This is a genomic window from Blautia hansenii DSM 20583, assembly GCF_002222595.2.
Taxonomy (GTDB): domain Bacteria; phylum Bacillota; class Clostridia; order Lachnospirales; family Lachnospiraceae; genus Blautia; species Blautia hansenii.
Genome location: NZ_CP022413.2, coordinates 2,317,501 through 2,548,186 on the forward strand (window position 1 = coordinate 2,317,501; position 230,686 = coordinate 2,548,186).

238 protein-coding genes, 7 tRNA genes, 5 pseudogenes, 2 riboswitches and 2 other annotated features (1 of these 254 cut by a window edge) are annotated in these 230,686 nt (G+C 38.7%); of the genes and pseudogenes, 25 read left to right on the top strand and 225 right to left on the bottom strand.

Going from position 1 to position 230,686, the window contains the following annotated elements:
* From guaB to CGC63_RS11750, 8 genes are all read right to left on the bottom strand, one after another.
* Positions 1 to 254, bottom strand: partial view of an IMP dehydrogenase gene (gene guaB, locus CGC63_RS11715; protein ID WP_003022375.1) — the beginning only. The gene continues 1,201 nt to the left of window position 1, outside the view; only the first 254 of its 1,455 coding nucleotides appear in the window; its start codon is at positions 252 to 254; its stop codon lies beyond the left edge, outside the window.
* A gap of 59 nt (positions 255 to 313) precedes the next feature.
* Positions 314 to 814, bottom strand: coding sequence for a DUF6106 family protein (locus CGC63_RS11720; protein ID WP_003022377.1), 501 nt, complete (start codon positions 812 to 814; stop codon positions 314 to 316).
* A gap of 118 nt (positions 815 to 932) precedes the next feature.
* Complete coding sequence (groL, locus tag CGC63_RS11725; protein ID WP_003022378.1) at positions 933 to 2,555, bottom strand: chaperonin GroEL; 1,623 nt, start codon at positions 2,553 to 2,555, stop codon at positions 933 to 935.
* 39 nt (positions 2,556 to 2,594) lie between these two features.
* Positions 2,595 to 2,879, bottom strand: coding sequence for a co-chaperone GroES (gene groES, locus CGC63_RS11730; protein ID WP_009246425.1), 285 nt, complete (start codon positions 2,877 to 2,879; stop codon positions 2,595 to 2,597).
* 253 nt (positions 2,880 to 3,132) lie between these two features.
* Positions 3,133 to 3,921, bottom strand: coding sequence for a GTP-sensing pleiotropic transcriptional regulator CodY (gene codY, locus CGC63_RS11735; RefSeq protein ID WP_009246426.1), 789 nt, complete (start codon positions 3,919 to 3,921; stop codon positions 3,133 to 3,135).
* A 194-nt stretch (positions 3,922 to 4,115) separates the two neighbouring features.
* Positions 4,116 to 6,203: a type I DNA topoisomerase gene (gene topA / locus CGC63_RS11740; RefSeq protein WP_003022384.1), complete on the bottom strand. Its 2,088-nt coding sequence runs from the start codon at positions 6,201 to 6,203 to the stop codon at positions 4,116 to 4,118.
* 1 nt (position 6,204) lies between these two features.
* Positions 6,205 to 7,080: a DNA-processing protein DprA gene (dprA, locus tag CGC63_RS11745; RefSeq protein ID WP_003022386.1), complete on the bottom strand. Its 876-nt coding sequence runs from the start codon at positions 7,078 to 7,080 to the stop codon at positions 6,205 to 6,207.
* Between the two features lie 12 nt (positions 7,081 to 7,092).
* Positions 7,093 to 8,616, bottom strand: coding sequence for a YifB family Mg chelatase-like AAA ATPase (locus tag CGC63_RS11750; RefSeq protein WP_003022389.1), 1,524 nt, complete (start codon positions 8,614 to 8,616; stop codon positions 7,093 to 7,095).
* A 172-nt stretch (positions 8,617 to 8,788) separates the two neighbouring features.
* Between CGC63_RS11750 and sigK the strand changes: the two genes are divergently transcribed.
* Positions 8,789 to 9,415 (top strand): RNA polymerase sporulation sigma factor SigK, encoded by a 627-nt coding sequence (sigK, locus tag CGC63_RS11755; RefSeq protein WP_003022392.1) that lies wholly within the window; start codon positions 8,789 to 8,791, stop codon positions 9,413 to 9,415.
* Here the strand turns inward: sigK and CGC63_RS11760 are convergent.
* From CGC63_RS11760 to mtaB, 9 genes are all read right to left on the bottom strand, one after another.
* Positions 9,389 to 10,624: a peptidase U32 family protein gene (locus tag CGC63_RS11760; RefSeq protein WP_009246429.1), complete on the bottom strand. Its 1,236-nt coding sequence runs from the start codon at positions 10,622 to 10,624 to the stop codon at positions 9,389 to 9,391. The genes sigK and CGC63_RS11760 overlap by 27 nt on opposite strands.
* A gap of 13 nt (positions 10,625 to 10,637) precedes the next feature.
* Entirely contained in the window at positions 10,638 to 11,279 is a 642-nt protein-coding gene (locus tag CGC63_RS11765; RefSeq protein WP_003022396.1) for an O-methyltransferase, read from the bottom strand.
* Complete coding sequence (locus CGC63_RS11770; protein ID WP_003022398.1) at positions 11,276 to 11,788, bottom strand: endolytic transglycosylase MltG; 513 nt, start codon at positions 11,786 to 11,788, stop codon at positions 11,276 to 11,278. Before CGC63_RS11770 ends, CGC63_RS11765 begins: the two co-directional genes overlap by 4 nt.
* A 15-nt stretch (positions 11,789 to 11,803) precedes the next feature.
* Positions 11,804 to 12,145, bottom strand: coding sequence for a YlbF/YmcA family competence regulator (locus tag CGC63_RS11775; protein ID WP_003022400.1), 342 nt, complete (start codon positions 12,143 to 12,145; stop codon positions 11,804 to 11,806).
* A gap of 1 nt (position 12,146) precedes the next feature.
* Positions 12,147 to 13,814 carry a ribonuclease J gene (locus CGC63_RS11780; protein ID WP_003022402.1) on the bottom strand — a complete coding sequence of 556 codons (1,668 nt, stop codon included), beginning with the start codon at positions 13,812 to 13,814 and terminating at the stop codon, positions 12,147 to 12,149.
* A gap of 26 nt (positions 13,815 to 13,840) precedes the next feature.
* Positions 13,841 to 14,107, bottom strand: a complete 267-nt coding sequence (locus CGC63_RS11785) for a DUF1292 domain-containing protein (RefSeq protein WP_003022404.1) — start codon at positions 14,105 to 14,107, stop codon at positions 13,841 to 13,843.
* 94 nt (positions 14,108 to 14,201) lie between these two features.
* On the bottom strand, positions 14,202 to 14,636 hold the full coding sequence (ruvX, locus tag CGC63_RS11790) for a Holliday junction resolvase RuvX (protein WP_003022406.1): 435 nt from the start codon (positions 14,634 to 14,636) through the stop codon (positions 14,202 to 14,204).
* A gap of 3 nt (positions 14,637 to 14,639) precedes the next feature.
* Positions 14,640 to 14,909: an IreB family regulatory phosphoprotein gene (locus CGC63_RS11795; protein WP_003022407.1), complete on the bottom strand. Its 270-nt coding sequence runs from the start codon at positions 14,907 to 14,909 to the stop codon at positions 14,640 to 14,642.
* A 78-nt stretch (positions 14,910 to 14,987) separates the two neighbouring features.
* Entirely contained in the window at positions 14,988 to 16,292 is a 1,305-nt protein-coding gene (gene mtaB, locus CGC63_RS11800; protein ID WP_003022409.1) for a tRNA (N(6)-L-threonylcarbamoyladenosine(37)-C(2))-methylthiotransferase MtaB, read from the bottom strand.
* 166 nt (positions 16,293 to 16,458) lie between these two features.
* On the opposite strand from mtaB, the gene CGC63_RS11805 reads away from it, so the two are divergent.
* A complete protein-coding gene (locus CGC63_RS11805) occupies positions 16,459 to 16,692 on the top strand; it encodes an HPr family phosphocarrier protein (RefSeq protein ID WP_003022411.1) in 234 nt (77 codons plus the stop codon).
* 63 nt (positions 16,693 to 16,755) lie between these two features.
* On the opposite strand, the gene thiI is transcribed toward CGC63_RS11805, so the two are convergent.
* The 10 genes from thiI to CGC63_RS11860 all read right to left on the bottom strand — a co-directional run bounded on the left by thiI (position 16,756) and on the right by CGC63_RS11860 (position 28,618).
* Positions 16,756 to 17,934, bottom strand: a complete 1,179-nt coding sequence (thiI, locus tag CGC63_RS11810) for a tRNA uracil 4-sulfurtransferase ThiI (RefSeq protein WP_003022413.1) — start codon at positions 17,932 to 17,934, stop codon at positions 16,756 to 16,758.
* 15 nt (positions 17,935 to 17,949) lie between these two features.
* Positions 17,950 to 19,104: a cysteine desulfurase family protein gene (locus tag CGC63_RS11815; RefSeq protein WP_003022416.1), complete on the bottom strand. Its 1,155-nt coding sequence runs from the start codon at positions 19,102 to 19,104 to the stop codon at positions 17,950 to 17,952.
* 2 nt (positions 19,105 to 19,106) lie between these two features.
* Positions 19,107 to 19,847, bottom strand: a complete 741-nt coding sequence (locus CGC63_RS11820) for a 16S rRNA (uracil(1498)-N(3))-methyltransferase (protein WP_003022417.1) — start codon at positions 19,845 to 19,847, stop codon at positions 19,107 to 19,109.
* Positions 19,848 to 19,856: 9 nt separating this feature from the next.
* Positions 19,857 to 20,843 (bottom strand): 50S ribosomal protein L11 methyltransferase, encoded by a 987-nt coding sequence (gene prmA, locus CGC63_RS11825; protein ID WP_003022420.1) that lies wholly within the window; start codon positions 20,841 to 20,843, stop codon positions 19,857 to 19,859.
* Between the two features lie 142 nt (positions 20,844 to 20,985).
* A complete protein-coding gene (dnaJ, locus tag CGC63_RS11830; protein WP_003022422.1) occupies positions 20,986 to 22,146 on the bottom strand; it encodes a molecular chaperone DnaJ in 1,161 nt (386 codons plus the stop codon).
* Positions 22,147 to 22,254: 108 nt separating this feature from the next.
* The gene (gene dnaK, locus CGC63_RS11835; protein WP_003022424.1) at positions 22,255 to 24,129 is read right to left on the bottom strand and encodes a molecular chaperone DnaK; all 1,875 of its coding nucleotides are present in this window, start codon (positions 24,127 to 24,129) and stop codon (positions 22,255 to 22,257) included.
* 100 nt (positions 24,130 to 24,229) lie between these two features.
* The gene (grpE, locus tag CGC63_RS11840) at positions 24,230 to 24,856 is read right to left on the bottom strand and encodes a nucleotide exchange factor GrpE (RefSeq protein WP_003022426.1); all 627 of its coding nucleotides are present in this window, start codon (positions 24,854 to 24,856) and stop codon (positions 24,230 to 24,232) included.
* Positions 24,857 to 24,874: 18 nt separating this feature from the next.
* Positions 24,875 to 25,927 (bottom strand): heat-inducible transcriptional repressor HrcA, encoded by a 1,053-nt coding sequence (hrcA, locus tag CGC63_RS11845; protein ID WP_003022428.1) that lies wholly within the window; start codon positions 25,925 to 25,927, stop codon positions 24,875 to 24,877.
* A gap of 188 nt (positions 25,928 to 26,115) precedes the next feature.
* Positions 26,116 to 28,104 carry an excinuclease ABC subunit UvrB gene (gene uvrB / locus CGC63_RS11850; protein WP_040351192.1) on the bottom strand — a complete coding sequence of 663 codons (1,989 nt, stop codon included), beginning with the start codon at positions 28,102 to 28,104 and terminating at the stop codon, positions 26,116 to 26,118.
* A gap of 334 nt (positions 28,105 to 28,438) precedes the next feature.
* Positions 28,439 to 28,618, bottom strand: coding sequence for a hypothetical protein (locus CGC63_RS11860; RefSeq protein ID WP_003022433.1), 180 nt, complete (start codon positions 28,616 to 28,618; stop codon positions 28,439 to 28,441).
* Between CGC63_RS11860 and CGC63_RS11865 the strand changes: the two are divergent.
* A pseudogene (locus CGC63_RS11865) lies at positions 28,589 to 28,945 on the top strand (integrase core domain-containing protein); the annotation flags it as partial. The gene CGC63_RS11860 and the pseudogene CGC63_RS11865 overlap by 30 nt on opposite strands.
* A 205-nt stretch (positions 28,946 to 29,150) precedes the next feature.
* Here the strand turns inward: CGC63_RS11865 and CGC63_RS11870 are convergent.
* The 4 genes from CGC63_RS11870 to CGC63_RS11885 form a co-directional block, all read right to left on the bottom strand.
* Positions 29,151 to 29,972: an HAD-IIA family hydrolase gene (locus tag CGC63_RS11870; RefSeq protein ID WP_009246439.1), complete on the bottom strand. Its 822-nt coding sequence runs from the start codon at positions 29,970 to 29,972 to the stop codon at positions 29,151 to 29,153.
* Positions 29,973 to 30,133: 161 nt separating this feature from the next.
* The gene (locus CGC63_RS11875) at positions 30,134 to 30,934 is read right to left on the bottom strand and encodes a helix-turn-helix transcriptional regulator (protein ID WP_015527044.1); all 801 of its coding nucleotides are present in this window, start codon (positions 30,932 to 30,934) and stop codon (positions 30,134 to 30,136) included.
* 351 nt (positions 30,935 to 31,285) lie between these two features.
* Complete coding sequence (locus tag CGC63_RS11880) at positions 31,286 to 32,683, bottom strand: MFS transporter (protein ID WP_003022441.1); 1,398 nt, start codon at positions 32,681 to 32,683, stop codon at positions 31,286 to 31,288.
* Positions 32,684 to 32,799: 116 nt separating this feature from the next.
* Positions 32,800 to 35,838, bottom strand: a complete 3,039-nt coding sequence (locus tag CGC63_RS11885; RefSeq protein WP_040351193.1) for a glycoside hydrolase family 2 TIM barrel-domain containing protein — start codon at positions 35,836 to 35,838, stop codon at positions 32,800 to 32,802.
* Between the two features lie 200 nt (positions 35,839 to 36,038).
* Between CGC63_RS11885 and CGC63_RS11890 the strand changes: the two genes are divergently transcribed.
* A complete protein-coding gene (locus CGC63_RS11890; RefSeq protein WP_040351194.1) occupies positions 36,039 to 36,902 on the top strand; it encodes an AraC family transcriptional regulator in 864 nt (287 codons plus the stop codon).
* Between the two features lie 128 nt (positions 36,903 to 37,030).
* Here the strand turns inward: CGC63_RS11890 and CGC63_RS15385 are convergent.
* The 18 genes and pseudogenes from CGC63_RS15385 to CGC63_RS11980 all read right to left on the bottom strand — a co-directional run.
* Positions 37,031 to 37,213: pseudogene (locus tag CGC63_RS15385) on the bottom strand (transposase domain-containing protein); the annotation flags it as partial.
* Between the two features lie 425 nt (positions 37,214 to 37,638).
* The gene (locus tag CGC63_RS11900) at positions 37,639 to 39,384 is read right to left on the bottom strand and encodes a hypothetical protein (RefSeq protein ID WP_003022447.1); all 1,746 of its coding nucleotides are present in this window, start codon (positions 39,382 to 39,384) and stop codon (positions 37,639 to 37,641) included.
* Between the two features lie 75 nt (positions 39,385 to 39,459).
* Positions 39,460 to 40,827, bottom strand: coding sequence for an SPFH domain-containing protein (locus CGC63_RS11905; protein WP_003022449.1), 1,368 nt, complete (start codon positions 40,825 to 40,827; stop codon positions 39,460 to 39,462).
* A gap of 31 nt (positions 40,828 to 40,858) precedes the next feature.
* Positions 40,859 to 41,551, bottom strand: a complete 693-nt coding sequence (locus tag CGC63_RS11910) for a zinc ribbon domain-containing protein (protein WP_154965469.1) — start codon at positions 41,549 to 41,551, stop codon at positions 40,859 to 40,861.
* 12 nt (positions 41,552 to 41,563) lie between these two features.
* On the bottom strand, positions 41,564 to 41,929 hold the full coding sequence (locus tag CGC63_RS11915) for a hypothetical protein (RefSeq protein ID WP_040351196.1): 366 nt from the start codon (positions 41,927 to 41,929) through the stop codon (positions 41,564 to 41,566).
* Between the two features lie 27 nt (positions 41,930 to 41,956).
* Positions 41,957 to 42,169: a helix-turn-helix domain-containing protein gene (locus CGC63_RS11920; RefSeq protein WP_003022455.1), complete on the bottom strand. Its 213-nt coding sequence runs from the start codon at positions 42,167 to 42,169 to the stop codon at positions 41,957 to 41,959.
* A 312-nt stretch (positions 42,170 to 42,481) separates the two neighbouring features.
* Entirely contained in the window at positions 42,482 to 42,808 is a 327-nt protein-coding gene (locus CGC63_RS11925; protein ID WP_003022459.1) for a DUF6809 family protein, read from the bottom strand.
* Positions 42,805 to 43,167, bottom strand: coding sequence for a TnpV protein (locus CGC63_RS11930; protein WP_003022462.1), 363 nt, complete (start codon positions 43,165 to 43,167; stop codon positions 42,805 to 42,807). The genes CGC63_RS11925 and CGC63_RS11930 overlap by 4 nt, the downstream gene beginning before the upstream one ends.
* An 84-nt stretch (positions 43,168 to 43,251) precedes the next feature.
* Positions 43,252 to 43,377: pseudogene (locus CGC63_RS11935) on the bottom strand (helix-turn-helix domain-containing protein); the annotation flags it as partial.
* Positions 43,378 to 43,527: 150 nt separating this feature from the next.
* Positions 43,528 to 44,061: a DUF1284 domain-containing protein gene (locus CGC63_RS11940; protein ID WP_003022466.1), complete on the bottom strand. Its 534-nt coding sequence runs from the start codon at positions 44,059 to 44,061 to the stop codon at positions 43,528 to 43,530.
* 1 nt (position 44,062) lies between these two features.
* Positions 44,063 to 44,296: a hypothetical protein gene (locus tag CGC63_RS15545; RefSeq protein WP_052530459.1), complete on the bottom strand. Its 234-nt coding sequence runs from the start codon at positions 44,294 to 44,296 to the stop codon at positions 44,063 to 44,065.
* Positions 44,297 to 44,319: 23 nt separating this feature from the next.
* Entirely contained in the window at positions 44,320 to 44,727 is a 408-nt protein-coding gene (rhuM, locus tag CGC63_RS16080) for a RhuM family protein (protein ID WP_412693782.1), read from the bottom strand.
* Between the two features lie 442 nt (positions 44,728 to 45,169).
* Positions 45,170 to 46,084 (bottom strand): aldo/keto reductase, encoded by a 915-nt coding sequence (locus tag CGC63_RS11955; RefSeq protein WP_003022471.1) that lies wholly within the window; start codon positions 46,082 to 46,084, stop codon positions 45,170 to 45,172.
* 106 nt (positions 46,085 to 46,190) lie between these two features.
* The gene (ppk1, locus tag CGC63_RS11960; RefSeq protein WP_009246446.1) at positions 46,191 to 48,248 is read right to left on the bottom strand and encodes a polyphosphate kinase 1; all 2,058 of its coding nucleotides are present in this window, start codon (positions 48,246 to 48,248) and stop codon (positions 46,191 to 46,193) included.
* Positions 48,249 to 48,331: 83 nt separating this feature from the next.
* Complete coding sequence (locus CGC63_RS11965) at positions 48,332 to 49,405, bottom strand: 6-phosphofructokinase (RefSeq protein WP_003022474.1); 1,074 nt, start codon at positions 49,403 to 49,405, stop codon at positions 48,332 to 48,334.
* Positions 49,402 to 50,079 carry a GTP pyrophosphokinase gene (locus CGC63_RS11970; protein ID WP_242648463.1) on the bottom strand — a complete coding sequence of 226 codons (678 nt, stop codon included), beginning with the start codon at positions 50,077 to 50,079 and terminating at the stop codon, positions 49,402 to 49,404. The genes CGC63_RS11965 and CGC63_RS11970 overlap by 4 nt, the downstream gene beginning before the upstream one ends.
* Positions 50,080 to 50,270: 191 nt before the next feature.
* Positions 50,271 to 51,461, bottom strand: coding sequence for a MalY/PatB family protein (locus CGC63_RS11975; protein WP_040351197.1), 1,191 nt, complete (start codon positions 51,459 to 51,461; stop codon positions 50,271 to 50,273).
* Between the two features lie 24 nt (positions 51,462 to 51,485).
* Positions 51,486 to 51,860, bottom strand: a complete 375-nt coding sequence (locus tag CGC63_RS11980; protein WP_003022479.1) for a RidA family protein — start codon at positions 51,858 to 51,860, stop codon at positions 51,486 to 51,488.
* Between the two features lie 156 nt (positions 51,861 to 52,016).
* Here CGC63_RS11980 and CGC63_RS11985 point away from each other — a divergent pair, with 156 nt between their 5' ends.
* Both CGC63_RS11985 and CGC63_RS11990 read left to right on the top strand, forming a co-directional pair.
* A complete protein-coding gene (locus CGC63_RS11985) occupies positions 52,017 to 52,703 on the top strand; it encodes a helix-turn-helix transcriptional regulator (protein WP_040351198.1) in 687 nt (228 codons plus the stop codon).
* Between the two features lie 138 nt (positions 52,704 to 52,841).
* Complete coding sequence (locus CGC63_RS11990; RefSeq protein WP_089438715.1) at positions 52,842 to 54,041, top strand: coenzyme F420-0:L-glutamate ligase; 1,200 nt, start codon at positions 52,842 to 52,844, stop codon at positions 54,039 to 54,041.
* Positions 54,042 to 54,099: 58 nt separating this feature from the next.
* Here CGC63_RS11990 and CGC63_RS11995 read toward each other — a convergent pair whose 3' ends face one another.
* From CGC63_RS11995 to CGC63_RS12120, 27 genes and pseudogenes are all read right to left on the bottom strand, one after another.
* On the bottom strand, positions 54,100 to 55,377 hold the full coding sequence (locus CGC63_RS11995; protein WP_003022485.1) for an adenylosuccinate synthase: 1,278 nt from the start codon (positions 55,375 to 55,377) through the stop codon (positions 54,100 to 54,102).
* Positions 55,378 to 55,500: 123 nt separating this feature from the next.
* Positions 55,501 to 56,871 (bottom strand): DNA repair protein RadA, encoded by a 1,371-nt coding sequence (radA, locus tag CGC63_RS12000; RefSeq protein WP_003022486.1) that lies wholly within the window; start codon positions 56,869 to 56,871, stop codon positions 55,501 to 55,503.
* A gap of 88 nt (positions 56,872 to 56,959) precedes the next feature.
* Positions 56,960 to 57,374: pseudogene (locus tag CGC63_RS12005) on the bottom strand (endosialidase).
* 100 nt (positions 57,375 to 57,474) lie between these two features.
* Positions 57,475 to 59,904 carry an ATP-dependent Clp protease ATP-binding subunit gene (locus CGC63_RS12010; protein WP_003022489.1) on the bottom strand — a complete coding sequence of 810 codons (2,430 nt, stop codon included), beginning with the start codon at positions 59,902 to 59,904 and terminating at the stop codon, positions 57,475 to 57,477.
* Between the two features lie 14 nt (positions 59,905 to 59,918).
* Complete coding sequence (locus CGC63_RS12015; RefSeq protein WP_003022491.1) at positions 59,919 to 60,287, bottom strand: GntR family transcriptional regulator; 369 nt, start codon at positions 60,285 to 60,287, stop codon at positions 59,919 to 59,921.
* A 97-nt stretch (positions 60,288 to 60,384) separates the two neighbouring features.
* Positions 60,385 to 61,659: a phosphoribosylamine--glycine ligase gene (gene purD / locus CGC63_RS12020; RefSeq protein ID WP_003022492.1), complete on the bottom strand. Its 1,275-nt coding sequence runs from the start codon at positions 61,657 to 61,659 to the stop codon at positions 60,385 to 60,387.
* 17 nt (positions 61,660 to 61,676) lie between these two features.
* Entirely contained in the window at positions 61,677 to 62,303 is a 627-nt protein-coding gene (gene purN, locus CGC63_RS12025; RefSeq protein WP_040351237.1) for a phosphoribosylglycinamide formyltransferase, read from the bottom strand.
* Positions 62,304 to 62,411: 108 nt separating this feature from the next.
* Positions 62,412 to 63,437: a phosphoribosylformylglycinamidine cyclo-ligase gene (gene purM, locus CGC63_RS12030; protein WP_003022497.1), complete on the bottom strand. Its 1,026-nt coding sequence runs from the start codon at positions 63,435 to 63,437 to the stop codon at positions 62,412 to 62,414.
* Positions 63,438 to 63,469: 32 nt separating this feature from the next.
* Positions 63,470 to 63,973 (bottom strand): 5-(carboxyamino)imidazole ribonucleotide mutase, encoded by a 504-nt coding sequence (purE, locus tag CGC63_RS12035; protein ID WP_003022499.1) that lies wholly within the window; start codon positions 63,971 to 63,973, stop codon positions 63,470 to 63,472.
* 109 nt (positions 63,974 to 64,082) lie between these two features.
* Positions 64,083 to 66,131 (bottom strand): aminopeptidase, encoded by a 2,049-nt coding sequence (locus CGC63_RS12040; protein ID WP_003022502.1) that lies wholly within the window; start codon positions 66,129 to 66,131, stop codon positions 64,083 to 64,085.
* The gene (locus CGC63_RS12045; protein ID WP_003022504.1) at positions 66,124 to 66,714 is read right to left on the bottom strand and encodes an HD domain-containing protein; all 591 of its coding nucleotides are present in this window, start codon (positions 66,712 to 66,714) and stop codon (positions 66,124 to 66,126) included. Before CGC63_RS12045 ends, CGC63_RS12040 begins: the two co-directional genes overlap by 8 nt.
* Positions 66,715 to 66,737: 23 nt before the next feature.
* The gene (locus CGC63_RS12050; RefSeq protein ID WP_003022506.1) at positions 66,738 to 67,058 is read right to left on the bottom strand and encodes a DUF6142 family protein; all 321 of its coding nucleotides are present in this window, start codon (positions 67,056 to 67,058) and stop codon (positions 66,738 to 66,740) included.
* Positions 67,058 to 67,519, bottom strand: coding sequence for a VanZ family protein (locus CGC63_RS12055; protein ID WP_003022508.1), 462 nt, complete (start codon positions 67,517 to 67,519; stop codon positions 67,058 to 67,060). The genes CGC63_RS12050 and CGC63_RS12055 overlap by 1 nt, the downstream gene beginning before the upstream one ends.
* Before the next feature lie 86 nt (positions 67,520 to 67,605).
* Positions 67,606 to 67,758: a hypothetical protein gene (locus tag CGC63_RS15465; RefSeq protein ID WP_003022510.1), complete on the bottom strand. Its 153-nt coding sequence runs from the start codon at positions 67,756 to 67,758 to the stop codon at positions 67,606 to 67,608.
* Between the two features lie 22 nt (positions 67,759 to 67,780).
* Positions 67,781 to 68,458 carry an orotate phosphoribosyltransferase gene (gene pyrE / locus CGC63_RS12060; protein ID WP_003022512.1) on the bottom strand — a complete coding sequence of 226 codons (678 nt, stop codon included), beginning with the start codon at positions 68,456 to 68,458 and terminating at the stop codon, positions 67,781 to 67,783.
* A 200-nt stretch (positions 68,459 to 68,658) separates the two neighbouring features.
* Positions 68,659 to 69,048 (bottom strand): mannose-1-phosphate guanylyltransferase, encoded by a 390-nt coding sequence (locus CGC63_RS12065; protein ID WP_009246459.1) that lies wholly within the window; start codon positions 69,046 to 69,048, stop codon positions 68,659 to 68,661.
* A gap of 69 nt (positions 69,049 to 69,117) precedes the next feature.
* Entirely contained in the window at positions 69,118 to 69,537 is a 420-nt protein-coding gene (locus CGC63_RS12070) for a DUF2178 domain-containing protein (RefSeq protein WP_003022516.1), read from the bottom strand.
* Positions 69,524 to 69,754 (bottom strand): helix-turn-helix transcriptional regulator, encoded by a 231-nt coding sequence (locus CGC63_RS12075; protein WP_003022518.1) that lies wholly within the window; start codon positions 69,752 to 69,754, stop codon positions 69,524 to 69,526. Before CGC63_RS12075 ends, CGC63_RS12070 begins: the two co-directional genes overlap by 14 nt.
* Positions 69,755 to 69,783: 29 nt before the next feature.
* On the bottom strand, positions 69,784 to 70,278 hold the full coding sequence (locus CGC63_RS12080; protein ID WP_040351199.1) for a hypothetical protein: 495 nt from the start codon (positions 70,276 to 70,278) through the stop codon (positions 69,784 to 69,786).
* A gap of 124 nt (positions 70,279 to 70,402) precedes the next feature.
* Positions 70,403 to 70,705 (bottom strand): annotated as a pseudogene (locus CGC63_RS12085) (AAA family ATPase); the annotation flags it as partial.
* 1 nt (position 70,706) lies between these two features.
* Positions 70,707 to 70,994, bottom strand: coding sequence for a hypothetical protein (locus CGC63_RS12090; protein ID WP_003022523.1), 288 nt, complete (start codon positions 70,992 to 70,994; stop codon positions 70,707 to 70,709).
* Complete coding sequence (locus tag CGC63_RS12095) at positions 70,991 to 71,272, bottom strand: hypothetical protein (protein WP_040351200.1); 282 nt, start codon at positions 71,270 to 71,272, stop codon at positions 70,991 to 70,993. Before CGC63_RS12095 ends, CGC63_RS12090 begins: the two co-directional genes overlap by 4 nt.
* Positions 71,273 to 71,285: 13 nt before the next feature.
* Complete coding sequence (locus CGC63_RS12100; protein ID WP_003022527.1) at positions 71,286 to 71,885, bottom strand: HD domain-containing protein; 600 nt, start codon at positions 71,883 to 71,885, stop codon at positions 71,286 to 71,288.
* A 67-nt stretch (positions 71,886 to 71,952) separates the two neighbouring features.
* Positions 71,953 to 72,855, bottom strand: coding sequence for a dihydroorotate dehydrogenase (locus tag CGC63_RS12105; RefSeq protein ID WP_003022529.1), 903 nt, complete (start codon positions 72,853 to 72,855; stop codon positions 71,953 to 71,955).
* Positions 72,855 to 73,631 carry a dihydroorotate dehydrogenase electron transfer subunit gene (locus CGC63_RS12110; RefSeq protein ID WP_003022531.1) on the bottom strand — a complete coding sequence of 259 codons (777 nt, stop codon included), beginning with the start codon at positions 73,629 to 73,631 and terminating at the stop codon, positions 72,855 to 72,857. Before CGC63_RS12110 ends, CGC63_RS12105 begins: the two co-directional genes overlap by 1 nt.
* Before the next feature lie 11 nt (positions 73,632 to 73,642).
* Positions 73,643 to 74,572: an orotidine-5'-phosphate decarboxylase gene (gene pyrF, locus CGC63_RS12115; protein ID WP_003022533.1), complete on the bottom strand. Its 930-nt coding sequence runs from the start codon at positions 74,570 to 74,572 to the stop codon at positions 73,643 to 73,645.
* Positions 74,573 to 74,612: 40 nt separating this feature from the next.
* Positions 74,613 to 75,896, bottom strand: a complete 1,284-nt coding sequence (locus CGC63_RS12120) for a dihydroorotase (RefSeq protein WP_003022535.1) — start codon at positions 75,894 to 75,896, stop codon at positions 74,613 to 74,615.
* 239 nt (positions 75,897 to 76,135) lie between these two features.
* Here CGC63_RS12120 and CGC63_RS12125 point away from each other — a divergent pair, with 239 nt between their 5' ends.
* Complete coding sequence (locus CGC63_RS12125) at positions 76,136 to 76,336, top strand: cold-shock protein (RefSeq protein WP_003022537.1); 201 nt, start codon at positions 76,136 to 76,138, stop codon at positions 76,334 to 76,336.
* Positions 76,337 to 76,403: 67 nt separating this feature from the next.
* Here CGC63_RS12125 and CGC63_RS12130 read toward each other — a convergent pair whose 3' ends face one another.
* The 3 genes from CGC63_RS12130 to CGC63_RS12140 all read right to left on the bottom strand — a co-directional run bounded on the left by CGC63_RS12130 (position 76,404) and on the right by CGC63_RS12140 (position 78,901).
* Positions 76,404 to 77,141 carry a nitroreductase family protein gene (locus CGC63_RS12130; RefSeq protein ID WP_003022539.1) on the bottom strand — a complete coding sequence of 246 codons (738 nt, stop codon included), beginning with the start codon at positions 77,139 to 77,141 and terminating at the stop codon, positions 76,404 to 76,406.
* A gap of 16 nt (positions 77,142 to 77,157) precedes the next feature.
* Positions 77,158 to 77,421 (bottom strand): hypothetical protein, encoded by a 264-nt coding sequence (locus CGC63_RS12135; RefSeq protein ID WP_003022541.1) that lies wholly within the window; start codon positions 77,419 to 77,421, stop codon positions 77,158 to 77,160.
* A gap of 598 nt (positions 77,422 to 78,019) precedes the next feature.
* Positions 78,020 to 78,901, bottom strand: a complete 882-nt coding sequence (locus CGC63_RS12140) for an Rpn family recombination-promoting nuclease/putative transposase (protein ID WP_003022543.1) — start codon at positions 78,899 to 78,901, stop codon at positions 78,020 to 78,022.
* Between the two features lie 216 nt (positions 78,902 to 79,117).
* Between CGC63_RS12140 and CGC63_RS12145 the strand changes: the two genes are divergently transcribed.
* A complete protein-coding gene (locus CGC63_RS12145; RefSeq protein WP_003022545.1) occupies positions 79,118 to 79,990 on the top strand; it encodes a YitT family protein in 873 nt (290 codons plus the stop codon).
* Between the two features lie 78 nt (positions 79,991 to 80,068).
* Here the strand turns inward: CGC63_RS12145 and truA are convergent, their stop codons facing one another.
* The 12 genes from truA to CGC63_RS12205 all read right to left on the bottom strand — a co-directional run bounded on the left by truA (position 80,069) and on the right by CGC63_RS12205 (position 92,189).
* Complete coding sequence (gene truA, locus CGC63_RS12150; protein WP_003022548.1) at positions 80,069 to 80,806, bottom strand: tRNA pseudouridine(38-40) synthase TruA; 738 nt, start codon at positions 80,804 to 80,806, stop codon at positions 80,069 to 80,071.
* Positions 80,807 to 80,821: 15 nt separating this feature from the next.
* A complete protein-coding gene (locus CGC63_RS12155) occupies positions 80,822 to 81,622 on the bottom strand; it encodes an energy-coupling factor transporter transmembrane component T family protein (protein ID WP_003022550.1) in 801 nt (266 codons plus the stop codon).
* Entirely contained in the window at positions 81,615 to 82,475 is an 861-nt protein-coding gene (locus CGC63_RS12160; protein ID WP_003022552.1) for an energy-coupling factor transporter ATPase, read from the bottom strand. The genes CGC63_RS12155 and CGC63_RS12160 overlap by 8 nt, the downstream gene beginning before the upstream one ends.
* Positions 82,466 to 83,311: an energy-coupling factor transporter ATPase gene (locus CGC63_RS12165; protein ID WP_003022554.1), complete on the bottom strand. Its 846-nt coding sequence runs from the start codon at positions 83,309 to 83,311 to the stop codon at positions 82,466 to 82,468. The genes CGC63_RS12160 and CGC63_RS12165 overlap by 10 nt, the downstream gene beginning before the upstream one ends.
* Positions 83,312 to 83,356: 45 nt before the next feature.
* The gene (locus tag CGC63_RS12170; protein ID WP_003022556.1) at positions 83,357 to 84,565 is read right to left on the bottom strand and encodes a GNAT family N-acetyltransferase; all 1,209 of its coding nucleotides are present in this window, start codon (positions 84,563 to 84,565) and stop codon (positions 83,357 to 83,359) included.
* A 21-nt stretch (positions 84,566 to 84,586) separates the two neighbouring features.
* On the bottom strand, positions 84,587 to 85,192 hold the full coding sequence (gene yihA / locus CGC63_RS12175; RefSeq protein ID WP_003022559.1) for a ribosome biogenesis GTP-binding protein YihA/YsxC: 606 nt from the start codon (positions 85,190 to 85,192) through the stop codon (positions 84,587 to 84,589).
* Between the two features lie 15 nt (positions 85,193 to 85,207).
* Positions 85,208 to 87,529, bottom strand: coding sequence for an endopeptidase La (gene lon, locus CGC63_RS12180; RefSeq protein WP_003022561.1), 2,322 nt, complete (start codon positions 87,527 to 87,529; stop codon positions 85,208 to 85,210).
* 32 nt (positions 87,530 to 87,561) lie between these two features.
* Entirely contained in the window at positions 87,562 to 88,872 is a 1,311-nt protein-coding gene (gene clpX, locus CGC63_RS12185; RefSeq protein WP_040351239.1) for an ATP-dependent Clp protease ATP-binding subunit ClpX, read from the bottom strand.
* 88 nt (positions 88,873 to 88,960) lie between these two features.
* The gene (gene clpP, locus CGC63_RS12190; RefSeq protein WP_003022564.1) at positions 88,961 to 89,542 is read right to left on the bottom strand and encodes an ATP-dependent Clp endopeptidase proteolytic subunit ClpP; all 582 of its coding nucleotides are present in this window, start codon (positions 89,540 to 89,542) and stop codon (positions 88,961 to 88,963) included.
* A 41-nt stretch (positions 89,543 to 89,583) separates the two neighbouring features.
* A complete protein-coding gene (gene tig / locus CGC63_RS12195) occupies positions 89,584 to 90,894 on the bottom strand; it encodes a trigger factor (RefSeq protein WP_040351201.1) in 1,311 nt (436 codons plus the stop codon).
* Positions 90,895 to 91,025: 131 nt separating this feature from the next.
* Positions 91,026 to 91,577 carry a DJ-1 family glyoxalase III gene (locus tag CGC63_RS12200; protein WP_003022569.1) on the bottom strand — a complete coding sequence of 184 codons (552 nt, stop codon included), beginning with the start codon at positions 91,575 to 91,577 and terminating at the stop codon, positions 91,026 to 91,028.
* Positions 91,578 to 91,652: 75 nt separating this feature from the next.
* Positions 91,653 to 92,189 carry a hypothetical protein gene (locus CGC63_RS12205; RefSeq protein WP_003022571.1) on the bottom strand — a complete coding sequence of 179 codons (537 nt, stop codon included), beginning with the start codon at positions 92,187 to 92,189 and terminating at the stop codon, positions 91,653 to 91,655.
* Between the two features lie 90 nt (positions 92,190 to 92,279).
* Between CGC63_RS12205 and CGC63_RS12210 the strand changes: the two genes are divergently transcribed.
* Positions 92,280 to 92,726 carry a CYTH domain-containing protein gene (locus tag CGC63_RS12210; protein ID WP_003022573.1) on the top strand — a complete coding sequence of 149 codons (447 nt, stop codon included), beginning with the start codon at positions 92,280 to 92,282 and terminating at the stop codon, positions 92,724 to 92,726.
* An 18-nt stretch (positions 92,727 to 92,744) separates the two neighbouring features.
* Here CGC63_RS12210 and CGC63_RS12215 read toward each other — a convergent pair whose 3' ends face one another.
* Both CGC63_RS12215 and CGC63_RS12220 read right to left on the bottom strand, forming a co-directional pair.
* Entirely contained in the window at positions 92,745 to 93,752 is a 1,008-nt protein-coding gene (locus CGC63_RS12215; RefSeq protein ID WP_003022575.1) for an ABC transporter substrate-binding protein, read from the bottom strand.
* 87 nt (positions 93,753 to 93,839) lie between these two features.
* Entirely contained in the window at positions 93,840 to 94,088 is a 249-nt protein-coding gene (locus tag CGC63_RS12220; protein ID WP_009246470.1) for a hypothetical protein, read from the bottom strand.
* A gap of 115 nt (positions 94,089 to 94,203) precedes the next feature.
* Between CGC63_RS12220 and proC the strand changes: the two genes are divergently transcribed.
* On the top strand, positions 94,204 to 94,998 hold the full coding sequence (proC, locus tag CGC63_RS12225; protein ID WP_003022578.1) for a pyrroline-5-carboxylate reductase: 795 nt from the start codon (positions 94,204 to 94,206) through the stop codon (positions 94,996 to 94,998).
* A gap of 63 nt (positions 94,999 to 95,061) precedes the next feature.
* On the opposite strand, the gene CGC63_RS15710 is transcribed toward proC, so the two are convergent.
* The 10 genes from CGC63_RS15710 to CGC63_RS12265 all read right to left on the bottom strand — a co-directional run bounded on the left by CGC63_RS15710 (position 95,062) and on the right by CGC63_RS12265 (position 97,396).
* Complete coding sequence (locus tag CGC63_RS15710; protein ID WP_242648465.1) at positions 95,062 to 95,223, bottom strand: hypothetical protein; 162 nt, start codon at positions 95,221 to 95,223, stop codon at positions 95,062 to 95,064.
* The gene (locus CGC63_RS12230; RefSeq protein ID WP_003022580.1) at positions 95,165 to 95,770 is read right to left on the bottom strand and encodes a hypothetical protein; all 606 of its coding nucleotides are present in this window, start codon (positions 95,768 to 95,770) and stop codon (positions 95,165 to 95,167) included. Before CGC63_RS12230 ends, CGC63_RS15710 begins: the two co-directional genes overlap by 59 nt.
* Entirely contained in the window at positions 95,709 to 95,897 is a 189-nt protein-coding gene (locus tag CGC63_RS15715; protein WP_009246473.1) for a hypothetical protein, read from the bottom strand. Before CGC63_RS15715 ends, CGC63_RS12230 begins: the two co-directional genes overlap by 62 nt.
* A 252-nt stretch (positions 95,898 to 96,149) precedes the next feature.
* Positions 96,150 to 96,223 (bottom strand) — tRNA-Met (locus CGC63_RS12235).
* Between the two features lie 30 nt (positions 96,224 to 96,253).
* Positions 96,254 to 96,326: transfer RNA gene (locus tag CGC63_RS12240), tRNA-Val, on the bottom strand.
* Between the two features lie 25 nt (positions 96,327 to 96,351).
* Positions 96,352 to 96,425 (bottom strand) — tRNA-Met (locus CGC63_RS12245).
* A 30-nt stretch (positions 96,426 to 96,455) separates the two neighbouring features.
* Positions 96,456 to 96,528: transfer RNA gene (locus CGC63_RS12250), tRNA-Val, on the bottom strand.
* 24 nt (positions 96,529 to 96,552) lie between these two features.
* A tRNA-Met gene (locus CGC63_RS12255) sits at positions 96,553 to 96,626 on the bottom strand.
* 32 nt (positions 96,627 to 96,658) lie between these two features.
* A tRNA-Val gene (locus CGC63_RS12260) sits at positions 96,659 to 96,731 on the bottom strand.
* 185 nt (positions 96,732 to 96,916) lie between these two features.
* Complete coding sequence (locus tag CGC63_RS12265; RefSeq protein WP_003022584.1) at positions 96,917 to 97,396, bottom strand: hypothetical protein; 480 nt, start codon at positions 97,394 to 97,396, stop codon at positions 96,917 to 96,919.
* A 225-nt stretch (positions 97,397 to 97,621) separates the two neighbouring features.
* On the opposite strand from CGC63_RS12265, the gene sigG reads away from it, so the two are divergent.
* The 3 genes from sigG to CGC63_RS12280 all read left to right on the top strand — a co-directional run bounded on the left by sigG (position 97,622) and on the right by CGC63_RS12280 (position 100,673).
* Positions 97,622 to 98,401: an RNA polymerase sporulation sigma factor SigG gene (gene sigG / locus CGC63_RS12270; protein ID WP_022239593.1), complete on the top strand. Its 780-nt coding sequence runs from the start codon at positions 97,622 to 97,624 to the stop codon at positions 98,399 to 98,401.
* Positions 98,402 to 98,476: 75 nt separating this feature from the next.
* Positions 98,477 to 99,847, top strand: a complete 1,371-nt coding sequence (locus CGC63_RS12275; RefSeq protein ID WP_003022586.1) for an MATE family efflux transporter — start codon at positions 98,477 to 98,479, stop codon at positions 99,845 to 99,847.
* Positions 99,840 to 100,673 (top strand): AraC family transcriptional regulator, encoded by an 834-nt coding sequence (locus tag CGC63_RS12280; protein ID WP_003022587.1) that lies wholly within the window; start codon positions 99,840 to 99,842, stop codon positions 100,671 to 100,673. The genes CGC63_RS12275 and CGC63_RS12280 overlap by 8 nt, the downstream gene beginning before the upstream one ends.
* Before the next feature lie 24 nt (positions 100,674 to 100,697).
* Here the strand turns inward: CGC63_RS12280 and gnpA are convergent, their stop codons facing one another.
* From gnpA to CGC63_RS12300, 3 genes are all read right to left on the bottom strand, one after another.
* On the bottom strand, positions 100,698 to 102,863 hold the full coding sequence (gene gnpA / locus CGC63_RS12285; protein WP_003022589.1) for a 1,3-beta-galactosyl-N-acetylhexosamine phosphorylase: 2,166 nt from the start codon (positions 102,861 to 102,863) through the stop codon (positions 100,698 to 100,700).
* Between the two features lie 127 nt (positions 102,864 to 102,990).
* Positions 102,991 to 104,565, bottom strand: coding sequence for a Na+/H+ antiporter NhaC family protein (locus CGC63_RS12290; protein ID WP_411329650.1), 1,575 nt, complete (start codon positions 104,563 to 104,565; stop codon positions 102,991 to 102,993).
* Positions 104,566 to 104,709: 144 nt separating this feature from the next.
* Positions 104,710 to 104,877: riboswitch (Lysine riboswitch) on the bottom strand.
* Positions 104,878 to 104,910: 33 nt separating this feature from the next.
* Entirely contained in the window at positions 104,911 to 106,467 is a 1,557-nt protein-coding gene (locus CGC63_RS12300; RefSeq protein ID WP_003022595.1) for an LCP family protein, read from the bottom strand.
* 237 nt (positions 106,468 to 106,704) lie between these two features.
* On the opposite strand from CGC63_RS12300, the gene CGC63_RS12305 reads away from it, so the two are divergent.
* The gene (locus tag CGC63_RS12305; protein WP_009246478.1) at positions 106,705 to 107,301 is read left to right on the top strand and encodes a cytidylate kinase-like family protein; all 597 of its coding nucleotides are present in this window, start codon (positions 106,705 to 106,707) and stop codon (positions 107,299 to 107,301) included.
* Positions 107,302 to 107,455: 154 nt separating this feature from the next.
* On the opposite strand, the gene CGC63_RS12310 is transcribed toward CGC63_RS12305, so the two are convergent.
* The 8 genes from CGC63_RS12310 to CGC63_RS12345 all read right to left on the bottom strand — a co-directional run bounded on the left by CGC63_RS12310 (position 107,456) and on the right by CGC63_RS12345 (position 117,671).
* Positions 107,456 to 109,105, bottom strand: coding sequence for an amino acid ABC transporter ATP-binding/permease protein (locus CGC63_RS12310; RefSeq protein ID WP_003022597.1), 1,650 nt, complete (start codon positions 109,103 to 109,105; stop codon positions 107,456 to 107,458).
* Entirely contained in the window at positions 109,102 to 110,844 is a 1,743-nt protein-coding gene (locus CGC63_RS12315) for an ABC transporter ATP-binding protein/permease (protein ID WP_003022599.1), read from the bottom strand. The genes CGC63_RS12310 and CGC63_RS12315 overlap by 4 nt, the downstream gene beginning before the upstream one ends.
* Positions 110,845 to 110,861: 17 nt before the next feature.
* A complete protein-coding gene (locus tag CGC63_RS12320; RefSeq protein WP_003022601.1) occupies positions 110,862 to 111,266 on the bottom strand; it encodes a YbaN family protein in 405 nt (134 codons plus the stop codon).
* A 166-nt stretch (positions 111,267 to 111,432) separates the two neighbouring features.
* Positions 111,433 to 113,349 (bottom strand): FtsX-like permease family protein, encoded by a 1,917-nt coding sequence (locus CGC63_RS12325; RefSeq protein ID WP_003022603.1) that lies wholly within the window; start codon positions 113,347 to 113,349, stop codon positions 111,433 to 111,435.
* Positions 113,346 to 114,101 (bottom strand): ABC transporter ATP-binding protein, encoded by a 756-nt coding sequence (locus CGC63_RS12330; protein ID WP_003022612.1) that lies wholly within the window; start codon positions 114,099 to 114,101, stop codon positions 113,346 to 113,348. The genes CGC63_RS12325 and CGC63_RS12330 overlap by 4 nt, the downstream gene beginning before the upstream one ends.
* A 107-nt stretch (positions 114,102 to 114,208) precedes the next feature.
* Entirely contained in the window at positions 114,209 to 115,144 is a 936-nt protein-coding gene (locus CGC63_RS12335; protein ID WP_003022613.1) for a sensor histidine kinase, read from the bottom strand.
* Entirely contained in the window at positions 115,141 to 115,812 is a 672-nt protein-coding gene (locus CGC63_RS12340; protein WP_040351240.1) for a response regulator transcription factor, read from the bottom strand. The genes CGC63_RS12335 and CGC63_RS12340 overlap by 4 nt, the downstream gene beginning before the upstream one ends.
* A 194-nt stretch (positions 115,813 to 116,006) precedes the next feature.
* Positions 116,007 to 117,671, bottom strand: a complete 1,665-nt coding sequence (locus CGC63_RS12345) for a glycoside hydrolase family 13 protein (RefSeq protein ID WP_003022617.1) — start codon at positions 117,669 to 117,671, stop codon at positions 116,007 to 116,009.
* A gap of 134 nt (positions 117,672 to 117,805) precedes the next feature.
* Here CGC63_RS12345 and CGC63_RS12350 point away from each other — a divergent pair, with 134 nt between their 5' ends.
* Positions 117,806 to 118,720, top strand: a complete 915-nt coding sequence (locus CGC63_RS12350) for an AraC family transcriptional regulator (RefSeq protein WP_040351202.1) — start codon at positions 117,806 to 117,808, stop codon at positions 118,718 to 118,720.
* Here CGC63_RS12350 and CGC63_RS12355 read toward each other — a convergent pair.
* The 16 genes from CGC63_RS12355 to CGC63_RS12425 form a co-directional block, all read right to left on the bottom strand.
* Positions 118,694 to 121,114 carry an ABC transporter permease gene (locus tag CGC63_RS12355; RefSeq protein WP_003022622.1) on the bottom strand — a complete coding sequence of 807 codons (2,421 nt, stop codon included), beginning with the start codon at positions 121,112 to 121,114 and terminating at the stop codon, positions 118,694 to 118,696. The genes CGC63_RS12350 and CGC63_RS12355 overlap by 27 nt on opposite strands.
* Positions 121,111 to 121,785 (bottom strand): ABC transporter ATP-binding protein, encoded by a 675-nt coding sequence (locus CGC63_RS12360; protein WP_003022625.1) that lies wholly within the window; start codon positions 121,783 to 121,785, stop codon positions 121,111 to 121,113. The genes CGC63_RS12355 and CGC63_RS12360 overlap by 4 nt, the downstream gene beginning before the upstream one ends.
* Positions 121,786 to 121,868: 83 nt before the next feature.
* Positions 121,869 to 123,122, bottom strand: coding sequence for a sensor histidine kinase (locus CGC63_RS12365; protein ID WP_003022627.1), 1,254 nt, complete (start codon positions 123,120 to 123,122; stop codon positions 121,869 to 121,871).
* Positions 123,095 to 123,790: a response regulator transcription factor gene (locus CGC63_RS12370; protein ID WP_003022629.1), complete on the bottom strand. Its 696-nt coding sequence runs from the start codon at positions 123,788 to 123,790 to the stop codon at positions 123,095 to 123,097. Before CGC63_RS12370 ends, CGC63_RS12365 begins: the two co-directional genes overlap by 28 nt.
* A gap of 224 nt (positions 123,791 to 124,014) precedes the next feature.
* Positions 124,015 to 124,173 carry a hypothetical protein gene (locus CGC63_RS15470; RefSeq protein ID WP_009246487.1) on the bottom strand — a complete coding sequence of 53 codons (159 nt, stop codon included), beginning with the start codon at positions 124,171 to 124,173 and terminating at the stop codon, positions 124,015 to 124,017.
* 292 nt (positions 124,174 to 124,465) lie between these two features.
* Positions 124,466 to 125,542: a peptide chain release factor 1 gene (gene prfA / locus CGC63_RS12375; protein WP_003022631.1), complete on the bottom strand. Its 1,077-nt coding sequence runs from the start codon at positions 125,540 to 125,542 to the stop codon at positions 124,466 to 124,468.
* Positions 125,535 to 126,392: a peptide chain release factor N(5)-glutamine methyltransferase gene (gene prmC, locus CGC63_RS12380; protein WP_003022632.1), complete on the bottom strand. Its 858-nt coding sequence runs from the start codon at positions 126,390 to 126,392 to the stop codon at positions 125,535 to 125,537. The genes prfA and prmC overlap by 8 nt, the downstream gene beginning before the upstream one ends.
* Positions 126,392 to 127,369, bottom strand: coding sequence for a DUF1385 domain-containing protein (locus CGC63_RS12385; protein WP_003022633.1), 978 nt, complete (start codon positions 127,367 to 127,369; stop codon positions 126,392 to 126,394). The genes prmC and CGC63_RS12385 overlap by 1 nt, the downstream gene beginning before the upstream one ends.
* A gap of 58 nt (positions 127,370 to 127,427) precedes the next feature.
* Positions 127,428 to 127,631: a 50S ribosomal protein L31 gene (rpmE, locus tag CGC63_RS12390; RefSeq protein WP_003022634.1), complete on the bottom strand. Its 204-nt coding sequence runs from the start codon at positions 127,629 to 127,631 to the stop codon at positions 127,428 to 127,430.
* Positions 127,632 to 127,757: 126 nt separating this feature from the next.
* The gene (gene rho / locus CGC63_RS12395) at positions 127,758 to 129,113 is read right to left on the bottom strand and encodes a transcription termination factor Rho (protein WP_003022635.1); all 1,356 of its coding nucleotides are present in this window, start codon (positions 129,111 to 129,113) and stop codon (positions 127,758 to 127,760) included.
* Positions 129,114 to 129,334: 221 nt separating this feature from the next.
* Positions 129,335 to 129,652 carry a DUF1540 domain-containing protein gene (locus CGC63_RS12400; RefSeq protein WP_003022636.1) on the bottom strand — a complete coding sequence of 106 codons (318 nt, stop codon included), beginning with the start codon at positions 129,650 to 129,652 and terminating at the stop codon, positions 129,335 to 129,337.
* 63 nt (positions 129,653 to 129,715) lie between these two features.
* Positions 129,716 to 131,692 carry a threonine--tRNA ligase gene (gene thrS / locus CGC63_RS12405; protein ID WP_003022637.1) on the bottom strand — a complete coding sequence of 659 codons (1,977 nt, stop codon included), beginning with the start codon at positions 131,690 to 131,692 and terminating at the stop codon, positions 129,716 to 129,718.
* A gap of 103 nt (positions 131,693 to 131,795) precedes the next feature.
* Positions 131,796 to 132,011 (bottom strand) — a binding site (T-box leader).
* Positions 132,012 to 132,061: 50 nt separating this feature from the next.
* Complete coding sequence (locus CGC63_RS12410; RefSeq protein ID WP_003022639.1) at positions 132,062 to 132,814, bottom strand: YdcF family protein; 753 nt, start codon at positions 132,812 to 132,814, stop codon at positions 132,062 to 132,064.
* 183 nt (positions 132,815 to 132,997) lie between these two features.
* The gene (locus tag CGC63_RS12415; RefSeq protein ID WP_009246493.1) at positions 132,998 to 133,501 is read right to left on the bottom strand and encodes an SEC-C metal-binding domain-containing protein; all 504 of its coding nucleotides are present in this window, start codon (positions 133,499 to 133,501) and stop codon (positions 132,998 to 133,000) included.
* 90 nt (positions 133,502 to 133,591) lie between these two features.
* A complete protein-coding gene (locus CGC63_RS12420; protein ID WP_022239572.1) occupies positions 133,592 to 134,923 on the bottom strand; it encodes a hemolysin family protein in 1,332 nt (443 codons plus the stop codon).
* 382 nt (positions 134,924 to 135,305) lie between these two features.
* A complete protein-coding gene (locus CGC63_RS12425; RefSeq protein ID WP_242970493.1) occupies positions 135,306 to 136,154 on the bottom strand; it encodes a M14 family zinc carboxypeptidase in 849 nt (282 codons plus the stop codon).
* A 103-nt stretch (positions 136,155 to 136,257) separates the two neighbouring features.
* On the opposite strand from CGC63_RS12425, the gene CGC63_RS12430 reads away from it, so the two are divergent.
* A complete protein-coding gene (locus CGC63_RS12430) occupies positions 136,258 to 137,091 on the top strand; it encodes an HAD family hydrolase (protein WP_003022649.1) in 834 nt (277 codons plus the stop codon).
* A gap of 37 nt (positions 137,092 to 137,128) precedes the next feature.
* On the opposite strand, the gene CGC63_RS12435 is transcribed toward CGC63_RS12430, so the two are convergent.
* The 5 genes from CGC63_RS12435 to CGC63_RS12455 all read right to left on the bottom strand — a co-directional run bounded on the left by CGC63_RS12435 (position 137,129) and on the right by CGC63_RS12455 (position 145,573).
* On the bottom strand, positions 137,129 to 138,415 hold the full coding sequence (locus tag CGC63_RS12435) for a Na+/H+ antiporter NhaC family protein (RefSeq protein ID WP_009246495.1): 1,287 nt from the start codon (positions 138,413 to 138,415) through the stop codon (positions 137,129 to 137,131).
* A 27-nt stretch (positions 138,416 to 138,442) separates the two neighbouring features.
* Positions 138,443 to 139,876 carry an adenylosuccinate lyase gene (gene purB, locus CGC63_RS12440; RefSeq protein ID WP_040351203.1) on the bottom strand — a complete coding sequence of 478 codons (1,434 nt, stop codon included), beginning with the start codon at positions 139,874 to 139,876 and terminating at the stop codon, positions 138,443 to 138,445.
* Positions 139,877 to 139,984: 108 nt separating this feature from the next.
* On the bottom strand, positions 139,985 to 140,761 hold the full coding sequence (locus CGC63_RS12445; RefSeq protein WP_003022655.1) for a hypothetical protein: 777 nt from the start codon (positions 140,759 to 140,761) through the stop codon (positions 139,985 to 139,987).
* Positions 140,762 to 140,773: 12 nt separating this feature from the next.
* The gene (locus CGC63_RS12450) at positions 140,774 to 142,021 is read right to left on the bottom strand and encodes a DUF5716 family protein (protein WP_003022657.1); all 1,248 of its coding nucleotides are present in this window, start codon (positions 142,019 to 142,021) and stop codon (positions 140,774 to 140,776) included.
* A 12-nt stretch (positions 142,022 to 142,033) separates the two neighbouring features.
* On the bottom strand, positions 142,034 to 145,573 hold the full coding sequence (locus CGC63_RS12455) for a DUF5717 family protein (protein WP_242648466.1): 3,540 nt from the start codon (positions 145,571 to 145,573) through the stop codon (positions 142,034 to 142,036).
* Positions 145,574 to 145,689: 116 nt separating this feature from the next.
* On the opposite strand from CGC63_RS12455, the gene CGC63_RS12460 reads away from it, so the two are divergent.
* From CGC63_RS12460 to CGC63_RS12470, 3 genes are all read left to right on the top strand, one after another.
* On the top strand, positions 145,690 to 146,793 hold the full coding sequence (locus CGC63_RS12460; protein WP_003022661.1) for a pyridoxal phosphate-dependent aminotransferase: 1,104 nt from the start codon (positions 145,690 to 145,692) through the stop codon (positions 146,791 to 146,793).
* A gap of 103 nt (positions 146,794 to 146,896) precedes the next feature.
* The gene (locus CGC63_RS12465) at positions 146,897 to 147,766 is read left to right on the top strand and encodes a phosphoribosylaminoimidazolesuccinocarboxamide synthase (protein ID WP_003022664.1); all 870 of its coding nucleotides are present in this window, start codon (positions 146,897 to 146,899) and stop codon (positions 147,764 to 147,766) included.
* Positions 147,767 to 147,935: 169 nt separating this feature from the next.
* A complete protein-coding gene (locus CGC63_RS12470) occupies positions 147,936 to 149,183 on the top strand; it encodes an MFS transporter (RefSeq protein ID WP_022239856.1) in 1,248 nt (415 codons plus the stop codon).
* Between the two features lie 124 nt (positions 149,184 to 149,307).
* On the opposite strand, the gene CGC63_RS12475 is transcribed toward CGC63_RS12470, so the two are convergent.
* The 8 genes from CGC63_RS12475 to CGC63_RS12510 all read right to left on the bottom strand — a co-directional run bounded on the left by CGC63_RS12475 (position 149,308) and on the right by CGC63_RS12510 (position 160,835).
* Entirely contained in the window at positions 149,308 to 150,201 is an 894-nt protein-coding gene (locus tag CGC63_RS12475) for a sensor histidine kinase (RefSeq protein ID WP_003022667.1), read from the bottom strand.
* 11 nt (positions 150,202 to 150,212) lie between these two features.
* Positions 150,213 to 151,004 carry an ABC transporter permease subunit gene (locus CGC63_RS12480; protein ID WP_003022668.1) on the bottom strand — a complete coding sequence of 264 codons (792 nt, stop codon included), beginning with the start codon at positions 151,002 to 151,004 and terminating at the stop codon, positions 150,213 to 150,215.
* Positions 150,997 to 151,914, bottom strand: coding sequence for an ABC transporter ATP-binding protein (locus tag CGC63_RS12485; protein ID WP_022239858.1), 918 nt, complete (start codon positions 151,912 to 151,914; stop codon positions 150,997 to 150,999). The genes CGC63_RS12480 and CGC63_RS12485 overlap by 8 nt, the downstream gene beginning before the upstream one ends.
* Before the next feature lie 93 nt (positions 151,915 to 152,007).
* Complete coding sequence (locus CGC63_RS12490) at positions 152,008 to 152,670, bottom strand: response regulator transcription factor (protein WP_003022670.1); 663 nt, start codon at positions 152,668 to 152,670, stop codon at positions 152,008 to 152,010.
* A 276-nt stretch (positions 152,671 to 152,946) separates the two neighbouring features.
* Positions 152,947 to 157,410 (bottom strand): PolC-type DNA polymerase III, encoded by a 4,464-nt coding sequence (locus CGC63_RS12495; RefSeq protein ID WP_003022672.1) that lies wholly within the window; start codon positions 157,408 to 157,410, stop codon positions 152,947 to 152,949.
* Between the two features lie 18 nt (positions 157,411 to 157,428).
* Positions 157,429 to 158,481, bottom strand: a complete 1,053-nt coding sequence (gene ispG / locus CGC63_RS12500) for a flavodoxin-dependent (E)-4-hydroxy-3-methylbut-2-enyl-diphosphate synthase (protein ID WP_003022673.1) — start codon at positions 158,479 to 158,481, stop codon at positions 157,429 to 157,431.
* 14 nt (positions 158,482 to 158,495) lie between these two features.
* Positions 158,496 to 159,638, bottom strand: a complete 1,143-nt coding sequence (locus CGC63_RS12505) for a toxic anion resistance protein (protein ID WP_003022674.1) — start codon at positions 159,636 to 159,638, stop codon at positions 158,496 to 158,498.
* A 3-nt stretch (positions 159,639 to 159,641) separates the two neighbouring features.
* A complete protein-coding gene (locus tag CGC63_RS12510; RefSeq protein WP_003022675.1) occupies positions 159,642 to 160,835 on the bottom strand; it encodes a 5-bromo-4-chloroindolyl phosphate hydrolysis family protein in 1,194 nt (397 codons plus the stop codon).
* A gap of 187 nt (positions 160,836 to 161,022) precedes the next feature.
* Between CGC63_RS12510 and CGC63_RS12515 the strand changes: the two genes are divergently transcribed.
* Entirely contained in the window at positions 161,023 to 162,048 is a 1,026-nt protein-coding gene (locus tag CGC63_RS12515) for a branched-chain amino acid aminotransferase (RefSeq protein ID WP_040351204.1), read from the top strand.
* Between the two features lie 73 nt (positions 162,049 to 162,121).
* On the opposite strand, the gene yaaA is transcribed toward CGC63_RS12515, so the two are convergent.
* The 4 genes from yaaA to CGC63_RS12535 form a co-directional block, all read right to left on the bottom strand.
* Positions 162,122 to 162,862, bottom strand: a complete 741-nt coding sequence (gene yaaA / locus CGC63_RS12520; protein ID WP_003022677.1) for a peroxide stress protein YaaA — start codon at positions 162,860 to 162,862, stop codon at positions 162,122 to 162,124.
* A gap of 8 nt (positions 162,863 to 162,870) precedes the next feature.
* A complete protein-coding gene (bcp, locus tag CGC63_RS12525) occupies positions 162,871 to 163,323 on the bottom strand; it encodes a thioredoxin-dependent thiol peroxidase (protein ID WP_003022678.1) in 453 nt (150 codons plus the stop codon).
* Between the two features lie 32 nt (positions 163,324 to 163,355).
* Positions 163,356 to 163,694, bottom strand: a complete 339-nt coding sequence (locus tag CGC63_RS12530; RefSeq protein ID WP_003022679.1) for a cyclic-di-AMP receptor — start codon at positions 163,692 to 163,694, stop codon at positions 163,356 to 163,358.
* A 73-nt stretch (positions 163,695 to 163,767) separates the two neighbouring features.
* Positions 163,768 to 164,151 carry a PPC domain-containing DNA-binding protein gene (locus CGC63_RS12535; RefSeq protein WP_003022680.1) on the bottom strand — a complete coding sequence of 128 codons (384 nt, stop codon included), beginning with the start codon at positions 164,149 to 164,151 and terminating at the stop codon, positions 163,768 to 163,770.
* A 97-nt stretch (positions 164,152 to 164,248) separates the two neighbouring features.
* Here CGC63_RS12535 and CGC63_RS12540 point away from each other — a divergent pair, with 97 nt between their 5' ends.
* Positions 164,249 to 164,626, top strand: a complete 378-nt coding sequence (locus CGC63_RS12540; RefSeq protein ID WP_003022681.1) for a hypothetical protein — start codon at positions 164,249 to 164,251, stop codon at positions 164,624 to 164,626.
* 62 nt (positions 164,627 to 164,688) lie between these two features.
* Here CGC63_RS12540 and CGC63_RS12545 read toward each other — a convergent pair.
* Positions 164,689 to 164,761: transfer RNA gene (locus CGC63_RS12545), tRNA-Gly, on the bottom strand.
* Between the two features lie 93 nt (positions 164,762 to 164,854).
* Positions 164,855 to 165,619 carry a nitroreductase family protein gene (locus CGC63_RS12550; protein ID WP_009246508.1) on the bottom strand — a complete coding sequence of 255 codons (765 nt, stop codon included), beginning with the start codon at positions 165,617 to 165,619 and terminating at the stop codon, positions 164,855 to 164,857.
* Positions 165,620 to 165,784: 165 nt separating this feature from the next.
* Here CGC63_RS12550 and CGC63_RS12555 point away from each other — a divergent pair, with 165 nt between their 5' ends.
* The 3 genes from CGC63_RS12555 to CGC63_RS12565 are packed head-to-tail and all read left to right on the top strand — an operon-like array spanning position 165,785 to position 167,678.
* Complete coding sequence (locus CGC63_RS12555) at positions 165,785 to 166,138, top strand: GntR family transcriptional regulator (protein ID WP_003022683.1); 354 nt, start codon at positions 165,785 to 165,787, stop codon at positions 166,136 to 166,138.
* 17 nt (positions 166,139 to 166,155) lie between these two features.
* Complete coding sequence (locus tag CGC63_RS12560) at positions 166,156 to 166,854, top strand: ABC transporter ATP-binding protein (protein ID WP_003022684.1); 699 nt, start codon at positions 166,156 to 166,158, stop codon at positions 166,852 to 166,854.
* On the top strand, positions 166,848 to 167,678 hold the full coding sequence (locus tag CGC63_RS12565; protein WP_003022685.1) for a hypothetical protein: 831 nt from the start codon (positions 166,848 to 166,850) through the stop codon (positions 167,676 to 167,678). Before CGC63_RS12560 ends, CGC63_RS12565 begins: the two co-directional genes overlap by 7 nt.
* A gap of 75 nt (positions 167,679 to 167,753) precedes the next feature.
* Here CGC63_RS12565 and CGC63_RS12570 read toward each other — a convergent pair whose 3' ends face one another.
* The 68 genes from CGC63_RS12570 to CGC63_RS12900 all read right to left on the bottom strand — a co-directional run bounded on the left by CGC63_RS12570 (position 167,754) and on the right by CGC63_RS12900 (position 222,707).
* A complete protein-coding gene (locus CGC63_RS12570) occupies positions 167,754 to 168,491 on the bottom strand; it encodes a peptidoglycan recognition protein family protein (protein WP_003022686.1) in 738 nt (245 codons plus the stop codon).
* Positions 168,492 to 168,593: 102 nt separating this feature from the next.
* A complete protein-coding gene (locus CGC63_RS12575) occupies positions 168,594 to 170,813 on the bottom strand; it encodes a glycoside hydrolase family 2 protein (RefSeq protein WP_003022687.1) in 2,220 nt (739 codons plus the stop codon).
* On the bottom strand, positions 170,810 to 172,213 hold the full coding sequence (locus CGC63_RS12580) for an MFS transporter (RefSeq protein WP_009246513.1): 1,404 nt from the start codon (positions 172,211 to 172,213) through the stop codon (positions 170,810 to 170,812). Before CGC63_RS12580 ends, CGC63_RS12575 begins: the two co-directional genes overlap by 4 nt.
* Before the next feature lie 100 nt (positions 172,214 to 172,313).
* A complete protein-coding gene (locus CGC63_RS12585; protein WP_003022691.1) occupies positions 172,314 to 172,901 on the bottom strand; it encodes a sugar O-acetyltransferase in 588 nt (195 codons plus the stop codon).
* 33 nt (positions 172,902 to 172,934) lie between these two features.
* Positions 172,935 to 174,134 (bottom strand): S41 family peptidase, encoded by a 1,200-nt coding sequence (locus tag CGC63_RS12590; protein WP_003022694.1) that lies wholly within the window; start codon positions 174,132 to 174,134, stop codon positions 172,935 to 172,937.
* A 101-nt stretch (positions 174,135 to 174,235) separates the two neighbouring features.
* Entirely contained in the window at positions 174,236 to 175,531 is a 1,296-nt protein-coding gene (locus CGC63_RS12595) for a M23 family metallopeptidase (RefSeq protein WP_003022698.1), read from the bottom strand.
* Between the two features lie 15 nt (positions 175,532 to 175,546).
* Positions 175,547 to 176,458 (bottom strand): permease-like cell division protein FtsX, encoded by a 912-nt coding sequence (ftsX, locus tag CGC63_RS12600; RefSeq protein WP_003022700.1) that lies wholly within the window; start codon positions 176,456 to 176,458, stop codon positions 175,547 to 175,549.
* Positions 176,448 to 177,134 carry a cell division ATP-binding protein FtsE gene (gene ftsE / locus CGC63_RS12605; RefSeq protein WP_003022704.1) on the bottom strand — a complete coding sequence of 229 codons (687 nt, stop codon included), beginning with the start codon at positions 177,132 to 177,134 and terminating at the stop codon, positions 176,448 to 176,450. The genes ftsX and ftsE overlap by 11 nt, the downstream gene beginning before the upstream one ends.
* A 24-nt stretch (positions 177,135 to 177,158) precedes the next feature.
* Entirely contained in the window at positions 177,159 to 178,247 is a 1,089-nt protein-coding gene (locus CGC63_RS12610) for a PucR family transcriptional regulator (RefSeq protein WP_009246516.1), read from the bottom strand.
* Between the two features lie 143 nt (positions 178,248 to 178,390).
* The gene (locus CGC63_RS12615; RefSeq protein ID WP_003022709.1) at positions 178,391 to 179,077 is read right to left on the bottom strand and encodes a WecB/TagA/CpsF family glycosyltransferase; all 687 of its coding nucleotides are present in this window, start codon (positions 179,075 to 179,077) and stop codon (positions 178,391 to 178,393) included.
* Positions 179,078 to 179,156: 79 nt separating this feature from the next.
* Positions 179,157 to 180,920 carry a cobaltochelatase CobT-related protein gene (locus CGC63_RS12620; protein ID WP_003022712.1) on the bottom strand — a complete coding sequence of 588 codons (1,764 nt, stop codon included), beginning with the start codon at positions 180,918 to 180,920 and terminating at the stop codon, positions 179,157 to 179,159.
* Between the two features lie 8 nt (positions 180,921 to 180,928).
* Entirely contained in the window at positions 180,929 to 181,849 is a 921-nt protein-coding gene (locus CGC63_RS12625) for an AAA family ATPase (RefSeq protein WP_003022714.1), read from the bottom strand.
* Positions 181,850 to 182,027: 178 nt separating this feature from the next.
* A complete protein-coding gene (locus tag CGC63_RS12630; RefSeq protein WP_040351205.1) occupies positions 182,028 to 184,142 on the bottom strand; it encodes a glutamine synthetase III family protein in 2,115 nt (704 codons plus the stop codon).
* Between the two features lie 104 nt (positions 184,143 to 184,246).
* Positions 184,247 to 184,795: a manganese efflux pump MntP gene (locus CGC63_RS12635; RefSeq protein WP_003022720.1), complete on the bottom strand. Its 549-nt coding sequence runs from the start codon at positions 184,793 to 184,795 to the stop codon at positions 184,247 to 184,249.
* A 64-nt stretch (positions 184,796 to 184,859) separates the two neighbouring features.
* Positions 184,860 to 185,780: a diacylglycerol/lipid kinase family protein gene (locus tag CGC63_RS12640; protein ID WP_003022723.1), complete on the bottom strand. Its 921-nt coding sequence runs from the start codon at positions 185,778 to 185,780 to the stop codon at positions 184,860 to 184,862.
* 71 nt (positions 185,781 to 185,851) lie between these two features.
* Positions 185,852 to 186,388 (bottom strand): bL17 family ribosomal protein, encoded by a 537-nt coding sequence (locus tag CGC63_RS12645; RefSeq protein ID WP_003022726.1) that lies wholly within the window; start codon positions 186,386 to 186,388, stop codon positions 185,852 to 185,854.
* Positions 186,389 to 186,479: 91 nt separating this feature from the next.
* On the bottom strand, positions 186,480 to 187,439 hold the full coding sequence (locus CGC63_RS12650; RefSeq protein WP_003022730.1) for a DNA-directed RNA polymerase subunit alpha: 960 nt from the start codon (positions 187,437 to 187,439) through the stop codon (positions 186,480 to 186,482).
* Positions 187,440 to 187,479: 40 nt separating this feature from the next.
* Complete coding sequence (gene rpsD / locus CGC63_RS12655; RefSeq protein ID WP_003022732.1) at positions 187,480 to 188,073, bottom strand: 30S ribosomal protein S4; 594 nt, start codon at positions 188,071 to 188,073, stop codon at positions 187,480 to 187,482.
* Positions 188,074 to 188,091: 18 nt separating this feature from the next.
* On the bottom strand, positions 188,092 to 188,484 hold the full coding sequence (gene rpsK, locus CGC63_RS12660; RefSeq protein ID WP_003022734.1) for a 30S ribosomal protein S11: 393 nt from the start codon (positions 188,482 to 188,484) through the stop codon (positions 188,092 to 188,094).
* A 69-nt stretch (positions 188,485 to 188,553) separates the two neighbouring features.
* Positions 188,554 to 188,925, bottom strand: coding sequence for a 30S ribosomal protein S13 (gene rpsM / locus CGC63_RS12665; protein ID WP_003022736.1), 372 nt, complete (start codon positions 188,923 to 188,925; stop codon positions 188,554 to 188,556).
* Between the two features lie 285 nt (positions 188,926 to 189,210).
* On the bottom strand, positions 189,211 to 189,324 hold the full coding sequence (rpmJ, locus tag CGC63_RS12670) for a 50S ribosomal protein L36 (protein WP_003022746.1): 114 nt from the start codon (positions 189,322 to 189,324) through the stop codon (positions 189,211 to 189,213).
* A gap of 168 nt (positions 189,325 to 189,492) precedes the next feature.
* Positions 189,493 to 189,711 (bottom strand): translation initiation factor IF-1, encoded by a 219-nt coding sequence (gene infA / locus CGC63_RS12675; protein ID WP_003022750.1) that lies wholly within the window; start codon positions 189,709 to 189,711, stop codon positions 189,493 to 189,495.
* Positions 189,712 to 189,714: 3 nt separating this feature from the next.
* Positions 189,715 to 189,993: a KOW domain-containing RNA-binding protein gene (locus CGC63_RS12680; protein WP_003022753.1), complete on the bottom strand. Its 279-nt coding sequence runs from the start codon at positions 189,991 to 189,993 to the stop codon at positions 189,715 to 189,717.
* Between the two features lie 11 nt (positions 189,994 to 190,004).
* The gene (gene map / locus CGC63_RS12685) at positions 190,005 to 190,760 is read right to left on the bottom strand and encodes a type I methionyl aminopeptidase (protein ID WP_003022756.1); all 756 of its coding nucleotides are present in this window, start codon (positions 190,758 to 190,760) and stop codon (positions 190,005 to 190,007) included.
* 2 nt (positions 190,761 to 190,762) lie between these two features.
* Positions 190,763 to 191,407, bottom strand: a complete 645-nt coding sequence (locus CGC63_RS12690; RefSeq protein WP_040351241.1) for an adenylate kinase — start codon at positions 191,405 to 191,407, stop codon at positions 190,763 to 190,765.
* A gap of 171 nt (positions 191,408 to 191,578) precedes the next feature.
* Positions 191,579 to 192,895, bottom strand: a complete 1,317-nt coding sequence (secY, locus tag CGC63_RS12695) for a preprotein translocase subunit SecY (protein ID WP_003022764.1) — start codon at positions 192,893 to 192,895, stop codon at positions 191,579 to 191,581.
* The gene (gene rplO, locus CGC63_RS12700) at positions 192,895 to 193,335 is read right to left on the bottom strand and encodes a 50S ribosomal protein L15 (protein WP_003022767.1); all 441 of its coding nucleotides are present in this window, start codon (positions 193,333 to 193,335) and stop codon (positions 192,895 to 192,897) included. Before rplO ends, secY begins: the two co-directional genes overlap by 1 nt.
* A gap of 23 nt (positions 193,336 to 193,358) precedes the next feature.
* Positions 193,359 to 193,541, bottom strand: coding sequence for a 50S ribosomal protein L30 (gene rpmD, locus CGC63_RS12705; protein WP_003022769.1), 183 nt, complete (start codon positions 193,539 to 193,541; stop codon positions 193,359 to 193,361).
* 13 nt (positions 193,542 to 193,554) lie between these two features.
* On the bottom strand, positions 193,555 to 194,064 hold the full coding sequence (gene rpsE / locus CGC63_RS12710) for a 30S ribosomal protein S5 (protein ID WP_003022771.1): 510 nt from the start codon (positions 194,062 to 194,064) through the stop codon (positions 193,555 to 193,557).
* Between the two features lie 19 nt (positions 194,065 to 194,083).
* Complete coding sequence (gene rplR / locus CGC63_RS12715) at positions 194,084 to 194,452, bottom strand: 50S ribosomal protein L18 (protein ID WP_003022774.1); 369 nt, start codon at positions 194,450 to 194,452, stop codon at positions 194,084 to 194,086.
* Positions 194,453 to 194,469: 17 nt separating this feature from the next.
* A complete protein-coding gene (gene rplF / locus CGC63_RS12720) occupies positions 194,470 to 195,009 on the bottom strand; it encodes a 50S ribosomal protein L6 (RefSeq protein ID WP_003022777.1) in 540 nt (179 codons plus the stop codon).
* Positions 195,010 to 195,309: 300 nt separating this feature from the next.
* Entirely contained in the window at positions 195,310 to 195,711 is a 402-nt protein-coding gene (gene rpsH, locus CGC63_RS12725) for a 30S ribosomal protein S8 (protein ID WP_003022783.1), read from the bottom strand.
* 228 nt (positions 195,712 to 195,939) lie between these two features.
* Positions 195,940 to 196,125: a type Z 30S ribosomal protein S14 gene (locus CGC63_RS12730; protein WP_003022786.1), complete on the bottom strand. Its 186-nt coding sequence runs from the start codon at positions 196,123 to 196,125 to the stop codon at positions 195,940 to 195,942.
* Between the two features lie 22 nt (positions 196,126 to 196,147).
* Positions 196,148 to 196,687: a 50S ribosomal protein L5 gene (gene rplE / locus CGC63_RS12735; protein WP_009246522.1), complete on the bottom strand. Its 540-nt coding sequence runs from the start codon at positions 196,685 to 196,687 to the stop codon at positions 196,148 to 196,150.
* A gap of 21 nt (positions 196,688 to 196,708) precedes the next feature.
* On the bottom strand, positions 196,709 to 197,014 hold the full coding sequence (gene rplX / locus CGC63_RS12740; protein WP_003022789.1) for a 50S ribosomal protein L24: 306 nt from the start codon (positions 197,012 to 197,014) through the stop codon (positions 196,709 to 196,711).
* A 12-nt stretch (positions 197,015 to 197,026) separates the two neighbouring features.
* On the bottom strand, positions 197,027 to 197,395 hold the full coding sequence (gene rplN, locus CGC63_RS12745; protein WP_003022791.1) for a 50S ribosomal protein L14: 369 nt from the start codon (positions 197,393 to 197,395) through the stop codon (positions 197,027 to 197,029).
* A gap of 21 nt (positions 197,396 to 197,416) precedes the next feature.
* Entirely contained in the window at positions 197,417 to 197,671 is a 255-nt protein-coding gene (gene rpsQ, locus CGC63_RS12750; protein WP_003022794.1) for a 30S ribosomal protein S17, read from the bottom strand.
* A gap of 39 nt (positions 197,672 to 197,710) precedes the next feature.
* Positions 197,711 to 197,914 (bottom strand): 50S ribosomal protein L29, encoded by a 204-nt coding sequence (gene rpmC / locus CGC63_RS12755; protein WP_003022797.1) that lies wholly within the window; start codon positions 197,912 to 197,914, stop codon positions 197,711 to 197,713.
* Entirely contained in the window at positions 197,904 to 198,341 is a 438-nt protein-coding gene (gene rplP / locus CGC63_RS12760) for a 50S ribosomal protein L16 (protein WP_003022799.1), read from the bottom strand. The genes rpmC and rplP overlap by 11 nt, the downstream gene beginning before the upstream one ends.
* Before the next feature lie 2 nt (positions 198,342 to 198,343).
* Positions 198,344 to 199,000, bottom strand: coding sequence for a 30S ribosomal protein S3 (gene rpsC, locus CGC63_RS12765; RefSeq protein WP_003022802.1), 657 nt, complete (start codon positions 198,998 to 199,000; stop codon positions 198,344 to 198,346).
* Between the two features lie 11 nt (positions 199,001 to 199,011).
* Complete coding sequence (gene rplV / locus CGC63_RS12770; RefSeq protein WP_003022804.1) at positions 199,012 to 199,398, bottom strand: 50S ribosomal protein L22; 387 nt, start codon at positions 199,396 to 199,398, stop codon at positions 199,012 to 199,014.
* 22 nt (positions 199,399 to 199,420) lie between these two features.
* Entirely contained in the window at positions 199,421 to 199,702 is a 282-nt protein-coding gene (gene rpsS, locus CGC63_RS12775; protein WP_003022807.1) for a 30S ribosomal protein S19, read from the bottom strand.
* A gap of 14 nt (positions 199,703 to 199,716) precedes the next feature.
* A complete protein-coding gene (gene rplB, locus CGC63_RS12780) occupies positions 199,717 to 200,562 on the bottom strand; it encodes a 50S ribosomal protein L2 (protein WP_009246523.1) in 846 nt (281 codons plus the stop codon).
* 221 nt (positions 200,563 to 200,783) lie between these two features.
* A complete protein-coding gene (rplW, locus tag CGC63_RS12785; protein WP_003022812.1) occupies positions 200,784 to 201,083 on the bottom strand; it encodes a 50S ribosomal protein L23 in 300 nt (99 codons plus the stop codon).
* On the bottom strand, positions 201,083 to 201,703 hold the full coding sequence (gene rplD / locus CGC63_RS12790; protein WP_003022816.1) for a 50S ribosomal protein L4: 621 nt from the start codon (positions 201,701 to 201,703) through the stop codon (positions 201,083 to 201,085). The genes rplW and rplD overlap by 1 nt, the downstream gene beginning before the upstream one ends.
* A gap of 29 nt (positions 201,704 to 201,732) precedes the next feature.
* Positions 201,733 to 202,362, bottom strand: coding sequence for a 50S ribosomal protein L3 (rplC, locus tag CGC63_RS12795; protein WP_003022818.1), 630 nt, complete (start codon positions 202,360 to 202,362; stop codon positions 201,733 to 201,735).
* A 147-nt stretch (positions 202,363 to 202,509) separates the two neighbouring features.
* The gene (gene rpsJ, locus CGC63_RS12800) at positions 202,510 to 202,827 is read right to left on the bottom strand and encodes a 30S ribosomal protein S10 (RefSeq protein WP_003022820.1); all 318 of its coding nucleotides are present in this window, start codon (positions 202,825 to 202,827) and stop codon (positions 202,510 to 202,512) included.
* Between the two features lie 380 nt (positions 202,828 to 203,207).
* Positions 203,208 to 204,404: a hypothetical protein gene (locus tag CGC63_RS12805; RefSeq protein WP_003022822.1), complete on the bottom strand. Its 1,197-nt coding sequence runs from the start codon at positions 204,402 to 204,404 to the stop codon at positions 203,208 to 203,210.
* A 94-nt stretch (positions 204,405 to 204,498) separates the two neighbouring features.
* A complete protein-coding gene (locus CGC63_RS12810) occupies positions 204,499 to 205,872 on the bottom strand; it encodes an aminopeptidase (protein ID WP_003022825.1) in 1,374 nt (457 codons plus the stop codon).
* 152 nt (positions 205,873 to 206,024) lie between these two features.
* Positions 206,025 to 206,288 (bottom strand): HPr family phosphocarrier protein, encoded by a 264-nt coding sequence (locus CGC63_RS12815; protein ID WP_003022827.1) that lies wholly within the window; start codon positions 206,286 to 206,288, stop codon positions 206,025 to 206,027.
* On the bottom strand, positions 206,285 to 207,244 hold the full coding sequence (gene whiA / locus CGC63_RS12820; protein ID WP_003022830.1) for a DNA-binding protein WhiA: 960 nt from the start codon (positions 207,242 to 207,244) through the stop codon (positions 206,285 to 206,287). The genes CGC63_RS12815 and whiA overlap by 4 nt, the downstream gene beginning before the upstream one ends.
* Positions 207,223 to 208,113: an RNase adapter RapZ gene (gene rapZ, locus CGC63_RS12825; protein WP_003022831.1), complete on the bottom strand. Its 891-nt coding sequence runs from the start codon at positions 208,111 to 208,113 to the stop codon at positions 207,223 to 207,225. Before rapZ ends, whiA begins: the two co-directional genes overlap by 22 nt.
* An 8-nt stretch (positions 208,114 to 208,121) precedes the next feature.
* Positions 208,122 to 209,036: a UDP-N-acetylmuramate dehydrogenase gene (gene murB, locus CGC63_RS12830; protein ID WP_003022833.1), complete on the bottom strand. Its 915-nt coding sequence runs from the start codon at positions 209,034 to 209,036 to the stop codon at positions 208,122 to 208,124.
* 11 nt (positions 209,037 to 209,047) lie between these two features.
* Positions 209,048 to 209,782 (bottom strand): tRNA threonylcarbamoyladenosine dehydratase, encoded by a 735-nt coding sequence (locus tag CGC63_RS12835; RefSeq protein ID WP_003022835.1) that lies wholly within the window; start codon positions 209,780 to 209,782, stop codon positions 209,048 to 209,050.
* A 128-nt stretch (positions 209,783 to 209,910) separates the two neighbouring features.
* Entirely contained in the window at positions 209,911 to 210,267 is a 357-nt protein-coding gene (gene spoVAE / locus CGC63_RS12840; RefSeq protein ID WP_009246528.1) for a stage V sporulation protein AE, read from the bottom strand.
* A gap of 11 nt (positions 210,268 to 210,278) precedes the next feature.
* The gene (locus tag CGC63_RS12845; RefSeq protein WP_003022840.1) at positions 210,279 to 211,292 is read right to left on the bottom strand and encodes a stage V sporulation protein AD; all 1,014 of its coding nucleotides are present in this window, start codon (positions 211,290 to 211,292) and stop codon (positions 210,279 to 210,281) included.
* Complete coding sequence (locus tag CGC63_RS12850; RefSeq protein WP_009246529.1) at positions 211,292 to 211,738, bottom strand: SpoVA/SpoVAEb family sporulation membrane protein; 447 nt, start codon at positions 211,736 to 211,738, stop codon at positions 211,292 to 211,294. The genes CGC63_RS12845 and CGC63_RS12850 overlap by 1 nt, the downstream gene beginning before the upstream one ends.
* Before the next feature lie 46 nt (positions 211,739 to 211,784).
* Entirely contained in the window at positions 211,785 to 212,198 is a 414-nt protein-coding gene (locus CGC63_RS12855; protein WP_003022847.1) for a stage V sporulation protein AB, read from the bottom strand.
* The gene (locus tag CGC63_RS12860) at positions 212,198 to 212,830 is read right to left on the bottom strand and encodes a stage V sporulation protein AA (RefSeq protein ID WP_003022850.1); all 633 of its coding nucleotides are present in this window, start codon (positions 212,828 to 212,830) and stop codon (positions 212,198 to 212,200) included. Before CGC63_RS12860 ends, CGC63_RS12855 begins: the two co-directional genes overlap by 1 nt.
* A 49-nt stretch (positions 212,831 to 212,879) precedes the next feature.
* Positions 212,880 to 213,593, bottom strand: coding sequence for a SigF/SigG family RNA polymerase sporulation sigma factor (locus CGC63_RS12865; RefSeq protein WP_003022851.1), 714 nt, complete (start codon positions 213,591 to 213,593; stop codon positions 212,880 to 212,882).
* Positions 213,594 to 213,602: 9 nt separating this feature from the next.
* Positions 213,603 to 214,046: an anti-sigma F factor gene (gene spoIIAB, locus CGC63_RS12870; RefSeq protein WP_003022852.1), complete on the bottom strand. Its 444-nt coding sequence runs from the start codon at positions 214,044 to 214,046 to the stop codon at positions 213,603 to 213,605.
* A 10-nt stretch (positions 214,047 to 214,056) separates the two neighbouring features.
* Positions 214,057 to 214,449, bottom strand: a complete 393-nt coding sequence (locus tag CGC63_RS12875) for an STAS domain-containing protein (RefSeq protein ID WP_003022855.1) — start codon at positions 214,447 to 214,449, stop codon at positions 214,057 to 214,059.
* A 14-nt stretch (positions 214,450 to 214,463) separates the two neighbouring features.
* Positions 214,464 to 214,769: a hypothetical protein gene (locus CGC63_RS12880; protein ID WP_003022857.1), complete on the bottom strand. Its 306-nt coding sequence runs from the start codon at positions 214,767 to 214,769 to the stop codon at positions 214,464 to 214,466.
* Between the two features lie 42 nt (positions 214,770 to 214,811).
* Positions 214,812 to 216,305: a tetratricopeptide repeat protein gene (locus CGC63_RS12885; RefSeq protein WP_003022860.1), complete on the bottom strand. Its 1,494-nt coding sequence runs from the start codon at positions 216,303 to 216,305 to the stop codon at positions 214,812 to 214,814.
* 9 nt (positions 216,306 to 216,314) lie between these two features.
* A complete protein-coding gene (locus tag CGC63_RS15475) occupies positions 216,315 to 216,464 on the bottom strand; it encodes a hypothetical protein (protein ID WP_003022863.1) in 150 nt (49 codons plus the stop codon).
* Positions 216,457 to 217,758 carry a bifunctional folylpolyglutamate synthase/dihydrofolate synthase gene (locus CGC63_RS12890; protein WP_003022866.1) on the bottom strand — a complete coding sequence of 434 codons (1,302 nt, stop codon included), beginning with the start codon at positions 217,756 to 217,758 and terminating at the stop codon, positions 216,457 to 216,459. The genes CGC63_RS15475 and CGC63_RS12890 overlap by 8 nt, the downstream gene beginning before the upstream one ends.
* A gap of 134 nt (positions 217,759 to 217,892) precedes the next feature.
* The gene (locus tag CGC63_RS12895; protein ID WP_003022869.1) at positions 217,893 to 219,974 is read right to left on the bottom strand and encodes a sulfatase-like hydrolase/transferase; all 2,082 of its coding nucleotides are present in this window, start codon (positions 219,972 to 219,974) and stop codon (positions 217,893 to 217,895) included.
* Positions 219,975 to 220,061: 87 nt separating this feature from the next.
* Positions 220,062 to 222,707, bottom strand: a complete 2,646-nt coding sequence (locus tag CGC63_RS12900) for a valine--tRNA ligase (RefSeq protein ID WP_003022872.1) — start codon at positions 222,705 to 222,707, stop codon at positions 220,062 to 220,064.
* A 69-nt stretch (positions 222,708 to 222,776) separates the two neighbouring features.
* Positions 222,777 to 222,988: a binding site (T-box leader), on the bottom strand.
* Between the two features lie 413 nt (positions 222,989 to 223,401).
* Between CGC63_RS12900 and CGC63_RS12905 the strand changes: the two genes are divergently transcribed.
* The gene (locus tag CGC63_RS12905; protein WP_003022875.1) at positions 223,402 to 224,466 is read left to right on the top strand and encodes an endonuclease/exonuclease/phosphatase family protein; all 1,065 of its coding nucleotides are present in this window, start codon (positions 223,402 to 223,404) and stop codon (positions 224,464 to 224,466) included.
* A gap of 58 nt (positions 224,467 to 224,524) precedes the next feature.
* Here the strand turns inward: CGC63_RS12905 and CGC63_RS12910 are convergent, their stop codons facing one another.
* The 8 genes from CGC63_RS12910 to CGC63_RS12945 all read right to left on the bottom strand — a co-directional run bounded on the left by CGC63_RS12910 (position 224,525) and on the right by CGC63_RS12945 (position 230,432).
* The gene (locus CGC63_RS12910; protein ID WP_003022877.1) at positions 224,525 to 225,322 is read right to left on the bottom strand and encodes a DUF2705 family protein; all 798 of its coding nucleotides are present in this window, start codon (positions 225,320 to 225,322) and stop codon (positions 224,525 to 224,527) included.
* Positions 225,322 to 226,203: an ABC transporter ATP-binding protein gene (locus CGC63_RS12915; RefSeq protein ID WP_003022881.1), complete on the bottom strand. Its 882-nt coding sequence runs from the start codon at positions 226,201 to 226,203 to the stop codon at positions 225,322 to 225,324. The genes CGC63_RS12910 and CGC63_RS12915 overlap by 1 nt, the downstream gene beginning before the upstream one ends.
* Before the next feature lie 427 nt (positions 226,204 to 226,630).
* Positions 226,631 to 226,826: riboswitch (cobalamin riboswitch) on the bottom strand.
* A gap of 35 nt (positions 226,827 to 226,861) precedes the next feature.
* Positions 226,862 to 227,065: an alpha/beta-type small acid-soluble spore protein gene (locus CGC63_RS12920; protein ID WP_003022884.1), complete on the bottom strand. Its 204-nt coding sequence runs from the start codon at positions 227,063 to 227,065 to the stop codon at positions 226,862 to 226,864.
* 70 nt (positions 227,066 to 227,135) lie between these two features.
* Positions 227,136 to 227,321 (bottom strand): PspC domain-containing protein, encoded by a 186-nt coding sequence (locus tag CGC63_RS12925; protein WP_009246533.1) that lies wholly within the window; start codon positions 227,319 to 227,321, stop codon positions 227,136 to 227,138.
* A 14-nt stretch (positions 227,322 to 227,335) separates the two neighbouring features.
* The gene (locus CGC63_RS12930; RefSeq protein WP_003022890.1) at positions 227,336 to 228,163 is read right to left on the bottom strand and encodes a DUF4097 family beta strand repeat-containing protein; all 828 of its coding nucleotides are present in this window, start codon (positions 228,161 to 228,163) and stop codon (positions 227,336 to 227,338) included.
* Positions 228,160 to 228,846 (bottom strand): DUF1700 domain-containing protein, encoded by a 687-nt coding sequence (locus tag CGC63_RS12935; protein WP_003022893.1) that lies wholly within the window; start codon positions 228,844 to 228,846, stop codon positions 228,160 to 228,162. Before CGC63_RS12935 ends, CGC63_RS12930 begins: the two co-directional genes overlap by 4 nt.
* Positions 228,843 to 229,166 (bottom strand): PadR family transcriptional regulator, encoded by a 324-nt coding sequence (locus tag CGC63_RS12940; RefSeq protein WP_003022896.1) that lies wholly within the window; start codon positions 229,164 to 229,166, stop codon positions 228,843 to 228,845. The genes CGC63_RS12935 and CGC63_RS12940 overlap by 4 nt, the downstream gene beginning before the upstream one ends.
* Positions 229,167 to 229,358: 192 nt before the next feature.
* Complete coding sequence (locus tag CGC63_RS12945) at positions 229,359 to 230,432, bottom strand: hypothetical protein (RefSeq protein ID WP_003022899.1); 1,074 nt, start codon at positions 230,430 to 230,432, stop codon at positions 229,359 to 229,361.
* Between the last annotated feature and the right edge of the window lie 254 nt (positions 230,433 to 230,686).

Below are 230,686 nucleotides of genomic sequence, written 5' to 3' on the forward strand. Positions count from 1 at the left end.
TTATCTACTTCCTCTGCCTGTTCTTCGATTGTCATGTTTTTGTGAATGATACCAATACCACCCTGTCTCGCCATGGCAATCGCCATACGATGTTCAGTAACTGTATCCATACCTGCACTCATCATCGGAATATTTAATTTCACCTTTTTTGTCAGATATGTTGATAGTTCAACCTGATTTGGGATTACTTCTGAATATGCAGGAACTAAAAGCACGTCATCAAAAGTAATTCCTTCGCCAATAATCTTACCCATCTTGGTTCTCCCTTCAATTTATTTATAGTATAGTAATATAGCAAATTACGACAAAACTGTCAATCCATAAAGACCTTTCTCGGACATGATTTTTGAATATTTTCAAGTAATGTCTGATCAGGCTCCAGCAATACTTTGCAGATTTCCTTCTCATCGGGAATAATCATGGCATATACCTTGTGTTCTTTATTTCCTGATGAAAAATCTAAAACTTTTAATTTTGTGTTATGATTTTGATAATCCATTCTATGTGAATTGACAGGTGCCATAATCTCCATCTTTGCCAAATCAAAGGACTGTACACGTTTTCTCTTTGATTTTGCCATAATTTTATCAATATCTAATTCACCGTTTACATAGACATACTCATATTCCAAATCCAGATTTGGTAAAATAAAATATGCCGCAATACCAAGACCAAGTGTTAAAACCCATACCAACGGAATGATTATACCCACTACTGCCGTTGCTGCAATTACTCCTATCAGCAGGAATTTAATTACTTTGTCTTTTCCAGTCTGCTCCTTTTTAACCAGCAGCTCTGAATACGAGTCATTCATTCTTTCTTCCTCCTATGTCTTCTGTTTTCTAACAAACAGTGTATCACAAATGCCCCTTTGTTGCAAGAAAGGAAAAGCCGGTGTTCCTGCTTTGAACACCGGCTAAAAACCTATTTTCTTACATCATTCCCATTCCTGGAGCGCCTGCTGGCATTGCTGGAGTTTCTTCTTTAATTGTAGAAACAACTGCTTCTGTTGTAAGTAATGTACCTGCTACACTTGTTGCATTCTGTAATGCGCTTCTTGTAACTTTTGCTGGGTCCAGAATACCTTTTTTAACCATATCTACATATTCTTCATGTAATGCGTCAAATCCTGTACCAACTTCAGACTCTCTTACTTTATTAATAATAACAGAACCTTCCAGTCCGGCATTTGCTGCAATATGGAATAATGGCGCTTCTAAAGCTTTTAATACTACTTTTGCACCTGTCTTTTCGTCACCCTCTAAAGTATCTACTACTTTTGCTACTTCTTTTGATGCGTGGATGTATGCAGAACCGCCACCTGCAATAACGCCTTCTTCTACTGCTGCTCTTGTAGCGTTTAAAGCATCTTCCATACGAAGTTTTGCTTCTTTCATTTCTGTTTCTGTGGCAGCACCTACACGGATAACAGCAACACCGCCTGCTAATTTTGCAAGTCTTTCCTGTAATTTTTCTTTATCAAATTCAGATGTAGTTTCTGCAATCTGATGTTTAATCTGAGCAACTCTTGCATCAATTTCTTCTTTTTCGCCCATACCGTCTACAATAACAGTTGTTTCTTTCTGAACTTTAACAGATTTTGCACGTCCTAGCTGTTCCAGAGTTGTATCTTTTAACTCTAATCCGATTTCATCAGAAATCACAGTACCATTTGTTAATACAGCAATATCTTTCAGCATTTCTTTTCTTCTGTCGCCATATCCAGGAGCTTTTACAGCGCATACAGAGAATGTACCTCTTAATTTGTTTACGATTAAAGTTGTAAGAGCTTCTCCTTCGATATCTTCTGCGATAATCAATAATTTAGCGCCTGTTTTTACAATCTGCTCTAAAACAGGAAGAATGTCCTGAATATTGGAGATTTTTTTATCTGTGATTAAGATATATGGATCGTCTAAAACAGTTTCCATTTTATCCATGTCTGTTGCCATATATGCAGAAATATAACCGCGGTCAAACTGCATACCTTCTACTAAATCCAATTCTGTTTTCATGGTTTTGGATTCTTCGATTGTAATAACACCGTCTTTGCTTACTTTTTCCATTGCTTCTGCAACCATTTCGCCAACTTCATCATCACCTGCTGAAATTGCTGCTACTCTTGCAATCTGGTCTCTTCCTTCGATGTTGGAGCTCATGTTCTGAATTGCATTTACTGCTGCTTCTGTTGCTTTTTTCATACCTTTTCTCAGGATGATTGGATTTGCACCTGCTGCCAGGTTTTTCATACCTTCGTGTACCATAGCCTGAGCTAAAACAGTTGCTGTTGTTGTACCGTCTCCGGCTACATCATTTGTTTTTGCAGCAACTTCTTTAATGAGCTGTGCGCCCATGTTTTCAAAGCCGTCTTCTAATTCAATTTCTTTTGCAATTGTAACACCGTCGTTTGTAATAAGCGGTGCGCCGAAGGATTTATCTAAAACAACGTTTCTTCCTTTTGGGCCTAATGTAACTCTTACTGTATCTGCTAATTTATTAACACCAGCTTCTAATGCAACTCTTGCTTCTCCGCCATATTTAATTTCTTTTGCCATGATGACATTCCTCCTAAAATTTAAGCTTTCAATTTTAAATTATTTTACAACAGCTAAAATATCATTCTGTTTTACAATGATATATTCTTCTCCGTCAAGTTTTACTTCTGTTCCTGCGTATTTAGAATAAATAACCTGATCTCCTGCTGCTACTTCCATTTTTACTTCTTTGCCATCAACAATTCCGCCTGGTCCGACAGCAACAACTTCTGCCTGCTGTGGTTTTTCCTGAGCCTGACCCGGTAAAACAATTCCTGATTTTGTTGTTTCTTCTGCAACTAACTGTTTTAATACAACTCTGTCACCTAATGGTACTAACTTCATATCTATTTCCTCCTTTATCATTGCCATCCTTTGTTTATTAGCACTCATTGCAATTGAGTGCTAACCGATAGTCATATATTAGTTAATTTCATCCAATTTCGCAACTGTATATAGCAACTCTTTTCCCGTATTTATCTTCTATTTTCTCTCATTTTCTAATTTTTTCTCTTGTTTTTTCAGCTTTTTGTTTTTGTGCGGATTTTATAGATATTTTAGAAAAGGGGCTGTCGCATCAAGCAAACAGCCTCTTTCATTATTTCTTCACTAATTTTCTTTTCTTAATTTCTTCCAGTTCATCAAAAATAACTTCATTTAATACCTTAATGTAGGTTCCTTTCATTCCTGAGGAACGGGACTCTATTACGCCTGCACTCTCGAATTTTCTAAGGGCATTGACTATCACGGATCTTGTAATACCTACTCGGTCAGCAATTTTACTTGCTACCAGAATTCCCTCTTCACCGTTAAGTTCATCAAAAATATGAATAATTGCCTCTAATTCAGAAAAAGATAATGTACTGAATGCAGATTTAACTACTTGAATTTTTCTGTTTTCTTCTGCATTTTCCTCATGTACGGACCGCATCATTTCCAATCCGACTACGGTTGTACCATATTCACTGACAATAATATCCTCAATGTCATAAGGCTTCGCACTGCGATACATGAATAAAGTGCCCAGTCTTTCTCCTGCAATATCAATGGGACTTATAATTGCCATATATCGGCTAATCTGCTCATCCTCAAATCCAAGAGTCTGTAAATTTACATTTTCTTTTGTAGACAGCACACCCAGCAGTCTTTCATTTAAAAGATTGTCTATATAGCCGCCCACTTCACTGTCAATCAATTCAGTAATTCTATCTACCCCGGGACAATTTCCTACACCTAATACTTTTCCTTTTTTACTCATTACTAAAATGTTTGAATCCAGTGTTTCTACCATGACTTCACATATATCATTGAATAGAACTTTTGAAGCATGATTATTGTGAAGAAGCTTATTTATCTTTCTGGTCTTATCTAATAATTGTACGCTCATGGCGACCTCCTTTCTCCTCTTTCCCTGTTTTCGCTTAAATTCTTCATTTCTTACGGAAATCAGCAAAACAAGATTACTTCTTCTGTCTTTTTTATTCTATCACACAATATTTCTGAAATCAATGTGTAGTTTTACTATTTTCAGTCTTTTTAGTAGTTTTCTAATAATTTATACAATCTAAACATCCAAATTATTTACTGATTATCGTCATTTTCCTTTGGCTTTGCCATAACATATCCACAGTGTTCATCTGCACATACCAATTTATTGCCTTTTTCTAACATATAGCCGCCACAGGAAGGACATTTTTCCTTTGAAGGACGCTGCCATGACATAAATTCACATTCCGGATTATTTTCGCACCCATAGTACAAACGTCCCTTTTTGCTTCTTTTTACTACAATGTCTTTTCCGCACACAGGGCAAGGCACTCCGATTTTTTCCAGATATGGTTTTGTATTTTTACATTCCGGAAAACCGGGACAGGCAAGAAATTTCCCATGAGGTCCATACTTAATTACCATATTTCTTCCGCACTGCTCGCAGATTACATCGGTTACCTCATCTTCGATTTTAACCTGTTCCAATTCTTTTTCCGCTGTCTTTACCGCTTCATCTAAATCAGGATAAAAGTTTCGAATGACCGTTTTCCACTGCACCTTTCCTTCACCCACATAATCCAAAAGCTCTTCCATCGTTGCCGTAAAGTTCACGTCTACAATACTTGGAAATGCTTCCTTCATAATATTATTTACCACTTCGCCAAGCTCTGTCATATACAAATTTTTGTTTTCCTTTGCCACATATCTTCTGGCAATAATCGTAGTAATAGTAGGCGCATAGGTACTTGGTCTTCCAATTCCTTTTTCTTCCAATGCTTTTACAAGAGCCGCCTCTGTATAATGTGTCGGAGGCTGTGTAAAGTGCTGCTGCTCCTGAAAGCTGTTAAACGCAAGCTTAGTATTTTCATCCAGACTTTTCATTAAAAACTGATTTTCTGATTTTGCATCATCTTCCTGTGTATACACAGCCATGAAACCGTCAAATTTCAGTTTAGACGCTGACACAGTAAAATAATATTCTCCGCCCTGAATTTTTACAGAAATTGTTTCATATTTTGCCTGCTGCATTCTGCTTGCTGCAAAACGTTTCCATATCAGCTGATATAAACGATACTGGTCTCGGGAAAGAGACTCCTTTAAGGATAAGGGTGTACGGCTGATATCTGTGGGACGGATTGCCTCGTGAGCATCCTGAATTTTCTTTTTGCTGTCATCCTTTTTCTCTGCTGTTGCCAGATATTCCTCTCCGAATTCTGATGCAATGTAGGTTCTTGCTGCATAATCCGCTTCTTCTGAAATACGTGTGGAATCTGTACGCAGGTAAGTGATAATACCAATCGTTCCGCTTCCTTTTACATCTACGCCTTCATATAACTGCTGCGCCAGACGCATTGTTTTTTGTGTGGAAAAATTGAGTACCTTAGATGCTTCCTGTTGAAGGGTACTGGTTGTAAAGGGTAGAGGAGCTTTTTTGCTGCGCTCTCCTTTTTTTACTTCTGCAATACGATATTCTGCATCTTTTAATTCGCTTAAAATCTTATCCATTTCTTCTTTGGAATGAATATTGATTTTTTTATTTTTATTTCCGTAAAATTTAGCTATTATAGGTTTCTTTTCTCCCTCTACGGAAAACTCAGCATCTAAGGTCCAGTATTCTTCCGGTATGAAATTATTGATTTCGTCTTCTCTGTCCCCAATAATTCTAAGTGCCACAGACTGTACACGCCCTGCACTTAAACCTCTTTTTACTTTTGCCCACAGCACCGGACTGATTTTATAGCCTACCATACGGTCTAAAATACGCCGTGTCTGCTGTGCATCTACTAAATCCATGTTAATATCTCTTGCCTCTTTAATAGAAGCTTTTACTGCTGTTTTTGTAATTTCGTTAAAGGTAATACGGCGCATCTTCTTTTCATCAAGCTTTAATGAATTTGAAAGATGCCATGAAATTGCCTCTCCTTCACGGTCGGGGTCAGTTGCCAGATACACTTTATCTGCTTTTTTCGCAGCTTTTCGAAGAGCTGCCAGTATATCCCCCTTTCCTCGAATAGTTATATATTTAGGTTCGAAGTCATTGTCTACATCAATTCCAAGCTGACTTTTTGGCAAATCTCTCACATGTCCATTGGATGCCATTACTTCATAATTTGAGCCGAGAAATTTTTTAATTGTTTTCACTTTTGCCGGTGACTCCACAATCACTAGATATTTCGCCATGTCAACCTCCTGTTCTGGTATAATAATTTTTTACAGGCTCTATAATAAGACCTTCCAGCTCCAGCTTCAATAAAATCTCCATAATTTCTCCTGATTTTAAAGGAACTTCCTGAAAGATTTCTTCTATATTTTTAGGCTGTAAATCCAGACAACTATACACCATTTCTTCATGGCTTGCAAGCCATATCTTTGATTTATGGAGGAAATCCCCCTTCTTTTCCGGTAAAATCTGAAGTTCAGACAAAATACTTTCTACCGAATTCGCAATTCCCGCTCCGTCGGCAATCAGCAGATTACACCCTTCACTTAAAGCATCATCTACTCTACCCGGAACGGCAAAAACTGTCTTTCCCTGCTCCAAAGCATAGTTTGCCGTAATTAAAGAACCGCTTTTTTTCTTAGCTTCCACTACAAGAACTAAATCAGCCAATCCGCTGATAATCCTGTTTCGTCTTGGAAAGTTGCCGGCAAAAGGCAGCGTCTGATTTTCAAACTCTGACAACACTCCTCCTTTTTTTATAATTTCCTCGTAAAGTCTCTGATTTTGCTTTGGATAACAAATATCCACACCGCATCCCAACACTGCATAAGTATTTCCACCTACATCCAAAGCCCCTTTGTGCGCATTTGCATCAATCCCCTTTGCCAGTCCGCTGATAATCTGCACGCCCTGCTGTGCCAGCTCTTTTGCAAAGCGATATGCCTGATAAGCCCCGTAATGACTACACACACGTGCACCTACAATAGCAACCGTTTTTCCGGTTTCCAGCGGAAGTTTGCCTTTTACATAGATTGTTTGGGGCATATTTTCATAGACTAACAGCCGTTTGGGATATTTCTCCTCAAATCTGCTGCATTGCCAAATTTTTTCTGTCATTTCTCTCCTCCATCACCAGTCCTTCTTCTCTAACGCCCGATACGATACTGCTTTACTGATATGCGATACCTCAATCTTTTCCGATTTTTCCAAATCCGCAATAGTTCTTGCTGTCTTTAAAATTTTATGATAGACTCGAACACTTAAATTCATTTTTTCATAAGCTCTTTTTAAAAGTTTTTTTCCTTCAAGACTGGTTTCACAGTATTTCTCAATTTCCTGCCCTTTCAGACGTCCATTAAAAGAATTTTCTTTTCCTTGATAACGTTCCTTCTGAATGTCATAGACTTCTTTTATAATTTCCCTCAGCTCCCTGCTTGTTTTTCCTTTTTTCTTCTTCCAGAGCTGTTCTTTTGGAACTTGCTTCATCTCTGTGCACAAATCAAAGCGGTCAAAAATCGGTCCGCTGATTTTCCCCATATATTTTGCCACTTCGGTATCAGAGCAGGAGCATTTATTTCTATCCGGATAATAGCCGCAGGGACAGGCATTCATTGCCCCAACAAAAAGAAAATCTGCGGGGAATTGAAAGTTTCCGCTAACTCTGGAAATACAGATTTTATGTTCTTCCAAAGGCTGTCTTAAAATTTCTAACGTACTTCTGGAAAACTCCGGAAGCTCATCTAAAAATAAAATCCCTTTATGAGCAAGAGTAATTTCTCCCGGTCTTGGTATCTGTCCGCCTCCTGCCAATGCTTTTGGTGATGCAGTATGATGAGGCGTACGAAAAGGACGTGTTTTCATAATGGGGTTTTCCTGTGACAAAAGCCCTGCCGCACTGTAAATCCCTGAAATTTCCATTGCCTCCTCTTTTGATAAAGCCGGAAAAATGCTCGGAATACTTTTTGCTATCATGGTCTTCCCTGAACCTTTTGTACCTATCATCAAAAGATTGTGAAAACCTGCCACCGCAATTACCGCCGCTTCTTTTGCTGCTTCCTGACCTGCAATTTCACTAAAATCCCATTCCCCTTCATAAACGGCATCCTCCCACTTCTTTGTGGAATTTCTCACTGCTCCCCAATTTTTAAGAGCAGCACAGTCCGCAAGCTCTCTCATATTTTCCACAGCCAAAATCGGTATCTCATCTATCATCTCAACCTCCTTTGCATTTTCTTTTGGAATAATACACAAACGGCACTTTTCTTTTACAGCTCTGTCTACAATAGGTAAAATTCCCTTTATTCCTTTGATTTCTCCACTGAGGCTTAATTCTCCTGCCATACATACGTTTTCTAAGCAGGCAAAATCCAGATACCCAAACGCAGATAAAAGCGCCGCTGCAATAGGTAAATCAAACCCTGTTCCGTCTTTTTTTACATCTGCCGGCGACAGATTAACGGTGATGTGTTTTGCAGGAAAAGAAAAACCTGAATTTCTGAGAGCTGTACAGACTCTGTCCTGTGCTTCCCGCACTCTGGAGGATAAATAACCCACCATAGAAAATCCGGGAAGCCCATTCCTCACATCTGCTTCTACTTGTATGGGAATACAATTCACCCCTATAATAGTTGCTGACATTACTTTTCGAAACATAATACCTCCTATGTTATTTTTTGTTTTATTTGGAATTTGTTGGCGGAAACGCCAGAATTTTAGAATTTTGATGTATTTACTTTACCATATTTTCCGGTATTTTACAATGGAAAAGCACTAAATCTCTTTCTTTCACATAAACTATAATTAAATTACTATGAGGTAAGCTTGTGTGAAAACATTTCTTAAGCCCCTGACTTCGGAAGAAGAAAGCTATTATCTTCAGGAATACAAGCAAGGCAATCTGGAAGCCAAAAATATTTTAATCGAACGAAATCTACGTCTGGTTGCACATATTGTAAAAAAATATCAGGGTGCTCCGGAGGAAATGGACGACTTAATATCCATTGGCACCATTGGGCTTATCAAAGCCATCCATACCTTTGATGCCCAAAAAGCAAGCAGGCTTTCCACCTATGCTGCTCGCTGTATTGACAATGAGCTTCTCATGCTTCTTCGCTCCAAAAAAAAGAGCAATAGGGAGGTATCTCTCTATGACCCTATTGGCACAGATAAAGAAGGAAATGAAATCAGCCTCCTTGACATTATAGAAACAGAGCCTGTGGATGTGGTAAAAAATTATTCTCTAAAGCAGGATATTGCCCGCCTATACCAGCTGCTCCCAAAAGTTCTTACTACACGGGAACGTGAAATTATTAAGCTGCGCTATGGCCTTTACGGCGAACAGGAGCTGACACAGAGAGAAATAGCAAAGCGGCTGAATATCAGCCGCTCTTATGTATCCCGTATTGAAAAAAATGCTATTTTAAAATTAAGAAGCTTCTTCCCTTCTTCTTAAAATATCATATACCTCTACTTCTGTTCCCAAATCCACATATAAGGTCTGTTGTGGGTGTGGAGCGCTTTCCATAGCCTGTCCTTCTTCATCAAAAATACCCTTTACCGAAACCTTCAGGTTTCTTCCGTCCGGTTTCATAACCTCAATCGTTTCACCCAGCAAGAACTTATTCCTCTGGGTGATGCGATAGAGCCCGCCTTCTCTCTTTTCTTCTGCATATCCCAGATAAGTATAGCCCTTTTCGTAGGTATTGTTATCGTAAATCTGTGTTGTCTCATCCGGCTTTCCATAGAAAAATCCGGTGGTAAACTGTCTGTAAGTGCAGCTCTTAATCTGCTCCTGATACCATGCCATGTTTTCCTTATATATTTCAGGGTCTTTCAGGTAATCATCAATGGCTTTTCGATAAGTTCTTGCAACGGTTGCCACATACAGAGCTGTTTTCATTCTTCCTTCGATTTTCAGACTGTCAATTCCCGCATCAATAATATCATCGATGTGCTCTATCATACACAAATCTTTAGAATTAAAAATATAAGTGCCTCTTTCATTTTCATAAACCGGCATAACCTCTCCCGGTCTGGTTTCTTCTACAATAGAATATTTCCAACGGCAAGGATGCGTGCAGGCTCCTCTGTTTGCGTCTCTGCCTGTAAAATAATTCGATAGCAGACAGCGGCCTGAATAAGAAATGCACATAGCTCCGTGGATAAAGCTTTCAATTTCCATTTCCTGTGGGATTCTCTGTCTGATTTCTTTAATTTCCTCCAAAGACAGTTCTCTGGCGCTTACCACCCTTTTTGCCCCCAGCTTCCACCAGAAATCATAAGTTCCGTAATTTGTATTATTTGCCTGTGTACTGATATGTCTTTCTATCTCCGGACATATTTCCTTGGCAATCATAAAGACACCGGGATCAGAAATAATCAGTGCATCCGGTTTGATTTCCTTTAATTCTTTAAAATATTCTCTGACACCTTCCAAATCCTCATTATGTGCCAGAATATTGGCTGTTACATACACCTTTACCCCATGCTCATGTGCAAAGGCAATTCCTGCTTTCATATCTTCCATGGAAAAGTTTTTTGCCTTAGCTCTCAAGCCAAAGGCTTCTCCTCCAATATAAACAGCATCTGCTCCAAACATAACAGCAATCTTTAATACCTCCAGACTGCTTGCCGGAATTAATAATTCTGGTTTCCGAAGCATTTTCATCCTCCTATTACTTCTTAATACTAAGTGTCACTCCATCTCCCAACGGAAGAATGGATGTTTCTAATAACTCGTGGTTTTTCAGCACATATAAATATTGACGCATTCTTTTATAAATAGTACGATTTCGTCTTTCCACAGCAAAATGGGACTCTATAATATCTCCATCCTGCAAAACATTATCCGACAGAAGAATGCCTCCTGTTTTCAAAAGCCGCAGAACATCCGGTAAAAAATTAATATACTGTCCTTTTGCAGCATCCATAAAAATAAAATCAAAGGGCTCTGAAAGTGTCTTTAAAACCTCTTTTGCATCTCCTTCTAAAATCTGAATTTGTTCTTCCTTCCCTGCTTTTTTAAAGTTCTCTTTCGCAATGGGAATTCGTTTTTCATAATTTTCGATTGTTACGATTTTACATTCTTTTGGTGCGTATGTGCTCATTAAAATAGTAGAAAAACCAACTGCAGTTCCTACCTCTAAAATCCTTAAAGGTGCTTTTATTTGTAAAAGCACCTTTAAAAAACTTTGCATTTCTCTTCGGATAATCGGAACATAATTCGCCAACGCCTCTTTTTCCAACTCATTTAAAAAAGGCGTATTCCCTTTATCCAAAGAATTTATATATGTGACCATTCTCTCATCTACAATCACGATTGTTCTCCTCCTTCATCCTGAGAAGACTCATCCGTTTCTTTTGGTGATGAACTGGAACCGTCCTGTATTTCAGAACTTCCTTCTTTTGCTTTTCCTCCGGTATTGGTCTGGTCCGGCTGTCCTTCTGTGTTTTCTCTTGCCAAAATCTCCATCATTTCATCAGGCGTCATGCTTGTGCTTAAAATATAAGTGCCCGGCTGCTGCTTTCCTTTATAGCTGGAAAGCATCTCCTGTGCCACAAATATTTTTGCATCGTCAATTAATCCCTTTTTCTTTAAGGTTTTTCCAATCTGATATACAGAGTCCCCTTCTTTTATAACAACCGTAACATCTCTTCCGTTTTCCTCGTTATCCATCGCTTCCTGATTAAAAATTTCATAACCAAAATCGTAAGCTGATTTTCCTATATAAATAACGCCCACAATTACACAAAGATAAAGAGCAAACCGGAAAAAACCTCCTGCTATAATCGATGATTTCTTCTGTTTTCTGATTTGTTTTCCCATATTGTTCTCCTTGACTTATGACAAATCCGGTATATCCAGATAAATTCCCTGATGAACTGCCGCTGAAATTTCCTGAAGCTGTCTGCACAGAGCCATTTCCGCATCCAAAAATTGATTGACCTCTACAATCCTACATAATTTTTCCATCTTTTCGTCTAAGTTTTCCAAAGCAGTATCTAAGTTTATGTCAGTACTTTGATTTTGAATTTGATAATTCAAACGTCGAAGTTCATCTACCTGTTCTTTTAATCCCGGAGTTTTTTTAATTTCTTCTAACGCTGCACAATACTGCCTATACGAATTGCCGTTTTTAATAGCCGAAATCAACATTTCTGTGCAGGTATCAATAAAACTCATATTATGCCTCCATAATAATCGGCAAAATCATTGGATTTCTCTTAGTACGCTTCCACAGGAAATCTCCCAGAGAGTCCTTAATAATATTCTTAATTTTGCCCCAATCGGTAATATGCTTATCCAAGCATACATCAATCGCATCTTCTACTACAATTCTGGCTTCGTCCATTAAATCCTCGGACTCTCTTACATAGACAAAACCTCTGGATACAATATCCGGTCCTGCCAAAAGTCTGCTGCTGTGCTTTTCTAAGGTAAGCACTACAATCATAATACCGTCTTCTGCCAGATGCTGTCTGTCTCTTAAAACAATATTGCCTACATCGCCGACACCAAGTCCGTCTACCAGAATTGCTCCTGTGCGAACTTTTTCTTTTACTTTTGCAGGCTCTTCCTCATTGAGCTCCAGCACATCTCCGGAAGAAAGAATAAAAATATTTTCCTTTGGAATTCCCAAGTCGCTGGCAATCTGTGCCTGTGCTTTTAAATGGCGGTATTCACCATGCACCGGAATTGAATATTTCGGTTTTACCAAAGAGTAAATCAACTTGATTTCTTCCTGACAGGCGTGTCCCGATACATGAGCATCCTGAAAAATAACATCTGCACCTTTTCGGCTCAATTCATTAATAACTCTGGAAACGGCTTTTTCATTTCCCGGAATTGGATTAGAGCTGAAAATAATGGTGTCATTAGGCTTAATGGTAACTTTTTTATGAATATTGGCAGCCATTCTGGATAATGCCGCCATAGACTCTCCCTGACTTCCTGTGGTGATTAAAACCACTTTGTCATCGGGATAATTTTTAATCTGGTCAATATCAATCAGCGTCTTATCCGGTATCTGCAAGTATCCTAATTCTGCCGCAGTACCGATAACATTGACCATACTTCTTCCCTCTACCGCTACTTTTCTTCCGTATTTGTATGCAGAGTTAATAATCTGCTGTACACGGTCTACATTGGAAGCAAAGGTAGCAATGATAATTCTGGTATTTTTATGCTCTGCAAAAATATTGTCAAAGGTTTTTCCCACAGTTCTCTCTGACATGGTAAAGCCTTTTCTTTCCGCATTTGTACTGTCACACATCAGCGCAAGAACGCCCTTTTTACCGATTTCTGCAAATCTCTGTAAATCAATGGCATCTCCGAATACCGGTGTATAATCCACTTTGAAGTCACCTGTATGGATAACAATTCCTGCCGGTGAATAAATAGCAAGAGCAGATGCGTCCTGAATACTGTGGTTTGTTTTTATAAATTCAATACGGAAGCAGCCCAGATTGATAGACTGTCCGTGTTTAATCACTTTTCTTTTTGTTGTTCTTAAAAGATTATGCTCTTTTAATTTATTATCAATAAGACCTACTGTAAGCTTTGTAGCATAAATAGGTACGTTGATTTCTCTTAAAACATAAGGCAACGCTCCGATATGGTCCTCATGTCCGTGGGTAATTACAAAACCCTTCACCTTATCAATGTTTTCTTTCAAATATGTGACATCCGGAATTACCAAGTCAATTCCCAGCATATCGTCCTCCGGAAATGAAAGTCCGCAGTCCACTACGATAATACTGTCCTCATATTCGAAAGCAGTAATGTTCATTCCAATCTGTTCCAGTCCGCCCAATGGAATGATACGTAATTTTCCATTATTATTTTTTTTCAATTTTCTTCCTCCAATTATTTCCGCTCCTATTCAAAATCAATGTCATCTAACATAGCTGCAAAGACTTTATAAACCGCATCGTATTCTGTATCGTCTTCTACAAATACGTAGCAGCCTTCTTCGTCGCCATCTTCTGAGATATCTTTTAAAATGTACGCCGCACTTCCGTTCTCTTCATCGTTTTCTTCCGGATCAATTACTAAAAGGTAGTTAATTCCGCCTACTCTGGTCTGTTCTAAAATCCCAAATTCTAATTCTGTTCCGTCTTCTCCATCAAAAATTACTGTTTCCATGTTTTTCGTCCTTTCTTTTCTCACTTTTCAGGCATACACATAACCCGGACACACGCTCGCTTTTGCCAAAACCTTATGTGTGGCTTTGGCTTGCTCAAACTGTCCCCGGGTTTGCTTTTGCATCTAAATAGCCTTGTAAGATAAATACAGCAGCTATCATATCTACATATTTACCTCTGTTCTCTCTACGTACTCCTGTTTCCATTAAAGTACGATTGGCTTCTACTGTGGTAAGTCTTTCATCCCACATTACAACGGGCAAGCCCAGTCTTCTTTCCAGTGCTTCTTTTAGCTGCAGCGATTTTTCCGCCCGTTCTCCGATTGTATTATTCATGTTTTTCGGAAATCCTAAAACAATTTCCGAAACCTCATATTCCTTTGCCAGTTCTTCTACTCTGCGCAGGGACTTTCTCAGTTTATTCTCCTCTTCTCTACGAATAATCTCTATTCCCTGTGCGGTAATCCCAAGAGGGTCGCTGATTGCTACCCCTATGGTTTTTGAACCGTAATCCAATCCCATAATTCTCATAAGCTAATCACGCTTCCATGATTTATTCTTAATATATTCCTTCAGCAATTCTTCTACCAGCTCATCTCGCTCAACCTTCATAATTGTGCTTCTGGCACCTTTATAGCTGGTAATATATGTGGGGTCGCCTGACATAATATATCCCACAATCTGATTTACCGGATTATAACCTTTTTCAGCCATAGCATTATATACCAAATCTAACACTTCTTTTACACGAACTGCCGGGTCTGTTTTCACATTAAAATATTGTGTATTCTCTAAATTTGCCATAAATTCACGCCCTTACCTATCATTCTAGTACTGCAACTATACTCCTATTTTAATATATCTTGTTTAGAAATTCAACTATTATATTGAGCAAATAAAAATACCTTCTTCAATAAATCTTTCCACTTTTCCCAAAACAATACGATTTTCCAGATTTTCTTTGCTTTTTGCAGCTACCTTTAAATATTCCTTTGTATAACCGATCCAGTATTCTTCTCCTTGTATTTTCGCTGTTTCTTCAAAGAGAATTTCAACCTGCTGCCCTAAAAAGCTTTCCATGTATTTTTGTTTTTTCTCTTTTCCCAACTGAATAAGCTTATGGCTTCTTTCTGTCTTTACTGCCTCATCAACCTGTCCTTCCATCTCCGCAGCTCTTGTCCCCTGTCTTCTGGAATATTTGAAAATATGTGTCTCATAAAATTCCACACTTTCTATCATCTTATAGGATTGTTCAAATTCTTCTTCTGACTCCTGTGGAAATCCTACGATTACATCTGTTGTCAGCGCAGGATTTTTAAAATATTTTCTTAAAAGCCTGCACCCTTCTAAATATTCCTCGGCACTGTATTTTCTGTTCATTCTCATTAAAGTGGCATCACAGCCGCTTTGCAGGGAAAGATGAAAATGCGGGCATATCTTCGGCATATTTCCTAATGCCTGTGCAAATTCCTCTGTAATAATACGAGGCTCTAAAGAACCCAAACGAATTCTTTTGACTCCTTCAATTTCATGAACTGCTTTAATCAGCTCCAAAAGATTATCCTCACAGTCAACCCCATAAGAGCTTAAATGAATTCCTGTAAGTACAAATTCCTGATATCCGTTTTTTGTCAAACGAAGAACTTCTTCCAAAACTTCCTCTTTTCTTCTGCTTCTTACCCGTCCTCTTACGTAGGGAATAATGCAGTAGCTGCAAAACTGATTGCATCCGTCCTGCACCTTCAGATACGCTCTTGTATGCTCTCCTGTACTGGAAAGCTGAAGCTCTTCATATTCTACCGGCTTGTCCAGACTTATCAAATCCTTTTCCTGTCCGCTTCCCTTTTTATAATTTTCCAGCACAAACAACAAATCCTGCTTTCTGTTATTTCCCAGTACAATATCAATGGCATCATCAATATTTTCCATATTCTTTTGTGCCTGCACGTAACAGCCTGCTGCAATAACAATTGCCTCTGGATTCATCTTTCTTGCTTTATGGAGCATTTGTCTGGATTTTCTGTCTGCAATGTTGGTTACTGTACAAGTATTGATAATATAAACATCAGCACCCGGTGCAAAAGGAACAATCTCATATCCTGCTTTTTCCAGCATTTCCTGCATGGCTTCTAACTCATAAGCGTTTACTTTGCACCCTAAATTATGCAATGCTACTTTTTTTTTCATTATTTTATCCTCATTCCTTCTGAAAGTTAAGCGTTTTGACGAATTGTTTTCAAATAATTTGTATTTTATTTCCCCTTTTTTATATTGACTTTTTTTACCATAAAAGGTAACATTATGCTTGTAATAAGCAAATAATAAATCTGATGTAAGGGAGGATTTTTATCCAATGAAAACAGTTAAAATTTCACTTAATTCTATCGACAAAGTTAAATCTTTTGTAAATGAAATCACAAAATTTGATTACGATTTTGATTTAGTATCCGGAAGATACGTAATCGATGCAAAATCCATTATGGGTATCTTTTCTTTAGATTTATCCAAAGCTATCGACTTAAACATTCATGCAGCAGATGCAGCTTTAGATGAAATCTTAGAAGTATTAAAACCATACTTAGTTTAATCAAAACAAGCTTTAAATTTTTTACAGGCTATATAGTTATATAGCCTGTATTTTTTTCAATCCTTATTCACAAATAATGGTTTCTGCTGTTTCTACTGCTTCTTTCATCATCTCGTCAATTTTTTCCTGAAGCTTTTCTTCTGAACGTTTGATAATCTGAAGATTTGGTTTTGTAACAGGATGTTTTGCCACAAAAATTGTACAACAATCTTCGTATGGCAAAATAGATGTTTCATAAGTATTGATTTTTAATGCCACGTCTACGATTTCCTGCTTATCAAAGCCGATTACCGGACGGAATACCGGCATGGTGCACACATCATTTGTGGCAGCAAGACTGTGAATAGTCTGGCTTGCTACCTGTCCGATGCTTTCTCCTGTAATCAGTCCCAGACAGCCGTCTTTCTTTGCAAATTCTTCTGCAATTTTCATCATGTAGCGACGCATAATAATCGTGAGTTCCTCATGCGGGCACTTATCATAGATATATAACTGGATATCTGTAAAGTTTACGACATGAAGACGGATTGGTCCACTGTATTTTGCTACCAGCTTCGCCAAATCTACAACCTTTTGTTTTGCTCTCTCACTTGTATACGGCGGAGCATGGAAATACACCGCATCCAGCGTAACACCTCGTTTTGCAATCATATATCCAGCAACAGGGCTGTCAATACCACCGGACAGAAGAAGCATAGCGCTTCCGTTTGTCCCAAGAGGCATACCGCCCGGTCCCGGAATATTTTCGGAATATAAATAAATTTTATTTCGGATTTCAACATTTACAAATACGTCAGGATTGTGTACATCTACCTTCATATTCGGGCAGGCATCTAAAATTGCACCGCCCAAAGCGCTGCTGATTTCCATGGACTGCATCGGATAGGTTTTCTTATTTCTTCTTGTGTTTACTTTAAAGGTTAATGCTTTCTCTCCGTACAGCTTCTTGACGTACTCTGTCACTTCCTGAGATAATTTCTCAAAACCTTCATCTTCTAATACAACAGCAGGGCAAATACTGAAGATACCAAAAACTCTCTTTAAAGCTTCGATGGTTTCATCATAGTCAAATTCTCCTTCTGTATAGATGAAAATACGTCCCATTTCTTTTACAATTCTAAATTTACCTTCTACATTTTTTAACTGGTACTTTATCTGTGCTACCAGTGCATCTTCAAAAATGTAGCGATTTTTTCCTTTAATTGCGATTTCCGCATATTTAATCAAAAACGCTTTATACATTCTGTAATTTCCTTTCTATTTTCTCGCATATCTGCGAAGCATTGGGAGTACCTTTTTCAATGCCTCCAGTGTATAATCAATTTCCTCTTTTGTAGTAAATTCACAAAAGCTAAAACGAATTGCAGATTCTTTTCGCTCCGGTGTCAGACGCAAAGCAGTCAAGCTGGCGCTTCCCGCTCTTTTGTGGCTGGAGCATGCGCTGCCTGCCGAAACATAAATATTCATATCCTCCAAAGTATGAAGCAGAACTTCACTTCTTACTCCCAGAAAGCTCACATTTAAAATATGAGGAGCTCCCTTTTCCACCTCAGGACCATTGATTTCCACATTTTCTAATTTTAAAAGCTCCTGTGCAAAATATTTTTTTAATTCCATCATAGAGGAAACATTTTCATCTATATGGCTGTATATTTTCTTTGCGGCAACACCAAGTCCTGCAATTCCCGGTACATTATCTGTGCCGGAACGCATTCCTTTTTGCTGTCCCCCTCCTAAAATCAAAGGCTGAATTTTTGTTTTTTCATTTACATATAAAAAGCCCACGCCTTTTGGACCATGAATTTTATGGCTGCTGACAGACAATAAATCAATGTTCCATTTTTTCGGATAAATCCGGTATTTTCCGTAAGCCTGAATGGCATCTACATGAAACGTTGTCTGAGGATTTTTTTCATGAACCAGTCTGCCCATTTCTTCAACAGAAAGGACTGCACCCATTTCGTTATTTACCATCATTGTAGAAACTAAAATAGTGTCCTCTCTGATTGTCCCAGAAAGCTTTTCTAAAAAAATATTTCCCTTTTCGTCCACAGGAATTTCTGTTATCTCATAGCCCTGTTTTTGCAGCCACTCCATTGGTGCTGATACAGCGGCATGTTCAAAAGGCGTTGTAATAATATGTTTTCCCTGTCTATTCTTTGCCAGCGCTGTTCCAATGACTGCCCAGTTATCAGACTCTGTGCCCCCTGAGGTAAAGAAAATTTCTTTTTCCTGCACCTTCAGTGTTTTGGCAATTTCTTTTGTCGCTTCTTTTATATAATTTTCCGCATCTACACCTTTCAAGTGCATAGCAGAAGGATTACCGAAATCTTCCGTCATGGTTTTTACCACAATATCTTTTACTTCCTCATAGCATCTGGTAGTTGCCGAATTATCCAGATATGCTTCCATTTCTATTCCTCCAGTGTATACATTAAAATAGCTAAAACTGTCAGTCCCGCTGTTTCTGTTCGTAAAATTCTTTTTCCCAAGGTAATGACCTGCGCATCTGCTTTTTCTTTTGCAAGGGCTACTTCACTTTCTTCAAATCCGCCCTCCGGTCCAATGAAAATCCCCACAGATTGTCCCGGTTTTATTTTTCCGATAATCTCTTTTGTTTTTTTCATTCCATCTGCCAGCTCATAGGGAAAAAGCACTATATCCAGCTTTCCTGCATAATCCACAGCTTGTTGAAAGCTCATAACATTGGTGATTTCCGGTACGTACATACGCTTTGACTGTTTTGCTGCACTTTCCGAAATTGCCTGCCATCTTGTAATTTTTTTTTCTTCTTTCTTTTTATCCAGCTTAACTACTGCTCTTTTCGATGCCACAGGTATCACCTGATGCACGCCAAGCTCTACTGCTTTTTGGATAATCAGCTCCATTTTATCACTTTTGGGGAGCCCCTGAAACAAATAAATTTTGGAAGAAAGCTCATATCCGGCTTCCTGCACATACATAATATGCGCCAGTATTTCTTCCTCCCCGATTTCCTCTATATAACAGGTATATTCCTTATCTTCTCCGCTGCTGATTAAAATTTCCTCCTTCAGCTTCATACGCAGAACATTTTTTATATGATTTACATCGCTTCCGCTAATACAAATCTGATTATCTTTTATCTGAGACGGCTCTACAAAAAAACGATACATAGCTTTCTCCTAATTTTTTCTGGCTGTAACAGAAACCCATTCGCCCTGATATGTCACTTCCAGCACTTCAAGACCGGCTGCTTTCACTGCTTCCACCACAGTTTCTTCTTTATTGTCAATGATACCTGATGTAATATAAATACCGCCCTTTTTCATCTGATTTACAATAACCGGTGTCAGAGGCACTAAAACATCTGCCAGAATATTTGCAACAACGATATCGTATTTCTCATATCCCACTTTATCCTGTACTTCTTTGTCGTCAATAATATTTCCAATCATCATGTCAAAATCCTGCGTTGGGATTTCATTTACTTCTTTATTTTCCTCCACAGCCGGCACTGCACATGGGTCCAAATCTGTTCCTACTGCATGTTTTGCGCCTAATTTTAATGCTACAATAGACAAAATACCACTGCCTGTCCCAACGTCCAAAAGCTCTGTATCTTCTTTTACAAATTTCTTTAACTGACGAATACAAAGCTGTGTAGTCTCGTGCATTCCTGTTCCAAAAGCAGTTCCCGGATCAATATGGATAATCATCCTGTCTTTATCTTCTTCTTTTACCTCTTCCCATGAAGGAATAATTAAAATATCATCCACATAAAACTGCTTAAAATACTGTTTCCAATTATTAATCCAATCAATATCCTCTGTCTCATCTATGGCAATGCTGCCTTCGCCAATGTCCATAAAATCACGCAGCCCGTCAAGCTCTGTTTTTACTGCGTTTAAAATTTCTTCTTCTTTGGTTATTTCACCATTCATAAGCAGTTCGCCGTCTTCTGTTTCTTCTACAAAGAAGCTTAAATAGGCAATTCCGTCATCCTCCTGCATCTGTGGCAAAATATCCACAAACATCTGCTCTTTTTCCAACGGTGTAAGAGGTACATTGTCTTCAATCTGTGCACCTTCTAACCCAATATCATAGAGAGTGCTGATAATAATATCCTCAGCTTCTGTTTTTGTTTTTATTCTGAATTTTTTCCACTTCATTGATTTAATCTCCTTATTTCATACGTACAGACATAATAAGCGTATTTTATTATTATAGAGGATAGAAAAAAGAAATGCAACTATGAAAGAAAAAGAGAGCTGCATTCCCATTCTCATCATGAAATACAACTCCCTTGTTTCCTTAATTTTCAAACATATCTTTTAATTTTTCGCCAAATTTTTTCTTCTTTTCTCCACTTGATGGGCGATTTCCACAAGCCTCATCAAATTTACGAAGAGCTTCTTTTGCTTCTTCGTTAAGCTTTGTAGGAACTTCCACTACTAAAGTTACATAGTGGTCACCTCTGAGATTTTTGTTTCGAAGAGATGGAACACCTTTACCTTTTAAGCGAACCTTTGTATCTGTCTGTGTACCTGGTTTTACATCATAAAGAACATCTCCATCCACAGTGCTGATACGTACTTCACCACCGAGTGCAGCCTGTGCGAAAGTAATCGGTGCTGTTGAGAATATATTCATATCTTGTCTCTGGAAAATCGGATGGCGTGCTACAACAACTTCCACCATCAAGTCACCTCTTGGTCCGCCATTTACACCTGGTTCGCCCTTTTCTCTGATACGAATACTCTGTCCATTATCAATACCGGCAGGTATGGTAACTTTAATTTTCTTCCTACTGGAAGTAAATCCTGTACCATGGCACTGTGTACATTTCTCTTTAATTATTTTTCCGCTTCCCTGACAGTCCGGACAAGTCTGTACATTCTGAATCGTACCGAACATAGACTGCTGAGTATAAACCACCTGACCAGAGCCATGACATTTCGGACATGTTTCCGGTGATGTTCCCGGCTTTGCACCTGTTCCGTTACAAGTTGTACAAGTATCCTTTAAATTCAGTTCAAGCTCTTTCTCACATCCGAAAACAGCCTCTTCAAAAGTAATTCTAACAGACGCTCTAAGATTGGCACCTTTCATTGGACCATTATTCGGTCTTCTGCGTCCACCGCCGCCGAATAAATCTCCAAAAATATCTCCAAAAATATCTCCCATATCCGCGCCGCCAAATCCACCGAAGCCACCAAATCCGCCTCCGGCTCCACCGCCGCCCTGTTCAAAGGCAGCATGACCAAACTGATCATATTGTTTTCTCTTTTGAGGGTCACTTAAAATGCCATAAGCCTCTGTTGCCTCTTTGAATTTTTTCTCGGCTTCTTTATCTCCAGGATTTACATCAGGGTGATATTTTTTGGCAAGCTTACGATATGCACTTTTAATTGCAGAATCATCTGCGCCCCTGTCTACTCCAAGGACCTCGTAGTAATCTCTTTTATCTGCCATTTGTCTTATCCCTTTCTCTCATCAGCGTATCACAGATATGGAAACACATAAGACATGAGGTGCCACAAAACACCCCATGCCCATGTTTTACTGCTTTACGCCTACTGATTAAACTTCTCTGTAATCTCCATCTACAACATCATCACCGTATGCTTCGTTGGAACCACCCTGTGCTCCTGCACCCATATCAGGACCTGCCTGTGCACCGCCCTGTGCCTGAGCCTGTTCATACATTTTAGCAAAGAGTTTCTGTGCGCTCTGCATTAATTTTTCTTTACCAGCTTTAATTTCTTCTACCTGAGCATCTGTGATTTCATCTACATTTGCACATTTAGCAAGAATATCTTTTAATGCATTTAAGTCTGCTTCTACTGCTGTCTTATCATTTGCATCAATTTTATCTCCGGCTTCTTCCAGAGCTTTTTCTGTCTGGAATACCATAGCATCTGCATCATTCTTTGTATCTACTGCTTCTTTACGTTTTTTATCCTGTGCTTCGTATTCTGCAGCTTCTTTTACAGCTTTATCGATTTCATCATCAGACATATTAGAACCTGCTGTAATTGTGATGTGCTGTTCTTTACCTGTTCCTAAGTCTTTTGCAGATACATTTACAATACCGTTTGCATCAATATCAAAAGTTACTTCAATCTGAGGAACACCACGTCTTGCTGGTGGAATACCATCTAAACGGAACTGTCCGAGAGATTTATTATCTCTTGCAAACTGTCTTTCACCCTGTACAACATTAATATCTACTGCTGTCTGATTATCTGCTGCTGTAGAGAAAATCTGACTTTTCTTTGTAGGAATTGTTGTATTTCTTTCAATCAATCTTGTAGCAATACCACCCATTGTTTCGATAGACAGTGACAGTGGAGTTACATCAAGAAGAAGGATATCACCTGCACCTGAATCACCTGCAAGTTTACCACCCTGAACAGATGCTCCTAAAGCAACACACTCATCAGGATTTAATGTCTTACTTGGTTCTTTTCCTGTCAGCTGTTTTACTTTATCCTGTACAGATGGAATACGTGTAGAACCACCAACTAACAATACCTGACCTAATTCAGAAGGTGAAAGTCCTGCATCAGATAATGCACGTTTTACAGGTTCTGCTGTTCTTTCTACTAAATCATGTGTCAATTCATCAAATTTTGCTCTTGTAAGGTTCATATCAAAGTGCAGAGGTCCATTTGCATTCATGCTGATAAATGGAAGGTTGATGTTTGTTGTTGTTGCAGAGGAAAGCTCTTTCTTTGCTTTTTCAGCTGCTTCTTTAATACGCTGCATAGCCATTTTATCTGCGGATAAATCAACACCTTCTGCTTTCTTAAATTCAGCAATCATATAATCTGCAACTTTCTGGTCAAAGTCATCACCACCAAGGCGGTTATCACCTGCTGTAGATAATACTTCGATAACACCGTCACCGATTTCAATAATAGAAACATCGAAAGTACCGCCACCTAAGTCGTATACCATGATTTTCTGTTCTTTTTCATTATCAAGACCATAAGCAAGAGCTGCTGCTGTAGGCTCGTTGATAATACGTTTTACTTCCAAACCTGCAATTTTACCTGCATCTTTTGTTGCCTGACGCTGTGCATCATTGAAATAAGCAGGTACTGTAATAACAGCTTCTGTTACTTTTTCACCAAGATAGTTTTCAGCATCTGTTTTCAGTTTCTGTAAAATCATTGCTGAAATTTCCTGTGGAGAATATTTTTTATCATCAATGGTAACTCTGTAATCAGTTCCCATGTGTCTTTTAATAGATGAAATTGTTTTATCTGCATTTGTAACAGCCTGACGTTTTGCAGGTTCTCCTACTAATCTTTCTCCTGATTTTGTAAAAGCAACTACAGATGGTGTTGTTCTTGCGCCTTCTGCATTTGCTACAACTACCGGCTGTCCACCTTCCATTACACCTACACAGCTATTTGTAGTACCTAAGTCAATACCAATAATTTTTCCCATGATAAATTCCTCCTGAATTTTTCTTCTATTATTTATTTACTGGTTATCTTTCATTTATAAGATAAAATCTCACAGAATTTCTTCTGCTTGATGAATATCGCTAGTTTGCAACCTTCACCATACTGTGTCTTACCACATAATCTTTATACATATATCCCTTCTGGAATTCTTCAACAATTATATTTTCTTCCACTTCCTCATCTTCCACATGCATCACTGCATTATGAAAATCAGGATTAAATTCCTGCCCTACAGCTTCAATTGCTTTTACTCCTATTTCATCAAAAGCTGTCATCAACTGTTTATAAATCTGAGCCATACCTGTAGCCACAGGATTTTCTTTTTCATCTTCCGGTATCATTGCCAGACCTCTTTCAAAGTTATCAACCACCGGAAGAATTTTCTCTACAATCTCTCTTGCTCCGATTTGATACATAGAAGCTTTTTCCTTTTCTGTGCGTTTTCGGAAGTTATCAAATTCTGCCATCTGGCGTTTTACCATGTCTGTCAATTCTTCTATTTTTTCATCTTTTTTATCTTTTTTCTTTTTTCCAAACAGTCCCTTTTTTTCTGCTGTTTTTTCTTCTACAGTTTCTTCTGTTTCCTCTGTTTCAGAAACTGTTTCCTCTGCCAATTTTACATCATCTTCTTCTAAAATTTCTTCTGTTTCATTTTGAGTCATATCATCTTCTTCTATTGTGTTATACTCTTTTTTTTCTTCTGACACGAATTTCTTACCACCTTTCTATGACTTCTTAAATATATGGTCTAACTGATTTTTTAAAGTTTTCAGATTATCTACTACATTTTCGTAATCCATTCGCTTAGGTCCTATAATTCCGATAGTTCCCTGCATACCACCACCTAAATCATAAGTAGCTGTTACAACACTGCAGTCTTTCATAGTTTGAACAGGAGTTTCATCTCCGATGTAGATTTGAATTCCTGTATTCTCTTTACCATTATCCGCTTCCATAGTTTCCTTAGCAAACTCTGCTAAAGCCTGCTTTTCTTCAAAAGTGGAAATCAATTCACTGGCTTTTGCCCTATCTGCTAACTCTGGATATTTGAAAATATTTGTAGCACCGCTGGTATAAATCTCCATTTCTTCTTCGTCCGGTGCAATAGCCTTAGCAACTGCATCAATAACACTTCCGACTACAGCACTGTGTATGCCGGCCTGTTCTTTTAAGCGGGAAATTATTGCCAGATTTATTTCTTCAATAGATAAACCATTTAGCTGTGTATTCAGCAACAGATTTAATTTTAAAATAGTTTCTTCATCCATTGCTTCCTGAAGGTTAATAATATGATTTTTCACAATATTTCCTTCTACTACCACAACTGCCAACAGTTGTTTCTCACTGACTTTTGAAAGCTGGATAAATTTTACTTTATTTCTGTGATAGGCAGGTCCTGTAATCATAGTAGCATAGTTTGTATTCGAAGCGAGAACTCTTGCTACTTGTTTTAAAACCTTTTCCATCTTATCCGTCTTTTCAATCATCAGTTCCTTAATTTCTGCCACTTCCTGTTCTTTTTCTTTCATCAGTTCATCTACATAAAGACGATAACCTAAATCAGAAGGAATACGACCGGCAGAAGTATACGGCTGGACTATATATCCTAATTCCTCTAAGTCTGACATCTCATTTCGGATTGTTGCGGAGCTAAGATTTAAATCTGTGTATTTAGAAATAGTCCTTGATCCAACCGGCTCACCAGTCTCCAAATATGTCTGAATAATGGCTTTTAGAATTTTTCGTTTTCTTTCATCCAACTCAGTCACCAATTCCATATCCTGCTCCTTTCTTTTTTATTGTTAGCACTCGTTGTGGTGGAGTGCTAACATCTATGTTCTTAAGATAGCACCAGTCGTTTTATTTGTCAAGAGCTTTATAATTATTTTAGAATTTTATATAACACCAAGATTAAAAAATCTTTCTCTCCAAAATATCATTGAAAAGAAAGATTTTTCTTATTATTTTACTCATCTAGTTCTTCCAGACTCTTTTTTAATTCTAACATCTTATCACGCAAGGAAGCTGCCATTTCAAAATTCAAATCTGCGGCTGCCGCCTGCATTTGCTTTTGAACTTTTTTAATCAGATTTTCAAGTTCTTTTCTGCTCATGCTTTCCGGATCTTTTTCCAGTTTTTCTTCTGTTTCTGCCACTGCTTTGGAAATACTGATTAAATCTCTAACAGCTTTTTTAATTGTCTTTGGAGTAATTCCATGCTCTTCATTATATTTCTGCTGCAGTGCTCTCCTCCTCATAGTTTCATCTATGGCAATTCTCATAGAATCTGTTATGACATCAGCATACATAATAACTCTACCATCCGCATTTCGGGCAGCACGCCCTATGGTCTGAATAAGAGATACTTCTGAGCGCAAAAAGCCTTCTTTATCCGCATCTAAAATGGCAACTAAGGTAATTTCCGGAATATCAAGTCCTTCTCTTAATAGGTTAATTCCTACCAACACATCAAAAACATCTAAACGCATATCCCTGATAATCTGTGTTCGTTCCAAGGTATCAATATCTGAATGAAGATACCTAACACGTATACCCAGTTCTTTCATATATTCTGTCAAATCCTCTGCCATACGTTTCGTAAGTGTCGTAATAAGAATTTTATTTTTCTTCTTAATTTCTTTATTAACTTCTGAAATTAAATCATCAATCTGACCTTCCACAGGACGCACTTCTACTTCTGGATCTAAGAGTCCTGTAGGACGAATAATCTGTTCTGCCCGCAAAAGTTCATGATTTTCTTCATATTCTCCAGGTGTAGCAGACACAAATAAAATCTGGTCAATTTTATCTTCAAATTCTTCAAAATTTAAAGGGCGGTTATCCTTTGCGGAAGGAAGTCGAAATCCATAATCAACTAAAGTTTGTTTTCTGGACTGATCTCCCGCATACATCCCTCTTATTTGTGGAATGGTTTTATGAGATTCATCTATAATAATAAGGAAATCATCTCCGAAATAATCAATTAGCGTATATGGAGGCTGTCCTGGCTTTAATCCAGATAAATGTCTGGAATAATTTTCTACTCCCGAACAAAAACCTGTTTCCTTGAGCATTTCGATATCAAAGTTTGTTCTCTCTGAAATTCGCTGTGCCTCCAAAAGCTTATCTTCACCCTTAAAATAATCCACACGCTCTTTTAATTCTTCTTCTATTGCAACGGCAGCTTTCCGTATTTTTTCAATCGGCACTACATAATGAGATGCAGGAAAAATAGCAATATGATTTAATGCACTTTTAATTTCTCCTGTCAAAATATCAACTTCTGTAATACGATCAATTTCATCTCCAAAAAACTCCACTCGTACTGCTGTTTCTGAATAATCTGCCGGAAAGATTTCTAAAACATCTCCTCTAACCCGGAAAGTTCCTCGATGAAAATCCATTTCATTGCGATCGTATTGAATATCTATCAACTCTCGAATAACTTCATCCCTATCCTTTTCCATTCCGGGACGTAGGGAAATAATCATGTTTTGATAATCGTCAGGACTCCCAATTCCATATATGCAGGACACACTGGAAACAATAATTACGTCTTTTCGTTCACTAAGAGAAGATGTAGCTGAAAGACGAAGCTTGTCTATCTCATCGTTGACAGATGAATCCTTTGCAATATAGGTGTCAGAGGACGGAACATAGGCTTCCGGTTGGTAATAGTCGTAGTAGGAGACAAAATATTCTACTGCGTTATCGGGAAACATCTCCTTGAACTCTCCATATAACTGAGCCGCTAACGTCTTATTATGAGCGATGACAAGTGTCGGCTTCTGTAATTGCTGAATCACATTTGCCATCGTAAAAGTTTTTCCAGAACCCGTAACCCCTAGTAAAGTCTGGCATTGATTACCTTCCTTGAACCCTTTCACAAGCTCTGCAATTGCCTGTGGCTGGTCTCCGGTCGGCTTATATGGGGCTTTTAATTTGAACTCATTCATGGTAAATCCCTCCATTTGTGACTTTTACTATGATCATTATCAGCCAAAAATTCGTATCCAGATTCATAACGAAAAGCTTATTTTATGATGAATAGATGTGTTTCTCACCTCGTTACGAATAAAAGTCACAAAACTGATTTTTGCGGATAAAACAGCACTCGGAAATACCTGATGATACCAGGCTCCGATTCTGTCATATTTTTACTGTTTGTTCTTGTAACAGTCCCTATTATATCAGACATTTTTTTGAAAGTATATAGATGAAGGCAAGAAAAAAGTACAAATGTTCGATTCTTATTTGTACTTTTCTCTCTTACTACTATTCTATTTTTTATCATGCTGCGTTGAAATATTCCTCCAGGATTAAGTCTATTTCAATCACTTCTGAATAATCATAATACTGATCTTTCCGCTCTTTTGGAATAACTTCTTCAATAAATGGTTCCAATACATCCAGACAGCACAACAGTTCCTGCGTGAATACGGCAATGATTTTAAATTTAACATTACCCAAGTAATTGGACTTACCAACGAAGATGAAGTATCAAAAGAATTCAGACCTTACAAGCAGATGATTGAAAGATTAAATCGTACTTACAAGACTTCTTATAGACCAACAAATGGTTTTGATAACATTGACGGTGCCAACTATGAACTTGCGCTCTGGGTCACTTATTATAACTTTTTGAGACCACATAAACACAATAACTATAAAGTCCTTAATGATATTGAAATGCTTCATGGTGCAAACAATATACCCGGTAAATGGCAGCTTCTCATCTTCCTTAGGCAACAAACCATCTTGAACTTACAGAACGGCGAAGCCGCTAATTGTTCTTAGATTCTGAACCTGAAGGAGCGTTACCAGCCACCGCAAAGCGGTATACCCTTGACAGATAATCAAAAAGAACTGCTACACTGTTGTCAGCGACGGAGAAAATCTAACTGTTTTTGAGTTCTTCGCCGTTGGTAATTGCCTGACAGCAGTTCTTTTTGTGCTGTCAAGGGTGGCGGACGATTTCCACAGCCTTAAATATTTGCAGTTTTCAAGGTTCTTTTGAGCCTTTTGCTTTTGCCATACTGGCGATATCTCCCACTCCATTCAATACCATTGTCGGAAGATAAGCATAAGTTTTGAGTGTATCCTTTGTTGAACATCCAGAGAGAACCAATACAGTAGACATACCACTTTCCATTCCTGAAATCACATCTGTATCCATACGATCCCCAACCATTACAACTTCTGCTGAATGACATCCAAGCATATTCAATCCTGTTCTCATCATCAGTGGATTCGGTTTCCCACAGAAATATGCCTGTGTACCTGTTGCCATTTCAATTGGGGCAATCAATGCACGACAGGCAGGAGCGATTCCGTTCTCGATTGGTCCGGAAACATCCGAGTTTGCTCCAATCAACTTAGCTCCCTTCAGAACTAAATTCGTTGCTTTCGTTAAGGTATCCAATGAATAGGATCGTCCCTCTCCCACAACAACATAATCCGGATTTACATCATTCATTGTAATGCCAACATCATAAAGTGCATTTAAGAGACCTGCTTCTCCTATCACAAATGCTGAACAGCCTGCCGCCTGTTCCTTTAAAAAAGCGGCTGTTGCCAATGCGCTGGTGTAAAAATGTTCTTCTGGCACATCAAGTCCCATCCTTGCCAGTTTCTGATTTAATTCCCGTGGTGTATATCCACTATTATTTGTCAAAAATAAATATTCTTTCTTTTCATCATGCAACCACTGGATGAATTCTGGAACACCTGGCAATATCTGATTGCCATGATAAATCACACCATCCATATCACAGATGAATCCTTTTTTTTCATTAAAATCGATTATGGATTTTCTCATGTTCATATGCGCCCTGCCTTTCTTGTTTCTTTAGAATACACCTTACTCTTTTCATAATAGAATAAAACTCTTTTTTCTACAAATATTTTTATATTATATCATCCACACATGAAATCAAATACATAGCACTGTAAAATCAAAGTAAATATTTCGATCAACAGAACCTTTTATGACAACATCTCTTTCACACAAGTACTTCGATAATCACTTGGTGATATTTTATATCTTTCTTTAAATACTCGGTTAAACGTTCTCTGACTTTCAAATCCACTATCCAGACAAATATTTGTAATAGAATCACTCGTATTTTCCAAACGATGGCATGCATAGTTCAGCCTTGCATCGTTAAGATATTGATTAAAGTTTCTATGGAATGTCTTGGAAAAGAGTCTGGATAAAACATATTTGCTCACGCCCAGATCTTTTGCCATCTCTTCCAACGAAAATTTCTTCTTGAAATTTGCTGATATATAGGAAACTGTCTGGTAAATAAGATCGTTGCTCCCCACACTGCTCTTTTCTACCAAATTTAATTTTCCTATGCAGCGTGCCAACACAATTTGAAGATATGCCTGTGCAACAGTAATATCCGACTGTTCTGTCTCTAAAATTGCATTTATAACCCTATATACCTCCGGTTCAACCTTTTCCGCTTTGATGATTGGGTATTCAGGAGCCATGGATTGCATGATATCTGCAAATTTGGCTATCGTAAATGGCGATGCAATCAGATAAGTCGCTTTATTTACACCGGGTGTCAGTACCTGGTAGTGATGAATAACATCTGGAAATACAAAGCCTATATCTCCTTTTTCCATATGGTATAGTTCCTGTCCGACACCAAGTTCTAATGATCCACTTGTTACACAAACGATCTCCAGTGCATTATGAAGATGTGGTTCAATATGTTTTGACTTCCTATTTATTGCTATAATCTCCTCTTTTGTGTCAACATATTTTAACTGCATGAAATACTCCCCTTTGCAACATTTGTCTATATCTTCTTTCGATTTGGCAAGCAATCCTTTTACACCTATCTTATAATCAACTTGTAAATAAGGAAAGGAGGAATTGCAAATGAGCAACCTAAAAAAATATCTGAATGACCTTTTAGTATTCTACACTGAATATTTTGAGCATCCTTACCATGTATAAATACTAAAAGGACTATTTTGTGAAAACTGAATATTTTCTTAAGGCCATTTCACAAAAATGAAGTGGTCCTTTTTTATTTTCAAAATACAGTTCAATCACTTTATATATAGAAAAAAGCACTGTCTCATCGAGCAATGACCAGACAACGCTTTCTCCTGTCAATTCTAATTTATGTCTGATGCATCTGTTACTTCATCTGCAGCAATTCCTTTTTCTGCTTTCAGTTTTTTATTTGCATCTTCTACATTCATTCTTGAAAGTACAAACATAATCAATACATCAAAGATTAACGGAAGCCAAAGATACATAAACTGCATCATATCAAGTGCAGACTGCGGCTGAGTTGCATTTGTTCCGATATATCCACTGAACTCAAGCAGCCATCCAACAACAGCGGTTCCAATACCTCCACCGATTTTTACGCCAAGAGAAGTACAAGAGTACATCGTTCCGTCAATTCTCTTTCCCTGTGTAAGATAAGTATATTCAGAGCAGGATGCGATAACTGCATTCATATCTCCCTGCCATGGTCCCTGACCTAAGGCTGCAAGAGCTGTAAATGCCATCATCAGCGGAACACTGCCCATATATCCTGCAACAACAACAAGTGCTCTACCGATGACTGCTAAGACATAACCTCTTAAGTTCAGTTTATACATACCTTTCCACTTACCAACTAATGTCGGTGTGAAAATCAGGGCAATGATCAGTGGAATATTTACTGCCCATGCAAATTGTCCAAACAAATTCTTATTTTTCAGTACCCATGTCATGTAATAAATGCCAGCTCCAATCATGGCACCATATAACTGCTGTAAAATATATGTTCCACAAATCATCATGTAATATTTGTTTTTAACAAGAAGCTTGAATGCATGTACCATTCCGTACTTTTCATTATCATCCTTTACTTCTCCTTCGTTAAGTTCTTCCTCAGGAAGTTCCTTAACAGAAAGTGCTGAAATCGTATTTACGACAAGACCAATGATTGCATAGATAATAGCAACCGTTCTCCATGCTGCAGCATCTCCACCACATTTATCTACAAATCCAACTGTAATTGCCTGAATCAGAAGACTTGTTGAAAACGCAAAAATAAAACGGTAAGATCCCATCTGCACACGCTCTTTACTGTTCTTTGTAATCAATGACGTAAGTGCTGAATAAGCAATATTGTTTGCTGTATAAAACACACCATTTAACAGTGTATAAGAAATAAAGAACCATGCATATTTAGCCGTTGTTCCCAAACTCACCGGTACTGCAAAGCAGCCGACCAGCGTAATGGCACAACCAATATATCCGTATAGCATCCAGGGTTTCGCTTTTCCCATTTTACTGTGTGTTTTGTCAATCATTGATCCAAAAAATATATCCGTAAAACCATCAAATAGTTTTGATACGGCAATCAGGGTACCTACGACACCTGCAGCAAGTCCTACTGAGTCCGTCAAATAGACCATCATAAAAGATGTCAGGAACGCATAGACTACATTACCTGCAATATCGCCTGATCCATATCCAATTTTGTTATACCATTTCAAATACTTTTTTTCTTCCATCGAATTTCTTTGCTCCTCATCTTCATCGCACTTATTTTGTCTGATTGCTCTGTATATCCGGACTTTACATAACAATCAGACTCTCTTTCCTTGTTTACGGGTTACATGAAACTTTATTACCCCTTTACATACGGTATCAGTGTAAACTGAAACCGGAATAATACATCATCAAATCGGTACTGCTCCAATACAACTGGACCACAACTATTAGAACCAATGCCATTTAGTGCATAGTCAACACAAAATACTACACTATCTGATTCTGTCAGTTCATAATTATGCGTTTTCTCCTCAAGTTCTTCCTGCGTATAATAAGAAGCATTGAATGAGAAGGCATTTTCCGCAGAGACCACAATTCCATATCGGCTGTTGTTAAGCTCTACATATTCACAATCATAATGGCTTCCATTTTCCTGTGGGCGAATATAATCCTCATGCAAATCATCTACATTTGCCTGATACAAACCGTGGCTCGCAGCCTGATGTTTGTCACAATAGCTTTCCTGTGGTCCCATTCCAAAGTATCTTACAGCTGAAAGTTTTTTATCCAGGAACATCCTCACACCAAATCTTGGCAGGTCCGGAAATTCATCATCTTTTGTTACTGCAATATCTGCATCAATCTTTCCAGCAGCTTCTATTTTCCATGTGATCGTCACATCAAGAATCTTCTGTACTGTCTCTGCCACAACGGATGCATGGCTTGTAATTTTCACACCATGCTTTCCCTGCACGACCTCTGTCGTGTAAGCTCTTGTATAAACTTTATCATAATGGGCTTTCTTCCATTCAGACTTGATGTACATATCATTATCTGTTGGTGCCCTCCAGATATTTAATTCCATCGGGTGGTTCAGATATTCCCGACCTGCAAATTTCATCTCTGTAAAAAGTGCAGTCCGTCGGTCGATTGTATATGCGAATTCACGGCCTTTGATATGAATCTGGGTATCATCTTCACTCACCTGTAATTCAGAATCCACTGCTGTTTTTTGTAGCCATTTCTCAGCAAGTTTACATTTTGCACCGTCTTTGCTTACCTCAATTTCATCAAATCCAAGAATATGGTCTTCATCCAACAGTGGCAATTCCTTTTTCAGATGGTAAATAAATTTTAAATAACATTTTCCACTCTCTGGCACATTGATTTTAAGGTTTATTTTTCCTTCACTGTGTGGTGCTGCTGAAACTTCTGGAAGTTTACCTTTGCTGATTACAAGCCCGTCCTGCGTCAGTTCATAACTGATCTTCACATAATCTTTCAAGTCATCAAAATCCATGTAGTTATGAAGCACCAGTTCTCCGCTTTCTTTGTCATAGGAAATAACCCTTGCCGGGCGATAAACATTCTTGTATTCCAAAAGTCCTGTATGTACCGTTCTGTCCGGATATACTAATCCATCCATACAGAAGTTGCCATCATGAATTTCTTCGCCGTGGTCGCCCCCATAAGCATATATAGTCTTTCCATTCTCAGCAGTTCCATGAGCAATCGCATGGTCACACCATTCCCAGACAAAGCCGCCGCACATTTTATCATTATCCTGAATCATCTGGAAGTAATCTTCAAAATCTCCAGGTCCGTTTCCCATGCTGTGACAGTACTCTACCAAAAGGAAGGGTTTGCTTCCATCTTTATCCAGATATTCCTGAATTTCGGAAAGCGCTGGGTACATCCGACTGTACACATCCAGATTGCTGTAATCATATGTTTCATCATAATTACGATATCTTGCACTCTCATATTGTGTGATACGGTCTGGATCAAAATTCTTTGTCCATTCCAGTGCTTTTTCAAAGTTGCAGCCATAAGCACTCTCATTTCCCATTGACCACATAACAATACAGAAACGGTTTTTGTCACGTTCCACCATGAGTTTTACTCGATCAACGATTGCCTCTTCCCATACCGGATCATCCGCAATCTTCTCATTCCATCGTTTGAACCGATTGTAATCGGTGTCTTCTTTTCTGTAGATCATAAATGGACCATGAGCTTCAATATCTGCTTCATCTATTACCATGAATCCATACTTGTCACACATTTCATAGAAAAATGGTGCGTTCGGATAGTGGCTGGAACGGATCGCATTAAAATTATGCTGCTTCATTAACGTAAGATCGGTTGTAATCTGTTCCGGATTGATTGTAAATCCAGTAACCGGATCAGAATCATGTCGATTGACACCACGGAATTTAATCTTCTGTTCATTTAAATAAATAACCTGGTCTTTAATCTCTATCTTTCTTAATGCAATGTGATCTACAATTACTTCATTCTCTGTTTCAAGAATCAGTTTATATAGATATGGATTTTCTGTATTCCAAAGTTCCGGACTTGCGATTTCTAATACAGCTGTTCCTTCTTCAGCAATACTTCCTAGTGCTACAACTGCTCCGTTTCTATCTTCAATCGAAATTTTTACATTTAACGGAGAGTAGAATTTCATTTCAATTTCTACTTTCGCAAGCATATCCTCAATTCTTGTTTTAATATGATAATCACTGATTGCCTGTTTTGGGCGTTTCAAAATGTACACATCCCGGAAAATACCACTCATACGGAATTTGTCCTGATCTTCCAAATAGGAACCATCACACCACTTCATGACCAGAACCGCTATGCTGTTCTCTCCGTCCCGAAGGAGGTCGGTGATATCAAACTCACTGGTCATATGAGAAACCTGGCTATACCCTACATAAGAGCCATTGATCCATACATAAAAGCAACTGTCTACTCCTTCAAAATTCAAGAAAGCTTTTGGTGCATTTTCATCTTTGTGATAAACAAAGGTATGTGCATATGTTCCACATGGAATATCCTGTGGTACATACGGTGGATCAAATGGGAACGGATACCTGATGTTTGTATACTGATGTGTGTCATATCCTGCCATCTGCCATACACTCGGAACCTGAATCTCATCAAAATTTTCTGTATCATAATCTTTCTCAAAGAAGGGTTCCTGAACATCATAGATACTGTTAAAATACTGGAACTTCCAAGTTCCGTTCAATAACTGCATTCGGTCTGACTCTTCCCTGTGCTCCACCAGGTTATCCATTCTTTTGGATGCCGGAATAAAATAGGCTCTGGCTGGCATTGTATTTTCATGCAGTACGCTTAAATCCTCATAATAACGTGGTACAATCATAAATAACTCTCCTTTAATACATATACATTTTTTTTCACTTTGTTTTTCCACAGCAAACCTTGTCTTTTACTTTTATGTTTACGCTTCTCTGTTTTGCTATATATATCTTATCCTAATCTGCAAAACATGTCTATGAATTGGATTAGACAAAATATGCACTAAATGATACAATAACAAAAAAGGAAAAGAGGTGCTACCATATGTATATGAATACCGGTTATTTAAACCACTCCCATATGGATTTCAAAGACAAAAGTCGCCCGCTGGTTGTAGGAAGTTGCGGTACTTACCGCCTTTCCAGCCATCCAAAGTTACCAACCTACCGTCCAAGGGGACGCCTGGATTATCAGATTATCTATATCACTGCTGGTTGTGGGCATTTTCATTTTGACAATGTGGATAACGAAACGATTGTCCCCGCCGGTAATATTGTACTGTACAGACCGAAGGAACTTCAGAAATATGAATATCATGGAAAAGATAAGACAGAAGTATACTGGATTCATTTTACAGGCAACAATGTAAAAAATATCCTACGGCAATATGGATTCCCGGATAAAGAGCGTGTATTTCAGGTCGGAACCTCTATGGAATACGAACAGATTTTCAAGCGTATTATCATCGAGCTTCAGCGTTGCCAAGATAATTATGAGGAAATGCTTGTCCTTCTGCTCCGTCATCTTCTTATCATCTTTCATCGGGAACTGACCAGGGAACATATCTCGAAAAATGAATACCTGGATCACGAGATGGATAACGCAGTTACCTTTTTCAGTGAAAATTATAACCAGAATATTAGCATAGATGATTATGCTGCCTCACGTGGAATGAGTGTCAGCTGGTTTATCCGAAACTTCAAAAAATACACAGGTTCTACACCAATGCAGTTTATTGTGGGAATCCGAATTAACAATGCCCAGATGTTACTTGAAACAACAACCTATTCCATCAATGAAATTTCTAAAATCGTCGGGTATGATAATCAGCTTTATTTCAGCCGGCTTTTCCACAAGCTGAAAGGATATTCGCCAAGAGAATACCGAAAAATAAGAAATAGGTTATGAAATCTATAATGTCATAAAAACTAAATGTCAAAAAAGGATGCCAACGAATCGTAAGCGCAAAATATTGCTACGCTACCCATGAATCACGCTTGCACCAAAATGATAGATGCAAGCGTTTTGCTCTATGTTTAGTTTTGACAGTTCGCTTTCGCAGTCTCGCTCCATGGAGCAAGCTGTTCCAACTGTTCATCTGACATTTTAGCGTCTGGCCGCTGTGATAAGAGATATGTCAGATATTTGTAGGTATTCAGGTCATTCGCTTTTGCCATCTCAACCATTGTATACACAATAGCGCTAGAGGCCGCTCCCTTCAGATGATGCTGAAGTCCTCCGCCAAAGTCCGGCGTATTTCCGTCACTTGGAATTGGGAACATCTTTTCCAAATGTTTTACAGACGCACCAAGATCATCACTTTCGCATCCAGTAAGTTTAGCTGCTTTCTTTACAAAGGCTTCGACTTTATCACTTCCAATTTCTCTGCCATACTCAAGGCTAAATTCGCCAACCCAGAGAATATCAAGCATTCCACAAAGAATACCACTTGCAACAGCAATCAAATAGTCGAGATTATCAGCTTGACTGGATAACAAATCTATCTGCGCATCCAAATCATAAATAATTCTGTCAAGATCCCAGTCTGGATCCGACATATTACTTTCATATGGAACAAGACTAATATTTATATCATTTTTCAAGATTTCACCTCCCAACCAGAAGTTTTTGAAAGAACACTCTATCAGATTTCATCAGTGTTAATACGATCTCTCCATGTTCCATTTTCTTTACTGCCTGGTAAGAACACTAACTTAATAGTGTCTCCCACATCTAATATTTCTGCCTTTTTCTTAAGTCGCTCAATATCTTGATATACGACAGAGTCAAATGTTCTAATAACAGACAATTCATAAGATTTTCCATAGAAAGAAACGTTAATGCTTCCTACATATGAGAGTGCAAATTTGGTATCATCACTTTCCGAGATGCGTTGCTTTAACTCTTCAGTAAGTGCCATTGAAAAATCTAATTTACTCCACGAACCCGTACATTCTTCTCCGTTAATTAAAGAATACAAATAAGATATTGCTTGGAAATCATCCAACATAATTTCTTCTGGGATAGAAATTGTGTCATTGTAATAATGCTCAATTGCTACAATTTTCTCAAGAAAATCCATTTCAGTTTCAATTTTATCAAAACCACTCCTGTACTTTACATTTCCCAACTTACCAGTTGCCAATTCTTCTCCAAGCAAAAGAACTTTAATCGAAATTGTTTCACCCCGATCTGCTCTGGTTAAGAATCTAAGATATTGTAGTAGTTCTTCATTTGTCGGTTCAACGGTATCAACAGAGTATGTTGTTTTTCCTAATTTCATATTTACTGACATACCTATTCTAAACGGACAGTTTTCTTGTTCCCGATTAGAAATGATAATAGTTCCGTCGTCTAATATTTCTTCTGTTCTGAATAGTATGTAATCAAACATTACGTTACCATCAAGCGATATACTACATGGAAAAGCAGGTGGAAACGGTTTCGGTTGGATAATAAAACTTTCTCCAATAAGCTTTTCCGCTTCATGCTGTATAGGATCATCAATATTGCCCAGCAGCTTTTTGGCGGTAATCACATTTAGTGTTATTGGAAGTTGATGCCTATTTGCATAATCGATTGTGTTGACATCAAATTTTTGAAGATATTTTCCATTCATTTGTATGGTACCAGTGCAAGAAATTCGAGGTGGATATTTTTCCAATGCTTCTTTTGTTAGTGGTTTGCTGTACAACTGACCTTTTTCACCTTTATATTCATAGCGATAATTTGGGAATAAGATATGTGTGCTTCCTATAGCAGCAAAAAAGTTTGATACTGTATCTTCAACCTGTCCGATGTCGCCTTGTCGCATAAGTTGCATATTTTTTTCGATAGACATATTTCCGATATTTTTTGCAGCATTTTTTAATTCCTTGATAACACGTTCTTCACTTGCTTGCACGGTCTGCACTATTTCCTTAGTTTGCTCCGTTGCAATCTCACCAACAGCATCTTCGATTTGAGCAGCAATAAATTTAAGTTCTCTATTTATTCTGCTCTTGTAAAACTCATGCAGAATATCTATAGCAGTTTCTGTCATCCAAATTGCTCGTTGACGTGATAATGAGGTATGTGCCTGGGCATAACAAGTTGCCTTACTTATGATTGACGTTCTTGCCATACCACGTTCTTCTCGATTTCCAAACAATCTTTCTTGAACGTCATCCAGAAGATCGGTTTGAATATAGTGGGTAAGTCCACCAAAATCAATTTCTTCTTCTCTTGTACAACTCCAATTTATCTTTTGTTGTCTGCTGATATAATTTTTTAATCTATCTCGAACTTGTTTCGCCTCCCATTCCGTTTTAACTTTATCTTTAACAGCTTCCAATCCAAGACTAACCACATAATCTATGGTTTTAGATTCTTTCATAAAATTTGCATTCATTGTGTCACCACCTAATTATAAAAGCCACGTTATGCCACTCTCAAAAAGGCAACCAACGTGGCTTTTATGTACTTATTATTTTTCTGGAATTGGAGGTATAGTGATAAAAATACCCTGTAATTCATCTACAGTTCCAGCTTTTACCCATTGTGCCATTCCATTTTTCCAAACCAAGCTATCAGCAGTAAGCTGTCCTGAGGTTGCCATCTGTGCCAACACAGAAATATTAAAAGGTCCGGCAGCTTGTCCATTGATCGCCACATGATATGCTACAGTAGGAATAGGCGGAGGTACAGCACCGGGTACTGTCTGCTGATTGATGCCACCCATCATGTTATTCATGGCACCAGCGATATTCTGACCAACCGCTCCTCCAACAGCCATACTTGCCATCATAGCAGCCATATTGAATCCTGTTCCATCACCACCGCCAAAATTAACATTACCGGCTCCGTTTGCTCCCATCTGACCAAGGGCATTCGCACCAGCAACACCGACTTCTGCCTGTTTCTCAACTTGGAACGCACCAAGGTTTGCTGTTTGAGTTTGCTTGTGTTGTGCGTACTGACCTTCCTCACGCTGAATACGGAGAGTTCCTTCATAGTGCTCGGCCTCAATTCGCTGTTTAGCGTGAATATCTCTGATTCTTGCTTCGGCTTCAGCTTTTGCAGTAGCTCCGGCAAGATCTTTTGTTACGCTCATAAGCTGACGGTATCCATCACTGGACTTATCAATTTCAATCGCACCAATATCAATGCCCGACACAACAACACCGAAAGTTTCTTTCAATCTTTCGCTGAGATCATATTCTACAACATCGTTAATCAGTGCTGTTTTGTTTTCAATCTGAACAACTGGAATGTCATGGGCAGCAGGAGCATTAGCGACAACATCTTTCACATAGCGATTGACAGCATCACGAATCTGCTTCTGGAAATCATCCAGGTTGAATGTACTCAGTCTATGTAATTTGATGAACTCACGATAATCGGCAATACCGAAGCTGATAGTACCTCTGACAGCAACGGGAACACCGAAATCTGCAAATCTTGGATCATACACATCAAAGTATGGAACACCGAATTTTACTTGAATGATGCGAGCAAGATTTATGAAATAAACTTCCGCCTGGAACGCAGTACCACCCTCGTATGCCAGTCCTACAATGCTTGCAAGAACAGGAAAGTTTGCAGTCTTGATTGTCTGGTCGAAAGGACCGACAATAAAATCTTGCATAGTTCCGTCTTTTTGCTTATATACAAAAACAGCAACTTCGCCATCCTTTACTCGCAGAGAAGATCCCCAACGAATAGCGTTTTCTCTATTATTAGCACCTACCTGGGAACCAGACGGATGCCATTTCCAAATAAGATACGAAGGCTCGTCACAACGTATCTCGTCCATAAAACCGCCTTTGCGGTTGCTTCTATTAAATAAAGCCATATCTTTATGCTCCTTTCAAACACACAGATCATCATAGAATTAACACAAACAACCAAGGTAAAAAAGCAAGCGCAAGAATTCCAAATATCAACAGGGGGATTTCTAACTTCTTTCTTTTTAGTTGTTTGATTTTTTTGTCGTGAATATCTTTTATTCCTAAAAAGTCATGAGAAGTTACAAACGCAAAACTGGCTTTCTCATATGCCTGCTCAAACTTTGCCAACCACGCATCAGATACAGCTCTCTGTGAGGCTGTGATAACGCCCTTATCGCCAAGTCCATATAATTTCAAATCAATGTTTGATGCCGCTAAAATCATAAATTCAAAAATATCCTCTTTGGTGTTGGGGATTGAAAAACTCCTTATCAAACTAATCTTTTGTTCATCTGTTTTATTCAACTGCCCATCACTACCATACAGCTTACCAATAAATGAATGGGATTTTTGAGCCTCTCTCGTTCTCTCAATTTGTTCTAATTTATCAGCAAATTCTTTCACGATGGAAGATGCCTTTGCACCTCGAATCTCATAATTGCAGGCAGGGCAAATGGTAACAAATGCATTAATTATCTCACCACAATTCGGGCATTTATGTAATTCTCCATCATATACAGTTTTTCGCTGTGATGACTCTCCTTTAACCTCTCCCGTCGCAGTTCCACAATTTGAGCAGAACTTTGCACCTTCTGGTAGGTGCTGACCACAATTCATGCAAAACGCCACTTTATCCTCCCCCTAACTCTCGTAATCTGATATTGATTTCAAAAACGATATTGAAACGAAATACGGATTATTTTCATCATTGATTTTCTCTATCAACGCACCCTCATCTGCAATTTCGAGAATACGGAATTTATCCCTAACTTCAAAGCGAATCCCATCGTTGGTTATTCCATCACTATGAATAGTGAAAATATCTGTGGAATTCTTTACAGAAGAGTCCATATGTTTTTTTACAGTTTTAACAATTGTTTTACCGCCTGCTTCTACAGTTCTAAGGACACAATAACCACCAACTGCAACGATACCAAACAACTGTACTGGGCCACCTACCTTTTTTGCCCACGTTGTCATTTTTTGATACAATCCCAAATTACTCATACATTCCTCCATAAATATATAGTTAAATCAGTCGCTTTCTACTCGAACCGCATCGCATATATCACCGATATTGCAATCCAGATACTCACAGATACGGAGCAGGACCGATAGAGCAACTTCTTCGTTGCGACGCAGTTTTGTCATTGTTCCAGTTGCTATATTTAAATCTTTGCGAAGTGTCGCAGCAGATATTTCCTTCTCCACAAGCATTAGCCATAGCTTTTTATAGCTCATTCTCATTTGCAGCACCCCTACCTTTCAAATCATATACGGATATATTTATATTTTATCGCATTACATCGACAAATTCAAGACATTTAGCAATATATTTTGACATAATTCGCAAGTTCTTGCGAATTATGTCCATTATGATAACTGATGGAAGTGTAATATAATTTTTCAATTCCAGTCCCATCCTGTCCAAACGGAAAGGAAAGGATCAGTATCACTATAATCAGTATTATTTATATCAGTATTATTACATTGTGCTTTTGACAACTCTTGAATTGTCAAAAGCACAATTCAAGAACTTTCCAAAAGACAATTCAGTAATTATCTTTCCACAACAAAAGCCACCCGAAGGATTTCTCCCGCGGGTGGCATCAAATAGCTTATCGTTTTATTCATGACTTCTAAGATCATCCTGGCTCCCAGTTTGAAGCTATTCTGGAATATCAGGCACTCCATAATGGTTTGATGTTCTCGGACACAATCCGTGTATTTCTCGAACAATGCTTTCTGCTCGTCCGTCATAGCTGCTCGGAGTTTTTCTTCATTCCGGCAAATCAGTTCCTGTAATTTCTTGTACTCCTTACAGGAAGAAGTATCGTAGTCGGTAGGCTCGATATTGCCGTACCAAAATTCCTCAAGGATTTTCATACGATGTCCTCCTCATAGACCAGTTCCCGGAGGACGACTTCTTCCGCCTGTGCTTTCAGTCTATTCATATGTGCTACCCATGCAAGCTGCTGTGTTGCCTTGTCTGGCGCTGGATTCTTCGCCAACAATTCTGCCATCAACAACTCCATTCGTTTCTCACAAGTCTGCTGTACTTCCCACAGGTGCAAGAACAGAGTTTCCGTCAAAACCATGTCATTGAAAAGCATGGGGTTATTCTGTTCCAAGAAGCTTCTACGCATCCTGCCATATTTGCCGAGTGGTTGTGCTTCTGTGTGCGCTAATCTGATGTCAGGGATATAATAATCACCACATTGGGTGTAAGTTAAGTTCTGAGCCATAATAGTACCTCCAATAAATCTTTGATTTTTCGCATTGGAAGTAATGTAAGCGTGAGTTTGTAGGTAGTTTCTTTAACTTTGGGAAACTCCGCTTTCCCATTTAGAAACAGACTTATCACTCATACCTATTTTTTCTGCCAGTTGCTTTTGTGTCATCCCCAATGACTTTCGCTTACCTGCAATGTATTTTCCAATTTTGATAAGATCCATCCATCTACCTCCTTTTTTATATTGATCATACTCTTTTTTAGAGAAAAAACATACCCCTCAAAGGTAGAATATGATTTTTAAGCCTGTCTAGTTTGCCAGATAAACGAAAGAGCTTATATATCGGCTTCATATATAACCTTACAGTTTTTATTACTGTATCCTATATATTCCATACACTGCAAGCAAGAAGCATCGAAGCTCGTCTCTGTCTGTAAATTCCTTTTGCACAAATCCTTCTTCTTGGTGGAAAGACAATATTTTATCTTGTTCATTAATCCAACATATTAGCTTTTTATTTTTTCTTCCATTTATGTAACAAATTTCGCTCCATTCACAATCACTACAAATTGTTTCACACTTTCTACAAGACAAAATATTATCATGAATATCTTGTTTAAATTCAGAATACGGAAGTAGCATTCCTTCTTTCCATCCACATAATTCAAGAATCTTTTGATCATATTCTCGAACCTTATCAGCAACACTACAACTTCCATCTTGTAATCTACTGTGACATCCCTCACAAAAAATATCTGACTGCAAGGTGGCACAAACAATTGAAGCGTTTTCTAATTCAGCTATTATTTTCTTTATATGTTCTTTATATTTTTCACTATACTTTTTCACTGAGAAAAAGGAGATACACAATCCGTGATGTGGACGAAGTTTGTACTGGTATTCCATTTTATTCTCCTTTATGCCAAATAGGCGTTTCTTCCTCCCGATCCTTTGAGGTGATTAAAATGAACAATCTGCTCAACGGGTAAATTGAATTTCCACTAATTACCATGTTAAACATATGCGGGTAATCTTCTGCCAACGATACTCCACCCAAAATAATTGCGCCAACACCATTCCATAAAAAATGGATTACAATCGGAGCAATTAAGGATTCCGTGTACTCCAATACCGCTGTCACGAAAAGACTCATTGTTATAACATTTAGTACAGGAAGTATTCCTGCATAACGCTATTGATAAAAGCTAAAAATAACCATAACCAAAGCATAGATATTTGATTTCTGCCATCAATATGTATGACTCCTATTATAGATAATATCACAACAGATACGCCTACATAATCATTCATGTACATTGGTTTATGCTCAATCGCATTAATTTCAGCTAAATCAAAATAACCTGAAACAAGATTATTTAATATCTTCAATTCATCTGCCGAAAGATAATTCTTTGCAATACTGATATCTTTTAACGCTGGCAATTCACCTGAAAAAGAAGTTAGTCCCATAAAAGATTTCTCTGCATCTGCTCTTTCATATATCACTTCTGTTGCCGTGTGACCATGTGCTGCAAAATGCAATTTATTCTGTACAATTTTGAAAAAGCGTATTGATTCATCACTATGCGGATTGTAATCAACACTTCACACGATATCCTACAGAAATTATCACATCAAGATTATAATAATTTGTAGGTTTTGTAGAAAAATCGGAATTTCCGATTTTTCTCACAGACTCTGATTTAAGTAATTCTCCTTCTGAAAAAACATTTAAAATATGCTCATTTATAGTTGATCTAGCTTTTCCAAACAGTTCTTACATTTGATCTATTGTCAGCCAAACAGTTTCATCTTCTACTTTTACCTCAATATGTGTCAACCCATCATCTGTATTATAAAAAATAACTTCACCCTGATTTTCCATTTAAGCTCCTCCTCACGTTACAAATTTTTATTGCGAAAAGTCACAAATTTCATTTTTCTCATTATATCAAAACACAAAATAAAAGCACAGAACAAATTCGAATATATGTTCTGTACTTTTTCATATCCTCTACGGCAATTTTTTCCCTGCTGCCATATAAAGTGCGTACCACTCTTCTCTTGTCAATTTTATTTCACTTGCCTTACAAATCTCTGCAATTCTCTGCTTCTTTGTACTTCCCAAAATTGCCTGAATACCTGCCGGATGTCTCAATATCCAAGCAATGGCAATAGCACTGTTTGTTACATGATATTTCTCTGCCAATTCATCTAACATTTTATTTAGCTCTGGGAATTTTTCACTTCCAATAAAGACTCCTTCAAAAAATCCATATAAGAAAGGAGACCATGCCTGGATAGTAACTTCTTTTAATCTGCAATATTCCAGAATACTTCCATCTCGAACACATCCTGCATCATTGTGAACATTCACATTTAACCCAGAATCAATGATATCGCAATGTGCAACACTAAACTGGAGCTGATTAATAATAAGCTTCTGACTGCAATAATGCTGAAGCAATTCCATCTGCATAGAATTTTGATTACTGACTCCAAAATATCTTACTTTTCCTTCTTTTTCCAAAATATCAAAAGCCTCTGCAACTTCTTCCGGTTCCATCAACGTATCTGGGCGATGCAATAATAGTATATCAACATAATCCATATTCAAACGTTTTAAGCTTTTATCTACAGATTCTAAAATATGTTCTTTAGAGAAATCATAACATAGCCCTGGACGAATTCCACATTTTGTCTGGACAATCATTTTTTCTCTTGGAATTCCCTTTATGGCCTCTCCAAAAATATGTTCTGACTCACCATTTCCATAAATGTCAGCATGATCAAAAAAATTAATTCCCTGATCCATAGCTGTATCAACTAATTCTCTAACCTCATCCGTCCCTTTCAATCCGGTAATCCGCATACATCCCAATGCAATCTCTGATGCTTCTAATCTATTTGCTATTTTGATATTTTTCAAATTTTTTCCTCCTCTGTTTTGATGATTTTCTCTGTTTTATCATCTTAACATATCCCCTATACATTCGGCTACAATAATGTATGCTTTTCCTTAATTTTATTCTTATCTACATATTAGTTTCTTTTTTATACGCCTCTTGATAAAAATATTCCTGTGAATCAATTTTAGGAGTATTAATCAAACGTTCGCAATAAATACCTGATGAATTCTGCTCTTTTCCTTTTTTATCATCTCTCATCATTATATCAAACATATTTCTAATTCTATGCTTAATGTCTTCATCATATATTGGGACAGCTACTTCTACTCTTCGTAATGTATTTCTTGTCATTAAATCAGCAGATGAAATATATATTTTTTCATCGTCTTTTTGTCCGAATATGTAAATTCTGGAATGTTCCAAATATCTTCCAACAATACTAATAACTCGAATATTCTCCGTTATACCTGCTATACCTGGCTTTAAACAACAAATTCCTCTTATAATTAGTTCTATTTTCACCCCAACCTGTGACGCCTCTATTAATTTTTTGATTAATGTTTTGTCTGTCAATGAATTAAACTTTAACCCAATATATCCATCTTTCTTATTTTTCACTTTTTCAATTTCATAATCTATCATATCAATAATACGATTTTGCAAACATGCCGGTGCCACTAACAATTCTTTTACTTCCTCTACAATCTCACCTTTCTGCAACGCTGTAAAAACCATTGCTGTTTCTGCTCCAATGGATTGTTTAGCCGTAATCAATGATAAATCTGTATACAATCTCGCTGTCTTTTCATTATAATTTCCTGTACCAATCTGTGTAATATAAGAAAATCCATCTTCTGTTTTTCTTGTAATCAAACACAGCTTTGAATGTACTTTATAATTACCCAATCCATACAAAATCTGACATCCTGCTTCTTCTAATCTATGAGACATCTCAATGTTATTTGCTTCATCAAACCTAGCTCGAAGCTCCACGGTTACTACAACTTCTTTCCCATTTTCAGCTGCTTCAATTAACGTATCTATAATTTTACTTCTCTCTGCTACACGATATAAAGTCATTTTAATAGATACAACAGAATCATCATCTGCCGCTTCTTGTAACAACTGAATAAATGGTTTCATACTTTCATAAGGATATGATAATAACACATCTTTTTCTTCAATCTGCTCAAATATACTCCTTTTTAAATCTAATGCCGGACTACGTCTTGGTGTATGTTTTTCATAAAAAAGTTCTGTCTGCTCTTTCAAATATGCCTGTAAAGAAAAAACAAAAGACAAATCTAAAGGTGTTTTCACATCCAAAATATATTCAGAACCTATATTTGTAAAATGAGAAAGTTCTTTTTTTATTTTATCATCCATATTCCTGCTTAATTCTATTCTGACAGCATCTAACCGCGTACGTTTTTTTATCATTTGTTCCATCATATCACGATAATCTAAGTCTTCGTCGTAAATTTCTGACGCATCTATATCAGCATTTCTGGTAATACGTAAAATAGATTTTTCTGCTACTGTATACTTGGAATACAATTTTGAAATAAAATGAAGGATTAACTCCTCTGAAAGCATAAAGTTTCCTGGTCTTGTTGGAATTTCTATTAAGCGTTTAAATACTCCATTTGAACATGGAACCAAACCAATTTTTTTCTTTCCTTTTGATGTAGATAAAAGAACAATGGCATATAATTGCTTATTCGCTAAAAATGGAAATGGCTGTTGTTTCCCGATAATCATCGGTGATAAAAAAGGTGCAATATGCGTATCGAAATATTCTTCAAGCATTGCCCCTTCTTCCTGAGATAGCTTATTAAAATTAATGATGCGAATCCCTTTTGGCTCTAATTCTCCCATTAATTGTTCATATATCTTTCCCTTTTTGTTTTCTAATCTTTTTGTTTCCTTTAAAATAGCCTTTACTTGTTCTTTACTCGTCATATAAGTTTTATTTTCTACAATTTTTTCAGACGACTGCATTTGCATAAGTAAAGTTCCCACTCGTACCATAAAAAATTCATCTAAGTTGGTCTGAAAAATAGATATAAAACTTAACCTTTCTGCCAATGGTACTTCTGGGTTTCCCGCCTCATTTAACACTCTTTCATTAAATTGCAACCATGATAATTCTCGATTTGTATAACTACTCACTTCGTTTTTCATAACAACGCACTCCTTTAATATTTTTTTATTTTTAAAATCAAACTTTCCCACTATCTTTTTTATAATTTCTTTTATCATGAATGCTATTCACCAAAACTTATTCCTATCATTTTTGCTTCCTTTATTAATTCGCATCCGGGATTTACTGTTTTTAATTTACCCGATACATTTTTTAAAGGTACTCTCTTGATTTCGCCATTTATCATTGCAATCATACATCCGTAATCTTCTTCTAAAATTGCCTCTGCTGCTGCTGCTCCAATTCTTGTACTTAATACTCGATCAAAAGCATTTGGCGTTCCTCCCCTTTGTGTGTGTCCCGGAACTACAACTCGTACTTCACTCCCCAGTCGATTGGATATTTCATAAGCTAATTCATAAGACACAGAAGGAAATTTACTTTTTGCCATTTTCTCTTTATATTCTTTTTTTGAAAGAGATGCATTTTTTTTGGATATTGCCCCTTCTGCCACTGCTAAAATAGTAAAACCCTTTCCTGCTTTACTTCTTGCAGTAATAGATTTCATTACAGAATCAATATCATACGGAATTTCTGGTAAAAGAATAATATCCGCACCCCCTGCAATACCGGCATACAAAGTAAGCCATCCTACCTTATGTCCCATAATTTCTACAATAAACACACGGTTATGTGATGCTGCTGTTGTGTGAATGCAATCAATAACATTTGTCGCTACATCAATCGCACTCTGAAATCCGAATGTTATATCCGTTCCATAAATATCGTTATCTATCGTTTTCGGTAAATGTATGACATTTAAACCTTCCTCGCTCAATAAATTGGCTGTTTTTTGAGAACCATTTCCACCTAACACAACAAGGCAATCTAAATTTAATCGATAATAGTTTTCTTTCATGGCTCTTACTTTATCTAAACCACTTTTATCAGGAACTCTTATTTGTTTAAAAGGTTGTCTGGATGTTCCCAACATAGTTCCGCCAATCGTTAAAATCCCAGAAAAATCTTGTTTAGAAAGCAACTTATATCTCCCATAAATCAACCCTTCATATCCATTTAAAAAACCATAAATTTCCAGCTGTTCTAAATTTGTATAAAGACTTTTTGCCACACCTCGCATTGTCACATTTAATGCTTGACAATCTCCTCCACTTGTTAATAATCCAATTTTTTTCATTTTTTCACCTTATCTGTTTCACACAAAACTTTATTTTTTTCTAGTAATTCAATTTTTTTTCTAAATTCCAGCATTTTATTATCCAAAGCAGCAATTGCCTCTGCGTATCTTTTACTCTCTTGTCTAACCATCTCTATATCACCGGCAGATTTTTTGTAACACATTTGACTATCTAATTCTGCCCAATAATCCATTGCAAACGTACGAATTTGAATTTCTACTTTTACATACGTTGTCTGACTGTCCAATACAACCGGAACTTTTACAATTAAATGTATACTTTTATATCCACTTTTTTTCGGTTTTTGCACATAATCTTTTTCTTTTATCAATGTAAAATCTTTCTGCTTTTTTACAGCTTTAGATATTTGATAAATATCGTCAAAAAAATAAGATACTGCTCGTACTCCTGCAATATCATTTAATGATTCAACTGCGGTCTCATAGTCTATTTTTTTACCTTTTCTTATTAATTTTTTTGTAATACTCTCCGGTGACTTAATTCGGCTTGTAATCCCCCTAATTACATGATGCCCGCTTTTGTTTGTAAGCTCTATATTAATTGCTTTTAATCTATCCACTACAATATCAATAGCCGATTGATACATTAACAACGTCATTGGTGAATTTATTTGCACAATCTCCGATTTATCTGATTTTTTTTCATCATTCAAACTATTTTTCATCTCCTTTTCCCCATATTCTCCTATAAGTTTAAATTTCTTCTGTAAAATATGTTATCTCTCTTTTATAAAAATCATGTAAATTTCATATTTAATCAAACAAAAAGCAGACAAAGTATGTTTCTAATAATTTCAATAAAAACATACCTCATCTGCTCTTTTTTCTAAATGAAGTTAAATATTTAATTTTTCTTTATATGACAATATGCAACGTACATTCTGTCATACGCCTCTTCCAATAATTTTCTGGGACTTGCTATATTCAGTCGAATGCAGCCTCTGCCTTCTTCCTGAAACACAGTTCCCATATACACGCTGACTTTTGCTTTTTCCAAAAACCATTTTTCCAATTCTGCTTCTTCACAACCCAGTTCCTTATAATCCATCCATAAAAGATATGTCCCTTCTCTTGGATAAATATAAAATTCCGGCATTTTTTCTGCAAAATACGCTCTGGTAAATTTATCATTCTCATCAATATAAGACAGCATTGCTTTATACCAGTCATCACACTGTTGATACGCACAACCTGCTACTGCTGCTGAAAAGATTGTGGGATTATGCATACCGATTCTGTCAATTTCCCTTTTTACCACAGCTCTGTATTCTTGATTTGGAATAATCAGATAAGATAAAATAAATCCCGGAATATTAAAAGTTTTTGTAGGTGATGATGCAACAATCAATCTTTTTCGCACTTCTTCCGACAAAGACAAGGCAGATACAAACTCTACTCCCGGTGCAGTAATATCACCATGAATTTCATCTACAAATAACAGCAGTTCATGTTTTATACAAAATTCACCTACTGCCTCCAGCTCTTCTTTTGTCCATACACGACCTACCGGGTTATGAGGACTGCATAATAAAAGCATTTTTGTTTTTTCCGTTATCTGCGCTTCCATTTGTTGTAAATCCATAATATACTTTCCGTTTTGAGATTTTAATCCACATTTTACCACGGTTCTGTTATTTTTAGAAATTGCTTCATACAATGGGCCATAAGCAGGAGTATGAAGTATTACTTCCTCTCCCGGTTCTGTAAATGCTCCCACACAAATTCCTGCAGAAATATTAATACGAGGACAAAATACTATTTCTTCTTTTTTTATATCCACATGATGCATTCTTTTTTCCCAGGACATAAAACCTTCATAGAAATCATCGCCTAAATCCGTATAACCAAAAATCCCATGTTCCGCACATTGATGTACTACATCACGAATAGGCTGCGGAGAAGGAAAATCCATATCAGCCACACCTAGATGAATAAGATCTGTATTTCCGTATTTCTTATCCATGGTGTCCCATTTTCCACAATTTGTCCCTCGTCTGTCTATGACAGTGTCAAAATCAAATCGGTTTTCTGACATTGCTACCTCTTTCTTCACAAACCTTTACAGTTTTGCGATAACCTCAACTTCACATAATACATTTTTCGGAAGTGTTTTCACAGCTACACAAGAACGTGCCGGTTTATTTACAAAATACTTTGCATACACTTCATTAAATACCTGAAAATCTCCCATATCTGCCAAAAAGCAAGTTGTCTTCACTGCATTTTCAAAGTTTGTTCCTGCTTCTTCCAGAACAGCTCCGATATTCTTCATTACCTGTTCAGCCTGTTCAGAAATTGTTTCTCCTGCAATTTCTCCTGTTTCAGGATTTACCGGAATTTGTCCGGAAGTAAAAAGCATATCTCCACATACTACTGCCTGTGAATATGGTCCGATTGCTGCAGGTGCTTTTGGTGTATAAATTGTTTTCAACATAATATCAATCTCCTTTACATCTCGTTTTTTCTTATCATATCACTAAACAATATTTTAGTAAATATATTTCAATGAACTTTTTTTCATTCTTGCACAAAACATAAATTCAAAATATAATAACTTTAATTATTGAAAACAAATCTTATGGAGACCATTATGTCAAACGATAAACCTTATATAAAACTTACAAAAACAGAACAGCTTATTTTAAACTCTTATAAAAAGATGATTGTAAGTCTGGGAGAATATCTGGGAGAAGGATATGAGATTATTCTCCACAGTCTTGAAAATCTTCAGCATTCCGTTATTGAAAACGTCAATGGGCATTATTCCGGCAGAAAAAACGGCGCACCGATTACTGATTTGGCACTTTCCATGCTCAGTCAACTAAAGGAAGAACCGTCTCAGCCTGCTGTTTGCTACATGAACCATTCAAAAAAAGGAGTGCCACTGCGTTCCTGCACCATTCCGATTGCAGGAGAAAAAGAGCGTATTATCGGTCTGATTTGTATCAATTTTTATACCGATGTTCCTCTGTCCTCTCTGCTGGCAAAATTTTATCCGGAAGCATCTGCGGGTCTTTCTTCCAATAATACCGCCACAGAAAATTTTGCAGATAATACAGATGAGCTCATTGAAAATGTTTTATACAAAATTCAACATCAGGTGCTGAATGACTTTTCTGTTTCACCGCAAAATAAAAACAAAGAAATTATTACACAGCTTTATCAAAGAGGAATTTTCAACATCAAAGATGCTGTTTTAAAAGTGGCATCTCTTTTGGGAATTTCCAAAAATACCGTATATCTACACATCCGTAACTTAAAAGAGCAGGAAAATTAGCATGATTTTCGCATATTTTTTCAGAAAACCCATATATTTCCCTTGCATACAGAGTGATTTCAACGTATTATAAAGTAGGTGGCAATTTTGCCCTCAAATTTGCAAGAAACCAATGGAGGTACATAAATTATGAAAAATATAGACCGCATGGTTGGAACAATATCAAGAGGTGTCCGCGCACCGATTATCCGTGAAGGAGACAACCTTCCTGAAATCGTAGTGGACTGTGTATTAAAAGCATCTGAAAGTGCCAACTTTGAAATTCAAGATAAAGATGTAATTGCCGTTACAGAAGCAGTCGTTGCCAGAGCTCAGGGTAACTATGCAAATGTAAAAGATATTGCTGCTGATGTAAAAGAAAAATTCGGTGATGATACCGTAGGTGTAATTTTCCCTATTTTAAGCCGCAATCGTTTTTCTATCTGCTTAAAAGGTATTGCTATGGGCTGCAAAAAAATTGTGCTCATGTTAAGCTACCCATCTGATGAAGTAGGAAACCACCTCATTGATTTAGATGTTATGGACGAAAAAAATGTAAATCCATGGTCTGATGTTTTAACAGAAGAAAAATACAGAGAACTGTTTGGATATGAAAAACACGTATTTACAGGTGTTGACTATGTAGAATATTACAAACAGCTTATTCAGGAAGCTGGCGCTGAGGTTGAAATCATTTTCGCTAACAACCCAAAAGCTATCCTTTCTTATACAAAAAGTGTTCTTACCTGTGACATTCACACTCGTCAAAGAACAAAACGTATTTTAAAAGCAAACGGCGCTGAGAAAGTATATGCTCTTGATGATATTATGACAAAGAGCATCAATGGCAGCGGTTATAATGATGCTTACGGACTTTTAGGTTCTAATAAAGCAACAGAAGATACTGTAAAACTCTTCCCAATTAAATGCGAAGAAGTTGTTACTGCTATTCATAACTCTATGCTGAAAAAAACAGGAAAAAATGTAGAAGTTATGGTATATGGCGATGGTGCATTTAAAGATCCTGTAGGAAAAATCTGGGAGCTGGCTGATCCTGTCGTATCTCCTGCTTACACTGCAGGTTTGGAAGGTACTCCAAATGAAGTAAAATTAAAATATCTGGCTGATAACGATTTTGCTGATTTATCAGGAAATGAATTAAAAGATGCCATTAAAAATTATATTACAGAAAAAGATGAAAAAGCTGCCAGCTTAAAAGGTACTATGGTAACACAGGGTACTACACCAAGACGTCTTACTGACCTTTTGGGATCTTTAGCTGACCTTACTTCCGGTTCCGGTGATAAGGGAACTCCAATTATCTATATTCAAGGATATTTTGACAACTACGCAAAATAATTTTTCTGTACAAAAAAGGAAGCTGTGGATTTTCTCCATTGCTTCCTTTTTCTTTTCCTTATCTATAAATAATATCTTCTCGTCCTGGTCCATTAGAAACCATTGTAATCGGAAATCCAATTTTTTCCTCTACAAATTCAATGTATTTACGACAGTTCTCCGGTAAATCCTCATATTTCTTAATGCCTCTGATATCACAGTTCCATCCTGGCAACACTTCAATTACCGGTTTTGCTTTTTCCAGAAGACTTGTTGTAGGGAATTCTGTTGTGATTTCTCCATCAATATCATAAGCCACACAAACAGGAATTTCCTCTAAATATCCCAGAACATCAAGTACAGTAAAAGCAACATCTGTTGTTCCCTGAATACGGCATCCATATTTTGATGCCACACAGTCAAACCAGCCCATACGTCTTGGACGTCCTGTGGTTGCGCCATATTCACCGCCATCGCCGCCTCTGCGTCTTAATTCATCTGCTTCTTCTCCAAAAATTTCAGATACAAAAGCACCTGCACCTACTGCACTGGAATAAGCTTTACATACAGTAATAATTTTCTTTATTTCATAAGGAGGTATTCCTGCACCTACTGCGCCATAAGCTGCCAGTGTGGAGGAAGACGTTACCATAGGATAAATACCATGATCTGGATCTTTCAAAGAACCCAACTGGCCTTCCAGTAAAATTTCTTTTCCTTCTTTTAAAGCATTCCATAAAAGCAGAGAAACATCACATACATAAGGTGCAATCATCTCTTTGTATTCTTTTAATTCCTTTACAATATCTGCCGGATTTAAAAGAGGTTTGTGATATAAATACTCTAAATCCACATTTTTTTTCTGACAGATATTTTCTGCTTTCTCCATAAGAGCTTCTTCCTCTTCAAAAAGCTCACTGACCTGAAAGCCGATTTTTGCAAATTTATCAGAATAAAATGGTGCAATTCCCGACTTGGTAGAACCAAAAGATTTTCCTGCCAGTCTTTCTTCTTCATATTCATCGAATTTAATATGATAAGACATTACAATCTGTGCTCTGTCTGATATTTTAATATCAGGCATAGGGACTCCCTGTTCTACAATTGACTGTATTTCATGGAACAGTACAGGTATGTTCAATGCCACACCATTTCCAATAATACTTGTTGTATTCTCATTAAATACACCTGATGGCAGACTATGCAGGGCAAACTTTCCATAATTGTTTACAATTGTATGTCCGGCGTTTGCTCCACCCTGAAATCTCACTACAATATCTGCCTCTTTTGCCAGCATATCCGTAATTTTACCTTTTCCTTCGTCTCCCCAGTTTGCTCCTACTACGGCTTTTACCATTTTCTATTCCTCCTGTAATACTGGAATCCATTTCATTTACTAAAGTATAATACACCATTTTTTCTGAGAAATAAAGTAAAAATAGTTTTCCCTGAGCCCCAAAATTTTGTTCAATTTTACCTCTTAAATACAGTTCATTGCCTCTTTAATATTAGCTACACCAATGAGTTTAATCTCATATTTTCCCTGCAGACTTTCTACATTTGCCTTTGGCATAATACAGGAAGTAAATCCCAGTTTTTCTGCTTCTCTCACTCTGCTTTCCGCCATACTGACACCACGTACTTCTCCTGAAAGTCCCACTTCTCCAAAAATTAAAATCCGCTCATCAATTACCTGATTTTTATAGCTGGATACAATGGCAAGAACCACACCTAAATCAATAGCCGGTTCTCCAAGTTTCATTCCTCCTGCCAGATTAACATAAGCATCGCAATCTCCCAAATGAAGCCCTGCTCTTTTCTCTAAAACTGCCATAAGCAAATTCACACGATTATAATCAATTCCTACCGAAGTACGTCTTGGCAAGCCGAAGTTTGTTCTGGTTACAAGCGCCTGTATTTCAATCAAAATAGGACGTGTCCCTTCAACAGAGCAAACAACCGCAGTTCCGGAGGCATCTGTAGGTCTACCATTTAACATAACCTGCGATGGATTTTTCACTTCCATAAGCCCTTTTTCCCGCATTTCAAAAACACCAATTTCATTTGTCGAGCCAAATCGATTTTTTACTCCTCTTAAAATACGGTAAATCACCTGCCTGTCTCCTTCAAAATACAACACCGTATCTACCATGTGCTCCAGTACTCTGGGACCTGCCACACTTCCATCTTTTGTAACATGTCCAACAATGAAGACAGAAATCCCCATTCCTTTTGCAATCTGCATAAGAACACCTGTAGACTCCCTCACCTGAGAGACACTGCCTGGTGCAGAAGACACTTCCTCATTATACATAGTCTGAATAGAGTCGATCACTACCATTTCCGGTTTCACCTTTTCAATGACGCTACGAATGTTTTCTAAATTTGTTTCACATAAAAGCAACAAATTTTCATTAAATTCTCCTATTCTTTTTGCTCTTAGCTTAATCTGTCCCAAAGATTCCTCGCCGGAAACGTATAAAACCTTATGTCCCTTTCCCGTAAGCTGTCTGCACACCTGAAGAAGAAGGGTAGATTTTCCGATACCCGGATCTCCTCCCACCAGAACCATAGAACCGGGAACAATACCACCTCCCAGTACTCTGTCCAGCTCTTCTATTTCTGTTTTTATTCTGTCATTTTCCTGTATGGAAATATCTGCAAGAATAACCGGTTCATTTTTCTTCCCTGTCGTACTTCCTGAAGCTGTTGTTTTTCCTTTTGCGGTTGCAGATACCGTCTCTTCCACAAAAGAATTCCATTCCCTGCATCCCGGACATTGCCCCAGCCACTTCGGAGACTCATACCCACAATTTTGACAGAAAAACAATGTTTTTTTCCCTTTTGCCATATTTTTCCTTTCTTTTCCAATAAACGAGGCTGCCGCATAATGCGACAGCCCTGTCTTGCTTATTTTTACTTATCTGATACCTTGATGCTTAAATTCTTTCAATCTGTACAGTTACCTGCTCTGCCTGCTCCAGTTCTACACTGAAGGACAGCTTCCCCCCCCAGATTTGTTTTCATCTGTCCTGCTTCTTCTTTGTCAATTACAATCTTGTACTCGGCATCCTCTTCCATTTCCACAGTAATCTGAGCATCTTGTGGTCCTTCCACTGCAAAGCTCATCTTGTCTTCTTTTTCTTCCAAATCTAAAACTGTGGTACCCGGTACAGACTCATATACAAACATACCATTTCTTTCCAGTTTTGTAATTTCCTTATATGTTTTTACTTTGTATATATCTCCATCGTACTCAAAGTCGGATACCTTTGACTTCTGTGCTAACTCATAGTTACCAAAGCTGATTTTGCCATTTTCTTCTGTACGAATTAATTCTTTTACTACTGACATAGTTATGTCCTCCCGCTTATGTCTTTCATTGTTCTGTCTTTTCAGACCTTTTTCCTTCTTGTTTTGGTATAACAATATTACCATATATTTCAGTTTTTTGCTAGTCATTTTGTACATTTATAATAAAATTTACCTTTTCTTTAGACAAGCCAATGGTAACGCTGTCTCCTGCTTTTATCCTGCCTTCCAGAATTTCCTCTGCCATTGCGTCTTCGATTTTACTCTGAATTGCTCTCTTTAATGGACGTGCTCCGTATTTTGGGTCAAAGCCTTCTTTTCCGATAAATTCTTTTACATTTTCCCGAATTTTCACATCAATATTCAACTGTGTCTTACAGCGTTTTGCAAACTCTTTTAAAAGTATCCCTACAATCTTCTTAATCTCCTCTTTGTTCAAAGTATGGAATACAATAATATCATCAATACGGTTTAAGAACTCCGGCTTAAAAAGTCTCTTTACTTCTTCCATTACACTGTCTTTCATCTTCTTATAATCGGCCTGCGCATCATCTGCTGTTCCAAATCCCAGCTTTTTCGGCTCTACAATCGCCTGTGCTCCCGCATTGGAGGTCATAATAATAATGGTTTCTTTAAAGTCTACTTTTCTGCCCTGTGCATCGGTAATATGTCCGTCATCCAGCACCTGCAAAAGAAGATTGAATACATCTGGATGGGCCTTCTCAATCTCATCAAAAAGCAGCACACTGTATGGGCTTCGTCTTACTTTTTCACTTAGCTGTCCTCCCTCTTCATAACCTACATATCCCGGTGGTGAACCAATCAGTTTAGAGACACTGTGTTTTTCCATATACTCTGACATATCTACACGTATCATTGCATCTTCACTGCCGAAAACCGCCTCTGCCAAAGCCTTGGAAAGCTCTGTTTTTCCTACGCCGGTAGGGCCTAATAAAAGGAAAGAGCCAATAGGACGTTTGGGGTCTTTTAATCCTACTCTGCCTCGTTTAATTGCCTTTGCAACAGCGGTTACTGCCTCATCCTGTCCGATTACACGTTTATGAAGCTGATTTTCCAGTTTTGCCAGTCGTTTAGACTCTCCTTCTGTAAGCTTTTTCACCGGTATTTTTGTCCACTGAGCAACTACCAGAGCAACATCATCTTCTGTAACAAATAGCTTTTTATTTTTACACTGTCTTTCAAAGCGCTTTCTGGCTTTTTCTACTATTTCTTCTGTTTCTTTTTGTTCTTCCTGAAGCTTGCCTGCAAGAAGAAAATCCTGACTTTTTACTGCTCTTTCTTTTTCTTCGCTAATATCTCTTAAACGAAGCTCTGCCTCTGTCAATCCATCCGGAACCTTATAGCCGGAAATCTGTACCTTGGAGCATGCTTCATCCAATAAGTCCAACGCCTTATCCGGAAGAAATCTGTCATTAATATAACGCACACCCATGGAAACGGCTGCTTTTACAGCGCTTTCCTCAATCACGACACCGTGATGTTTTTCATAATAAGGCACTAATCCTCTTAAAATTTCCTCCGCTTCTTCCTTGGTAGGTTCTTCTACGGTTACCGGCTGAAATCTTCGCTCTAATGCAGGGTCTTTTTCAATATGCTTCCGATATTCCTCGATAGTCGTTGCACCGATAAGCTGAATTTCTCCTCTGGAAAGAGACGGCTTTAAAATATTGGAAGCATCTAATGCTCCTTCTGCTCCGCCTGCCCCTATAAGGGTATGGAGTTCATCCAAGAATAAAAGAATTCTTTTGTCATTGGATGCTTCCCAAACCACACGTTTAATCCTCTCTTCAAACTCACCTCTGTATTTTGAACCCGCTACCATAGCAGATAAATCCAACACCAGAATACGTTTATCCGCCATATTTTCAGGAACCATTCCACTTACAATCTTCTGCGCAAGCCCCTCGGTAATGGCTGTTTTTCCCACTCCGGGTTCACCAATCAGACAAGGGTTGTTCTTTGTTCTTCTGCTTAAAATCTGTATAATACGGTTAATTTCTTTTTCCCTGCCTACAACAGGATCCAGCTTGCCCATAGCAGCCATTTCTGTCAAATCTCTGCCATACTGATCTAGCATTGGTGTGGCACTCTTTTCTTCTTTTGTCAATGTGCCTTCTCTCCCCATAACATTCATAAGCTCTGCATACAGCTTTTGATTTCCTGCCCCCATAGTATGCAGAAGTCTGGCGCCCACACAATCTGTTTCTTTTAACATTGCGATTAAAATATGCTCTGTGCCGATTTCTGCACTTTCCATATTTGTTGCTTCTTCAGATGCTTTTTCAAGTATCTTTTTGCTTCTTGGTGTATAGCCCTGAGGCTCTTCCAGCAGCACCTCTGAAGACGGCGCTACCAGCTTTTCCATAAGCTCTAACAATTTTTTCAATGAAATACCGGCTTCTGTGAGAATTTCTCCTGCCGTACTATCCTTTACAGCCAGAAGTCCTGCCAGTATATGTTCTGTTCCAATATAATTATGGCTGCATTTTCTGGCAGTTTCCTCTGCCAGCTTCAAAGCCTTTAATGCCCACTTTGAGTATTGCTTTTTCATGTATCTCTCCTGTTCTATTTATATTCTTCAAAAATTTCATCAATTAAGGCATGCACTTCTTCTCTTGTAATATTCTTACAACAGCCTTTTGCCAAAACAGGCAAAAGATTTTCCTTCATTTCCTCCAATGCCCTGATTTTATCCACATCAATGGAAATCACTGCGCCTCTGCGTCTGTCTATACTGAGAAATCCTTCCTGTCTCAATACAGAATATGCTTTATTTACTGTGTGCATGTTAATTCCTATGGTATCTGCCAGCTGTCTTACAGAAGGAAGCGTCTCTCCTACCTTTAACTGTTCTGTGGCAATTCCCATAATAATCTGATTACAAAGCTGTACATAAATTGCTTCATCACTGTTAAAATCAATTTCAATCAGCATGCCTTCACCTTCTTTCCAGATTGTTATATCTAATATAGCATAGATAGCATTTTTAGTAAAGATTTAGAAAAAAGAAGCTGCTTTCGCAGCTTCCTTCCTATGCCTCATCAATGGCTTTTCCAATATCATTTCGCATATATTTATTTTCAAAGTTAATCCATTTTGTTGCCTCATAAGCATTCGCTCTTGCCTCTTTTAAGTCAGCCCCTTTTGCGGTAACTCCTAAGACACGCCCTCCGTTTGTTACGATTTTACCATCTTTGAAGGCAGTTCCTGCATGGAAAACATAATAACCGTCTTTATCCTTAAAGTTTTCCAGACCTTCAATTGGATATCCTTTTTCATAAGAAACCGGATAACCGTCAGAGGCTAACACAACACATACTGCTGCGTTGTCTTCAAACTGTAAGTCAATTTCATCTAACTTTCCGTCTACGCAGGCTTCAAAAACTTCTACAATATCATTTTTTAATCTCGGAATAACAACCTGAGCCTCCGGATCACCAAAGCGAGCATTATACTCCAACACTTTTGGTCCTTTTTCTGTAAGCATCAGACCAAAGAAAATAATCCCTTTAAACTCTCTGCCTTCTGCTGCCATAGCATCTACGGTTGCCTGATATACATATTTTTCGCAAAATTCATCCACTTCTTTTGTATAGAAAGGACTTGGTGAAAATGTTCCCATTCCTCCTGTATTTAACCCTTCATCTCCGTCTTTTGCACGTTTATGATCCTGTGCGGAAGTCATGGTTTTAATGGTTTTTCCGTCAACAAAAGAAAGTACGGATACTTCACGTCCTGTCATGAATTCTTCGATAACTAAAGTATTTCCTGCAGAACCGAATTTTTTATCCAGCATAATTGTGCAAACGCCTTCCTCTGCTTCTTCCAATGTGTTACAGATTAAAACACCTTTTCCAAGAGCCAGTCCGTCTGCCTTTAATACAATAGGAAACTCTGCTTTCTCACGAAGATATGCCAGAGCCTCATCTGCATCCTCAAAGTTTTCATAAGCTGCCGTAGGAATGTTATATTTCTTCATCAAATCTTTAGAAAAAGCTTTTGAGCCTTCCAGAATTGCCGCATTCTTTCTCGGTCCAAACACTCGCAATCCCTCTTTTTCAAAAACATCTACAACACCGCCGACTAATGGGTCATCCATTCCTACAACAGTTAAATCTACTGCATTTTCTTTTGCAAAAGCTGCCAGCTTCTCAAATTCCATTGCGCCGATTGGCACACATTCTGCAAATTCCGCAATTCCTGCGTTTCCCGGTGCACAGTAAATCTTATCTACCTTTGGACTTTTTGCAACCTTCCATGCAATAGCGTGCTCTCTTCCACCACTTCCTATAATCAATACTTTCATTCTCTTATGCTCCCTTCTTATTCTTTAAATTTCACCAGTCCATCTATCACTTCAATTTTATCATTTGCAATTAAATCAATCGCTTTCGGCATAATTTTCCACTCTGCTTCTTCCATAACTCTGCGCTGAAGAATTTCCGGCGTATCTCCCTGATGAACTTCTACCGCCTTCTGTAAGATAATCGGACCTGTATCTGTCCCTTCGTCTACAAAATGTACCGTTGCTCCGGTTACTTTTACTCCTCTTTCCAGTACGCCCTCATGCACCTTCAGTCCATAATAACCCGTACCGCAGAAAGATGGAATAAGCGCCGGATGAATATTAATAATCTTATTTGGATAAGCCTTTACCATAATCTCCGGAATAACTACAAGACAGCCCGCCAGAACAACAAGCTCCACATCATAAGATTGGATTGTTTCAAGTAACGCCTGATTAAATTCTGCTCTGGAGGCATAAGCCTTCGGAGATACACAAATTGCCTCTATCCCCTTCATCTTTGCTCTTTCCAGAGCATAGGCATTTGCGTTATTACTGATTACCACAGCAATCTCCGCATTGGTAACTTCACCCCTGTCCATTGCATCCATAATCGCCTGAAGATTGGTTCCTCCGCCGGACACCAACACTGCCATTTTCATCATATTCATTCAGCCTTTCTTTTATAGGATTTTGGTAACAAAAAATATTTTTTGTACTTTAATCTTTATAAACAGGAAAAGGGCTGCTTTTGCAACCCTGATTTCCCTGTCTTATACTAATTTCACACCTTTTTCTCCCTCTTCAATCTTACCGATTACGTAAGGAGTATCCCCTGCTGCTTTCATAGCTTCCATTGTTTTGTCAACATCTGCCGGATCCACTGCCACAATCATACCAATACCCATATTATAAGTATTGTACATCATCTGTTCTTCAATATTTCCTGTCTTTGCCATCAATGTAAAGATTGGAGGAATTGGATAGCTGTCCTTTTCTACAACTGCACAAACGCCATCTTTTAACATACGTGGAATATTTTCATAAAATCCGCCGCCTGTAATATGGCTGCAGGCTTTTACAGTAACACCTGCTTCTTTTACTTTCTTCAATGCTTTTACATAAATTCTTGTAGGAGCAAGTAAAGCTTCTCCTAAAGTTGTTCCTAATTCATCATAATAAGTATCTAAAGACTCTTTTGTAATCTCAAATACTTTTCTTACTAATGAAAATCCATTGCTGTGAACACCTGAAGATGCCATACCGATTAAAACATCGCCTGCTTTTAAGTTTTCTCCTGTAATCATATCTTTCTTGTCACAAACACCAACTGCAAAACCTGCTAAATCGTAATCATCTTCCGGCATAAGTCCAGGATGTTCTGCTGTTTCACCACCGATTAAAGCTGCTTCAGACTGTAAGCAGCCTTCTGCAACACCTTTTACGATTGTAGCGATTTTTTCAGGATAATTTTTTCCACATGCAATATAATCTAAGAAAAACAATGGCTCTCCACCGGCACATGCAATATCGTTTACACACATTGCAACTGCGTCAATACCGATTGTATCATGTTTGTCCATGACCATTGCCAGTTTCACCTTTGTTCCGCATCCGTCTGTACCGGATAATAACACAGGCTCTTCCATCTCTTTAATCTTTGCCAGAGAAAAAGCACCGGAGAAACCGCCTAATCCGCCAAGAACTTCTTCACGCATTGTTTTCTTTACATGCTCTTTCATTAATTCTACTGATTTATATCCAGCTTCAATATCTACGCCAGCTTTCTTGTAATCCATTTTCTTTCTTCCTCCGTTTCATTTCCCTGCTTTTATTTATAATTTTTATATCCTACTTCCTGTAATTTTGCATCTTTTGCAACAACCTGATCTTTTAATTCTTCTTTGTAATCTTTTAATTTCTGCAATAATGCCTCATCTGAAGTAGCTAAAATCTTGGCTGCCAGAATTGCTGCATTTGCTCCTCCATTAATTGCAACAGTTGCAACAGGAATACCGGAAGGCATCTGAACGATAGAGTACAGAGAATCTCTTCCTCCTAAAGAAGTTGTATGCATTGGGATACCGATAACCGGCATTGGGAAGATTGCTGCACACATACCTGGAAGATGTGCTGCCATACCTGCTCCCGCAATAATAACTTTAAATCCTTTTTCTTCTGCTGTTTTTGCATATTCAAAGAATACATCCGGTTCTCTGTGGGCAGAAATAATAGTCATTTCATATTCAATTCCGAATTTCTCCAACATATCTGCCGCTTTGCTCATAACAGGCATATCTGAGTCACTGCCCATAACAATTCCAACTTTTGCCATGATTGTTCTCCTTTAAATTAAATTCAGCTTATGCTGTATATTTTATTGTACAGCACAATTTTACATATTGTTACAAATAATGTCAACTGCAAAACCCTTTTTCTTTATATTATCCGCAGAAAGGTTCATTTAATTTTTCTGTACCCTCTAACACAAATTTTCCGTCACGGATAATTTCAATGTTTTCGCCATTTTCTATTTCCACCCAGATTTTATCTAATTCATCATAAGGAATGGTAATATCCGTATGGCAACCCAGATACGCCTTACTGATATCTTCTTTTCTCAAAATGGAAACTTCATTATCTCTTGCAATAATTTCTTTTCCATCAGGATTATACACAGCTGTATCCTCTGACCAACTATAACAGGTATCTCCCACCGCAAAGTGTGGTCCCATTTTTTCTGCAATCAAAATCGGAAGTAAGTGTGCAATATTATATTTCTGTGCCATTACATAAGCAGTCGTATTTGTTCCGATTGCAAATTCTCCAAGAGGAAGTGTTTCATGATGGTGAAGAAGATTTTCTTTTAAAAAGCTTTTATTCTCTTCTTCTGTTTCAAAGTTTTTACAAGTATATTCTGCAATCCTTCCGTCCTTAAAAAGAAGCTTCAGCCCTCTGTATTCCAAACCATTTAAAAATACTCTGGATACTGCCAAAGTTCCGTTTGTACCCTTGAGCATCGGTGATGTAAAGACTTCACCCACCGGAATATTTACATCTGCTACACAGTTTTCAAAATTAGTCTGCTTTTCCGGATTTTCCAGTGTATGAAGAGAAACTGTTAAATCTGTTTCATTCTCTCCCTTTCCCAGAATATGCACACAAATTCCTCTGTCTAATGCGTCAATGATACTCTGCTGAATTTTTCTGTATAATTCATTATCCAGTGTATTTAATTTTACAGTTTCTTCAAAAATCTCCTCAAATTTTTCTCCGATTTCTTTTACCGGATATGCAATAATAGTAAAGCTTCTCTCTTCTCCCTTAATATAGCGGTTTACAATCTGACCGGACTCATTGTCATAAGATACCTGAAGCTTTTGCTGATGTGATGTTAAAGTGCAGGCTTCCTTTGTTTTTTTCGGTACAAAAGGGTTTTCGCCAAAGGTTTCCATACATGCCGGACCTCCGTGAACAGCCGCCAGCTCCTTCACCTGCTCATAAGCCACCTGTAAAACTCTCAGCTTTCTCTGAATAAATTCATGGTCTAAATACAGTGCAGCATCATCCTTATGGTCATATTCAAACTGCTGATTTGGAATTGCCCCATAATATCCAATTCTATGATGCTGTTTTTTATTTACAGAGTGAACAGCGCTTCGGTAAATAACAGGCTGTAAACCCATTTCCGCAAACTGTCTGATTTCTTCTTTTACAATCCGCTCAAACCCCAGCTGAAAGCGAATATTTACAGTCTTTTTCTTTGTAATATCCTTTCCTCCTAAGACAAAACCTTCTCTGTATCCTTCTGTAAAGGTTCTTGCCATTGCCTGAATTTTTTCCTCCGGCAGAGTATTTAGGAAATTCGCCATACCGATTTCATTTTCTGTAATATATTCCCCGAATTTATATAAATAACGAAGGTCTGTCAAATCGCTGTCACAGATAATTTTTGCAGCAAAATCCAAAGACGGGTCAATTCCTTCTCTGACTCTGTATCCTACCATTTCGTCACTGTAATCACTGATATACCAATAAATAGCATCTTTTACATCCTTTGCAGATATTTCTTCTTCCTCAAAGAGATTATAAATCTGCACAAAAAGCTCCAAAACAACGGTCATATCAAAAAGGCGTTTCTCATAAACAAAAACAACCATTCCACGAATTTCTGCATACAGAAAACTTAATAATACACCAAACTCTTCTCCCAGCATTTTTTGTGCATAAGCAGGATTTCCATAGGAAGCACCATAATTTTCCGGCAAGATATCCTTATACAGAGCATGATTATTTTCTTCCAATTCTTTTTGTGAGGCGCTGTCTAACCAGCCTTTTTGTATCTTTTCATACAAGTTATCCACCATCAGAATAAAATCTGCTGTTTTTCTGAAATATTCACCATAAGGTTCTTTTACTACCTCTTCTTTTTGAATTTCCTGAATTCTTCCCCTCATTAAAGCATAGCGTTCTTCAAAAAACACATCATTCATCTTTTAAATTCCCCTTTTCTACATTTAAATCTATAATTTCATGCACATAAGACTCCATGGTTTTTGACCCTTCCCCTGTGCGTTCATTTCTTTTTAGTACCTGTGATTTCTTTATTCCACGCTCTCTCCATGATTTTCCGCCAGTGGCGTGATTTAACATTAAAGGCTGAATATTATCACAAACATGAGCGAATTTTGCCTCCGGTGTCTGCTGCTCTTCAAATTCGTCCCACAGTAACCTTAACATTTTTGCCTGATCTTCCGGTAAGATATTAAAAATTCTGTCTGCTGCCTTTAATTCTCTTTCCCTCTTTGTCTGATTTCCAACTGCATCATAGGCATAAGTATCACCAGCATCGATTTCTACTAAATCATGAACCAGCACCATAAGCATGGTTTTTGCCAAATCAATCTTTTCCTCAGAATATTCTGCCAAAAGCGCTGCTGTCAAAGCTAAATGCCATGCGTGTTCTGCGTCATTTTCCTTTCGAATTCCGTCTGATAAATAAGTCTGCCGGCCAATAAATTTTTCCTTATCCACTTCCAATAAAAATTCCATCTGTTTTTTCAAACGTTCTTCCATATCTTTATCCTGCCTTTCTGTTATTAAGAAATTCCAACTAAGAAAAGTGCCAGCCAGATAACCATAAGCACCCCGTTTCCTACTGCTCCGATTTTACAAAAAAGCTGGTCTCTGTTTTTCTCAGAAAAGCTTTTTAATCCCACAACAAATCCATAAGCGGAAAGACCAATGGCAATCAGTCCCAATGCCCCCAGATACATACCGCCTTTTCCATGAAAAATCAAAGCACATAATGCGGCGGCACAAAAAATCCCCAGAGAAATTCCTGCAAAAACCGTTGAAGCAATTCCCTGTCCTGAATGTTTCTTTTTTGCAAAAGAATATTTATTTTTCTTCTTTGCCATTACTTGTTTCTCCTTTTTGTTCTTTTATATATGAAATAGCTAACGGCAAAAAATATGTATCCCAATGCCGCACCTAGTGTATTCATAATCAAATCATCTACATCAAAGCATCCCAGCTTTGTAACTAACTGTATGGTTTCCACACAAAGACTCAGTGCAAAACCTGAAAATGTGATAAAGAAAAAATTTCTTGTATCTCTATGGATAATGGGAAGAATAAATCCAAACGGAATAAATCCCACAACATTCCCCAACAAGTTCAATACAACCGGCCACACACCCAACTGTTCCCTATACGTCCAAAATCGTTTGATTTCCTGAAGAAATACCAGATTATAATGATATTCTCTTTCCTCAAAGCTCTGTATACCAAATCGCTCTGCAAAGAAAAGAAGATAAATCAGCAAAAAAAGATACAGCACAAATAAAATGGTACTGAATGTTTTTATTTTTTTCTTCACATTTTTATTCAATTTTAACCCCTTATTTTTCTAAAATAACATAAAGACGGGAGAACCCATTCCCCCGCCCTCTTTTGTCCTACACATTAAAATGTAATTTCTGACTTTCTTTTTAATAATCTTGCTCCGCTTACCAGCATTAAAATCCCTGTGGTAATGCCTGTAACCAGCACAATTATTCCTACTGCAATGCTCCCCGCACCGCATCGTGTCATGGTTTTATAAACCTTTTCATTCATTTAGGAACACTTCCTTTTCTGATTATTTTACTCCGTAGATTTGGTAGTATGCGTCAATGGCTTCTTTTGTCTTGTCATCAATTACAACCCTGCCATTACATTCTCTGTTGTATAAATGCTCTACTACCTCTTCCATTGTTACAATAGCATTTGTTTCAAATCCGTAAGTTTCTTTGATTTCATCAAGAGCGCTTTTGTCGCCTTTTCCTTTTTCCATACGGTTTAAAGAAACCATCAGACCTACGATTTCCACATTTGCTGCTCCTCTTACCTTTGGAACAGTTTCTTCCATAGATTTTCCGGAAGTTGTTACGTCTTCAATCATCACTACTCTGTCTCCATCCTGCAGCTTACTTCCCAAAAAGCTTCCCTTATCTGCGCCATGGTCTTTTTCTTCCTTACGGTCCGAGCAGTAGCGTACTTCTTTTCCATATAATTCACTGTAAGCAATAGCTGTTACAACGCTGATTGGAATTCCCTTGTAAGCCGGTCCAAATAATACGTCAAAATCATCCCCGTATTTGTCATGAATAGCTTTTGCGTAGTATTCGCCTAATCTTTTTAACTGAGAACCTGTTACATAAGCTCCTGCATTCATAAAGAAAGGAGATTTTCTACCGCTTTTCAAGGTAAATTCTCCGAATTTTAAAACATCACTTTCCACCATAAAATCAATAAATTCCTGTTTATATGTTTCCATATCTTCTAAAACCTCCGTATTTATAGGCTTTTCTCGCCCTTATTTTCTATTTTTATCCCTTAGTACACCATTTTTACACCATAAAAAAGAGCTTTTAAATCTTCTCAATTCTATCACATATTTCCTGTTATTTCAATCAAAGAACAGGCTTAAAAATACCTACAATAATTATCAATAGATATTGCATAAATTCTTTCTTCTTATTTATCACTATCCTTTTTGTTTAATAATTTTCTTATTCTCTCAATAGGAAATTTATCTTCTATCTCCACCACCTCAAACCAATTTAATGATAATTCTTTCTCTCCAATTAGCGAAAGATACTCCTTCACAGCTCTTTGGTCAATCATAATTTTACCATGTCCTGCCCAGTGCCTATTACTCTCTCTCCTTTTCAAACCAGAAATCCAATATTCGTCGCCAGTCTCAACGTCTATATAATTAGAATAATTCCCTATATATTTCTGAAAAGCATGGTCGTTAAAATAAATTGTCTTTTTACTTTGTGAAGTCTTCACATATCCAATCCACGCCGGTCCGTCATCAGAATATCCTGTTTTTAATTCTATATACATCAAATCATAAATCACTTGCAATCCCTCCGAATACAATTCTAGCTTTTGTGTTAAATTATACATGTTTTCTGCAAATAGAACTCGCTAATTTTTAAGTTCATAATACATAGATGTACAAAGTTCTGAAAACATTAAAACACACAGTGCAAATGCTATACCTACTCCCATAATAATAAACTCTTTATTGCCTGATACTTTCCCCATCACTAATAAAAAAAACATAAGTACAAAAGATACTATCTGCGTTATCTGAAACGATTTACTTTGAACTTTCAATTTAATCAGACAGTTTCTTTCATCTAACTCGTCCAATTTATCTTCTTTTGTCTTTTTACATGATATACTTCGTATCACAGAGCTGAACCCAAATGCAGATAACGTTACAGCTAAAATAACGATATTTACATCTACGTCTTTTTCTAATATATTTATAATTAAAGTCGGCACACCTAAAACTATCAGGAATACTCCGGACATAAATGTCTTTTTATTATAAATCTTCATATTCCTTATCCTCCAATTCTTTGTTTTCTTTTAAGCAACACAATTCTTCTACACTTACTCCAAAAACCATTGCCATACGATATGCAAGCATTAATGAAGGATTATATTGTCCTTTCTCAATAGAAATGATAGTCCTTGATGATACATGAACCAAATCTGCCAACTGTTGTTGTGTCATTTTGCCTTCTGTACGCAACTCTTTCACTTTTGTTTTCATTTTGAAGTTTTCATATATTCAAACTTTCCTTACTGATATAACTGGATTTCTCCACATTCATCAATATTCTTTATATACTCCGTAATGCCAGAAACAGGTTCACCACCGCAAAAACCTTCTTTCTCTAATTCTTCTATTACAACTGTTGGTGTAGCATCTGTCACTTTGACCTTTAATGTCCCGTTATAAGTATAAAAAAGTCTTGTAGTTGGATAAGTACCCTCGGCACTCCAGACATCTATATTATAATCTTCAAATTCTATGTAAGGAATATCTGATGTTACATTTAAGTCATTTCCTATAATTTTGTTAATTTGTGCATAAGGTCCATCAGACCAGACATCCGCCGAAACATTTAGCTCTATTTTTGTATTTCCAATATTGTTTGTGCATGTAAAGTTTTTTATATAGCTCTTATCCATCCCGGAAGCATTATCTGCTGATACCATTGTAAAACCGGAAATCCATAGGCAAAATGCGAAACCTATACAAAATATTTTTTGTCTGTTTTTTCTTTTACGCATCTGTTTTCCTCCTTTCACCTGCTGCAAAAAACTCCTTTTCTAATTTTATTATATCAAATTTTAGAAGGATTTCCTATTTATTTTCCCATTTTTCTTATAATAACTTCCTATTTTTCCATACTTGATACAGAATATCTTTTAAATATTCTTCTGTAAAATCCTGTTTCCATGTAAATGGAATGTAACAGCCCTCTACAATCAAATTTTGTTTATTTTCTACTGCTGTTTTTACAATTTCCTTAACAATTTTCCATAGATAAAATCCCAATTCTTCGTCATCTTTCGGTGTCAAATCTGTATTTTTACTCCGAATTAATCCCATTTTTAACAAGTCAATCGAAAGAACCGAATACTTATATTTTTCCAACAACTTTTGTGCCAATAAAGTTTTACCCGTATGAGACGCCCCTGTAATTAAAACAACCATTTTATTCTGCTGCACCCCATTCCACTATTAAAAATAAACCTAAACCAATTCCGCCAACAAGTAATATAACTCCCAATGCTTTTCCTTTTACAAGTTCAATAATTCCAAATATTGCCAGTACCACAGCTGCTATCACTGAACCGTAAAAGAAAAGCGCCGATATTTTATTACCCTTATGTTTAAAGAACTCCCTTCTTTTTTCACTGACTTTTATTTCTGCCCGGTTCTCAATTATACCGCCGACTAGTATGGTTACTATATCTTTAACAAAATCTATAAAATCTCTCACTTTTTAACACCTGATTTCCATAATGAAATTCCATTGATTACCATAGATAATACTGTAAATATCCATGTAAATTTTTCCATAGTAGGTGCTGTATCCGCTAATGCACTCCAATCCTCCTGTATCACTGAACCTGCTGCTAACTGATAAATTGCACACACAGTCAATGCTGTAAGCGAAAAGCTTAAAAATCCTAACCAACGTACTGATTTTCCCATGAATAAAAAAATCAAATTAAGTAGTGCTGTAATTACGGCACTAATTCCTAAAATTATCCACATACGCTTTTCTCCTTTACATATAAATACATTTCTCAATCTCCGGCAGCACAGTATAAATGGATTTACCCATACATTCTTCAAAATATTCCTTAAATTTGTAGGTATTATTCCACCTATCCAGAGAAAAAGGATAAAATCCATATCGCCTTGCTGTGTCAACAAATCTCTTCTCTAAAATACAAAAACCCTTTGCATCTGCCAAAGCATCACATAAAATAATCAGTTTATCATAATCATCATACTCCATCTGTTCCAGATAATTTTTTATAAATTCATATTGCTCCGGGCGTATATCTTTCTTTCCAATATCCGCTTCGATATCTTTTACCGGAAAGGAATGTGTCAGACATACTCTTGCCACCTCATCCCATCCCTTGGAAATAGCATAATCATAGCCGTCAATGGTATGTCTCAACTGTGCAATTCCCGTTCGTCTTCCGATATCATGAAGCAGTCCACATACAAAAGCCTTTTCTGTATCTAAATTTCCACAGGCTTCTGCAATCAATTCTACTACCTCTGCCACATGATAAGAATGTGCTGTCCAAAGCCCCGGATTTTTCTCTCCTGCAATTTTTAATTCCTGTATTGCAAGTTCTCTGTTTGGAAGCATTTCACCACCCCTTTTTATAGCAATAGGAGGCTGCCTGTGTATTCACAGGTTACAGCCTCCCTCATCTTTATTTTACAACTCCGATTAACTCTCGGATATCTTCAATTTTATTTCTTTCCATATAAGCCTCAATGCCTCTGATTGTTTCTATCGTTGCATAAGGATTGGTAAAGTTTGCAGTTCCGATTGATACTGCCGTAGCGCCTGCCATAATAAATTCCAGAGCATCCTCTGCATTCTGGATACCGCCCATTCCGATAATCGGAATGTTGACAGCCTGTGCAACCTGATAAACCATACGTACTGCGATTGGTTTTACACATGGACCGGAAACACCGCCTGTCTTATTAGCAAGTGCAAAAGTTCTTCTGTTAATATCAATTTTCATACCCGTCAGTGTATTGATAAGTGAAACTGCATCTGCTCCACCTGCTTCTGCTGCTCTTGCAATTTCTGCTATATCGGTAACATTCGGTGTCAATTTCATAATTACCGGCTGTTTTGCAATTTTTTTAATCTGTGCAGTAAGCTCCTCCACATGCTTTGGGTCTTGTCCAAACGCAAGGAAATTCGCATTTACATTTGGGCAGGAAATATTGATTTCCAGCATATCTGCCGGCTCATCCGCCAAACGTTCTACTACTGCCAGATATTCTTCCGGTGCGTGTCCGCATACATTTACAATTACTTTTGTATCAAACTGCTGAAGATAAGGTAAATCTCTTTCACAGAACACTTCCATTCCCGGATTTTGAAGCCCGATGGCATTCATCATACCGCTGTGAATTTCTGCAATTCTGGGTGTGGGATTTCCCGGCCAAGCTACATTGGCAACACCTTTTGTCACTACTGCGCCTAATTCATTTAAGTCCACAAACTCGCTGTACTCTGCTCCTGAGCCAAAAGTACCTGAGGCTGTCATAACCGGATTTTTCAATTCAATCCCGGCAATCTTTACTTTTGTATTCATTACAGTTCCACCTCCGTACTTAAAAAGACCGGTCCGTCCTTGCAAATTCGCTTATTATGTACATGAGAATGATGGTCTACTTCTTTTGATTTACATACACACGCCAGACATGCACCCACTCCGCATGCCATTCTTTCTTCCATAGAAATGTAGCAAAGGATATTATTTTCCTCAGCATAATTCTTGATTGCACGCAGCATTGGTGTTGGACCACAGGCAAAAATCACATCAGCAGTAAGATTATTCTCACGAATAGCATCCATAACATTTCCTTTTGTTCCTACACTTCCATCTTCTGTAGCAACTACAAGACGGCCATTTTTTTCTAAATCTTCCTGCAGGAAAATCTCACTATTACGATAACCGGCAATAATTGTTACATCTGCTTCTGCTTCTTTTGCAGTCTGTACCATTGGAGGAATACCAATTCCTCCACCCATCATAAACACTTTTTTCCCTTTGACTTCTTCCATCGGAAATCCATTTCCCAATGGGCCTAAAATATCTATTGTATCTCCGCTTACAAGAGAAGAAAATTCCTTTGTACCTTCTCCTGCAATTCGATACACAATGCGAAGCATTCCTTTTTCCTTATCAATTTCACAAATACTGATTGGTCTTGGAAGAATTTTTCCAGAGTCCTTGCAATACACTGAAATGAATTGTCCTGGCTTTGCCTGTACTGCAATTTCCTCCGCACGAAGCCACAGACTGTAAATATCTGTTGCTATCATTTCCTGACTTACCACGGTACTTGTCATTTTTAATTTTGCCATGTTTCTTCTCCTTATTTTGCAGCTTCCAATGCTCCTGCAATATCTGCAATCATATCCTCTGCTGCTGCTCTTGACGCATCTGCAAAGTTTTCCTCTCCAAATTTTGCATATTTTTCCTGTTTATAAGCTGCAATAATTCCACGAGAAGAATTTACAATAGCGCCTAAACCATCTTCATTGAAGAAATGAACTAAATCCTTGCCCTGTCCGCCCTGAGCGCCGTAGCCCGGAACAAGAATATAAGCCTTTGGCATAATTTTTCTGAGTGTTTTTCCCATTTCAGGATAAGTAGCGCCAACAACAGCGCCAACATAGCTATAATCGTCACCCATGCAGGTTTCTCCCCACTGTGCAACCTTCTCTCCTACTAATTCATATACAGGTCTGTCTCCCACCATCTGGTCCTGAAAATCTCCGCTGGAAGGATTGGAGGTTTTAACAAGAATGAAAAGTCCTTTCTTTTCTTCTTTGCATACATCAATAAACGGTGTAATACTGTCTGCTCCCATGTATGGATTTAAGGTAACAAAATCTTCGTCAAACGGCGCAATTTTATTTGCTCCAATCTGCACTTTTCCAATATGACCGGTTGCATAAGCTGCAGAAGTGGAACCAATATCTCCACGCTTAATATCTCCGATTACTACAAGGTCTTTGGATTTACAGTAATCTACTGTTTTCTTAAAAGCCATAATTCCCGGAATTCCGAACTGCTCATACATAGCAATCTGTGGTTTTACTGCCGGAATTAAATCGTATGTTTTATCTACGATTTCTTTATTAAACTGCCAGATTGCTTCCGCAGCTCCTTCTAAAGTTTCCCCAAATTCTTTAAATGCCTTTTCCTGAATGTGTTTTGGAATGTAATTTAACATTGGATCTAAGCCCACCACAATCGGCGCTTTTGTTTTCTGAATTTTCGCAGTCAGTTTGTTAATCATGATTTCTCCTCCAATAGTTCTTCTTTCTTACTCTTTTCTTTTACTCTTCTATATACGCAATTTCACCGTCACAAATCGTAGCCTTTACCATACCTTTTACTTTTCTTCCGTTAAACGGTGTATTTTTTCCTTTTGACTCAAAAGTTTTGCTGTCAATTACATATTCTTTTTCCGGATCAATAATCGTAATATCCGCAGGACTTCCCACTTCCAGACGACCTCTGTCTGAGTGAATAATCTTTGCCGGATTATAGCTCATTTTTTCAGCCATCTGCATTGGTGTTAAAATTCCTTTGTGTACCAGCTCTGTCATAGTAAGAGGCACTGCCGTTTCCAAGCCTACTATACCAAATGGCGCTTCTGTCATGGAACGCTGTTTTTCTTCTCTGCTGTGTGGCGCATGGTCTGTGCTGATTACGTCAAAAATGTCATCTTTTAATCCTTTTACCAGTGCATCTCTGTCCTCTTTTGTACGCAGAGGCGGATTCATTTTATAATTAGCATCACCTGCAACCACATCATCTGATGTTAAAATAAAATGATGTGGGCAGACTTCACCTGTAACAGGAAGCTTTTCTTCCTTGGCAAGTTCAATCATACGCACACTGTCCTTTGTAGAACAATGACATAAATGCAGACTTGCACCTGTCTCTTTTGCAAGCATAATATCTCTTGCTACAATAATATCTTCTACTGCATTGCTGATACCCGGAAGTCCCAGCTCTTTTGATTTTTCATCTTCATTTACGCAGCCGCCGTTTACCATATTCTGGTCTTCACAATGGGCAAACACCGGAATATTATGGTCTGCTGCAATCTGCATTGCTTCTTTATAAATTCTGGTATTCATTACGGATTTTCCGTCTTCGCTGATTGCCGGAATTCCGGCTTTTATCATCCCTTCAATATCTGCCAGTTCTTCTCCTTTTTGCTGCTTTGTTACAGCTCCGACCTGAAGAACATGAATAGGAGCAAGTTCTTTTGCTTTGTTGTGTACATAATTTACTCTGTCAGCGCAATCAATTACCGGTTTTGTGTTAGGCATTGCTAAAATTGTAGTAAATCCACCTTTTGCCCCTGCCTTTGCACCGGTTACAACGTCTTCTTTATAAGTCAGTCCCGGGTCACGCAAATGTACATGCAAATCAATCAGTCCCGGCATTATGTAACAACCTTTGGCATCAATAATTTTCTCAGGTGTTTCCTTACACTCTATCTCTTCTTTCATTTCCTTAATCACACCATCTTCAACAAGAATATCGCCGATTTTATCGGTCTGGTCTGATGGGTTTAAAATACGTCCTTTTTTAATCAGTATTTTCATAGATTTTCATATCCTTTCTGATTATTATATAAATAGTAACACACACATTTTCTTTCGTCAATTACACTTTTCCCTTGACTTTTACACATCGAAGGAATATACTAATCATGTCAAAGATATATTGGATATTAGTATTAAATGGTTTTTAGAGAGAGTATTATCATTTTTATACATAATATTATCTCTAAAGACCATTTAATTTTTTATCCAGCCATTTTTATTTTTATGGAGGTAACACTATGAACAAGGGAACTGTTAAATGGTTCAACGCAGAAAAAGGATACGGATTTATCACAGGAGAAGACGGACAGGACGTTTTCGTACATTTCTCTGCAATCAATGGAGAAGGCTTCAAATCTTTAGAAGAAGGTCAGGCTGTAAGTTATGATTTAACAGAAGGCGCTCGCGGAATGCAGGCTGCTAACGTTGAAAAATTATAATTTTTCGGCATTTAGAATATTCTAATGAGAAAATAGCACCGCCTATGCGGTGCTATTTTTGTACTCTTTACTTATTCCAGCTCTTTATCATTGCCTTAGATGAACGGTTCATTTCCATACGAAACTCAGCTTCAAATTTTCTTTTGCTGTATCCCTCAAGACGCTGCTTCAATTCCGCATCACCTACATTTAGTTTTCGCTTAAACACTTCCCTTGTTTCTTCTGTATCTTTATCCGGATAAGTATCTGTAAAAACGATATCTTCCACTTTAAAACGTTCCGGCTTTGTTCGGTTTTTCTGCTGTTTCGTGGGTCTTCCCAAAACCAGCATAGAAACAGGCAGCACATATTTCGGTAAATTCAGAAGCTTTTGATTATCCTCATAATTCTCCAGAATATCTCCGATATAGCAGGAACCTATTCCCATAGACTCTGATGCCACAACTGCATTCTGTGCCGCAATGATACAGTCCTGCATTGCTAAAAATAAGTCCCCTTCTCCCATTGGCGGAATTGTCATTTCATAGCTTTCCAATACGTCACACCATCTCTGATAATCCGCCAGAAACACCAGTACCACAGGCGCTTCTGCAATAAAATTCTGGTTATCACATCTCTTTGCAAGAACATCCTTAATCTCCTGAGACTGAATATCGAGAATACTGAACAGAGACATATTTCCCGCCGTGGGCGCTTGTATTGCTGCTTCTAAAATTAATCTTTTTTCTTCTTCCGTAATCTTTTCATCAGAAAAGACTCTTACGGATTTTCTTGAAAAAAGCTCTTGTATTGTACGGTTCTCCATAAACTCACCCTTTTATTTATTTTGCTTCTTCTGCGGAAAGTCCTGCCAAATAATCATTTAAAGCTGTAACATCCATTTCTGTTGTAACAACTTCCTGTTCTTCATTTGGATCCGGTCTCATTGCCAGATTATATGCGGAATATCCAATCCAGCCTACTGCTGCTACACAAACAGCGGCAATCGCACACTTTTCTAAAAATAAAACCCTTTTCTCCTTCTTTTGGATTTTGACACGATTTGCTTTCTCTTTTTTATATCTATCTACTTTTTCCTGACTCATGTTAAAATCTCCTTACAAAATATTTTATTGGCTTGATGGTATAATCCGACGCCTTGCGACGGCAAGCCGATTATATCGGCTTGGTTTGCACTCTGTGCAATCATTATACTACGTGCGCAGAAAAGGAAGCACCCTTTAGGGTATTTACTTTTCAAGCCGTAGCTTGACGGTATAATCCGACGCCTTGCGACGGCAAGCCGATTATATCGGCTTGGTTTGCACTCTGTGCAATCATTATACCACATCTTCTAAATCTTTTACAATAATCTTTCTTTTTCTCTCATACTTCTTATATTAAACAATAAAATTTAAAATAGAATTCCTCTGTTTTTTTGAATTTTTGCCTGAAACGGCGTTGAAATGTTTTTGATTTCCCTGCAAATCTTCTGTGATAAATAACTCACAAAGATTTGCAGGTATTTTGACTTGATTTTTGACTAGTATAGCGAAAAATAAATTTCTGCTATATTGACGCGGAATAATTACTCCAGATGCAAGACGGAAGAATGAAACATAGTGGCGGCTACGCTGATTGACAGCAACGCAGCAAATGGCTAATTAGACAAGTCAATGTAGCGTTTACTTATTATTCACTGTATTAGCATATTTTAGAAATAAATTCATCCAACGACTGCACTGTTAATGCTGTCTGTATCCAACTTTTGATTATCCCCGTATCTTGCTGTTCATGTAACGTTTTTAAAAAATCGTCTGGTAATTGTCCAAATTTTACCAGCGTCATTTCAAGTATTTCTCTTGTCGCTTTTAGTTCACCTTTTTGAATACCTTTTTGAATGCCCTCCTGAACGCCTTGCCTGTGTTCGTCTTTTAGCAACTCTTCCAAAAGCATAAATCTCTCCTCCATTTCCCTGCTTGCTTTAATATCTGTAACTGGTTTCTGTACCTGTCTTACATAATCATCTTGAAAGTCTTTCTGGCTTTCTTTTAAGTCTGCATGCACAAATTTCAGAAAAGAAAGTAATTCCTGTGGTATATTTTCTTCATTTCTTCCGCAAGTATTTAAAAACACAATACACCGCCCGTCTTTTAGAGAAGCTTTCTCCGCTTCCTCACAGATTGTACGAAAAGTATAACGATATTTTCCTTCTCCGAAAGGATCAAAGTCGCAGAGAAAAATCACATAACTGTCAGGCAATTCTGCATATTCACATCCTTTTGCCAAAAGCTCCATATCCATCTGACTTTGATAGTAACGGCTTCTGCGTCCTAATGCCGGTTGTTTTAATACCTGCATTTCTATATTATAGCGGGTATTGTTTTCATCTTTTGCATAAACATCCAGACGAACTCCTTTATACTCCGGATGGTAAACAATGTTTTTCTCTGTACTGATTTCTACATGCTCAACTTTAATAGAAAGAGCACGTTCCAAAAATCCCTTACAGTTTTCCTCATCTGACATCACTGCTGCAAACATAAAGTTATTTTTGATTGTAAGATTTTTTAATAATGTATTCATATTTTTCCTCCACTTTACAGAGGAATTCTATAAAACATAGTATAGCAAACAAATAATATTTTCTCCAGACTTGACCTCTTTTTCTGTACTAATTTTTTTAACCACTTGACCTTTTTCACTTTTTTTGTGTATACTAGTAGTGGAAAAGAGCGTTTGCGGATTATATTTGTATAATTCGTACACGCTTTTTCTTTTCAGCCAAAGGAGGGCATCATTATGAAAAAAAATTATCCAACTATGTGGTATGTAAAAAAATGGAGCATAGATATTTCTATCGATATTTTAGGCGGTGTATTGATTGCACTTGCCACATATAACTTTGCCGCCGCATCAGAATTTCCTGTTGTGGGGCTTAACGGAATAGCCTTAATCTTCTACCATCTGTGGGGACTTCCAATTGGTAAAGTAGCTTTACTCTTAAATATTCCCATTGCACTTTGCTGTTTTCGTATTTTAGGACGTGATTTTTTTCTCCGTTCCCTGCGAACAATCATAATTACATCCTTTCTCATGGACTATGCCGCACCGCTGTTTCCTGTCTATCAGGGTGACAGAATGTTGGCAGCGATTTGTACCGGTGTTTTATCCGGTCTTGGATTTGCACTGATTTATATGCGTGACTCCTCTACGGGAGGTGCAGATTTTATTATGTTGACTTTGAAAGCTTTAAATCCTCATCTGACTTTGGGAAAAATTGCCTTTGTGATGGATGCTTTAATTGTACTTTTAGGAACTGCCATTGTTTCCAAAGATATCGACAGCTTGATTTATGGTATGATTATCAGTTTTCTTTTATCAACCGTTGTAGATAAGGTAATGTATGGCATTGATGCGGGAAAAATGACGCTGATTGTTACAGATTATGCCAAAGAGGTTGCACAGAAAATCGATGAAGTCACTGCCAGGGGCGCTACTTTCTTAAAAGCAGAAGGCAGTTATTCCGGTGAGAACAAAGATGTGGTTATGTGTGCCTGTAATAATAAACAGATGTATATCATCCGAAATGCAGTAAAAGAAATTGACCCAAAAGCCTTCATTATCATCATGGAGTCCAATGAAGTATTGGGAGAAGGCTTTAAACCTCACTAATTTACAAAAAGGCTGTTACATGAAAGTCCTATCAAGAATACTCTTGGTCATCCTTTCATGTAACAGTCTCTTTTCATTTTAAAAATATTGTATTTTCATCAAGGTAAGTCCCCTAGCAGGCGCTGTTGGTCCTGCCTTTTTTCTATCTTTTGCCTCCAGAATTTCCTTCATTTTCTCAGGTGGGTACAGTCCTCCGCCAATATCCATAAGTGTTCCGGCTATAATTCGAACCATATTGTATAAGAAACCTTCTCCTGTAATGCGAATTGTAATTCTATCTCCGCTTTTCTCAATTTGGATTTCTTTTACTGTTCGTACCGTGGTTTTCACCTGTGCGCCTGTACCGCAAAAGCTCTTAAAATCATGTTCTCCTATCAGATAAGATGCAGCCTCTTTCATCTTATCTACATCTAATGGAATATAGGTAAAATGAGAGTAAAACCTCTCTGTTGGAATTGGAAAACGGCAATTTAAAATCCGATATTCATAGGTTTTTTGGCTTTTTACATAGCGGGGATGAAAATCAGCGTCCACTTCCTCTGATTTCTGAATACGAATATCCTCCGGCAGCCTTTGATTTAATGCAAAAGAAAATTTATCTCCCGGCATTCTCATTTCCGTATCAAATACCGCTACATTTCCCAAAGCATGAACCCCTGCATCTGTCCTGCTGGCTCCAATAGTTTCAATATTCTCTCCTGTAAACTCAGATAAACACTGATTTAAAACCTCTTGAACGGTTATGCCATTGGGCTGCACCTGCCAACCGCAATAATTTGTTCCATCATAAGCAACTGTCAGCTTTACACGTTTCATAATATACTCCTCTGCTTACAGAAGCACACGAACGGCAATATCAATCGCCAGATAAACCACCGCAATACCGTAAGCTACATAGTCTCTGCTTTTATAAACAAGAGGCTTCATCTGTGTCCTGTCATCACCACCATGATAACATCTTGCTTCCATTGCCATTGCCAAATCATCCGCACGGCGAAAAGCTGAGATAAACAATGGAACTAACAGTGGAATTAATCCTTTTGCCTTCTGAATTAAATTACCGCTTTCAAAATCTGCTCCACGTGCAATCTGTGCCTTCATAATCTTATCGGTTTCCTCCAATAAAATAGGAATAAAGCGCAGTGCAATGGACATCATCATAGAAATTTCATGTACCGGCACATGAATTTTATTTAACGGATGTAAAATTCTTTCTAATCCGTCTGTAAGCTGGTTTGGTGTGGTCGTCAATGTCATAATAGAAGAACCGATAACCAGATAAATCAATCGAATACCGATTTTAATTGCCTGTGCAATACCTTCTCTGGTAAGCTTCAAAAATCCAAAGCTCCAGATAACCTCTCCCGGTACTAAAAATAAGTTAAACGCTACTGTAATTAACAGAATAATAAACAGCGGCTTCAGACCCTTGAGCATGAATTTTACGGGTACTTTTGATAAAATAATCAACCCTGCCAAAAAACAGGTGGCAATCACATATCCCCAAAAAGAGTCTGCTACAAAAAGAGAAACCAGATAAATAAACGTACCAATAAATTTCGTTCTGGGGTCCAGACGGTGCAGAACAGAGTCTGCGGGATAATATTGTCCTATGGTAATATCTCTAATCATTTTTTCTTTTCTCCAGTGCCTTTAAAATACTTGCCTTTGCTTCCTCCACGGTAATCGCAGAACAGTCACAGGGAAGCCCTGCTTCCTGAAGTTCATTCATAATATACGTAATCTGAGGAGCTGCAAGCCCAATCTGTTCCAGCTCTTTATAATGTGCAAAGACCTCCTTCGGTGTACCGTCAAAAGCTTTTTCGCCCTTGTTCATTACCAGAATACGTTCTACATATCTGGCAATATCCTCCATACTGTGGGAAACCAGAATAACGGTAATCTTTCTCCGGTCATGAAGATAAGCAATCTGGTCTAAAATCTCATCTCTTCCCTTTGGGTCAAGTCCTGCCGTAGGCTCGTCCAAAATAAGCACCTCCGGCTCCATTGCTAAAACGCCTGCTATGGCAACTCGGCGTTTTTGTCCTCCTGACAGTTCAAAAGGAGAGCTCTTATAATATTTTTCTTTCAGTCCTACCTGCTGCAATGCCTCTATTGCCTTTTTCTCTGCTTCCTCGTTGGAAAGTCCCTGATTTTTCGGTCCAAAACACACATCGGATAAAACATCCGCTTCAAAAAGCTGATGCTCCGGATATTGAAAAACCAAGCCAACCTGACTGCGAAGACGTTTCAAGGAATACGCTTCCTGCCAGATATTTTCCTCTTTGTAAGATACTATACCTGAGGTAGGGCGCATCAGCCCGTTAAAATGCTGGATTAAGGTTGATTTTCCGCTTCCTGTATGACCAATAATTCCCACAAACTGTCCTGCCGGAATTTCTAAGGAAATATCCTTTAAAGCGTGCATTTCGTACGCAGTTCCTGGATTATAAGTGTACGTAACATGTTCTAATTTTAATGACATAGCTTATCCACCAATTCCTTTGTCGTAAGTATTCCATCTGGAAGGTCTACCCCTGCCTTTTTTAATTCATGGGCAAGAAGTGTTACCTGCGGCACATCAAGACGATATTTCTTTAATTCCTCTACTCTTGAGAAAATTTCTCTTGGAGTTCCTTCCATCACAACCTGTCCCTGATCCATCACAAAAACCTTATCGGAGTCAATAACCTCTTCCATATAATGTGTGATTAAAATTACAGTAATGCCCTCTGTTTTATTCAGCTCATGAACAGCTGCTAAAACCTCTTTTCTGCCATTTGGATCCAGCATTGCCGTCGGCTCATCTAAAATAATACATTTTGGGTGCATTGCCAAAACACCTGCTATGGCAACACGCTGCTTTTGTCCTCCTGACAGCTTGTTAGGAGAACGATGACGAAAAGCTGTCATTCCCACGGACTCTAAGCTTTTATCCACCCTTTTCCATATTTTCCCTGTGGGTATTCCCATATTTTCAGGTCCAAATCCAACATCCTCTTCCACTACCGTACCGATAATCTGATTATCCGGATTTTGGAAAACCATTCCTGCTTTCTGACGGATTTTCCAAAGCTCATCCATAGCTTTCGTATCTGTTCCGTCAATCCATATACTTCCCTCTGTCGGAAGCAGCAGCGCATTGATATGTTTTGCCAGTGTAGACTTTCCTGAGCCGTTATGCCCCAAAATTGAAATAAATTGTCCTGCCTTTACATCAAAATCAACATCCTTCACTGCGGTATAGCTTTCGCAGGGCTGTCCGTTATCATCATATTTTACATATTCATATTTTAGTTTTCTGGATTTTATAATTTCCATCGCTTTTCCTTTTCCTGATATGAAAAACCTTTCTTTAGATTTCTCTTATTGTAGCTGATTTTCCATTTCTCTGCAAGCATATCTCCAAACCTGCATATTTTCACTGTCTTCCTGCAGATGATAATCGATTTTCTCAAAGCCCAGTTTCTTTGCTAAATTCAACGAAGGTATATTTCCTTCTTTTATTCTGCAATATAAATAAACAGCGCCTCTTTCATAAGCCACCTTTAAAATCGCCTTGCAGGCTTCATAAGCAAAGCCCAGCCTCCTGAAATTCTCATCAATAATGTAACCCAATTCTACCACACTTTTATTATTGTTCCAGAATTTCGGTTCTACACCTGCACGTCCTATAATCTCGTCTGTATCTTTCTTCACAACACACCAATATCCCATATCGCACATTTCATACATATAGGTACGATATGCCTCAAAGCCTTCCAGTTCTTCTGTCAACGGTTTTGCCACACCCTCACAGGCATCTTTTGATGTCTCCTGTGCACAGATTTCCATCAAACGGGGAATATCTTCTTTTTTCATTTCCCGAATAAGAAGTCTGGGTGTTTCACAAACCAGTGCAGGGATATGACGGCTGTGACAGTAAATTTTTTCCACAAAGCTCTTATCTATTTCCTCAAAGCCTTCCACAACCACAGATGCTAAACCCAAATCCTGCTTTCCTGAGTCCGGATTATAAAAAGCCATACATGTCATATCCGCCGCCTTTGCAGCCTTACAGCCATTTTGGGAGTCCTCCACTACAAGACATTCCTTTGACTTCATCCCCATAAGCTCTGCTGTTTTTATAAACACATCAGGCGCAGGCTTGGGATTTTTTACAGACTCGCCGCTGACAAGCTGCTTAAAATATTTTTGTATTCCCCAGTGTCCTGTTACGGCTTCAATATATTCTAACGGAGAAGAGGAAGCCACTGCCATATCATAACCGGACTCAAAAAGTCTGTGAAGAAGTTCTTTTACATGAGGGATTAAAGGAGGATATCCCTGCTTTTTAAGCATTTCCTCCTTGATTTCCTTCATTTCTTTTATCAGACTTTCATCATTTCGGGAAATCCCATAATGCTCATGAAGCAAATTCATTAAAAAACCTATGGTAGAGCCGATGCAAGGTTTGTAAATTTCATATTCTATATGAATTCCCCGCCTTTTTAACGTCTCCTCCCAAACTCTGAAATGAAATGGCTCACTATTAATCAATACCCCGTCCATATCAAATATAATTCCTTTTAACATACTATCCCTCTCGCCTGCGCTCTATGCTTCCGTTTGAACATCTGCAAATAAAAGCTCCTCGGCAAGAGCCCATATTTCTTCTCTGCCCTGCTTGGTCTGTGCGGAAAACGGTATAATTTGAGCTCCTTTGGGCAGTTCCAGCCCCTCTTTAATAATCTTTAACTGCTTTTGAATTTGACTTCTCTTTAGCTTATCTGATTTTGTAGCAATAATAATCGGCTGATATCCGTTATATACAATCCAATCATACATGGTCTTATCATTTTCTGAGGGTTTATGACGAATATCAATCAACAGAAAAACTGCCTTTAACTGCTTTGACTTATGAAGATATCGCTCAATCAGCTTTCCCCACTGCTCTTTTACCGACTGGGATACTTTTGCATAACCATATCCCGGCAAATCCACCAGATACATCTCATGATTGACATTATAAAAATTGATAGTCTGGGTTTTTCCCGGAGATGCACTGGTACGTGCCAGTGATTTTCTGTTCATCAGTGCATTAATCAGGGATGACTTGCCAACATTTGATTTTCCTGCAAATGCAATTTCCGGAACTTCATTTTCAGGAAGGATGCTGGTAATACCACAGACAATGTCCAGCGCTACATGTTTAATAACCATGTGTGTTCCTCCATTTTACTTTTTTTCTGCGAAAGCCTGCTTTAAGACTTCTTCCATTGTTTTTACAGGTACAATTTCAAGACCTTCTGTAATTTCCTTTTCCATTTCCTCAACGTCTGCCTGATTTTCAAAAGGAATTAAGACTTTTTCAATTCCCGCACTTTTTGCAGCCAACAGTTTTTCCTTTAATCCACCGATTGGAAGAACTCTTCCCCGCAAGGTAATTTCTCCTGTCATAGCTACGTCTGCCTTTACAGGAACTTCTGTTATGGCAGAAAGCATGGCTGTTGCCATGGTAATACCTGCGGATGGTCCATCCTTCGGCACAGCGCCTTCCGGAATATGAATATGTATATCATGCTCTTTAAAAAAGTCCGCATCAATATGATATTTCTCTGCAACAGAACGAATATAGCTAATTCCTGTCTGTGCAGACTCCTTCATAACATCACCCAACTGACCGGTAAGAAGGAAATCACCTTTTCCCGGCATAAGATTTACCTCAATCTGCAAAGTATCTCCGCCTACGCTCGTCCATGCCAGTCCTCTTACAATACCGACTTCATCTGTTTCATTCTTTTTTTGATAGGTATAACGTGCCCTTCCTAAGAAGTTCTCCAGATTTTCCTTATTTACAGTAACGGTTTCTTCTTTTTCTTCCAGAATTTTGCGGGCTGTTTTTCTGCAGATTTCACCAATTCTCCGCTCCAGACTTCTCACACCGGCTTCCTTTGTATAACCGGCAATAATTTCATGAAGGGCAGCTTCTTCAATACAGAGCTGCTCTTTTTTCAAGCCATGTTTCTTCACCTGTTTTGGAATTAAGTGTTCCATTGCAATGTGGGATTTCTCATTCTCTGTATAGCTGCTTACCTCAATAATTTCCATACGGTCTAAAAGAGGTCTTGGGATTGTCTGTAAATCATTGGCAGTTGCAATAAACAACACTTCTGATAAATCCAACGGAATTTCCACATAATGGTCTCTGAATTTCTTATTCTGCTCTGCATCTAAAACTTCCAATAGCGCAGAAGAGGTATCCCCTTTATAATCGCTGCTTACCTTATCGATTTCATCCAAAAGAACCAGTGGATTTTTTACTCCTGCCTGAATTAAACCATTGGCAATTCTTCCAGGCATTGCTCCGATGTAAGTTCTTCTGTGTCCTCTAATTTCCGCTTCGTCTCTGACACCGCCCAGTGAAATACGCACATATTCTTTATCCAAAGCTCTTGCCACAGAACGTGCAATGGAAGTCTTTCCTGTTCCCGGAGGTCCTGCCAGACAAAGAATAGGACTTTCTCCTTTTTTTGTCAGCGTGCGTACTGCCAGAAACTCCATAATTCTTTCTTTTACTTTTTCCAGTCCATAATGGTCTTCTTCCAGAATTTTATTTGCTTTTTTCAGATTTTTATTATCTCTTGAGGCTTTATCCCAAGGAAGTGACAACAAGGTTTCAATATAGCTGCGTGCCACACCTGCTTCCGCCTGTACTCCCGCTGCATTTTGAAAACGCTGGATTTCCTTATAGATTTTTTCTTTCACTTCTTTAGAAGCTTTCAGCTTGTCCGTCTGCTCTTTAAAGCGGTCAGCCTCCGAAACCGTGTCCTGATCTCCTAATTCTTCACGGATGACTTTCATCTGCTCACGCAAAATATATTCCCGCTGATTTTTATCCACACGTTCTTTTACTTTATTGCTTAAATCTATACGGATTTGCATGATTTCAATTTCATTGCTTAAAATCATACCCAGAGTTTCATATCTGTCCTCCAAAGAGGCAGCCTCGAGTATCTTCTGTTTATCTTCGTATTTCATTGGCAGATTTACCGCAATCTGGTCAATTACCTTTTCAATTTCTTCAATTTCCAGAATTTGCCCTGCCAAGTCTTTACTCATTTTTGTATTTTCATTACAGTAACGCACAAACAGTTCTTTTATACCTCGAAGCATGGCTTCTTTTACATTTTCATCCAGAGAAATCTCTTCCTCCTCAAACAGCGCTACCTCTGCTTCCAAATACACGTCTTCACTGTCAAAACGCACAAGCTCTGCTCTTTGCTTTCCTTCTACCAGCACTTGAACCATGTTTTTTCTGTTTTTCACTAACTGCTTGATTTCCCCGATTATACCTACTGTATACAAATCCTCCTGTGAAGGTTCTTCCGTCTGTGGGTCTCTTTGTGTAATCAGGAAAACTCTCTGATCCTGAACCATGGCTTTTTCTATGGCTTTTATAGACTTTTCCCGACTTACATCAAAATGAACAATCATATCAGGAAGAATGGTCGTACCTCTAAGGGCGATTGCCGGCAAATGCTGTATCATGTCACTCATTCTCGCTCCTCCTTCATCCTGTAACCAGTCTTTTACGCAATTTCCGGTGTCTCTTTCTTCTTACGGTTATTCTTTGTTCCTTTACTTCTTCTTGAGGATACCGGCAATTCTCTGCGCTCTACCAAAGCTTCTCCTGTTCCGTCTACCACATCTTTGGTAATAGTGCAGCTTACAATGCTGTCATCAGAAGGCGCCGTGTACATTAAATCCATCATGGAGTTTTCCATAATCGCACGCAAACCTCTGGCTCCTGTTTTTCTTTCCATGGATTTGTCTGCAATGGCTTCCAAGGCTTCTCCTTCAAACTCCAGATTAATTCCGTCAAGATTAAACAAAGTCTGATACTGACGTACAAGAGAATTTTTCGGCTCTGTAAGAATTTTTACCAACGCATTTTTATCAAGAGCATTTAAGGAAACTACAACAGGAACACGTCCTACAAATTCAGGAATTAAACCGAATTTGACAAGGTCCTGCGGCATCACTTCTTTTAAAAGCTCGCCTACGTTCTTTTCCTCTTTTGTCTGCACCTGTGCGTTAAATCCGATGGCTTTTGTATCTTTTCTGGTCTCGATAATTTTATCTAATCCTTCAAAAGCACCGCCGCAGATAAAGAGAATGTTGGTAGTATCAATCTGAATAAATTCCTGCTGCGGATGCTTTCTGCCACCCTGTGGCGGTACGCTTGCAACTGTTCCCTCTACAATTTTCAGTAAAGCCTGCTGAACACCTTCACCGGAAACATCTCTGGTAATAGAAGCATTTTCAGATTTTCTTGTAATCTTATCAATTTCATCAATATAAATAATTCCGTACTGCGCCCGTTCAATATCATAATCTGCCGCCTGAATAATCTTCAGCAGAATATTCTCAACGTCTTCTCCTACATATCCCGCTTCTGTCAATGTTGTTGCATCTGCAATAGCAAAGGGAACATTTAACAGTCTTGCAAGTGTCTGTGCAAGAAGAGTTTTTCCTGAACCGGTAGGACCTAACATTAAAATATTACTTTTTTGCAGTTCTACATCTGTATTTCCTCCGGAAAGGACTCTTTTATAATGATTGTATACCGCAACAGAAAGCACTTTTTTGGCTTCGTCCTGTCCGATTACATACTCATCTAAGATTTCTTTGATTTCCTGAGGCTTTAATAAATTAATTTCTCCTGCCAAAGCTTCATCGTATGGCTGTTTTAATTCTTCGTTTATGATTTCTGAACAAAGTCCGATACATTCATCACAGATAAATGTGTCATCAGGACCTGCAATCAGTTTTCTCACCTGGTCGTCTGTTTTTCCGCAAAAGGAACACCGAATTCTTATATCATTCCCTTTATTTGCCATGTCTTCTTTCCTTTCTGTTTCTACTTCCAAATCTTTCTTAAAGGTAAAAGACTCCCGCAACTGTATGCAGGAGTCTTATCTTCTGTCGCTATCTGTGCTCGATTACTGAGTCGATTAAACCATAAGCCATAGCTTCCTGCGCTGTCATATAGTTGTCTCTTTCAGTATCTCTTGCAATGGTTTCCAGAGTCTGACCTGTGTTCTGCGCCAGAATTGAATTCAGTTTATGTCTTGTCTTCAAAATCTGCTGTGCTACAATGTCAATCTCTGTTGCCTGTCCCTGTGCACCGCCGGAAGGCTGGTGTATCATAATTTCTGCATTTGGAAGAGCCATTCTCTTTCCTTTTGCACCGCCTGCCAGAAGGAATGCTCCCATGCTGGCTGCCAATCCCATACAAATCGTAGATACATCGCATTTGATATACTGCATGGTATCATAAATCACCATTCCTGCCGTTACGGAACCACCGGGGCTGTTAATGTATAAATGAATATCCTTTCCGGGATCTTCAGACTCCAAGAAAAGAAGCTGTGCTGCAATTAAATTTGCAGATACATCTGTTACTTCTTCTCCCAGAAAAATAATTCTGTCTTTTAATAATCTGGAATAGATGTCGTAGTTTCTTTCACCGCGGCTTGTCTGTTCAATGACGTATGGTACTAAACTCATGAAACTCCTCCTATTCTTACTGAATATAGCAATTCTGCTTCTTATTCAGCTTTTTCTTCTTTTTTCTCTACTACTTTTGCAGACTCTGCAACTAAAGTAACTGCTTCCTGAACAGCCATATCTTTCTTAATCTGTTCTTTTTCGTAGTCACCCATTACTTCTTTTAATTTTTCAACTTCCATTTTGTACATGTCAGCCATTGCTTTTAATTCTTCTTCGAATTTTTCATCAGAAATCTGAATATTTTCTGTTTCAGCAATCTTCTCTAATACAAGACGGCTCTGAATTCTCTTTAATGCCTGTGGACGCATCTGTTCCTGAATTTTCGCATTGTCAAGACCTGTAAACTGATAGTACTGGTCAATAGATAAGCCCTGCGCCTGCATTCTGCGGATGAAATCCTGCATTAACTGCTGAATTTGGTTCTGGATCATAGCTTCCGGAATATCCATCTGTGCATTTTCAATTACAGCGTCTACTGCTTTGTCTTCTCTTTCACGTTTTGCAACAGCTTCTTTACGTTCTTTTAATTTCTTTTCGATATCTGCTTTGTAAGCATCTAAAGTATCGAATTCAGAAACATCTTTTGCAAATTCATCATCTAATTCCGGAAGTTCTTTTACTTTGATTGCTTTTACTGTGCATTTGAATACAGCAGCTTTTCCTGCTAAATCATTTGCATGATAGTTTTCCGGGAATGTAACGTTTACTTCTTTTTCAACACCGATTTCAGCGCCTACTAACTGTTCTTCAAATCCAGGAATAAAGGAGTTAGAACCGATTGTCAGAGGATAATCTGTTCCTTTTCCGCCTTCAAATGCAACACCGTCAACAAATCCTTCGAAATCTAAAGTCACCATGTCGCCGTCAGCAACTGCTCTGTCATCTACGTCGATTGTTCTGGAGTTATTTTCCTGCTCTCTCTTTAATTCAGCAGCAATTTCTTCTTCTGTAACATCAGCAGGACTTACTTCTACTTCAAGACCTTTGTATTCGCCTAATGTAACTTCCGGTTTTACTGCTACTTCTGCTGTAAAGATAAAGGATTTTCCTTTTTCAATCTGAACAACATCGATTTCAGGCTGAGAAACGATTTCAAGACCGCTTTCATCTGCTGCCTTTGGATATTCCGCCTGAATTAAAGCGTTTGCTGCATCTTCAAAGAAGATACCTGCTCCATACATTTTTTCAATCATAACACGAGGTGCTTTTCCTTTACGGAAACCTGGAATTGTGATTTTTCCTCTGCTTCTAAGGTAAGCATTCTGTACTGCTTTTTCAAATTCTTCTGCAGAAACTTCGATTGTAAGCTTCGCCATGTTTTTTTCTAAGTTTTCTACCTGTACACTCATTGTAAATAATTCCTCCTTGAATTCTATATGCACTCTGTTTAATAAAAATAAGATTAAACAGCGCTGTTTTCATACTTGCAGTCATTTACACAGTATAACACAAGGATATTGAAAACGCCAGTATTTTTTCATCAATGCCCGTAAATCACTGATTTTTTTATTTCTTCTGCTTTTTCTTTTCCATAAAGCTGGGAAATCAGCTCCAATGCAAAAGGAATTGCCGTACCAAGACCTCTGCTGGTGGTAATGTTTCCGTCTCTTACTACCCTGTCGGTACACACTTCTGCCTCTATAAGCTTATCTTCAAAGCCCGGATAGCAGGTTGCTTTCTTTCCTTTTAAAAGTCCCAGCTCACCCAAAATCATAGGAGCTGCACAAATTGCAGCTATTTTCTTATCCTTCGCTGCAAATTCCTTTAAAAGTGCACAAAGCTTCTCATGATTTCTCAAATTCAAAGTTCCCGGCATTCCTCCCGGAAGTACCAATACATCTGCATCTTCATAACATGTCTCATCAAAAAGCACATCTGCCTTCAATTCTATATTATGAGCGCCCTTTACTGTAAGTCCTTCTCCCACAGACACCATAAGAACCTCCGCCCCTGCTCTGCGAAGTAAATCCACTACGGTCAGCCCTTCAATTTCTTCGAAACCATCTGCTGTAAATACACATATTTTTGCCATTCTATCCCTCTTTTCTTTTTTCCGTTCATGACGTTAAGTATAGCACAAACTTTCTGTTTTATCTGTAAACTTTTTCTAAATTAAAACTGCCTTTTTGCATAACACAAATCTCTCTAAGCCGCCATACAACTGCGTTCTCGCCTTAATCTCATATCCGTTTTCTGTCATGTTAAAAAGGCTGAATGTATTTTCCGGATGTACCGAACACAAACGATATTGTACAGTATGCTGTTTTTCTTTCATTCTTTGCACCAATTCTTCTTCCGCTTTTTCCAACATCTTTTGCTGCAATTTATTTCCCCGAAAACTACTTTTTACTGCCGCCGTATCCATGTGCACGATTTTATCCGTATCCTCCTTAGGAACGTCTGCATAAACGCCCATATAATCCTCTTCTCCCGGAACAACCACAATAAAAAATCCTGCCAGTTCCCTGCTTTCTTTTTCTCTTGCAAGAATAATAAAACCTTCTCCCTCCAGCATTTCTTGGATATACGCTTCATCACCTGCTGCAAACCATTCCTTTTTCTTCACGGTCTGCGCCGCTTCTTTCATAACTTTCCAAATTTCTTCTCTGTCTTTTTGAACGGCTTTTTCAAATATAAATTCCATTTTCTTCCTCTCTTTAATTTTACTTGCTTTTTCTTTGAAAAAATTATATGATACATTTACTTTTTATTCAACGAAAAACGGAGGTTTCTTATGGAGATAGAAAGAAAATATCTTATCCACAAATTACCGGAAAATCTTGACACTTATCCATATAAAAAAATCGAACAGGCATACTTATGCACCGAACCTGTGGTTCGTATACGCAAACAGGATGAAGAATACTTCTTGACTTATAAAGGAAAAGGACTTCTGGTTCGAGAAGAATACAATCTTCCCCTTACAGAAATTGCTTATCTGCATTTAAAAGAGAAAGCAGACGGCATTGTTTTATCAAAAACACGCTATCTGCTTCCTCTTTCTGATACACTCACTATTGAACTTGATGTTTTTGATGCCCCTTATGAAAACCTGTGGCTTGCAGAAGTAGAGTTTTCTACCAAAGAAGAAGCAGAAAACTTTCTTCCTCCGTCATGGTTCGGGGAAGATGTCACCTTTTCCACAGAATATCAAAACAGCACTCTTTCTTTAAAGCTATAAAAAGCGAAGATGTACGCTTTATTTCTTTGCTGCTTTTTCTGCAAATTCTGTATTTACCAATTTGTCGTAGGGGACTCTTTTTTCCAATTCCCCTGCATCCTCTAAAATATTCTCCAAAAGTTCAAAGCTCTTTTTCTCGAAGATTAAATTGTCTTTCCACGTTTCCTGTTCCTGATAACGTTCTACAATGGTCTCAATAGTTTCTAAATCATTTTCCGGAAATTGCGGTTTAATAATTTTGGCAATCTCATCCGACGTATGCGTATTTACGTAATCCATCCCTTTTTGTAAGGCATTGGTAAATCCTTGAATAATCTCCGGATTTTCCTTCATAAAACTATCTTTGGTACTATAAGCAGTGTAAGGTACATAACCGGAGTCCACACCACAGGATGCTACCACATAACCTGCATCCTGCTGCTCCAAAGCCGTAGCAGAGGGTTCAAATTCCACACTGAAATCTCCCTGTCCCCCCATGAAAGCTGCCGCAGTAGAACCAAAATCAATGCTTCTGTCAATATTTACGTCCTTTTCCGGATCTATTCCATTTTGTTTTAGAATATATTCAAATACCATTTCCGGCATACCGCCTTTTCGTCCTCCCAATACATCTGCACCTTTTAAATCACTCCACTGAAAGTCAGGCATTTCTTCTCTTGCCACCAAAAAATTCCCCGCTCTCTGTGTAAGCTGTGCAAAATTCACCACTGTATCCTGTGCCCCCTGCTGATAGGCATAAATACTTGCCTCTGAACCCATAAATCCAATATCCGCATCTCCTGAAAGAACGGCTGCCATTACCTTGTCTGCTCCAAATCCTGTTACCAGCTCAAGTTTTATTCCCTCTTTTACAAAATATCCTTCCTCTATGGCAACATATTGAGGTGCATAAAACACAGAATGTGCAACCTCATTCAGTGTCACAGGAACTAACTGCCCCTCTTCTTTCTTTCCTTCGCCGCATCCGCTCAATGCAGCCGTAAGTCCCAGTATAACTGCAAATAAAACACTTATTTTCTTTTTCATATTTCCCCCATAAAATATAAAATTACCGCAGCGTGCGCACGCACATCTGCGGGTACAGTATTATTTTATGATTAGGAAAAAATCCTGTTACTTTCCTTCTCTTTCTTTAAAATATTTCTTAACACCTTCAATATCTGTGTAGGCAAAATGGCGTAAATCATCTTCCGGCATGTGCCCCAGCTCTTCTAAATCAGAACTTCCGGTAAAAGGACAAATGGGCTTTAATTCTTCCTCTGTAAATCCCAATTCCTCCATTTCTTCTTTTGAAATATACTGGCTCACTTCAATTTTATTGCATGCTTTGCAATGATAAACACTAAAAAGTTCTTTACTCATAATTTTCGTCTCCTCTGTTTTTCTTCTTTTCATTTTAATATAGCATAGTCACGAAAGCAATACTTGAAAATGACATAAAAAAACTGCATAATAGATAAAAAGGAGGATTTTAATTATGAAGTTAGGATTTATCGGCTGCGGCAATATGGCATCTGCCATAATCGGCGGCATTTTAAATAAAGGACTGGCACAGCCTGAAGATATTTGTGCTTCTGTAAAAACGCAAAGCTCTGCCCAAAAAATTCAAAATACACTGGGAATTTCCTGTACTACAAATAATCTTGAAGTTGCAAAAACTGCGGATTATCTCTTTCTTGCAGTCAAGCCTCAATTTTGTACCGATGTAGCTCTTCAGATTAAAGATGCTTTAACCGATAAACAGGTAATCATTTCTGTAATTGCAGGAAAAAATCTGGAATGGCTGAAGGAGCATTTGGGAAATGATAAAAAAATCATCCGCACCATGCCAAACACACCTGCTCTTGTAGGGGAAGGGGTCACAGGTGTATGCCCTGATAATCTGACATCAGATGAAGATCTTCAAAATGTTCTTACACTTTTAAGGTCATTTGGACAGGCAGATATTGTTACAGAACCTATTCTTGATATTGTAGGCGCAGTCAGCGGAAGCTCTCCCGCTTTTGTATTCATGTTTATTGAAGCTTTGGCTGACGGAGCTGTTGCAGAGGGGATGCCCAGAAAACAGGCTTATGATTTTGCTGCACAGGCAGTTCTCGGAAGTGCAAAAATGGTATTGGAAACAAAAAAACATCCCGGTGAGTTAAAAGACATGGTATGTTCTCCTGCCGGAACTACCATTGAAGGTGTAAATACTTTAGAAAAAGAAGGAATGCGAAGCGCCGTTATGGATGCGGTAAGAGCCTGCATTCAAAAAACCAGAAAATTATAAACAACTCTAAAGAATATTTATCTATTTTATGCTCTTCATAAAATAGATAAATATTTTATTTTTTTATAATCCAAATTCTTTAAATAAGCGCTCCTGATAACTTCTGTCCGAAGCTGCTTTTATGATATCCTCTATTCTTCCCAGTTTAGAAAGCTTTAAAGTAAGTTCATTGACACGCTCTTCTCCGATTTCCTCCCCCCTCTGTCTTTTTTGCTTCCAGCTCATCTTTCATTAATTCTTCTAATGCCTTACACATCTTTTTCGCCTCCTCGAATTTTTCTTCGTTTGCCCGCACAATAATATCCATCACAGACTCGTATAATGTGTTTTTCTTATGTTTTTTATAATCCTTCAATAATTCTTCCGCATCTTTTGTACTTTTAAGCTGATTAGTCAAGTTCCTAAGCCAAAGACTTTCTTTTTTAGAAAGCTCTCCGGTAACAATAATCTGAATAGGAAGGGTGTCACCAATCACATAATAAATCCCTGCATATACTTTTTCAATTTGTAGTTTTCTTTCCCCAACGATATGCCGAAAAAGCTCTCTTGGATAATTCTGACACACAAAGGAAATCGGCAATTCTTCCAGTAAAATCGAGTTTACCGGTGTTCTGTCCGCCTTATAAAAATATGTATACGCATATCCTTTGTAAAAGTCATCAATACATAGATAATCGTCAGGACTTTTATACTCTACGATATTGTACCTTCTAAATATCTTTCCTATATTTTTCTTTAGTATCTGTGTTTCTTTTTTTCTTAATCGGCACATCAATCATCATCGGCTTTGTCCCAAGTACATATTCTGATTTGAATTCTAGGTATTTTGCCTCCTCCCCAAATTCAATCTGAATACCCGCAAAAAATGCCGGATGCCACTGCAATAGTTTTTCTGTCATAAAAACCTCCTTTTTGTTGTTTCGAGTTTGTTTTTCAGGAGGTTCTCTATTTAGGGAAGCTCCTGCCTTTGTTGTTGTGGATAAAAGCATGAATTCCCCGAATACAGAATTGTAATTAGATAAGCAAAACTTCATTTATTGAAAACCACATTTTAATGAAAAAAGATTACACAGCAGCACAATTTTTTATGAAACAAAAAAGCCATGACTCCTTCTAAGTCACAGCTTATTTTCCAAAAACTATTCTTTTAGTAGCGAGAGGGGGATTCGAACCCTCGACACTACGGGTATGAACCGTATGCTCTAGCCAACTGAGCTATCTCGCCATCTGTTTTCCTTTGCTTTTACAAAAGAAATGGGACCTACAGGGCTCGAACCTGTGACCCTCTGCTTGTAAGGCAGATGCTCTCCCAGCTGAGCTAAGATCCCATTTTATATTTTGTCTTTCGACAAGTAGCGAGAGGGGGATTCGAACCCTCGACACTACGGGTATGAACCGTATGCTCTAGCCAACTGAGCTATCTCGCCATCTGTTTTCTCTTTGCTTTTGCAAAAGAATGGGACCTACAGGGCTCGAACCTGTGACCCTCTGCTTGTAAGGCAGATGCTCTCCCAGCTGAGCTAAGATCCCATTTTATGTTTGTCTTTCGACAAGTAGCGAGAGGGGGATTCGAACCCTCGACACTACGGGTATGAACCGTATGCTCTAGCCAACTGAGCTATCTCGCCATCTCTTTTTCCCTTTGCTTTTGCAAAAGAAATGGGACCTACAGGGCTCGAACCTGTGACCCTCTGCTTGTAAGGCAGATGCTCTCCCAGCTGAGCTAAGATCCCGTTTCCTGTCAGCTTATCGCTGACTGCCTTGCTATTATATACTGATTTTTGACAAATTGTCAATACCTTTTTTACAATTCCTATAAAATTTTCTAAAGAAATTTTCTTAAACTGCAATTCTTAAAATACCTCTGCCGTTTTCTTTTCCTAACGAAATTTCATATAAACCGGCAGAGGTTGTCTATTCACTTTACTTCAACAATATTACTTAAGAAAAAAGAGTCTACTTTCTCTTTTCCATCTTCCTCTATAACAGTGATTTGTCCTGTGGCTTTCTCTTTTTTATCCTCATCCTTCTCGTATCCTAACAATACTTCAAATTCTCCCTCGCCGTCTTCATCCACTTCACATTTCACTTCCAAAACCTTTGCCTTTGCAGAATTCTCCTCTGCTTTCTTATCGTATTTTAAAGGCATTCTGTCACCGCTCATAGCCTCTATACACGCCTCGGAAGCACAATCTGAAAATGTATCATAATACTTTTCTGTATCATTGTCCTTCTGAAATTCTGTATATCGTTTTTCAAAATCTGTGGTAAATACCTCCTTCAAAAAACTTTCCGGAACAGTTGTGGCAGAAGAACTTTTTCCTTCGTCTTGTGCACATCCGGAGCATAACAATATGGCAATCCCTGCTGCCGCAAATAATACACGCTTCCCCTTCATCTACATTTCCTCCTCTTCCTATTTTCACGTATTTTGATAAACCTATTTTACTATATTCATATTTTTTATTCAATTAGTTTATTAGCGTATTATCAAAAAAAGCAACATCTTAATGTCAAGGTCTAAAACTTTATTAAATTTCCCCTTTTATCGTATATTGTACCGTTTCATGGAGAATGCTTTTCATAGCAGTATTTTTATTACATGATTGGAGGATTTCTTGCTATGGCACTTAATAAAGTGGAAATTTGCGGCGTAAACACTTCACGTCTTCCTATTCTCACAAATGAAGAAAAGGACGCACTATTTGTGCGTATTAAAGAAGGTGATCCTGAAGCGAGAGAACAATACATTAAAGGTAATCTGCGGCTGGTTCTAAGCGTTATTAAACGGTTTTCCAGCAGCAATGAAAATGCAGATGATTTATTTCAAATTGGCTGCGTGGGATTGATTAAAGCCATTGACAACTTTGACACCACCTTAAACGTAAAGTTTTCAACTTATGCGGTTCCCATGATTATCGGCGAAATACGACGCTATTTAAGAGATAACAACGCCATTCGTGTCAGCCGTTCCCTTCGGGATGTTGCCTATAAAGCCATTTATGCAAAAGAAAATTATGTAAAGCAAAATTTAAAAGAACCTACCATCAATGAAATCGCCGAAGAAATCGGCATTGATAAAGAGGAAATCGTATATGCTCTGGATGCCATTCAAAGTCCTGTCAGCCTGTATGAACCTGTCTATACAGAGGGAGGGGATACCCTTTATGTCATGGACCAAATCAGCGATAAAAAAAATAAAGAAGATAATTGGATTGAAAACATTGCTTTAAAAGAAGCATTAAAAAAATTAGATGACAGAGAACAGCATATTGTTACCATGCGCTTTTACGAAGGGAAAACGCAAATGGAGGTAGCAGAAGAAATCGGTATTTCTCAGGCGCAGGTCAGTCGTCTGGAAAAGCATGCGCTAAAAACTATGCGTAACTATCTCCGTCCGTAAGTTTTCTCTTGTTTGCTCTTTCAAAAAAGCCTATAATAAATAAAACGCTTACATTTCAAAACAGGAAGGAGCAAAATGTTGAAGCATAAAATTACACAAGAAGAAAAATTTCAAATGATGACAACTGCCCCTATTCCCTCGCTCATCGGAAAAATGGCAGTTCCGACCATAATCAGTATGCTGATTACTTCTATTTACAATATTGCCGATACCTTTTTTGTATCAAGGCTGGGAACAAGCGCCACTGCGTCCGTAGGAATTGTATTCCCTGTTATGGCAATTATACAGGCTCTCGGCTTTTTCTTCGGCCACGGTTCCGGAAATTCCATCTCCAGAAGGCTGGGCGCTAAGGATACCGAAAGGGCAGAACAGCTTGCAGGAATTGGATTTTTTTCTGCATTTTTATGCGGGCTTTGCGTAACGGTTCTCGGGCTTCTTTTTTTAGAGCCTCTGTCCCTGCTTTTAGGCTCTACTTCTACAATTTTGCCTTATACAAAAGATTATCTTGGTATTATTTTGCTGGGTGCGCCCTATATGACGGCACAGCTTGTTTTGAATAATCAACTGCGCTTTCAGGGAAATGCCTTTTACGCCATGATTGGTATTACCTCCGGTGGAATTTTAAATATTTTTCTGGACCCCCTTTTTATTTTTAAATTTAATATGGGAGTCTCCGGAGCTGCTCTGGCAACCATTTTAAGCCAGTTTGTCAGCTTTCTTCTGCTCCTCTGGGGAATAAAGATATCCGGCTGTATTCCTTTAAAATTAAAATCCATGAAATATTTAAAATACAATTTAAAAATCATTGCGCAGGGCGGTCTTCCTTCTCTGTTTCGTCAGGGTCTTGGAAGCATCTCCATTCTGGCTTTAAATCTGGCTGCCAATCCTTACGGAGATGCCGCTATTGCCGCTATGTCCATTGTATCCCGCATTTCCCAATTTGCCATTTCTGCACTGATTGGCTTTGGGCAGGGCTTTCAGCCTGTATGCGGTTTTAATTACGGGGCAAAAAAATTCAGCCGTGTCAGAGAAGCTTTCTGGTTCTGCGTAAAAGTATCTACTGTGGTACTTATTTTTATCGGCATTACTGGCTTTCTTTTCGCCGGTTCTCTTATTTCTGTTTTCCGAAAAGATGACTTACAGGTTATTGTCATCGGCACGGTTGCTCTGCGAATGCAGTGTGTTGCCTTACCCCTTTCCGGATGGGTAATTATGAACAACATGATGACACAGACCATTGGAAAAACCTTCAAAGCCTCCCTTTTAGCTGCTGCCCGACAGGGAATTTTCTTCGTCCCCGCCGTCCTTGTACTGCCGCCGCTTCTGGGAATTTTAGGAATACAGATGGCTCAGCCTGTTGCCGATATCTGTGCTTTTCTTCTGGCTGTGGTCATAAACAGAAGTATTATGAAGGAAATGAAGGAGGAGGAAAAGGCGTATGAGTAATGTTCGCTATCCTTTCGAAGGCTCTGACTCCGACTTTTTAAAAGCCCAGCTTCTCTATGTCACCTGTGCCACCTCTGACAAAGACTGGCACAGTATGGAACACTCCCATTACTTTTCTGAGTTGTTTTTTGTGACAAAAGGAACAGGATACTTTCAAATCGAAGGAAAACAAATTCCGGTGCAGAAAAATGACCTTATACTTATCAATCCCAATATTCCTCACACTGAATTTGGAAACAAAGAGCAACCTTGGGAATACATTGCACTGGGAATTGAAGGGGTACAGTTTCAGTATTCTGAAAAAGAAGCCCCATATAGTTACAGTGTGTTCTCCCTTTCCCGTGAACATAGGGAAATTCCCTGGTATTTAAGCACCCTTGTCAAAGAAATTCAGACACAGCAGGAAGGCTATCAGACAATCTGCCAAAACCTGCTGGAACTGATTTTACTCTCCGTAGCCAGAAGTACACGGCAGGAATTTCTCTCTGCCCCAAGGCAGAAAACCACCAGAGAATGCAGACTGGTGGAGCAATACATCAACGAACACTATCATGAAGATATTACGCTGGACACATTAAGTGCTCTGGTGCATATCAATAAATATTATCTGGTTCATGCCTTTAAAAATTACAAAGGCGTCTCCCCAATCAACTACTTAATTCAGCGCAGGGTGGAGGAAGCCCGCTACTTGTTGGAGTCCACCAATTATTCGGTGACAAAAATAGGCGAAATCAGCGGATTTTCCTCTCAATCCTATTTTTCTCAAACCTTTCGCCGTTTAACGGGAACAACACCAAATGCTTACCGCAAAAAAAAGAAGCCGTAATTTCTACGACTTCTTTTTTCTATCTTAGATTTCGTACCATTTAATTTCGTTTGCTTCCAGATGTAAATCAAAGCTTGTTCCGTCACCTTTGTATACCGTAGTATCCTGTGGCTCGTAAGTATTGTTTACAACACAGTATTTGCCATTTTTTACATAAGCGTGAACTTCTACATTGTAGTTGTCAGAGAACCATCTGTGCAGGTTTTCTTCATCATGAGAAGCCCAGATAATTGCTCTGTAAAGGATACGGCTGTTTTCAAAGCTGTATGGAAGACCGCTGATATAAACGCTTCTTCCTTCTCCGAATTCATTGACAGCCATCTGTACTTCTTTGTCTTTCTGTTTGATAATGGTTGCTTCCGGCAGAGCATAGATTGCTTTCTGTCCTTCACCGAAATCAACATCACCTTTACAGTCTTCGATAATAAAGTGGTCATGTTCTTCCCAGTTGTATTTATCTGTATTAAGAGTAAAGCCTGTTTCTTTTTCAACACCCATAACGCCTGCTAACTGGAAGTAGCGTCCTTCATGCTGGTATGCTGTCGGTTCGCCTACGCCGATAAATCCGCCGCCATTGTAAATGAATTTCTTCACTGCTGTTACAACTTTTTCATCTGCCCAGTTGTCTCCACCTGTGTATGCTGTATATGCACCGCCTACATTTAATACAACATCAATGTCATCCAGAATTTCAGGAGTGTTTCTGATGTCATCAAAGCTGATGAATTTTACATCGAACGGAGCGCCGCTTAATGCTTCGATAATTCCTGCATAAGAGTAGTTCTGTTTGTAGTAAATTGCATGATGTACCATGTGGTTACCCCAAGCGCGCATTTTACCCCAACTGTTTAAAACAGCTACTTTCTTCATGCAGTATGGAGTAGTTCCTTTGATGTTTTCGTATAAGGTTCTGAATTCGTTACATACGCTTTCTACGTAATCGATGAATTCAGGGAATTCCATAGCCAGTTTCAAGTATCCGCCGTAGCCGATACGGTCGATTGGGCTTCTTAAAATTGCACGTCTTGCTGTTACCCAGTTTACTTTTGCTTCTTTTACAGGATCTCCGCCTTCATGGAATGTATCCGGGAAGAAATATGGAAGGAAACGTCCCTCTGTATATTTTACTCCCTTGATGTCGCTAATCAGACGTAAAGTAGAACCATTTCCAACACTTCCTACAACTGCGTCAAGGCCGATGCTCTTAAATTCGTCCATAAACGGCTCCATACCAATCCAGTGGTCGCCTAAGAACATCATTGCTTCTTTACCGCATTCATGAGTAATGTCAACCATTTCTTTTGCAAGTTTAGCAACTTCTCTTCTCTGGAATGCTTGGAAATCTTTAAATTCTTTAGACGGAATTCTGTATGTATTGTTCATGTAACCCTGATCAATGATAAATTCCGGTCTGAATTTGTATCCCACTTCCTGTTCAAACTGTTCCAGAATGTATGGACTTACAGATGCAGAATATCCGTACCAGTCTACATATTTTTCTCTTGCCAGTTCATCGAAAATCAATGTGAACTGATGGAAGAAGGTTGTGTAACGAATAACATCTACATGTGGGTTGTCTTCAATAAATTTACGAAGACGTTTCATGGAGTATTCTTTTGTTTTCGGCTGACGAACATCAAATGTAATCTGTTTTTCAAAGTTTGTCCATCCGTTTGTAACGGCATTGTACATGTGTACCGGATCCCACATAATGTAAGCTAAGAAGCTGACTGTATAATCGTGAAATGCCTTTGCATCGTGGATTGTCACGTCACCTGTTTCTTCGCTGTAATCCCACTGTGTTACAGGAACTACTTCTCCTGTTGTTCTGTCAATAACTTCCCACCAACGTGTAATATCGTCATGAGAATTTACCTTCAGCATATCAGGATAGAGGTGGTTCATCAGATGAATGGATAACTCGCTGTCTACTGCTGTGTAGAATGGTGTCATAATGTACATCTGCTGAATTTCGTCCGGATTTGCCTTTGCCCATTCATTGTCTTTTCTTGTTGTGTAGTAAGTAGAATATACTTTTGCATCTACATTTTTTAATTCTTCCGGATAGTCTGTTCCGTCACAGTCACGGATAGCGTCTGCTCCCCATCTTTTTACTAGTTCCAGAGTTTCCGGTACCACGTCCACGTCTGTCGGAATGGTTACACGACCTTTAAAATTTGTTTCGCTCATGTTTTCTCCTTTCGCATTTTCAAAGCATTTTGTTATACACTAAGGATATACAATATTCCACAAAATTTCTATGCTCATCTTGCGATTTTTTTTATATATATTGCTATTTTTCTAAATTTAATATCAATTATCTATTTTTATTTTTGTGATTATATTTAATAACTGCTAAAACGCCGAGCATCATAAGAATTCCCGCCGGAAGGGCAATCCATGCAGACTGAACAAAGCCCGCAATAATGTAGGTAACAAAGCTTACACCGGCTACTGTCACTGCATAAGGAAGCTGTGTGGAAACATGATTTACATGATTACACTGAGCCCCTGCGGATGCCATAATCGTGGTATCAGAAATCGGTGAGCAATGGTCTCCGCACACTGCGCCTGCCATACATGCAGAAATAGAAATAATCATAAGCTGCGGATTACTTTCTCCAAAAACAGCTACAACAATCGGAATTAAGATACCGAAAGTTCCCCATGAAGTTCCTGTTGCAAATGCCAGCAGACAGCCTACGATAAAGATAATCGCCGGAAGTAAATTCATCAGACCTCCTGCTACGCTTTCCATAGCTGTTGCCACGAAAACATCTGCTCCCAGACTGTCTGTCATGGCTTTTAATGTCCATGCAAAGGTTAAAATCAAAATTGCCGGCACCATTGCCTTAAATCCGTCAGGAAGACAGTCCATGCAGTCTCTGAAGGACAGCACACGTCTTGCAACATAAAAAACAACTGTAATCAGAAAAGCAAATACACTTCCGATAGATAATGCTAATGAAGCATCACTTTGGGAAAACGCTGTTACAAAATCCGTTCCACTGAAAAATCCCCCAGTGTAAATCATACCGATAATACAGCAAACAATCAGAACCAGAATAGGCACTACCAAATCAATTACTTTTCCTCTTGGATTTGGTTTTTTCTCTGAAACTTCTTCATCCACTCGCTTTCCTGTTGTATAAATATCTCCCTTTAAAGCGTTTGCTTCATGGATTGCCATAGAACCGAAATCCACTCTCATCAGTACCAGACCAAACATCATAACAATGGTAAGAAGCGCATAGAAGTTATACGGAATTGCTCTCATGAAAATTGCCAGACCGTCTTCCCCTTCCACAAATCCGCTGACTGCGGCTGCCCATGAAGAAATAGGAGCAATGATACAAATCGGAGCTGCTGTGGAGTCAATTAAATATGCAAATTTTGCTTTTGAAACATTGTGCTTGTCTGTAATAGGCTTCATAACGCTTCCTACCGTCAGGCAGTTGAAATAGTCATCTACGAAAATCAACATCCCCAGCAAGATTGTGGCAATCTGTGCGCCGACTCTTGTTTTAATATGGGTGCTTGCCCATTTACCAAAAGCAGCTGAACCGCCTGCATGGTTCATCATGCACACCATCGTCCCCAAAATCACTAAAAAGATTAAAATACCTACATTATAGGAGTCGGAAAGAACCTTAATAAAGCCACCTTCCAAAATATTATTTACAGTTTTCTCAAATCCAAAATCTGCTGAGAATAAAGCTCCTACTAAAATACCGATAAACAAAGAGCTATAAACCTCTTTTGTAATCAATGCCAAAACAATGGCTACAACGGGAGGTACTAAAGCCCAAAAGGTAGCATACATCTGTGGTTTTGGCGCTTCCGCCTCACCTCCGGCAAATACAGTGACTGCAAAGGTCATCATAAGCAGCATAAAAATTGCCATACCGGTAAAAAGTTTTCTTTTCTTTGTCATAATCAATTTTCCTTTCTTTGTTTTAATGTATAAAAAAACCATGAACGATACTCCCTGCTGGGAACGCATTCATGGTTTTACCGAAATCTATTGAGTATGACCAATGATGATAGCGCTCCACTTGTCGTGACAGTACATGATATCTTATACCATGTCCCAGCAGGAAAATCTCGGGCAGATTTTCCCACTTCGGCAGCTTCCCCTTTCCCCTCCTGCGGCTGCCCTGCCTTGCAAAAGGGTACTCTTGAAACCTGCACCTCTATCATAATATCGTTCCTGACTTTCGTCAGTTGTGTTTTTTTCTTATTCTACTGCTTCCCCTGTTTCATTTGGCGTGTCGCTTGGAAGCATTTCACCGTTTTCCACCTTGTCCATCAGCACTTTAATGTTCGCAACCGAAGTTTCATCCGGAATTGTAACATACAAAGCAGTACCCGGTGCAGAGTAACAAAATGCCTGATCCCCTGTACCCTCTGCTGCAACAGATTTAATCGTCCATTCTCCGCCATTGTCAATCTGACTTTGAATTAATCTTTGTATCTGTTCCATAGACATATTGGTTTCTACGCTGTTGCTTACTTCGGAAATCATCTTTGGCGCTTTTACCAGCATTTCCGGAGTAATCATTTTCTTAAACATGGCCTGAATAACAGCCATCTGGTCCTTACCTCTCTGGTTGTCTCCGCCCGGAACATTATAACGTTCTCTGGCAAAAGAAAGCGCCTGTGCACCGTTAAAGTGATTGATGCCCTTCTTTACATCCATAATCTCACCACCGGCGCCGCTTGTAGTAAATTCAAATTCTGACTCTACATCTACGCCGCCCATTAAGTCAACCATAGTAATCAAAGAAGTAAAGTTTACTCTTGTATAAAACGGAATTTCAATATCATATAATTCTTCTAAAGCCGCCATGGACTTATCTACGCCGTAAATACCCGCATGTGTCAGCTTATCCTTTTTCTCACCTGACACCTCAGGAATTGTTACATAGAAGTCTCTCGGTGTATTGGTAAGCAAAATCTGCTTTGTCTCAGGATTGACGGTTGCAATAATATTTACATCACTTCTGCTCTTTGAAGAAATCGGTCCATAGACGTCAATACCGCTGATAAACATACTGAACGGTTCATCTTTTACGTTTACGTCAGGAGAAACTCCCTGTGTCATGCTGTCGCTCTTGCTCTCAATGCTGTACTGTGCAATGACTTTTACTTTGCTGTTATAATTCTCATTTACTTCCTCGATAATTCCGCTGAAGCTTTCGTCATACACAATCGCATCTACGGTTTCGCTTAACAGACCTGCCACCTGATCGTTTAAGGTATCAAATTCCTTTGTCAAAACTTCTTTCCCTGCGTCAGCATTGACCTTCTTCATTGCCTCCGCCATTTCGCTGTCATCTTCTATTGACTGGACACCATAAACATAGTCCTTGGTATCCCATACCTTCTCTGCATCATCGTCTTTTCTGACTACAACCAGCACACTATGTACCTGTTTTCCGAGGGTATCTCCGCTGATATCCTCAATGGCATCATGTGTCTGATACATATATACAGAACCGAATATCAAAACAGCCGACATCAGAATACTGACAATTTTACTGACAATCGCTTTTCCTCTGGTCACCACCTGCATAGTAAAAAGCAACGCCGCAAAAACAAAAAGTAATGCCGCAAACCCCACTACATACTTGGCAGGAATCATTCCCAATCTCCATGTGAAGCCAATAAAAACAAGAGTCGCAAGAATTTGAATTCCAACCAGAATCTCACCGGCTATACGAAAAGCTTTTCGAACCCGCTTTTTCTTTTGCTTTGCCGAGCTCATCTTTTTTTTGCTATTTGTATTCTCCATATTCTATTCTCCTTTATACTGCCATCTCCAAAATGACATTACCTAACTTAATATAATATAAAACCCTAAAAAAAGCAACCTTCTAGCCTTTAGAAAGACGATTTTTTGCCGAAAAAGGCAGTTTATGCCTTTATCCCCCTAAATATATTTCACACATTTACTTAATTTTTCTGGAATTTTCGGACTATTAGTGTTATAATTTACTATATAAAGTGAACGTTAAAAGGAGGGTTTCGTATGAGTCATCGTATTATTACTATCAATCGTATGTATGGAAGCGGCGGACGTCTTTTAGGAAAAGCACTGGCAAACAAGCTGGGAATACACTTCTATGACCATGAGCTTATCCGCCTTGCCAGTAAGGAAAACGACATTCCTTACGAGGAATTATTAAAGGTAGACGAAAAGAAAGCCAACCAATGGAGACTTCCAATCAACGAACAGATGCAGATGCAGCCACAGTATCATTTTCATCCTATGAATGATGTTCTTTTTGAAACGGAGTCCAAAATTATTGAACGTCTCGGAAAAACAGAAGACTGTATCATTGTAGGACGCTGTGCCAATTATATACTGGGTGATGATTGTCTAAGTCTTTTCGTGTATGCCCCTTATGAGTACCGTGTAAAAGCAGTTATGGAACGCTTAGGCAGAGAAGAAAAAAGCGCCCGTGCCCTTGTAAAGAAGATGGACAAAACACGTAAATCTTATTACGAATTTTTCACCGACCAGAAATGGAATAATCTGGATAATTACCAGCTATGTGTCGATACCAGCCGTTTTTCTCAGGATTTTCTGGTTGATATGCTGGCGGAGGTTTATAAGACCTTGTAAAAGCTGTCGATTTCAGTGTATATCAAGAAAATCTATTCATTTTATGCTCAGTCTGCGCTCATTTTGAGCTTGTAATCTCAAAGCGTGCTCGACAAATTCGCTAAAAATGTATAGATTTTCTGATTATCACATAATGCGATAGCTTTTTACTCTTTTAAGAAATTCTTCCGTTTTCCATCTCATACACTTTATCTGCAATCTTCATAGTAGACTGTCTATGAGATACCAGCACCACTGTTTTTTCTCTACATTCTTCTTTCAATGCTTTCAATATCATGCCCTCATTTAAAGAGTCTAAATTACTGGTCGGCTCGTCCAGCATAAGAAGCGGAGCTTGATGAAGAAATGCTCTGGCAATTCCAATTCGCTGGCGCTCTCCGCCGGAAAGGGTGTCTCCCAATTCTCCCACCTGTGTATCGTAGCCTTTTGGAAGCTTTTCGATAAAACTATGAAGGGATGCTTTTTTCGCCGCCTCTATAATTTCCTCCTGAGATGCCTCCGGTTTTGCAATCTTAATATTATTTGCTATGGTATCATGAAACAAATAAGTTTCCTGTGTTACGTAGGCTTCCATATCACGAAGATTTTTTGTATTGATGTCCTTTACATTCGTTCCCGAAATATTTACTGCCCCTTTATCTGCATCCCAAAAGCGCATAAACAATTTTAAGAGTGTAGATTTTCCTGAACCGCTTTTTCCGTGAATACCGATAATTTTTCCTTTTGGCAAAGAAATGCTGTAATCTTTTAAAATCACCTCATCTTCGTAAGAAAATGTTACCTGCTCACAAGACGCATTTTCAAAGCTTACTTCTTTCTGTCCGAAAACTTCTTCCACCTTCGGCGCTTCTTCCAAAATAGACAATACACGTTCTCCGCTTGCCAGCGTCTGATTTAAGTTATTGGAAAGGTTAGAAAGCGCCACAACCGGTCCGAAAGAACCCATCATGGAAATTGTGCAAAGAACTACTGCGTCTATGCTCATCTGCTGATTTTTATAAAGGAATAAAGTAAAAAATAACATTCCAAAGGAGCTGAGTAAAATCAGAAGATTAGTAAGCGCTCTTGTATTTCCTTCCATACGGTTTAACTCTTTTTGTTTTTTCAGCAGTTCCAGTGATTTTTCAGACATTTCCTGTTTTCTGCTTTCTTCCTGCCCATACTGTATGGTTTCTTCCAAGCCTCTGAGGGAATTTAATACATAACTGTTTAATTCTCCGATGCCGGAGCGAAATTCCATTCCGGTAGAAGCGCTTTTCCTTCCATTCCACAGCGGTACGCCCACACCTACCAAAAGATAGGAAACAAGCGCCCAAATGCCTGCATAAATATGATACCTTCCGATAAAAACCACCATAATAAGAGAAGTGAAAAATGCAATGGCAATAGGAGAAATAGTATGTGCATAAAAAACTTCTAAAAGCTCAATATCATTGGTAATAATCGAAATCAGATTTCCTTTGTCCTTGCCTTCTAATTTTGCCGGACACAGCTTCCTAAGAGCGGCAAACACCTTATGACGGATAATTGCCAATAATTTAAAAGCAATATAATGGTTGCATGCCTGCTCTGCATAATGAAGAATCCCCCTTAAAACCGCAAATGCAATTAAAATCTTAATATGAATGTTTACAATCACTGGCATATCAAAATACATCAAAGCTGTTCCCGCTAAAATCGTGAGAAAAATAGCACATAAAAAGCCTGCCACACCTAAGAAAATCGCCGCCAGCATAACATGTAAAAGTGGCACGACAAGCCCAATAAGCTGTCCCATGACTTTTATTCCGCTTCTTCTTTTCATGCTGATGCCTCCTGTTCTAATCCATAATTTTCCAGATTTTTCTGTGTCATATACATTTCTTTATATACTCCCTGCTGTTCCAGTAATTCTTTGTGTGTTCCCTTTTCTACAATTTTTCCCTCTTTCAAAACATAGATGCAATGGGATTTCTTTACATTTGCCAGCCTGTGAGAAATCAAAAGCACTGTTTTTGTTTCTGCTAATTGTCGAATAACATCCATAATAATTTCTTCACTTTCCATATCAATATTAGATGCCGCTTCATCAAAAATATAAATTTCTGTGTCGTGAAGCAACGCTCTGGCAATGCAAAGTCTCTGACACTGCCCACCTGAGAAATTGCTTCCTTTTTCCGCCAGCTTTGTAGAAAGACCTTCCTGTCCCTTCAAAAACTCCCATAAATTTACTTTTTTTAATGCTTCTGTCATTTCTTCCTGTGTGGCATTGGGATTTCCCATAAGGAGATTTTCCTCTACTGTGCCTTTAAACAAATAACTGTTGTGTCTTACTAAAGTAACATGCTCCATTAAGCTTTTTTCTTTTATCTTCTTTAAATCCGTGCCTCCCAGCAGAATTCTTCCTTGATACTGCCTGTTTCTTCCTAAAATCAGAGATGCAACCGTGCTTTTTCCACACCCGGACTCTCCTACCAAAGAAACAAATTGTCCTTTTGAAATATGAAAGCTCACATCTTTTAAAATCGGACGTTCCTTTTCATAAGAAAAGCTCACCTGTTCAAAAGTAATATCTAAGTTCTCTCCCGAAAGCTCTTCTGCCCCCTGCTCTCTTTCCGGCATATCCAACAATCGGAAAATTTTATCACTGGCTGCCATCCCATTCATAGCAATGTGAAAGAAAGAGCCCAGCAAACGCAGAGGAATAAAAAACTCCGCTGCCAACAGTAAAATAGCAAAAGCTCCTGCAAAACCCAAATTTCCGGCTATGTATTCCCTTACCACAACAATCATTCCCACAGCAGCGCCTCCGTAAGCCACTAAATCCATAACGCTGATGGAGTTCAACTGCATGGTCAGCACTTTCATGGTAATGCTTCTGAACTTTTCTGCTTCTTCATCCATTTCCTGTGCTTTTCTTTCGTCAGACTGATAAATTTTCAGTGTTGTAAGCCCCTGTAAATTTTCCAGAAAGCTGTCGCCTAATTCCGTATAACTGCCCCAATATTTTTTCAAAAGTCTTTTGGCAAATTTCTGTACCGCCACAATAGAAAGAGGAATAAGAGGCACACAAACGAGAAGCACCAGACTTGCTTTCCAACTGATAAAGGAGAGCACCGCAAACAGTGTAACAGGCGCTAACAAACTGTAAAAAAACTGTGGTAAATATCTTCCAAAATACGTTTCTAACTGTTCCACACCTTCCACAGAAAGCTGTACCACCTCAGAAGTAGAAATCTGTTCTTTATAAGATGAGCCGAGGCGTACCAGTTTTTCATATATCTTTTCACGCAAAATCCTTTTTACGTCAGAGCTCGCCAGAAACGAAGCCTCTGCTGCTTTCTTGTCGCTTATCATTCTAAGGAGAATGACACTTACGCATATCATTCCTGTCAGAAAAAGCTGTCTGCCGGTTATACTACCAAATATGGCAGTATTCAAAAGCTGTCCTATGGCTAAAATCGCCACTATCTGTGCCAATAATCCCAACCATTGCCAAAGTACATTTTGAACAATATATTTCTTTGACTCTTTTAGAAGTCCGATTAGTCTTTTTTTAATCATCTTCTCTCCTCTTTTCTCTAATTAAAGTTTTCCCCTGCTACACAGGTTTTCTTCACCGTCTTTATTCCCAAAGTAAAATAAAGAATATGAAACAGCCATACCGCCGCCAAAATTATTCTTCCAACAGGTACCTGCTCCATCATGACAAAGCCAATTCCCATGAAAATCGTCATAGAAAGCATGACGGTAAGCTTGGCTTTTCTTGTCATCTCTTTTTTATCCATAAAGGGTTCTAAATGCTTTTGATAAAGAGAAGTCTGTCGAAACCAGTTTTCCAGTTTGTGCCAGCCTCTTGCAAAACAGTACAAAGCTGCCATTAAAAAGGGAACTGTTGGTAAAATCGGCAAAACAACACCCACAGCTCCTGCCCCCATCATTAAAAATGCAATTCCTATCCACAATCCACGTTTTGTCTTTCCCATGATTTCCTCCGCATATCATTAGTTAGTTTAGACTTACTTTGTTTCAGAAAAAGAGGCTGTCGTATTAAACAGCATTTAAATTATGCACTTAATGCGACAACCTTTTAGTTAGTCATGGGTAACTTATATCATATTGTAATTTATTTGTCAACAATTTTCTCATTTTTTATGAAATTAAGGACAACTTTTTCTTTGCCGTATAAACAGATATTGCACAAATCACTGTAAATACCAAAAGAATAATTCCCATGCTCCAGATGTTCACCATGAACAAATCCTCTCTCATAACATTTCCCAGCGCTTTTACAGAAAAATAGGAGGTAATCATCATAAGAACAAAGGGACAATAGTAAGTAAAACAGATTTCATTTCGTACAGATTTTCTCAGGCTTTTCTTTTGAATTCCCATTTTCTCCAAAGTTTTGTATCGCTCTTTATCCTCATATACTTCATTGCCGATTTTCAAAAAGATAATACTTCCTGCTGCCAATACAAGGGTTACAAACATAAAGATACAAAGGGAATACATGACTCTTATCCAACTGTCCTGCCTTCCGTCTATTTGCGTATAATTTACGCCTGTAAATGCCTGTCCGTCTTCACTGCTTTGTGCCAGTGTATTCAGGTATGCTCTGGACGCCTCCATATTTTTCATATTTTCAATTCTATAATTGTAAAAATATGTAATACTTCCTAAATTTTTCAGGCTTTCAAAGGTTTTATCACTGAGAATAAAAATCTTCGTATCGTTTTGCAGCGCTCCGAAATAAGGCGTATTATCTGCTTTTATTACGTCATATGTTTCACTTCCGATTTTTTGCTTATAATTCTCATCTGCATCTCCGGATAAATCCATAAGAACCTCATGGGAAAGCTCGATTGCCTGCTTGTCCTTCAATTCTTTATAGTCAAAAGGAAGTCCGGCTTTTTTCGCCGCTTGTTTCACATCTGAAAAAGAAACCAATCCGTAAGCTGTATAAGTATATTTGCTGTGCACCACAGAAGGCTCTACCATAACCACCTGCATTTCATTCCAGAATTTCACTTTATTTTCCTGCTCAATTCCTTTGGCAATTTCTTCCCCGTTCTTTTCTTCGCTGCTTAGCACCTGATAGGTATAAGTCTGGTCAAAGTGTGTAATCTTTTCATAACGCTGTTTCATAGCAATAGAAATCGCCATAACAGTCACAGAACAAATCATCAGTACCGTTACCATTGCATACGTTCTGTAATTCTTTTTCATACGAAACGCCAGATTGTTTACCCATAAAGTACGCTCTTTCTTATACAAATAATATTTATTTCCTGAGAGCTTACGAAGTATGGCAGGAATAAGTCCGGAAAACAAAAGGTAAACCCCTACAATTACCAGAACAACAGCCCCTAAAGCATTTCCTAAAGAATTGATATCTCCTGTGTCCCACGCCAGATAATATCCAAATAGCAGAATACCCACACCGCCTGCGATTTTCAGAAATGTAATTATCCACTTTTCTTTTTGCATTTCCTGCTGTTTTGCACCGGAAAGCAAATTTAAGACACTGCTGGTCTTTAAAGTATGGTAGCTTTTTAAGGTCATCAGACCATAAATAACAAGAAACATTCCCGCTGTAATCAGTATCGCTTCCCATGAAAAAGAGAACTTAATGTCTACGCTGATGTCAGACAGCTTTAAAAGAAGCATTTGAAACAGCTTGGAAAACAAGACGCCTGTTCCAATCCCTGCAAGCAGTGAGAACAATCCGATAAATACCGACTCCAGCATATACATTTTTCCTATTCTTACATTATCCAACCCCATAAAAATGTAAATTCCGATTTCCTTTTTTCTTTGGTTCAGAAAGACATTGGAAGCATACCAGATAAAGAAAAATAAAAATACACCGAATACTACGGATGCAGCCTGAACAATAATGTCAATATACTCTTTATTATAATTTTCCAGAACATCCATAGACTCAGAATAAATAACACTTTGGAAATTAAAAAATACAAAAATTGAAAAAGTAAGGGAAAGAATTAACATTCCGTACTCCCTGACACTACGTTTAAAGTTGGAAAAGGACAGAGATAAGAGCTTCATTCTCCCTCACCTCCCATAACTGCCAGCATCGTCATAATTTCCTCAAAAAATGCTTTTCTGCTGTCTTTTTGCGTCAGGCGGCTGTGAATTTTTCCGTCTTTTAAAAAGTATACCTCCTTTGCATAGCTTGCCGTATAACCGTCATGAGTTACCATTAAAATCGTGGCATTTTCCTGCTCATTGGCATTTTTCAGACACCCTAATAAATCCTTTCCGGACTTGCTGTCCAGCGCTCCCGTAGGTTCATCTGCAAACAAAATACGTGGTTTTGTAATCAACGCTCTGGCGCTGGCAGCTCTTTGCTTTTGTCCTCCGGAAAGCTGATAAGGGTACTTTCTCAAATGAGACTCCAGTCCAAAATCCACGGCTCTTGCCTGCACTTTTCTGATAATTTCTCTTTGCGGCGCTCCGTTTAAAGAGAGCGGAAGGGCAATGTTATCCTGCACTGTCATATTATCCAGCAGATTATATTCCTGAAAAATAAATCCGATTTTATCTCGTCTTACTAAAGAAAGCTCCTTGTTGCTTAAAGCCGTAATATCCTGCCCTTCTAAAAGAATTTTCCCTGATGAAGGCTTATCTAAGGTAGACAACATATTTAAAAATGTAGTTTTTCCTGCCCCACTTGGTCCCATAATGGCAATAAAATCACCCTCGTAAATGTCCATGCTGATGTCTTTCAGCACAGCAGTTTCATATCCTTTTTTTCCGTAATTCTTGGAAAGATTTCTGACTTCTAAAACTTTTTTCATGATACTTACCTCCTAATCTGTATCTTTATTTTAGCAAAGAGGTTTCAAAAAATCCTTTCATTTATCCAACAGTTTTCTTTCCAATCTAACATTTCTGTAACACACGGCTACATCATAAAATGTTCTGCCATATCGCAAAATCCCAATTCAAAACAGCTTCCTCTTTCTTGTGTCGGTGCTGCTTTTAAAGAAAGGTTCAGCATTTTTCCTATTTTTCCTGCAAAATAAAGTCCCATTCCCGTTGAATGATAATCCCCTTTTCTCAAATTTTTTCCCACATATCCTTTATCAAAAATGTACGGTAAATCCTCCTTTGAAATTCCAATTCCGTTATCCTCTACCCTTAAATACACCTGATTTTCTCCCTGCTTTTCACAGGAAAATACAAGCTTTGGATTATCGGTTCTGTACTTTATGGCATTGGCTACCAGTTGGTCCAAAAGGTAAACCAGCCACCTTTTATCACTGTATACCCATACATCTTTTATCTCTAAAATCATTTCAAAACCATACTGGATAAGAAAATAAGATTGATTTTTCACTGCTTCTTTTACTGCTTCTTCCAGAGAAATCCGCTCCATACATACATCGTTTTCAGGTCTTTGCAGCTTGCTTCCCATAAGCACGGTATGAAGTAAATTTTCCATGCGTACAATGCAGTCCTGCATTTCTTTTTTCAGAGAAGTATCCTGATTTCTTCCGTTCATAAGGCGCAAAGCAGCAAGGGGAAGCTTTATTTCATGGGTCCATTTGGTAATATAATCGGACAGATTTTCCAGCTTTTCTTTACATTCCAAAAGCTCTTTATCCGTATATGCAAGAAGCTCCTTCTGTTCCTCCTCCTGCCTTTTCTTCTTTTTCCATTGGCTGTAATCCCCAATCAAAAGAATTGTACCAAAGGCTGCAAGCAGCACATCCAAATACAAAACGTCCTGTCCGTAAAGGGCTGTGGCACAGAGCTGTGTCAGGTATACATTTAGAAAAACAACAAATCCGACTCCTATAAGAAATGCCGTCAATCGGTCTTTTAAATATTTCTTCATTCCAAATAATACCCTTTCCCTTTTCTGGTATGAATACAGGAAATCCCCTCTGTCGCAGCACAAATTTTGCTTCGCAGTCTGGATATTAACACCGTCAAAGAGGCATCTGTCACATATTCATCTGTATTCCACAATTCCTGCATCAATGTTTCTCTGTCTACTACCTGACCTTTATAATCTGCTAAAATACTCATAATTCTGTTTTCGGATTTTGTCATTTCTATGGGCTCATTTTGATAGAGTAAAATCCCCTGTCCACGGTCATAAATAAGTTCGGACTCCAGATATTCTCTGTCACTTTGGACATACTCATAGCTTCTTCTTAAAAGAGAACGTATCTTCACCAGCAAAAGCTCTGCATCAAAAGGCTTTTCCACATAATCATCTCCGCCGGAAACCATTGCCATGACCTTATCAGAGTTCTGGTCTCGGCTGGATAAAAACAAAATAGGAACTTTTGATATGCTTCTAATCTTCTGACACCAGTAAAATCCGTCATAAAAAGGTAAATTGATATCCATAAGAACCAAATCGCAATGACTGTTTTCACACTGCTTATCTACCTCTGTAAAATCTTCCAGATACTCCCCCTCAAAGCCCCATCGTTGGCAGAGGCGCAAAATTTCCTCTGCCAATACAAAATCATCTTCTACTATTAAGATTTTCATATTCATCACCCGGTTTTATCTTACACTTTTCTCCTCCGTTTGCACAGCCCTAACGGCTAATGTTGCAAAAATGTTAGTTTGGCAGTAAAGAGTGAAAATAAAATCCCCCCAAAAAACAACAAGGCTGTCGCTTTAAACATTATTCCAAAATATTTAATGCGACAACCTCATTTCTCTCATGCAGAAGTTATTTTTTAATTTTCTATCAGTACAACTCTTGCTTCGTAAGGTTTCAATATTCCTGTCTCATGATTTTTGTAATTGGCAATCATTTCTTTACCGCCTGCTGCTCCCTCAAACAAAGTACACGGTACTTTTTTATCGCTGAAATTACAAGCTACAATTAAAGTCTGATTTCCCAGTTTTCTCCGGTATGCATAAATATTTTCATCGTCTTCCAGAAGGCCTTCAAAAATACCGTCCACAATAATTTCATATTCCTTACGCATCTGTATTAATTTCTGATAATAATAGAACACGCTGTCTTTATCTTCCAAAGCCGCCTTTGCATTAATCTGTAAATAATTAGGATTTACTTTAATCCATGGGGTGCCTATGGTAAATCCTGCATTTTCACTATCGTCCCACTGCATAGGAGTTCTGGCATTATCACGGCTGACTGCCTTTAAAGCGCTCATCATTTCTTCCTCTGTAAGAAGACCATTTTCTGTCATCTCTTCAAAAGCATGAATACTTTCGATGTCACGGTAATCTTCCAGTTTATTAAAATAAGCATTTGTCATACCAATTTCTTCACCCTGATAAATATAAGGTGTTCCTTTCATCAAATGAAGACAGGTTGCCAACATTTTAGCTGAAAGTTCACGATACATTGGCCCGTCATTTCCAAAGCGAGACACAGCTCTTGGCTGGTCGTGGTTATCCCAATAAAGACTGTTCCATGCTTTTCCCTCCAACTCTGTCTGCCATTTATTCAATATTTTTCTCAAATCTCTGAGTTTAAATCTCTCGTCTGTCCATTTTCCATTCTTTCCAGATGTAATGTCTGTATGTTCAAACTGGAATACCATGTTTAGCTCAGTTCCGTCTAAATTAGCATATTTTTTTGCTTCTTCTACAGTAACGCCAGACGCTTCACCAACCGTAATCAAATCATACTTAGAAAGCACTTTTTGGTTCATTTCCTGTAAATACTCATGAACATGAGGACCATTGCAGACAAAAGGGCCAAAATCACCATATAAGCCATTATGAGAAACTCCGTCAGGATAGGCAGGAGCCTTAGAAATCATACTGATAACGTCCATACGAAATCCATCTACACCTTTCTCACACCACCATGTCATCATATCAAAAACTTCTTTTCTGACTTTTTCATTTTCCCAGTTTAAATCAGGCTGTTTCTTAGAAAAGCAATGTAAATAGTACATTTCTGTTTCCTTATCATATTCCCATGCAGAACCGCCAAAACATGCACCCCAGTTATTTGGCTCTTTCCCGTTTTTTCCTTCTTTCCAGATGTAGTAATCACGATAAGGATTATCCTTTGACTTTCTGCTTTCTACAAACCACGGATGTTCATCAGAAGTATGGTTCACTACCAAATCCATAACCAGCTTTATTCCTCTTTTATGCATCTCTGAAAGCATTTTATCAAAATCTTCCATTGTTCCAAAATCTTCCATAATTGCCTGATAATCGGAAATATCATATCCATTATCATCATTAGGAGACTGATAAACAGGAGACAGCCAGATAACATCTACGCCCAGTTCCTTTAAATAATCGAGATGTTGAGTAATTCCCTTAATATCTCCAATTCCGTCTCCATTGCTATCTGCAAAACTCCTTGGATAAATTTGATAAATTACACTATTTTTCCACCATGTTTTATTCATAATATGTACCTCACAGTTCTTTTTCGTTACTTTCAGTATAAAAAAACTCTTTCTTAAATTCTTGCAATATGTTACTCTTTATTTGTACTATATTCACTTTTATTTATGTAATTACAAGAAAGAGCGAAATTATTATGTATAAAATTAACATTCAGGAAGAAAATCCACACGGAACACCTTACTTTCCTTTCCAGGCTCTGTCTCAAGAAGATTTTTGCGGACAATATTTCGCCCCTTACCACTGGCATGAAGAAACAGAATTTATATATATCACCAAAGGAAGCCTGATGCTTCGCACAGAAACCAACTCTCAGCTTTTAACAGAGGGAAATGTATATTTTATCAATCCCGGTATGGTTCATGGAATTTTCGGTCATAGTGAAGTTTCCCACCATTATGCTCTTTTATTTCCCATGTCCTTTTTAAGTTTTTCTCAATATGATATTTGTCAAAATGAGCTTCTTACTCCTTTACTGTCAAAAAAACTGCTGTTTCCGGAAGGAAGTTCTCTCTCTTTGGAAATCAGCCTGCAAATTGGTTCTTTGATATCAAAAGCGGCCAGGCTTTATTTAGAAGACACCTCTGCCAATACTGCACTTTCCATAAAAATTATACTCTTGCAGATATTGGAAATTCTATTTCAGGAACACGCCTTTTCTTCTGCCCAAAAGCATGAAGCTGAAAAAGATTTTGAAAATCATTCTTTAAAATCTGTGTTTTCCTATATAGAAAAGCATTATATGGAGCCTGTAACACTGGAAGCTCTTGCAGAATGTATTCCTCTGAATAAAAATTATTTCTGCAAATTTTTCAAAGAAAAAGTAGGCAAAACACCATTTGCCTACTTAAATGAATATCGTATTAATCAAGCTGCTGCTCAGCTTCTAAAAACTACTGCACCTATTACGGAAGTTGCACTCAATAATGGATACGAAAACATCAGTTATTTTGTACGTCAATTTAAGCACTATAAACACTGTACACCTTCTGACTTCCGTACTTCTGCAAAATTCCAGAGTAATTTAATATCGAATTCTGTCAATCAGTGACTCCTTTTTCACGTTTCTGCTGAGCATAAAGGATAATCCAATCTGAAGAACTGCCAAGACAAAAATCATGACTAAAATTTCCACACCCGGGAAGTGATAAACGTCAAATCCTGTTAATCCTGCTTTCTTACCATACAGGAAAAGTCCGTATCCCGCAGGAATTCCCACAACCAGAGAAATCACTATGCTTCCCAGTGTAAACAGCAGACCTTCATTTCTCAGCATCTTGTTTAACTGCTGATTTGTCATTCCCACTGCCTGTAATACACCCAGCTCTCTCTTTCTTGTAATAACATTTAAAATCATGGTATTTGCCATATTCATAAAAGTAATCATTCCGATTAACAGCAGGAAGCTGTAACCCATGATTTTCATTATTGCCATCATTGAGTCGAGAGACTCCACTTCCCCTTCAAAGCTGCTTAATTCATAATGGTCTTTGTTTTCCAAAAGCTCTTTTATGGCGGCTTCTACATTTTTACTCTCTGATTTTTTGCAATCTACCCAGATTGTTCCGATATTTTCCTCTGCATCGGCAAATCCCAGATTTTTATAAGTATCTTCTGTAATTGCCCAATCACCGTTGATTGAGCCAAAAGCTCCCTGCAATTCACCTTGATAAGGGATTTCTCCCTGCATTCCGCCTAACTGAAAGGAAACGGTATCTCCGATTTCATATCCGGTATCTGCAATAAAGTGAGACCAGCCGTTGAAAATTGCATTGTCTTTTGATGCCTTTTCATAATCTACTGTCCCCAATACGCCTGCACCTTTGCTCTCCTTTTCAAAAAGCTTGCGGTCTAAAACAGCGATGGAGTGAAGTTCTCCCTTCTCATCATGAGCGTATAATTGCTTTCCGATTTTTACTTCTGTGACGCCTTCAATGGATTTTAAATCCTTTACAAGCTGTGCATCTAACGGATTTTCTTTTAAAACAGAGTCTAAATTATTCTCAGGATAAGCTGTATCCGTGGTGGAATAAGATAAATCAATCTGAAACTGTCCAAAGGGCAAATCCTGCCTTGCAGCATACTCAATATCCACGTTTCTGGTATAATTAACCGCTACCACAAACAGCACACAGGATAAACCCATGGTAAACATCGTTCCCACAGTACGTTTTTTGTTCATTGCCAGATTTGCCATCATCATACGATTAGGGCTCATCACAGCATATCCTTTACAAATACCCTTTTTTCTCTTTCCCTCTCCCTGATAGCGAAATGCTTCCACAGGAGATACCTTTTTCACTGTGCTCATCGGTTTTTTCAAGGCAATCCATACCGTTGCCAATACCGCCAGCACACACAGAAGAAGCAAAGGCACGGAAATATATGCTGCACTTATTTTTGTTTCTGCTCCAAAAGGCGCCATATTGCTTATCCAATAGTTCATAAACAGGCAACTGATACCAATTCCTGCCAGAATACCCAGCGGTGTAGGAATAACAGAAAGCATCATACCTTCACGGAATACTAAAGCTTTCATCTGCCCTCTTGTAGCGCCTAAGGCTTTTATTTTGCCGTACTCCTGTATTTTCTCCACAATTCCTACCTGAAAAATGTTGTAAATAACCAGCACAGAGAAAATTACAACCACAATAGCAATCAAAATAAATCCCATAATACTTTCCATATCCGGAGACAGTACAAAGAATAAATAGGTTTTATTCATTGCTACATTTTCCGCATCAATGCCACATTTTTCGGCTAACTCTTTTGCCTCTATTTCGGCAGTTTCCGAATTCAGTCCCAAATCCTCTGACAAAGAAAAATATGCCATATAGCGTCTTGCATTTTCAGAAAAATGTGTCGTATAAAAATCTTCGGAAACATACCCTACGTATGCTTGATTTTCCAGTTCTTCTGAAATACTTCTGATGATACCGCTGACAACAAAAGTTGTTTCCTGATATTTTTCCTGATTACTTCTTCGATAAGAAAGCTTAATCTCATCTCCGATTTTTACATTTTCATATCCCAATTTTTGAAAAAAACGTCTTTCACCGGCAATCTCATTTTGTGCTTTTGGAAAACTTCCTTCTTCCAACTGTTCTTTCAGATTTGTCATCATCCCTACTTCTTCGCTCATCCACTGCAAAGAGACTGTGGCTTCACTTTCCACTTCACCGCATACGGCAGATTTTCCGATTTCCGTAAATTCGCTTCTTTTCCGCATTTCTGCAATCTGTTCTTCCGATACGCCTTTATAAGCTCCGTAGAAAGTTCCGTATAATTCCTTCACATTGTCCTTTTGATATTTCAGACTGCCATAGCAGATAAGAGCAATACTTGACAGCAATGTGGTACTTAAAAAGATAACCAGCATAATCAAAATACTTCTTGCCTTATTCTTTTTATTATTATTCAAAGCTAATCTTGTGAGCATTTTCATGAAAATTCAGCCACCTTTCCGTCCTCAATTACTAAAATGCGGTCTGCAATCTGAGCAATATCTTCATCATGAGTAATCATTACTAAGGTCTGTCCGTATTTTTCCACAGACATTTTCAACATTCCCATAACCTCCGCACTTGTCTTGGAGTCCAAATTTCCCGTAGGCTCATCAGCCAAAAGGATTTCCGGCTTTGATGCAATGGCTCTTGCAATGGCAACTCTCTGCTGCTGCCCGCCGGATAAGGTATTTGGCAAATTATGTAATTTCTTTTCTAATCCTAATGTCTGTATAATATCTTTTAAAAATGCTTCGTCGATTTTCTTTCCATCTAAGGAAATCGGAAAAATAATATTCTCCCATACATTCAAAGAGGAGATTAAATTGAAAGACTGAAAAATAAATCCGATTTTTCTCCTTCGAAAAACTGCAAGCTCATCTTCTTTGTAAGAAAAAATATTTTTCTTTCCAATGTATACCTTTCCGTCTGTGGGATGGTCTAAGCCGCCCAGCATGTGCAACAGCGTACTTTTTCCTGAACCGGATTTTCCTACAACTGCAACAAATTCTCCACGCTCTATTTCAATATTTACATCCTGCAATGCTTTTACTTCATTTTCACCGTTTCCATAATATTTACATAAATTTTTTGTTTTCAAAATTGTATCCATACTCTATCGCCCTTTCTTTTTGATGATGCTGAAAGTATAAAATACGACTCTTTCATCATTCTTTCAATTCATAGAAAAAAGTCTTACATTTTCGTAAGACTTTCATACGGAAGCTGTATCACAAATACACTTCCCCGCTGTTTTTTCTCTTTTCTTTCCACAAAAACCATTCCCTTGTGTGCGTCCACAATTTTTCTGGTAAGGTAAAGTCCTACGCCGCTGCCTTCTTCCTTTTGCACGTATTCATTTTCACCTCTGTAAAATCGCTGAAAAATTTTATGATATTCCTTTTTCGGAATACCCACGCCCTCATCTGCAATCTCTATTCTGAGGAAATTCACCCATTTCTTAACCATAATTACAATATTTGTATTCGGCTCACTGTATTTTACTGCATTTTCCAAAATATTTAAAATTGCTTCCTTCAACCACTTGCTGTCGTGCATGATTTCCAGATTTTCTATTTCCTCACAAATATCCATCTCAATTTCTATTGCTTTTGCATCTGCTTTTTCCCATATCCCATTTACGGCTGCTAAAATAGTTTCGAAAATCTTTCCGTTTTTCAGGGAAATATCAATCAATCCCGCTTCCATTCTGGAAATATTAACCAGTACCGCAGACAGTTGTTCCAGATTTTGAAGCTGCTTTTCCATACGCTTTTCAAATTCTCTGCGTTCCTTCTGGGTGAGCGTTTCGCTTTCCAGCACCTCAAAACAGGATTTTAAAGCAGCAATGGGTGTTTTTAACTGATGGGAAATATCCGTTACCATTTCCTTTGTCTTCTCTTTTTCATCTTGGGCTTTTCGCAGCACATTCTGAGTGTGACTGTCCAAACGCTCCAAAGCTTCATAAGCAGGATTGCTGATTTCTAAATTTAAAATCCCTTTCCCCTTATCAATATCTTCCACTGCCTCTGCTATTTTCCATTGTCTTTCCTGCATTTCTCTCTTTGAGCACTTATACTCATGCAAAATGGCTCCTGCATATACAAGATAGCACAGAGACAAAATTATTCCTGTGAAAATTCTTTTCTGCTGATACTCTTTACCATAAATATTGCTTTCCAGTCTTTCATAGCCGTATTGCTTCTGAAATTCTTTTACATTTATATCAACAGGCTCACCTTTTAAAATTTCAAAAGGCGTTTGTCCGCCTGTTTCTTCTCTCGTCATTTGAGCCGCCAACGCCAGTTTTTCTTTATAGGAATGATACTCCATTCCGGTAATTGCCGACCACCCCAGTAAAAAGAGCAGTCCCCCCAATAGCAGCTTTCGCAAAATCCTTATCCTGTCGTTTCTTTGATTTTCTATCTCTTGATACATTCCTTGTTCCATATATAGCCAAGTCCTCTTACATTGCGAATATATTCCGGCTTGCCCGGATTTTCTTCTATTTTTTCTCTGAGTCTGCGGATATTTACTGCCACAGTATTTTCGTCTACAAACTCTCCGTCTAAATCAAAAATACCTTGTAAAATCTGGTTTTTTGATAAAATCTGCTTTGGATTATCTAAAAACAATTTCAGCATTTTCCACTCATTCTTTGTAAATTCTATATTTTCCTCACTGTCCCGTCTCTTTGCCGTCATTTCATCAATGGAAAAGCTCCATTCTCCAGACTCCAGAAGCTCTGCCCGCTTCTTTTCTGTTCTTTTGAAAAACACATTCACTTTCAACAATAATACAGACAAACTAAACGGCTTTGTCACATAGTCATCCGCTCCCGCTTCATATCCCATAACCTGATCAAATTCTTGGTCTAAGGCAGTGAGACAAATGATATATACGTTGCTTTTTTCACGCACTTTTCTGATAAAATCCAGTCCGTTTCCGTCCGGTAAATTAATGTCACAGATAATCATTTCAAAAGGATGTGCCAAAAATAATTCCCAACCCTCCTGTATGCACTTTGCGCTGGAAACCTCATATCCTTCTCTGGACAGGGAAAATTCAATTCCTCTGTTTACGCTGTCTTCGTCTTCTAAAACTAATATTGATGCCATCTCTTATTCTCCCCGTATAATAAACTACAAATTTATTATTATATCATTCATCTTATCATAAAATTCATTTAATCAATTTGCATTTTTTAAATTCCGCATTTTTGATTTCTGAATATTGAGCACTTGGACTTACAATATTACAGTTGTAAAATTTACAATCAGTGTCTCATAAAGGGTTGATTTACCTGCACCGTTGACACCGGCTAGTATAATGTATCTCTTTATCAAAACAGTTTCCTTTCAATTACTTCTCTCTGTTTTTTCTGAAGTAAGAAATCTCCGACCATTTCATAGAACTCCTTTTGTTCTTCTGTTTCAGCCTCTAGTACAAGTTGTAATGTATCTTCTGGTTGTAATTTTTCATATTTCTTTACATCACACATAACAACACTTCCTTCTTTAAATAATCTTTGATATAGTATAACAGTTTCCAATGGGTTCAGTCAAATACAATGAGCTGGCTAACACCATTGGATTGTCTGGCATTGTAACTCTGAGGAACAGAGATGTCAATATCAGATTTTAGGGGTTGTTTCTATGTGGCTATTAGTGTGTCTTTGAATGACAAAAAAATAGAAATCGGCTACATTTTCATCTGTAAAACCGATTTCTACTCTATTCTTTATAAAATACAGGATACCTTACTTTCCCACAAATCCAGTAAAATCAAGGGATTTAGGCATCTTTTTCTAAGCCACTTAAGCGTATCGCTTGGTCTGCTGCAATCAGGTTATCAATAATCTCCTGAATATCTCCGTTCATAATACTGTCCAGTTTATGAAGTGTCAGCTTAATTCTATGGTCTGTCACACGTCCCTGTGGGAAGTTATAGGTTCTGATTTTTTCAGAACGATCGCCTGTCCCTACCTGACTTCTTCTTGCCTCTGCTTCTGCATCATGACGTTTCTGAAGCTCCATATCATACAGACGGGAACGCAGTACTTTTAAGGCTTTATCCTTATTCTTTAACTGTGACTTCTCATCCTGACAGGAAATTACAATACCTGTAGGAATATGTGTCAGACGCACTGCGGAGTCTGTTGTATTTACACACTGTCCACCATTTCCGGATGCCCTGAAAACATCAAACTTACAATCATTTAAGTCCAGTTCAAAGTCAATTTCCTCTGCTTCCGGCATAATCGCAACAGTAATGGTTGAAGTATGAATACGTCCGCCGCTTTCTGTCTCTGGTACACGCTGTACACGATGTACTCCACTTTCATATTTCAGCTTGGAATAAGCTCCCTGTCCGTTAATCATAAATGTAACTTCCTTGAAACCGCCAATTCCGTTTTCATTTAAGCTTAACATTTCAGTTCTCCAGTTCTGAGACTCTGCGTATTTTACATACATTCTGTAAATCTCAGCCGCAAACAAAGCAGCCTCATCACCGCCGGCACCTGCGCGAATTTCCACGATAACGTTTTTGTCATCATTAGGGTCTTTCGGTAAAAGAAGAATTTTCAATTCCTGCTCTAATTCTTCAATACGCTTTTTCGCATCAGAAAGCTCCTCTTTTAACATTTCACGCATTTCTTCATCAGACTCTTCATCCAGCATCATCAAGCTGTCCTCTACTGTCTCCTTGCAGTTTTTATATTCTGTATACGCATCTGCAATAGGCTGAAGCTCGCTCTGCTCTTTCATAAGCTTCTGAAATCTCGCGGTATCATTTGCCACTGTAGGCTCATTTAACTCATTTAAAATTTCTTCAAGGCGGACTAAAATGTCCTCTAATTTATCAAACATGTTGTTCCTCCTTCTCAATTCTTCCTGTAACTACTCTGTCAAGTCCTGCCAAATCCTGCAAAACCTGAACTTCCTTATATCCATTCTCTTTCATAAATTCCGATACTGCTTTTCCCTGATTATAGCCGATTTCAAAAGCCAGTATCCCATTATTTTTTAGATATTTTCCTGCCTGCATTGTAATTTCCCTGTAAAAAAACAGTCCGTCTTCTGTTCCATCCAATGCCATACGAGGTTCATACAATTTCACTTCATCCATCAGACCTTCAATGACCGAAGTTTCAATATACGGCGGATTTGAAACGATTATATCATAACTCCCCGACACTTTGTCAAACAAATCACTCTGCACCCAAGAAACTTCTATTCCCAATTCTTTACTGTTTCTCTGTGCTACTTCAAGGGCTTTTTCAGATAAATCTACACCTGTTCCTGATGCCTGCTTTAAATTCGCCAGCAATGCTAATAAAATACAGCCGCTTCCTGTACACATATCCAGAAGCTTTAGATTTTCTTTTTCTTTTGACAAACTTAAAACCTGTTCTACCAGTACTTCCGTATCCTGTCTGGGAATTAATACATTTTCATTTACAAAAAATTTCATTCCGTAGAAATAAGCTTCCTTTGTAAGCTGCTGCAACGGAATATGCTTTCCTCTCTGTTCAATCAGAATTTGATATTCCTCTATATCATTCTCACTGATTTCTTCATCCTCATGTACAAAATACCAACTTCTGGATATCCCTGATACATATTCTAAAAGAAGCCATGCATCAAGATTTGCATCTTCTATTTCACATTCCAGAAGCCTTTGTTTCCCATACTCTAAAGCATCCTTGTATGTCTTCATCAGCACTCCTCGTCTATCTTCACATCTGGAAAATTCTCTTTTAGATAAGCTTTCCAGTCAAACACCGCTTCCACTGCCTTAATTGCTACTTCTGCCATATCCGGTGTCGGTTCTTTTGTTGTAAGCTTCTGAAGTGCCATACCCGGTTTTGAGAAAAATGCCACTACCGAATTATCACTGTTTCCTGCCAATCGGATAACCTCATAAGAAACTCCTGCAATAACCGGAACCAGTAAAATACGAACCAGCACACGAAGCCACATAGTTTTTATAGGAACTACTGCAAAAAATCCCAAAAAGAAAATAATACTGATAATAATAACAAAAAACAAAAAGCTGGTTCCGCATCTCTTATGAAATCTTGAGCTTTTCATAACATTTTCTACATTCAACGGAAGACCATTCTCCACACAGTTAATACATTTATGCTCTGCTCCGTGATACATAAAGACTCTCTGTATATCCTGCATTTTGGAAATCAACAGCATATAGGCTAAAAACAGAACAATTCTCACTCCTGCCTCTGCCAATGTTACCCCTGTTTCGGAAACGCCTATGTTCCGAAGCAGACTTGCCAACAAATACGGCAGAACGATAAACAATCCCACAGACAGCACAACAGACAAAATAACCGTTCCTGTCATCAAAGCCTTATCTGCCTTTTCTTTCTTTGCCAGCTCTTTTTCCTTTTCTTCCCCTTCCAGCTGCTCTCTCTTTTTCAAATCTTCCTCATCTTCAAAAAAAGTGGCAGAATACATCAGGCATTTTGTTCCTACCACCAGAGAGTCAATAAAGCTAAAAACGCCTCGCAGAATAGGAAGCTTCTGAAGGCTCTTGCATTTTACAACGCTTTTATAGTCTTCAACCTTTACCTCTATTTCTTTATCCGGCTTTCTGACTGCAACAGAATATACGTCTTTATGGCGCATCATAATTCCTTCCATTACAGCCTGTCCACCAATGTTTGATGATTTCATGTTTTCCTCCAAACACAATAAGAGGCTGAAGTTTTAAAACCTCAGCCTCTCCTACCTTTTATTTATTCATGCCGTATTTCTTATTAAATTTATCAATACGTCCACGAGCCTGTGCAGCTTTCTGCTGTCCTGTATAGAAAGGATGACATTTAGAGCAAACTTCCACGCGGAGCTCAGACTTTGTAGAACCTGTCTTAAATGTATTTCCACAGTTGCATGTTACTGTACATTCCTGATAATTTGGATGGATTCCTTCTCTCATTTTATTCACCTCTTATATATTTTTATTATTTATATTGTTTTATTGCGTTTTCAAATTCAAACAGCTTTTGCAGTATATCATATTCTCATAATAATTGCAAGTGTTATTCCCGAAATCCTCTATTCTTTATGAAAGAATTCGCTGTTTTTTGATTGTCTGAACAAATTCTGCGTTATCTTTTGTTCTTGCGAACATATTTAAGATATTTTCTGTGGCTTCATCACTCTTCATACCGTTTAATGCCTTACGCATAATGTCCACTGCTTCCTGTTCCTCAGCAGTTAAAAGCAGGTCTTCACGCCTTGTCCCTGATTTGGCAATATCAATAGCCGGAAAAACTCTCTTTTCCTGAAGCTTTCTGTCAAGAACCAGTTCCATGTTGCCCGTTCCTTTAAATTCTTCGTATACCACATCATCCATCTTGCTGCCTGTATCTACAAGCGCTGTTGCCAAAATAGTAAGGCTTCCGCCCTCTCTCATATTTCTTGCCGCACCGAAAAATCTCTTTGGCATGTGAAGCGCTGCCGGATCAAGACCACCGGACAAGGTACGTCCACTTGGCGGCACTGTGAGGTTGTAGGCTCTTGCCAGTCTGGTAATACTGTCTATGAAAATCGTAACATCTTTTTTATGTTCTACCAGACGTTTTGCCCTTTCAATGGTCATCTCAGACACACGTTTATGGTGCTCCGGAAGCTCATCAAATGTAGAATAAATAATTTCTACATTTTTGCCCTTAATTGCCTCTTTGATATCGGTAACTTCCTCCGGACGTTCATCGATTAACAGGATAATCAGGTGCATTTCCGGATTATTCTTTAAAATGGACTTCGCCGCATCCTTTAAAAGTGTTGTCTTACCTGCTTTTGGAGGAGATACAATCATTCCCCTCTGTCCTTTTCCGATAGGACTCACCAAATCCGTAATGCGCATAGCCATACTTCCGCCCGGACGTTCCAAATGCAGACGCTCGTTTGGGAAAATCGGTGTCATATCTTCAAAGTTCAAACGATGTATTTCATTAGCTTTGATATCGTTGATATGCGTAACATATAAAAGCGCTGAAAATTTCTCATTCTGACTTTTTACTCTTGTATTTCCTTTTAAAATATCTCCTGTTTTCAAATTAAAACGGCGAATTTGAGACGGTGACACATACACGTCATTTTCTCCCGGCAGATAATTATCGCTTCGGATAAATCCGTAACCGTCAGGCAATACCTCTAAAATTCCTTTTACCGTAATACCGCTGTCTAATTCAGACTGCTCCATCGGCGCTCTGGAGCTTTTTGCTTCTTCCGTTTGGTTTTCTGCGCTCTTTGTTTCAACTGTTTTATTTTCCATACTTTTCTCTTTCTGGTCTTCTTCTACCATACGCTCTACCAGCTCACTTTTTTTCAATGTGGAAATTCCTTTTAAGCCTCTGGCTTTTGCCACTTCCTTTAATGCTCCAAGTGACAGGGACTCATATTTTTCTCTCATTCTATATTCCTTTCCGACCTATACCTTTTCTTCAATTATTAGTTATTTGGAAATATTTTGTCTGAATTGACCTGAGTTAAAATCTCGAAATTTTCAAAATCCGTACTGATGCGTTATTAGCATAACATACTTTTTCAAAATTTGCAAAGTATTTGTTGGCGAAAAAAAGCCGGTACAGATTTTTCTCCATACCGGCTGTCAGTTTAAAGCTATTTTACTGTTTATTTCACAGAGAAGCTTCCACATTCTGTGTCGGAGCATTTGCAGGCATTTCTTCCCGCAATGGTGATTTCCTCTGCGTCACATCTTTCCTCTTTGTTAAAAGTACATTCGCAAGCCTTACATTCCACCTGAATATGAGGAGTTGCACTGCCGCATCCACAGCTGTTGCTTGCACTTTCTCTTCTTTCCACAAAGCTTTTACAGGATGTTCCTTCCGATTTCTTCGCTGTTCTTCCATCTACTAGAATGTCGCCTTTTGCACAATACTCGTCCTTGTTATACAAACAGTTTTTAACAGTACAATTTAATAATGGCATCTTCCTACCTCCTGAATTTTAATTTATCAGTGATAGCATTTCCCTTTTCTGCCATTCTATACTCTATTTTTCAATTCTGTTTCCCTGAGCATCTATTTCGATTTTGCGAATTTCCTTTGTACGGATTTCCTTGCAGATTGCATCAATAAATTCAGATAATGTTTTCTGTCCCTCATCTCCTAAGTAACGGCTTCTTACAGATACTACCTTGTCTTCTTCCTCTTTCGCTCCCACAACCAGCATATAAGGAACTTTTTCAAGACGTGCTTCTCTGATTTTGTAACCGATTTTTTCAGAACGGTTGTCCACGCTGGAACGAATTCCATTTGCTTTTAACTGTTTCTGAACTTCATTTGCATAATCTCCATATTTTTCAGAAATAGGAAGTACACGAACCTGTTCCGGACACAGCCATGTTGGGAATAATCCGGCATATTTTTCAATCAGCCATGCCAGTGTTCTTTCATAACATCCCATAGAAGTTCTGTGGATAATATAAGGACGTTTCTTATCACCATTTTCATCAATATAATACATATCAAACTGCTCTGCCAAAAGTGCATCCCACTGAATCGTAATCATAGTATCTTCTTTTCCGTATACGTTCTTTGCGTTGATATCTACCTTTGGTCCGTAGAAAGCAGCTTCTCCTACATCTTCTACAAAAGGAACACCAAGCTCTGTCAGAATATTTCTGATATGTCCTTCTGTTTCTTCCCAAACTTCCGGCTCACCAATATATTTTTCTTTATTTTCCGGATCCCATTTTGATAAATGGTAAGTAACATCTTCCTCTACACCTAATGTTTCCAGACAATGTTTTGCCAATGCAAGACAGCCTTTAAACTCTTCTACCATCTGATCCGGTCTTACAATTAAGTGTCCCTCAGAAATAGTAAACTGGCGAACTCTTGTCAGTCCGTGCATCTCACCGGAATCTTCGTTTCTGAATAAAGTAGAAGTTTCACCATAACGGATAGGTAATTCTCTGTAAGAATGCTGATTTGCTTTGTATACATAATACTGGAATGGGCATGTCATAGGACGAAGTGCAAAGACTTCTTTATCCTTTTCTTCATCTCCCAGTACAAACATACCTTCTTTATAATGATCCCAATGACCTGAAATTTTATACAAATCGTTCTTTGCCATCAATGGTGTTTTTGTACGAACATAGCCCCATTCATTATCTTCCAAATCTTCAATCCATCTCTGAAGCTCTTTCAGCATAATTACGCCTTTTGGCATTAAAAGAGGAAGTCCCTGTCCAATAACATCAACAGTTGTAAATAAGCCCATTTCACGTCCCAGTTTATTGTGGTCTCTTTTCTTCGCTTCTTCTAACTGCTCTAAATATTCATTCAACTCATCTTTCTTACTAAAAGCTGTACCATAAATACGAGAAAGCATTTTGTTCTTTTCGTCACCTCTCCAGTATGCCCCTGAAGAAGAAATCAGTTTAAATGCTTTTACTCCCTTTGTGCTCATTAAATGAGGGCCTGCACATAAATCTACAAAATCCCCCTGAGAATAGAAGGAAATTTCTTCTCCTTCCGGTAAATCTTTAATCAGTTCTACTTTGTAGTCCTCACCTTTTTCTTCCATGAATTTAATAGCTTCTTCTCGAGGCATTGTATAACGCTGAATTTTGGCACCTTTTTTAATAATTTTTTTCATTTCTTTTTCCAGTGCATCCAACTCCTCACGGCTGAAAGACTCATGGTCAAAGTCATAGTAAAATCCTGTATCAATAGAAGGTCCGATTGCCAGTTTTGCTTCCGGATATAAGTTCTTCACAGCCTCAGCTAACACATGGGATGCTGTATGGCGCAGAGCTGCCAGACCTTTTTCATCATTTGCTGTTAAAATATTCAGTTCACAGTCTTCAGACACCTGTGTTCTTAAGTCTACTACTTCTCCGTTTACTTCACCTGCACAGGCTGCTCTTGCAAGACCTTCGCTGATATCCAAAGCAATTTCATATACAGATTTACTTTCTGCATATTCTTTTTTTGAACCATCTTTTAATGTAATAATCATTTCTATTCTCCTCTCTTTCTTTTTGCAGGAAAGGAATTTGTTTCATAGGACTCAATATCCAATAAGATAAAAAAACTCCGTCCCCTGCTGCCTGTTTCTGACTGCAAGGGACGGATTATCTTATCTATATCCGCGGTTCCACCCTTTTTGTTAAAAGCAAATGCTTTACTAACCACTTCATTTGATGATAACGGAATCACCGGACCGGATTAGGGCCACTCAGAGGTAGTTTTCAAATGCTTCCGTGACAGAGTGTTTTCAGCATGCACACTCCTCTCTGTGACCTTCCACATTTTACTCGTCTCGTCAACGTGTTCTTTTTCTATCCACATAATATATCCTATATCTTTTACTTGTCAACCTCTTTTTCTACAAATTTCCCAGAAGTCTGTCTTTCATCACTCCAAAGAATTCCCGAAGCAAATAATTCACCTGTAAAAATCGAGAATTTTTAGCAGCAATTCCATAAACTTTACACTGCATTTTCTTTTGAGCAATTCCGCTGCCACGATAAATATGAAATCCATTGGTAACAATTCCAATTTTCAACTCTTTTAAATCCTTTTTACTATCTTGTTGAATGATTGGAATGGTAAAAGTAATATTCTGCTCTGTATTTCTGGACTTTTTTTCTAAAAGTAGCCTATTAAATGCAATTCCTTTTCTGCCAAGCTCCTCTGCCATACATTGTGCTTCCGAAATCCCCTCATCTTCCCCTTTTCCACCTGAAAGAACTACCTTTGTTTTTTTATTTTCCTTCAAATATTTCTCTGCTCTATCAATACGATACTGTAAAGACTTACTAGGTACATTTCCCCGTACCTGCGCTCCCAGCACCACAATATAATCCAGATTTTTCACTTCTTTTTGTCTCATGGCGCTGATAATCAAGCACTCCGAAAACACCAATAATAGCAGAAATCCACCTAGAAAAATTCCGATAAGACCACTAAACCATACCGGAATTTCTATTCCAAAATAAATAAAGCTTCCCGCCAAAAAAAAACCGCTGCCAAGCAACAGCCACACCAGCGGAAACTTCGAAGACAATCCCGTCATCCTCCAAATTCCCAGAAAATACAACACACTGACAAATCCTAAAAGAAAACAAATCCCTGCCATTTTTACTCCTACAATAATACAACTATCATAATATTTTACACAAGAAATCTTTTGTTATTGATAGAAGCTCAGCATTTCATTTGCAAATGAAGTAGCTGAGCCTATATCGTATAAAAAAACAGAACCTTTTACCAAACAGCCTGCCCTGTATCTGATAAAAAATTCTGTTCCTTTATCACTTATTTATTTTCTTCCGCAGCAGTGTTTATATTTCTTACCGCTTCCGCATGGACATGGGTCGTTACGTCCGATTTTAGGACCTTTTACAACAGTACCGGATTTTTTCTGCTCTAAGTACAGTTCTTTTCTCTTTTCTTCTGAGAAAATGCTGTTCCACTGTGGAAGCTCGTATAACCAGTCTGCTTTTGCGTCTACCATGTTTTTATACAGAGTTTCTAAATCATATCCTAAATTTACCTCTGTATTTTCATCCATTTCTTCGATTGGGTTCTGAATTTTCAAGCTGTCGTTAATACCGTCAAGGAAACCTACCATAGACATCAATTCTACATCGAATTTTTCTGCCAGTTCTTTTACTGTACCTTTTACAACTTCATTTGGATTGCTGAGAAGTTTTTCGTAAATTCCCTTTTCAATTAAAAAGTACTCTGTCCAGAATTTCTGCAGCTGTGCTCTGTCAGCCTGCTGAGAGTATGCCATATCTCTCCATTCCTGTAATAATGCCATGTATCTTACCTGCCTTTTGTTTTTATTTTCATATTTCACCATTTGGTTCAACAGATACAGTATATACGAAAATCAGCTTTTTTTCAATCCTTACTTTCTTTCCTCTTCGGATTGTTCCGTGTCAGAGGTCTCTTTTATAGTGACAACTGCGCTCTCGACTTTATGATTATGAATTTTCATATCTGTGATACATAATCGGTCAATTTCTAAAGACAGCTCTGTACCATCCTGCGGAATACTCCCCAACGCATGAAATACAAGACCGTTAAAGGTATCATATTCCTCACTTGGAAGTGGGATTGCCAGCATTTCAGACATTTCCTCCAGCAATGCCGTTCCTCTCACCTTCCATGCCCCATTTTCCAAAGGCTCGAGCTCGGGAAAGGTATCCTCTTCCAGTTCCCCTACCAGCTGTTCGATTAAGTCATTTAAGGTTACAATTCCCGTCATTCCACCATATTCATCCAGTACGATTGCCATAGAGCATTTTTTCTTTTTCATATTTCGGAACAGCACGTCCGCTTTTACCGTATCCGGCACAAAATATGGTTGGCTTACTGCATGCTCCATAACAACGCTGCGGCTTTTATCTTCCAGACGGAAGTATTCTTTTGCATTTAACACACCGATAATTTTGTCCGCTGTTTCTTCACAGATAGGATACATGGTATATCTGGTATGGTAAATGGTTTCTCTCCACGTTTCCATGTCATCTTCCATATCCAGCATCACCACGTCGGTTCTGTGCGTCACAATCTCCTCTGCGGATAAATCATCAAATTCAAATACATTTTGTATAAATTCTCTTTCTTCACAGTCAATGGTGCCCTTTTCCGTTCCCACATCAACCATCATGCGAATTTCCTCTTCGCTGACCTGTTCCTCCTCTTTGTCTGTATCAATGCCTAAAAGCTTTAAAACAGAGTTTGTGGAAAATGTCAAAAAGCTCACCAGAGGTGAAAAAATCTTTGAAATTCCGTCAATCAAAGCTGAAATTCCAAGAGCAAAGGGCTCTGCTTTTCGCATGGCAATCTGCTTTGGAACAAGTTCTCCAAATACAAGTGTGAAATAAGACAACACAATGGTAATTAAAATAACGGAAACAGACTCTAAAACCTGAACCGGAATAGCAATTCCCAGTCCTTGAATACCTTTTACCAACACATCGGAAAAGTTCTCTGCTGCAAAAGCACTGCCCAGAAAACCGGACAAGGTAATTGCCACCTGAATAGTTGCCAGAAAACGTGCCGGCTGACTTGTAAGCTTTACAAGCCGCTTCGCCCTTTTATTTCCTTCTTCCGCCATCTTTTCCATTTTATTATCGTTCATGGAAATCACTGCAATTTCCGCACATGCAAAAACCGCATTTAATAAAATCAATACTACCTGTAATAAAATCATAAAAATAATTGTACTTCCCAATTTCTTTCCTCCTTAAATAATCTGATATCTGATTGCTTTTTTCTCATTCCCGCAAATACAGGCTTACGCCTATCCAGCGCAACATCAGATGTACAGAAGGATTTTCCTTATTGGTACAGTCATCTTCATCCATTGTGCAGTGTCTTACTCCCTTCTCTTATAATTTATTAGGATACAGTATATAAGAAACCAGTGAGAGAGTAAAGTAAAATTTTTTTTATTTTCTTTTTATTTTTGTATAACTTTTCAATTTCTGTCTATACTACAAATAGTCCACAGGGAGATGATACAAAGACGCATCCCTCCCTGCAGACAACAAAAGAAAAAGTAGAAATACTTTATCCTCCCCTTTTTGAGGGTGTTTGAAAGCACCCTCATTCTCCTACATAATACGAAGAATATTCTTCCAGATATCTTTATTTTTCTCCCATATTTCAGGAAATTCGTTTTCCGAAAGCGGGGAGTCCCCTTTTCCGATTTCTATGGTAACACTGGGAATTTTCATTTCCAGAAGCGCCCAGTCCTTGTATCCCGCCGGTGCTATTTTATCCCACCCGTCTATTATCTCGTATCCCGTTGTATCTCCTATCACTTTTGCCAGCTTCTTGGTGTCTTCCCTTAATTTTCCCTGCTGTCCGAAATCCCAGTAAATCACCTCTCCTGAGGAATGATAGCTTATGGTTGCCTGAAATTTTTCCTTTCTTGTAAGCCTTGTAAGTGCTTTTGTTTCCACCTCTGACTCCGGATATGCGCCTTTATATTTTTCCGCAGAAGGTTTTTGTTTTTCACAGGAATATTCCTTCCAAAAAGCATCAAAATTTCTGTTTAAATCCACGCCTCTTGCGTTGGATTTCCACCTAACAAAATCTTCCTTTTCCTTTATTTTCAAAAGCTTTTCTTTTAATTCTTTTTTCCTAATTCCCTCTATGCCCCTATGACACAGCGCTGCTCCGTCAGGATTGACCATAGGAATTACATGTACTGCCACATCAAAATCCTCATTCCCCCCTTCGCACATATACTGAAGAAAATGCTCCGTCTGTTTTACCAGAAGCTTTGCTGTCATATATTCTCTTCCGTGAATGGCTCCTGTAAATAAAATTTTCTTTTCTGCTGTTCTATTCCCCACAATTATTCTGTAAATTTCTCTGTCATCAAAGCTCCTTCCCACGCTGTCAAGCCAAATGTTTCCCTGATACCTATACAGCAAATCTCTTATTTCTTTTCCCATAGTTTCATGTTCATATTGTAAAATTCTCTCATTATACATTGACGATACCCTCGAAAATTATTATAATAGTACAATAGATATTACAAGTAAGGGAGATTAAGAAGTGAAAAATATCAAACGACTTCTTGCAATCATCGGAGTCGGTCTTTTAGTGGGTATGTACGTGTTGACCTTTATTTTATCCCTGACAGATCACTCCAAAACAGGCGGCATGCTTATGGCATCTCTTTATGCGACTGTGGTGATACCTGTTCTCTTGTATGCTTTTATGCTGGTATACAAATGGACACACCCCAAGAATGAAGAAATACCCAAAATCTCTGCGGAAGCTTCCGAAATCGATACGCTGATTTTTGATATTGGCAATGTGCTTGCAAAATATGACTGGAAGAAACTCTTAAAAGAATTAGGATATGATGAAAAAACGGGAACTGCTGTAGCCAAAGCCGTTTTTCTCAGCAAGGAATGGGCGGAAGCAGACCGTGGAATTCTGTCAGAAGAAGAACTTTTACAGACTTTTATTTCCAATGCACCTGATTACGAAAAAGAAATTCGTGAAACCTTTGATGCTGTGGGAAAAACCATTTCTACCTATTCTTACACAAAAGACTGGCTGAGTTATTTAAAAAAACGAGGATATAAAATTTATATTTTATCCAACTTTGCGAAACCTGTTTATGACCGATGTACAAAAGAACTGGATTTTCTAAAGCTTGTAGACGGAGGATACATGTCTTGGCAAATACACTGCATAAAGCCGGAACCGGAAATCTATCAAAAGTTGATTACAGATTTTGAAATCGTTCCACAGAAAGCCGTCTTTATTGATGATTTAATGGACAATATCGCTGAAGCACGAGCACTTGGTTTTCATGCTGTTCATTTCACAAGTAAGAAAAATGCTGTTCGGCAATTATTGGATTTCGGAGTAAAATAAAAAAGCAGCAATAGGCCACATAACCTATTGCTGTTTTTTATTTTGTCGTTCTTCTTCTAAACAGAATAAACAAAACCGCACTGACACCCATCAAAATCGGATAAAACAGATATGGCATAATCTGTACCGGAGACAATGCAGAAAGTCCTGCCGCTGTCAAAAGCTGTGCTCCGTAAGGGATAATTCCCTGTCCTACCGATGCGAAAATATCCAGTAAAGAAGCGCTTCTTCTCGGTGATACGTCAAACTCCTCACTGATTTCCTTTGCAATGGGACCTGACATAACGATTGCCACTGTATTATTTGCTGTACAGCAGTCTACCAGCAATGCCAGAATGGAGATACCAAATTCTCCACCTCTTGGTCCGTTAATTCGCTTCTTAATCACATTCAAAATAAATTCAATTCCGCCGTATTCCTTTACCAAAGCTACAATAGCAGCTACAATAATGGAAATAACCGTAATGTCATACATACTGGTAATTCCTTCGCCCATTTTCTGGAATACTTCTCCAATGGCAAAGGCTCCTGTTCCCACACCTACAATAGCGGATAAAATCGTTCCTGCAATCAAAACAACAAACACATTAATTCCCACTAATGCGCCAATCAACACTACCAGATACGGTACTACCTTTACAATTTCATAATTCAGCTCTTCATCAATTTTTCCTGCGTTTCCACTGGCAATAAAGAAGAAAATAACAGCTGTTATAATTGCTGCCGGCAATACAATAAGGAAATTTTCCTTGAATTTATCCTTCATTTCACATCCCTGTGTTCGAACAGCTGCAATTGTTGTATCAGAAATCATGGATAAATTATCACCAAACATAGCGCCGCATACAATGGCACCCATACAAATCGGCACAGCAATTCCTGTTTTTTCTGCAATCCCCACACCAATAGGAGCCATTGCCGTAATGGTTCCCACAGATGTTCCCATAGACACGGAAATAAAGCATCCGATAATAAATAATCCTACTACTGCAATAGATGACGGCATAATAGAAAGCCCTAAATTTACAGTACTTTCTACTCCCCCAGCTGCCTTAATCGTACCAGAAAAAGCACCGGCAGCAAGGAAAATCAGACACATTGTCACGATATTTTCTTCTCCGATACCTTTAGAAATAATGGAAATCTTATCGTGAAAACGCACTCTGGGGTTCTGTAAAAACGCCACAACCAAAGCGATTAAAAATCCCACAATGGCAGGCATTGTATAAAAATCATTGGAAATAATTCCCGCACCGATAAAGATGACAAGGAATATTCCAATGGGTAAAAGCGCCGAAGCTCTCCCCTTCTTTTCCTGTTTCATATCATGTCCTCTCATTTCTGTTGTATTTTACACGTTGATTTCTGCTGTCATACCCAGAAGCTCTTTATTTGCCTCCAAAACAGGATGAACTACTTTCTTTAAGAAGTTATCTACCTGAACTGCCGCACGTCCTGTATATTTAGCAGGATCCATAGTTTTCTGTAAATCCTCCAGTGTCATGTTAAACGCCGGATCAGCAGCAATCAGTTCCAGAAGATTGTTATCTTTACCTTCTACTTTTACATTTCTTCCTGCTTCCATAGAAAGCTCGCGAATTCTTTCATGTAATTCCTGACGGTCTCCCCCTGCTTTTACAGCATCCATCATAATATTTTCTGTAGCCATAAATGGAAGTTCACTTCTTAAACGTTTTTCGATAACTTTTGGATATACAACCAAACCGTCTACCACATTTAAGCAAAGGTCTAAAATACCGTCAATGGCAAGGAAGCCTTCCGGAACAGAAAGACGTTTATTTGCAGAGTCATCCAATGTTCTTTCAAACCACTGTGTTGCAGATGTAATGGCAGGATTTAACGCATCTACCATAACAAATCTGGACAGAGACGCAATTCTTTCGCTTCTCATCGGGTTTCTCTTATATGCCATAGCAGAGGAACCGATCTGGCTCTTTTCAAAAGGCTCTTCTACTTCTTTTAAGTGCTGAAGCAGACGGATATCATTGGAGAATTTATGAGCGCTTGCAGCAATTCCTGCCAGCACATTTAAAACTCTTGTATCTACTTTACGGGAATAAGTCTGACCGGAAACAGGATAACATTCCTTAAATCCCATTTTCTGTGCAATCATCGGGTCGATTTTATCAATAGTTTCCTGATCGCCATCAAATAATTCTAAAAAGCTTGCCTGTGTTCCTGTTGTTCCTTTAGATCCTAACAGTTTCATTGTACTAAGTACAAAATCTAAATCTTCTAAATCTAATAAGAATTCCTGCATCCAAAGAGTTGCTCTCTTTCCTACTGTTGTAGGCTGTGCAGGCTGAAAATGAGTAAATGCAAGTGTTGGCAGAGCTTTATGTTCCTCTGCGAATTTTGCCAATTCTGCAATAACATTCACCAGCTTTTTACGAACCAGCTTTAACGCTTCTGTCATCACAATAATATCTGTATTGTCACCTACATAACAGCTTGTTGCACCTAAATGAATAATTCCCTTTGCTTTCGGACACTGTACTCCATAAGCGTAAACGTGGGACATAACATCATGACGAACCTGTTTTTCTCTTTCCTTTGCCACCTCATAATTGATGTTGTCGGCATTGGCTTTTAATTCGTCAATCTGCTCCTGGGTAATATTCAAACCTAATTCCTTTTCTGTTTCAGCCAAAGCAATCCACAGCTTTCTCCATGTACGGAATTTCATATCCGGAGAAAAAATATACTGCATTTCTCTGCTTGCATAACGTTCGGATAATGGGCTTACATATCTGTCTGTACTCATATTCTTCTTACCTCTGCTTTCTTATACTTACTCAGTGTAATACATCTGGATTATATATCATTACCTTTAAAAACACAAGACGAAAATAGTCCCGAAAAAAACCATTCTCTAAAATCCTGTGCTTCTGTGATATTCCTTAATAAAACTTTCTAAACATTTTCCCAGCTCCTGATTTTGCGGTTCCTCCACCTTTTCACCGGCTTCCTTCAGCTTTTCTTTTATTTCCTCCTGCATCTGGGGAGAAGCTCCCATACGGTTGCATATGCCCGAAAATTCTTCCGGATTTCCCATACAGCACGCCATAAGATAATGAGAAAGAACCTGCTTTGTATGTAAAAACTGGTATGCTTTCAAAAAACATTCTGCTGCTTCCTCAAACTGAAACAAATGCAAGTAAGCGCATCCCATATTGTGATAAATGCCGCCACGGAACTGTTCTCCCAGCCCCTCTTTATCTTCTTTTAAAAGAGCATTTTCGTATATCTTCACAGCATTTACATACATTTTGTTTTCTACCAGATAATCTCCCTTTTTCTTCTCACGGAGAATCTTGGGCTGCTGCTCCAAAAGAGAAATCTGCTCATTTAATTTCTTAAATTCCTGATGTGTCAGATAATTGATTTCCTTAAATACAGCAAGAATAAATTCTCCTGTTCCCATATCTTCTTCCAATACCTTGTAAAGACGGCGATATAATTTCTCCAGACCGAATTCCTTCCGTATCCAGTCACAGAGATGCTCGTTTAAAATACTTTCATCCAGAAGATAAATGTTATGGTAAAAATAGTAGCACAGCTCCTCAATGCTATAAATATTTGTGCTGATATTCTCGATATAATAGGGAATTTCTGCTCGTTTTAACTGACATAAAATATATCCGCTCATTCCTGTCCTCCTTTACCATGACACTTTCTCTGTCCACACATTTCCATTAGAGGGAAACATTTCCCCAAATCCCATATCTTCCACAACAATCACACAGGTTTCACTGCTCTCGTAGGATATGCAAATTTTTAACCTTGTGGTTTTATTCGGTCTTTTGGGGAGTCCCGGAAGCTTCATACTAAATCTGGTCTTGCTTCCGCCCTCCATAGGTGTCACTACAAATTCCAAATCCTCTTTTTCATCTAAAATAAGCTCCAGCTCTGTATGAATTTCATACCAGTTTTTCCCTGCCTCCACCAAAGGATAAGTCTTTGGAGAACCGTTTACCAGCATTTCCATTGCCACATTATTCTGCACAAGAGAAGGACTCAGATACAAATATCCTTTTAAAATTCCTTCATCGCATTTTTCTCTTGCTCCATAGCATGCTCCTTTTACATAGAGATTATTTCCGTAAAAAACGTGTCTCTGGTTTCTGCATAAAAACGGAATAGAACGCACTGCCCACTCCTGCTCAAAGCCTTCTCCCACCATATAAATGCTGGAATAAGGATCTTTTCCACAGGAACGGTCAATTAAACGGTAGAAATCCTCATCTCTCTTTACCGGGTCTGTGGATAATTCCGCTGTAATTCCATGCTCAATATACGCCATTGCCGGTCTTTTCTGGTTGTCCATCACCAATCTTGCAAAGGACACCTGATTATTGTCAAATAAGAACCAGCCGATTTTTCTTGTACAATTATCCTTCCTGTGGTTCATAACATAATAATAAAAGCTCTCATCATAATCCTGCAAAAAAATCTGATTTCTGGAAAATCCCATGCCTGCGGCTGCCTCATAAACCACCTGTACCATAGCGGAAGACAGCTTTGGAACGGTAATCATCAGCCCCTTTATCTGTCTTACAGGCTCTCCCACTCCCAAAAGAGATAATACGCCTTTTAAATAAGCTTCCATAAGCTCGGCAGCCTCAAAAACCTTTTCTCCTACACGGACAGGTTCTGCCTCTCCCCATATACCTAACAGCCCGTTTACTGCAATTTCCCCTTCATTGGCTGAAAAATATTCTGCCTCCAGCCCGTAGTGCCAGATTTCCTTTTCCGGATTTACGGATAACAGGGTGGGAAAAAGATACTGATTGCTCCCTGCCTTTACAGAAACAGAAATCGGCTCTTTCTCTTTCCTGTCGTAATAACAAAGCTGTGATTGAAGCTTTCCGATTTCCAGCCCTACTATAATGTTTCTCGTTTCGTTCATTTCTTTCACCCCTTAATCCAGCAATTCAAATAATTGTGCCACCTGTCTTTCCTGTTTCAAATAAGATTGCTCCAGCTTTGAAAGCTCTTCTGTCTTTCCTTCCTCTAACAGCTTTAACATTCGATTTAACAACTGATATTTACTGTGTCCATATGCTTCCGCAGCCTCTACCTGTAAAATCTGCTGTGGAATTTCCCATGTCTGTCCGTTTCGCTCGATTACAAAACGATACAAAAGCTTTTCTCCGTAAAACAAGATAAATTCTTTGTTATAAATACCCTGATACCGTTCTTTTAAAGGCTCTGTTTTTTCTTCGGAAATCACATGTTCTCTCTCCACCTGATAGTAAAGCGTAACCTTCGCTCCCGGTCCTGCCTTACATTCCACAAACATTTTATCTTCCATCTGGCATGCCTGCAAAAGCTCCCTTGGCATATTCTGGAAAAATTCAAATTTCAACCTTTCTCTTCTACATTCCTCCAAAATTTTCTGAGCTCTCTGCTTTTTCTTTGTATCCCATTTATTTTGCTCTGTGTCATGCTTTAAAAGAGCCAATCTGCAGATAATGTCGCACTCCCATTCTTTTTCCATGAAATTTTCTAATGCTTCAAAGAGAATTTCCCCTGTTTCTTTTCCGCCTACAAAATAGCCGTAAGACTCAAAAGTCAAATAAGCCAGAACAACATGCTCATTTCCACCCTGCTGTATATAATCTTTCAGAACCTCCAGCCCCTGCTCAGAATAAATTCTGGTAAACATACTGTACCGAAGAATTCGTTCTTCCAAAGCATAGCAGTCCAGAGAAAAACCTCTGACACGCTTCCACAGTTCTGTCATCTCCCGTACAGGACCTTCAAAATGTGACGCCATATATTTTAAAAGAATTTCATCATAAATACCGGATTTTACAATATATCCCGCCAGAAGCAGCAATTCTTCCTCGTATTCAAACTCTAAATTCAAAATCATTCTGCTGCACATTCTTAAAAGAACCGACATATCCACATCTTCATATCCGTATTCGCAGATTAAATCATAAGCTCCCACAAACATATCCTGTTTTACCAAAATCGTAACCAGCAGGCTTTTGTTTACTTTTGCAAAAGCTTTAAAATCCATCTCCTTCAAGGACTCCCTTAAATTCCGGTTGTCCATCTGTGACTCATAATAAAGAAGCAGACGCTTACGGATTTCCTGCCGATAATCCTCCTCAAAGATATCCTGCTTTAAAACGGCTTCAAAGCTGGAAATATTCTCTTCTGTAATAGGATTTTCGTGCTTTAATTCCCCACAGGTGTGTAAAAGCATTCCCGCATATCTCTGCCCGTCCTTTGCCAGTTTTCCCGACAGCTCTTCAATATCTAAAAGCTTGTGAAGATTATAATCTACTGTCCCTGCATATCTGCGCTTGCTGCTGTCCTCAAATAAGATTGCCGCATCCTGTGTATAAAGAGAGATATAGGCTGTTCTGTCGGTACACAGGTACACCTGTTCTTCCTTCATTGCAGTGTGGCGGACAATGACCTTGCAGATTTTCGGGTCGTCACAATAAAGTCTGTAAGTAAATAAAACCTTTGCCAATGCCGCACGCACATTTTCATCTTCGGAATTTACACAAAACTCCTGATAAACCACTGCAAAATCTTCATTCATTCTGCCTTCTTTAATCTTATCGCAGGCAAAAGCTTCCATATTTTGTTTGTACGCCTGATAGGTTTCCTTGTCTGTTTCTTTATTTCGAATAATATTGCTGTAAATAAATGCTCTTCTCTGGTCGCTTAATGTATTATTGTAGCCGAAATACAGACGGATGACCTTTGGCAGTACCTTCTGGTAATTCCTGCTCATAGTTTCAATATAATATTCGTACAAGCCTGTGATTTTCAGTTCTGCACGCACTGCCAAATCATACCATTTAAAATATTCCAGTTTTCTCGGTTCGCCTTTCATCACAAACTGGCAAATGCCTTTGATGACCAACGCTGAAGGATACTTCTCATAAATATAAGTTAAAATTTCATACACCGGTTTTGAAAAACGCTTCAACTGTCCTGCTAAATCCACTGCACGAAATGCCATTTCTTCTGTAAGCATTCCGTATTTCTGTGCAAAGCGATAAACCTGCACAGTAAAATGATTCATTTTTCGGAAAACAGAGCCGTCCTCTGCGCCCAATTTACACGCCATAAGATATAAAAACGGACTTCTTGAGCCTGTTCGATACTGTTCCTCTAAAAAGAACATCTTTCTGGACTGGGTTCTCAGAACTTCTTCATCCATCTCAAAAATCATGTATAATAACAGACAGCTGTCCACACGTCTTTGGTACAGCTGATGCAGACGCACTGCTGTCTTTTCTTTCAGCTGTGTGCTTCTGTGGGAAATTTCGTCAAGGTACAAAAATGCCCCTTCTAAAATTTCTTCGTCCTTCACTCTCTGATTGTTTTCCAAAGAGTCCAGTAGTCGTCTTGCTTCATCTTCTCTCCCGCTTAAAACCCACATATAAGCTTCAAAAAGCTGACATTCTGTAGAATAATAACCGTTTTCTTTTAATTCATCTAAAAGAGCCTTTGTATTCTCGCACCATTCTGAAGCAGTCACCTTTCCCAGCTGAAGTTCTAACAGAGCTTTTGCCGCTTCCAGCTTTTTTCTTTTCTCATAAGCGGTTACGTCCACCTGTATTCGATTGCTTTTTGACACCATAATTTCATAAGTAATGGTTTCGTATACGGTTTTAATGGAAATTCTGCCAAAGTTTTTCCCTTTTCCCAGACATTCCTTGCGGATAATATACTCCAAATCATATACACTGCCGATAAAGTGTCCGTCATGAATAACCTGTTTTTCTACCTCCAGAAAATCTCCCGATACCGTAATTTCCGCTCTTAAAAATCCCCATCCGCTGCGTCTTATCCGCAGGGTATCTTTTAAAGAGCTTTGTACCTCGTAAAGCTCCAGCTTTTCCTTTTCCAGACTTAGAGAAACCGGTTCTTTCAAGCCTGCTTTGATTAAAAATTCTTCTAAATTCTGATAAGGAGCAGGCATTTTTACCATTGCTTCATAATAAGGCAGCAACTCTTCTCTTCCCTTTAAAAGCTGTGGAAATGATTTTTCCACAAAGAGCTGATATGCCTCTCGGAAATCCTCCTTTGCAAGAGCAACAAACTCTTCCAGTGTCCCCACGGTTCCCTGAGAAGTCCGCACTTGTGTTTTCCTTACTTCAATAGAAAAAGGCACCCTGTATTCTCCTATACTGGTGCTTAACACAATCTCTCCTTCTATTTTGTCTTCGCTTTTCAGCCCCTTGGCATCTATTCCGTAAGGCAGAATAATTTTTTCTCCTGCAAATTTTTCTTTTCCCAAAAGAAACCGTCTATGTGTCGAATATGCCATTCCTTTTATTTTTCGTCTGTCTTCTGCTGCAAATTCTAATTCACCCCTGAGCTTTTCTTCCGGCATTATTTTTAATACAATTTTTTCTGTTGATAAGATAAGCCCCGGTACATCGTATTCAAATCTTCCGTTTATCAGTTGATCCATTCGTGTTTTCAAAATATCACCTTTACTCCGTCTTCTTTTTATTGAACAATTAACAATATTCTGCTACTATGGATTATACACTACAATGGATTGCTGTGCAACTTTAATACAAAAAGGGAGGCTATTTCATGCTGAAACATAAAGACCACTTCCACGGAAGCGATTTAGAGAAAATCGAAGAAATTTATCATATAAAAAAAGAAGATATCACCAGCTTTTCTGCCAATGTAAATCCTCTTGGTATCTCTCCTCTTTTAAGAGATACTCTCTCCACTCACATTGACGCTATCACAAACTATCCTGACAGAGATTATACAAAACTCCGTAAAAGCATCTGTGACTATACCGGTGCTCAGTTTGAAAATATTATTGTGGGAAATGGCTCTACCGAGCTAATCTCTCTGTTTATTCAGACAACAAATCCAAAAAAAGCCTTAATTTTAGGCCCTACTTATTCAGAATACGAGCGCGAAATTGCATTAAAAGGAGGACAAACTCTCTATTATCCTCTGCTGGAAGAAAATGATTTTCAAATCAATATCTCTGATTTTTGTTCACATTTAAATGACAGTATTGATTTACTGGTGCTTTGTAACCCTAATAATCCTACATCCACTGCCATTACCAGAAAAGATATGCGAAAAATTTTAGATACCTGTCTCCAGTATGGAACCTGTGTTATGGTAGATGAAACTTATGAAGAATTTGCTCCTTTAGACAGCAAAATTTCTTCTATTCCTCTTACCAACAATTATAATAATCTCATTGTTCTACGTGGAATTTCCAAATTTTTTGCAGCTCCCGGTCTGCGTCTGGGGTATGCAGTAACAGGAAATCCTGACCTTTTAAAATATATTAACACAAAGAAAAATCCTTGGACAATTAACAGTCTTGCAGAAATTGCCGGCTGTATTATGTTTTCAGATAAAGAATATATTGATAAGACAAGAGCTTTAATTTCCGGAGAAAGAGAACGACTTTTTAAAACTTTATCCTCATGGAAAAGTGTAAAGGTATATCCTTCCTGTTCCAACTTCCTCCTTGTAAAAATCTTAAAGGAAAACATTACTTCGGAACAGGTTTTCGATTACTGTATCCGCAGAGGATTGATGATACGTGACTGTTCAACATTCCCATTTCTGGACAGCTCCTTCATCCGTTTCTGCATGATGAGTCCGGAAAAAAACAACGAGCTTTTACAGGCTCTTTCTGAGGTTCTGGGAGAAGTTTAAAAGATTTTATACTTTTTTTGGAAATACTATTTCTTTTTTTCAAAAATTTGTTACAATAAAAGCGGTTCAAATTATAATTATATAAGAAGAAAGGTGAAAACACATGCAGGAGTACAAACCATTTAAAGAAGGAAAAGTACGTCAGGTTTATGACATTGGAGAAGAATTAGTAATTTATGCAACAGACAGAATTTCCGCATTTGACTACATTCTTAAAAACACAGTTACAAATAAAGGTGTTGTCCTTACAAAAATGTCAAAATTCTGGTTTGATTTTACAAAGGATATTGTTCCAAACCACATGATTTCAACAGATGTAAAGGATATGCCGGAATTCTTCCAGCAGCCGGAGTTCGAAGGACATACTATGCTTTGCCGAAAACTGGAAATGCTCCCTGTTGAGTGCATCGTGCGTGGATATATTACAGGAAGCGGCTGGGAAAGCTATCAGAAAAACGGGACTGTATGCGGTATTAAGCTTCCGGAAGGATTACAGGAGTCCGATAAGCTGCCTGAACCGATTTACACACCAACTACAAAAGCAGAAATCGGTGACCACGATGAACATGTTTCCTTTGAAGATACAGTTGAAACCTTAGAAAAATTATATCCGGGACGTGGACAGGAATACGCAGAAAAAATTCGTGATTACACAATCGCACTATATAAAAAATGTGCTGAATATGCACTGACAAAAAATATTATCATTGCAGATACAAAATTTGAATTTGGTTTAGATGAAAACGGAGACGTGGTTCTGGGCGATGAAATGCTTACACCGGACAGCTCCAGATTTTGGCCATTAGAAGGCTACAAACCGGGACAGGGACAGCCTTCCTTTGACAAACAGTACGTTCGTGACTGGCTGAAAGCAAATCCGGAAAGCGATTTCCTTCTGCCGGAAGAAGTCATTGACAAAACTGTTGAAAAATATGTAGAAGCTTACGAATTACTCTCAGGAGAGAAATTCTAATTTTTTATGACCAGAGTTGTCACATTAAGTATTTCATAAATATTTATACACTTTTAGCAAATTTGTCGAGCATAAAATGTATAGATATTCTTGAGATGCACTTAATGCGATAACTCTTTTTTTATAGGGTACTTGCAAATATTGTCAGAACGTAAAGGAAATAATGCCTATGGGATTTCTAAAAAAACATTTTTCAATGTACAGCCATTTGCCAAGAGAAATCTATGTGTTGGCTTTTGGTAAAGTCATGACAAGTATGGGGGCTTTAATATGGCCCATGCTTACCTTAATCATGAGTGAAAAACTGGGACTGAACGGACAGACCATTGGTCTGTATATGATGATATTTTCTATGTTTATGGGACCGTTTTACTTACTGGGAGGTAAGATGGCTGACAAATATAATAAAAAGCATATCATCGTTACCTTTGACTTAATCGGAAACAGCCTCTATTTCGTTTGCGCTGTATTGCCAATGTCCATGACAACGCTGTATTTATTAGCGATTGCCTCCTTATTTCAGGCAATGGAACAGCCGGCTTATGATGCCCTGATTGCTGACTTGACAACCTACAAGGATAGAGAAAGAGCCTATTCCCTGAATTACCTTTCAATGAATTTAGGATTGGTTTTAGCTCCGACTATCGGCGGCATTTTATTTAATCATTATCTCAGCCTTTCTTTTTTCATTAACGGTCTGGCAGATATAAGCAGTACGTTGCTGCTATTGGTTTTTATTAAGAATGTAAAAGCTAATAATCAGGATACTAAAGCAATGAACGAATATGAGAAAGGTGAAACCGGCTCAATATTCAAGGTTTTTTCTGAACGAAAATTATTTTTTCTGCTATTTGTTATTTCCGGTATAGCTGCGCTGATTTATAATCAATTTAACTTTTTGATGCCTTTACATATAGAGGAAGTCTTTCATGGTTCAGGAGCTTTTAAATTTGGAATTTTAACAAGCATCAATGCCGTTGTTGTGGTAATAGGCACGCCGATATTCACCAAAAAGCTTTCCGGAGTAATCGATATCCGAATTATGTATTTTGGACAGCTATTAGAGTCATTGGGACTTGCCTTTTTTATCTTTTTAAATCATTATTTTATCATTGCGATTGTGGGGATGATACTCTTTACCATAGGCGAAATATTCGGCTCTATATCAAAAACACCTTACCTTACAAAGAGAATACCGGACACACATCGTGGCAGAGTATTAAGTATTACCAACAGCTTCGCCGGATTAATCGGAGTTTTAAGTAACTATGTAATAGGAACACTTATCGACTACTATCCATTCAGTACCGTATGGATAATTATAGCGGTAATCGGTTTATTTGTGATGATTTTATACAGTATTTATTTACGGCTGGACAAGAAGGTATATTCCGGTCTTTATGAAAAAACAATGTAATATTTGCTTATATCGAGAATATGGATACATTTTATCTGACAAATCCGATAAAATGTATCCATATTTCTGGTTTTGCTTAATACAGCAGTTTTCTTTATTATTATAAACCGAGCCAAGAAAAATTTTAGTATTCTGGGAGAAAAATGTGAATACTTAACCTATTATTTTCGTATTTTGCTGATATACTTCCATTCATCTTCTCAATAAGCGTTTTAGAAATTGCCAACCCCAATCCTGTTGATTTTCTGGCAGTTTCTACTGTATAAAAACGGTCAAACAATCTTCCGACTTGTATCTCATCCAACCCATAAGCCATATTGGAAACAGTTATCTCACCATTTTCTGACAGCGTGATTTTCATATCTCCATCACTATATTTTATCGCATTACTTATCATATTTCCCAGAACACGAGTCAAAGCATTTTCATTCCCCATACAAAATACTTTTTTATCCGGTATTTTAATTTCCGGAATAATATTGTTTTGTTTTAATACCGCATAATAGGAAGATATACAGCTTTCTAAAATACCATTCAAATTTATAGCTTCTATCATCAATTTCTCGCTATCAGATGCTGCCAACGTATATTGGAATAGTTCTTCCGTAAGCTGTTTCATAGCCTTTGTACGATTTTCTACCGCCGTCAGATAAGTTTTTCCCGCTTCTGAACATTCCTCATTTTGCAGCAGCTTCAAATACCCATAGATAGCAGTTAACGGGGTTCTTAAATCGTGAGAAATGTTTGTAATTGCTTCTTTTAATTCCAAATCTCCATGTTCAAACTTTTGTCGGCTTTGATTGAAATATTTAAGTTGTGTATTAAGAGAAGAAGCTAACTCTTTCATATCCTTATCATGACCGGATATTTGTATAAGGGTATTTGTATCATTCCTTATTTTTTCGGCAAAAGCCTTATTTATTTCTCTTGCCGATTTTTTCAAAAGATATACTTTAACAAAAAGCATTCCTATAACAGCAAGCAAACACAAAATCAATACACATACCCAAACGTTCATAATCAATACCTCTATTTAATATTCTTCCTCTTAAAAAAGAAAATACCTATCCCTGTTGTAATTACCGTAACACCGACAGAATACAGACTCATTTCATTCATATTTTTTATATTTTTTCTTGCATATTGCATTTCCTGTCCTGCCGGAAGTACATTATAAATAAATTCCAGCTGCTCTCTTTCTCTCCCGCCCACGTACGCAGTATTTACTGTTCCGTCATACCATATTTTAGGGTTATCTAAAATTCTTTGTACCTCATTTAAAAATGCAATGGATAAAAACACAAACAGAATACATATAATAGGTGCGATTGCCTTATTGGAAACCAAAAGACTAATCATAGTAAAGATAGAACAAAACGCAACGACTGTAATAAGACTCCCCACAACAATAAGCAAAGTTTTGGTTGTAGAAATCCTTAATGTTCCAATCATCGGTATTCCAACAATTACATTTGCCAACATATAAGACACACACATTAAAAAGGAAGCAACGATATTTACAATCAAATTTGAAAAGTAAATCTCTGTTCTTTTATGTCCTGCAATAATTTTATTTCTCATCGTCCCATCGTTATATTCAACACCAACAAACAAAGAGCAGAAGATTGCACTTATTACGCCAATCATTAAAGTATACACAAAAAATGTGCTATCCAATTTTACCTGCGCATGATACCCTATTAACTGCCTATATTGCTGGAAACATAAGAAGCTTCCTGCCAAAAACATAAATCCCATGCCTATTAAAAATAATTTATTTTTCACCATTCTGAAAAAATTGGCATATAACAATTTACTCATGATTTACACCCCCTACTAAATTGATGTAATAACTTTCTAATGTTTCTGCCTGTTCGTGCATAGACGTAATATAGCAATTATCTTGCGCTAATTTTAATGTCAGTTCCGAAACAGGAATTTCTCCATAAATATTTGCTTCTGTGTCAGAGAGTATTTCATACTCAATATTCATTATATCAAGTATACGTGCCAATACATCAGTATCTGTTACTGTAAGTTTTACACATTTTCGGCATACTTTTTGCAATTCTTTTGCGGTTATTTCTTCTACCTTATTGCCATTTGCAATAAAACCATAATGTGTAGCTATACGAGAAAGTTCATCCAAATTATGGCTTGAAATCAATATGGTAATTTGTTTCTTCCTGTTTAACCTTAAAAGCAATTCTCTGATTTCAATTACTCCCTGTGGGTCAAGTCCATTGCTCGGTTCATCGAGAATTAAAAAATCCGGATTTCCTGCCAGTGCCATTGCAATTCCTAATCTTTGACGCATACCTAAAGAAAAATGTTTTGCTTTTTTCTTTCCCGTATTATCCAATCCTACAAGTTGCAGCAATTCATCAATTCCGTCATAGGAAGGCAATCCAAGAATTTGATATTGTTGTTTCAAATTGCCCCTTGCCGTCATATCCAAATAAATTGATGGTGTTTCGATAACAGCTCCTATTCTTTTTCGTGAGTTCAAAATATTCTTATCTGTATTTTTAACCCCATATAAAGAATAATTTCCAGATGTCGGTGCTTGCAACCCACATATTATACGGATAAACGTAGTTTTACCGGCTCCGTTTTCCCCAACAAATCCGTAAATTGCTCCTTTAGGAACATGAATAGAAAATCTATTCAATGCTTTTGCAGAATGACGATATTCTTTTGTCAAATCTTTCGCTGTTAAAATATATTCCATTGTTTCTAATCCTCCTTGCTTTTCTTTCATGCTATTCTAATCAATAATTGTTAAGGAAGCTGTTAAGAAAAGTGCAAAGAAAGTGTAAAGATTTTATTCTGCCATTTTAAATCCAATTCCCCATACCGCTTCAATATAATCTTTTCCTGAAGCTTCACGCAATTTCTTTCTCAAATTGCTGATATGAACTCGTAATGAGCTTTCCATGCAGTCAGGCGTATCTTCACTAATTCGGTCAAGCAAAATCGTTTTTGTTATAATCTGCTTTGGATTTTCCATAAGAAGCTTCAATATAGCAAATTCCGTTTTGGTTAGCTTTACCTCTTGGTCACAAACACGAACCTCATGCGTTGTTATATCAAGAAAAATCTCATCAAATACCAATTTTTCTGAATGAGTAGCTTTGTCTAGTTTACGAAGCTGTACAATTATTCTTGCCAGCAATTCATCAATATCAAATGGTTTTGTGATATAATCAACAGCTCCGTTTAATAAAAGCGCTACTTTATCTTTTACATCGACTTTTGCACTCATAACAATTACCGGAATATCCGATATTTTAGGTAATACTTCCTCGCCGGACAGCCCCGGTAGCATTAAATCAAGAAGTATTAAATCAGGAGTATTATTTTGCATAAATAACAACGCTTCTGTTCCGGAATAGGCATGAGAAACCATGTATCCTTCTTGTATCAAAACTTTTTCTAACATATCGTTGATATAAATATCATCATCAATAATCAAAATTTTTTTCATTGTTTCCAACTCCATTTAAAGTTTACATTATACTATTTTGCACAAATAACTTCTGTCTTCCAAAATACAAGCCACAGCTATTTTATAAGCAAACCATCGGGATATTTTCGCAGTTTTTCGAGCACAGTGATGTTTTGGAAGCCGTGTCCGAGTGCGTGAGCACGAGTTTGGCGGACAAAACATCCATTGGCGGCGCAGAAAAACAAGAAAATGACCGAGTTTGCTTTGGAATAACTGTGGCTGTATTTGGTAAAGCCATGTTTGTGTAAAATAGAATTATTGATAGTCAAACAACGACATCTGATTAGACTTCGGCAATTTTCCAAACAATCCCAAATCATTCATCAAATCAATAGTAGAGGACGTAACCTTTGTTCGATTTCTGAAGTCATCAAGGGACAGGAAATTTCCTTCCTCTGCCGCCGCCACCACAGCATCCGCTGCCCTGTCTCCCAGACCTTCTATGGTATCCAACGCAGGCATCAGCTTTCCGTCTATAATCTGGAATGTATGTGCATTTGCCTTATAAATATCAATGGGAACAAAGTCAAAGCCTCTGGCATACATCTCCTGCACAATTCGCATATCTTTGTAAGTATCCTGCTCTTTTTTGCTCAATGTATCCTTTCGCTTCTCATAATCGTCCATAAAATATTCCAGCTTTTCTTTTCCCTGACACATCAGCTCATAAGAAAAAGCAGTTGCACGAATACTGAAATATGCCGCATAATACGCCAGCGGATGGAAGATTTTACAATAGGCAATTCGCCATCCCATCATAACATACGCTGCTGCATGGGCCTTCGGGAACATATATTTAATCTTTTTACAGGACTCAATATACCAGTCCGGAACATCATGTTTTTTCATTTCTTCAATCCATTCCGGCTTTAATCCCTTACCCTTTCGCACGCTCTCCATAATGGTAAATGCCTGTCCGTGCTCCAAGCCCTTGTTAATCAGATAAATCATAATATCGTCTCGTGTACAGATACAGGTGGTAATGGTTGCCGTTCCGGACTTAATCAAATCTTGTGCGTTTCCCAGCCACACGTCTGTTCCGTGAGACAGACCGGAAATACGAACCAAATCAGAAAAAGAAGTCGGATTGGCATCAATTAACATCTGCATGGCAAAATCTGTACCAAACTCCGGAATACCAAGACAGCCCAAAGGACAGCCTCTGATATCATCCGGTGTAATACCCAGCGCATCTGTATTTTTAAATAAGGACATAACCTCTTTTGAGTCCAACGGAATTTCTCTGGCGTTGATGCCGGTAAGGTCCTCCAGCATACGTATCATGGTTGGATCATCGTGCCCCAGAATATCCAGCTTTAAAAGGTTGGAGTCAATGGAATGATAATCAAAATGCGTAGTAATAATATCGCTGTTCATATCATTTGCAGGGTGCTGAACCGGTGTAAATTCCTCAATATCCCATCCGATGGGAAGAACAATAATTCCTCCCGGATGCTGTCCTGTGGTACGTCTTACCCCTGTACAGCCCTGCACAATTCTGTTGATTTCGCAATAACGCTTTCTCTGTCCACGTTCTTCATAATAGTTCTTGACATAACCAAAAGCTGTTTTCTCTGCCAGCGTACCGATTGTTCCCGCCTTAAATGTCTGCCCCGCACCGAAAATAACCTCAACGTAACGGTGCGCTTTTCCCTGATAATCACCGGAAAAGTTCAAGTCAATATCAGGCTCTTTATCTCCTTTAAATCCAAGGAAGGTTTCAAAAGGAATATCAAATCCTTCTTTTACCAGCGGCTCTCCGCATACAGGACATTTCTTATCCGGCATATCGCATCCTGCCCTTCCCGAATATGCCCGCACCTCCTCGGAGTCGAAATCTGCGTAGTGACATTTGGCACAATAATAATGTGGACTTAGAGGATTTACTTCTGTAATTCCCGACATAGTAGCTGCAAAGGAAGAACCAACAGAACCACGGGAACCTACCAAATATCCGTCACTGTTACTCTTCCAAACCAGCTTCTGGGCAATCATATACATAACGGCGTACCCATTGGAAATAATGGAATTCAGCTCTCTTTCCAGACGTGCTTCTACCATTTCCGGAAGGTTTTCTCCGTAGATTTCATGGGCTTTACTGTAACAGATTTCCCTTAACATGGCATCGGAATTTTCAATAACAGGGGGGCATTTCCCCTTGTGAATAGGCGATATTTTCTCTACCATATCTGCGATTTTATTGGGATTGGTAATGACGATTTCCTCTGCTTTTTCCCTTCCCAAATAAGAAAATTCCTTTAGCATTTCCTCTGTTGTACGAAGGTATAAAGGCGCCTGGTCATCTGCATCATCAAAGCCTTTTCCTGCCATAATAATTCTTCGATACACCTCATCTTCGGGGTCTAAAAAATGCACGTCACAGGTTCCCACTACCGGCTTATTAAATGCCTCTCCCAGCTTTACAATCTTCTTATTGATTTCCTGCAAGTCCTCCCATGAAGTAATATCCGAGCGGTCTTCATTCTTTAACATAAAGGCGTTGTTACCCAGAGGCTGTATTTCCAGATAATCATAGAAATTCACCAAACGGGCAATTTCCTGCTCCGGTCTTCCATTCAAAACAGCCTGATAAAGCTCTCCTGCTTCGCAGGCAGAACCAATAAGAAGTCCCTCCTGATATTTCAAAAACAGGCTCTTTGGAATACGGGGACGTCTATGGTAATAAATCAAATGGGAGTCTGAAATCAAATGATACAAATTTACTCTTCCCACATCATTTTTCGCCAGAATAATTGCATGATAGGTAGGCATTTTCTGTATGGAATGAACGGAAACCGTTCCCTTTTCATTCAGCTCATCCAGATTGAAAATATCCCTTTCTACACACATTTCAATAAATTTCACAAAAATGTCGGCTGTACAGGAAGCATCGTCTACTGCTCTGTGGTGATGCTCCAAGGAAACTCCCACTGCTTTTGCCACCGTATCCAGTTTAAAACGGTTAAGCTGGGGCAGGAGAAATCTTGCCATCCCCACAGTATCAACCACGGTATCTTCTCTTTCAATACCTATATCCTCATAATTCTTCCGAATAAAACTCATATCAAACTCTGCATTATGAGCCACCATAACACAGCCCTCACAGAATTTTTCAAATTTAGGCAAAATAACATCGATGGTAGGTGCATCTGCTACCATATTGTCGTTAATGCTGGTCAACTCCTCAATGCGAAATGGTATAGGAATTTGCGGATTTACAAATTCTGAAAAACGCTCTGTAATTCTTCCGTTTTCCACCTTCACTGCACCAATTTCAATAATCTTATCTTTTAAAGCGGAAAATCCTGTGGTTTCTATATCAAATACCACATAAGGCGCATGTAAGCTCTGCCCTTTGCTGTTTTGCACAATTCCTTTTAAATCATCTACAAGGTAAGCTTCCACACCGTAAATCACCTTGAAATCTGCCTCTGGAGGAACGACGCCTCCCCAAGAGTCAAAGCAGTGGTTCGCCTCAGGAAATGCCTGCACAACCCCGTGGTCGGTAATGGCGATAGCTTTATGTCCCCACTCGTAGGCACGTTTAATCAGGGCTTTTGCGTCGGATACCCCGTCCATATCGCTCATTTTTGTATGGCAGTGAAGCTCCACACGCTTCTCTGGATAATTATCAGAACGGCTGTTTTCAAAGCTGGCAATTTTCTTAATCCCCACAACAGAGCCTATGGTAAGCTCGCTGTCATATCGGTCAATAGTGGTAATTCCCTTCAGCTTTACAAACGCTTTTTCCTTAACGCCTTCTGTAATCTCCTCTACCTGATCGTTTCTGGCAAACATTTTTACGGTAATGGAGTCTGTAAAATCGGTAATAGAAAAGATAATAATCGTTTTTTCGTTTCGGATTTCTCTCTTTTCCAAGGACATAATCTTTCCTCTGACACAGACCTCTCCCATTTCTGTCTGCACGTTTTCCAATGGAATTACTTCGTCATCAAAGTCCCTTCCATACAGTACATCAGGATTGTCAGAGCGTTTTACACTGCGTTTAAAGTCAGAAAATCCACGTTTTGCAGGCGCTTCTTTCTTCTCCGTCTTTGTCTTTTCTTTTTCCTTTTGTTTTACAGGAGCTTTCTTCGGTTCTTCTTTTACCTCCTCAAGCTCCTCTTTTTCTTTTCCGAGAGAGGACATTTCTACAATATGAGCCGCTTCCTGTGCAATGCGGATATCGCTGTTTTTTCGGAATTTACTTTCCTTTATTTCCTCATATTCTGTCTCTACTTTTAAAGAAAACTCACATCTTTCACAGAAGATTTTTTCTATATACTGTACCAGTTCATCTTCCTTACTTTTCGCCAGCACTGTGGATTGTAAAAGTATGTGCATGGTATCTGTCTGCGGAAACGTAATTACAGCATTCCGGAACATATTAAAGACCAGAATGCTGTAATTTTTAAGCTCCAGAGCCATGGACGATTGGTACGCCTCAAAGAATAACTGAGGGGTATACTGACTGGAAAGGGTAAACTTTTCCAGCACCTTTACCTCCATGCTCACCCCCGGAAAGCACTGCTGCGAAACTGCTCTTTCCAAGGTATAAATATACTTTTTATGTATCCATTGGCGGCTGCGGATATAAATTCGGATACGGTCCTTCTGCGGATTAACGGCAATCTTCGTAACCGCCACTTCCTTTAAAAGCGCACGAAGCTCCTCACCTACTTCCAGATTTCGAAACACATCCAGAAATTCTTTCTCCATGAAACAATGCCTCCATACTTATTTCCAGTTTTCAAGTTCTTCCCGAAGCACAGATAAAAGCTCTGCCTCAGGAACCTTTTTCACGATTTCTCCTTTTTTAATCAGAAGACCTTCTCCCTTACCTCCCGCAATGCCGATATCTGCTTCTTTTGCTTCTCCCGGACCATTTACTACACAGCCCATAACGGCAACCTTAATATCCAGAGGAAATTCCTGCACCATAGTTTCCACCTGATTTGCCAGTCCGATTAAATCAATCTTCGTTCTTCCGCAGGTTGGACAGGATACCACTTCAATTCCGCCTTTTTTGAGATTTAAGGTCTTTAAAATTCTCTTTGCTGATTTGATTTCCTCTACCGGGTCGCCGGTCAGGGACACACGAATAGTATCTCCAATTCCCTGATATAAGATAATCCCCAAACCTACGGCTGATTTAATATTTCCGGAATATAAAGTCCCTGCCTCCGTAATGCCTACATGCAGGGGATAATTGGTCTGTTCTGCCAGCAATTCATGTGCCTTTACACACATCATTACATCAGAGGATTTAATGCTGATTACAAGATTATCATACCCTAAATCTTCAATAATTCTCACTTTATCAAGGGCACTTTCTACCAGTCCTTCAGCAGTGACACCGTGATATTTTTCCACCAGTTCTTTCTCCAAAGAACCACTGTTTACACCTACACGAATAGGAATATTTCTCTCTTTTGCAACGTCTACCACTGCTTTTATTTTGTCAATGCTGCCGATATTTCCCGGATTAATACGAATTTTATCCGCTCCGTTTTCCATAGCGGCAATGGCCATTTTATAGTCAAAATGAATGTCTGCCACCAGAGGAATGTGAATTCTTTTTTTAATCTCTTTTAATGCCTCTGCTGCCTCTAAGGTAGGCACGGTACATCTGACAATCTCACATCCTGCTGCCTCCAGCGCCAATATCTGCTGTACGGTTGCCTCTACATCTTCTGTTCTTGTATTGGTCATGGACTGTATTAAAATGGGATTTCCCCCACCGATTTTCTTATCCCCAATCTGCACAACCTTTGTATGATCACGATACATAAAGACACCTCCAATTAATGATTAATCTGTAAAAGTTTCTGTTTCAATTCACCTTCCAGACGATACATTTCTGCCTCTGCTGCACGTCTCTTTTCTCTGCCTTCCCGCTGAATATTCATAACTTCATCAAAGGTGCTGATTAAGGACTCGTTTGTTTTCTGTAATGTTTCAATATCTACAATTCCTCTTTCAGACTCTTTTGCAGCTTCTATGGTAGCCATTTTTAAAGTCTGAGCATTCTTCTGTAAAAGAGCATTTGTCATATCTGTTACTTCTCTCTGCGCCTTTGCGGCCTCTGTGGAATGTGCCACGCCAAGAGCAATTACCATCTGACTTTTCCAAAGAGGAATGGTGTTTACAATAGTAGACTGAATTTTTTCTGCCATTAAAGTGTCATTTCCCTGTACCAGACGGATTTGCGGCGCTGTCTGTACGGCAATCATACGTGTCAGCTCCAAGTCATGGATTTTCTTTTCAAAACGTTCACACAGAGAGTCCAAGTCCTTTGCAGCCTGTGCATCTTCCGGAAGACCGCTTGCCTGTGCTTTTGCCATAAGCTGAGGCAGCTCCGTTGAACGGATTTCTTCCAGCTTCTTCTTTCCGGCCAAAATATACATAGACAGCTCTTTAAAATAATTTAAGTTTAAGGCATACATTTTATCCATAATTGCCGCATCCTTCATAAGCTGTATCTGATGTTTTTCCAAAGTTTCCACAATTTTATTTACATTTGCTTCTGCTTTGGAATACTTGTTTTTCATGGCTTCCAGCTTATTTGCTCCCTTTTTGAAAAAGCCCATAATTCCTTTGCGTTCTTCTTCCGCATCGAAATTCTTTAATTCTGTCACCACGTTTTCCAGCAAATCCCCTACTTCGCCTAAATCTTTTGTGCGTACTTTCTCAAGAGCATCCTCTGAAAAATCAGCCATTTTCTTCTGTGTTCCTGCTCCGTACTGCAAAATTGCCGCTGAATTTCGAATGTCAATCTGACGTGCAAAATCATCTACGATTTTTCTTTCTTCCTCAGATAAAATACTGTCGTCCATCTCAGGCTTTGCCGGTTCTTCTTTCTTCACCTCTGCCACAGGAGCCTGTTCCTGTAAAGGCTCAAAAGTAAGGGTAGGTGTTACTGTAAAATCTTTTAATTCATCACTCATAATTTAATTATCCTTTCCCTGAAAATTGTTTTTCTCTGTCAGTCCCTCCTGGGCAAACATGGTCTTTAAAACAGATATATCCGATGATACATCCCATGCGGTTTCTTTATAAAAGCTGTCCAGCAGATTTTCAAAAGCAACGTTAATGGTATCTAATGTATTTTCGATTTCCGATTTTGCTGTTTTAATATTTTCTCCCTGCATATCCTGCTTATCCAATTCCTCATAAGCATTCAAAAGCTTCATGGTAGTAGGAAGATAATAATCCATAAACTTATGTAAATCGTTGATAAGCTCCGGATGCTTTTCTACCCTCTGAAAAATTCTTCGGATTACATTTTCCAGATGATACATTTTATTGGAAATCTCCACTCCCGGAATAGCATCGTTGCTTCTTCTGATTTCTTCGATATAACGATTACCTTCCTCAATAACCTTTTGCACATCCTCAGAAAGCTGTGTTTTCGGTCTTCTTGCTTCTTCCGCTTTTCTTTCCTCCATGTTTCGTTCTGTCTCTAAATACTGCTCATAAGCATCGTCTGTCGCCATAAAACACACGCCGTTTTTATCCAGATGACCTTCCAAAAACATTCGTTTGTCAATCATTTTCTTTAAATCCTTACGTACAAACTTTTCTGATTTTCTGACGCTTTTTGCCAAATCCTTTACATTTGCATAAGGTTTTCCGTTTAAAGTTTTTACATAAGAACGAAATCTTTTAATTTTCTTTCGTAAACGGTTTCCGCAGATACCCATAATAGCGCTAAGTCCCATAGCCGGCAGGAAAATCATCATTACCGTACCGATTTTAGAAGCAATGCTTCCTATAAAAAGAGATAAAATCCCCAATATTCCCGCTGTTACGCCAAACATAATAGTAAGGGCAATTCCCAATGTTGTAAAAAGAAGTCCCAATGCCTTTGCTCCGTTTGTATTGACAAATAAGGCAAATTCTTCTCTGGCTTCCTTCATCCGTTCTCTCTGTGAAGGGTTTCGATAGCCTCCAAAAGGTTTATAGCTATACTTGTTGCTGTAAGCATTTCCCGCTCTTTTCATACTCTGCGCAACATTTCCGAGAGCGCTGTCAAGCGTCGCACCTAAATCTCTGTTTAATGCGCTGAAATCTCCGCTGTTAATTGCATGCTGCACAATATCCTTCACATCTCGCCCCAGATTATTCCAATCATTCACCGGCATGTCATTCACTCCTATTCTAACAGTCCAATTTTACCAACCCGTGATTACTGTTTCCTTAAATTATATATGAAAGATTGCAAAAAAGCAACGGAACATCTCTTGCAATTCACACGTTAAAGTTTTATAATGTTAAAAAATTACATAAAAGCTGTTTTCGCTCAGCTATGCAGCAGAATGGAGGATGAAAATGGATAAAAAGAATATTGATTGGAAAAATCTTGGATTTGGTTATATGCAGACAGACTACCGTTATGTATCCAATTTCAAAGAGGGGAAATGGGACGAAGGCACTTTGACAACAGATGCCAATGTAGTTATTAATGAATGTGCAGGTGTGCTGCAATATGCACAAACTATCTTTGAAGGATTAAAAGCATATACCACAAAGGATGGAAAGATAGTAACCTTCCGCCCTGACTTAAATGCCCAGCGTATGGTGGACTCAGCAAACCGACTGGAAATGCCGCCATTTCCTGCTGAAAGATTTCTCGATGCAGTGGCTAAAACAGTAAAAGCAAATTCTGCTTTTGTTCCTCCTTATGGTTCCGGTGCTTCTCTGTATATCCGACCATATATGTTTGGAGCAAATCCTGTTATCGGCGTAAAACCAGCAGATGAATATCAGTTCCGTGTATTTACCACACCGGTAGGCCCCTACTTTAAAGGTGGTGTAAAGCCACTCACTTTAAGAGTCAGCGATTTTGACAGAGCTGCTCCTTGTGGAACAGGACACATTAAAGCAGGACTGAACTATGCCATGAGTATGCATGCTATTGTAGATGCACATAAAGAAGGTTATGATGAAAACCTATACTTAGATGCAGCAACAAGAACAAAAGTAGAAGAAACAGGAGGAGCAAACTTTATCTTTATCACAAAGGATAAAAAAGTAGTCACACCGAAATCCAACAGTATTCTTCCTTCTATTACACGCCGTTCCCTTTTACAGGTTGCAAAAGATTATCTGGGACTGGAAGCAGAAGAAAGAGAAGTTTATCTGGATGAGCTTCAGGACTTTGCAGAGTGCGGTCTTTGCGGAACTGCCGCTGTAATCTCTCCAGTAGGCAAAATCGTAGACCACGGAAAAGAAATCTGTTTCCCAAGCGGCATGGAAGCCATGGGCGAAGTGACAAAACAGTTATACAATACCCTTACAGGAATTCAGATGGGAACTATTGAAGCTCCGAAGGACTGGATTTATGTAATAGAATAATAAAACACCGACAATCTTTCAGACATTTTACTGTCCGTAGATTGTCGGTATTTTTATGCTCCCAATATCATTTTTATACAGTAAATACCATTTTATTTTCATTTGAAAACTCTTCTGCATACTGCAGTCCCATAACATGAAACTCTTTTATTTTTTCAATATCTTCTATCTGATTTTCCGCCATATAACGAACCATCTCGCCTCTCGCCATCTTTGAAAAAGTCCCTTTCTGCTTTACCTTTCCATTATGAACTTCTCCAAATTCTACCGTAATGAAGCGCTCCTTTGGCAAAATATATTTGGAAATGCTTTGAGAGTATTCTTTAGATGCCATATTAATGACAATTCCGTCGTCCTTTATTACTTCTTGATACAACTTATCTCCCCAGAACTCATATAAATCTTTGCACCCTTCTGTTTCCAGCTTGGTTCCCATTTCCAAACGATAAGGTGTCACTCCGTCAAAAGGCTTTAACACCCCGTAAAATCCCGATAAAATACACAAATGCTCCTGAATATAGGTCAGCTCTTTTTCTGTGAAAACCTGTGGCGCTATGTGCTGATACTGCAAGCCCTCGTAGGACAGGATTGCCGGTGTAAGACCTGTCTTCAAATTCATATCACGAAAACGCTCTGCGTTTAGTCTTGCGATTTTGTCATTGCATTTCCACAATGTTTTCTGCTCCTCGTAAGTATATCCCCTGATTTTCTCACATAAGCTTTCTGCCTCCGGTAAAAACTTTGGCAGCCCCTGTATCGGCAGACAATCTGTATCTACATTCATTTTCTTTGCCGGTGAAATAATAATCTTCATAAATAATCCTATAATTCCTCTAACATCTGTGCAGGATTATCTGCTGCTTTTACTTTTCCGAAAGCTTTTACGATTATTCCCTGCTCGTCAATTAAATAGGTGGTGCGAACCACACCCATAGTCTTCTTTCCGTAATTATTTTTCTCTTTCCATACATCATAAGCCTGAATACAGGATAATTCCGTATCAGATAACAATGTAAAAGGAAGCTCATACTTTTCCTCAAATTTTTTATGTGAAGCAACACTGTCCTTGCTTACCCCTAAAACCACAGCGTTTTTTTCTAAGAACTGAGGATATCGCTCGGCAAAACCACAAGCCTGCGTTGTACAGCCTGCGGTATTGTCTCTTGGATAAAAATATAAAATTACTTTTTTTCCTTTATATTCTTCCAGACTATGAATTTCTCCGTTCTGGTCCGGCAATGAAAAATCCGGCGCCTTTGTACCGATTTCTAACATATTATTTTCTCCTATGCCTATTCTATTTTTCTCTATAATTTAATAAACTGCTCTACATTTACAATAAATACTGTTGCACCGCCTACTTCAATGGTTACCGGCGGAGCTGCATATCCCATAACAGGACCTTTTGTGCCAGCAGAATAAGCAGGGTTCATCATGACCTCCTGACGTCTGGAACATTCTTCTTTAATAATCTGAAGTACCGTATCTACCTGTTCATCCTCTGTACCAATCATCAATGTGGCGTTTCCTTTACGTAAAAATCCACCTGTACTGGAAAGCTTTGTCACACTGATTTTCTCTTTATTTAATCGCTCTATTACAAATCCCTCATCTTCTTTTCGTACAATCGCAAAAATCATTTTCATAAAGCAACTACCTCCTTAGCATTGAGTCTTTTTGTGCACCTATTGTACCACAGTTTTTTAAATATTTCCACATTTACTGAAATTGAAACAGATTTAATCCTACTTCTTTCTCAAATCGTCTGTCTACTCTTCCGTCAATTAACGTAATAACCATTTCACACGTTGCACTGATAATTGCCCTGTTTAAATGCCCTCCGAACACTTGTCCTTTTTCATTTCCTGCACTCATATGAAGATGGCAGTAAAATTCATCATTCATAGTATTGATTGTTCCTGTTAAAGAAACTATTTCAAAGCTTCCTTTAAATTCATTTGCATGGTATTCTTTTGCCTCTGTGTCAAACACGCCCACTGTAAATTCACTGACAGCTCCCAATGCACTAATATCTGCCAATTTAATCTTTTCTTTTTCTGCTACCTCACGGACTTTTTCTAAAATTCCCTCTCCTTTATCCATTCGCAAGGTTATCCGTCATGCTCTTTTTCTGTTTTCCCCTTGTATTTCTGTATGGGCTGTCTTATACTAAATTTAAGACAAGCAAGGTGGTGATTTATTGGAGGTCGGAACAACGTTATCCAAAACACTTCATACAGCGAGAAGCCATGCTGATTATGACGCCGCTTGCAAGCGTCTTCTTTCAGAAAAGGTTATTCTTGCATGGATTATGAAGAATTGTCTAAAAGAATACCGAAATTGCAGTATTCAAGAAATTATGGACAATTACATCGAGGGTGAACCTCAGATTGCAAAGGTTCCCGTTACACCAGCTGAAACGAATATCGTTACCAACTCCATGATTAAAGGTCTAAGCACAGAAGATAAAACCATTACCGAAGGTACTGTTACATACGACATACGATTTCTGGCGACAGCGCCGAAATCTAAGGATTTTATCCGTTTAATTCTCAACATAGAAGCACAAAAAGTTTAATAGAGAAAAAGTAGGACACTTTCTAAAAAGTGTCCTACTTTTTATTTTTAAGAAATAAAAAAAGCGCGAGACGGGACTCGAACCCGCGGCCTCGACCTTGGCAAGGTCGCGCTCCACCAACTGAGCCACTCGCGCATATTGTGTTGAAATATCTCTCAAGCACGAAATATAATATACTATATGTTCCTCAATATGTCAACACTTTTTTTGAATTTTTTTATATTTTTCTCAAGTACGCAAAATTGCACTGAGCACATACTGGTTATTTGGGAAGTTCTTGTGGGTAATATCTTCTAACCGAATTAAATCCACATCCAGCCAAAGCTCCTCTGCTACTACCATTAAATGAGAAAACATCACACCGAAATTCATCTCCTCGTATTTTCCCAGATGATTTAAATTATGCTTCTTAGCAAACACATGAATACGATTGTCATACACCACAAACCGCCACGGCTGACTGTTATAGCTGGAAGGCGCAAGTCGTGCTGCCTCCAATAGCTGTTTCATCCACTGTCTCGGCACTTCCTTATATACGCAAAGCTCTTTTAAATCCATGCGCTTTGCATCCACCGGTTTTCTGGTATAGCTGCCCTTGCTTTTTCCAAATGCCATGGTAATCATAAATTTCAAATCACCCTTATGAGGATTTCCAAATTTAGGCTTTACGCTTCCTAAAAAGCATGTTCCATAGCCTTTTGTGCACATAAACAAAGCAAGCTGCTCCATAATATATCCTGCATTCATCTGTGCCAAATCTTTTTCCTCTGAGTAAAATGCAATATAATAGGGCGCTTTTACTCCCAGCAAGTGCATTCTTTTATTTTGTCCTTTTGTATTGTCAATAATAGAAATCTCTGTACGGATACCGGGATTTAATCCTTCAATCTGTGCATAAAACTCCTGTATCTCCTGCAATATTTCAGGAGATATTACTTCCATCTCATAATTTCGTACAGATTTTCTTAAAAAAATAGCTTCGTATAAATTCATATTCTCACCTTTAATCTCTATGTAACAATATTGTAACATATAAATTTTGAAATGCAATGATTATTTTCTAAAATTTCTATTGACAAATTCTTACAGACTTTGTATCATTGTACTAATCAAATAATACAGTAATACAATTTATCAAACTTACAGGAGGTGTTACAGATGTCTTGGAACTTAAATCCTGAGTATCCTATTTACACTCAGATTATGGAGCACATTACTTATGATATTATATCAGGAGCTTATACTCCCGGTTCAAAACTCCCCTCTGTTCGAGAATTGGCGCAGACTGCCGGTGTAAATCCAAATACCATGCAGAAAGCCCTTTCTGAACTGGAGCACACAGGACTTTTATACAGTCAAAGAACCAGCGGTCGATTTGTTACGGAGGATTTAGCTATGATTGAACAAGTAAAAACACAAATTGCATCCCAGCAAGTAAAAGAGTTCCTTCTGAAAATGGAACATCTGGGATATAGCAAACAAACCATTATCCAGCTTATTGAAAAAATTTAGATTAAGGAGGACAAATGATGAACCCTATTTTAGAATGTCGCAATCTTACAAAATGCTACGACAATAAAATTGCCCTGAACAAAATAAATCTTTCCTTGGAACGCGGAAAAATCATCGGACTTTTAGGGCCAAACGGAAGCGGGAAAACCACGCTGATTAAACTGTTAAACGGACTTCTTGTTCCCACAGAAGGCTCTATTTTCGTAGACGGACATGCTCCCGGAACAGAAACGAAAAAAATTGTTTCCTATCTCCCTGAGCGAACTTATCTCTCTATGCACATGCGGGTTTCCGAAATTATTAACTATTTTTCTGATTTTTACAGCGATTTTGACAGAAGCCGTGCTTACGATATGTTAAAGCATCTGAATATCAATCCCACAGACCGTTTACGCACCATGTCAAAAGGAACAAAAGAAAAAATCCAGCTCATCCTTGTTATGAGCCGCAGGGCAAGTCTGTATTGTCTGGATGAACCCATTGCCGGTGTAGACCCTGCTGCCAGAGATTATATTCTCTCTACTATACTGAATAATTATGATGAAAATGCAACTATTCTTATTTCTACACATTTGATTTCAGATGTGGAAAATATTTTAGATGACGTGGTATTTATACAAAACGGTCAGATACGCCTGTGTGACAGCGTGGATAATATCCGTTTTAATCAGGGAAAATCCGTGGACACTTTATTTCGGGAGGTATTCAAATGTTAAGAAAATTATATAAATACGACTTAAAATCCGTTTCCTTACTGCTGGTAATTTTACATGCCGTACTGCTTGTTTATACTGTAATAGGACGTATTGGAATTTTTATTGCCGAAAGAGCTCAGGCTTTCGTTTCTCCGGAAGCTTCCAGACTTTGGGGGATTGCCGGTGCTTTTTATATCGTGGGATTTATTCTGTTTATTTTGGCTATTGTCATTGCAACCGTTGTATATTTGGCTGTCCGCATCCAGAAAAATCTATTTTCTGATGAAGGTTATTTAACCCACACGCTTCCGGTTAAGCCAACTCAGATTCTTTGGTCAAAGGTTTTTGTTATCTGGACATGGAGCGTAATTGATTTTATCTGTGTTATGATTTCTGTCTTTACTTTAATCACCTACAAGGACACCTTACCAGAAATTTTAAAGGGCGCTTCTACTTTTTTCGGAACTTTGTTTGGAAGCTTCGGCTTTACAAACTGGTTGGAAGAAGTTATTACCCTTTTAGCAGGATTATCACAGTATTTTGGTTTTTATCCTTTGCTGCTTTTATTTGCCATGTGTTTGGGAAATCTCTTTAAAAGTCATAAAATCATGGGAACTCTTCTCTCTTTCTTTGGCTTAAACATTGTTCTGAGTTTTCTGAGCACCATGATAACTTTTATTATCCCCGGATTAAGCCCGTTTATGCAGGCAAATCTCACACAGGATAATCTCTCTGTTTACAGCGGCAGACTGATGATTTTCACCCTTGTATGGAATATCCTCTTTTCCGCCATTTTCTTTGTGGGAAGCCGATATATTCTTACAAAGAAATTAAATCTGGATTAAATGTGAATATTCCAATTTACTACAAGAAGAAGGAACTGTGGCATCAGACAATAATTTATCTTATGCCTCAGTTCCCTATTTTTCGCTTTCTTTTACTTCTTTTTCTACTTCTTTTATTTGTGCCTTTACATCTTGTTTAAATTTTTCCCATTGCTTTGGATTTTCCACATAGTATTTCGGACATATCTTACCTGTCACATCATAGTGGCGGATTACATCATCTTCTGTAAGATTAAACCGATAACAAAGCCAGCCTGTCAAACGAACAAGGGACAGATACGTAGCATCGGTAAACTCCCCTGTTTCATCTACATGACAGCACTCAATAGACAGGGTATCGTCATTTCTGGAATTTGAAGCATAAGCTATCTCTGTACTTGGAACGCACTGAACAATCTCCCCGTCAATGCCCACGACAAAGTGGCTGCTGACTTTTGTTTCATGGCTCTCCTTTAATCCGTCAAAATAATCTCTGTTATTCTTCGCCGTACTTCCCGGATTTGCCGTATAATGTACAACAATTCCCTTTATCTTTTCCAGCAGTGTCCCCGGTCTGGAATATTCGTTTGGCTCTATTAAGTCCACGTCAAAAGGCGGCGCTCCTACAAACGACTCGTTTCTGGCTTTTAAAAGTCTGTGTTCTTCTACTTTATTTTTCACTTTATTTACAAGAAAAAAGAGCAGCAGAACGGTAAGAACAGAACACAAAAACAGAAAAATTCTGCGCCTGCGCTGTCTTATCCTTTTCTTCCTGCGCTGCTGCCTTCTGCTTTCAAAATCTAAAACTTCCTCATCTCTTTTTCGTAACATCATCCTATGTACACTCCCGATTGAAACTTACTCCTCAAGCTGCTGCTTTCATTGTGCACATAGTCTTTACAACTGTCAAGTGATTTCCCTATAATTTAGTTTTATTTAATTTTCCTTCTCAATTTGATTTAATCGGCTATTCAGCTCTAAAAGCTGTTCCTTTGTCATTTTCTCGCCAATGGCTCCCATGGTATTTAGCATTCTAAGCACAGTAAAACTACCCAGCATTTGCATCATTCCCTGCGGTTCTGTTTTCTTATTCAAAAACTTTCCTAAAATCCCCTCAAACAACGCTTTGCCTTGCGGGGCTTTTATAATTTCAGACACCTTATCGTTCAGCGAATAATATCCCGGAATTTCTTCAATGTCAAACCAGTTCAATACAGCGCCTTTTTCTTTTAAGCGATATGCCTCATGAAACTTCTCTGTCTTGCGAATAAAACTCCGGTCTTTACATGCTCCTGCTTTTGCAGTAATAACCGTTTCTCCCTTATTCGGAACAGTAAAATAAAAGAAATGCTCATCACTGACCTGCTTTTCATATTCCTGGCCGTTTAGGTACAGAGTTACCTCCGGAAAGTTTGAGTATACGGTTATCTTAGTCTTCTCTTCCACTCTGTTTACATAGCGCTTTCCACAAATATGCACAAAGGGCTCGTGAGAAAGCCACGCCTTATACGCATAAAAAGCATCTTTTTTATATTTTCTGTCAAAAGTAACAAGCCCTTTATGATTTTGCCCGTTTTCTCCTCCCTCATTTCTGGCATCTGCTCCGAAATCAAACATATTCCACACATGAGTTGCCCATAAATAAGGTCTTGTAAAAAGCTGTCTAATCAATTCTTCGTGATAATATGCCTGATATTCTTCCGTATAATCTCCCTGCTGCGGTTCTGAAGTATGCCAGTTTAATGCCTCGCAGCCATACTCACTGACACCAATGGGGATTTGAGGAAATTCCTTATGGAAGTTATCCAGCCAAGGGCCGTTCATGGATACGTCTCCTCCGTACCAGCCGAAATAGTGGTTATAAGAAACTACATCCGGAATTTGAATATAAGGATGATGAATGTCACACATAGATACTACCGCCATTGTTGTCAGTCTTGTACTGTCCATTTCATGGCACAAATCATTTAAAATTTTATGATTTTCCAGTAAATCTTCCTCATCTGCAGCCTGCATGGTAATTTCGTTGGAAAGTCCCCATACCACAATAGAAGGATGATGATAATTCTGTATTATCAGTTCTTTCATCTGGGAAACGGTATTTTCCCTCGCATTTGGTAAATGAGCAGATATATAGGGAATTTCTGCCCACACTACCATACCACTTTCATCACATAAATCATAGAAATATTGGTCGTGCTGGTAATGCGCCAGTCGTATGGTTGTTGCTCCCAGCTCACAGATTAAATCCATGTCTTCTCTATGATGCTTTGGCAAAAGTGCATTTCCAATCCCCCTTCTGTCCTGATGCCTTGATACGCCCCTTAGGGGATAGCTTTCTCCGTTTAGCAAAAAGCCCTTTTCAGGATGAATTTCAAAACTGCGGCAGCCAAATCTGGTATACACATTGTCCAAAATCTTACCGTTCTCTGTCAGCTCAACCTCTGCATAATAAAGATACGGGTCTTTTCGTCCGTTCCAACGATGAACATTATTTATTTTCATCTGAATTTTTCTGTCTGCTGCGGAGCAGCTCTTTTCTGCAACAATCTTCCCCTGCCTGTCACGAATTTTATAAACAAGGTTTTGTCCCTCCTTTTTTTCTGTAATCCATGTCTCTATGGTAATCTCTGCATCATTCCCTTGAAGGACAGGCGTTACCTGAAGTCCCTCTCCCCCGCAGTATTCCAAATCAAAATGAGCAGCTGAAACTCCTATAATATTCACATCACGGTACAGACCGCCGTAAAAGGTAAAATCAGCCATTTGAGGATAAACGCTGTCATTTTGGCTGTTATCCACGGTAATTACCAAAAGACTCTCTTCCTTTAGCTCCTTGGTGATATCTACACGCCATGTAGAATATCCTCCGTCATGATGCGCCAGTTTTCTTCCGTCCACATATATATCGGCAGAAGAATTTGCTCCCCGAATTTCCAGAAAATATTTATCTGCCTTTGGAAGTTCTGCTCTCTTAATCATCTTGGCATAATATCCCGTCCCACGATAATAGTCGTTGTTCCCGTCCTGTCCGTCTATATTATTCCACGTATGGGGCAAATGTACCCAGCACCACCTTTTTGGCATTTCTTTCGGAATTTCATCTGTATCTTTTGTAAACGCCCATTTTTCATTGATATTGATTACCTGTCTCATCCTGCACTCTCCTGTTCTCTTCTTAATTTCAATGCCGTTATATTCTCCTCCACCCGCTTTTTGTTCAATGGATAAAGAAACAGCAGGCTAAGGGCGACTCCCAGATAAAGAATTCCGGGAAGCAATGTTGCGATATTATAAATTCCGTCCAAAACCTCCTGCGTCTGTATGGTCTTCGCTGAATTAAATCCGATTATTCCCAGCGCATAACCGCCCAAGCCTCCGGCAAATGCCTGTCCGATTTTTCTTGCAAAAGAATAAGCCGCATAAATCGTACCATCCTCTCTTTTTCCTGTCCGCACTTCCTGATCATCAATCACATCTGTAATAAACGCCCATAAAATCAAGTTAAAAATTCCAAATCCCAAAAATCCCAGAATGTTAATGCCAATATAAAGGGCTGCTGATTTTGTGTGAAGAAAAAATAGCAGGAAACAGGAAATTGCACTGCACAGACAACCGAAAATTCCGATTTCCTTTTTTCCGAACCTTTTGGAAACAGGTACTGCAAAAGGCGCTAAAGCAAGAGAAGGCAGAACGCCTGCCAAAGTCATGACAGAAAGCGCTTCTTTGTTTTTAAAATAATCAATAAAAAGATATTGGTTGATCGACTGTGTCATAATCTGTGCTACCAATAAAAGCAGCGCAGCCAGAATAATCCCCAGAAGCGCCCTGTTAGAAAGAAGGTCTTTTGCCGTCTGTCCAAAACCTGCTTTTTCCTGTGTTTCCTTTGTCTGCACTTTTACACGTTCCGTGGTCATGAAATAACACAACAGGTAACAAATAATTGCAGCAACGGAAAATACTCCTGCAACAAGGGTAAAGCGTTTCTCATTTACTACCTGATTTCCCACTGCATCTGTGGTATATACCAGCAGAGGCGCTCCCACGCCCACAATTAACTGCGCCAGCACAGCGCCTACACTTCGAAAAGTGGAAAGAGCTGCTCTGTCATCTGCATCAGGACTTAATACCGATGCCATAGAACCATAAGGGATATTGATGGCTGTATAAAAGATACTTCCCCATAAAATATAAGTTACAAACATGTACAAGATTTTCAGCCCTTGGGGAGCAGCCTTCATTCCTCCCTGATACATTAAAAAACTGGCGAGAGCTACCGGACCGCACATTCTTAAAATCCACGGACGAAATCTGCCGTTTTTAGAGGTCTTCCCTTTATCTACAATCCTTCCCATAGTAATATCCGTAAAAGCATCCACACATCTGGCAACTAAAAATAACGTGCCTACCATACCGGCGCTGATACCCAGCACTTTTGTATAAAACACCATTAAAAACACACTGGCAAAAAGAAAGGTAAAATCATTTCCGAAATCACCGAACATATAACCGATTTTATCTTTCATTCCAAATGCACTGTTTTCTGTTCGTTCCATTCTTCTGCTCCTTATTTTATTTAGTATCTTAAAAGTAATATAGCCTGAACTTACAACTTTCATACATTGTAAGTTCAGGCTATATTATTTTTATACTTTTCTATTCAATATCTATTTTCAAATCTTTATAAAAATATTCGTTATCTCTTTCTCCGATTTCCCGCATCACCCTGCATGGATTTCCCACAGCGACTACATTGGCAGGAATGTCTTTTGTCACAATGCTTCCTGCTCCGATAACAGAATTTTCTCCGATAGTGACTCCCGGTAAAATAATTGCACCTGCTCCAATCCACACATTATTTTCAATATGAACCGGACGATTAAACTGTATGCCTCTGCGTCTTAAATCCGGCTTTATGGGATGCGCCGCAGTAACAATGGTAACATTGGGACCAATCATTACATAGTCACCAATGAAAACGTCCCCATCATCCACTACGGTCAAATTAAAATTCGCATACACGTTTTTGCCCATGAAAATATGATGTCCGCTCCAATTTGCGTAAAAAGGCGGCTGAATATAACAATTATCTCCGCATTTGGCAAACATCTTTTTCATCAGCTCTTCCCTTTTTTTCACTTCACCGGAGGGCACTTCATTAAATTCTTTTAATTCATCCAAATATGGAAACTGCTCTGCTAAAATCTCTTCATCTCCTGGGTCATATAAAATCCCTTTATCCATGCGTTCTCTCTGTCATAAGTTTCTTCTCCTCTCTTACTTTTCTATTTCTTTTACTGCTTCTACTGCCTTTTGAAGCTGTGTATCCTCTTCATAAGTAAGCACTGTCTTCTTTTGTAATTCTTCTGCCAGTTCTGCTTCGATGTCCGGCTGAATTCCCGTGCCGTGAATACATCTTCCCTTTGGTGTATAATATTTTGCTGTGGTAGTCTTTACTGCGCTTCCGTCTGTAAGAGGAATAAGACTTTGCACAATTCCCTTTCCGAAGGTTGTGGTTCCCACAATCGTTCCCACACCATAATCCTGTATTGCTCCTGCAAAAATTTCTGATGCACTGGCGCTGTTTCCGTTTACAAGGACTGCCAGAGGAATATCCAGCTCACTTTTTCCGTCTGAATGAACTTCTTCTCTCTTGCCGTCTTTGTCCTCTGTATATACAATCAAGCCTTCCGGTAAGATATCATTTAAAATATTGCATACCGATGTTAAAAGTCCCCCCGGATTATTTCTTACGTCTACAATAAGACGTTCCATTCCCTGATTTTTTAAATCTTCAAAGGCTTCCAGATACTGGCTTTCCGTCTGCTCTGTAAATTCATACAACAGAATATAGCCTACATTGTCCTCCAGCATCTTATGCTCCACAACGGGAATATTTACTTCCTCCAAAGGAACGTCAAATTCCAGATAATCATTTTCTCCTTCTCTTGCCACTGTCAAATGTGCAACTTCGCCTTCTGAGGTCTTCACTTTTTCCACCACTTCTGAAAGCTCCATACCTGCAATGTCTTCATTGTTTACCTTGAGCAAAATATCATCCGGCAAAAGTCCTGCCTTTGCCCCCGGAGCTCCCTCATAACATCTCACCAGCTTTACCATACCTGTTTCCATGTCCATCTGCATCACAACGCCAATTCCTTTATACAGACCTGTTGTCTCTGTATTTAATTCCTCATATTCCTCTTTTGTATAATATGCGGAATAAGGGTCTCCAAGACTTGCCATCATTCCCTTATACATACCGGTTTCCATAAAGTCTTTGTCAATCTCACCGGTAAATTCATCATCAATAATTTTTTCCAGTACCTTTGCTTTTTCCACAAAATCCTGATTTACAGCTTTGTCTTCTGCACTTTTTTCCTGTGCATAATCATAAATTTTTAATCCTGCACCACCTACAACAAGTGTCAGTACAATTCCTAAAAGAAAACCTTTTATAAACTTTTTTCTTTCCATTTTTCTGCTCCTTAAAATGCCAATTTGGATAAATAGATTGCGTAACAGAGCAATTTCCTATGAAATGAAGAAAGAGGACTGCATTTACAGCCCCCTTTATCTTATAAATAATTCATAGGATTTACATATACTCCATTTTTCATAACACCGAAATGAAGATGCGGTCCTGTTGAATATCCTGTTGAACCTACTGCTGCAATCTGCTGACCGGCGCTTACCTTCTGTCCGACCTTTACATAACGTGCAGATGCGTGCATATAGACTGTATAAAAACCATTTCCGTGGTCTATGGTTACATAGTTTCCTGCTGACTCTGAATATGTAGAAACCGTTACCGTACCTGCTGCTGCGGCTACAATGGGAGAACCGCTACTTGCTCCGATATCAATTCCTTTATGGTTGCTGGAAGCTCCCGCAGTAGGTGAATTTCTGTCTCCAAAAGGACTGGTTACATTATGAGAAGACGGACAAGGCCATGTAAACTGTGGAGAACCACTGTTCTCAGACTGACTGTTATCCGGTTTTTCCTCCGGCTTTGTCTCCGGCTGTGTATTCGGTTTCTCTTCCGGCTTTACTTCCGGTTTTGACTCTGGCTGCTCTGTCTTATTTGCATCAGAATTTGTGCTTTCATTGGAAGGAGAAGAGCTTTCCTGTCCTCCTGCGCTTTGCACTTCCTCTTTCATCTGCTTCAAAATCTCATTCTGAATTGCCAGTTCACCTTCTAAGTCAGACTGTTCCATTACCGCAGCGTCAATACCCGCTTCAAACTTTGTAATTTCTTCCTGCTTTTTACTAATAGAAGTTTCAATATTACTCTTTTCTTCCTCAGCAGATTGTTTGTATTCTTCTAAGTCTGACTTTTCTTTCTTTAAATCCTTTTCCAGATTTTCGATTTTCTTACAGGTCTTTTTATATTTTTCTAATTGTTTTCGGTCATAAGAAGTAAGCTGTCTGAAATTTTCTGTTCGGCTCAATGCCTCTGCAAAATCATCTGCTCCCAGAATAACAGAAATCATTGAAATATTTCCTGCCTCATAAAGATATTGTATTCTCTTTTTCATATCTTCATACTGGATTGCTTCTTTTTCTTTTGCTTTTTCCAGCTCTGCACTGTTTTTTTCGATTTCAGCATTCTTATCTTCAATCTGTCCTGTTAAAGTATCCAGATTTTCCTGTGCTTTGGCATACTTTTCATCTAATTTCTTAATAGCGGACAGCACATTGTCCTTCTGCTGCTGCAAAGAGCTTACCTGCTGTTCTTTATCTTCTATCTGACTTTCCAGCTCTGTCTTCTTCTTGTTTACTTCCGTCTCATTTGCTGCCGATACGGAAAGTACATTAGAAATTGCCAGACAGCTTGCCAGCAGCATTGCAGTTTTCTTGTTCTTTAATTTCATGCGGCTCTCCCTGTCTTATACCTTTAAGTGCTTTCTAAGGGAAACAATACTTCCGATTAAACCGATACCAATACCCAGTCCTACTCCGACCGGCAGTAAGAAACGGAATACTTCCCAAACATCCAGAAATTGAAGAAATCCACCCAGAATATTAAATCTGGTAATCACATATTCTACTGCTTTTTCATAAATCATGTATAAAATACCCATTGGAAGCGCCGCACCGATAGTACCTAAGAGAATACCTTCAATAATAAACGGTACTCTGACAAAGAAATCCGTAGCGCCAATAAGTTTCATAATACCGATTTCTTCCTGACGAATAGAAATACCCATCGTAATAGTATTGTTAATAAGGAAAAATGCCACTGCCAGAAGAATTAAAATAATAACAATCGATACATATCCAACCAGTTTATTAAAGGTTGACAGCATATCTGCCGCTTCTTTTGACTGTTTTACTTCTCGAACGCCTTCCAGACCTTCAATATGTTTTACAAGGTCTGCCTGACTTTCTACTTCTTTCAGATATACATCAAAGCGTGCGGAGTTTGCCAGCGGATTATCCTGATCCTTAAATCCCTCTGCCATATCTTCATCTCCGCCTAAGTATACTTCGCTGAATTCATCCCAAGCTACGTCTGCGGAAATATACTTCACATCCGCCACCTCCGGCTGCTTCTCGATATCTGCTCCGATTTGGTCAATTTCTTCCTGTTTGATGCCTTTATCAAAGTAAACGACAACGGCTACGCCTTCCTCCGCAGTATCTACAATATAGCGGAAGTTCATAATAATGGAAAGGAACAAACCGAATAAAAAGATACATGCTGACATAGTTGCAATGGATGCCAGAGAAAATCGCAGATTTCTCCAAATGTTTTTAAATCCCTGTTTTAATACATAAGCAATCGTACTAATTCTCATTCAGATATTCACCTTCTTGTTCATCACTTACAATGACGCCTTTCTTCATGGTAATTACACGCTTTTTAAACGCATTTACGATTTCTCTGTTATGTGTAACCACCAGAACCGTTGTGCCTCTTTCGTTGATTTCCTCTAAGAGCTTCATAATTTCAAAGGAGTTCTTAGGATCTAAGTTTCCTGTGGGCTCATCTGCCAGCAGGATACTCGGTCTATTTACCAACGCTCTTGCAAGGGCAACTCTCTGCTGTTCTCCACCGGAGAGCTGGTCAGGCTTTGATTTATACTTTTCTGCTAATCCTACCAATGTGAGCATTTCCGGTACTCGTTTTTTAATAATACGAGTCGGGCGCTGAATAACACGCTGAGCAAACGCTACGTTTTCATATACATTTCTATCCTTTAAAAGACGGAAATCCTGAAATACAACACCAATTCCCCTGCGGTATTTCGCTACTTTTCTGCGTTTCAGTTTATTGAGAACCTGTCCGTTTACTGTAATTGTTCCGCTTGTAGGATCCAGTTCCTTTAACAGCAGTTTGATAAGAGTTGATTTTCCGGAACCGCTGTTTCCTACGATAAATACGAATTCACCCTTATCCACGTGAAGTGTCATGTTGTCAATGGCCGGCTGGCCCTTGCTGTATGATTTACTCACGTTTTTTAAATCAATCATAATAACCTCCTGTTTTTCTGTTCCTTAGTAATCAAGTGTTTCCATGTACTTCATATACTTTACTACCATCAATGCAATTTTAAAGGTAATTGCATCTTCAAAAACTCTCAGGTCAAGTCCTGTGCTTTTCTGAAGCTTATCCAGACGATATACCAGCGTATTTCTGTGAATGTAAAGCTGTCTGGAGGTTTCTGAAACATTCAAGCTGTTTTCAAAGAATTTGTTAATTGTAGTAAGCGTCTCCTCATCAAAATCATCGGGAGAATGTGTATCAAAAATTTCCCGAATAAACATTTTGCAAAGAGGGATAGGAAGCTGATAAATAAGTCTTCCAATTCCCAGAGAACTGTACGCAATTACATCTCTCTCCCCAAAGAAAATCTTGCCTACATCAAGAGCCATCTTTGCTTCCTTATAAGAGCGTGAAACCTCTTTCAATTCTTTTACAATGGTTCCATAAGCAATATGTGTTGTACCGTCTTTCTCCACGCCCAGAGCAGCCAGAATATTGTTGGCTGTCTTTTCCAACTGGGGATATCCGTCAGACGGAGCTAATTCCTTGACAATAATAATATTTTTCTCGTCTACCGCTGTGACAAAATCTCCGGGTTTTCCTCCCAGAAGATTTTTGATATTTTCCAGAGAACCGTAGTCCTTGTCCTGACTGCTCTCCAGTATATATACAACCCTGCGTACATCTACCTCAATGTGAAGCTTTTTTGCACGATTATGGATATCTACCAAAAGCAGATTGTCCAACAAAAGATTTTTAATAAAGTTATCCTTATTAAATCTCTCCTTATATGCGGTAAGCAAGCCCTGAATTTGGAATACAACCAGCTTTCCCAATGTATAAACATCGTCCCCTGCGCTGCTTACGACCAAAACATATTCTAACTGATGGTCATCATATATTTTAAAATACTGATTTCCTTTTACCACCTGACTGTCTGCCTGAGAATTGGCAAATGCGCTTACTTCCTCCTGTCCGCATACGCTGCCGGAAAAAGTAGTTGCTAAAACCTTTCCTTCCATATCTGTTACACAAAAATCACTTCTGGATATTCCTTTTAAACCATCCAGTGTATTTTGCAGTATCTGATTTGATATCATGTTTTCTCCTTCTTTCATCATATAGTTATTTCGGTGTTACATCTCCCATAAAAACCCTACTATATATACTAATACAAAATCAAAAAAAAGGAAAGAGAAAATGCAATATATTACATCTTTTTTTCAAAAATGTAACAATTTATTCACATTTTCTCCATGTCCTCATTGTACTTTGATACCATTTTTTTGAAATTGTTCTTTTCCATAAAGCGGTTGAGCCAGCTTGGTTTTTTGCCTCCCTCACGGAAAATATCAAGGCAGCTTCCCAGACTGAACCAGAGCTTTGTATTGATTTTTTTTCGATGTCTTTTTACAAACCGCTCCAAATCATATACTCTGGAACAGCTTAGAACTGCCTGAGGGTTCCACATATTGATTTCGTTAATCACCTTGTCCACCTGGTCGTCCTCATCACCCATGAGAAAGTCCTTGCCAAGTATGACAATATCCGGATATTTTTCCTGAAGATATCCATATAATTTTTCTGTGTCCTCTTCGTTTTCTCCTAAAAGAAAAATTTCGTTCTTATAATGATTCAGCAGCCAGAATACCGTTCCGAAAAAGCCATGCTCCGAAATATCATTTTCCCATTCCTTGTCCTCAAGTCCTGCTGCCTTTACGATTTCGGGCTCATCTGCCACTGCTTTATCCAGCGTTTCTATATACTCTTTTAATTCTTCATCCTGCTGAGCTGCCAGCAAGAGGTTCATGGTAAGCACTCCGTAAGTAGCCAGCGTTTCCTGATACCACTGCTGGTTAATGCTTTCCATAACATCCTCTGCATAACACTTCTCAACAGAAATTCCCATAATTTCTATTTTTTCGCTCATTACTATCCTCTGGGGATTTATCCCGAATATAAGTATTTTTAAACATATTATATTAATATAGCAGAAGTTTTTTTAATTATCAAGTGTTTTTTTCTAATTGCTTTATCAGATATCGGCCTACCACAGGAGAAAATCCGGAAATATCCCGTATATAGGCAAAATCCTTGCCAAAAATCTTTTTCTCCGCCTGTAAGTCCTTTTCCTCTCCTGCAAAAACGCCCAAGACACAGACTCCCTGATTGCGAAGCTTCCGCACTGCAAATCCCGTATCCTTTATAGCGTAATCCCCGTGATAAGGCTTTGGATTTCTGGCATTGGGCCGATTTAAAATAACATCATAAGGCTTTCCGTCACTTAACACAATCAGAATTTTATGCTCCTCTTCCCTTTGCAGCAAATCATATTCCACCGCCTTAACAGCAAGTCCGTCTCTGTTGTTGGAAGAAGTCACATATTCAAAAATATTGCTGTTTTCTGTTCTGTCTGCGTCATAATCCCGAAAATTATGCAGCACCGTATAATCCCAAAAAGTACAGAAGCTGGTTACTCTGTGGGGAATACCCACGTTGCTTAACGCCTCGCTTAAAATATATGCCTGAATGGCAACCTGTCCCTGTCTGGAGCGCTGAGAACCGCTGGCATCAATTAAAACATCTACCACGAAGCTACTGCTGTCTTCGTAAAGCTCCCGTTTAAAAACCTGCACATTTCCCGTTCTCCCAATACGCCACAGTCTTTTAGGAAGCAGAGTTCCTCTGTCTGCCAAAGTTTCCTCTTTTTCCTCTCTCATGGTAAGAGTCTTTTTCAGCATATCGGTGAGAAGACGAATATTATTTTTAACCACTCTGTGATTATCATGATATTCATAAAGGTTCTTGCTTCTTTGTTTTCTGGCATACTCGTACTGATAATTCCGCATCACCGGCTCTTTTAAAATTCCTTTTGTAAAATAAAGGCTGCAGTCGCTGTGTATACCCCGACACACAAGAGCATTGATTTTCTTTTCCTCACCCTCTGTAAGATAAGTCTTTCCGTAGTTTCTCTCCACATAGGAATACATCTTTTCCAGCGCTTTTTCATCCACCACTAAAATCCGTTTAGTGGTTTCCTCTGTATTTTTCTCCTGCTCCTCTTTTGTTTCTGTCTCTCTGGTATCCAGGTTTGTCATATTTTCCGTAACCTTATCCAGATAGGTTTCCAGTGTGCTTTCCAACGCCTCTTCTTCCAGAAAGTCTTCCCACGAAAATTCTGCCAGTTCCTCCAAGGTTACAGACAGAACTTTTTCTAAATCTCCCTGATTACGCTCAAAATAGGGGTCAATCAGCTCATTGTACAGCTTGTCCGTTGTCTGAATAAGCTCCATGGTATCCTGTGCCTCGGAAAGCTCCTGTACCATGTCCATAAAGTGACGCTGTCTTGCTTCTGCCGCTCCCTTTCCGTTTAAAATTTCACGAAACAGAGCTATTTTCAGCTTTCCTGCCGGATTTCCCGTTAATTTATGAAAATCCATATCCAGAATGTCCTCACAGGCACGTCTTCGGATATTGGAAACACCTTCCCTCTCTGCTATAATCTTCCCGGAAACCGCAAATTCAATGCAAAGCTGTGCCAAATCCATAAGCGGCGCTTCCATTGCATGAAGGTAAATCTTTTTCACCAGATAAAGCGAATATTCCTCCCTGTTAAAATATCGTGCAAAAGCGCCCTGCTTAATTCCATCATACAGCGCAACATATTTAGATTTTGCAAAAGCCGCTAAATCAGGCTTAAATTCCAGAGAATAATCACCGCTGACCGTCCACATCAGATTTTTTATTCTGTTTTCCAGTTCAAATTCTTCCATAATAACCTCTACTTCTCAAACACATCCTGCGGCGTCCATGTATCAGGAATTCTGGTAAGCACAACATCCTGTACAATTTCTTTTTCAAAAATATCAAAGCACTTATTTACCACGCCAATCTGTACCGCAAGCCTTGGCTTTAAGCCTCTCTGTATCGTCTTTAACGCGCCTAAAATGCCTCGAAGATCCAGAGCCTTGGTGCTGATTTCACCGTTTTGTGCCTTTAACTGTAAATCCATGAAAAGTCCAATCCACTGTTTCTTTGCATTTTCCTTTAATGCGGGAAATTTAGAAGATAAGATATAATCCAGCGTCTCCTCATCCTGCGGCGGCATATCAATTACCATAAAACGGGAAACAAGAGCTTCATTTAACTCTTTTGTGCCTGCATAACCGTAGTTCATGGTCCCGATAAATCTGGCTGCTTCGTGCATATCAATTTTATCATATCCCGGAACATCAATGCTTCTTCTGTAATCTAAAGACGCATGAAGTACTGATACAGCATCATTCTTTGCCATGTTGATTTCATCTAAAATTCCAAAGCCGCCATACTGAGCGCAACGGTAAATACTTCCTTTGCGAAGCTGCACTTCATTGTTGACGAAAGTATCTGTACCGATTAAATCACCACTGTCCGTATTCACATGAAAAGAAACATTATAAACAGGGCGTCCGAAAATCCATGCCAGATTTTCTGCCAAAACATTCTTTCCCGTTGCCTTTGCTCCTGTAAGCAGCAGATTTTCTCCCTGAAGAAGAGCTGCAATTCCCATTTCCAGCACTTCCCTGCCGTAAAAATACATATCAGGACAGCTTACTCTGCCCTGCTCACCGTCCTCCACAGAATACTTACAGCGAAACTCCTCCACACCTTCTATCAGTCCCTTATCCACCTGCTGTTCCCTTAAAAACTCCAATTCCTTCATACACTAATTCCTCTTTCTATCTTTCCTTATTCAATCATTACGTTTCTCTCTCAATCTCCCCCTGCATTTGCCGGAGAAATCCCAAACCTTCCACATATATAAAAGGAAGTTATTACACTAAGCGTAAAATATATCAATGTTCTCGATACGCACTTAGTAGAAATAACTCCCTTATCCTTTATACTTCAAATAATAAATCACCATAAGACGGCATTGGCCAAATCTCTTTATCCACAATCATTTCCAGCTCATCTACCGGTTTTCTCAATGCTTCCATAGCCGGAATTACCTGCTGGCGATAATAGAACGCTTTCTCTTTTCCGTCCTCCATAGCCGCTGCTGACTCTGTTACCTCTTTCAGATGATTTAAGGCATTTTTTGTTTCTTTTAAAAGTGCAGATGTTTCGCTTAATAAATCAGTCTGTACCTCCACCTCTAAAATCCCTGCTGCAACTACTGCATTAATGGAGTCTGCAAGCTGTTTTGTATACTTAATCACCGTAGGAATAATCTGCTTTCCGGCAATATCCAGCATGGTTCTCGCTTCAATGTTAATTGCTTTTGCATAAGCTTCATATTTAATTTCTTTTCTGGACTCTAATTCCGCTTTTGTAAAGACACCAAATTCTTTAAAAAGCTTCACCGTCTTTTCACTGGTAAGAGTTTCTATTGTCTCTACCATGCAGCTAAGATTGGGAAGTCCTCTCTTTTCGGCTTCCTCCACCCATTCCTTTGAATATCCGTTTCCGTTAAATACTATACGCTGATGCTCTGTAAAGTTCTTTTTCATTAAATCATGAACTGCTACATCAAAATCCTCTGCATTCTCCAGAACATCACACACTTCTTTAAATGCCTGTGCCACAATGGTGTTTAACACTACGTTGGCAGGCGCAATAGAGTCTCTGGAACCAACCATACGGAACTCAAACTTATTTCCTGTAAAGGCAAAAGGTGAAGTTCTGTTTCTATCTGTTGTGTCACGCATAAACTCAGGAATAGCCTTTACACCTGTTTCCAGCTTTTCCATTCCGATACTGTGATTTGCCATACCCGTAGTGATTAACTGGTTCATAACATCGGTAAGCTGGTCTCCCAGAAATACGGAAATAATTGCCGGTGGCGCTTCATTTGCTCCTAAACGATGGTCATTTCCCACATCTGCCGCTGACTCTCTTAAAAGAGCCGCATGCTCATCTACTGCCTTCAAAATACAGCTAAGTACAAGAAGGAACTGAATATTGTCATGAGGTGTAATTCCCGGTTCTAACAGATTATGACCTGTATCTGTGGTAAGAGACCAGTTGTTGTGCTTTCCTGAGCCATTTACCCCTGCAAAAGGCTTTTCGTGGAGAAGACACTTCATTCCGTGCTGGGAAGCCACTCTTTTTAAGGTCTGCATAACAATCTGATTATGGTCAACCTCCACATTTGCCTCTGCATAAATCGGAGCTAACTCATGCTGTGCCGGAGCTGCTTCATTGTGCTGTGTCTTAGAAGTTACTCCAAGTCTCCAAAGCTCTTCATTGACATGCTTCATATATGCAGAAACCTTCTGACGAATAGCGCCTAAATAATGGTCATCCAGCTCCTGTCCCTTTGGCGGCATAGCGCCGAATAAGGTACGTCCTGTAAAAACCAAATCTTTTCTCTGTCTGAATTTTTCATCACTTACTAAGAAATATTCCTGTTCCGCACCCACGGAAGGCGTAACCTTCTTAGAAGTCGTATCGCCGAACAAACGGATTAAGCGAAGAGCCTGTGTATTGATTGCCTGCATGGAACGCAGCAACGGTGTCTTCTGATCCAGCGCTTCCCCTGTATAAGAGCAAAATGCCGTAGGAATACATAAGGTAGCTCCTGCCGCATCATGACGCACAAAAGCCGGAGAAGTACAGTCCCATGCTGTATAGCCTCGTGCTTCAAAAGTAGCACGCAGTCCTCCTGACGGAAAAGAAGATGCGTCCGGCTCTCCCTTTATCAACTCTTTTCCGGAAAAGCTCATCAATACCTTTCCGTTTGGAAGGGGCGCTGTAATAAATGAGTCATGTTTCTCGGCAGTTACTCCTGTAAGCGGCTGAAACCAGTGTGTATAATGGGTTGCACCTTTTTCAATCGCCCATTCCTTCATCTCATGGGCAATGACGTCAGCCATTTCCAGAGATAATTCTTCTCCTTCGAGAATTGTCTGCTTCAAATCTTTATATACTTTCTTAGGAAGACGCTGCTGCATCACTACATCATTAAAAACGTCCTCACCAAAAATTTCTGATACATCGATATACTCGCTCATTCTTTCGTTCCTTCCTCTCATTGCAATCTAACTGCTCCCCAATCCATTTTAGTCGTAAAACTGCTTTTAAGATACCGCAAAAGCCGTCATATTGCAAGTATTTTTTATCTTTTCCACAAAAAGCTCATTGCCAAAAGCAAAAGACATACCCCGCTCACCCATGACAAATCTTTTTGTGTGGTGTTACGGAATACGCAGCCCAGCCTCCAACCCAGCTCCATCATAAGAATTCCGCATATAAAAGTTCCCGCAGCTAAGAAAAGCTGCCCTGACTGTACTAAGCCTGTGCCCACTCCCACTGCAAGACTGTCCAAAGAAAGTAAAAATGCCAGCGTAAAGCCTTCTGCTGCTGTAAGTTCCTGATAAATTTCCTTGTTTTCTTCTTTCTGAAAGAAAAAACTTAAAATTCGGTATAAACCGATGCCGATAAGAAGAATTGCCCCCAGACAAGTAGTCACATCCTTTGGAAGAAAATCAGAAAGAAAGCTTCCCGTAAGGAGAGAAATTCCCAATAGGCCACTCATAATGATATTCATTCCCGCCACAATTTTAAAGGGCATCTTTACTTTTCTCATACCATAAGCAAAACTGACCACAAAAGAGTCTGTGGTCAGTACAAAAATCAACAATATTTCTTTTATTATCGTTGCCATTCCTGTTGCTCACCTGTTTTGTCTGTTTTAATATTATATGACAAAATCAGCAACAAGGTTTCTCTTACTCCGGAGGGTTAATTAAAGGCACTTGGTCGTTTTTTGCCAGCATAATCTGAACGACATGTTTCAGATTTTTAATTGTCACGTTTTTATGAAGTCCTCCAAACTCTCCGTCAAGTGTCCATGAAATTTCTTCTTCACATTCAATGGTAAGCCCTGTTGTCTTAAAGACTTCAATCATTTTTGAGTCATTTGTCCCCACTAAAGATGCGATAATTTCATTTAATTCCAAAATGTTCTTTGGTCTTCGGATAAACATCACCTCAAAAACACCATCATCCAGCATAACGTCCGGTCCTGTGAGACGCTTAAATCCGCCTACGGAAGTGGAATTACTGATCATACCGAAAATAAATTCTCCTGAAAGCTCTCCATCATCGCTTTTCACACGAAGGTTGTAAGATTTAATATTAAAAAGCCTCTGTGTTCCTTCTAATATGTAGGCTGCATGTCCCAGTATATTTTTCATATCCTGATTTGTCTCATAGGATACGTCTGTAAACAGCCCGAAAGCCGCAATATACACAAAATAATCTTCGTTAAATCCACCTACGTCAAAAGCATGCGGCACTCCTTCCACAATATCTGTTGCCGCCTGCAACATATTTTTGGATATGTGCAGACTGTTTGCAAAATCATTGGTGCTTCCTGCCGGAATATAACCGATAGGAATTTGATGTCCTCCTATAAGCATACCGGTAACTACTTCATCAAGGGTTCCATCACCGCCGCTTGCAACTACAATATCGTAATCTCCCGCTTTTCTTTTTGTTACCTTTAGTCCGTCCATATAGGCTTGTGTAGGATGAACCGTAATTTCATATCCACCCTTTACAAAAATATCCAGAATATCCATCAGTCGGTTTTTAATGCTGCCCTTTCCGGACCTTGGATTAAATATAAAAAGCATTTTTTTTCCCATACGACAGTCCTCCTATTTTAAATAAAGAACGGCTGAGACGCAATCTCTGCATCTCAGCCTGTTTTCTGTTATTATACTAATTCCAGAACTACTTCCATCGCTGCATCACCTTTACGTGGTCCGATTTTGATAATTCTTGTGTAACCACCGTTACGATCTGCATATTTTGGTGCGATTTCTGTAAATAATTTTTCTGTTAAATCAACTTCTTTTGTGTTTTTCTTTTTACCAGCTGCAGCTGTTGGAACTTCTTTTACTGGGTAAAGAACTTTTAACATCTGTCTTCTGGCATGTAATCTGGAAGGAGCATCCTTCTTGATTTCTTTCTGTACTTCATCGTATACAGTAACTTTTTTACCATCTACAACTTCTTTTACTCTTTTGCCTTCAGCATCTTTACGAGCAACTTTTGCTGTGATTGTTACTGTTTCGAAGTTGTCTTTTTCACGAACTGCCATAGCGATTAAGCCATCAGCAATTTTACGAACTTCTTTTGCTTTTGTTTCAGTTGTAACAATTCTTCCATGGTATAATAAGTTTGTTACCTGATTTCTAAGTAAAGCTTTTCTCTGGTCAGCAGTTCTGCCTAATTTTCTATATTTTGCCATTTTAGATTTTCCTCCATTTGTGGAACAATACGCCATGCTTCTTCGGACTTACTGACGTATTGCTTTTCTTCCATAAATTTGTATCAGAGGCTTACTCCTCGCTTGGATTTAACTGTAAGCCTAATTCTTTTAATTTTGCTAAAACTTCTTCTAAAGATTTACGTCCCAGATTACGAACCTTCATCATATCTTCAGAAGTACGGTTGCAAAGTTCTTCCACTGTATTGATACCAGCACGTTTTAAGCAGTTGTAGGAACGAACAGATAATTCTAATTCATCAATATTCATTTCCAGAACTTTTTCTTTTTCATTGTCTTCTTTCTCAATCATGACTTCTGCAGTCTTTGCACTTTCAGAAAGATCAATAAAGAGGCTTAAATGCTCGCTCAGTACCTTAGCAGCCAGACTTACTGCCTCGTCTGCATCCAGTGTTCCGTTTGTGTAAATATCCAATGTCAGTTTATCATAATCTGTAACCTGACCTACACGGGTATTTTCAACGGCCATGTTTACACGTTCAACCGGTGTATAGATTGAATCTACTGCAATCATGCCAATTGGCATGTCATCTGTTTTTCCTTTGTCTGCACTTACATATCCACGTCCTTTTGTAATTGTCAGCTCTGCATTGAATTTGCAGTCTGCACCACCATTTAAAGTAGCAATTACTAAGTCAGGATTTAAAATTTCTAAATCCTGGTCCACCTGAATATCAGCACCAGTCACAACACCTTCACCTTCAAACTCAATATATGCAGTTTTTGGTTCATTGCTGTCACTCACGTTCTTAATTGCCAGATTTTTCAGGTTCATGATAATCTCTGTAACATCTTCCTTTACACCTGGAATAGAACTGAATTCGTGAAGAACACCGTCAATTTTCACTTGGCTTACTGCAGCACCCGGTAAAGAAGACAGCATAATTCTTCTCAAAGAGTTACCTAAAGTAATACCATATCCTCTTTCCAGAGGTTCTACCACGAATTTCCCATATCTCTTATCATCAGACATTTCTGTGATTTGAATTTTGGGTTTGTTAAAATCGAACATGCAAAGCCCTCCTTGCTACGTGCACAATTTCACTTTTTAATTATTTAGAATATAACTCGACGATTAACATTTCATCAACTGGTACGTCGATTTCTTCTCTTGTAGGAAGTGCTTTTACTTCACCCTTTAAAGCTTCCTGATCGATATCTAACCAAGCTGGAACTAAACGTCCGCCTGTTACTTCAAGGATATCTTTATATCTCTGAGAACCTTTGCATTTTTCTTTGATTTCGATAACATCGCCAGCTTTTACTAAGTAAGATGGAATGTTAACCTGTTTTCCATTAACCATTACATGTTTGTGGTCAACAATCTGTCTTGCTTCTTTTCTTGTTCTAGCAAGTCCCATACGGAAAATTACATTGTCCAGACGTGTTTCCAGCATGATCATCAGGTTTTCACCTGTCTGTCCTGGTTTCTGGTCTGCTTTTTTGTAGTAGTTACGGAAAGGTTTTTCCAGAACGCCGTAGATAAATTTAGCTTTCTGTTTTTCTCTTAACTGAAGTCCGTATTCAGACATTTTTCTATTTGCTCTTTTTAACTGTCTAGTAGATTTTTTGTCAATTCCTAAATATACAGGATCAAGACCTAATGATCTACATCTTTTCAGAACTGGTACTCTATTTACTGCCATGATTCTTTGACCTCCTAATTAGACTCTTCTACGTTTTGGTGGACGACAACCGTTGTGTGGAACTGGTGTTACATCTTTAATACTTGTAACTTCAATACCACAAGCTGCCAATGCACGGATTGCTGCTTCTCTACCTGAACCAGGTCCTTTTACAAAAACGTCAACAGTCTTCAGACCATGAATAACAGCTGCTTTTGCTGCTGTTTCTGCAGCCATCTGAGCTGCATACGGAGTAGATTTCCTTGAACCTTTAAATCCCAGACCACCGGCACTTGCCCATGATAAAGCATTACCTTCAGCATCTGTCAATGTAACGATTGTGTTATTGAAAGAAGACTGGATATGTGCCTGTCCGCGTTCAACGTTTTTCTTAACACGCTTTTTTGTCACTTTTTTTGTAACTTTAGCCATTTTTAAACTAACCTACTTTCTCTAATATTCAAACTTAATAGTAATTCTCTTAATTTAAGCTGTCACTTATTATTTTTTCTTGTTAGCAACAGTTCTCTTAGGACCTTTTCTTGTTCTTGCATTTGTTTTAGTCTTCTGACCACGAACAGGAAGTCCTTTACGATGACGGATACCTCTATAACATCCGATTTCCTGAAGTCTCTTGATGTTTAAAGCGATTTCTCTTCTTAAATCACCTTCTACCGGAATCTGTAATTCTTCGATAGCATCACGGATTTTTCCTACTTCTTCGTCTGTAACGTCTCTGACACGAGTGTCAGGATTTACGCCTGCCTTTTCAAGAATACGGTTTGAAGTTACTCTACCAATTCCGTAGATATAAGTCAATCCGATTTCAACACGTTTTTCTCTTGGTAAGTCTACACCAGCTATACGAGCCATGTATTTGTTCCTCCATTTTTCTGTTAATATTGTTCCTAATTGAGATATATAAAACTGACGGGGTTCTATACATCCAGCCGCAAATAATTATAGATTTTACGCAGCCTTTCCGGTATTTGGCGGACACCGGTATTAAGCAATATTTTATCCTGTTCTCGGTAAAACAGTTAACGTGATAATATTACTATATTTAATCAGTACGAACAACGCACCCTAGCGGTTCATACTGCAGCCGCACTAAAATTTTCACAAACTAATCGTCTTATATTTCATTTATATTTGAAATTAGCCCTGACGCTGTTTGTGTTTTGGGTTTTCACAGATAATTCTGATGCTTCCCTTTCTTTTAATAACCTTGCACTTTTCGCAAATTGGTTTTACAGATGATCTAACTTTCACTGTTCTTCCTCCTTTCTGAGCATAAAAGTACGCTTTATATAATAGCACCTATGTAACAAGATTGCAAGCACTTTTTTTAAATTTTTCTAACTTCTGCCAAAATCCAAAAAGAACCGATACAGGCTATTCTCAGAGTTTCCTATATCGGTTCCTTTATAATTAAATTTCTTATTTATCTCTCCAGATAATTCTTCCCTTACTTAAATCATAAGGTGACATCTCAATTGTAACTTTATCTCCCGGAAGAATACGAATGAAATTCATTCTTAATTTTCCGCTGATATGAGCTAATATCACATGTTTGTTTTCCAGCTCTACTTTAAACATAGCGTTAGGTAATTTTTCCAACACTGTTCCTTCTACTTCAATAACATCTGCCTTTGACATAAATTAAACCTCCAGTTCATAATTTTCATAATCTTTAATGGCCTTTTTTATATGTTCGTTCTGCACTTCTTTTCCTTCTTCCATAAGCTCCTGAAGAAGAGCAGGAATTTTATAGATAATCTGAATGTGCTTTCTCTTTTTCTTTTTGGTGTTGTCCACAGTTCGATGTACTCCGTCTGCCAGATAAACATACTCTGTGTCTGCGTCCATTACCACATATAATTTTCCGGTATCATGCCCTGCTTTTGATCTGGCAAGCATACCTTTTACAAATTCTCTCATAAGACCTCCTGTTATTTACTCAGGGTGAAAATTTCCGGCTCGCCGTCTGTAATCAGAATTGTATTTTCATAATGTGCAGATAAAGAACCGTCCTGTGTCACAACTGTCCAATCGTCATCCAGCCATTCCACATCTGCACGTCCCATGTTAATCATAGGCTCAATAGCCAATGTCATACCTGGAACCAGTCTTATTCCTCTGCGTCTCTGAGGAAAGTTAGGAATTTGCGGGTCTTCATGCAAATGAGTTCCGATACCATGGCCTACTAAATCACGTACCACTCCATAGCCGAATTTCTGAGCGTATCCGCCGATTGCAGCAGAAATATCATGTAAATGATTGCCTGCTTTTGCATATTTTATTCCTTCAAAAAAGCTCTGCTTTGTTACGTCAATAAGCTTCTGCGCCTCCGGTGAAATCGTACCTACTGCATAAGTACGTGCTGCATCAGAATGATATCCGTTATAAATCAAACCTGCATCAAGACTGACAATATCGCCGTCCTGAAGAATTCTGTGTTTATTTGGAATACCATGTACCACTTCATCATTTACAGATACACAAATAGATGCCGGGTAACCATTATAGTTAAGAAAATTAGGAATACCGCCAAGACTTCTGATAAGCTTTTCTCCTAACCGGTCTATATCCAGAGTACTAATTCCCGGTTTAATAAATGCTCCAAGCTCATCATGTACTTTTTCCAGAAGTCTTCCGGACTCTCTCATTAATTCAATTTCTCTGGCAGTTTTAATTGTTACTGACATTTTTACTCTCCTAATACATCTACAATCGCCTGGAAAACAGCATCCAAGTCAACTGTACCGTCCACTTCCTTCATGACACCTGCTTTTGCATAGTAGTCGATGAGAGGCTGTGTCTGCTCGTGGTAAACGCCAAGACGTTTTAAAACAGTTTCTTCTTTATCGTCATCTCTTAATACCAGCTTTTCGCCGCATGCGTCACATACGCCTTCTGTCTTAGGAGCATTGAATTCTACGTGATATGTAGCTCCGCAGCCTAAGCATGCACGTCTTCCTGACATACGTTTTACAATGTTTTCATCCGGTACTTCTACGTTAATTGCATAGTCAATTTTTTCTCCCATTTTTGAAAGCGCTACATCAAGGCTTTCAGCCTGAGGAATTGTTCTTGGGAAACCATCCAGAATATATCCGTTTTTACAATCTTCTTTTGCAACGCGGTCGATTACCAGGTCAACGGTTAATTCGTCTGGCACTAAAAGTCCCTGATCCATATAAGTTTTTGCTTTTTTTCCAAGTTCTGTACCATTTTTAATGTTTGCTCTGAAAATATCCCCTGTGGAAATATGAGGTATTCCATATTTTTCTGCAATTTTTTTCGCCTGTGTACCTTTTCCTGCTCCAGGTGCACCTAACATGATAATTTTCATATTATTTTCCCCTTTCTGAATATAAGCAAATGCTTCTTCCATAGATTATACATCTATAATCATACACCATAGAAGAACTTTCCGCCATATATAAATATGTTATTTTAAAAGACCGCCGCAACAACAGAAAACTTCTGCTCTCCCTGCGACGGTCATAAAATACGATCTACTTTATTCGCTTAAAAATCCTTTGTAGTTACGAACTAACATACGGGACTCAATCTGTTTTAATGTTTCCAGCACAACACCAACCACAATGATTAAAGATGTTCCGCCAAAAGAAACATTGGCACCGAATACCCCATTAAAAAAGAATGGAATAACAGCTACAATTACCAGACCTGTTGCACCGATGAAAATCAGGTAACTTAAGATTTGCTCAAGGTATTCCTGTGTTGGTTTACCAGGTCTGATACCCGGAATAAATCCACCCTGCTTTTTCATATTATCTGCTACTTCCATAGGATTAAAAGTAATAGATGTATAGAAATAAGCAAAGAAAATAACTAACAGAATATACACTACCAAACCGATAGAGTATACTGGCTCGCTTGGATTAAACCAATTGTTGGAAGTGAGGGCTTTTAAAATATGTCCTCCAATACCATTTCCTCCTGTTTTACCTATTAAAGTCATAATAATGACTGGGAAAGACATTAAAGAGGATGCAAAGATAATAGGAATAACACCTGCTGTGTTTACTTTTAAAGGAATGGAACTTGACTGTCCTCCCATAACCTTTCTTCCCACCATCTTCTTAGAATACTGTACCGGAATTTTTCTTACACCACCATTTAAGACTAAAACCAGTACTACTACAACAAGAATTACCGCTACAATAATAAGTGCTGCTAATGCACCTTTTGCAATCGTTTTTCCTTTAACAAACTGTTCAAAAAGAGTTAGCAAATCACTTGGAATTCTGGATACGATATTAATCATCAAAATGATGGAAATACCATTTCCTACACCTTTTTCTGTGATTTGCTCTCCAATCCACATAAGCATTGCTGAACCTGCAGTCAGACAAGATACAACTACAACACCCTTTAAAAAGTTCATGTCTGGAATAAGACCTTTATTACCAAATCCGATTGTCATAGCAATAGACTGGAATAAAGCAAGTCCGATTGTCACATAACGTGTAATAGCTGTTAATTTCTTTCTGCCTTCTTCACCATCTCTTTGCATATCTTCCAGAGTCTTAAACGCAATGGTTAAAAGCTGGATGATAATGGATGATGTAATATACGGTGTAATGCTCAATGCAAAAATTGACATTTCTGTAAAGGAACCGCCGGTGAATGCGTCAAAGAAATTAAACGCATCACTGGACTGGCTCGCAAACCAATTTTTGAAATAATTACTATCTACCCCCGGTATAGGAAGCTGTGAACCGATACGCACAACCACTAACATCAGAAGCACATAGAAAAGACGACGTCTTACATCCTTAATTTTAAAGGCATTTCTAAGAGTCTTGAGCATTAGATCACCTCTACTGTTCCACCTGCGGCTTCGATTTTAGCTTTTGCTGTTTCGCTTACAGCGTTCACTTTAACATTAAGCTTCTTTGTAAGTTCGCCGTTACCCAGAAGTTTAACTCCGTCTCCTAATTTGGAGATTGCTCCAGAAGCTAATAAAGCTGCTGGTGTAACATCAGCACCGTCTTCAAATCTGTTTAAGATATCAACGTTTACTGCAATGATTTCTTTAGAATTTCTACATTTGAAGCCTCTCTTAGGAAGTCTTCTATATAAAGGCATCTGACCACCTTCAAATCCTGGTCTTTTTGCACCTGAACGTGCTTTCTGACCTTTGTGGCCCTTACCTGCAGTCTTACCATTACCTGAACCATGTCCACGACCGCGTCTGAAGTTATCGCTCTGTCTGGAACCTTCAGCTGGTTTTAAGTTTGATAAATCCATGATGGCACCTCCTTCTATATTGATTAGATTTCTTCTACTTTAACTAAGTGTCTTACCTGCTGAATCATACCGCGAACTGCAGCATTGTCAGGCATTTCAACTGTCTTGTTAAGTTTCTTTAAACCTAAAGCTTCTACTGTTTTTTTATGTTTCGGAACAGCACCGATTGTAGATTTCACCAGAGTGATTTTTAATTTATCTGCCATTTTCTAATCCTCCCTATGCAAAAATCTCATCCACAGATTTTCCACGAAGTTTTGCAACTTCTTCCGGAGTCTTTAACTGGCTTAAACCTGCGATTGTAGCCAGAACTACGTTCTGTTTGTTACGGGAACCCATACATTTTGTACGGATGTTCTTAATACCTGCAAGTTCAATAACCGCACGAGCTGGACCTCCGGCGATAACACCAGTACCTTCTGGAGCTTTCTTCAGCAGCATTTCTGCGCTTCCGAATTTTCCGATGAAGTCATGTGTAATACTTCCGTTTTCATCTCTTGCTACTGTAACTAATTTTTTCATAGCATCTTCTTTTCCTTTGCGGATTGCTTCAGGAATTTCAGTTGCTTTACCTAAACCTGCGCCAACGTGTCCGTTGCCATCACCAACAACAACTAAAGCTGTGAAACGGAAGTTACGACCACCTTTAACAACCTTTGTTACACGCTTGATTGACACTACTTTTTCTTCTAATTCAAACTGACTAGCATCAATGATAGAACGTTTCATGTGTTCATTTCCTCCCTTATTAGAATTCTAACCCAGCTTCTCTTGCTGCGTCTGCTAATGCTTTAACTTTTCCGTGGTAAATGAAGCCGCCTCTGTCGAAAACAACTTCTTTGATACCAGCTTCGATTGCTCTTTTTGCAATTACAGTTCCTAAGTATGCTGCTGCATCAACGTTATTGGTTTTTTCTAACTCAGCTTTTACTTCTTTCTGTGTTGTAGAAGCAGAAACAAGAGTTCTTCCAACTGTATCGTCAATAATTTGAGCATACATATGATTATTGCTGCGGAATACTGCTAAACGTGGTGTAGCAGATGTACCGCTAAGATGATTACGTAATCTTCTATGTTTTTTTGCGCGAACTTTCGCTCTTGATACTTTACTAACCATTTTTACACTCTCCTTACTTATTTCTTACCAGTTTTACCAACTTTACGTCTGATAACTTCATCAGCATATTTAATACCTTTACCTTTGTATGGTTCAGGTCTTCTCTTATCTCTGATTTCAGCAGCGTACTGGCCAACTTTTTCTTTGTCAATTCCGGATACAACAATTTTGTTTCCGTCTACTTTACAGTCTAATCCTTCCGGATCTTCCATTTCTACCGGATGAGAGTAACCAAGGTTTAAAACTAATTTTTTACCCTGTTTTGCCGCTCTATAACCTACACCGTTAACTTCCAGAGTTTTTTCATATCCCTGGCTAACACCGATTACCATATTCTGGATCAGTGTTCTTGTTAAACCATGTAAAGCTTTCATTTTCTTTAAATCGCTTGGTCTTGTAACAACTACATTACCATCTTCTAATTTGATTGACATTTCAACAGGTAACGCTTTTTCAAGTGTTCCTTTAGGACCTTTTACAGTCACTACGTTGTTCTCAGCAATTTTAACTTCTACACCTGCTGGAACTGATACAGGCAGTCTTCCGATACGTGACATACCAATTTCCTCCTTACTTAGATTTTCGGAAGGGCCGATTATGGTTCCCTTCTGTTTTCAGTATCTTTTTATATATGATAAAGGACAAAGTCCTATTATCCTCTCGTTTGGACATAATAAAAAACTCGCTTGGACACATTCTGACGTCTGTCAGACTCTGAAATGGGGATAGGTTCACTCCACTTCAGTGGAAACATCTCTCAACTAAGCTCAAACTACGTTTTCGCTAAGGTTCGAGATGGGCTTTCACACTAACCTCACACTTCGCCTTACGGCTCGTATTCGCTAAGTGTTCAATGCCTACCAAACAAATGCTAAAACTTCTCCACCTACATGAAGTTTTCTAGCTTCTTTGTCTGTGATAACTCCCTGGTTTGTAGAAAGGATTGCAATTCCTAATCCGCCTAATACTCTTGGAATTTCCTGGCTTCCAGCATAAATACGAAGACCCGGTTTAGAAATTCTCTTCAGACCTGTAATGATTTTTTCATTTTTGTCTGCACCGTATTTTAATGTGATGCGGATTGTTTTGAATGCTCCATCTTCAAGAACATCATATTTTGCAATGTAACCTTCTTTTAACAGAATGTCTGCAATAGCAAGTTTCATTTTAGATGCCGGAACATCTACTGTATCGTGTTTAGCAGTATTTGCGTTACGAATTCTTGTAAGCATATCTGCGATTGGATCGCTCATTGTCATGATAGTTTCCTCCTATAATTTAGACTTTTCATGTAATAATATTTTTTATTTATTTGAAATCCCCCTGTAAGTATTCTTTAGGTGTTCTCTCCAACACCTAAAGAAGGGGTATGTTCCCTCAACTAAGCTCAGACTTCGTCCTTTGGACTTGCCTCGCTAAGGTTCGGGAACGGCCTCGCACTAAATTCGTGCTGCGCCTACGGCTTGCGCTCATTAAGTGCTTTCGGCCTACCAGCTTGCTTTTTTAACTCCCGGGATCTGTCCTTTGTATGCTAATTCACGGAAGCAAACACGGCAGATACCGTATTTTCTTAAGTAAGCATGTGGACGTCCACAGATACGGCAACGGCTGTATTCTCTTGTGGAGAATTTCTGTTTGCGCTGCTGTTTAACTTTCATTGCTGTCTTAGCCATGAATTTTCCCTCCTAATTTATCTTACTTTGCAAATGGCATATTAAATAATGTCAATAATTCACGAGCTTCTTCGTCTGTTTTAGCAGTAGTTACGAAAATAATATCCATACCTCTTACTTTATCGACTTTATCGTATTCCACTTCAGGGAAAATTAACTGCTCTTTGATTCCCAGTGCGTAGTTTCCTCTGCCGTCAAAAGCATTTGGATTAACGCCGCGGAAGTCACGTACTCGAGGCAGTGCTAAGTTGATGAGACGATCAGCAAATTCATACATTTTTTCGCCTCTTAATGTTACTTTACAACCGATTGGCATACCTTCACGAATTTTGAAGTTAGCAACGGAATTTTTCGCTTTTGTTGTAACAGCTTTCTGACCTGTGATTAATTCCATATCAGCTACGGCTGCGTCTAACAATTTAGCGTTATCTTTGGCTTCACCTACACCCATGTTAACAACGATTTTGTCGAGTTTCGGCACTTCCATGATATTCTTATAACCAAACTTTTTGATCATAGCATCTACGATCTCATTTTTGTACATTTCTTTCAGTCTGCTCACTTTAAATGGCCTCCTCTCTTATTAATCGATTACTTTGCCTGTAGTTTTAGCAACACGCACTTTTTTACCATCTTCAACTTTAAAGCCTACTCTGGTAGCTTTTCCTTCATGCATAACCATTACGTTAGAGGCATCAATCCAAGCTTCTTTATTTACAATACCGCCCTGCTGATTAGCCATGGATGGTTTTGTATGTTTTGTGATCATGTTTACGCCTTCAACCAGAACAGCGCCTTTTTTCGGATTAACAGAGATTACTTTTCCTTCTTTGTCTTTATCTTTACCAGCGATAACTTTTACAGTATCACCTTTTTTAATCTTAAACATCAGGCTTACCTCCTATAATACTTCCGGAGCTAAGGAAACAATTTTCATAAACTGTTTGTCACGAAGCTCTCTGGCTACTGGTCCAAAAATACGAGTTCCTTTTGGTGTTTTATCATCTTTGATGATAACAGCAGCGTTTTCATCGAACTTAATGTAAGAACCATCTTTACGACGAACACCTTTTACACTACGAACAACAACGGCTTTCACAACATCGCCTTTTTTCACAACACCGCCTGGTGTTGCATCTTTAACAGTAGCAACGATTACATCACCGATATTAGCATATCTTCTAGTAGAACCACCCAAAACACGGATGCAGAGGATTTCTTTTGCACCTGTATTGTCAGCGACTCTAAGTCTACTTTCCTGTTGAATCATGCTTAGATTCCTCCTTACAAATTATTTTGCTCTTTCTACTACTTCAACAAGTCTCCATCTTTTATCTTTAGATAATGGTCTTGTTTCCATAACTTTTACAGTATCACCGATTTTGCATGTGTTTTCTTCATCATGCGCTTTTAATTTATATGTTCTCTTTACGATTTTTCCATAAAGAGGATGTTTAACGTGGTTTTCAATAGCTACAACAATGGTCTTGTCCATTTTGTCACTTACAACTTTACCAACACGTGTTTTTCTAAGATTTCTTTCCACGATTATGCTGCTCCTTTCTATTTATGAGGAAGTAATTCCTTATGCATTTGCTTTCTGAGCAATCAAAGTCTGGATTCTAGCGATGTTCTTACGAACTTCTTTAATTCTGCTTGTATTGTCCAGCTGATTTGTTGCATTCTGAAATCTCAAGTTAAAGAGTTCCTTTTTAGCAGCTACTAATTCTTCCTGTAATTCTGCAGCTGATTTTGTCTTTAAATCTTCTACATAATTTTTAATTTTCACTGTTATCACCGCCTTCTAAGTCTGCACGAGAAACGATTTTACATTTACATGGTAATTTGTGCATCGCAAGACGTAACGCTTCACGAGCTGTTTCTTCCGGAACACCTGCGATTTCAAACATTACTCTGCCTGGCTTTACAACTGCTACCCAGTATTCTAAGGCACCTTTACCGGAACCCATACGTGTTTCTGCTGGTTTTGCTGTTACTGGTTTATCTGGGAAAATCTTAATCCATACTTTACCGCCACGTTTGATATAACGAGTCATGGCAACACGGGCTGCTTCGATCTGATTAGAACGAATCCAGCATGGTTCAGTTGCTACTAAACCGAATTCACCGTAGTTGATTTTATTTCCTCTTAATGCTTTTCCTTTCATGGATCCGCGGAATTGTTTACGACGTTTAACTCTTTTTGGCATTAACATAATTATTTATCGCTCCCTTCCTTAGTTCCTTTTGTTGGAAGTACTTCGCCATTGTAGATCCATGCTTTTACGCCAACTTTGCCGTAAGTTGTATCTGCTTCAGCGAAACCATAGTCGATATCTGCTCTTAATGTCTGAAGTGGAATAGTACCTTCGCTGTAGAACTCTGTACGAGCCATATCAGCACCACCAAGACGTCCGGATACAGCTGTTTTGATACCTTTAGCACCAGCTTTCATTGTTCTGGACATTGTAGATTTCATAGCACGACGGAAAGAAATACGGTTTTCTAACTGTAATGCAATATTTTCAGCTACTAACTGAGCATCTTTGTCTGGTCTTTTTACTTCTTTAATATCAACAACTAATTTTTTATCTGTGAATTTCTGTAATTCAACTTTAACTTTTTCAATTTCTGCTCCGCCTTTACCAATTACAACACCTGGTTTAGCAGTGTAGATAATGATTTTCACTCTGTCAGATGCTCTTTCGATTTCAATCTTGGAAACACCTGCGCTGTATAATTTCTTTTTCAGGTATGTTCTGATGTTGTAGTCTTCTACTAAGTTATCAGCGAAATCGCCTTCAGCATACCATTTGGAATCCCAGTCTTTGATAACTCCGACTCTGAGTCCGTGTGGGTTAACTTTCTGTCCCATGATAGTCCTCCTTATCTTTCATCCAACACAACAGTGATATGGCAGTTTCTCTTTTCAATTCTGTAAGCTCTACCCTGAGCTCTTGGTTTAATTCTCTTCATTGTAGGTGCTTTGTTAGCGTAGCACTCTGCAATGTAAAGATTTTCCGGATTCATACCATTGTTATTTTCAGCGTTTGCGATTGCTGATTCTAATAATTTTTTGATTACGCTGGAAGCGTATCTTGGGTTATATGTTAAGATACCCAGTGCTGTCTGAACATCTTTACCACGAATTACATCCAGTACATAGCAAGCTTTCTGTACGGACATTCTTGCGTAGGATAATTTTGCAGACGGTCTTGTATCTTTATTAGCATTTCTTGCTCTTTTAATCTGACTTCTATGTCCTTTTGCCATGATAAAAGCCTCCTTTCAAATATTAGCGAACACCTGATTTTTTCTCGTCTTTTCCGTGTCCTCTGTATGTTCTTGTTGCTACGAACTCACCGAGTTTGTGACCAACCATATCTTCTGTTACATATACTGGCACATGTTTTCTTCCATCATGAACAGCGATTGTGTGTCCAACGAAAGAAGGGAAAATTGTGGAACGACGTGACCATGTTTTAATAACTGTCTTATCTCCAGCAGCATTCATAGCATCTACTTTTTTCAGTAAGCTTTCATCTGCGAACGGTCCTTTTTTTAATGAACGAGCCATTGTCTTACCTCCTACTATTTAGCTAATGTTTTACCATCTCGTCTTCTTACGATTAACTTGTTAGACTGTTTCTTTTTCTTTCTTGTCTTCAAGCCAAGAGCTGGTTTGCCCCATGGTGTACATGGACCTGGGCGTCCGATACCAGTCTTACCTTCACCACCACCGTGTGGATGGTCATTCGGGTTCATAACAGAACCACGAACTGTAGGTCTGATACCCATGTGACGTTTACGTCCTGCTTTACCAATGTTGATAAGGCTGTGCTCGCCATTTCCTACAACGCCGATAGAAGCGCGGCAGTTTAATGGAACCATTCTCATTTCACCAGATGGCAGACGAAGTGTTGCATATTTACCTTCTTTTGCCATTAACTGTGCTCCGTTACCAGCAGAACGAACTAACTGTCCGCCTTTTCCTGGATACAGTTCAACGTTGTGTACCATAGTACCAACTGGAATTTCAGATAATGGTAAGCAGTTACCTGTTCTAACTTCTGCGTTAGCACCATTCATAACTTTCATACCAACTTTTAATCCTTCAGGAGCTAAGATGTATGCTTTTTCACCATCAGCATAAGCGATTAAAGCGATGTTAGCTGTTCTGTTTGGATCGTATTCGATTGTTTTAACAACTGCAGGTACATCATCTTTTCTTCTCTTGAAATCGATAATTCTATATTTTCTTCTGCTTCCGCCTCCGCGGTGTCTAACTGTAATTTTACCCTGATTATTACGTCCAGCATTTTTCTTTAAGGACACTACCAGAGATTTCTCCGGTGTAGAAGTTGTGATTTCAGAGAAATCAGAACCTGTCATGTGTCTTCTGGAAGGTGTATATGGGCTATATGTTTTAATTCCCATTACTAGCTCTCCTTTCATAATCCACCAGTCTCAACTCATCCTGGTGTTTCTTTGCCGCAGCCAAATATCGGATTATTTTTTCTCGACTGCTCAGTTTCTATATTTAACGGGTTTGTTCACTCAACTAAATTCGGCTTTCGCTCACGCTCAGCCTCATTAAGGTTCGTGAACGGGGTCCGACTAAGGCTCATCTATCGCCTTCGGCTCTGTTTCGCCAAATCTTATAACCCCTCGAAGATTTCAATATCTTTGCTATCTTCTGTTAATGTAACGATAGCTTTTTTTGTTTTAGCTGTTTTACCAAAAGTCATACCGCGTCTTTTTGTTTTTCCGTCTAAGTTCATTGTGTTTACGCTTTTTACTTTTGTTCCTTCGAACATTTTTTCAACAGCTTCTTTAATCATTGTTTTGTTTGCTTCAGTGTGAACTAAGAAAGTATATTTTTTCTCGCCCATAGCAGCCATACTTTTTTCAGTTACAACTGGTTTCAGGATTACATCATAATACTTTACGTTTGCCATTATGCGTATACCTCCTCAATTGCTGCAGCAGAAGCTTTTGTTAAGATTACTGTGTTGTATTTCAGAACATCATATACATTGATTGTATTTGGTAATGCTGTAACAACATCAGGAATGTTTCTTGTAGATAATACTACGTTTGCATCATTGTCAGCTAAAACAACTAATGCTTTAGAAACATTTAAGTTATTTAAAACATTCTGCATTGCTTTTGTTTTTACTTCATCTAATTTTAATTCATCAAGAACGATAAGCTTGTTTTCCTGTACTCTGCTTGTAAGAACAGATTTTAAAGCTGCACGTCTTTCTTTTTTATTCATTTTCAGAGAATAATCTCTTGGTGTTGGTGCGAATACAACTCCACCACCAGCCCACTGCGGAGATCTTGTTGAACCCTGTCTTGCATGACCAGTTCCTTTCTGTCTCCAAGGTTTTCTTCCACCACCGGAAACTTCAGAACGTGTTTTTGCTTTCTGTGTTCCCTGACGATTATTTGCAAGCTGACGAACAACAGCTAAATGTACTAAGTGATCGTTGATTTCAACACCGAACACAGCATCGTTTAATTCCATTGTTCCAACTTCTTTGCCTTCCATATTATAAACAGATACGTTTGCCATTTTATGTGGTCCTCCTTTCCAACGAAAACTTATTTACCGCATTTAACTGTTTCTTTGATTGTAACTAAGGATTTTTTAGGTCCTGGCACTGCACCTTTAACTAACAGTAAGTTGTTTTCAGCATCAACTCTTACAACTTCTAAGTTCTGAACAGTTACTCTTACATGTCCCATGTGACCTGGCATTCTTTTTCCTTTAAATACTTTTGAAGGATCAGAACAAGCACCGTTTGAACCTGCATGACGATGATATTTAGAACCATGAGCCATAGGTCCTCTGGACTGTCCATGTCTTTTGATAGCGCCCTGGAATCCTTTACCTTTGCTTGTTGCAGTAACATCAATTTTGTCTCCTGCTGCAAAGATATCAGCTTTGATTTCCTGTCCTAATGTGTATTCGCCTTCTAATTTTAATTCTCTGACGAATCTCTTGCAGGAAACACCAGCTTTTTCAAAGTGTCCTTTCATTGGTTTGTTGACAATATTTTCTCTCTTATCGCCAAAACCAACCTGTACTGCTTCGTAACCGTCATTGTCCATTGTCTTAACCTGTGTTACTACACAAGGTCCAGCCTGCAATACAGTTACTGGAGTTAAAACTCCGTCTTCGTTGAAGATTTGAGTCATTCCGACTTTAGTAGCTAAGATTGCTTTCTTCATTCTTTTTACCTCCTGTGAATCTACAGCGGATTACACTGTGATGTGCAATCATCCTAGACAAACAGTCAACATAAGTGGATGCTTAAAGCATTGCTTCTATATCAACCTTGTAAGGATAATCTCTCTTAACCTTAAACAGAACTTTTTTTATTTCTGTTTCATTTTGATATCAATATAAACACCAGCTGGCATTTCAAGACGTGCCAGAGCATCAACAGTTTTCTGTGTAGGTGCAATGATATCAATCAGTCTTTTGTGAGTTCTCTGTTCGAACTGTTCTCTGGAGTCTTTATATTTGTGAACCGCACGTAAGATTGTTACTACTTCTTTCTTTGTAGGAAGTGGTACCGGTCCACTAACAGTTGCTCCATTCTTTTTAACAGTTTCGATAATTTTGCCTGCTGACGCATCTACTAACTGATGGTCATAAGCTTTCAAAGTGATTCTCATTACTTGACTTGCCATAAAAAAAGTCTCCTCCTTTTCGCACTTTTAATTAGTACGACAAGCGGCGACTGTACACATTCCCGTGTGTGTCATCTCAAAGCTACACACACTCCCACCCTTAGTGGTAAGTCTTTAGATGTAATACAGTGACTTGTCGTCAGTTTCCTAACTTGACATTCGCTCCGCGGAAAACCTGCCGTAAGGCAGCAACCTCACACTTCATAGCTATCATGTCACAGCAAAAGTAAGTATACTGGAAGTTTTTCCATATTGCAAGTCTTTTTTCAATTATTTTTGTATTTTCTTTGTATTTTTTTCAGTACATAAAATCCTATCCAAAATATCCTTTTCTATATAGCAGAAAACGCCATACCCTTTAAGGCATGGCGCTCTTTTCATTATAATAAGTCTGAATAATCAAGAAGGGTTACTTCGTTTTCTTCATCCTTTTTCACTTCCGGTTCTTCACCGGCTGCTGCTGCTTTTGCCAGCAGCTCGTTTAAGCTAGGTGTCTTTGGAACAGCATTTACATTTACAGGAATTTCTTCTTCCTCAGATAATTGAACTTCCGTTTCTTCTGTCGGTGTTTCTTCTATTATAATATCCTCTGCAATATCTTCCGGCATATCTGCCTCAATATTTTCAACCGCCTGTGTTTCCTCAGCCTCAGGTTCTAATTCTGTTTCTGCTGCGAATTCCTGTACCTCAGGCTCTTCTGCCGTTTCAAGCGTTCCTTCTGCTTCCTGTACTGCTTTTTCCAGCTCCTCTGCATCCGGCATAACCACCGTTGCATCCGGAACGTTCTCAGGCTCACTCACCTGCGCAATTCCCGAAGCGATAGAAGACATTGCATCCTTCATAGCCTCATCAAAGCCCTGAAGCTCCTGTTCCGGTTCGGAAGCTGCCGGTTCGGAAAATGTATTTTCCGGAACAAAAACATCATTCATATCTTCCTGTTCCTGCTCTTCCTCATCATCCTCTTCCAGTAAGCCTTTTTTCTCCAATTTACGTCTCCGCTTTTCCTCTTTTTTCAGACGACGGCGTTCCCAGTATCCCGGTTCATCCTCTTCATCCTCGTCGTCTTCTTCCTCATATTCCTCTTCATCCTCTTCTTCGTCATCATCGCCTCTGCGAAGCACCTCAGAAAGAATAAATAAAATAATCAGAAGAATAATCACTGCACCTACCACCATCAAGCCTGTTTTGCTCTGTAAAGCGATGGCTGCATATCCGATAAACGGAATTGTTATCACTGCCTTTGACACTTTATCCTGCAATGTAATGCTTTCCGCATCATTGTTTTTGTTGTATACGTCTTTCACTTTATAAGAACCTGCTGTTGTGTCCATATCCTGAATTTCGTATACATACTGAGCAGAACCTTCCATATAAAGAATTTTATCTTCTTTTTTCAGCTTTTCCGTATCTACTTGTCTGCCGTAAGCAACCGCTCCCACAGGAAGGTTGGTTTCTATATTCGAGTTATCATTTATAACAGTGTCCACACCTAACAAAGGAGGCACTAAAAGCGCTGCCGCCACGACTATGGACAGGAGAACCACCAGGTTCACAATAAATTTCAATACTTTTGACATTTGTGTACTCCTTACTTTACAGCTTCGCCGCATAGTTTCATAATATACTTTATATTAACATCTTTCAGCGAAGATGTATAGAGTCAATTTATATTTACATATCTTTCAGAAATGCACAATAACCTCTGTATGCTTCATAAATATCCACTTTACTTGCAATTTCCCATGGTGCGTGCATATTCAATACCGGCACTCCGCAGTCAATTACTTCCATATTATAGTTTGCCAGAATGTATGCGATTGTTCCGCCGCCGCCCTGGTCAACCTTTCCAAGCTCTGCTGTCTGGAATGCCACATGATTGTCATCCATAACCTTACGCAGCTTTGCTATGTATTCCGGATTTGCATCATTAGAACCGCTCTTTCCTCTGGAACCGGTATATTTATTAAAGGTAATGCCGTGACCTAAGTATGCGCTGTTTTTCTTTTCCATTACTTCCGGGAAGTTCGGGTCAAAGCCAGCGCTTACATCAGAGGACAGCATCATAGAATTTTTCAGCGCTCTTCGTAAAAGCAGCTCACTGTACTGATTTGCCGCATACATTACCTCTGCTGTGGCGTTTTCGAAGAAACGTGACTGCATACCGGTCGCTCCCACACTTCCGATTTCTTCTTTATCTACTAAAAGGCATACCGCTGTATATTTTACTTTATCCTGTGCCAGCATTGCTTCAAAGGACGGATAAGCGCAAACTCTGTCATCATGTCCGTATCCCATAATCATGCTTCTGTCAAATCCGTAGTCTCTGGCTTTTCCTGCCGGAACAACTTCAAATTCTGCGGAAAGGAAATCTTCCTCTTCCATATCATATTTTTCTTTTAAAATCTGAAGAATTTGTGCTTTTACCGGTTCTTCCTCCTCACCGGAAAGAGGAATACTTCCTACCAGTACATTGAGATTTTCCCCTTCTACCACTTCTGCCGCAGGTTTCTGAAGCTGCTTTGCAGAAAGATGGATTAATAAATCAGAAATTCCGAAAACAGGATCTGTTTCATCCTCTCCAATGACAACCTGAACCAGCTGTCCGTCTTTCTTTGCCACAACCCCGTGTAATGCCAAAGGAATTGTCACCCACTGATATTTCTTTACTCCGCCGTAGTAATGTGTATCTAAAAGAGCCAGCTCCTGATCTTCGTACAATGGATTTTGTTTTAAATCGATACGAGGAGAGTCTACATGAGCGCCTAAAATTCTCATGCCCTTTTCCATTGGTTCTTCACCGATAATGTACATTGCCAGAGTTTTATCCATATTGTTGGCATAAACCTTATCTCCTGCCTGCAATGTTTCCTTATTTGCAATGATATCATCAAGATTGCGGTAGCCTGCTGCCTTTGCCTGAGAAATCATTTCTGAAATACATTCACGCTCTGTCTTGCAGTTACTGATAAAAGCTTTATACTTTTCGTTAAACTGAAATACCTCTGTTGTATCTGTGTATTTTTTCCACGCATTTTCTGTCTTCATGTCTAAAAACCTCCTGTTCTTTCATCTTTCTCGATTTTACTACATCTTTGTTCTGATTGCAAGATGGAACGCTTTTCCGTAAAACCAAAAGAAGATGCAGCTTTATGCCGCATCTTCCCTTTTATTTTCTTTTTCGTTTCGGTATGCAGAGCTTACACTTCTTCTTTCTTGCTCAAGTATTCTTCAATACTTTTCATGGCTTCCTCTTCATCCGCGCCATCAACAGAAACTGTTACACTCTCACCAGCGTCTAATCCCAAACTCATCATGCCCATAATGCTTTTTGCATTTACTTTTCTTGCTTCGCTCTCCAAATAAATGCTGCTGGCATACTGACTTGCCACCTGTACGAGCATTGCGATTGGTCTTGCCTCAAGACCGTTTGAAATCCCGATGGTAATTGGTTTCCTAATCATACCTGTTCCTCCTTGAATCCTCTGAGCTGTTCTGCTATGCTGCAAATCTTCCTTAATCTGTGGTTAATACCTGACTTTCCTACCGGAGCAGACAGTAAACTGCCTAGTTCTTTTAAAGATGCCTGCGGATATTCCAATCTTAACAAAGCTGTTTCCTCCAGATTTTCAGGCAGTCTGTGGAGTCCCACAGTATCACGGATGTATATAATATCATCCACCTGCTTTACTGCTGCATTTACGGTTTTGTTAATATTTGCGGTTTCGCAGTTCACCTTTCTGTTTACAGTATTTCGCATCCCCTTCAAAATCCGGACATTTTCCAAATTCATCAGGGATACACCTGCTCCCATAAGACCTAAAAGTTCTACGATTTGTGCTCCTTCCTTCACGTAAACAACTTCATACTTTTTCCGCTTTACAATTTTAGCGTCAATTCCAAATGACTGTATAAGCTCCTGCATCTGTTGTGCCTTTTCCGGTGTTGTACAAACCACCTCGAAATGATAAAACTTTTCAGGGTCGCTAATAGAGCCGGCACATAAAAATGCACCTCTTAGAAATGCACGTTTACAGCAGCTCCTTTGAATGATGATGGGATTGACTAAAGCATTCGTTGTCACGGGTCTTCTGTCTGCGCTGAGCACCTTTACTGCCTGTAATATTTTAACAGTCAATTCTGTATCATCTATATCAATGGTAAATCGGTTGTTTTTCCTGACTATCTGTCTATCAGTAGAAACTTTGAGTTCCATTGTAAACGTTTTTTCCAGTAATGTAAAGACCTTTCTAAGAATACTTTCATTTTCCGAAGATATGGTAAGAATTAATTTTCCCTCCGGCGCAGGCACTATCTCTCCATGAAAAGCAATCATGGCTGCCAGTTCTGCAATACAGCAGTGCCTTGCGCTGTCCTCATAACGAAGCAATTCCTCCTTTACGCTTCCGGAGAAAGACATTTTTTCCCATCCTTTTCTATATCTCTATGTTCCACACGAATTCCGTATTCTTCATTTTCGCCTAATCTTCGGTAAAGCTCATTTGCAAGAGTTACGGAACGGTGTTTTCCGCCGGTACATCCCACGGCAATCACCAACTGTGTTTTTCCCTCTGTAATATAATTGGGAATTAAAAAACGGATTAAATCTTCCAGCTTATCAGAAAATTCATGCGCCAAATCAAAGCTCATAACATAATCGCTGACAGGGGCATTATTTCCGCTTAAGGGACGCAGCTCCTCAATATAATAAGGGTTTGGCAAAAACCTCACGTCAAATACTAAATCTGCATCCTGCGGAATACCGTACTTAAATCCAAAGGACAATACGGTAACCATCAGATTTTTAAAGCTTCCGTTTTCCACAAAAATTTTTTCAAGCTCTGCCTTCAGTTCTCTGGTTAAAAGCTTGCTGGTATCTAAAATATAATCTGCGTATTCCTTCAAAAAGCGCAGTCTTTCTCTTTCCCGATGAATTCCCTCATCTATTCTGCTTTCTGCTGCCAGAGGATGGCTTCGTCTGCTCTCTTTATAACGTCTCACCAGCACCTCATCCTCTGCATCCAAAAACAGGATTTCAATTCCAACACCTGAAAAATTGATATTTTCAAGAACTGTTTCCAGTTCATCCAATGCCTTTCCGTTACGAATATCTACGCCTACCGCAACTTTTTCGATTTCTCCCGGTCCGCCGTCTCTTAAAAGCTGCACAAATTTCTCAATCAACATAACCGGAAGATTGTCCACACAAAAGTACTCCATATCCTCCAGCATTTTCAGCGCTGTACTTTTTCCGGCGCCTGACATTCCTGTCACAATTACAAACCGCATACTTCCTCCTAAAATTCTCCCAAAAACTTCACTTCAGGCTCTAATGCAACTCCGAATTTTTCCTGTACCCTTTTTTGAACCTCTCCGATAAGTCCCAATACATCCGCAGCGGTTGCATCGCCTTTATTTACTACAAAGCCACAGTGCTTTTCTGAAATCTGTGCGCCGCCTACGGAAAATCCCCGAAGTCCCGCATCCATAATCAACTTGCCCGCAAAGTATCCCTCCGGTCTTTTAAAGGTACTGCCTGCACTTGGCATATCCAGCGGTTGTTTCGTCACACGTCTTTCCTTTAACTCATCCATTACCTTGCGAATTTCTTCTCTGTCACCTTTTCTAAGCTGTAACTCTGCGGAAATCACCACATAACCTTTTTCCTTTACCACACTGGTTCGGTATCCGAAGTTCATCTCTTCTTTGGAAAGTGTCAGTAGTTCCCCCTCCCTTGTAAGAACCGTAACCTCTCTGATAATATCCTTCATTTCACCGCCGTAAGCGCCTGCATTCATCATCACTGCTCCGCCCATGGTTCCCGGAATTCCGGAGGCAAACTCCATCCCTGTCAGGCTTTCCTCCAAAGCCTCTGCGGCAACCTTTGACAGAAGCGCACCGGCTTTTACCGTAATGGTATTGTCTTCTGTTTCAATATCACTGAAGTTTTTCCAAAGCTGAATAACTACGCCTCGATATCCCTTATCACTTACCAAAAGGTTGCTTCCGTTTCCCAAAATAAAGAATTCCAGCTTATTTTCTCTGCATATCTGAAGAATTTTCTGCAGTTCCTCTGTGCTGTGAGGACAAAGATAATAATCTGCCGGTCCTCCAATACGAAAAGTTGTATGCTTTTTCATTGGTTCATGCAGTCTCACATTGTCGCTGCCCAAAGTCATGCAAAACATATTCTCAATGCTGTTATTTTCCATTCTAATACCTCTTATCCCTTTTTACCCTTTCCAAAAACCAAATCCTTAATAACCTCTCCGGCTATCATAAGCCCTGCCACTCCCGGCACAAAAGAAACACTTGCCGGAGCAGGCCGTTTGCTTGCGCTTCTAAGCTCCACCGGCTCACTTTTCTTTTCCTTACGTACTGTTTCTGTCGAAAACAAAACCTTGACCTTCTTAATCTTTCTCTTTTTCAGCTCTGTACGCATCACCTTTGCAAGGGGGCACACACTGGTTTTTGATATATCTGCAATTTGAAAACAGGACGGATTTAATTTATTTCCCGTACCCATGCAGGAAATTATCGGTACATTTGCTTCCTTTGCTTTCTCTATCAGAAGCAGCTTTGCAGACACCGTGTCCACAGCGTCTACAATGTAATCATATCCTGAAAAATCAAACAGCTGCGCAGTATCTGCATTAAAAAAGGTATCGTAGGTATGTACCACCGCATCCTGATTAATATCCATAATTCGCTCTTTTGCTACGGAAACCTTTTTTCTGCCCATAGTGGAGCGCAAAGCCACCAGCTGTCTGTTGAGATTTGTCAGGCTCACTTCATCGTGGTCTACTAAAGTCAGATTGCCTATCCCTGACCTTGCCAATGCTTCCACCACATAAGAGCCTACCCCTCCAATTCCAAAAACTGCAACTTTGGAATTTGCAAGTATCTGAAGTCCTTCTTTTCCTAATAGTTCTTCTGAACGTGAGAATGCTTGCAGCATTTTCCGTTTCCTCCTGTTACTACATTTTTTATTAGTTACTTCTCAAAGTGCTGTTTTGGGATGCGAATATCCACCCGTATCCCACATAAGCACTAACATTATACTATTGATTAGCGAAAAAGTATAGCTTAGTTTTTCATCTTTGGCTTAAAAATCAGACTTGCCGCATAGGAAAAAATCAGCGCTGCGGAAATTCCCACCGCACTGGCAGTAAAACCACCCATAAAAATCCCTAAAAATCCATGCTCTGAAATTGCCTTTTTTACTCCTTGGAACAAGGTATTCCCAAATCCCAATAAGGGAACGCTTGCTCCTGCCCCTGCAAAGTCAATTAATTTATCATAAATACCAAAGCTTCCCAATACCGCTCCTGTGCACACCAGCAAAACCATTACCCTTCCGGGCAACAGCTTTGTCTTCTCTAATAATATCTGCACCAGTGCACAAATCAATCCCCCTACCCAAAACGCATTGATGTATTCCATAATTTTTTCTCCTAACAATGTTCAATGACTACTGCCTGAGCAATGCCCGGCACACTTTTTCCTTCATTAAAGCTGACCTTTGAAAGCAGCGCTCCCGTAGGCACAAACAGGATACGTTTCCACTCTCCCTTTTCTATTTTAGGAAGAATATAAGAAACGAAAGTAACCGCAGCACAGCCGCAGCCGCTTCCTCCTGCATGGGTATCCTGCGTATTTGAATCAAAAATTTCTATGCCGCAATCCATGTGCTGTTTTTCAATATCAAAACCTTTTTCTTTCATTAAGTCAAAAAGAATTCTCTGTCCCACTTCTCCTAAATCACCGGTGATAATTCTGTCATAGTCTTCCGGCAGACGATTGAAATCCATAAGATTTTGGTAAATGGTATCGCAGGCAGCAGGCGCCATGCAAGCCCCCATATTTAAGGAGTCCTTAAAGCCGTAGTCCACAATTTTTCCTGTTGTAATTCCTGCAATTCTGGCTTTTCCGCCTTTCGTTCCCAAAATACATGCGCCGCTGCCTGTCACTGTCCATGTAGCTGATAAAGGTCTCTGATTTCCGTATCCTAAAGGAAATCGAAATTCTTTTTCCGCACTGCCAAAATGGCTGGACGTCACGGCTGCAACATAAGGCGCATACCCTCCTGAAACAGCCATCGCCGAAAGAGAAAGGGCTTCCCCCATTGTGGAGCACGCTCCGTAAAGTCCGTATATAGGAGTATCAAAGCCCATAATTCCAAAGGAAGACGCTATTGTCTGAGCCAGCAAATCCCCTGCATAAATCATACGAAGCTGCCACTTTTCAATACCGGCTTTTTCAATCGCCATAGATACTGCTTCCTTTTGCAGATTACTTTCCGCTTCTTCCCACGAAGTACATCCAAATAGTCCCTCTTCCTCTCCAATTTTATCAAAATATTTGCCAAGAGGACCGTCTCCCTCTTTTTTCCCTACAATAGCTGCCCCGCTTAATATATGGGCAGCCTGCTGAAACTGTATACTCTGCTTTCCTACAATCTGTTCCATTACACAATCCCCCATATATGCAAAAAGTAATAAATCAATCCTAACAGGGAAGATGTTAAAACTCCGTATAAAATAACAGGTCCGGCTATAATAAAGATTTTACATCCAATTCCGAAAACCTGTCCCTCCTTCTGATATTCAATAGCAGGCGCCGCCACAGAATTGGCAAAACCCGTAATCGGAACTAAAGTCCCTGCACCGCCCCATTTCGCCAGTTTCGGATAAATATTAAATCCTGTAAGAACTACACTGAACAAAATTAAAAGCAAGGAAGTCCAACTGCCGCTGATTTCTTTATCCAGCCCCATATTCTCACAGATATTTAAAATCACTTGTCCAATAGTACAAATTGCTCCACCACTTACAAAAGCTCCCAGCATATTTAAAAATAAATTATGCGTTGGCGTCTTTTCCTTGACATATTTTTCATATTGCTTTGCGTCCATTACCATTCACCACCTTTATTCTTATTGTGTGAAGTATGTTCCAATCTTATGCAATAAAAAATTGGAAAAGACTTCCTAGTGTTTTCCCTACTGCAATACAAATTACAATCCATCCAATCCCCTTCTTCAGTCCCAAACGCCTTGCCATCACGGCAAACACATTTACCACTTCTACAAGGGCAATAATCCAGCCCCCTAAAAACATCCCAAAGAAAAACCCTGTAACACCTGCAAAAATTTTTCCAAAAGGAACAGACAGATGATAAATATAAATCAGATTTCCCAAAAAGCTTCCAAGCATCAGACAATTTTCGTATAGAAAAATGTGGTTCGCCGTATGAGTAATCCCTGCAAAGCGTGGAATAATTCCCAGTTCTATAATAAACGCTGCCAGAGCCACCGCTACTACTGCACCGCCGCAAAGCCCTGCAATACCTGCCAGAATTTCCCCCTGCCACATTAAGCATTTTCCCCCTTCTGTGTTTTCTTGCTGCGATTTTTATCTGCAATAAGCGTTTTATTTACGTCATCCTCATAAAGCCGCATCTGTACTTCCACCGGAGTCGGGTCCTGCGTAAGCTTGCCTTTCCCAAAATGGTTAAAGAAAAAAACAACACCAATTCCAATTCCCACCGAATAAGTAAATTCCAAAATCGTAGGACCTGTGGCTATTTCACCTGTAAACTGCGTATAGATTTTAGAAAATAAATTGGCAGTATCCACATCTGTGTTAAAGGTCATAATAGAAAAAGCACCTCCAAAAAAAGTCAGCACACAGACCAATAATGTCTTTAACCAGCTATACCATTTTTGTTGATGCTTTGCTTTCTCGTAAGTAACAACAAGATTTGCCTCACCAATATGGGTAATGTCTACATTAGGTTCCTCTTTTGCTATTGCATGAACTAAATCCACCGCAGAAACCACATACCTTCCCGGTTCCCCATTTGGAATAGAAAAAACCTTTCTTACTTTATTTCTATTTAACACTTTACTGTCCTTACATGTAAGTTTCGCCACATCCTGTAAATATATTTCAGGACTTTGTACTTCTACATTTTTCTCTGTCTGTATATACAAAATTTCACTCATCTGACAACCTCCTTACATTACTAAGGAGTATTATGTCCAAATTTTCGCTTTATATCCGTTCTCTTAATGCCTTTAAAATTTTCTTTTCCAGTCTGGAAACCTGTACCTGAGACATTCCCATCATTTTGGCAATGCTGGTTTGTGTCTTCTCTTTAAAAAAGCGCAGATAAATCAGCTCTCTTTCTCTGGCATTTAAGCTCCCCAATATATCTTCTAAAAGAAGCTTGTCCAAAACCTCCTCCTGTTCATCTTTTTCATAAGGCAGCTTATCCTCCAAAGCAATATCGCTGCCATCGCTTTGATAAATGGTCTTCTGCAAGGACTCCACCTGTGCCGAAGACTCCATCGCCATAATCAGTTCTTCTTCTGATACAGACAATTCCTTTGCAATTTCCTCCATAGACGGCTCCTGCCCCGTTTTCATCAGCAATTCTTCCCTGACTGCATAAGCCTTTCCCGCTGCCTCTTTTAAGGAACGGCTCACCTTTACCATACCGTCATCTCTTAAAAAACGTTTAATTTCTCCTGTTATCATAGGCACTGCGTATGTGGAAAACCTCACTTCATAGCTTAAATCAAATTTGTCTATGGCTTTTAAAAGTCCGATACAGCCTATCTGTACTAAGTCTTCCAACTCAGCCCCTCTATTTTGAAATCTTCTGGCAATACTATGTACCAGCCCCATATTTTTCTCTGTAAGTATATCTCTTGCGCTCTTATCTCCTTGGTGTGCACGCCCGATAAGGGCAAGGATATCATCCATACAGCCCTCCTACTCAAAGACGTCTTTCTGTCTGCCGATTGTTTTTTTCATGGTTACGGTTGTCCCTTCGCCAAGTCTGGACTCTACAAGTACCTCGTCCATAAAAGCTTCCATAAAAGCAAATCCCATTCCCGACCTGTCCTGCTCAGGCTTTGTAGTAAAAAGAGGCTGCATTGCCTTTTCCACATCTTCAATTCCTTTTCCTTTGTCCTGTACCACTACCGTTAATTCTCTTTGAAAGCGGCTGCATTCTATGGTAATCATATCTGTCTCTTTTTGATACGCATGCACGATACAGTTTGTAATTGCCTCCGATACGGCTGTTTTTATGTCTGCGACCTCCTCCAGTGTAGGATTTAACTGTGTGCTGAACGCAGCCACCGCAATTCTTGCCAGTCCCTCATTGCAGGAACGACTTTCTACCTCCAGAACCATTTTATTATCCCGGTTCATAATCTCCCCCCTATCTCACTCTATAATTCCATACCGGCTCCTGACTGATTTCAATGTGCTTGTAAATACCGGAAAGCTGCATAATCTTCAAAACTCTGTCATTTACATGGATTGCTGCCACCGTCCCCTTGCTGTAACTTAAAATCCGCTTTCTGCCCATTATCATGCCAATTCCCGAACTGTCCATAAAACCCGTTTCCGAAAAATCAAACACCAGCTGCTTTATCAACCCCTTATCCAGCTCCTTATCCACCTGCGGGGTAATCTGCTCTGCAAAATGATGGTCTAATTCCTTTGGAACATACACAATCAACTGATTTCCACGCTTCTTAATTCTATCCTCCATCTTCACTATCACCCTTTCATTTATAAGCATCATTTCTACATACAAATTTAAACTCATTTATCACTTTTTTTCTATTTTATAATTTTATCACCAACAACTATATTATTAATTTCCTTCTCTGTTTTGCATAAATAACTTATATCCATTTCCAGATGCAGGCGCAGTATTCCAATGGCAAACAATGCAGAATATTTTCGCAGTTTTTGGATGTATAGTGATGTTTTGGAAGCCGTGTCTGAGTGCATCAGCACGAGTTTGGCGGACAAAACATCATTAGGCGACGCAGAAAAACTAGAAAATAACTGCGTTTGCCGTGGGATATCTGAGCCAATATCAAAAGCAAATGGTTTTTTATGTAAAACAGCAAAAAGACGCATACTTCCCGTATACGCCTTTTCTCCAAGGTTTTTCTTCTGTATTTATTCTTCTATGGTTTCCCCTGACTGTATTTCTCCGTCTGTCTCTCCCCCGTCTTCCGTTGGGACTTCTCCGTCTCCTTCACCTTCTGCCGGAGCTTGGTCAGAACCGCCGTTTGCCTCCAGATAATCCTTTGCATCGGAAGCTGCTTTTGTTCCGGGGAATTCATCTATAATTTTCTGATACCACTGATTTGCGTTTTCTTTATCGCCTTTTTTGTCATAGGCCTGTGCTAACTGGAACATGGTATTTTTATCCTGTTTTCCAATATTCAGAGCTTTTTCCAAGCCGGCGATGGCGGTATCATAATCTCCGCTTTCCAAAGCAGCCGAAGCTTCATTTACATATTTTTTGCGCACCGTAGAACCTACGGATTTCATAATGCTGTCATACATGCTCTTTGCTTCTACGGAAAGAAGCTCTGCATTAACGCCTTCAATGGCATTGGCTGCTGTATCGGAATTTCCTTCCTGATGTGCCTGCCACGCTTTTATGAGGTTTTCATAAGCCGCTGCCTTTTCTCCTGCTTCCTGAATTTGCGTCTGCGCTGTATTGACAGACTCGGTTGAAGCCTCCATCTCCTCCTGCATACGGGCAAGCTCCGCAGATATGGTTGCCATTTTTCCGCTGTATTCCACAACCTTTTTGTTGGCTTCCTGATTGATTTTCTGTGTCTTTGCAGGCACAATCAAAAACCAGAGAGCCGCAGCGCCTACCAAAAGCCCCAAAAGCAGGTTTACCAAGGTATTGGTAATGCTCTTTTCTTTATATTCCGGCGGCTGAATAATGGTATCATTGCCGGACTTATATACAATACTTCCGTTTTGCTTTTCATCCTCTTTTTCTCTCATTTTAAAACGAGAGTCCAGATTTGTAGCTCTGCCTGTCTGCTCCTCAATTTCTCTTAAAAAACGAAGAGTCGTGGTATTGGTCTTATCAATCTTTGCCGCTGCTTTCAGTTGTTTTCTGGCTTTCTCATACTCACCCTCATGAATATAAATAAGCGCCAGTAAATGATAACCTTTAATCAGCTTTGGATTGTTAGTAAGCACTTTTTTCAGCTGCATTTTCGCCATATCCAGATTACCGTTTCGGCAATATTCCAGACATTGATTATATTTTTTAATGCTTGTATTAATCATATCAAGGCGATTGGTATTTTTTTGCAGCTTGTCAATATATGCGCTTGCCAGATTGCCCTCAGGCATCATATTTTTGCTGATTACCCATTCGCTTAAGGCAGCAACCACTTCTCCCGTTTCAAAATATACCAGACCAAGAAGATTTCTTGCCTGTATATTCATTTTATTCATTTTCAGACTTCGTTTCAAGCAGGTAATTGCTCCTGATAAATCCCGAATTTGAGCCTTTTCAAGTCCCTGATTATAATAAAAATTGGATAAAGCATCGATTTTCTTCAGTGCCTTTACATTACATCCGCATTTCGGGCAATAATCAGAAGCTGTCAGTACTGTTTGACATACAACACAATTCATCGTCTACTCCTATTTCTCAGATGTTTTATGATTATCCCGCATCATTTCTTTCAGAATATCAATGACATCTGTCAAATCCTGTTTATAAATTGCCCCTTCTGCATCGTCTACATCCAAACACGGCTGAAACTTCTTTAGTTCTTCCTCGTAATTAATCATGTACTCTCCTCCTTACATAGTCCTTAATCTCCCCTACAAGATATAAAGAACCTACCACGAACAGCAGCCCGTCTTTTTTCAGCTTATAAGCCTCTTCAAAAGCTTTTTCCGGATTTGTTTCCACCAAAACGTTTTCACATCCGTTTTCCTTGAACAGTCCAGCAAGCTCCAAAGCTGACTGTTTTCTGCTTCCCCAGATTTCTGTTGTCACAACATTGGTAAAATGAAGCCCGTCACAGATTTTTGCAATCATATCAGGAAACTCCTTGTCAGAAACCGTGGTAAATAACAATGTAATTTCATAATCCTTCTGGAAATGACGAACAGTCTCTACAAACTTTGCAATGCCGTCCTCATTATGCGCTCCGTCTACAATGACACCGGGAAGTATGGTTTCCATACGCCCCTGCCAGCGGGTATTTTTCATACCATGCACCAACTCTGCCTTTTCCATACCATGATATTCCTTCAAAACACCCATGGTTTCCAGAGCCAGAGAAGCGTTCATCATCTGATATTTTGCAGTAAAAGGAACAAATAATTCCGTGTCCCCATAAGCAGCTGAACGGCTGATAAAATGAATTCCTTCCGGTGTAAAATCCAAAAGCTTCTGGTTTTCTTCTTTCACTTCACACCAAGGACATCCTAACTCATGCGCTCTCTTTTTTATTACTTCTGCCGCTTCCTGATTATTTCCGTCAAAGATTACCGGAACCTGCGGTTTTATAATTCCTGCCTTTTCTCCTGCAATCTGTGCAATGGTATTTCCCAAATATTCTACATGGTCAAGGCTAATGGATGTAATCACACAGGCAATAGGATTTAATACAGCGTTTGTAGCATCCAGTCTTCCACCTAAACCGGTTTCCAAAATGATATAATCCACATTTTCCTTCTGGAAAATCACCATTCCCATAAGGAAAAGAAATTCAAAATAAGTAGGATGATAATCTCCTGCCTCTAAAAGCTCATCTGCCAGCTTTTTCACACGTAAAAAGGCTTCTAAAAAGGCCTCGTCCGAAACCATTACCTCGTTAATCTGAAAACGCTCATTAATTTTTACAAGATGAGGAGATGTGAATAACCCGCATCGAAAACCGTGGGCTTCCAACATGGTAGAAAGAAAAGCACAGACACTTCCCTTTCCGTTTGTTCCTGCAACATGAATAATTTTTCTATCTTTATCAGGGCTGTCCAGCATATCCAGACATTTCCTGGTGTGTTCTAATTTATTTTTCGTTGTAAACTTCGGTATATCTTCTATATAATTTACCGCTTCGTCATAAGTAAACAAGCTATCCCTCCTGTTCTGAAAACATAAGCTACCGCACTAAGACTTTGCCTAATGCGGTAGCCTCATATCAATTACCATTATAATGGAGTGGAAAGAATATGCAAGCAAATTATGTCGGTCAGAAAAATTTTCTTTTATTCCTCTTTTTCCTTCTGACTTTCTTCTGTCACAGCGGTTTCCGGCTCTTCCGTGACAATCAATTCCAACTCTGCGCTTGAACTTCCTTCGATTGGTTCATGGTAAATATACTTTTCTGTTCTTGTAAGCACTCTGTGGGTAGAACTGTTGCTTCGCATTGCAACATCTACAACATCCCCTTCTTTTAAGGCGGTGTTTAACAAAAGCAATGTATTTTCATCTACAAAATTCGCCTCTGCCAATTCCCCGTTTATTTCCATAAATGAGGACTGTGTAAAGTTTGCGCCTTTGATATAATACTGTGTTTCACCCAGAGTATCAATTCCATGAAGCTCTGCTTCCTTTACACCCAAATGTGTTTTTGTTCTCTGGAAAGGATTTTTCCCTCCGTATGTGTATTTTTCACCATATAAAATATCATATTGGAGCGTTTCTAAATCCACCTGATAATTTTTTGTATTTCTTCTTGCCTGATGGAAACGGAAAATATTTCCCTCATGAATACCGACTCTGTCCATAACCTCGGCTGCAATCTGATAAGCTGCCAGATTTTTATCTTTCTTTTCCAGTCCCATATTGTCCCAAATCACATACTGTGTCTGGAAAAGATATTTATTTTTTACATCGGTAACCTTCAGTCCCATAGTCGGAAGATGGTCTCCATACATAACCAACACAACGTCTTCATCCAGCTTGGAAAGCTCGTCTGTCAGCTCTTTTACAAACTGATCCATTTCATAAATCTGGTTGCAATAATACTCCCATTTATAATTTTCTGCCTGCGTACTTGAGCCTTTTACTGTAATCTTTGGATTTTCCAATACCGGTTCTTCAGGATAATCTCCATGTCCCTGTACGGAAATCGTGTATACATAATCCGGCTGCGGTGTGGACTCCATTGCTTCCAGAATATATCTGGTCAGGTTTCTGTCACGCATCCAGTCATTAGGATTAGTATCGTCCTGTGTTGCCATGTATTCCTCCGAAGTAAAGGTATCAAATCCCAGATTTGCAAAAACATTTTTTCTTCCATAGAAATTCGCTTCGTTATTATGAATTGCATGAGTTCCGTAACCCAGCCCCTTTAATACATAAGGAGCGCTTTCACAGGTGGTTTCTTTCAAAATACTTTTATACGGATATTCACCCGGTCCAAAATAACGCATGCTCATTCCGGTAATAGACTCAAACTCTGTATTGGCTGTACCCGCCCCTACGGAAGGAACTTTAAAGTAACCGGAAGAATAATCATTCATCATTTTTCTGAAATTCGGAATAGGGTCTTCCGATACCTCCAGATACTCTACCAAAGTCGGGTCAAAAAAGGACTCCAACTGTAAAAACAGAATATTTGGTCTTTTCTCCCCTGTTTCTGCCAGATTTTCCTCACTTTTCTGAATTTCATCAATGACACCCTTGGAATATTCTCTCGGTGAAGAAATTCCTGTGTTAAACACAGTGGTTGCCAGACAATAGGGGTATCCATAATCCTCGTAAGCAAAAGCAATGTTTCCAAAATAGTTGGAAAGCACCCTCTTTTCCAATGCCAATTTTGTTGTGCCCGCAAAAGCGAGAACCCCTGCAATAATCAAAGGCACATTGACCTTATAGCTGAGTTTTCCCTGATATTTCGGTCCTTTTATAAACAAAATAATCAAACCGATAATCGCAATAACCGCTACAATCATTACTACCCAGAAAAAGAAAGGTGACAAATATCTGTCTGCAATCTGGACAGCATCTGTAATCATGTGTAAGTCAGGACCGGTAAACGGCGTAACACGTGTAGTAAGCAGCACACCGTTAATAATTCCAAGTCCCATCCAGAAAATAAACAAAATCGTTCGCACAAACACACGTCTGCGGAACAGATATACAATCAATGTAGTGGTAAATATGAGAAACGCATTGTAAAAGAATACCAACGGGCGTTCCTGTAAAAATTCCCACGCATTCCAGATAGAATGTCTGGACATTGCTTCAATAAAGAAATATCCCACACAGACTGCCAGCATTTGCAGAGGAACAGAAAACATATTAAGGTATTTCAGACAAAATACTTTTTTTATTTCTTTCATAAAATTTATTCTCCTTAATAGCAATGAGAACAGGGGTGTACGACTGTAAAAGCCTTATCCCCCTGTCCCTGATTTGTGCCTAAAGAATTACTGAAGCTGTGCCAGACGCTCTTTCACCTGTTCCATCATGTTGGTATAGCGTTCTAATTTTTCACGCTCCTCCTGCACCTTGCTCTCCGGCGCTTTGCTGATAAAACGCTCATTATTCAGCATACCGTTTACACGTGCAAGCTCTTTTTCCAGTTTTTCTTCTTCTTTCTTCAATCTCTCAATTTCTTTTTCAATGTCTACCAGTTCTGCAAACGGCATATAAATTACTGCGTTGCCGATTACCGCTGATACTGCATCTTCTGCAATTCCCTCTTTGTCAGCCTGTACGAAAACTTCGCTTGCATAGCCAAGTGTAGCAAAGAAAACTTTTCCGCTTTCAAATATTTCTCTGACTGCTGCTTCCTCAGAAACAACGAATACCTTTGCTTTTTTGCTTGGCGGAACGTTCATACCTGTACGAACATTACGAATTCCTCTTACGGCTTCCTTAATTGTTTCCACTGCTTCTTCATCTGCTGCAAAATCCCACTCTTCTGTAAATTCCGGCCATGCAGAAATCATAATAGATTCTTCTTCCGGACAAAGTGTACAGTAAATTTCTTCTGTAATAAAAGGCATATATGGATGAAGGAGCTTTAATGCATTGCTTAAAACTGTTTTCAATGTCCAAAGGGCTGCTGCCTTTGTAGTATCTTCATCATTATAAAGACGTGGTTTTACCATTTCAATATACCAGTCACAGAATTCTTCCCAGATAAAGTCATATACTTTCTGAACTGCAATTCCCAGTTCGTATTTATCCAGATTTTCTGTTACTTCTTTTGCCAGTGTATTTACTTTGGATAAAATCCATTTATCTGCGCCTGTCAATGTCTGTAAATCAATATTCTTTGGAATATCTGCTTTTTCCAAATTCATCATGATAAATCTGGAAGCATTCCATACCTTATTAGCAAAGTTTCTGCTTGCTTCTATACGTTCCCAGTAAAAACGCATATCATTTCCCGGTGCATTACCTGTCATCAAAGTAAGACGCAGCGCATCTGCTCCGTATTTGTCAATAACTTCCAATGGGTCAATACCGTTTCCAAGAGATTTACTCATCTTACGTCCCTGAGAGTCTCTTACCAGACCATGAATTAAAACATGGTGGAATGGTGTTTTGCCTGTCTGTTCCAGACCTGAAAATACCATACGGATTACCCAGAAGAAAATAATGTCATATCCTGTTACCAGAACGTCTGTAGGATAGAAATATTCCATTTCCTCTGTTTTTTCCGGCCAGCCTAAAGTAGAAAATGGCCAGAGTGCTGAAGAGAACCATGTGTCCAGTGTATCCTCATCCTGATGGAGATGTGTGCATCCACACTTCGGACATTTTTCCGGCATTTCTCTTGCAACTACAGTTTCCCCACATTCATCGCAGTAGTATGCAGGAATTCTGTGTCCCCACCATAACTGACGGGAAATACACCAGTCTCTGATATTTTCCAGCCAGTGCATATATGTCTTGTCAAAACGTTCCGGAACAAACTGTAATTCTCCGTTTTTCAGAGTTTCAATGGCAGCTTCTCCCATTTCTTTCATTCTTACAAACCACTGTGGCTTAATCATCGGTTCTACGGTTGTCTTACAACGGTCATGTGTACCAACGCTGTGAGAATGAGGAACTACTTTTACTAAAAGTCCCTGTGCTTCCAAATCCGCTACCATCGCTTTTCTGGCTTCATAGCGGTCCATACCTGCATATTTTCCGCCCAGCTCATTGATAGTTGCATCATCATTCATAATGTTGATTTCTTCTAAGTTATGACGTTTTCCGACTTCAAAGTCGTTCGGGTCATGAGCCGGTGTGATTTTTACACATCCTGTTCCGAATTCTTTATCAACATATTCATCTGCGATTACAGGAATTTCTCTGTCTGTCAAAGGCAGCTTCAGCATTTTTCCAACCAGATGTTTGTATCTTTCATCTTCCGGATTTACTGCAACTGCGGTATCGCCTAATAAGGTTTCCGGTCTTGTTGTAGCGATTTCTACGAACTGACCTTCTTCTCCTGCTACCGGATAATTGATATGCCAGAAAAATCCATCCTGGTCCTCATGCTCTACCTCTGCGTCAGAAATAGAAGTCTGACATACAGGACACCAGTTAATAATTCTGGAGCCTTTATAAATATATCCTTTTTCATATAATTTAATGAAAACTTCCTGTACTGCTTTAGAACAGCCCTCGTCCATAGTAAAACGTTCTCTGTCCCAGTCAGCAGAAGCACCCAGCTTTTTCAGCTGATTGATAATCTTTCCGCCGTATTCTTCTTTCCATTCCCAAGCATGTTTTAAGAATTCTTCTCTGCCGATTTCATTCTTATCAATGCCCTGCTCTTTTAATTTTTCAATAACCTTTACTTCCGTAGCAATAGCTGCATGGTCTGTTCCCGGCTGCCACAGCGCTTCGTATCCCTGCATTCTCTTAAAACGAATAAGGATATCCTGCATGGTTTCGTCTAATGCGTGTCCCATGTGAAGCTGTCCTGTAACATTTGGCGGCGGCATAACAATGGTAAATGGTTTTTTGTCTCTGTTTACCTCTGCATGAAAATATTTGTTATCCAGCCATTTTTGATAAATACGATCCTCTAATCCTTTCGGATCATAAGTCTTTGCAAGTTCCTTGCTCATGGTTTCCTCCTCTTAGGTTATAAAGGGTAAAAAAATACCCTTCATAACCATTTCTTCTATAAAATAGTTACAAAGGGCGATTATTCATCGCGGTACCACCTTTATTTATCACTCAAAAGTCCTTTAACGCTGACGATGCGTGAAAGCCTACCAAAGTTTCCTCCTTCAGCCTCCCGGTTCAAAAGCTACCTTCCATCCATTTCCCTTGAGCTGCCTTCCAGCCGCTGAGCTGCTCTCTCTGTAAGTTTCCTGAATGTACTCCTCTTTCTCATTACCTTTACTTGCATTTTATCATAAGCATAAACCCCTGATTTGTCAAGACAGGAAATTCTAAAAACTTTCTAATCAATATTAAAACTGTTCTTTCCCATCTGTTTGTGTTACAATTTTTATAATGTAAGGGTTGTAGAAAAACAAAGTTCGGAACAATCCAGCAAGTATATTTTAATTTCAAAATATAATTAAAAAACAGCAGCTATAAGCTCCGTGTTTCCTTCCAAACGATTTGGCATATTTTCGCAGTTTTTCGAGCATAGCGATGCTTTGGAAGCCGTGTTTGAGTGCTATTGCACGAGTTTGGCGTACAAAGTATTTCTAAGCGGCGCAGAAAAACAAGAAAATAGTCATGTTTGAAAGGAAACACGGAGACAGTATCTGGACTTTTAATTATAATTTTCACCACAGGAGGTGCTCTATGCCAAAATTTTCAAAGTTTTTTAAAGGATTGGGGATTGTTGTCCTCATTATCCTCATCCTCTTAGTCTGTGCGGTTCTATGGCTTACCATTCGGGAATATCGACCGGAGAAAGAAGAAGCTCTAAAAGTGCCCAAAAATACCCGTACACTGTCTTTAGATGACTCTCTGCGTATTATGACTTACAACATCGGATATGCAGGGCTTGATAAAAGCGAAGATTTCTTCATGGACGGCGGTTCCGAAGTACAGCCGGACAGTAAAGAACAAGTAGAAACAAACCTAACAGGTATTAAAAAGGTTCTTACGGAAAATCCTGCTGATGTTTACTTTCTTCAGGAGGTTGACAAAGACTCTAAACGTTCTTTTCATATTGATGAAACAGAATATTTAAAAAGCTCCTTAAATATGGAAGGTATTTTTGCTTATAATTTTAAATGCGATTTTGTTCCTTATCCCCTTCCGCCTATCGAAAAAGTAAACAGCGGTATCTTCACCATGACAGATTTAAAAGTAAACAGTGCTGCCCGCCTTGCACTTCCTGAGTCTTTCTCATGGCCTGTAAAAACATGTAACTTAAAACGCTGTATGCAGGAAACACGTATTCCGCTGGAAGGTACTGACGCAGAGCTGGTATTGATTAATTTCCATTTAGAGGCTTACGATGACGGTGACGGAAAAATTGCACAGAGTAAAATGCTGGCTGAAAAGCTATCTAAGGAATACGAAGCAGGAAACTACGTCATTGCAGGAGGCGATTTTAATCAGACTTTTGAAGGAATGGACAAATATCCCATTACCAACACAGAAAACTGGGTTCCCGGAATTATCGGTCAGGATACTCTTCCTGAACATTTTTCTTTTGCAGTTGATGATACTTATCCAACCTGCCGACTTTTAAATGCGCCTTATACCGGTTCTTATGAAACCTCACAGGTCTATGTCATTGACGGCTTTATTGTGTCGGATAATATAACGGTTTCTGATATTTCCGTCATCAACACGGACTTTGAATACACGGACCATCAGCCGGTGCAGATGGAAATTTCTTTAAAACCAGAATAATTTTTCCCAAAATGAGGTTATCGAAGTAAACGACGCTTACTGCAATAACCTCATTTTTCTACAAAGGCAAATCCCGTTTTTTAAATCCCATTATTCCTATCATGAAGAATATTCCTGCTAAAAGCCACAATATCCCTACATACGCAAATCCAACCCAATCATATTCCATTATTTTTTCAGCATCAAACAGCGTCAGCGGAGTAAAATATTTCAAAAATTCAATATCTTCATTTACCTGTGAAAGCATCTGAATTAAGAAAAATCCCAGTCCAATTCCCGCTCCCAGACCAACAGAAAACTTCATTTCATTAAACAGGCAGGCAAACAGAAAGCACATAGAAGCCAAAAATATTTCCAGAGAAGCCAATCCGAAATTCAACACCAGAAATTTCTCAATTTCCAGTTTTCCCTCAAACATAATCTCACTGCATATTATAATCAGCGCTACGGCATACAGAACCAGTAAAATCACTCCTGAAAGCAGGACTACAAGCTGTGTAACAATAATTTCGCTTCGGCTGTAATGCGTATTTAATAAATATGCCATAGAACCTTTTTCCATATACTTAGAAACTAATTTGTAACACATAATGATGATGTAAATAAACGGAATAATCACTAAAATAAATCCATATAAATAATTATTCAAAAAATCCAGCAGTGTAACTCCCGGATTTTCCATACCAAATGCAGCAAAAAATTCCGGCATGCTCTCTGCCATGGCGTTTATTCCGGTCCCTACTTCCGGGTCATACATTGCAGTAATGATACCGGAATAAAGAGTAACAATCCCCATAAACAACAGCAATATTTTATAATTGGATTTTATTTCTCTTTTTAACAATGGTATACTCATCACTTTTCCTCCTTGTAATAACGCAAAAAAACTTCTTCCAACGTCTGGTTTCTGACAGCAATATCCTGCACCTCGTACCGGCTTAACTGCTTAATCAATTCATCTACTTGATTTTTTAAAGACAGAAAAACTGTATTCTCCCTTCTTTGACTGTCAGAATATAAGCCTTGAAAGTTTTCTGCACTTTTTATATCAGAAAAAGTAATTTCATAATGCTTCACTCTGTTATTTTTTATCTTATGTATATCTTCATCTGCGACAATTTTTCCGTCTTTTATCATAACCACTCGGTCACAGGTATTTTCCACTTCTTCAAAAATATGCGAAGACATTAAAATTGTTTTTCCAGCATCCTTCTCCCTTTTAATCAGCTCTACAAACTTGTTCTGCATAATCGGGTCTAATCCCGTAGTCGGTTCATCTAAAATTAAAATCGGCACGTTCTGCATAAAAGCAATAATCAATCCGATTTTTTGCTTCATACCCTTAGACATCTTTTTAATCTTAACCTGTGTATCGATTTCCAAATATTCCGTTAGTTCTCTCGCATACGTCAGGTCTTTCATCTTCTTCATTTTCGCCATAAATTCAATAAACTCTTTTCCTGACATATTGTCCATAAAAGCAATTTCGCCCGGAAGATATCCCACCTTCATCTGAACACAAGAAGCATTGCGAAAACAATCCATGTTTAAAATCTGTGCCCTTCCTTTTTGTGGGCTTATAAATCCCATAAGATGTCTGATGGTTGTAGTCTTTCCTGCTCCATTAGAGCCTAAAAATCCCACAACTTCACCTTCTTTCACAGAAAATGACACATCAAAAATTCCTTTTTTATTTCCATAATCCTTGGTCAGATTTTCAATTTCTATTACAGCCATCCATTCCCCTCCCTATCATTCTGCTCTCTACTTTTTATTATTTTCTTATTATACAAAAGCAAAGTTTCCCGGACAAGAGTAAGAATGTTATGACAGAATTTCTATCACGTAAAAAGACTGCATATCTCTCGATACACAGTCCTATAAAAATATGAAATATTGTTTCCTGATGAAGTGCCCTGACTTTAGTCACGAATTATTCTGTTCCTGCGGAGGATGCGCCGTTTTGTCTGTTGCGGGAAAACAAAACTTTGTAAAACAGGAGTTCAGAAGCAGGACACCTCACCTGCCATTTAATCAACGCATAATTCTATAAGTTCAGGTTCTTACCTTTCGGCATTCCATAAAAAAATCCACCTTCATCATGAAAGTGGAATCATCTACTGTAACTCACAGTATGAGGGATTCAAACTTTGCACGGAAGTTTTCACCTTACTGCTATTAAGCAGGTTTCCTGACTCATGGTTCATTGCTTTGCTTCTCCTTCTCGTATCAAAATACAATGGATTATTGAAGCATTGCTCCCCAAATACAGTGACCGGATCGCTCAGGATTCTCACCTGATTCCCTTTTCACCGGCGTTGTGCGGTCAACGCAGATGCACTTAATAGGTTTATGGAATTATACAACACAATAATACCATTCCATATACCCACAGTCAAGCATTTTTCTTTCTCTCATTTTCCCGTTTTCGCTTTGTCATAAGTCCGCCTATACGCCCGGTTTCTTTTGCTGACAGACTTTTCCATCCACTGTCTAAAACCTTATCTAAAAGTCCTAATTCCTCTGCGATTTCATATTTTACTTTCTCTTCTTCCGGAATATTATTCAAATCAATTTTTTCTTCTTTTTTCTTTGCCATAAAAAAGCCACACTCCTTTCTTCTTTGGAGTATGGCCTTAATTTACAGTTTTATACAAAGAAACCTGCTTTTATTTTGGAATTACGATTGCTGCAATGATATAAGCGATAATTCCTGTTCCAAATCCCATGCAGGTAAGAATAATCCATGCAAGACGGATTAAAGTAGGATCAATATTGAAATATTCTGCGATACCTCCGCAAACACCTGCTAACATACAATTTGTTGATGAACGATATAATCTTTTATCTGACATAATACTCTCTCCTTTTACTGATTTTCAAAATTAACAGCTACACTTCCTGAACTGCTTTCAATATCTATTTTTTTCAAGCTTCCTGCTGTGCCATATCTGGCATTTGTAGTTCCTGCGTGTTCCTCTCCGTTTAATACAAGATGACCGCTGGCGCATTTTGTCCTCACTGCGTAATCCTCTAACTTTCCTGTCTGTGTAACAGCAAAATCGCCGGATGCCATTTCAATATCTGTTTCCTGTGCATCTAAAAGCTCTATCTGCACGCTGCCTGACATCAAAGTAAAATCACCCTCTCTTACGGAAAGCTTTCCTGAGCTTAAAAATTGTCCCGACTCTAAATGAACATCAAGAGAAGAAAATACTTTACTTTCCGGTACTTCAATAATAAGGTCTTCCATTACCCCATAATCATGATATTCTCTTTCCAGTGACAGCTCCCTGTCTTCTGTATCTAATTCTAAGAAATCCTGATCTGTCAGCCCTGAAATTCTGATTTCGTCCTCCGGAATTGTACGAATTTCTACCTTTCCTGAATAGATTTCAATATCTATACTGTCTATTTCTGAAGGAAGAAATTCACGCTGTTCCATGCTGCCATGATTAAAATTGTCTAAATCTCCAAGGCTATGACGATAATCGTTAAAATCATCGTCCATATCCCACCACGGTCCTTCGTGATCCCGACATGCTCTCCTAAGAACATGATACAAACGGCTATTTGTAAAATTACCGGTAATGGACCGAACCGAACCTCCAAATACCAATCCCACGCCTGCAAGGCATCCGCCTACAATACCTGTAATGAGAACAACAATCAATGCAATCTTCGTAAATTTTTTCATTTTCTTTCACCTCCCCGTATTCCTCTGTGTAAAATTCTTTGTATAAAGTCAATTACCCAGCGGAAACAAATCGGAAATACTTTTACTGCCAGCCACAAAAATCCCAGCAAAAGCAATAAACCGATACAAATCATCAAAAGTCCTGTGCCTGCAACCAAGCATACCGTAGGCACTGCCGGAAACTGTGTAACTGCTACGCCTAAAGAAATAATACCGCCCATTAACAGCCCGATACATCCGAAAAATAATGCTGCTGCCACACCAATAGCTGCTCCTACAAGCGCTACAATCAATCCCAATCCTGCAACTGCCAACGCTCCCCAAAACGGTACGGTTATAATTGCCAGCAGTAATATCAACGCCCATGACAAGCTGCTTCTTTTTGGCTTCTGTTCCACCCTTTCACTCTGAATGTCCGGCATATTTTTTTCTTCAAAGCGTTCATCGGTATATCCTGTTTCCCGATATTCTCCGTGCTCGCTGCCGTTTTCGTCTAAATCTGCTTTAATGGTTGCCGCAACTTTTCCCGGACTTCCCAGTTCCTGAATAACCGTTGCTTCGTTTTCCTCTCCGGCATCGTCAAAATAATTCTCATAAAACTCCAATGCCTCTTTTCTCTCCTGTTCCGGTATATCCCACAGCAGCCGCTCCAGCTGCTCTAAAAATTCCTTTTTTCTCATCATTTCCCTATTCCTCCCTCAAACAATGTACTTATCTTTGTTGAGTAGCTTCTCCATTCTGCACGATACAAGTCCAACTGTACCTTTCCTTTTTCTGTTACTTTATAATATCGCCTGTTTCTGCCGCCATATTCCTTATCATAGGTTTCCAAACATTCATCCTTTTGAAGTCTGCGAAGTACGGGATAAAGAGTGGACTCAGAAACCTCCAGAACCTGTCGGACATCCTGTGTAATCTTATATCCGTAAGTTCCTTCACTCTCATTGGACACAACTGCCAGTACAATAGCATCTAAGAGGGCAGCGCCTGTATTAAAAACCATAACTTCACCTCATTTCTATTGCTATAATATTGTTTTATACGCAATACTATTTTATTTTTAATACTATACGCTATATAATATTATTTTGTCAATGATATTTTCTAAAAGAAATTCGAAAGATTTTTGAAAGAAAAAAACTAAGGGACTGCGCGGTTAAGCACAATCCCTCTTTCTCAATTTTCACATTATATATTACACTTCATCTTGCGGAACATCCCCAATCGTATACAGTTCTCCCTCCATCTTACCCATCATCTCCTGAAGTTTTTCTCGATTTGCTTCGTAGAAGGCTTTTGCCTCTTTCATTGTTTCTTCAAATTCTTCTATTCCCTCTTTTTCTACTTCCGGTATCATGACCTCTTCTACAAAGACTCTATAATACTCCTCCCAGCTCTTACATTGCTTATCGCCTATGGTATCTTTCCCATCATAAAATTCATTTTTCCTATCCACTTGAATTTTACTTCTAAAGTATGCCGCTTCGATAAGACTGCGCCCTTTTTCAATCCCCTCTTCTACGGTAAGTCCGTAATCCTTGTAAATCTGCTCGCCGATATTTTTATAATACTCACTTTCTTTATACTGTTCCGCATATAATTCTGTCGCTTCTGCCAGCTTTTTATCAGAAAGCTGATATCCCTGCATTTCGGCATACTTATCATTTATCCACAAATCTTTTGCTTCCTGCTCTGCAAGTTCTATGGCTTTTTCTTCCGAATACCCTTTGTAGCTTATATTTTTCATTACATCTGTAATATAGAAAAATCTCAAATCTATGGGTTCCAGCTCCTTCATCAAGTCAAAATATATCTTATGCGTTTCCTCTTCTCCTATCATGGCAATCAAAACCGGAGCTGTCATTTTCTGACAACTCTCCATGTGTTCCGTTACAAAATCCCCGTCAGAATATAGTCTTCCATCCTCGGTCTCAAAATACCAGTCTTCTCCTTTCCGGAAGAAATAAAACATCTGCTTTGTTCCGTTTTTTACCACAACTCCCACAGACCAGTAATCTTCCCCTTTATCCAAATCTTTTCTTTGCTTTTTATTTACAGGAGGCGCTTTTTCCAAGTTAGACACTAAACTTTCTGCATTTGCTTGCGGATAGTCCTCCCCTACTGTCATACGCATACTGCCAAGCTGCACCTGTTCAATTTTTCCCATATCCGGCAACTCTACCTGTCCATAATTTTCCTCTTTCTCGCATCCGGAAAATAGAAAACAGATACTAAAAGCAGCGAACAATGTAAGCACTTGTTTTTTCATAAGCTTTCCTCTCTTTCACTAAATAGCAATGTTAAAACGCATACACTTCTTTATAGTAAAATGATATCATAGTAAAACGGAAATTAAAAGGTTTTTCCGGTCGTAAATACTTTTTCTACTTTAATACCATAATATTTGTTTTTGTAGTACAATACTATTATCAAGACGAAGTTTACTATATTGAAAAAGAAAACGGTAAAATGAGTGATGATTATATACAAACAGCTATTTATTATACAGAACAATATTTTCAA

What these genes read in the sequence shown, in the direction of transcription:
- CGC63_RS11720 (WP_003022377.1), bottom strand. Translation starts at nt 814, where the DNA reads ATGAATGACTCGTATTCAGAGCTGCTGGTTAAAAAGGAGCAGACTGGA.
- groL (WP_003022378.1), bottom strand. Translation starts at nt 2,555, where the DNA reads ATGGCAAAAGAAATTAAATATGGCGGAGAAGCAAGAGTTGCATTAGAA.
- groES (WP_009246425.1), bottom strand. Translation starts at nt 2,879, where the DNA reads ATGAAGTTAGTACCATTAGGTGACAGAGTTGTATTAAAACAGTTAGTT.
- codY (WP_009246426.1), bottom strand. Translation starts at nt 3,921, where the DNA reads ATGAGCGTACAATTATTAGATAAGACCAGAAAGATAAATAAGCTTCTT.
- topA (WP_003022384.1), bottom strand. Translation starts at nt 6,203, where the DNA reads ATGGCGAAATATCTAGTGATTGTGGAGTCACCGGCAAAAGTGAAAACA.
- dprA (WP_003022386.1), bottom strand. Translation starts at nt 7,080, where the DNA reads ATGACAGAAAAAATTTGGCAATGCAGCAGATTTGAGGAGAAATATCCC.
- CGC63_RS11750 (WP_003022389.1), bottom strand. Translation starts at nt 8,616, where the DNA reads ATGTTTCGAAAAGTAATGTCAGCAACTATTATAGGGGTGAATTGTATT.
- CGC63_RS11760 (WP_009246429.1), bottom strand. Translation starts at nt 10,624, where the DNA reads ATGCTTCGGAAACCAGAATTATTAATTCCGGCAAGCAGTCTGGAGGTA.
- CGC63_RS11770 (WP_003022398.1), bottom strand. Translation starts at nt 11,788, where the DNA reads ATGGGAAAACAAATCAGAAAACAGAAGAAATCATCGATTATAGCAGGA.
- CGC63_RS11775 (WP_003022400.1), bottom strand. Translation starts at nt 12,145, where the DNA reads ATGAGTTTTATTGATACCTGCACAGAAATGTTGATTTCGGCTATTAAA.
- CGC63_RS11785 (WP_003022404.1), bottom strand. Translation starts at nt 14,107, where the DNA reads ATGGAAACAGTAATTTTTGATGGAGAAGACGGAACAGAATTAGAATTT.
- ruvX (WP_003022406.1), bottom strand. Translation starts at nt 14,636, where the DNA reads ATGAGAATTATGGGATTGGATTACGGTTCAAAAACCATAGGGGTAGCA.
- CGC63_RS11795 (WP_003022407.1), bottom strand. Translation starts at nt 14,909, where the DNA reads ATGGCAAATTTAGAGAATACACAATATTTTAATGTGAAAACAGACCCG.
- mtaB (WP_003022409.1), bottom strand. Translation starts at nt 16,292, where the DNA reads ATGAAAAAAAAAGTAGCATTGCATAATTTAGGGTGCAAAGTAAACGCT.
- CGC63_RS11805 (WP_003022411.1), top strand. Translation starts at nt 16,459, where the DNA reads ATGAAAACAGTTAAAATTTCACTTAATTCTATCGACAAAGTTAAATCT.
- thiI (WP_003022413.1), bottom strand. Translation starts at nt 17,934, where the DNA reads ATGTATAAAGCGTTTTTGATTAAATATGCGGAAATCGCAATTAAAGGA.
- CGC63_RS11815 (WP_003022416.1), bottom strand. Translation starts at nt 19,104, where the DNA reads ATGGAAGCATATCTGGATAATTCGGCAACTACCAGATGCTATGAGGAA.
- CGC63_RS11820 (WP_003022417.1), bottom strand. Translation starts at nt 19,847, where the DNA reads ATGTATCGTTTTTTTGTAGAGCCGTCTCAGATAAAAGATAATCAGATT.
- prmA (WP_003022420.1), bottom strand. Translation starts at nt 20,843, where the DNA reads ATGAAGTGGAAAAAATTCAGAATAAAAACAAAAACAGAAGCTGAGGAT.
- dnaJ (WP_003022422.1), bottom strand. Translation starts at nt 22,146, where the DNA reads ATGGCAGATAAAAGAGATTACTACGAGGTCCTTGGAGTAGACAGGGGC.
- dnaK (WP_003022424.1), bottom strand. Translation starts at nt 24,129, where the DNA reads ATGGGAAAAATTATTGGTATTGACTTAGGTACTACAAATAGCTGTGTA.
- hrcA (WP_003022428.1), bottom strand. Translation starts at nt 25,927, where the DNA reads ATGGAATTGGTGACTGAGTTGGATGAAAGAAAACGAAAAATTCTAAAA.
- uvrB (WP_040351192.1), bottom strand. Translation starts at nt 28,104, where the DNA reads ATGAATGAGTTCAAATTAAAAGCCCCATATAAGCCGACCGGAGACCAG.
- CGC63_RS11870 (WP_009246439.1), bottom strand. Translation starts at nt 29,972, where the DNA reads ATGAACATGAGAAAATCCATAATCGATTTTAATGAAAAAAAAGGATTC.
- CGC63_RS11875 (WP_015527044.1), bottom strand. Translation starts at nt 30,934, where the DNA reads ATGCAGTTAAAATATGTTGACACAAAAGAGGAGATTATAGCAATAAAT.
- CGC63_RS11880 (WP_003022441.1), bottom strand. Translation starts at nt 32,683, where the DNA reads ATGGAAGAAAAAAAGTATTTGAAATGGTATAACAAAATTGGATATGGA.
- CGC63_RS11885 (WP_040351193.1), bottom strand. Translation starts at nt 35,838, where the DNA reads ATGATTGTACCACGTTATTATGAGGATTTAAGCGTACTGCATGAAAAT.
- CGC63_RS11890 (WP_040351194.1), top strand. Translation starts at nt 36,039, where the DNA reads ATGTATATGAATACCGGTTATTTAAACCACTCCCATATGGATTTCAAA.
- CGC63_RS11900 (WP_003022447.1), bottom strand. Translation starts at nt 39,384, where the DNA reads ATGAATGCAAATTTTATGAAAGAATCTAAAACCATAGATTATGTGGTT.
- CGC63_RS11905 (WP_003022449.1), bottom strand. Translation starts at nt 40,827, where the DNA reads ATGGCTTTATTTAATAGAAGCAACCGCAAAGGCGGTTTTATGGACGAG.
- CGC63_RS11915 (WP_040351196.1), bottom strand. Translation starts at nt 41,929, where the DNA reads ATGAGTAATTTGGGATTGTATCAAAAAATGACAACGTGGGCAAAAAAG.
- CGC63_RS11920 (WP_003022455.1), bottom strand. Translation starts at nt 42,169, where the DNA reads ATGAGAATGAGCTATAAAAAGCTATGGCTAATGCTTGTGGAGAAGGAA.
- CGC63_RS11925 (WP_003022459.1), bottom strand. Translation starts at nt 42,808, where the DNA reads ATGAAAATCCTTGAGGAATTTTGGTACGGCAATATCGAGCCTACCGAC.
- CGC63_RS11930 (WP_003022462.1), bottom strand. Translation starts at nt 43,167, where the DNA reads ATGGCTCAGAACTTAACTTACACCCAATGTGGTGATTATTATATCCCT.
- CGC63_RS11940 (WP_003022466.1), bottom strand. Translation starts at nt 44,061, where the DNA reads ATGGAATACCAGTACAAACTTCGTCCACATCACGGATTGTGTATCTCC.
- ppk1 (WP_009246446.1), bottom strand. Translation starts at nt 48,248, where the DNA reads ATGAAAAACGAAGTGAGTAGTTATACAAATCGAGAATTATCATGGTTG.
- CGC63_RS11965 (WP_003022474.1), bottom strand. Translation starts at nt 49,405, where the DNA reads ATGAAAAAAATTGGATTATTAACAAGTGGAGGAGATTGTCAAGCATTA.
- CGC63_RS11975 (WP_040351197.1), bottom strand. Translation starts at nt 51,461, where the DNA reads ATGTCAGAAAACCGATTTGATTTTGACACTGTCATAGACAGACGAGGG.
- CGC63_RS11980 (WP_003022479.1), bottom strand. Translation starts at nt 51,860, where the DNA reads ATGTTGAAAACAATTTATACACCAAAAGCACCTGCAGCAATCGGACCA.
- CGC63_RS11985 (WP_040351198.1), top strand. Translation starts at nt 52,017, where the DNA reads ATGTCAAACGATAAACCTTATATAAAACTTACAAAAACAGAACAGCTT.
- CGC63_RS11995 (WP_003022485.1), bottom strand. Translation starts at nt 55,377, where the DNA reads ATGGTAAAAGCCGTAGTAGGAGCAAACTGGGGAGACGAAGGAAAAGGT.
- radA (WP_003022486.1), bottom strand. Translation starts at nt 56,871, where the DNA reads ATGGCAAAAGGGAAAAAAACATTGTTTTTCTGTCAAAATTGTGGGTAT.
- CGC63_RS12010 (WP_003022489.1), bottom strand. Translation starts at nt 59,904, where the DNA reads ATGAAAAAGCAATACTCAAAGTGGGCATTAAAGGCTTTGAAGCTGGCA.
- CGC63_RS12015 (WP_003022491.1), bottom strand. Translation starts at nt 60,287, where the DNA reads ATGCTGATTGAAATTGATTTTAACAGTGATGAAGCAATTTATGTACAG.
- purD (WP_003022492.1), bottom strand. Translation starts at nt 61,659, where the DNA reads ATGAAAGTATTGATTATAGGAAGTGGTGGAAGAGAGCACGCTATTGCA.
- purN (WP_040351237.1), bottom strand. Translation starts at nt 62,303, where the DNA reads ATGATGAAAATGGCAGTGTTGGTGTCCGGCGGAGGAACCAATCTTCAG.
- purM (WP_003022497.1), bottom strand. Translation starts at nt 63,437, where the DNA reads ATGGATTACAAGAAAGCTGGCGTAGATATTGAAGCTGGATATAAATCA.
- purE (WP_003022499.1), bottom strand. Translation starts at nt 63,973, where the DNA reads ATGGCAAAAGTTGGAATTGTTATGGGCAGTGACTCAGATATGCCTGTT.
- CGC63_RS12040 (WP_003022502.1), bottom strand. Translation starts at nt 66,131, where the DNA reads ATGAATGATGTGTTTTTTGAAGAACGCTATGCTTTAATGAGGGGAAGA.
- CGC63_RS12045 (WP_003022504.1), bottom strand. Translation starts at nt 66,714, where the DNA reads ATGGAAGAACGTTTGAAAAAACAGATGGAATTTTTATTGGAAGTGGAT.
- CGC63_RS12050 (WP_003022506.1), bottom strand. Translation starts at nt 67,058, where the DNA reads ATGGCAAAGAAGAAAAATAAATATTCTTTTGCAAAAAAGAAACATTCA.
- CGC63_RS15465 (WP_003022510.1), bottom strand. Translation starts at nt 67,758, where the DNA reads ATGAATGAAAAGGTTTATAAAACCATGACACGATGCGGTGCGGGGAGC.
- pyrE (WP_003022512.1), bottom strand. Translation starts at nt 68,458, where the DNA reads ATGGAAACATATAAACAGGAATTTATTGATTTTATGGTGGAAAGTGAT.
- CGC63_RS12070 (WP_003022516.1), bottom strand. Translation starts at nt 69,537, where the DNA reads ATGAAGATTTATAATAAAAAGACATTTATGTCCGGAGTATTCCTGATA.
- CGC63_RS12075 (WP_003022518.1), bottom strand. Translation starts at nt 69,754, where the DNA reads ATGAAAACAAAAGTGAAAGAGTTGCGTACAGAAGGCAAAATGACACAA.
- CGC63_RS12080 (WP_040351199.1), bottom strand. Translation starts at nt 70,278, where the DNA reads ATGCGTAAAAGAAAAAACAGACAAAAAATATTTTGTATAGGTTTCGCA.
- CGC63_RS12095 (WP_040351200.1), bottom strand. Translation starts at nt 71,272, where the DNA reads ATGTGGATAATTTTAGGAATTAGTGCCGTAATTACAGCACTACTTAAT.
- CGC63_RS12100 (WP_003022527.1), bottom strand. Translation starts at nt 71,885, where the DNA reads ATGCTTCCAAACAGAGAACTTGCAATACAGGAATTAAAAATTGCAGGA.
- CGC63_RS12105 (WP_003022529.1), bottom strand. Translation starts at nt 72,855, where the DNA reads ATGAATACAAAAGTAAAGATTGCCGGGATTGAATTGAAAAATCCGGTT.
- CGC63_RS12110 (WP_003022531.1), bottom strand. Translation starts at nt 73,631, where the DNA reads ATGGCAAAATTAAAAATGACAAGTACCGTGGTAAGTCAGGAAATGATA.
- pyrF (WP_003022533.1), bottom strand. Translation starts at nt 74,572, where the DNA reads ATGATTAACAAACTGACTGCGAAAATTCAGAAAACAAAAGCGCCGATT.
- CGC63_RS12120 (WP_003022535.1), bottom strand. Translation starts at nt 75,896, where the DNA reads ATGAAAATACTGATTAAAAAAGGACGTATTTTAAACCCATCAGACCAG.
- CGC63_RS12125 (WP_003022537.1), top strand. Translation starts at nt 76,136, where the DNA reads ATGAACAAGGGAACTGTTAAATGGTTCAACGCAGAAAAAGGATACGGA.
- CGC63_RS12130 (WP_003022539.1), bottom strand. Translation starts at nt 77,141, where the DNA reads ATGGAGAACCGTACAATACAAGAGCTTTTTTCAAGAAAATCCGTAAGA.
- CGC63_RS12135 (WP_003022541.1), bottom strand. Translation starts at nt 77,421, where the DNA reads ATGAGTCAGGAAAAAGTAGATAGATATAAAAAAGAGAAAGCAAATCGT.
- CGC63_RS12140 (WP_003022543.1), bottom strand. Translation starts at nt 78,901, where the DNA reads ATGAATACATTATTAAAAAATCTTACAATCAAAAATAACTTTATGTTT.
- CGC63_RS12145 (WP_003022545.1), top strand. Translation starts at nt 79,118, where the DNA reads ATGAAAAAAAATTATCCAACTATGTGGTATGTAAAAAAATGGAGCATA.
- truA (WP_003022548.1), bottom strand. Translation starts at nt 80,806, where the DNA reads ATGAAACGTGTAAAGCTGACAGTTGCTTATGATGGAACAAATTATTGC.
- CGC63_RS12155 (WP_003022550.1), bottom strand. Translation starts at nt 81,622, where the DNA reads ATGATTAGAGATATTACCATAGGACAATATTATCCCGCAGACTCTGTT.
- CGC63_RS12160 (WP_003022552.1), bottom strand. Translation starts at nt 82,475, where the DNA reads ATGTCATTAAAATTAGAACATGTTACGTACACTTATAATCCAGGAACT.
- CGC63_RS12165 (WP_003022554.1), bottom strand. Translation starts at nt 83,311, where the DNA reads ATGGAAATTATAAAATCCAGAAAACTAAAATATGAATATGTAAAATAT.
- CGC63_RS12170 (WP_003022556.1), bottom strand. Translation starts at nt 84,565, where the DNA reads ATGTTAAAAGGAATTATATTTGATATGGACGGGGTATTGATTAATAGT.
- yihA (WP_003022559.1), bottom strand. Translation starts at nt 85,192, where the DNA reads ATGGTTATTAAACATGTAGCGCTGGACATTGTCTGTGGTATTACCAGC.
- lon (WP_003022561.1), bottom strand. Translation starts at nt 87,529, where the DNA reads ATGAGTGACATGATACAGCATTTGCCGGCAATCGCCCTTAGAGGTACG.
- clpX (WP_040351239.1), bottom strand. Translation starts at nt 88,872, where the DNA reads ATGGCAAATAAAGGGAATGATATAAGAATTCGGTGTTCCTTTTGCGGA.
- clpP (WP_003022564.1), bottom strand. Translation starts at nt 89,542, where the DNA reads ATGAGTTTAGTACCATACGTCATTGAACAGACAAGCCGCGGTGAAAGA.
- tig (WP_040351201.1), bottom strand. Translation starts at nt 90,894, where the DNA reads ATGAGTGTACAGGTAGAAAACTTAGAAAAAAACATGGCGAAGCTTACA.
- CGC63_RS12200 (WP_003022569.1), bottom strand. Translation starts at nt 91,577, where the DNA reads ATGGCAAAAATATGTGTATTTACAGCAGATGGTTTCGAAGAAATTGAA.
- CGC63_RS12205 (WP_003022571.1), bottom strand. Translation starts at nt 92,189, where the DNA reads ATGGAATTTATATTTGAAAAAGCCGTTCAAAAAGACAGAGAAGAAATT.
- CGC63_RS12210 (WP_003022573.1), top strand. Translation starts at nt 92,280, where the DNA reads ATGGAGATAGAAAGAAAATATCTTATCCACAAATTACCGGAAAATCTT.
- CGC63_RS12215 (WP_003022575.1), bottom strand. Translation starts at nt 93,752, where the DNA reads ATGAAAAAGAAAATAAGTGTTTTATTTGCAGTTATACTGGGACTTACG.
- CGC63_RS12220 (WP_009246470.1), bottom strand. Translation starts at nt 94,088, where the DNA reads ATGAGTAAAGAACTTTTTAGTGTTTATCATTGCAAAGCATGCAATAAA.
- proC (WP_003022578.1), top strand. Translation starts at nt 94,204, where the DNA reads ATGAAGTTAGGATTTATCGGCTGCGGCAATATGGCATCTGCCATAATC.
- CGC63_RS15710 (WP_242648465.1), bottom strand. Translation starts at nt 95,223, where the DNA reads ATGAGCTGGAAGCAAAAAAGACAGAGGGGGGAGGAAATCGGAGAAGAG.
- CGC63_RS12230 (WP_003022580.1), bottom strand. Translation starts at nt 95,770, where the DNA reads ATGTGCCGATTAAGAAAAAAAGAAACACAGATACTAAAGAAAAATATA.
- CGC63_RS15715 (WP_009246473.1), bottom strand. Translation starts at nt 95,897, where the DNA reads ATGACAGAAAAACTATTGCAGTGGCATCCGGCATTTTTTGCGGGTATT.
- CGC63_RS12265 (WP_003022584.1), bottom strand. Translation starts at nt 97,396, where the DNA reads ATGAAGGGGAAGCGTGTATTATTTGCGGCAGCAGGGATTGCCATATTG.
- sigG (WP_022239593.1), top strand. Translation starts at nt 97,622, where the DNA reads ATGGCACTTAATAAAGTGGAAATTTGCGGCGTAAACACTTCACGTCTT.
- CGC63_RS12275 (WP_003022586.1), top strand. Translation starts at nt 98,477, where the DNA reads ATGTTGAAGCATAAAATTACACAAGAAGAAAAATTTCAAATGATGACA.
- CGC63_RS12280 (WP_003022587.1), top strand. Translation starts at nt 99,840, where the DNA reads ATGAGTAATGTTCGCTATCCTTTCGAAGGCTCTGACTCCGACTTTTTA.
- gnpA (WP_003022589.1), bottom strand. Translation starts at nt 102,863, where the DNA reads ATGAGCGAAACAAATTTTAAAGGTCGTGTAACCATTCCGACAGACGTG.
- CGC63_RS12290 (WP_411329650.1), bottom strand. Translation starts at nt 104,565, where the DNA reads ATGCTGCTTATGATGACCTTTGCAGTCACTGTATTTGCCGGAGGTGAG.
- CGC63_RS12300 (WP_003022595.1), bottom strand. Translation starts at nt 106,467, where the DNA reads ATGGAGAATACAAATAGCAAAAAAAAGATGAGCTCGGCAAAGCAAAAG.
- CGC63_RS12305 (WP_009246478.1), top strand. Translation starts at nt 106,705, where the DNA reads ATGAGTCATCGTATTATTACTATCAATCGTATGTATGGAAGCGGCGGA.
- CGC63_RS12310 (WP_003022597.1), bottom strand. Translation starts at nt 109,105, where the DNA reads ATGAAAAGAAGAAGCGGAATAAAAGTCATGGGACAGCTTATTGGGCTT.
- CGC63_RS12315 (WP_003022599.1), bottom strand. Translation starts at nt 110,844, where the DNA reads ATGATTAAAAAAAGACTAATCGGACTTCTAAAAGAGTCAAAGAAATAT.
- CGC63_RS12320 (WP_003022601.1), bottom strand. Translation starts at nt 111,266, where the DNA reads ATGGGAAAGACAAAACGTGGATTGTGGATAGGAATTGCATTTTTAATG.
- CGC63_RS12325 (WP_003022603.1), bottom strand. Translation starts at nt 113,349, where the DNA reads ATGAAGCTCTTATCTCTGTCCTTTTCCAACTTTAAACGTAGTGTCAGG.
- CGC63_RS12330 (WP_003022612.1), bottom strand. Translation starts at nt 114,101, where the DNA reads ATGAAAAAAGTTTTAGAAGTCAGAAATCTTTCCAAGAATTACGGAAAA.
- CGC63_RS12335 (WP_003022613.1), bottom strand. Translation starts at nt 115,144, where the DNA reads ATGAAGAAATATTTAAAAGACCGATTGACGGCATTTCTTATAGGAGTC.
- CGC63_RS12340 (WP_040351240.1), bottom strand. Translation starts at nt 115,812, where the DNA reads ATGAAAATCTTAATAGTAGAAGATGATTTTGTATTGGCAGAGGAAATT.
- CGC63_RS12345 (WP_003022617.1), bottom strand. Translation starts at nt 117,671, where the DNA reads ATGAATAAAACATGGTGGAAAAATAGTGTAATTTATCAAATTTATCCA.
- CGC63_RS12350 (WP_040351202.1), top strand. Translation starts at nt 117,806, where the DNA reads ATGTATAAAATTAACATTCAGGAAGAAAATCCACACGGAACACCTTAC.
- CGC63_RS12355 (WP_003022622.1), bottom strand. Translation starts at nt 121,114, where the DNA reads ATGAAAATGCTCACAAGATTAGCTTTGAATAATAATAAAAAGAATAAG.
- CGC63_RS12360 (WP_003022625.1), bottom strand. Translation starts at nt 121,785, where the DNA reads ATGGATACAATTTTGAAAACAAAAAATTTATGTAAATATTATGGAAAC.
- CGC63_RS12365 (WP_003022627.1), bottom strand. Translation starts at nt 123,122, where the DNA reads ATGGAACAAGGAATGTATCAAGAGATAGAAAATCAAAGAAACGACAGG.
- CGC63_RS12370 (WP_003022629.1), bottom strand. Translation starts at nt 123,790, where the DNA reads ATGGCATCAATATTAGTTTTAGAAGACGAAGACAGCGTAAACAGAGGA.
- CGC63_RS15470 (WP_009246487.1), bottom strand. Translation starts at nt 124,173, where the DNA reads ATGTGTGATGTAAAGAAATATGAAAAATTACAACCAGAAGATACATTA.
- prfA (WP_003022631.1), bottom strand. Translation starts at nt 125,542, where the DNA reads ATGTTTGATAAATTAGAGGACATTTTAGTCCGCCTTGAAGAAATTTTA.
- prmC (WP_003022632.1), bottom strand. Translation starts at nt 126,392, where the DNA reads ATGAAGACATACAAGGATGCTTTAGAGTATGGGAAACAAAGGCTTCTG.
- CGC63_RS12385 (WP_003022633.1), bottom strand. Translation starts at nt 127,369, where the DNA reads ATGAAATCATCAAACATTGGTGGACAGGCTGTAATGGAAGGAATTATG.
- rpmE (WP_003022634.1), bottom strand. Translation starts at nt 127,631, where the DNA reads ATGAGAGAAGGAATCCATCCAAATTATCAGGAATGTACAGTAACATGC.
- rho (WP_003022635.1), bottom strand. Translation starts at nt 129,113, where the DNA reads ATGAGAGAAAAATATGAGTCCCTGTCACTTGGAGCATTAAAGGAAGTG.
- CGC63_RS12400 (WP_003022636.1), bottom strand. Translation starts at nt 129,652, where the DNA reads ATGCCATTATTAAATTGTACTGTTAAAAACTGTTTGTATAACAAGGAC.
- thrS (WP_003022637.1), bottom strand. Translation starts at nt 131,692, where the DNA reads ATGATTATTACATTAAAAGATGGTTCAAAAAAAGAATATGCAGAAAGT.
- CGC63_RS12410 (WP_003022639.1), bottom strand. Translation starts at nt 132,814, where the DNA reads ATGGCAGGGATTTGTTTTCTTTTAGGATTTGTCAGTGTGTTGTATTTT.
- CGC63_RS12415 (WP_009246493.1), bottom strand. Translation starts at nt 133,501, where the DNA reads ATGGCATTATTACAGGAATGGAGAGATATGGCATACTCTCAGCAGGCT.
- CGC63_RS12425 (WP_242970493.1), bottom strand. Translation starts at nt 136,154, where the DNA reads ATGGGAAAAGAAATAAGAGATTTGCTGTATAGGTATCAGGGAAACATT.
- CGC63_RS12435 (WP_009246495.1), bottom strand. Translation starts at nt 138,415, where the DNA reads ATGAAACAGGAAAAGAAGGGGAGAGCTTCGGCGCTTTTACCCATTGGA.
- purB (WP_040351203.1), bottom strand. Translation starts at nt 139,876, where the DNA reads ATGAGTACAGACAGATATGTAAGCCCATTATCCGAACGTTATGCAAGC.
- CGC63_RS12445 (WP_003022655.1), bottom strand. Translation starts at nt 140,761, where the DNA reads ATGAGCGGATATATTTTATGTCAGTTAAAACGAGCAGAAATTCCCTAT.
- CGC63_RS12450 (WP_003022657.1), bottom strand. Translation starts at nt 142,021, where the DNA reads ATGAACGAAACGAGAAACATTATAGTAGGGCTGGAAATCGGAAAGCTT.
- CGC63_RS12460 (WP_003022661.1), top strand. Translation starts at nt 145,690, where the DNA reads ATGCTGAAACATAAAGACCACTTCCACGGAAGCGATTTAGAGAAAATC.
- CGC63_RS12465 (WP_003022664.1), top strand. Translation starts at nt 146,897, where the DNA reads ATGCAGGAGTACAAACCATTTAAAGAAGGAAAAGTACGTCAGGTTTAT.
- CGC63_RS12470 (WP_022239856.1), top strand. Translation starts at nt 147,936, where the DNA reads ATGGGATTTCTAAAAAAACATTTTTCAATGTACAGCCATTTGCCAAGA.
- CGC63_RS12475 (WP_003022667.1), bottom strand. Translation starts at nt 150,201, where the DNA reads ATGAACGTTTGGGTATGTGTATTGATTTTGTGTTTGCTTGCTGTTATA.
- CGC63_RS12480 (WP_003022668.1), bottom strand. Translation starts at nt 151,004, where the DNA reads ATGAGTAAATTGTTATATGCCAATTTTTTCAGAATGGTGAAAAATAAA.
- CGC63_RS12485 (WP_022239858.1), bottom strand. Translation starts at nt 151,914, where the DNA reads ATGGAATATATTTTAACAGCGAAAGATTTGACAAAAGAATATCGTCAT.
- CGC63_RS12490 (WP_003022670.1), bottom strand. Translation starts at nt 152,670, where the DNA reads ATGAAAAAAATTTTGATTATTGATGATGATATTTATATCAACGATATG.
- CGC63_RS12495 (WP_003022672.1), bottom strand. Translation starts at nt 157,410, where the DNA reads ATGGAGAAAGAATTTCTGGATGTGTTTCGAAATCTGGAAGTAGGTGAG.
- ispG (WP_003022673.1), bottom strand. Translation starts at nt 158,481, where the DNA reads ATGTATCGTGATCATACAAAGGTTGTGCAGATTGGGGATAAGAAAATC.
- CGC63_RS12505 (WP_003022674.1), bottom strand. Translation starts at nt 159,638, where the DNA reads ATGAGTGATGAATTAAAAGATTTTACAGTAACACCTACCCTTACTTTT.
- CGC63_RS12510 (WP_003022675.1), bottom strand. Translation starts at nt 160,835, where the DNA reads ATGCCGGTGAATGATTGGAATAATCTGGGGCGAGATGTGAAGGATATT.
- CGC63_RS12515 (WP_040351204.1), top strand. Translation starts at nt 161,023, where the DNA reads ATGGATAAAAAGAATATTGATTGGAAAAATCTTGGATTTGGTTATATG.
- yaaA (WP_003022677.1), bottom strand. Translation starts at nt 162,862, where the DNA reads ATGAAGATTATTATTTCACCGGCAAAGAAAATGAATGTAGATACAGAT.
- bcp (WP_003022678.1), bottom strand. Translation starts at nt 163,323, where the DNA reads ATGTTAGAAATCGGTACAAAGGCGCCGGATTTTTCATTGCCGGACCAG.
- CGC63_RS12530 (WP_003022679.1), bottom strand. Translation starts at nt 163,694, where the DNA reads ATGAAAATGATTTTTGCGATTGTACGAAAAGAAGATGAGGGATTTGTA.
- CGC63_RS12535 (WP_003022680.1), bottom strand. Translation starts at nt 164,151, where the DNA reads ATGGATAAAGGAGAGGGAATTTTAGAAAAAGTCCGTGAGGTAGCAGAA.
- CGC63_RS12550 (WP_009246508.1), bottom strand. Translation starts at nt 165,619, where the DNA reads ATGAATTTATACGAAGCTATTTTTTTAAGAAAATCTGTACGAAATTAT.
- CGC63_RS12555 (WP_003022683.1), top strand. Translation starts at nt 165,785, where the DNA reads ATGTCTTGGAACTTAAATCCTGAGTATCCTATTTACACTCAGATTATG.
- CGC63_RS12560 (WP_003022684.1), top strand. Translation starts at nt 166,156, where the DNA reads ATGAACCCTATTTTAGAATGTCGCAATCTTACAAAATGCTACGACAAT.
- CGC63_RS12565 (WP_003022685.1), top strand. Translation starts at nt 166,848, where the DNA reads ATGTTAAGAAAATTATATAAATACGACTTAAAATCCGTTTCCTTACTG.
- CGC63_RS12570 (WP_003022686.1), bottom strand. Translation starts at nt 168,491, where the DNA reads ATGATGTTACGAAAAAGAGATGAGGAAGTTTTAGATTTTGAAAGCAGA.
- CGC63_RS12575 (WP_003022687.1), bottom strand. Translation starts at nt 170,813, where the DNA reads ATGAGACAGGTAATCAATATCAATGAAAAATGGGCGTTTACAAAAGAT.
- CGC63_RS12580 (WP_009246513.1), bottom strand. Translation starts at nt 172,213, where the DNA reads ATGGAACGAACAGAAAACAGTGCATTTGGAATGAAAGATAAAATCGGT.
- CGC63_RS12585 (WP_003022691.1), bottom strand. Translation starts at nt 172,901, where the DNA reads ATGGATAAAGGGATTTTATATGACCCAGGAGATGAAGAGATTTTAGCA.
- CGC63_RS12590 (WP_003022694.1), bottom strand. Translation starts at nt 174,134, where the DNA reads ATGGAAAGAAAAAAGTTTATAAAAGGTTTTCTTTTAGGAATTGTACTG.
- CGC63_RS12595 (WP_003022698.1), bottom strand. Translation starts at nt 175,531, where the DNA reads ATGAAATTAAAGAACAAGAAAACTGCAATGCTGCTGGCAAGCTGTCTG.
- ftsX (WP_003022700.1), bottom strand. Translation starts at nt 176,458, where the DNA reads ATGAGAATTAGTACGATTGCTTATGTATTAAAACAGGGATTTAAAAAC.
- ftsE (WP_003022704.1), bottom strand. Translation starts at nt 177,134, where the DNA reads ATGATTGATTTAAAAAACGTGAGTAAATCATACAGCAAGGGCCAGCCG.
- CGC63_RS12610 (WP_009246516.1), bottom strand. Translation starts at nt 178,247, where the DNA reads ATGATATCAAATCAGATACTGCAAAATACACTGGATGGTTTAAAAGGA.
- CGC63_RS12615 (WP_003022709.1), bottom strand. Translation starts at nt 179,077, where the DNA reads ATGAGCGAAAAAATAGAAATTATGGGAATTTCTGTTGAGAAGTGTTAT.
- CGC63_RS12620 (WP_003022712.1), bottom strand. Translation starts at nt 180,920, where the DNA reads ATGGAAGAATTTGAACTGGAAAACAGAATAAAAAATCTGATGTGGACG.
- CGC63_RS12625 (WP_003022714.1), bottom strand. Translation starts at nt 181,849, where the DNA reads ATGAAGGAATTGGAGTTTTTAAGGGAACAGCAGGTGGATAAGGGACTG.
- CGC63_RS12630 (WP_040351205.1), bottom strand. Translation starts at nt 184,142, where the DNA reads ATGAGCGAGTATATCGATGTATCAGAAATTTTTGGTGAGGACGTTTTT.
- CGC63_RS12635 (WP_003022720.1), bottom strand. Translation starts at nt 184,795, where the DNA reads ATGGCAACGATAATAAAAGAAATATTGTTGATTTTTGTACTGACCACA.
- CGC63_RS12640 (WP_003022723.1), bottom strand. Translation starts at nt 185,780, where the DNA reads ATGGGAAAAAAAATGCTTTTTATATTTAATCCAAGGTCCGGAAAGGGC.
- CGC63_RS12645 (WP_003022726.1), bottom strand. Translation starts at nt 186,388, where the DNA reads ATGGCAAAATATAGAAAATTAGGCAGAACTGCTGACCAGAGAAAAGCT.
- CGC63_RS12650 (WP_003022730.1), bottom strand. Translation starts at nt 187,439, where the DNA reads ATGTTCGATTTTAACAAACCCAAAATTCAAATCACAGAAATGTCTGAT.
- rpsD (WP_003022732.1), bottom strand. Translation starts at nt 188,073, where the DNA reads ATGGCAGTAAATAGAGTACCAGTTCTGAAAAGATGTAGATCATTAGGT.
- rpsK (WP_003022734.1), bottom strand. Translation starts at nt 188,484, where the DNA reads ATGGCTAAAGTTACAAAAAAAGTGACAAAAAAGCGTGTTAAGAAAAAC.
- rpsM (WP_003022736.1), bottom strand. Translation starts at nt 188,925, where the DNA reads ATGGCTCGTATAGCTGGTGTAGACTTACCAAGAGAAAAACGTGTTGAA.
- infA (WP_003022750.1), bottom strand. Translation starts at nt 189,711, where the DNA reads ATGTCAAAGGCAGATGTTATTGAAGTAGAAGGAACAGTGTTGGAAAAA.
- CGC63_RS12680 (WP_003022753.1), bottom strand. Translation starts at nt 189,993, where the DNA reads ATGAGAGAATTTGTAAAAGGTATGCTTGCCAGATCAAAAGCAGGGCAT.
- map (WP_003022756.1), bottom strand. Translation starts at nt 190,760, where the DNA reads ATGTCAGTAACAATTAAAACTGCCAGAGAAATTGAATTAATGAGAGAG.
- CGC63_RS12690 (WP_040351241.1), bottom strand. Translation starts at nt 191,407, where the DNA reads ATGAAAATTATCATGTTAGGTGCACCTGGAGCAGGAAAAGGTACACAG.
- secY (WP_003022764.1), bottom strand. Translation starts at nt 192,895, where the DNA reads ATGCTCAAGACTCTTAGAAATGCCTTTAAAATTAAGGATGTAAGACGT.
- rplO (WP_003022767.1), bottom strand. Translation starts at nt 193,335, where the DNA reads ATGGATTTATCAAACTTAAAACCAGCTGAAGGTTCCAGACAGAGCGAT.
- rpmD (WP_003022769.1), bottom strand. Translation starts at nt 193,541, where the DNA reads ATGGCAGATAAATTAAAAATCACTCTGGTGAAATCTACAATCGGTGCT.
- rpsE (WP_003022771.1), bottom strand. Translation starts at nt 194,064, where the DNA reads ATGAAACGTTCTATCATTGATGCTAGTCAGTTTGAATTAGAAGAAAAA.
- rplR (WP_003022774.1), bottom strand. Translation starts at nt 194,452, where the DNA reads ATGGTTAGTAAAGTATCAAGAGCGAAAGTTCGCGCAAAAAAACATAGA.
- rplF (WP_003022777.1), bottom strand. Translation starts at nt 195,009, where the DNA reads ATGTCACGTATCGGAAGACTGCCTGTATCAGTTCCAGCAGGTGTAGAA.
- rpsH (WP_003022783.1), bottom strand. Translation starts at nt 195,711, where the DNA reads ATGACAATGAGCGATCCAATCGCAGATATGCTTACAAGAATTCGTAAC.
- CGC63_RS12730 (WP_003022786.1), bottom strand. Translation starts at nt 196,125, where the DNA reads ATGGCTAAGACAGCAATGAAAGTTAAACAGCAGCGCAAACAGAAATTC.
- rplX (WP_003022789.1), bottom strand. Translation starts at nt 197,014, where the DNA reads ATGTTTAAGATTAAAAAAGGTGATACTGTAAAAGTTATCGCTGGTAAA.
- rplN (WP_003022791.1), bottom strand. Translation starts at nt 197,395, where the DNA reads ATGATTCAACAGGAAAGTAGACTTAGAGTCGCTGACAATACAGGTGCA.
- rplP (WP_003022799.1), bottom strand. Translation starts at nt 198,341, where the DNA reads ATGTTAATGCCAAAAAGAGTTAAACGTCGTAAACAATTCCGCGGATCC.
- rpsC (WP_003022802.1), bottom strand. Translation starts at nt 199,000, where the DNA reads ATGGGACAGAAAGTTAACCCACACGGACTCAGAGTCGGAGTTATCAAA.
- rplV (WP_003022804.1), bottom strand. Translation starts at nt 199,398, where the DNA reads ATGGCAAAAGGACATAGAAGTCAGATTAAAAGAGCAAGAAATGCTAAT.
- rpsS (WP_003022807.1), bottom strand. Translation starts at nt 199,702, where the DNA reads ATGGCTCGTTCATTAAAAAAAGGACCGTTCGCAGATGAAAGCTTACTG.
- rplB (WP_009246523.1), bottom strand. Translation starts at nt 200,562, where the DNA reads ATGGGAATTAAAACATATAGCCCATATACACCTTCCAGAAGACACATG.
- rplW (WP_003022812.1), bottom strand. Translation starts at nt 201,083, where the DNA reads ATGGCAAACGTAAAGTATTATGATGTAATCCTGAAACCAGTTGTAACT.
- rplD (WP_003022816.1), bottom strand. Translation starts at nt 201,703, where the DNA reads ATGGCAAACGTATCTGTTTATAATATGGAAGGCAAAGAAGTTGGAACA.
- rplC (WP_003022818.1), bottom strand. Translation starts at nt 202,362, where the DNA reads ATGAAGAAAGCAATCTTAGCTACTAAAGTCGGAATGACTCAAATCTTC.
- rpsJ (WP_003022820.1), bottom strand. Translation starts at nt 202,827, where the DNA reads ATGGCAAGTCAAGTAATGAGAATCACTTTGAAAGCTTATGACCATCAG.
- CGC63_RS12805 (WP_003022822.1), bottom strand. Translation starts at nt 204,404, where the DNA reads ATGTCAAAAGTATTGAAATTTATTGTGAACCTGGTGGTTCTCCTGTCC.
- CGC63_RS12810 (WP_003022825.1), bottom strand. Translation starts at nt 205,872, where the DNA reads ATGAAGACAGAAAATGCGTGGAAAAAATACACAGATACAACAGAGGTA.
- CGC63_RS12815 (WP_003022827.1), bottom strand. Translation starts at nt 206,288, where the DNA reads ATGATTAGGAAACCAATTACCATCGGGATTTCAAACGGTCTTGAGGCA.
- whiA (WP_003022830.1), bottom strand. Translation starts at nt 207,244, where the DNA reads ATGTCTTTCTCCGGAAGCGTAAAGGAGGAATTGCTTCGTTATGAGGAC.
- rapZ (WP_003022831.1), bottom strand. Translation starts at nt 208,113, where the DNA reads ATGCGGTTTGTAATTGTGACAGGAATGTCAGGCGCCGGAAAAAGTACA.
- murB (WP_003022833.1), bottom strand. Translation starts at nt 209,036, where the DNA reads ATGGAAAATAACAGCATTGAGAATATGTTTTGCATGACTTTGGGCAGC.
- CGC63_RS12835 (WP_003022835.1), bottom strand. Translation starts at nt 209,782, where the DNA reads ATGCTGCAAGCATTCTCACGTTCAGAAGAACTATTAGGAAAAGAAGGA.
- spoVAE (WP_009246528.1), bottom strand. Translation starts at nt 210,267, where the DNA reads ATGGAATACATCAATGCGTTTTGGGTAGGGGGATTGATTTGTGCACTG.
- CGC63_RS12845 (WP_003022840.1), bottom strand. Translation starts at nt 211,292, where the DNA reads ATGGAACAGATTGTAGGAAAGCAGAGTATACAGTTTCAGCAGGCTGCC.
- CGC63_RS12850 (WP_009246529.1), bottom strand. Translation starts at nt 211,738, where the DNA reads ATGGACGCAAAGCAATATGAAAAATATGTCAAGGAAAAGACGCCAACG.
- CGC63_RS12855 (WP_003022847.1), bottom strand. Translation starts at nt 212,198, where the DNA reads ATGTGGCAGGGGGAAATTCTGGCAGGTATTGCAGGGCTTTGCGGCGGT.
- CGC63_RS12860 (WP_003022850.1), bottom strand. Translation starts at nt 212,830, where the DNA reads ATGAGTGAAATTTTGTATATACAGACAGAGAAAAATGTAGAAGTACAA.
- CGC63_RS12865 (WP_003022851.1), bottom strand. Translation starts at nt 213,593, where the DNA reads ATGGATGATATCCTTGCCCTTATCGGGCGTGCACACCAAGGAGATAAG.
- spoIIAB (WP_003022852.1), bottom strand. Translation starts at nt 214,046, where the DNA reads ATGAACCGGGATAATAAAATGGTTCTGGAGGTAGAAAGTCGTTCCTGC.
- CGC63_RS12875 (WP_003022855.1), bottom strand. Translation starts at nt 214,449, where the DNA reads ATGAGTTTAAATTTGTATGTAGAAATGATGCTTATAAATGAAAGGGTG.
- CGC63_RS12880 (WP_003022857.1), bottom strand. Translation starts at nt 214,769, where the DNA reads ATGCGTCTTTTTGCTGTTTTACATAAAAAACCATTTGCTTTTGATATT.
- CGC63_RS12885 (WP_003022860.1), bottom strand. Translation starts at nt 216,305, where the DNA reads ATGAATTGTGTTGTATGTCAAACAGTACTGACAGCTTCTGATTATTGC.
- CGC63_RS15475 (WP_003022863.1), bottom strand. Translation starts at nt 216,464, where the DNA reads ATGATTAATTACGAGGAAGAACTAAAGAAGTTTCAGCCGTGTTTGGAT.
- CGC63_RS12895 (WP_003022869.1), bottom strand. Translation starts at nt 219,974, where the DNA reads ATGAAAGAAATAAAAAAAGTATTTTGTCTGAAATACCTTAATATGTTT.
- CGC63_RS12900 (WP_003022872.1), bottom strand. Translation starts at nt 222,707, where the DNA reads ATGAGCAAGGAACTTGCAAAGACTTATGATCCGAAAGGATTAGAGGAT.
- CGC63_RS12905 (WP_003022875.1), top strand. Translation starts at nt 223,402, where the DNA reads ATGCCAAAATTTTCAAAGTTTTTTAAAGGATTGGGGATTGTTGTCCTC.
- CGC63_RS12910 (WP_003022877.1), bottom strand. Translation starts at nt 225,322, where the DNA reads ATGAGTATACCATTGTTAAAAAGAGAAATAAAATCCAATTATAAAATA.
- CGC63_RS12915 (WP_003022881.1), bottom strand. Translation starts at nt 226,203, where the DNA reads ATGGCTGTAATAGAAATTGAAAATCTGACCAAGGATTATGGAAATAAA.
- CGC63_RS12920 (WP_003022884.1), bottom strand. Translation starts at nt 227,065, where the DNA reads ATGGCAAAGAAAAAAGAAGAAAAAATTGATTTGAATAATATTCCGGAA.
- CGC63_RS12925 (WP_009246533.1), bottom strand. Translation starts at nt 227,321, where the DNA reads ATGTCAGATAAAAGATTATATCGTTCATCAACAAATTGTATGTTAGCA.
- CGC63_RS12930 (WP_003022890.1), bottom strand. Translation starts at nt 228,163, where the DNA reads ATGAAAAAATTTACGAAGATTGCATTGATTGTTGTTCTCATTACAGGT.
- CGC63_RS12935 (WP_003022893.1), bottom strand. Translation starts at nt 228,846, where the DNA reads ATGATGAGAAAAAAGGAATTTTTAGAGCAGCTGGAGCGGCTGCTGTGG.
- CGC63_RS12940 (WP_003022896.1), bottom strand. Translation starts at nt 229,166, where the DNA reads ATGGTTTTTAATACAGGCGCTGCCCTCTTAGATGCTATTGTACTGGCA.
- CGC63_RS12945 (WP_003022899.1), bottom strand. Translation starts at nt 230,432, where the DNA reads ATGAAAAAACAAGTGCTTACATTGTTCGCTGCTTTTAGTATCTGTTTT.